Here is a 230,686-nt window from a genome sequence, read left to right as displayed (position 1 = left end):
TGCTTTAGGCTTAGCAGTCATAAAGCTTTCTGATACTTCAGAATCTTGGTAAGCTTCAATATCAGAATTTTCAACTTCACTTAGGATATTTAATACATCTTCTTCACTAGGCATTTCAACACCTTCCTTTTCTGCACCTGTTAATACTACAACAAGATTATCATCTGTTACCCACTCGTCAGCTAACTTATTTAATTCTTCTAAACTGACTGTATTAATTAATTTCTGATAGAAGTCGTATTCATATTCTGCTCCTGGAATAGGAGTATTATTTAAGAAATGTTGAATATAAGTACTAGCAAATCTACTAGATTCTGTTTTATCAATTTCGGCTACTTTTTTCTCAGCTCTGTTTAAAAATGTCTTTTTAAAACGCTCTAATTCAGATGCTGTAAAACCGTGTTCCTTAATTCTTTTGTTTTCTTCAGCAAGCACCTTAATACCTCTCTCAAAACCACCTTCACCTACTATAGCAAAAGATGAATACGCATTCTTATTTCTTACCATTCCAGAATAACTAGTATTTGCAAAAAGGAAAGGAGGATTTGAAGATTGCCTTAACTCATCAAGTCTTTGACCTAACATTCCATTGTAAAGGTCATAAACTAATTCTCTTCTTAAATCTAATAAAGATTTTGTCTCTTCTTTATCGTGCTTATAATATAATTGAATTTGGTTAAAATTCGCTTCTTTATCTGTAACTATGCTCACATAGGTGTCTTCATGAGACGGAACATCATATAACTTTTTCTCTTTAGGCTTTTTAGGATTTTTTAAATCGCTGAATCTGGCTTTAATTTCTTGTTCCATTTCAGCAGGATCAATATCCCCTACTGCTATCACTGCCATTAAGTTTGGTCTGTACCATTCTTCATAAAAAGATCTTAAAGTCTCATATTTAAAATTCTCTAAGATTTCCTTTTTACCAATTGGTAATCTTTCAGCATATCGAGAATCTTTGAATAAGATCGGAAAATATTCATCACGCATTCTTTGGCTTGCACCTTGTCCTAATCTCCATTCTTCAAGAACAACACCTCTTTCTTTGTCTATTTCTTCTTCAGTAAATAATAAACCACCTGCCCAATCTGCGAGTACAGTCAAGCCTTTATCCAATACTTCAGGATCATCTGTTGGAATTGGAAGAATGTAAACGGTTTCATCAAAACTAGTATATGCATTTAAGTCAGCACCAAATTTAACCCCGGCTGATTGTAGATAATCTACTAACTCATTCTTTTTAAAGTTTTCTGTACCATTAAAAGCCATGTGCTCTGTAAAATGGGCCAAACCTAGTTGTTTGTCATTTTCCTGCATTGAACCTGCATTAATTACAAGTCTAAACTCTACTTTATCTTCAGGCTTGCTATTTTGACGAATATAATAAGTCAGGCCATTTTCTAACTGACCTATTTTCACCTTGGAATCTAAGGGAATGTCTTGGCTAAGGGCTTCCTTCGCATTTTGAGCAAAAGATGCACTATAAATAAACATAGATAGCAATACAATTGCTATAGTCTTTAATTTGAGCATAATATTAAGTTTAAATAGTTTATAGGTTCCAAATTATTACAATTTCTTAAACTGACCAACTACTAGGTTAGTTATTTTATTGTGTGGGAACAATGAATAATTTAAAGCGTTCTTAATATATGATTATAAATTTTAGAAATGTTGCTTCAGAAAAAGTACAAGATTGTTTCAAAAGTGCACTTTCAGCTTATCACGAATTGCATGATTATTCTATTACACTAAATCAGAAAAGAATTAAAAGTTCAACCATGCAGGCCCAGCCTGTAATTAATCTGAAAAACATCTTAACTGGTATAAAAAAGTATCAGATTAAATTGGCAGTATTTGTAAGTAGCAGTTCAGAACTTAAAGTGCGGGACATACCAGATAAAGTTTTAGTAGGTTGGTTTGCTCATGAACTAGGACACATTAAAGATTATGTTTCGTATTCAAACATAGGAATGATAAATTATGGACTTAAATATATAGTATCAGATTCATTCAAAATGAAAACTGAACATGAGGCTGATTATAATGCCATTAAAAAAGGATTTAAAAGTGAAATTTTAGCGACTAAAGAATGGGTTTTAAATCATGACTTAGTGGGTCAGGATTATAAAGATAAGCTTAATAAATACTACCTTTCTAGAGAAGAAGTAGAATTATGTAATTTAAATGACTTACCATTCAAACCCATTGTAGAATAAAAAAGCCCTCAGTAGAGGGCTTTTTAAAATTATTAAATTAATCTTTGTAATATGTGCTTGGCCACACATCATTTGATCCATTAATATCTGGCGTAATTTTACTTGGATCAATTTCAATTTTTTCTACTTCTTTACCAGTACTTAAAAGATGATTCCATGAATCTCCTCTTTGCCAAATTTCAACCGGTAGTTCCACCATTTCATCAGTTCCATCAGCATAGGTCACTTTTATTTTAACTGGCATAGGAACCTCTCCTTTATTTGACAACACTAATAGATAGCTACCCTGATACGGATAAACACCATCTAAAGCAATATCTATATTACCATTTCCATAGAACCATGTTCTCCAGAACCATGAAAGGCTTTCGCCTGCCACATTTTCTATTGTATTAAAGAAGTCACCTGGCGTTGGATGCTTGTATGCCCATCTTTCGATGTAAGCTTTAAATGCATTATCGAATCTCTCATGACCTAAAATATATTCTCTAAGCATTAATAACCCCATTGCAGGTTTCATATAAGCTACCATTCCCAAATTTCTAGTATTTGCTACATCTGGGTAAGTAGCAATCTTTTCTCTGGTTTCGCTAGTAAGCCAGCTAACATAAGCACGAGTCTCGTCTAAATCATCGGCAAATTCACCACCATTAAATTCCTCAGAAGAATAAAAATTAATGAATGTATTAAAGCCTTCATCCATCCAGGCATAAAGTCTTTCGTTACTTCCTACAATCATTGGAAACCAGTTATGACCAAATTCGTGATCGGTCACTCCCCATAATGATTTATTTTTCGATTGATACCCGCAGAAGTTTAATCCTGGATATTCCATTCCTCCTATATCCGCAGCAACATTAACTGCATTTGGATATGGGTATTCATACCACATATTTGAATAATGCTCTATAGAAGCTTTTGAATATTCTGTAGATCTACCATATCCGTCTTCACCATCACTTTCTTTAGGATAGGCTGATTGTGCCATAGCCTTCCTTCCACTTGGTAGATCAATTTTAGCAGCATCCCAAATGAATGCAGGAGATGAACCCCATGCTACATCACGAGCATTTTCGATTTTGAATTTCCAAGTTAAGTTTCCTGACTGTTTTGGTCTTGTTTTAGAAGGATCTCCAACTTCATCAGGCGTAATGATGTAAACTCTTTCATCACTTTTCGAAGCCTTATCCATTCTACTTTGCTGCTCAGATGTCAGTACATCTCCGGGATTCAATAACTCACCAGAACCAACTACTATATGATTGTAAGGTACAGTGACATTATACTCAAAGTCACCATATTCTAAATAAAACTCACCAGCACTTAAATATGGTTCAATATTCCAACCTCTGATATCATCAAAAACCACCATTCTAGGATACCATTGAGCCATGGCAAATATAGTTCCATCATCCACTTTTAATTGACCCATTCTATCCATTCCCTTTACTGGAATTTGATATTTGAAATTCATGCTGATTGTAGCAGTACCACCATTAGCTTCAATTGGTTCATTGAAGAAAACCTGCATTCTGGTATCATTTATAATATGTTTTGAAGATGGAGTTCCTCTCCTACCGCTTACAGCTTTCACATTGGAAATATCATAACCGCCATCCATGTCTCCAGTATATCTGTTGCCTTGAATTGGAGTAGTTAATGTACCTCTAGAAGTTTCTGTAAAACGATTCTGTTCTAAATGAAGCCATACAAACTCTAAATCTTCAGGACTATTGTTAGTATAGTCAATAGTGATTTTACCAGAGATCATCTCATTCTCTTCATCTAAGGTTACATCAATTTTATAATCTGCACTATTTTGCCAGTAATTATGTCCAGGTTTTCCAGAAGCAGATCTAAATTCATTCCCTTCTCTATCCCCAAAGAATTTAAATAATTCTTGGTTTGTTTCTTGTGCTTCTTGCGCATACAAAACTGTTGATATGGCAAAAAACAATAAAACCGAAATTTTAATTATTTTCATAAATCTTGTTTAGAGTTTTGATTTTAAAGAACACGAAATTAATAATATTTTATTGTGATGCCAGAATTGAATAATAATTACAACCTACAATTTCAAGAATAATTATGATGAAACTATTAACATCTTTTATGATTGCTGGTTATGGGTAATAAGTAGTTTTTATATCTTTGCCACAGCTAAAAAATTAATCGAAAATATTATGGAAAACATAGCAGTAATTGGATCAGGAACAATGGGAAATGGTATTGCCCATGTTTTCGCTCAAAATGGATTTAAAGTTTCACTAATTGATATAAGCGAAGCAGCTTTAGAAAAAGGACTTGCTACTATCGGTAAAAACCTTGATAGACAAGTGAAAAAGGAAATCATTGATGAGGCTAAAAAAGCTGAAACCTTAAATAACATCACAACTTTCACTTCAGTAGCAGAGGGGGCTAAAGGTGTTGAATTAGTAGTTGAGGCAGCAACAGAAAATACTGATCTTAAACTAAAAATATTTAAAGAATTAGATGAGGTTTGCGATGACAAAACCATATTAGCCTCAAACACTAGTTCTATTTCCATTACCAAAATCGCATCCGTTACTAAAAGACCAGAAAAAGTAATAGGTATGCATTTTATGAACCCTGTTCCCGTAATGAAATTAGTTGAAATCATTAGAGGATATTCAACTTCTGATGAAGTGACTAATCAGATTATGGAAATGTCTAAGAAATTAGGCAAAATTCCTGAAGAGGTAAATGATTACCCTGGTTTCATTGCCAATAGAATTCTTATGCCTATGATTAATGAGGCAATCTTCAGCTTATTTGAAGGGGTTGCAGGAGTAAAAGAAATTGATTCTGTTATGAAGTTAGGAATGGCTCATCCTATGGGGCCATTACAATTAGCTGATTTTATTGGTTTAGATGTATGCTTAAGCATATTAAATGTATTACATGATGGATTAGGCGATCCTAAATACAGACCATGCCCATTGTTAATCAATATGGTTCAGGCTGGCAAATTAGGAGCAAAATCTGGCGAAGGTTTTTATAACTATAGCCATGGCACCAAAGATTTAGTAGTTGCTGATACCTTTAAAAAATAATGGAAGGATTTAATCCTGAGATTTTAAAAGATTTAGTGAGAGTTAAAATGCCCTTTGGAAAATATAAGGGCATTTTACTTTGTAACTTACCTGTCTCCTATCTTGAATGGTTTAAAAGAAAAGACGGGTTCCCATCTGGTAAGTTAGGTATGCAGATGGAAACACTTTGGGTAATAAAAACCAATGGATTAGAAGATCTACTCAAACCTCTAAAATAAAATTAAGCGATTACTCTATTTAGCTCTTTCATCACTTCAGCTAATATTTTATATGACTTTAGGCGATCTTCATGATCATAAATATGTGAGGCTACAATAACTTCATTCACACCTGTTTCATCTAAAAAGTCACTCACCTGACTTGCTATTGTTTCTTTATCGCCAGTAAATGCATAAGTCATCATTTTGGCAAAGGCAGGATGTTGCTTAATCTCTAATAATTCTGAATTCATTTCAGTTGGTGGCTGCATATAATCAATATTGTTAGTCATCACACCAAGCATCATTCTAATTAAAGAAGTAGATAATTTCTCTGCTTGCTCGTTAGTATCCGCTGCAATAACATTTATACCTGCAATGGTATAAGGTTCAGATAAATATTCAGAGGGCTGAAAATTATTATAATAAATACTTAATGCATCATGTAATTGTGTGGGGGCAAAATGGCTTGCAAAAACATAAGGCAGACCTTTTTTAGCTGCAACATGAGCACTATCAGTACTAGAGCCTAAAATATACAGTGGCACTTCGACACCTTCAGCAACTGTAGCTCTTACAGAGGATTTGGCATTATCAATTTTAAAATAACTCTGAATTTCGCTTATTTCCTCTGGAAATCTGAAAACAGATGCATTCCTATCTGATCTTATGGCGTGAGCAGTAGTTTGATCTGTACCTGGCGCCCTTCCCAAACCTAAATCAATTCTATTTGGATAAAGCTGCCCTAAAGTACCAAAATTTTCAGCTACAATAAGTGGAGAATGATTAGGCAACATGATTCCACCAGAACCAACCCTAATTTTTTCAGTAGCTCCTGCTACATTACCTATCAATACCGAAGTTGCAGAACTAGCAATACTTACCATATTATGATGTTCTGCTAACCAAAACCTATTATATCCCCAATCCTCAGCCTTTTGCGCCAAATCCACACTATTCTTAAATGTATCTTGAATGGAAATACCTTGACCTACAGTTGCTAATTCTAATATTGAATATTTATAACTTTTATCACTCATTATTCCTTGTTTGATTCTTAAGTACGCTTATGGTAAGCTAGTGTTTTATAAAAAAAACTTAATTCTCCTTTTTAAATTTTTGCAGATAAATGGCTGGAATAATCAATAGCATTAAAGTAGGGTTAATAATTAAGCGGTGAAGAAAGCTAATGATCATATGGTCGAGATCAGTATAGAAGCGTAAAAGAAAATATGGAATTAGTAAAAAGAAAAAGCCAAACCCTTCTACCAGTAGTCCGAATTTCACATATTTCCTTTCATAAAACAAAGCATAAATTATTAGCAGGACTAAATTATCATTTATCAAAAACCGAAGACTTCGATTGAAAATAAACTCATTTTGATGTGATAATGAAAAACCAAAAAATGAACTATAATTGAATCGCTGGCCAAGAAAGACTATACCTAAGAACATTACGCTTATGATAATTAGCGTAATTCTAAGACGACTATTAGGTTCTAAAATTCCTTTATTTATCATTTATTTTCAAAATCCATAATGCCCACATTCCAAAAACTGCTATATAGATAAATGCAGTAAATAAGTATTTATGACTAAAGTATAAAAAGTCAGGCATTGAAATGGTGACATGAAACAACAGAAGAATTCGAAGTAGATTAAAAAGATGAATTACTATAATTCCAGTCGGAATAAACCATAGCATTTTCTTGCCAATAGTACCAAAAGCAATCAGAAAGGATAAAAATATAATCATTACATTTAACCCATTACAGCCTTCATATACTGACAGAATAGGGTTTTCACCTTGGTAAATAAAAATGCTTTTTAAATCTTCCGTTGGCCCTGTGCTAATTTGATCTTCATATAAATCAATAATCCATGCAGTCTGTTCTGTCACTATTTTGGTTACTACATCGGCATCTCCTTTTGAAGCATCCAAATAAAATCCATAGGCAATATTAAGGATAATGTAAAGCCCAATGAATTTGGCTAAAAAAAGTATGGATGGTTTAAAATCTTGATATAAACTCACTTTCTAATAGTTTTTGCTGGTACTCCCACAGCTTTCTCATTGGCTGCTAAATCATTTATTAGTACTGCCCCTGATCCTAGCACACTATTTTCTTTCATACGAACTCCGTTCAAAATATTTGCACCGCTTCCTACAAAAACACCTTTCTCCAATTCAACATTACCTGCCAAATTTACCCCTGGCATAATTGAACAAAAATCACTTAAGATACAATCATGACCAATTGTAGCATTCAAATTAATTACTGTAAAATTACCAATTGAAATGTTAGTAGTTAAATTCGCTCCAGCGCATACAATACTCCCTTTTCCTACTTCAATGATGTCATTAAAAATAGCATAGGGTGAAATCAAACGAGCATAATCTACTTTTGGGTTGGTAATTTTATTTACTATCTCTTTTCTCACCAAACCGTTCCCCACTGCAACTGCTATTGAAATAGGTTTATTCCAATTATTAAGATCCTCCAAATTACCTAAATATGATTGCCCTAATTCAGCAGATTTATCTTCATCATCGAAATAACCTAAAAAATGAAGGGGATGTCCCTTTTTGATTAACTGTTGAATGATCAGATTAACTTCTCTTCCGAAACCTCCTGCTCCAAATATTGCAATTTCTGTCATCTTAATTTTGCTTTATTATTTTGCCAGGATTACCTACCACTACTGAATGATCTGGAACATCTTCCACTATTACAGCACCTGCACCAATTGTACACCACTTCCCTATTTTCACTAAGGGTATAACAGTTGCTCCTGCTCCAATTAAAGTCCCTTCACCTATATGAACACCCCCACATAAACTTGAATTAGGTGCGATATGGGCATAATCATCCACGATACAGTCATGATCTACACTAGCCGAAGTATTGATGATGACATGTTTTCCTATTTTGGTATCTGCATTAATAACAGTACCTGCCATAACCACTGTACCTTTCTCAATTTTAACATTAGATCCCAGTATAGAAGTTTTATTTATTGCAGTTCCAAAAGGAGCCTCTTTCAATTGCTGCACGACCTTCTTCCGAGTACTATTTTTACCGATTGATACTAGGCACTCTTCAGTTGATTTTTTGTAATCCTTTGTTTTACCAATTACTGGGATTCCCCATAATTCCTTTTTTGATTCATCTTCATCATAAAAGCCATTCACTTTTATACCTTGAGACGATAGATTGTCAACAATTACTTTAGCATGTCCACTTGCTCCAAATAATAACATACTCTTGATTCGAGATTTTAATTGATAATTGTAAAACTAAATAATAATCCTGAAAGGATTACAAATGACCCGTTAATACTCCCTCTTTCACCAATTCAGAAACTATCAGTTCAGTCATATCACTTTTAAAACGAAACTCATCCCGAATATCCATTACATAGGCTTTAACCCTCATTTTATAATAAGAATTCGTATTATTTATCTCATTAAAGAATAATATAGTTATGGGTTTATCTAGATAAATATACTTTGACACAGTAGCTGCTTGCGTAGCTATTTCTCTCGTTCTAATTGTATCAATAGTAAGAGGCAAATAAATCTCCGCAACTACCTGACAATTAGCTTCTCCTGAATTAGCATTTGATAATGAACTGTTCATCATCACCGCATTTGGAACAGAAACCAATGAATCATCTGGGGTAACTATACGTGTTGATCTTAGTCCTATTTCTACAACTTCTCCATAAAACTTATCAATTTCAATTTTATCGCCTGATACAAAAGGTCTGTCTAACAGAATAACAATACCCGCAAAAATATTCTTTAGAATATCTTGTGATGCAAAACCTACTGCCACACCAATGGAAGCTGAAAATGCCAACATAGTGGCCATTGAGGGTTTGAATATTACAACTATAATTAAGGTAACTACTAATATCCATCCTAAAATCTTAACAATTGGGATAAGGCCTTTAAAGGTGATTCTATATTTCGTACTGCGTTCTGCTAAAGCATTTAAAACAAAAGTTATGGCTCTTATAATTAGAAAACCTACCAATAGAAAAATTATAGAATAGAAGATATTATCCCCAGAAAAAAACTTCGATATATCCTCTATTTTATTGTCTTCTTTCTTTGGCTCAGTAGCATTTGCTGTCTGAACAAAAACTGTATCAGTTTCTGATTTTGACTCTGAAACATCCGAATTGGCTGACTGAGCTGCTGAATCCCTTCTTATGGAGTCCTTGACCACATCAACAATAGAATCAATTGTTATTAAGCTACTATCTATTATAGAAGGCTCTAGAGGTTCCTGTGCGTAACTCTCAAAAGATACGGCTAAGACTAATAAAACCGATAATAAACTATTTATAATAACATTTCTCATAGTAAATTTCTAGACTTTAATAGTTGAACCGTATTTCTGTAAATAATTGGATTAACAAAGAATTGGCCTTCCTTCTCTTGTAAAACGCCATCTTCTAAAAGCTCTATTAATAGAAATTTAGTTTTAGTGATATCATATGAAAGCACTTTTGCTAACTGCCCCTGAAATAAGCCATCATGCATGATTAAGGCCTGTAATACAAAAACTCTATCCATCTTTATTGAGGATAAGAAGCTGAAGTCAGGCTTTTTGAAATTTTTAATTATAATGTTTTGATCATCTACTTTTTTGGTAGATAACAACCAAAACATCAAGGCCATACTAATATTGCTTTTCGCGAAGTTATTAAGGTCTTTAAAGAACCTTTCCTTTAAATGATCTTGCTTCTCCTTTTCGTCAAGTTTATTATATTTTTTGTCATTTATATCTTTTTCAGATTTTTCAAATTGAATTTTAAAACCACTTATTCTATTCCTTTTGATAATTAATTTACTGATTTCATCATCACTTAATGGTTCTAGCGGAATATGATAACTAAAGAAAGCACTCATTTTTAAAGACTTCTCTAAATAATTAAATGTATAAATAGAAATGGAACCGATCCAGAATACATTCTTTTGTGTAGCGGTCATAATATCTATAAAATCAATAAGTGACTTCTGTCCGTGCATTTCTCTAAGAAAAAGCTTTTGAAGGTTCTCAATGATTATGATTCTCTTTTTACCTGTATTCAAAAACTCAATTATTGACTCTTTATCTGTTAAATTTTCCTCTAATTTTTCAGCTAATATTTTAAAAAGTGTCTGGGGTTCCGGATCATTGATTTTCAATTCAATCCGTAGAGGAATAATATTGAACTTGATATTTTTAACTGAATAATTAATTAAAGAAGTCATACCACTCCACTTCTCAGCAGTAAGCAAAACAGCTGCAAACTTCCCTTCCTGCCAGGCAGCATATGCAGATGAGATTCTTTTTATTTCTTTTTCTCGCCCCTCAAATAAAACCATATCAGTTAAGGGTTCTATTGCATAAAGTTTCCTGTAAATGAGGGGTAATCCGTTGATTATCTGATTCGATTCATTTAAGAAATCTGACACCGCTCTATTCGGCTCATTTACGATGGTAGCTGATAAAAAGCGTTTAGATAATTCTGTTTTAAGCTCTAAAGCCTTATCGTAGTATTTAAGAAAAAATGATTTTGCTATTGAAAAGTAATTCTTGATGTAATCGAATACTTTCTGAGTTAAAGCTTCAGATTTGTGCAAAGCTTTTGCCTTACTAATCCGAATTCTTAAAGCCGAAACTTTATCATTTTGCTTAAGTTTTTGTAATTCTTCTATTAACTCATCACTCATTTCTCTGAGCTGTTCTCCAGATTTCTCAACTATCTCATTAATCTGGCTTTCTACTTCATTTGTAGTATTTTCAGCTCTTTCAAATCCATCAACTATGATACTTTTTGCTTGCTGTTCATCTTCATCTTGGTCCAGTGAATTTGATGCTGCACTTAATACATAGTCCACTATCTCATCAATATCGCCTACCTTAATCAAGAGTTCATCCATTACCGTGAACACCTCACTTTTCAACTCTTCAAGCTTTGCATTTAAATCTGGAATTAGTTCAAAGGACAATAACTCATAATTTGAAATAGTGGAAAGCTCATTATCTTCCAGTGGAACGTCAAATTGATTTGATTTCGTTACTACATAAGCGGTTGCTAGCTTTTCAACTCTCTCACTCACCATATGCTCAAGTCTATCCATCTGATTCAAAATAGAATTCTTAGATAAGTTTTCTTGCATATTTTGAATCAAACTTTGCCCTAGCTTCTTATTAGTAATATACTTTACCTGAGTAATCTTTTTTGTAATTCCTTCAAGCTCCATTACTTCCTGATCAAACATAGCTTGTGCCTCGGCTAGATAGGATTTTATATCATTTAAAAAATGCTCATAAATTTTCGCCTTCCAAGATTGAATATTCTCATCAAGATCATGAATATTATTAGCGATATAAGCTTGTAATGCAGATAATTCTAATTCTGACCTCCAATCTTCAAATAGAGCATGGATTGTATTCTGCCAATTATGATGATGCTTTGAATAATGCTTTTTTAATTGACGGTAATCTCTTTCTAGCCTCCTTTCAGAGATCAGTTTTTTGTTATATTCTATTGTGCCAACTAATTCAAACTCCTTTTCATACTGCTCACAATTCTTTAGGTAGGCTTCGTTTATCTTAAGCTTAATTGACTTTTTAAAATCTTCATTGAAATAACTAGTTGGATCATTATCGATTTGATCTGGATTTGATTCAAATGATTTTACCTCTAAAAGTGCATCCGAAAATTCCTTTAGAATATCCTGATTAACTTCATCTAAAGTGGAATACATTTTATTGAAAAACCATCTTTCAAATAATGCTTGAGTTTTAACTTCATGCTTCCAGTAATGCAGCTTTTTCTTTTCCTTCCTAAAAAGATTAGCAATATGAAATGGAATTTTTGAAAACTTAAAAGCAAATATTTTATAAGGCTTAAGTAATTTGAGTCTGAAAGCATCTTCCTTTAAAATTTTAAAGCGAGCTTCCCTTTGTTCAATATTGATTTTCTCAGGTATAGAAGAAAGATAATTATGAAACTCAGTGGATAGTGTCTGATGGACGTTAATCTCATCTTCTGCCTCTAAGTTAGGCTTAACATTGTAGGTGTTTTTAATAAACTCAAAAACAGATTGCTTATAATCATCTTCAATTTTAGCATCACTAATTTTTGAATCGGAAGGTTTTTGCTCCTTTATGAATTCAAAATGCTTAAGAATAAATTCCTGCTTTTGTTGAATGCGCTTCTGGAAATATTCTTGTAAAAAAGCATGCCATTGCTGGGCAATCTGTTCTTGGTTCTCTTCCATAAATTACTTTTGAAGGAATTACAAATTTGATACTTTTTAGGGAATAAAAAAGTCTGCCCAAGGTAATTTAAAAAGCAATAAAATTCTGTAAATAGTGGGTTTAAATAAAATATTCCAAATAAGATCAACATAAAACTTATCACTCTCAATGAATATGCGTACCTTTGCGGCTTGATTGACAAAATGATATGATTAATACCAGTAATTTAACTTTACAATTCGGGAAAAGAGTTTTATTTGATGAAGTAAACATCAAATTTACTCAAGGTAATTGCTATGGCGTAATTGGCGCTAATGGAGCAGGAAAATCTACTTTTCTTAAAATTCTTTCTGGAGAGGTAAACCCTACTAAAGGTTCCGTTAGCCTTGATTCAGGAAAAAGAATGGCCGTTTTAAAGCAGAACCATAATGAGTTCAACGAACATTCTGTATTAAATACAGTAATGATGGGGCATGATAAGCTTTGGAACAATATTAAGGCCAAAGAAGAGCTATACAGTAAGCCTGATTTTTCAGAAGAAGATGGTATTAAAGTATCTGAATTAGAAGAAGAATTCGCTGAAATGGATGGCTGGAATGCTGAATCAGATGCAGCTGCCTTATTAAGTGGATTAGGAATAGAAGAAGAGCATCACTATAAGTTATTGAAAGACATTAGTGGTAACTATAAAGTACGTGTTTTATTAGCTCAAGCTTTATTCGGTAATCCTGATGTATTGATTCTCGATGAGCCTACCAACGATTTGGATATTTATACTATCGCTTGGTTAGAGGATTTCCTTTTAGAATTTAAAAATACAGTAATCGTAGTATCTCACGATAGACACTTTTTAGATACTGTATGTACTCACATAGTGGATATTGATTTTAGTCAAATCAATATGTTCTCTGGTAACTATTCTTTCTGGTATGAATCAAGTCAATTAGCACTTCAGCAAAAATCATCTGCAAATAAAAAAGCAGAGGAAAAGAAGAAAGAGTTACAAGAATTCATCGCTCGCTTTAGTGCAAATGCTTCTAAATCTAAGCAAGCAACAAGTAGAAGGAAATTATTAGATAAGATTAATGTAGAAGACATTAAGCCATCTACCAGAAGATATCCTGCTATTATTTTTAATCAAAATAGAGAAGCCGGGGATCAGATTTTACAAATTGAAAAGTTGAATAAATCTGTTGAAGATAAGGTACTCATAAAAGATTTGGATCTATTCGTCAATAAAGGAGATAAAATATCTGTATTGAGTAAGGATAGTTTGGCTACCACTGCCCTATTTGAGATACTGAATGGCAATATGGAAGCAGATTCAGGAAGCTTTAAATTTGGGCAAACTATTACAACTTCTTATTTACCAAACCATAATGATGAGTTTTTCCAGAGTGATGAGAACTTAATCGACTGGTTAAGAAATTATTCTGAAGAAAAGGATGAAGTGTATATCCGTGGATTCTTAGGTAAAATGTTATTTACAGGTGAGGAAACTTTCAAATCAGTGAATGTTTTATCTGGAGGAGAAAAAGTGAGATGTATGGTTTCTAAAATGATGTTAACAGGTGGTAACCTATTAATGTTGGATGAACCTACCAATCACCTTGATTTGGAATCTATTCAGGCATTTAATAATGGATTGAAAGACTTCCCTGGTACAGTGATCTTTACTTCTCATGACCATGAGTTCACCAACACTGTAGCAAATAGAATTTTAGAAATTACTCCTAATGGAAATATTGATAGCTTAAAAACCTATGATCAATATATGGATGATGACAGAATTCAAGCACAGAGAGAAGAGCTTTATGGTAAGGTAACTGCCTAGTTCAATTGAAACTTATGAGTCGTTTTTCAGTTTAAGTACACACAATGAAAAAGATTTTCAATATTTTAAAAGGCTTACTAGCAATAGTGGCCTTTTTCATTTTAGGCTATTATATGGTAAAATACTTTGTTCCCTCCGTAGGTAAGGCTCCTGAGAAAAGCGAGATGCAAAAATCTCCTTACTATAATAAAGGTAAGTTCGTAAATGTAATTCCAACTAAGAGTGCTGAATTCACACAGGTTCCTAGGATTATCAGAAACTACTTTAAAAGAAATGTAGAAACTCAACCTACCCCAGATTACATTTTCAAAGAAACCCACAAAAATGAGAGTGATAGCATCTTACAAGTAAACTGGTTAGGTCATGCAGCCATTCTACTGCATAAAAATGGGAAATATGTATTGCTAGACCCAATGCTCGGAAATAGAGCTTCACCTTTTAGTTTCATGGGGCCTGAACGTTTTAGCGCTCCTCCTATTTTGGCTGATGATTTACCAGAATTGGATGCTGTAGTCTTCTCACATGATCATTATGATCACTTAGATTATGAAACCATAAAAAAGATAGCCGGTAAAACAAAGCTATTTTATGTCCCAACCGGAGTTAGAGCCAGTTTAGAATATTGGGGAGTTAAATCAGAAAAGATCAAAGAATTTAGTTGGTGGGATACTAATAGTGAAAATGGAATTAGTATTACAGCCACTCCTGCACGTCATTTTAGTGGTCGATTATTTAGCCAAAATAATACTTTTTGGGCTTCATGGGTGATTGATATAGACGGTGATAAAATCTACTTTGGGGGAGATACGGGGATATTTAAAGGCTTTGGCGAGATTGATAAGAAATTAGGTCCGTTTAAGCTAGCGCTATTACCGATTGGCGCTTATAATGAAGCCTGGCATGATATCCATATGGATGCCGGTGAAGCGGTGGAAGCCTTTAAGCAAATGCGTGCCGATTATATGTTTCCTATCCATTGGGGTACATTTGATTTAGCCTTACATAGCTGGTATGAACCTATTCACGAGTTGGAAGAAATGGCTCAGAAGAATGACATTCCCTTGATTTCAAAACCGCAGGGAAAATGGTTTCAGCTTTCAGAAGGAAGTGAAAACGGATGGTGGAAGAAATACTCTAAGGAGATATCAGAATAAATATTTTCCTTAAAATTTTAAATTGAAATGTCTGAGAGTCCTTTAGAAATTCTTTATCAAGATGAGCACCTAGTAGCCATTAATAAACCTCATGGGTTATTAGTACATCGATCAAAAATTGCAGCTGAGGAAAATGTGTTTGCATTACAATTGCTTAGAGATCAAATTGGACAAAGAGTATATCCTGTTCACAGATTAGATAGAAAAACATCTGGCGTTTTGTTATTTGCTCTTAATGAAGAGACTAATTCTAAAATGAAATTAATCTTCAGAGAACAGCAAATACAGAAAACATATTGGGCTATAGTGAGAGGATATACGGAATCAAAGGGCACCATTGATTATCCTCTAAGAAAGGAAAATGGGCAATTACAAGAAGCGATATCTCATTACAAAACTTTGATGCATACCGAAATACCCCTTGCATTCGGAAAGTTTAATACATCACGCTATTCCTTGGTTGAAGTGAAACCTGAAACGGGAAGAATGCACCAAATCAGAAAACATTTTGCACATATTAACCATCCAATAATAGCAGATAGACCACATGGCTGCAATAAACAGAATAAACTCTTCAAAGAAAAATGGAGTATGGATAGTATGCTTTTACATGCCAAAACATTAGAATTTATGCACCCTCACTCTCATAAGGAAGTAGCTATTGTAGCTAAAATTTCATCTGAATTTGAAAGAACATTAGGCTTTCTTAAATTCGAAAGTAAGTTTGTAATTTAGCCAAACATTTAAATTCTACAACGTATTAATAAATGAGTAAGAAGAATAAAAAAAATAGAGAAGGTATTGTTTATTCCACTTCTGATGATTTTGAGTATCAGTATGAAGATCAAGAAGAACAAGAAACCCTTCCTCCTGCTCAACAAAATTTAAAGGTGCAGCTGGATAAGAAAGCCAGAGCCGGAAAGAAAGTCAGCTTAGTAAGTGGATTTATTGGAACTGAAGATGACTTAAAAGATTTAGGCAAGAAGTTAAAATCTAAATGTGGGGTTGGCGGAAGTACAAAAGATGGTGAAATATTAATTCAAGGAGATTTTAGAGATAAAATCATTGAAGTATTACAAAAAGATGGCTACAAAGCTAAAAAAGTGGGCGCTTAGGTATTTTAGATACTATAAAGATAAATTTATCTTTAAATTAAAGCGTTATACCATCGCCATTTTGACCTCTAATAAATCTGATTTCTCCATAGCATTTAGCTACGCATTTGGGACACTTATCGCATTATTACCCACTCCAGGTTTTAGTACTGCTATAGGAATTGGTTTTATTGCCGTTTTCAAGCAATTAAATAAAATGGCTGTACTCCTTTCCATGTTAGTTTGGAATGGAATTACCATTATTCCCATATATTGGTTAAGCTTCAAATTAGGCAAGTTCATCTCAAATACTCTTCCTGATGTTAGGGTTGAAAATGAGGTACTTCAACAGATTCTATTATACTTTAAACAGTTTGCTTTAGGTAATCTAGCTCTTACTATTCCCATTTCAATAGCGAGTTATTTTATCGCATTAGTGCTGTTGCAAATTGCCCGAAAACTAAGATTAAGAAAGGTAGAAGGTAGGAGAAAAATCACGGCCTAACACAAGTCTTAAGCATGATTTATATCAGCTTTTTGACTAATCTCTATCAATGTATTTTATAAATAAGGAATCTATATTTATATCAAAGATTAAGGCATAGCGAAGCTATTCCTTTAGCATTTAGAACATATAAATTTAGAAGCCATGTTTAAGCATATTTTAATTCCGACTGATTTTTCAGCTTGTAGCTTAAATGCAATAGACTATGCAACAAAATTTGCAAGACAAATAAACCCTAAAGCTGAACTTACTATTCTTAATGCCTATACGGTTCCTTTAGCATATTCAGACTTTAACATAGCTTATGAAATTGGAGATAGCGAAACTGAAATATTGGATTATATCAACTCAGAATTTGATCAGCTAGAAGACAAAATTCCATATTTAAAAGAGTTTGAATATGAAACTGTAAAAACTGAGAGCTATGTAAAAGATGCTATTGAAGATTATTGTCTCGACAATGAAGTTGATCTGATCATAATGGGTACACAAGGCGCAAGTGGTGTAGATGAAGTAATACTAGGTACTAATGCTCATCGTATTATTAAAGCGGAACTAGGCCCTGTTTTGGTAATACCTGCAGATGCTAAATATGAAGATATTCAAAACATTGCTTTCTCTAATGATTATAAGGGAATTCCTGCTGAATTATTAAATCCTATGAAGGAAATCCGTCAGGCTTTTGGTTCAAAAATTCATTTATTACATATAAGTGATAAACCAATGCTCGATAAAGATAAAGCAGAAGAGGCAAAGAATGTTGAATTACATTTAAGAGAAACTCCCCATCAATATCATTATATAGTAGATAATGATGTTGAATCAGGAATAGATAATTTTGCTAATAATAACAAAATAGATCTTCTTGTGGTAGCGCCAAGAAAGAAAGGATTATTTGAAAGTCTGTTTGGTAAAAGTGAGAGTAAATCACTGATTTTTCATACTAAAATCCCATTACTTGCTCTGTCTACCACAAAGAAAAAGGTTATAGAAGCTCATTGAACATGATAACTTTTTCTTGAAACACCTACTTTTGGAGTTTCTATAACAAAAAAGGCTCATTTTTCAATGAGCCTTTTGCATTTCTAAAATAATATCTACTACAAAAATATATCAGCTAAGCTTATATTAAAGAATTTAGATAATACTGTTGATATAAACATGATAGCCAATACTATTGGACAAAAAACGGTGATGGCAAAGTTTATATATTTTTCAATTATTGACCCTTTATAGCCTTCATATCCACTACTAATTTCTTCACTAAGATTCTCTTTTTTCCAAACGTAAGCAGCAAAAATCACGATTAAACAACCACCTAGTGGTAAGAAAGTATCACTGGCTAAATGACCAATGAAAGTCATGAAATCAGTTGGTTGTTCAGCACCGAAATAGGTGATGAAATTGGTAAAGAATTCAGAATAACCATTACCCACTAATGAAGGTAAACCAATAATAAATATGATAGCTGCAACAATCCAAACTGCTTTAGTTCTTCTCAAATTCAATTCATCCACAGCATAGGCAACTGGAACTTCAAGAAGGGAAACGGTAGAAGTTAAGGCAGCAAATGATAATAACAAAAAGAAAGCAGAACCTATAATCACTCCAAATACTGGACCTAAACTTTCAAAAGCTCCTGGAAGTACAGCGAATATTAAACCAGCGCCCTGACCAGCACCTTCCATGGTTCCTTCAGTTAGATAAGAAACTAATGGAAACATCATTAAACCTGCAATAAAAGCAATCCCCACATCAGTTAGTGTTATAAATGCTGCAGAGGTTACGATATTATCTTTTTTACCTACATAACTACCATAAGTAATTAAAGCGCCCATCCCTAATGAAAGAGAGAAGAAAGCTTGTCCCATTGCACTACCAATCACCTTAGCAGTAAGTTTTGAGAAATCAGGAACTAAATAGAATGAAAGACCATCAATGGCATGAGGTAAGGTTAATGAATAGATTACTATACCAATGATCATGATGATTAAAGTAGGCATTAATATTTTAGAAGCTTTTTCAATTCCTCCTGAAATACCCTTTGAAACAATAAAGGCTGTTGAAATCATAAAAACAACAGCATAGCCACCAACTTTATAAACGTCTTTAGTGTAATCGCCAAACTGATTGCCAATCTCAAAATTTCCAGAAAGCATTTCAATGAAATATCCGAAAGCCCAGCCTGCAACTACATTGTAGAAGGAAAGAATTAAAAATCCAGAAAGAATACCTAATTTACCAATGAAGTTCCATTTTTTGTATCCTAATGCGTTAAAAGCACCAACTGGATTCTTGGAAGTCTTCCGACCCATGGCAATCTCAGTAAGCATAACTGGAAAACATAATATGAAACAAAAGACTAAATAAACAAAAACGAAAGCTGCGCCTCCTCCTTCACCTACTTCGAATGGAAATTTCCAAATATTACCTAAACCTACAGCAGAACCCGCTGCTGCTAAAATGAATCCTATTTTACTAGAAAATCCTCCTCTTGATGCCATGTATAAAAAATTTTAGGTCGTAAATATATAGGATTAATCCAATAGCGCAATATGAAATCTATACGGATGTGAAGAAATTATTATGAATGGAAAAATTTAAACTCTAAATCCCGGAATAATCTTCTTTTGCATTAAAAATGCTATACAAAAAGTACTCACAAATGAAAAACTACTGTATAATATAGCCATAGTACTGATTGCAGTATTTTCAACCACTTGATTAGCAATAAACAATGCTAATACACTATTCTGAAGCCCCATTTCAATTGCTATGGTATAATTTGACTTATGGTCCAATCCCATAAATTTTGATATTCTATACCCCATCATCATGGTAATAATGTTAAACAAGAAGAGAGGAACAAATAAATTCAAATGATCTAAATAATTGACTTTCTTATTTCCTTCATCCAGGAAAACAACTGCTGCCAAAGCTATTAATAGAATAATAGGCAAAACATATTTTAAGGGCCTTTTTAATAGATTTGAAAAATCTCTTTTTGAATATTCATTTACAATTACACCCAATATCACGGGTAATATCACAGTAAAAAAAACCTGTGCTGTAGTTTCCCAAAAGCTTAAATCTATATTCTGCTCTTTTGAAAGAAATATAGTAAAACTTAAATACAAAATAGCAGGGATTGTAAAGAGTATAATGAAACTGTTGAAGGCAGTCATTGAAATGGAGAGCGCTACTCTTCCTCCAAGAATTTTTGTCACTAGATTTGAAGCAGTTCCTCCTGGACAGGAAGCTAAAAGCATTAAGCCAACTTTATAAACGGCTTCAATAGGCCAAAAAAATATTAATACAAATGCGATTATGGGCATTATAAACATTTGGCTTATCACGCCAGTAACGACAGCCTTTGGTTGTAAAAATACTCTATAGAAATCTTTAAATTTTAGCTCCAATCCTATTCCAAACATAATTATGGCTATGGCGAAAGGCATGATAAAATCTACAAAGGATTGTTCCATGAATTATTTATAGTTACAGTAAAACGAATTTCATGATAGTGTACGATAAAAAACATTAAGGTTTATGATTAAGTAAACAAAATATTTTATACCTAATTTTCTTATGCATAAGATAATTTTGTATACTTGCATTATGGCAAATCAACAACTCATAAAAGGAAGTTTATCCACTATCATTTTACACTTGCTTAAAACTTCAGGTGAAATGTATGGGTATGAAATCACTCAAAAAGTAAAGCAACTAACCAGTGATGAAATCAAACTAACGGAAGGTGCTCTCTATCCTACTCTTCATAAATTGGAAGCAGAAGGCACTTTAACAACTGAAAGTAGAAAAGTAGACGGTCGCGTTCGTAAATATTACAAACTTACCGAAAGAGGAAAAAAAGCAACAGCTGAAAGAATGCAAGAACTGGAAGCTTTTTTAATGAACATGCAGCGTGTAATGGGATTTAATTTAAAATTAAGCTAATGAGAAAACTATCAACCAAACAAAAGGAAGAATTGCAAAATCATATAGCTAAAAAACCAATAGAATATATTGAGCTCTACAATGAGCTATATGATCATTATGCCTCAGCATTTGAGAATGGAGAATTGAGTTTTGAAGAAACTTTAAATGAATTAGATAAGCATTTTAATTATCAAAAAGTAAAAAGTATTAACAGTAAACTTCTCAAGAAAACTAAGAAAACCATAAATGATCTTTACTGGAGAGAATTCAAGGGCTTCTGGAGATGGCCCCAGATATTAACTACCATTTGTATATTACTAATTGGTTTCTTTTTATTTCAGAACATCTCAATAATGGGATTTTTCTGGTTCATCATTATGCCCCTTTTAGCATTTAATGTAGGGCTTAATATTTATGGCCCACTTTTAAAAAGCCTTAATAAAGTTGGAGGAAGAAAATTAAATTCTGCGCATTTCAATGTGAGTCAGCAATACATAAAATTACCACTCACTATTTTTAATCTTACTACTTTTTTACCCATTATCGTTTTAAGTTCAGATTATCCAATAATACATTTTTACGAAAGCTATCCTTTTGTTCTATTCGTCCTATTCACATTATTTATTAGTTCTGCAATTATTGGGTTTAAAGTATTTAGAACCAAAATTAAGATTCAATACATATGAAATTATCACCCGAAGAAATTAATCAAATTAAATCATGGATATCAAAAAGAGGCTTTACCCATACTGATGTTCAATTTGAAATCATTGACCATGTTGCTTCTGCCATTGAAGACTTGAAAGAAGAAAAGCCTGAATTGGATTTGGAATCAGCCTATAACAAAGTGCGATCCAAATTCGGACCAACTGGTTTTTTGTCATTTGAAGAATCCATCCAAAAGAGATATCAGAAGGAGCTAAATCATGCATATTTAAATGCAGCTAAATCATTTATCGCTTCTCCTAAAATGATAATTCTTGCCTTGTTTTCAATTGTCCTTTTTCAGCTATCAAAAAGCTTCCCAGATTCTTTTGAAATGATTTTACAATCAATAGTCATATCATTAGTAGTGTTCTCCTTTGGTTACAGTTTAATTTTATATTTATCAAAGAGACATATAAGAAAATACCTTTCCTTTAAAATGTCAGTAGGCGTTATTACGCTATCAGCATGTCTCGTATTTAATTTACGATTCTTTTATATTGATCTGGTAAATCATAATTTATCCATAGTACTATTAGTAGCTTTAACATTACTTATATATTCCGTTGCTAAAGGAAGTTTAGGAATGATTAATAAAACTGAAGAACTCAATAAGATTTATCAGTAATCATATCAGTTAAATAAAGCGGTTCATCTAATGAGCTTTGATTAATACTGTTTAATCCCAATAAATTTTTAAATTGCTCTGGAAACTCATATGATTTTATGGAGCATTATGATTTAGTGATAATCGGGGCTGGTCCTTCTGGCTATGCTGCTGCCATGCGAGCAGTGGATTTAAAAAAGAAAACTTTATTAATAGAGAAAAGCACTTTAGGAGGTGCTGGTGTTAAAAATGGAGCCTTATCCTCCAAAACATTATGGGAGCTTTCTAGAGATATGCTAGCTTTCAGAAAAAACTTAGAGCGCTATCATCTAGAGCCACCAAAGGCAGTGTGGCATGAAATACAAACAGAGGTGCGAAAAGCTGTTCATGAAAGAATATCACTTTATCAGTCTCATTTAAATGAACTTGAAGCTAATCCTAAATACTCTAATTACATCCATTTTGTGGAAGGAGAAGCCTGTATAGAAAGCGATCATATTGTTTCAATTAGTACCTTAACGGAAGATTTACTAGTAGAAACTGATTATATCATAATTGCTACGGGAAGCAGGCCAAGACATTTACCCAACATCCCTATTGATGAAAAATACATTCTAACCAGTGATGGGATTGAAAACATGGATGATTTCCCAGAAAGTATGGTAATTGTGGGGGCTGGAGTGATAGGATGTGAATATGCTACCATCTTTTCTGGTTTTGGCCAAACCAAAGTATTCTTAATTGATAAAGGAGATACAATCCTTCCCTTTGAAGATCCTGATGTAGTAGCTGTTATTGAAAAGAATCTGGAATCTCATGGAGTTCATATTCATAGGAATTCTTCTCTATCGGAAATTGAAACTAAAGATGGTAAAGTCATTTATAAACTTGACTTTGCTGATGGCGAACAAAAAACCTTTACAGTTGACAAGGCTTTGGTTTCAGTGGGTAGAGTGCCGAATTATGAGAATATCTGGAAAGATGCGGTTCCTATAAAGATGGGAAAAAGAGGGGTTGAAGATCATGAAACTCATACTTCTGTGAATAACATCTATGCAGTGGGTGATATTACGGCTGACATTAATTTGGTAAATGTTGGGGAACTTGAAGGTCGATATGCGGTTGAGAAAATATTTGGTGAACCTAAGAAGAAGCTGGTTTATGAAAATATCAGCACCATTATGTTCTTAAATCCTGAAGTGGCGGGAGTCGGATACAATGAGAAATCTGCTCAGGAAAAAGAATTAAATTATAGAGTGGTTACCACTGATTATTCAACTATTGCGAGAGCTACAGCTAAGCGTAATACACAAGGATTTATCAAATTACTGGTGACAGATGATGATGAGATGAAAATATTGGGAATGCGGGTTGTGGGTGAACAAGCTTCTGCAGCCATCCAAGCCGTTGCCTTACTTATCAGCATGAACAAAGGCATTGAAGAATTAGCTGAATGTGTACATCCCCATCCTTCCATTACTGAAGGGATTCAGGAAAGTGTAAGAGCACTTTTAGGCAAGTCCATCTTAAAATCGGGCTTACTGAAAGGAAAAGTAAGTTGTTATTGCTACGATTGCCAAAAAATGGAAAAAGTAAGCATGTACTAATCAATCATCCCTTTCCTTAATCTAGTTTATGAATTAGTAAATCAGAGGGTGGATAAAAAACAGTCTTCTAACAAAAAGGATGGATCAGAGTTTAGACTAAAAAAATTTACACTTATGAAAAATTATATACTAGTACTTTTTACTCTTTTGTCATTCGGCTTACAAGCTCAGGATGTAATCAAAACAAACAAAGGCGAAATTAAAATTCATCCTATAGTACACGGTACTTTAGCTTTGGAATATAATGGCATGACCCTTTATGTCGATCCTTATGGTGGTGCTGAAGGTTTCTCTGGATTAAATGATGCTGATTTAATACTAATAACCGATATCCATGGTGATCATTTAAATCCTAATACCTTAAAAGCACTAAATACTTCAAATTCTCATTTCATTGTTCCTCAGGCGGTGGCCGATCAAATGGAGGCAATTGATAATAAATCAATTGAGATTTTAGATAATGGAAAAGCTACTCAATTTAAGGATATTAACATAAAAGCAATTCCTATGTATAATCTTCCTGAATCTGAAGATTCAAGACATACTAAAGGAAGAGGAAATGGTTACATTCTTAGTATCGCAAATAAGACTATATATATTTCAGGTGACACAGAAGATATAGTAGAAATGCGTTCGCTTAAGAAGATTGATGTGGCATTCGTTTGCATGAATTTACCTTATACAATGGATGTTGAATCCGCAGCAGATGCAGTAAGTGAATTCAAACCAGCTGTTGTTTATCCTTATCATTACAGAGGCCAAGGAGGCTTATCCGATGTAGAAAAATTTAAATCCATTGTGAATAATAACACCAAGAAAGTCGAAGTAAGACTTAGAAATTGGTATCCTTCAAATTAAGAAGTTGAATTCAAAATAATTTTTAATAAATTGAGGGTTCTGAAGAGACCCTCAGTTTATGTTTTCAAGATTTTTATTACTTCTTTTCTACACATTTTTGTTGCCTTTAGCAGCAATAAGCCAAACAGATAGTCTTAAGAATTTATTAAAGCAGGATATACCTGACAATACCCGTATTCATGTATATGATGAATTATTGTATAGCCTGAGTACTTCTGAACCTTCTCAAGCGATTTATTACGGAAATAAAGGGCTTGAACTAGCCAGAAAAAATAAAGATAAAATATCCGAAATTTCATTGTTAAATAATTTAGGTATCTCCTATTATGGTTTAGGTGATTATGAAAAAACACTGGATTATTTTCTGCAAGTCTTAGATATTGAAAAAGATTTGGACAATCCTACTTCCTTATCGAGAGCCATGAATAATGTAGGGATTATTTTTGATGAAATTGGGAGGCTTGACAAATCCACTGAGTATTACGAAAAATCATTAGAAATTAAACGTGAATTAAAGGACACTGCAGGTATTTCCAATACTATGAGTAATCTCGGATTGCTATATCTAAAACGAGAAATTCCTGAAAAAGCGATAGGTTATTTCAGACAGTGCTATAATATAGATAAAAGGCAAAATAATACAGTTGGGATATACAATTCCCTTCATAATATAGGGATTTACCATAAAGATTTTGGTAATGATGATTCAGCCGTTTACTATCTAGAAAAAGCATTGCTAGCAGTTCCTACTGGGGAGCAGAATTATGACAAAGTATATATTATAAAAAGTTTGGCTGAAAGCTATCTAAATATAGATGATTTAAAAAATTCAGAGCGCTACTTTAAAATAGCCATAGAAGCCGCCAAATCAATACAGGCACTTGAGGTATTAAAACAAGCTTATAAAGGATTATCAAATATTTATGAGCAAAAAAATGAATTTGAAAAGTCATTAAAGGCCTACAAAAATTTCAAACTATTAAATGACTCCATCTATAACCAAGATTTCAACAATAAGGTATCCCAATTAGAAAGCAACTTTGAAATTCAATCAAAAGAAAAAGAAATTCAACTTCTAACGAACGAGGCGGAAATAACTAATCTTCAGTTGACAAGAAGAGAGAACAGTAATTATTTCTTAGCTGCTTTAGGAATACTTTTGTCTGTTTTGGCTTTTATAAGTTTCAATCGGTATCAGATTAAAAATAAAGCGCATAAGCAGTTAGAGATAAAAAATGATGAAATCAATCAGCAAAGGTCAGAAATAAAGGAAAATAGAGATGAAATAGCAGCGCAAAGAGACAGCATACTCGAACAAAAACAAGCTCTAGAAGAAGTGAATGCTGAGACTTTAAAAAGTATCTGGTATGCGCAACACATTCAAAAGGCAATTCTTCCTGACATCAATAAAATACGATCTGTTTTTCACGAGTTTTTCATGCTTTATCTCCCTAAATCAATCGTAAGTGGTGACTTCTATTGGTTTACAGAAAGAAATAATAAAATCTACTTTGCCTTAGCGGATTGTACAGGTCATGGAATTCCAGGAGCCTTTATGACGGTAATGGCTAATGATTTATTAACTAGCATTGTAAACCAGCAAGGGGTCGAAGATTGCGCTGAAATACTATATAAATTAGACCAGACTGTTTTGAACAGCTTACAATATAAAGAAAACTCCTCCAATGACGGTTTAGACATTGCCCTTTTATGTTTTGACTTAAAGAATAGAAACTTGAGTTTTTCTGGGGCTAGTATGGATCTCTTAATCTATCAAGATAAAGGTTGGCATACTTTCAAAGGAGAAAGATTTTCAATTGGAGGTTTAAAAGAACCTAATCAAAAACAAGCTGTCAGTTTAAACATTGATTTAAAGGAAGATACTCATATCTATATTTATACCGATGGATTTGTAGATCAATTTGGTGGAGAGTTTGATAAAAAATTCATGCGGATGAGATTGAGGTCTTTATTGGATGAGATTAAATTACTTTCATTTGAAAAACAAAAAGAAAAGTTAGAGCACGCAATATTAGAATGGAAAGGCAATTCAGAACAGACCGATGATATCAGTATTACTGGAATTAGAATATAAAAAAAGCCCATCTAATTAGAGATGAGCTTAAAATGTTAGTAAGGATTATTGGTTAATTAACTAAACTTCCCTTTTAAAGCAGCTAATTTGGCTTGAAGATCACCGTCAGCCGATTGCTCTTCATTTTTGCGTTTAAATTTACCTTTAGGCTTTTCATCTGCTTGTTTCTTAAAAGGGTCTTTTTTCATAGATAATGAAATCCTTTTTCGACTTGCATCTACTTCTAAAACAGTAACTTCTACCTTCTGAGCTACATTCACGATCTCAGCTGGATTGCTCACAAATTTATCAGCCAAATGACTTACATGAACTAATCCATCTTGATGAACTCCTACATCCACAAAAGCACCGAAATTGGTAATATTAGTAACGATTCCTGGAAGCTTCATCCCCACTTGTAAATCACTCATCTCATTTACACCCTCTGTAAAAGAGAAGGCTTCAAATTGCTCTCTAGGGTCACGACCCGGCTTAGCCAACTCCTGCATGATATCCTGTAAGGTTGGCAAACCAACAGATTCCGTAACATATTGCTTCATGTCTAACTTCTCACGCAATTCATTACTGCTCATTAGGTCTGTTATGGATGCATGCACATCCTTAGCCATTTTATTAACTAAATCATAGCGCTCTGGGTGAACTGCACTACTATCTAATGGATTTTCAGCATTACTAATACGTAAGAAACCAGCCGCTTGCTCAAAAGCTTTATCTCCTAAACGAGGCACCTTTTTCAAATCCTCTTTGCTTTTGAAAGCACCATTTTCATTTCTGTACTTCACTATGTTTTCAGCGATTGACGGACCTAAACCTGACACATAAGTCAATAATTGCTTACTAGCCGTATTTAATTCCACTCCTACATTATTCACACAACTCACTACTGTATCATCAAGGCCTGCTTTTAATAAATTTTGATCCACATCATGCTGATACTGCCCTACTCCTATTGATTTCGCATCAATCTTCACTAATTCAGCAAGCGGATCCATTAATCTTCTACCTATAGACACAGCTCCTCTTACCGTAAGATCATACTCTTTAAACTCCTCTCTAGCTACTTCAGATGCAGAATAAACAGAAGCACCACTTTCATTCACCATCACAACCGTTACTGAACTTGGTAAGCCAATCGAATTGATAAACTTCTCTGTTTCTCTTCCAGCAGTACCATTTCCGATAGCTATGGCTTCAATATTATATTTGTCTACTAATTGTAAAATTAAAGCAGCTGCCTTAGCGGTTTGTCTTTGCGGTTCATGCGGGAAAATAGCCTCATTGAATAATAATTGACCCTGCCGATCAAGGCAAACTAATTTACATCCTGTTCTGAAACCAGGATCGACCGCCATTACATTTTTCTGTCCCATAGGAGCAGCTAAAAGCAACTGTCTAAGATTGTCTGAAAATACTTTTATGGCCTCTTCATCTGCTTTCTTTTTAGTATAGATTCGGATTTCAGTTTCCATACTTGGCTTTAGTAATCGCTTATAAGCATCCGCGATAGCCATTCTTACTTGCTCTCCAGCCTCATTATCAGCTTTCACGAAATGCTTTTCCATAATGAATAAAGCATCTGCTTCTTCAGGACTAATATCCAGCATCAGAATCATTTCCTTCTCTCCTCTTCTCATGGCCAGTATTCTATGAGATGGCGCAGTTTTCACATTCTCTTCCCACTCGAAATAATCTTTGTATTTCTGGCCTTCGGTTTCCTTACCACTTAGCACCTTAGAACGGAACATTCCTTTTTCAAGGAATAACTCACGAATATCTTCACGTAATTCGGCATTTTCATTTGCCCATTCTGCAATGATATCTCTTGCTCCATGTAAAGCTGCCTCAGCATTTTCAACCTCTTTTTCCTCATCTATAAATTTCGCGGCTTCTCCTTCCACATCAATATTTCCTTGCTCGAAGATCAACTTTGCTAAAGGCTCAAGCCCTTTCTCTCTTGCAATAGTGGCTTTAGTTCTTCTCTTAGGCTTATAAGGAAGGTAAATATCTTCCAGCTTAGCCATCGTTTCAGCGGCATTAATTTCCTTCTCTAATTCAGGAGTTAATTTCTCTTGTTCCTTAATGGATTTCAAGATAGCTTCTCTTCGCTTATCTAAATCACGTAATTGTTGTACTCTATCACGCACATCGGCAACAGCCACCTCATCTAAACTACCCGTTGCTTCTTTACGATAACGAGAAATGAATGGAACAGTAGCCCCTCCATCTAATAATTCAACTACCGCTTTAACTTGCTGCGGACGAACATTTAATTCTCCCGCTATTTTAATGATATGATCCATATTTTTATTTTAAGACACTAGAAGCTAGATACTAGATTCTAGACTTTATATTAATTAATAGATTATAGATATTAGAAGTATATTCTAGACTTTTAATTATAATTTTATTTGCAGTATAAAGTCTGACCCTTGGTACTGACTTTATCCCTTATATTGGCAGTATAAGGTCTGACCTTTGGTACTGACCTTATCACCTTATTTTGGCAGTATAAAGTCTGACCTTTGGTACTGACTTTATCACCTTATTTTCTTAAATTTTTTTTCTTGTATCTAGACTATAGAATCTAGATTCTTCTTTAAAATCCTAAGACTTTCCTAACTCTAGCTAATGTTTTATCTGCAATTTCTGCTGCTTTGGCTTCTCCTTTTTCAAGCTTTTTGTGCAGCTCATCAAGGTTATCCATATAGTGGTTATAAAGCTCTCTTTCTTTTGAATATTTCTCTACGATCAATTCATATAAGGCTTGCTTGGCATGTCCATAACCATAATTTCCACCTTCATAATTTTGACGCATTTCTGCAGTTTGATCGTCTGAAGCTAATAACCTATAAATGTTAAAAACATTGCATGTATCCGGATTTTTAGGCTCCTCCATTGGCGTAGAGTCTGTAACAATCTTCATTACATTCTTTCTAAGCTTCTTATCAGTCTGGAAAATATCAATCGTATTTCCGTATGATTTACTCATTTTTTGTCCATCCGTTCCTGGAATGGTCATGATTTGCTCATCGATTCTAGCCTCTGGCAATACAAATACATCTCCATATCGGTGATTAAATCCACTGGCAATATCACGGGTCATTTCAAGATGCTGCTTTTGGTCCTTCCCTACCGGAACTATATCCGCATCGTATAAAATGATATCGCATGCCATTAAAACCGGATAGGTGAATAGCCCCGCGTTTACATCCGACAAACGATCGGATTTATCTTTGAAAGAATGGGCATTAGCCAACATTGGAAATGGCGTATAACAGCTCATATACCAATTGAGCTCCGTTACCTGCGGTACCATCGACTGTCTGTAAAATAAATTTTTGTCCGTATCAAAGCCAAAAGCTAACCAAGCAGCGGCAACTGCATTAACATTGTCCTTTCTGACTTCAGCATCTTTTATAGTCGTTAAAGAATGAAGGTCTGCTATGAAAAAGAAACTTTCGTTTTTTGGATCTTGTGATAATTTTATGGCAGGAATGATTGCGCCTAATAAATTACCCAAATGTGGTTTTCCTGAACTCTGAATACCGGTTAATATTCTTGACATTTTATTTATTTTTCTTTCTAATTATTTTATCTAAACTGAAATCGCCCCCACCATTTAAAGCCGTTACTGCAAATATTGAAGCATACATTAAGCCTAATTCTTGCTTGGCAAAGGGATCACCACCATGAACGATTAAAGCGGCCACTAACATGGTGAATAAAACAGGTACACTTGCCAAACGAGTATAAAGTCCCAAAGCTACTAATATTGCACATACAAATTCAGCAAAAACCGTAGCAATTAAGCTAACTTCTTCTCCTAAGCCAATAGGATCAGCAAAGCTAAAATCACCATTTAATAACTTCATGAATTTAGGATAACCGTGGGTCAGCATCATCAATCCTCCTGCTAACCTTAAAATTAATAGACTTATGTTTTTGAAAGGCATTTTAAATAACTTATTAAATTTTAAATTTAATTTTTCTCACTTCATATAAAATCCATAAAAAATGATTCCTCAAATGAAGAAAGAATTATATATCTTGGCTTAACCAAAAAACGAATTTATGAAGAATATCCATTTGTTTAAAAGTACCCTTGCGATAGTTTTTCTATTTTTTATCCACATTGCGGTCTTCGCACAAAATAATAAAGGTAAAATCACATTCGTAGATGAAGCCCACGATTTTGGTACTATTGAAGAAGCGAGTGGAATGGCTAAATACACCTTTAAATTTGTAAATTCTAGTCCGGATTCTATACGTCTTACTTCCGTTAGAGCCTCTTGCGGATGTACAACCCCTTATTGGGAAAAGGATGTTTTGATGCCAGGCGATAGCGGTAAGATTGAAGTTGCCTATAATCCATTAAACAGACCAGGTAAATTTAACAAAACGGTAACCATTAGAACTACAGGTCAGCCTTCTACTAAGATTTTGAGAATATCGGGATATGTAAAGCCTAAGCTAAAGAGCATTGAAGATGAATATGCAACTGAAATAGGTGGAATTCGAATGAAAAGTAAATTCATCAATTTTGGTAATATCACTACTGAGAAACCCATCTCAAAAACAGTCGAATTCTATAATCAATCTGAAGACACCATCAACATATTAGATCGCTTTGTGTCAGCTGACTTTATATCGGTAAGCAAAACTCCTGTTATGATTCCACCAAAGGAAGCCAAGGAAATTGAGGTGACTTATATGCCTAAGATGAGAAATGAATTGGGTTTTGTAAATGATCCGTTAACCATTTTTACTGATGAACTGGAAAATAGCAATAAAGCCCTTAATGTGGTGGCTACGATTAATGAATACTTTCCTCCTATGACTGAGGAACAACTGTCACAAGCCCCGCATATTGCATTTGAAACCATGGAATATGATTTCGGGCATATCGATGAAGGGGATCAAATGACTCATGTGTTTCAATTTACCAATACCGGCAAAGACTCTTTAAATATTCGAAAAACCAAAACGACCTGTGGTTGTACCATATCAGAATTGAGCAAAATGGATTATGCAGCAGGAGAGTTAGGCGAGATAAAAGTATTATTCAATTCTACAGGCAGAAGAGGAACCCAAATCAAAAGGATTACACTATTTACGAACGATCCTACTGCTCCCACTCAGGATTTGATCATTAAAGCCTACGTACGCGACAAATAATTTTCATCACTTCAATTTAAAATGCATCACTTTACTGCCAAAAGTAAAGCTGATGCATACCTATTTATAGGTATTTTTAGTTTTTATTTCACTCTTCCTTTTGAATTCATACCATTTCTTTCAATATTACAATTGTAATTAATCAACAACCAAAACCCCAAAGTCGAATTCCTCATATTCATTTTGGTGGTTTTTGGATGGTAATTTTTAACCAAAATCAAAAGAAATGAAAAAATTTATCTACATAATCTTGTATTATTTCATTATTAATGTCTCATCTAGTTTTGGTCAAGTAACTTGTGAAATAGTTTTAGTAAAACGTGACTTTGTCCTTCAAAAAATTGTATTAAATCAACCTTTAAATAAAGAAGATTCAACATATTTCACTGTTTTACAAAGTGACAAAAATAAACTTGATTTACTATCATTCGAATTTGATCACAGCGCAGTTTCAAGTCATAATTTAATTATTAAATTCTACGATAATAATGAATTAATTAAACTAAATCAAGCTAACATCTCGTCAGTAAAAGTATTTAGTAAAACAATTACTGATATAGATTATAGTCAAAATTATATTAAAATATCATTAAAAGAGTATTTAGGGGATGAACCAAAAAATGGCTCAAAAATTAAGGTTGAGGTAAATACCCATACTGGACTTAGTTTTACTAAATGGTTTAAATATATAAATGGTTGGCAAGGATATAATTTTCTAAATAATAAACTTGGAATTTGGTTTCCAACAAATATGTACTCAACGAGCTTTCAAAGAAGTGATAACGGTGTAATGTTTACTGCTATGCCAATAGGACTAGGATTAGGCGGAAAATATAATATTTCACAAGATTTTTATTTTGGGATATCAGGTATACTAAACTACACCCTAACCTCTGTACAAGAAAATGAAGATCAAGGCAGTACATATCTTTTGCAGGATTTTTCGATAGGGGGCTTAATTGATTTAGGTGGATATGCTTATATAGGTTATACATTTCCTATTAATCTAACAAATCAAGAAACGCAGCTGAAACCTCAATTTGTGGTAGGTGTCGGTATAAAGATAAATCAAATATTAATTGGAGATAAGAATTAGTATTTTAAAAACATATAATCTTATTAGCTAATAACATTTTTATAATTCTTACATTTTGATCAAATTTAAACCTAAAAAATAAATCATTATTCTAAAATCTCCTTCACTCTCCCAACCTCTCCCGTCTCTAGGCGGACTTTAATCCCATGAGGGTGAAAGGAGGATTTAGTAAGGATTTTCTCCACGAAGCCATCAGTTAGATCACCGGTACGCTGATCTTCTTTCATCACTATGGCTACCTCCGCTCCTATTTGAATATCTTTTCTATTTCTACCGTCTGGCATGATTTCTTAATTTTGAAATGAATTGCAATTTAAGGCAAAATAATAGCATAACCGTATTTTATAATATAACATAGCTAACTCCCCCACTTCCGAAGAATTCGGAAAAGCGGGCGGGACGAAAGTTTAGCGGGCCAGCGCTGGATTAGCGGGTAGTAGCTTTAAACTTTCTTGTATTTTTGTTTCTTTTTGTACAAACAAAAAGAAAAGAAAGAGCATTATATATTCTCTTTTTCCTGACAGAAAAGTACGATAAACTTTAAGTATAGCAAGCGCAACCAAAAGATTCCTGATCAAGTCAGGAATGACGCCCTTAACTAAAATTTGCACTAAATAAAACAGATTGCTTCACTTCATTCGCAATGACACTTCGAGTTATCAGTTACAAAAAAAGAAATATCCTAGGTAACTTCACCACTTCCGAAGCATTCGGAAAAGCGGGTGGGAATAGCAAAATGGCGGGCAGACGATGGCATGCGATGTGGGAGCATCATTTTGCTTAGATTTTTTGCATACTTTTTCATCATTGGAAAAGGTATGAAATAGATCATTTTCAATAAGCAAAACTAAGAGATTCCTGATCAAGTCAGGAATGACGCCCTTAACGAACATTTGCACCGAATAAAACAGATTGGCTCACTGCGTCCGCAATGACGCTTTGAGTTATCAGTTACAAAAAAAGAAATATCTTAGCTAAATCCCCCACTTCCGCCTAAGCGGAAAAGCGGGCGAGAATAGCAAAATGGCGGGCAGACGATGACATGCGATGTGGGAGCATCATTTTGCTTAGATTTTTTGCATACTTTTTCATCATTGGAAAAAGTATGAGATAGATCATTTTCAATAAGCAAAACCAAAAGATTCCTAATAAAGTCAGGAATGACACCTTTAACTAAAATTTGTATTAAATAAAACAGATTGCTTCACTTCATTCGCAATGAAGCTTTGAATTATCAGTTACAAAAAAAGAAATATCCTAGCTAACTCCCCCACTTCCGAAGCATTCGGAAAAGCGGGCGGGACGAAAGTTTAGCGGGCCAGCGCTGGCATAGCGGGTAGTAGCTTTAAACTTTCTTGTATTTTTGTTTCTTTTTGTACAAGCAAAAAGAAAATCAGCAACAATTCCCTAATTTTAAACCAATACCTAAAAGCAAAACACTATGGACTATCAATATTTCAAGGTAGAGATTAAAAATAAAGTAGCTACAGTAGCCTTTAACCGAGCAGAAAAATCAAATGCTCTGCATATGCCGGCTTGGACAGAAATGAAGGAGATATTCAATAGCCTATCCGAACAGTCAGAAGTTCGCGCCATAGTATTAGTAGGAGAAGGCAAAAACTTTTGCGCGGGCATCGATTTAGAACTCTTGATGTCAGTGGGTGAATATCAGAAAATAGAGTGTGCAGGAAGAAGAAGCGAAGCAATAAGAAGCTTAGTGTTGACCCTTCAAGAAGCCGTAAATGCCATAGAAAAATGCAAGAAACCCGTACTGGCAGCCGTACATGGCGGTTGCATAGGCGGAGGCGTGGATATTGTAGCCGCATGTGATATGCGCTATTGTACAGAGGATGCCTATTTCACCATTAAAGAAATTGATTTAGGCATGGTAGCCGATTTAGGCACTTTACAGCGATTACCCAAATTAATATCACCAGGAATGGTTTGCGAAATGGCCTATACAGGACGAAAAGTGCATGGCAAAGAAGCCAAAGCAATTGGCTTGGTCAACCAAACCTATTTCTCAAAAGATGAACTTTTAGAAAGCGTAACCAAACTAGCCTGCACTATTGCTTCCAAATCACCCTTATCGATTAGAGGCACCAAAGAAGTATTAAAATACAGCCGAGATCATTCTGTTGAGGATTCTTTGAATTATATGGCCGCCTGGAATGCTGCTATGCTCCTATCGGATGATTTAAGTGAAGCTTTTAAAGCGAGTAGAGAAAAGAGAAGTCCAGAGTTTAAGGATTAGAAATAATTATAATTAGGAGAACGCTAAAAAGACTTAAATAATAATAGAAGAACTAGAACGCTATTTTTCTAGTTAAGAATATTCATTAAATTTATACTTATGGCAAATTTAAAAGAAAAGCTTATTGAGGAAATCAGAAATTCCAAAGACAAGGAATTATTGGAAGAGATATATCAAATTTTAAGTGATAAAGATCGAAATGACATTATTCAATTGAGCGACATGCAAATTGAATCTATCAAGAAAGCACAAAAAGAAGTGGGAGAAGGCAAGTATTTCACACAAGAACAAATTGATGATGAGTTAGATCAATGGCTAGAAGAATAATTTGGGCAAACACTTCCAAAAAACAATTAGAGGACATTATTCAATATTGGAACAAAAGAAATAAATCTAAGACTTACAGCAGAAAAATTCGCAAACATCTCAAAAGCATACTGAAGCTTATAGTCTTCAATCCTAATATTGGTAAAAAAACGAATTACCCTGACAAAAATGTTCACTCGAAAACATTCATGAAAAATTTTCAAATTATTTATGAGATCTGTGCAAAGGAATTAGTGATTTTAAATTTTTGGGACAGTCGTCAGGATTCTGAAAAGAACGAATATCTTTGAGACACAAGTTTTAACTATTGCTAAGCTCCCACCCCTTGCAAAATCAAACAACACCTCCACACCAATTTCCCAATTTTTAATTCCTCATTCTTAATTCATAATTAAATATTTTCGATGAATAGTACTATTATTATGCTGAATTTTAGAACGGTTCTTCTATATTTACATTTCATCAACAACCAAAACCTTCAAAGTACCCACCGTTAGTATTTTGAGGTTTTGATTTATTAACATAATTGAAATGAATTAATCCCAAATCTAAATAAAAGCTAACAAAATGCATGAAGTAAAATTAAATATTAGATATACTGGAGGTGATGCAGATAATCACAAATTAAATTTATACGATGCTGGAGCATCTATTCACGGACTTGCAAAGGCCTTAGCAATTTCAACTAATGCACTATTAAAAAACGGAGAAATAAGAAGTAGAACCAGCTCAATTCCACATACAAAATTTTATCTACATCCTCCAAGAAAAGGTTCTTTTATTGAACTTGTATCAGTCTTTTTTGATGATCCTGCAGTACAGTTAATAGGTTCCAGTGTTATTGGTGCAGCATTCTGGGATATGCTACGATTTAGTTGGTATGGTACCTCAGGAAAGGATCCACAACCAATAGAGAGAATTCCAAAGAAAATCATTAAAGAAAATGAACTTTTCCCATCGGAAATGGCAGATGCATTGGAAAAACCATTAGCACAATTCCAAAGACCAATTCTTAACTCCAGTGAAATGAAAATAGAAGTTAAACGACCTAGAATGGGTACTATTATGACATTTGATAAAGATACACTAGATCACGTATCTACAATTGTTGATTCTGGTGAAAAAGAAAACATAAAAGGAAATGTAACCAAATATAATATTATTACAGGCTATGGGAAATTCTATGATGATGAACTTAAAAAAACTATTCCTTTTAATAATTCAAAAGATTTAAGCTACAAAGAAAGTAACAACCTAACATGGTCAATGCACAATGCAGGTGAGTCATGGACGGGTAAAATATTAATAGATGCAAAGGTAACAAATGATAATACAGGTAATGTTAGAAGATATGAAATAACTGGTGTAAGAAAAGCTAATGAAACAAACTCATGATAAATTTTGACAAAAACACACTAAATAGAATTAGAAAAATTACATTACACCCTATTGCAGTTCTTATTTATGGAGGAATTATTTCATATATCTTTTACTTAAAAAGTATATCATCAAAAGAACCTTATTATTCTATATCTTCTCCAATATTAATTGCTAACTCAACAGATCAGGCAAAAGATTTAGAAATACTATGGAAGGAAAGGAAAATAGATAATGTTAAAGGCATAAAATTAGTTATTTGGAATAACGGTAGAAAGTATATAGACACTCATGACCTGATAGAATCCTCTCCAATCACTCTGAAAAATAAAGGCAAAGTTAAAATACTAAGCATTGAGCAAGAAGATCAAAGTCGAATAGGAATAAAATTTTCTTCAAGAATAAATCTTGAAGATTCATTAAATAGCGCAACATTTAACCTCTTAAATGATGAAGCTTTAGAATATAAAGATGGTGCAGTATTTAATATAATTTATACTGATATAAAACAAGAAAAATGGGAGTTAAAAGGAAGAGTTAAAGGAGTACCAAAAGGATTTGCTTCCAAAAAAATAAGCGAAATAGATACTTCAAGCAATATGAATTCTATATATATATTAGGTATATTATTGGCTTTAATAATTATAGTAAGATTTATAATCTTTAAAATTAAAAATAAAACTGTAGTATTTAGACAGTGGGAACTTGTATTTATCTCTATTATAATATTTCAAGTTTTTTACACTTTCATAAAAAGTACTTATTACAATGTTTCCTTAGAATGGTTATTTAATTAATGATTATACCATTCCAACAACTCCTAAACTCACCCGTTGGCGTGCGAGTGTAGCATGTGTCATTACCACATCCTTAATGCTAATTTTACCTTACCCCGTTTTTCAATCATCATCATCAATCTAACTTCTCATTTTCATCTCTAAATTCCCACTCAAAACCCTTAACTCTCCTACCCTAAATACGTTAAATTTAATAGGTCATTAACCCTATTAAAATGGCATTTATTGATTATTATAAAACCCTAGGGCTTAGCAAATCTGCTACGGAAAAGGAGATTAAAGCTGCCTATCGCAAGCTGGCCCGAAAATACCATCCGGATGTCAATCCTGACAATAAAGAAGCAGAGCAAAAATTCAAAGCCATCAATGAAGCGAATGAAGTATTGAGCGATCCTGAGAAACGTAAAAAGTACGATCAATACGGTGAGAACTGGAAGCATGGTGAGGAATATGAAAAAGCACGTCAGCAACAAAGGCAACAACAGCAGGCTTATAGTACGGGTGGTGCATCTGGTTTTAACGAAGGCGATTTCTCTGACTTCTTTGAATCCATGTTTGGCGGTGGGGCTTCATTCGGTCAAGCTGGGCGTTCTGCAAAATTCAAAGGCCAGGATTATCATGCTGAACTCAATCTTAACTTAACCGATGTTTATAGCACTCAAAAGCAAGTTTTAACAGTTAACGGTCAAAAGATCAGACTCACTATTCCGGCCGGAGTGGAAGACGGACAGAAAATCAAAATTAAGGGCAAAGGAGGCCAGGGCTATAATGGCGGTCCTAATGGTGATTTATACATTCAATTTAATATTGCCCCACATCCGAAATTCAAAAGGGTGGGTGACAATTTATATCAGGATGTGAAGCTAGATTTATACACTGCTATTCTGGGAGGAGAACTTCTGGTAGATACTTTTGATGGACAGGTGAAACTGAAAATCAAAGCCGGCACAGAAAATGGATCCAAGGCAAAACTGAAAGGAAAAGGCTTTCCTGTTTACAAAAAAGAAGGACAATTTGGAGATATGATCATCACTTATCATATCAGCATCCCTACCCAACTGTCTGATAAAGAAAAAGCCTTGTTTAAAGAACTTCAAAACTTAAGAAGCTGATGAAAACGCAAGAATTAATATCCACTTATACGCTATGCTCTCAATACAATATTGAAATTAGTTTTGTAGATGAATTAAATAAAATGGGGCTAATTACTATTGAATTAATAGAAGAGAAACCATTTATACACCATGATCAGCTCAATAAATTCGAAAAAATAATGAGATTATATCATGAGTTAGAGTTAAATCTTGAAGGGATTGATGTGGTTTTTCATTTATTGGAAAAGCAAGAAGCACTTCATCAACAAATAAAAGCACTTCAAAATCGATTAAAGCTTTATGAAGGAGAGTAGAAATTTAAAATCATACTTTTAAACAATAGGAATTTAGTCATGAAATAGTGAATTAAACTCTTTTTCGATTATATGAATCTTTTATACGACAAAGACACCAATTGAACATTTAAACTCTCTTATTTTTGAACTTACTCTATATGTTAATTCAACTTTTTTTAGAATCAAATGTAACATAAGTCATAATAGGCCTTCCCAATAAGCATTTACTTGAGTGTCATAAAAAAACTAAAAATCTAAACTAAAAACTAAAATTTATTTTTATGAACTAATTTTTTAACCACTCAAAATTTAGAAACATGGCACAATTTATCGCATTCAACAAAGATGTTGAAGTAAACAAGCAGACTGTTTTATCCATTGTTAATTCAATGGAAAAAGGCAAAGAAACAAGATTAGGAATTCTAATAAAAAATGGAGTAAATCCTGATCAAAATGAATGGTTCAATCAACAAAACTGGTTAAATGCATTTAAAGATATTGCCGAGAATCTTGGCGATATGAATCTATTTTTAATAGGAAAGGCCATAATTAACAATGCACAATTCCCTCCCATTAAAGATTTAGAAGAAGGTTTAAGATCAATTGATGTTGCTTACCATATGAATCATAGAGTAAATGGTAAAATAATGTTTGATCCTGAAACAGGTAAAATGACTCCTGGAATAGGGTATTACAAGGTTACAAAATTTGATAGCAAAAATAAAGAAGCTGAAATGGTATGTGATAATCCTTACCCTACTAAGTTTGATGAAGGCATAATTACACAGGTAGCTAATAAATTTAAGCCTATGGGTTCAAGAGTTTCAGTAGATTTAGATACCACAAAAGAAATGAGGAAAGAAGGGGCAAATAGTGATACTTTTTTAATTAGGTGGTAGTAGTTGGTTTGAGTTCCTTACTTTAAAAAATGAAAAAGCACAAGCTAGAACTTGTTCTTTCTTATTTAATTATCCTTCCTTTAGTATCCCCACTCCTTCCTAACTGACTTAAGCGCTCATTAAAATGTTCGTCCCGCTTTCATCCCACCAAGCTTTGCCCGTTGTAATAGGGCTTTAATGGTGCTAATTGCTGCAAATTCAATTCTAATTACACTTAATAAAGCGTCTGCTACACTTAATTCTTTAACAACCCAATAAGCAATGAGTAGAAATGTTAAATTTCACAATCCTAAAGCTCTTTCTTTTGCATTGAAGAGAAAGTAATGATTTTAGGAATTAAAAATTTACAGAGAACAAATTATATTTTTAAGGTATTAATTTAAAATATTGCTTTCTACCTTCTTCCGTTAAATATGGGAAAATGACTTCAAATAGTAATTGGTGATAATATGAAACTAATGCATCTTCTGGTATATTAAACAGAAAAGCAGCGTTAATCCAATTATCGCCCAAAATATTCATTCTTTCATACAGCCTTTCATATTCTCCTTCAAAAGCCTTTTCTCTTATCAGTTTATGTTGGATCATCTGATCAAAAAGTGCCAGATATTGCTGTTTTCTTAAATCCTGCAGTTTAACATAATGTCTTTTAAGCTTGTCATTGGTCTCTAGTACTTTGTATAGGTCCTGAAGTATAAACCGGTAATTATATAAGGTTTGCATGGATATAAGCGAGCTTTTATATAGAAAAGGAAGTATGGCCTGATCCTGCACGATTTTTTCCATTTCTGCATTCATTTCATCAACAAGCTGATAATATAATTCCGCAATCAAATCGGCTTTCGTTTTATAATGATAGTTAAGATTCCCTTGACTAATTCCTATTTCTAGCGCAATCTGTCTGAGCGTGACATCCTTTACTCCTCTTTTATTAAATAAAGATAAAGCGGTTAACAAAATTTTATTCTTTGTTTTCATATAATTAGTATACTTGACCTAATCTAGTATATTTGACCTAAAATTAATGAAATAATGGAAATATCTATCATTGGAGGCGGTATAACTGGTTTAACTACAGCCCTTGCTCTAAGTAAGTTAGGAATACCTGCTAAAGTATATGAGCAAGCAGAATCACTAAATGAAATTGGTGCAGGAATATGGCTACAACCCAATGCTATGAAAGTGCTTCAATGGTTAGGTCTTGAAAAGGAAATAAAGCAGGCAGGATGTACATTAAATAAAATGGAAATTACTTATCCTGATTTAACACCTATAAAGAAAATTAATAAGGCTGTAGTATCAGATTCAGACGGAAACCAGACTATTGCTATTCATCGTGCCAAATTACAATCCATATTATTCGATAAATTAAAGGAAACGAGCCATATTGAGTTAGGTAAATCTTATATTAATCATGAGTTAGTAAACAAGAAAATTGAAATACAATTTAAGGATGAATCAATAAGCTCTGATATTGTGTTGGGGGCAGATGGAATTCACTCAAAGGTTCGCGCTACTATGGGCTTGCCTTCCCAATACAGAAATACGAATCAAATATGTTGTAGAGGGATCGCTACTATTGAGCTTCCAGAACATTTACAGGCAGAAGGAAAAGAAGTTTGGGGACATAAAAAACGTTTTGGTTTTTCACAATTATCGGATGAAAAAGTCTATTATTTTACGGTTCTTAATAAAAATAATTGTCCATCAAATTTAGATCAGAATTCACTTATCGATCAATTTAAAGAATTTGACCCTATCGTTTCTCAAATCATTGCCTCCTCTGAAACTTTTCACGAGACAGAATTATATGATTTAAAAAGATTACCCAATTGGTACAATACTCACAGTTGCCTAATCGGAGACGCAGCTCATGCTACAACGCCTAATATGGGACAAGGAGCTTGCCAAGGTATAGAAGATGCCTACTACATCAGTAATCTATTAAAATCTTCTGAAAAGCCTGCAGATGCGTTCAAACAGTTTGAATTAAAAAGAAGAAAGAAAGTTGAATATGTAGTTAATAACTCTTGGAATTTTGGGAAAATGGCTCATAACCCTTTTGGTCAGCTGATCATGAAAACCATGATGAAAATAACTCCAGAAAAGGTAATTAGTAAGCAAATGAATAAGCTTTACGAGGTAGATGGATTATAAAACTTCCAAGTAAATTTCTTTCAATACAAAGCCTAAATTCTTATCAAAATGATAAGTTTGCAGCTTGATGTCTACGAAGAATGTACTCACCATAGGAATTTTAGCGCATGTGGATGCGGGCAAAACATCATTAACCGAATGTTTACTACATGCTGCAGGTGCTACAGCGCAGGCAGGTAGCGTTGATAAAGGCTCAGCAATCACAGATGCCTTAGCATTAGAAAAAAGCAGAGGCATTTCTATTAAAGCCTCCTCTATAAATTTCAATTGGAAAGACACACAATTTCAATTAGTAGACACCCCTGGTCATATTGATTTTGCTGCTGAGGTTGATCGTTCATTATCGGTTTTAGATGCCGTTATTTTAGTAGTTTCAGCCAAAGAAGGCGTTCAAGCCCATACTTTAAATTTGTGGGAAAGTTTAAAGGAGCGAAATCTACCGGTCATTATTTTCTTTAATAAGATTGATAGAGATGGAGTTTACCCTGAACAAGTATTTAGTGATTTCCAAAAGGAACTACAAGCTCCCCTATTTGCTTTAAATTCACCCAACATAACCGAAGGGCAATATAGTTTAACCGCATTTGAAAAATCCGTCAATTTAGCAGAGAAACCCATTTTAAATCAGTCGATAGAAAATTTAGCAGAACATGATGAAGAATTTTTGGAGCAATATTTAGAGGAGAATCTAGATGATCCAAAAGATATTTTAAAGCAAGCGATTCCACATTTGAAGAAGGGAAACCTTTACCCTGCACTCTTTGGAAGTGCGAAATTAGGAATTGGCATTGAAGCATTGCTGAAAAACATGGAGTTGCTAATTCCTTCAGATCAAAAATACTACTCCACGCCATCAGCTAAGGTATTTAAAGTGGAACTCCATGATAAAATGGGAAGGTTGGCCTATATCAAATCCTATGGAAGCACACTTAAAACAAAGGACAGCATCTTATCTCAACAACTGGAGCAGGACATTAAAATAAATCAAATCTATAAAGCTGAAACAACAGGATTCAGCCAGGTAAATGAACTCCATACTGGAGAAATTGGTCTAATCACTACTTCAGAGATTATTCAATCAGGTGACATATTAGGGAATCAAGAACTTGATGATGAATTTACAAAGATCAGTAATGCTGTATTAGCTGTTGAAGTAAAAGCTGTTGAAGACAAAAACTATCAAAAGTTAGGGGAAGCATTAGAAATTCTAAATATGGAAGATCCTATTTTGGATTTTAAATGGTTTAAAGAGGAAAAAGAGTTTCACATCAAAATATTAGGCCCTATTCAAACAGAGGTTTTGAAGGATAGTTTAGAGCAAAGATGGGATATAGAAGCAGAGTTTCTTCCTCCTAAAGTGGTATATAAAGAAACTCCTTCAAAATCTGCAGAAGGTTATGTACGCTATTGGATGCCAAAACCTTGCTGGGCTATTATGACCTTTAAGATAGAACCCGGCCCTTCTGGAAGTGGTACACAGTTCACCAATCATGTACGCACTAGTGATATCAGTCAAAAGTATATCAATGAAGTAAAGCGTGCTATTCCCTGGACTTTGAAACAAGGAATTCATGGATATGAAGTCACGGATATCCAGATCACTTTAATAAAGGGCGAAGAGCATAGCGTTCATTCTAATCCGGGAGACTTTTTATTAGCAACCCCAATGGGCATCATGCGAGGCTTGGAGAATGCAGGGACTGATCTTTTAGAACCCATGTATGCCTTTGAAATTAAAGCTCATCAGGAATTGCTGGGGGCAGTAAGCAGCGATCTCAGTCAGATGCAAGCTCAATTGGAATCTCCGTTTTTTGATGAAGAGTATTTTATCTTAAAAGGCAGAGTTCCTTTAGCTGAAGCCATGAACTACCCCATAAAATTCAATGCTACAACTTCGGGTAAAGGTCGATTAAAATTTAAGCTCGATGGTTACGAGAAAACTGCTTTAACAGAGGATAAAGTGAGGGCTTACAGAGGCGTTTCACCATTAGATGAATCACAGTGGATTTTGCATATGCGTGGCGCATTCAAGGCAGATGAAAGAATGATGACCTAATTTTATATTTATTCTACTCCCACTTCCCCTATAACCTCTAGGCAAGTAATGTAAACGGGTTTACCTATCATACAAATACTGCCAACATCTTCCGCAGCTTCATACCCTAATCGAACGCGCTGCCCTTCAACATAGGTAAAGTCCCATAAAGGATCTTCTTCTGCTCCTTCAGGTAAAGGAGGTGTGCCACAAAAGCCCCATCGCCAAACCGGCTCTAAATAATCACCATTATCGAGTTGAAAAACAAAACCACAACCATCGGTTGAAGACATATCGACCACTGTTGCTGTATAAGTACAATCTTTGGAAATTTTTGAGTCTTCTGGTTCGCAAGCAACGATGCTTAGCGTTAGTAAAAGTATGGGGATAAGTCTTTTCATTCTATTAGTTATGATAATTGAAAGACACCATATGGATTTGATAGGTTGGAATTCTCTTTCACAGCCAAACATTATTGGTGTGTTTATTCAAAAGAAATGTAACAATAAATAATATATCTATTTGTTAGAGTTGGATACATCTTAAACATGATCTATTCTACATTTAAAATAGTAACAAAAAAGCCTCAAACAATTTAATTGCTTAAGGCTTTTTTCTTGCAAATAAATTTAATTTACTAATTATTACTTTCTGGTGATACCGTTAGGAGGCCGTAAATATTGAATACCGCATCAAAGTCAACAGGGCCCTCACTGCTAGCTATAACATGAAATGCAAATGGCTCAAAATTTTCAACGTAACCTTCAATCTCTTCTAAAATGGCGTCAGGAATTTCAATATCGGTTTCTGAAGTATAATCTAATGAATTCTCCACTTCGAAAAATGGAGCGCCAGGATTGGCTCCAAAAAAGGTAAGACTTATCGCTATGCTGGTAGGAGCAGAAGCATCTATCCTATCATTTACTTGCAAAGTAAGTCTTTCTAAAGTAAATTCTTTCACTCGATCCTTATATTCTTGAATCTCCTCAGCAGAGGGATCTATAATAACTAGAACTGTAGTATCTTTTGCTTGGTCAGACAAAACCCTTGCAGTTTTCTCAAAGTTTTGAGGAACATCAATATCTAAAATATCATCAAATTCATCACATGCAAAAATAGAAAGTGTAAATAGCGCTATAAGCGATAATTTGAAAGTAGATTTTAACTTCATATTATTTATAATTTTTATTATTAACATTAAAACTACTTTATTAAGTTGATTCAAAAAACCCTTTTTCGTTCAATCGTACCTTTTGAACTATATAGCTATGAATCTATTAGCCAAAGATTAAACAAGGCTATTCTCATAAGTCAAATACAAATAACTTATCCTTACTTCAGCACCACCCCAACCCCAATTTTCTCCAATAAATAAGGGTTATGATCAATTACTACTATATCGTTTCTTCGGCTTAACTTTTCAAGGATATCAAAAAGCAAATCGATATCTTCAAAATGTAAACCTATACTGGGTTCGTCTAATACATATAAGGTATTTTCAGTTTGATCTTCTAAGCAGTTCAAGAGCAATAATCTTTGCTTTTCACCTGAAGATAAACTCTTAACTGGCTGGTTTAATGTCAAGTGATCTAAACCAATGGATGACATCTTGTCTAAAAAGGAAATCTTTTTGCTACTCACTTTATGTTGACCAAACCAAGAATTTAACTCTGCCAAATTGAAGTCTAATACTTCAGCAATATTGAGTCCATCGACTTCATAATCTAACACATATTGTTGGTATCTGGTCCCCTTACAAACCTCACAAGTTTCTATTGTATTGGCTGCAATATCAAGACTGGTTTCAATTACCCCTCTACCCTTACAATTTGGACATTGCCCTTTCTTATTTTTGTAAGAGAATTCCTGTGTCTTTAAATCAGTATTCTTAGCAAACACCTTGATTACCAAGCTTAACAAATCAAGATAATCTACTACTAAGGTATTATTATATGCTCTCAGTTTTTTAGCTTCAAAATATTGAGCTGCTTTATATTTCCTTGGAAAATCTATTTCTGAACAATGAACTGCTTTTCCTATATTTATACTTGGTATTATAATATCCTTCACTAAAGTCGTTTTCCCAATACCGGATTTACCACTGATGGCTGTGATTCCACCAATTGGTACATTTAGTTTTTCCTTTTTTAAGCTGTATCGATTTATGTTTTTAATTTGAATAGCCTGACCCCCTGTTTTAAGACTTAGCTTCTTCCCGGCTGTTTTTAAATAAGGATGACAATAATCTTGCTTTAAGAAAGATTGAGGCGTCCCCTGAAATATAATTTCACCTCCTAATTTACCTGCTTTAGGTCCTAATTCTACCAATTGATCCGCAGCGAGAATGATTTCCTTATTATGCTCAATAACAATCACTGTATTTCCTTTATCGATCAGTTCTTTCAAAATTTTAATCAAGTCCGGAATATTATCATTTGATAAGCCTGCGGATGGTTCATCTAGTAAATAGGTAATGCCTTTGAGTGGACTATTCAGCTGTTTGATGAGCTCGACCCTTTGGTTTTCCCCACCAGATAAGCTTGGGGATTTTCTACTTAATTGTAAATGGTTTATATGCAGCTGTTTTGCTCTTTCTATCGTCTGCTCTAAATAGGGTTTGAATCGATTAATTAATTTGTAATCAATCGTATTCTTTCCTAAAGATTGAGAAAGCCAGTTATCCAGCTCATTAAAGTTCATCTCTTTAACATCTTGAATAGATTTTCCTTCCAACTTATAGTCAAGGCGTTCTTTTTTCAAACCACTGCCAGAGCATTCACTGCAAGTCGCAGGAGAAAATAATGCCTTTAAGTTATCAATATGCTTATTCTTTCTGGTTTTATAATATTCATCCTTGAGGTAATGAAATAGTCCTTCCCACCTCATGCTAACTTGCTGAGTTCCGCTTCTCGTCTTCGTTTTGAATCTCCATTCCGTTTCCCATACTTTATCACCTGCGCCTTCAAATAATAATCTTCTTTGCTCTTCATTAAACTCTTTAAAAGGGGTTTTAGTGCTAAATCCATTCGCATTGGCAAGCTCCTCAAAAATGGCCATATGCCTACTATCGGGTTCACCGTAATAAGCTAATGCTTTGTTATGAGTAAACAAGCCTTCTGCTATGCTCAAATTTTCATTATGAATAATCTTTTCAAGATCCGGTAGTAACTCCACTCCTACTCCCTCACAAATAGCACATCTTCCTAGTTCATGGTGATTAGAAAAATGACTAGCAGATAATTCATCTCCTTCATATTGTGCCTTTCGGGAAAATGCAAAACGTAATAATTTATCGATTCCAGTTTGCTTGGCTATATCAGAACGTAGATTTTCACTTTTCTCTTTTCGGCTTATGCAAATAGTGGGGCTAAGTCCGGTAATATTCTCTACCTCAAACTGATAATTAACACCTACTCTAAATTGCTGGTATGAGCTAAATTGCTTGGTCATTTCTTGTAAACCGTATCCATGCAATGTGTCTATCAATAATGATGATTTACCAGAGCCAGAAATTCCGCTTAATACCGATAATTTATTTTTAGGGAATACAATATTTAGATCTTTGAGGTGATGGGTATTTGCCCCTTTTACATGGATGCTTTTTGTATCCTCTTGCTTCACTGCAGCTAATTCCCTTTTCTCAAATGGAATTGAATTATCAATCCATTGATCACATTCCTCATGGAATAAAGCATGATATTCAAAACAGATAATACCGGCAGTTTGCTTTTTAAGCTGATGCAGAGCTTCTAATAATTGCCTTACATTTTGCTGATGCAAACCAATACTTGGTTCTTCTAAAAGCAAAAGGCTGTTTTTGGTCGGTTTTGCAAAATGTTTAGTTAGTTTGATTCGCTGAGCTTCACCACCAGAAAGCGTATTCGATGGCTGGCCCAATTTAAGATACCCTAGCCCTAATTGAATCATAAGTTCTAGCACTTTAGCTATCGCTTTTTCTTCAGAAAAAAAGTCTAGTGCTTGTTCAACGCTTAAATTGTAGACATCTGCAATATTTTTATTCTGCCACTCAACTTGTAATACTTCTGGTTTAAATCGCTTGCCATTACAGCTAGGACAAATCTGATTAATATTGCCTATAACACTCATCGATAAACTGATTACTCCTGCTCCCTCACATGTTTCACATCTGCCCATTTTGTTATTAAAAGAAAAAGCACCTTTCTTCAAATTAAGCGTTTTTGCTTTTTCTGTTTTAGCGAATAAATCTCGTAGCTTATCAGCTAAAGCGGTATAAGTAGCAGGATTACTTCTCGGTGTTTTCCCTATCGGCTGATCTGTCACTCTAACCATATTGTAATCTTTACTATGGGCAAAATCTTTCAACTTGCTCGATATATCTGCAGTTTTTCTACTGATAACATTTAAGCTGCCCGGCTGAAAATTTAAGATTTGCTTTGTATTTTGATTAGGCTTTAATGGTTTATTGTTTACTGACTTTTGAATTTCATTTAAAGTCGGGCTATCAATATTTTTTGAATTAAGATACTTATTCAGAGAACCATTAAAAATAACATCTCCACCAAATCGTCCTGCTTTAGGACCTAATTCTAGTATCCAGTCTGCCTGCTCTATAAAGTTTAAGTCATGCTCCACCACCATTACGGTATTTCCTTTCTTAATTAAACGCTTCAGCATGTATAATAAGTACTCTTGATATGGAGCTGCTAAACCTATTGAAGGCTCATCAAATACATATAATATGCCCTGTAAATTGCTATTAACTTGTTTTATTAATTTTATCCGCTGAGCGTCTCCAGAGGAAATTTCAGTACTAGGAGTGCTCATAGAATAATCTTCCATTCCAAGTTGGATCAGATCATTTAATTGGATTAAGATCTTATCAACTAATAGCTTTTCTCCTTCATTAAGTGATTCATCTTTTAACTTCTCAAATAAAGGATTCAAAGGCATTTCCATCCACTGCTGAAAATTGTAGTCTTTCCATTTATATTTAAGATGCTCAGCTTTTATTCTTGCGCCCTTGCAACTTGGGCATAATTTTGAACTGACAAACTTTAAAATATTCGGGTTTCGATCTCGTTTAAGAATATCATTCATGATGGGCAGCATTCCTTTATAATAATGCTCCTCTCTCGGTTTAGCCTTGAATCCCTCCCATCTTAACCTTGATTCTAAACTATGCTTACCATAATACACCTTTATACGCTCACTCCCATTCAATATCACATCCTTTTGTTCCTCGCTAAGCTCTTTCCAAGGGATGTCAACATTAAAGCCATGCGCTTCACATACCTTATTTAGCTCTTCAACTGTAACCTGTGAATAAACAATATAGCCACCAGGTAAAGTGGTAGTTATGGCTCCTTCTCTTAGGGTTTTATTCTCGTCTCCAATGAGTTTGTTTAAATCAATAAACTCTGCTTCTCCAATTCCTCTACAAACTTCACAGGCTCCTTTTGGATGATTAAATGAAAAAAGAGATTTACTCATTATGTCTTCACCAGAATAGCGAGCAAATAAAATTCTGAAAATAGCGGTTAATTCTGAAAGGGTTCCAAAAGTAGTATTAATGGATTGAAATCGTTTTGATTGCTCTACTTTAATGACAGGAAGTAAATCATCAATTTCATCTACCTCAGCTGTTGGAATTGCTAAAGCATTTTGCTGGTTATAGGCTGCTAAGCTTTCTAAAAAATATCGATAGCCTTCATTTGCTATAACCCCCATCGCTAAGGATGATTTTCCTGAACCAGAAAGGCCAGTTACGACTATTAGTTGATTTTCAGGTAACTCAAGATTAATATTTTTAAGGTTATTTTGATGGGCATTTTTAAGCTTCATAAAAGAGATTTTCAAATTTCAGAAAACAAAGATATAAAGATTATAGTCGCTAAATTATTTGAGGAAGCTTACTAAAATCTAATTAAAAAGATAAATGTTGTAACAGATATATAAATTTTTAGTTAATGCTTTATTTATCAAAATATTTCAATTTCTAAAAACATGGTCATAATTATTGGGGCAGGATTATCGGGATTACTTACCGCTTATCGCTTACATCAAGAAAACATTCCCTATACAATCTTAGAAGCAAGAAACAGAATAGGTGGGAGAATAAATACTGTACAAGCTGAGGAAAATACGGCTATTGAAATGGGTGCCACATGGTTTGGAAGTCAACATCAAAACCTTATTAATTTATTAAAAGAATTAGATATAGAATCATTTGAGCAATTTACAAAAGGTAAATCATTATATCAGGCAAATTCAAATTCTCCAGCTCAACCGATTGATATACCACCTCAGGCTCCTTCTTATAGAATATGTGGTGGATCTTCACATCTTATTCATACTTTATTTAATCTCATTAATCACAACAATGTGTTTCTGAATCAGGCAGTAACAGAAATTTCCTATGATAAAAATAGATTCATAATTAAAGCTAATAATGTATTTACAGCAGATCAAGTTGTATTGGCTATACCGCCAAAATTATGGGTAAATAAAATAGAAATAAGTCCAAGCCTTCCGAATGAACTAATTTCAGTTGCTAAAGATACTCATACTTGGATGGAAGAATCTATTAAAGTTGGACTCAGTTATAAGTCACCATTTTGGGTAGAAAATGGACTTTCTGGTACATTGTTTAGCAATAGTGGTCCAATAGTTGAATTTTATGATCATTGTAATCATGAAAGATCAAGATATGCTCTATGTGGTTTTATGAATCCTGCATATTCTCAATTATCCAAATCAGAAAGAGAAAAAGCAGTCCTAAATCAAATCAAAAATGTATTTGGTGAAAAGGCCTCAGAATATTTGGAGTATAAAGAATGCATTTGGAGTGAAGAGTTGTTTACATATGATTCATCTGAAAGCCAATTAATTCCACACCAAAATAACGGTCATCCTATTTTCAGGATTAGTCATTTTGATCATAAACTTTACATCTCAAGCACAGAGGCTGCTCTACAGTTTCCTGGCTATATGGATGGGGCTGTTCAAGTAGCTAATTCAATTGCGAAGAGAATAATACGACAATTAAAGGAAGATATTATCACATAATATGAAGGTTTAGTAAACAATCCATGTTGTTTAATCGAAAAATCATATCTGAAAAGAGACAAACTATAAATTTTAATTTTATAAACGTTATTTTTATATCAAACTATCAAAATTTAATTCTACAAAAACTTTTTATACAAGGTTTCATTAAAATATATTAAGTGAATGTTCTATTAAATATTGCCATAAAGAATCATAAAACTGTTGTGAAAAGACTGACTGTATTAATCAGAATCATTAACATCTTCCTACTCTTAGGAATTATTCATTCCACAGCATGGTCACAGTTTTATCCGGCTAAGGTGTATTCCATACGTGATGGAATGCCTACAAATGCAATTTTTGATATTACACAAGCCAATGATGGAATAATGTGGTTTATGACTTCAAAAGGAGTTGTAAATTATAATTCCTTAAAATGGCATCTTTTCTCTGATAGTCTTCAATTACCAAATTCCCCTTACTCATACATAAGAGCCTTGGAAGATGGCTCAGTCTGGACGGCAGGACAGAATAGCAATGATTTTGTAATTAAATATTATAAAAATGAAAACTGGCAATCAGTGAAGCTAGAGGGTATAGAAAAAATTGAGGGTAAATTCACTTTTGATGTCAGGTTAAATAATTCTGGTTACAGTATTATTATTGGGGGTAGAAACACTATTTATTTACATGAAACTAGCAATTCTACCTTGCAAAAATATCAATTATCCGATAATCCTTATTACAGAATAAACTCGATTAAGTTTCATAATAAAATAGCTTACATTTCCACTTCTGAAGGTCTCTATACACTTAATAATTCTATTTCAAGCCATCCTGTTAATCAACATCTAGAAATTAATGATGAGGTTCTACAAATCCATTGGGACAAAAAAGATTTATACCTATTAGGCATAAACTGGCTTGCTTTATATCAGGATGATGAATTTAAATACCTTAGTAATGATACAGGAGTTAATTCATCCAGTAGATTTAATAAACATAATTTAACAGTGGATCGCTTTGGTAGAATTTTTTATAGTAGCATGAGTTCTGCACAATTTCTAGATAGATCAACTGGTTATGGAAAGATTCTTTACATTAATGGTCGTGTATTCAATGCCCAAAGCAACAGAATTTATGTGGATACTGAGAACAATGTTTGGGTAGGTGATCATAGAGGATTATTTAAATTTAATGTTCTTAGATTTCAGAATTACAATGAAAACATAGGCTTAGCAAATGATGAAGTAACTGCGATAACGTACCATGACCAGCAGCTAATTTTAGCAAACCAAAATCAGCTTAATTTTCTTGAAAATGGAAATATTGTTAAAAAACTAAATATTGGCTTTCAAGCTGGCATAAGAATTCTAGATTTAGCAACTAATGGTTCAAATCAGCTTTTTATTGCAGCTAATTCTGCTGGATTAAAATTGTATGATGGTCAGGAAGTCATAAATCTCGATTGGAAGACTAAAAATGAAGATCATGTTGTAACCTCTGTTGAATTTATCAATGATAAATTATACTATTCAACTAATGTAGCTTTATATAGTTATGAAGAAGGTGTAATAAAAAAAGAAGTAAAAGTACCTTATATTCGAAATATAAGTCAATTAAATAAAGATACAATAGCTGCATTAAGCACTTCTGAAGGTTTATTTTTATATAATCCTTCTACTAAAAATATTCAGCAATTCACATCATCATCTCGCATTTACAGTAATGTTTACAATGTATGTAAATGGAACGATCAATATTTCATAGGAACTAGCGGAGGTTTAGCTGTTATTAAAAATAAGCAAATCGTACCTTTTTTCACATCTGAAAAACTAAATAGAGTTGCCATCTACAGCTTATTTGTGAGCAAGAATAATAATTTATGGTTGGGAACGAATGAAGGTATCTTTATTTGGGATGGTATGGATATCACCAATTACAATAAAGCACATGGCTTAGTGGGTGATGAAATCAATAGAAATGCATTTCTTCAAATTAACAAAGAGGAAGTCTGGATAGGAACTGAAATGGGAGCATCCGTTTATAATTTTGATGAAGATTTAAGTACGGAATTAATTCCAAATCTTCAACTTAAAAAGGCTGAAACTCTTGAAGGAAGTGTTTTAACTGAAAGTCAAAATATTTTAAAACATGATAATAATACTATTGAATTTCAATTTCTAGGGGTATCCTATTTTGATGAGAATCAAATCAATTACCGTTACAAGCTCAATGGTTTTGATGAAGACTGGCTTTATATCGATAATCCAAATTCAAACTCAGTTCGTTATACTAATTTACCTCCAGGTGACTTTGAGTTTTTAGTAGAGTCTAGCCTGGATAATAATAATTGGAGTGTACCTAAAAGCTTGAGCTTTACTATCGAAAAACCCTTTTACTACACTTATTGGTTTGTTGCTATTTCAATAATAGGAGTTCTCATTCTTCTTTACAGTATTTATAGGATAAGATTCTATTTTATACTTAAAAACCAACAAAAACTAAAAAAAGAGGTCAAACTTCGTACTCAAGAAATTCAAAGAATGAATGATGAAATACAGGCCCAAAATGAGGAATTAATAAGTCAGAGTGAAGAAATAGCCACCAACAATGAAAGATTGGAGGAGATTGTTCAAGACAGAACTCGTAAACTTAGGGAACAAAATGATAGACTTTCAAAGTATGCATTCATGAATTCACATGAGCTCAGAGGCCCAATTTGCAGAATGATAGGTTTGTTGAATCTTTTAAAATTATCTCAGCAGACTGAATATGAAAAGATATTAAGCCTTATTCAAGAAACTGGAAAGGAATTGGACATCATCACGAGACATATTAATAAGTTATTAGACAATGTAGATCTAAGTGATTTACAAGAAGCAAATAGTATTGAGGTAATAAATGCCAATAGCAGAGAGCAAGATCAAATAGATGATAATATTAATTAACTTTTGACTTAAAGTATAGATAGTTTTATAGCCAAGCCTTAGTTGAATTATGCTATACTTATTTTAAAGCTTATAATTAATTTCCCACATAAAGAACACTCATATTTTTTTCTAATAAAGTTAAAACCAAAACAATATCATTAAATATATGTATTTACATCAATAAAATTTATGATATGCTACATATTGATAAAAAGGCAATAGATGAAATGGAAAGTCGGTATAGAGGAAATTTCTTCAATACGATATCAGGCTTCAAAAGCGCTAATTTGATCGGTACAATTGATAAAAATAAGCAAACAAACTTAGCTATATTTAATTCAGTAGTTCACATTGGCGCAAATCCACCCTACCTAGGTTTCATACTTAGACCTACTACAGTTGAAAGACATACGTATTCTAACATTAAAGGAACTGGGTTTTACACCATCAATCATGTACAGGAGGACTTTATTGAAAAAGCGCATCAAACGTCTGCGAAATATGAAAAAGCTGAATCGGAATTTCATAGATGCGGATTTCAAGAAGAGTATCTTCATAGTTTTATCCCTCCCTATGTAAAGCAATCTAATATAAAATTGGGATTAAAATTTGAAGAAGAACATCCAATAAAAGTGAATGGAACAATATTAGTTATTGGTAGCATTCAGCATGCCTATTTAGATGAAAAATACATACAGAATGATGGATCAGTAGATATATCTTTGGCACAAACAGTGGCTGTTTCGGGTTTATATCAATATTTAAAAACTGAGAAATTAGATAAGTTTAAATATGCAAAGCCATAATTGGAAAAATACAAAACCAAATCTTTTTATAACAGTATAATAACACATCAGTAATTAATAATTCAAAAAAATGAAACATCTTACGATAAGTCAAATCGGTACAATTATGACCGTAGCCTTCATGTCAATATGTTTTCAAGCCTGTGCACAACACAACAGCAGCTCTGAAACAAAAAAGGAACTGAAAAACCATACATTTGAAGTTCAAAAAACGGAGCAGGAATGGAAAGAAGCCTTAGATCCTATGGCTTACAAAGTACTTAGAGAAGCCGGAACTGAAAGGGCCTTCACTGGAAAATATAATGATTTCAAAAAGGAAGGTGTTTTTGTTTGTAATGGATGTAAAACTAAATTATTCAGTTCTGAAACGAAATATGAAAGTGGTACAGGATGGCCAAGCTTTTTTAAACCTATTAATGATGAAAATGTGCTAGAAGTTGAAGATCGATCTTTAGGCATGGTTCGCACAGAAGTAGTCTGTGCAAAATGCGGAGGACATTTAGGCCACGTATTTGAAGATGGCCCTAAACCTACAGGCTTAAGATATTGTCTGAATTCAGCAGCTTTAGATTTTAAAGAAGAATAAATTTATATAACGCCCTGTTCAGGGTATTTGCCCTGAATAGGTCTATAAAAATCCTTTATCTTTTCAATATTCGCATCCATATCCCCTTTTGCTTCAAAGCTAGGCCCAACGCCTGCAATTTTATTTTTGTAATCTAAATAACCACATAATATAGGAACATTTGCTCCTTCTGCCACCCTATAAAAGCCAGTTTTCCAATTAGGTTGATAGCTTCTAGTACCCTCAGGGGTCACTAAAATCACTAGTTTTTCTCGATCATCGAATAATTTAATCATGGCTTCTGTCATCGATTGCTTTTTACCATTTTTATGAGTTCTATCAATACCAATAGCACCAAAAGCATTCAAGATCCATTTCAATGGACCTTTCAATAATTCTTTTTTAACTGTATAACGGACAGGGATTTTGAGTATGTAAAAAGCCGCTCTTGCCCAAACTAAATCCCAATTAGAGGTATGTGGTGCAGCTATCATAACTGCTTTGTTTGTATTTTCAGGTATTTCAGCGGATACTTTCCAACCTCCCAACCAGAGAATAAACTTTGCTAAGTAATACGCCATATTGTAAGCTTTATTTTGGCGTAAAGATAAGTATAATTATAGGGTATATAATGACTTAGTGAGGCAAACTCACAAATGCAGTGTTTCTTTTAGATTGATAAACATCTGCTTCCGTTAAATCAATTGATTTTTCTATACTCGTATTATTCTTAGCTGAATAAGGAGCATCCTTCTGCTTATAGTAATTATTAGAAATTACAAGACTGGTCGCCACGGCCATCAATAACGAAAATGTTGAAAAAAATCTTTTCATATTTATAGTATTCCTATTGTATTGGTATTAATGACACAGCTTGTATGAAAAAGGTTGGCACACTATTTAATATAATTTACATATTATTTAATTAATACAATTTTTAGTTTCTAAGATAGAATATGAATAAAAGGTCAAAAAACAGTTCTATCGGTGTATAAGTTACTTTTATACATTTGTACGATTAACACAAACTCTTAGATTAACACAATAAAAAAAGCTTATCTTATATCGAATTAGATCGATATAAGATAAGCTTCACTGCTAAATAGTATTCTATTATGATTTTATCTCACCATACTTTTCAGCCCATATATCTTCTAATTCCTCCAGGCTTCTACCTTTGGTTTCAATTATATATTTTTTAGTAAAGATAATTAGTATAATAATACAGATTCCAAATATTACATAGGGTAATGATTTGTTCCACACTACTTCATTGTGTTCACTATCTGCAATTATTGGGAATGATTGAGAAACTAAATAATTACCTGCCCATTGTATAGCTACTGCTATTGACATTGCAATACTTCGAATTTTATTAGGAAACATTTCGGATAATAAAACCCAGGTAACAGGCCCCATACTCATGGCGAATGATGCAATAAATAATAATACTCCTATTAATGAAATTAACCCTACTTGCTCAAAATACAAAGATCCTCCTAATAGGATAAACCCTAGTAACATTCCAAAGGATCCGATCATGATCAATGGTTTTCTTCCCAATTTATCAACTGTAAACATCGCTACAAAAGTGAAGGTGAAATTGACCGCACCTAGTAATATTTGTTGTGCCAAAACATCATCCTGGGTATATCCTAAAGCTTTTTCAAAAATATCTCCACCATAATACAATACAGCGTTGATACCCGTAAATTGTTGGAATAAGGACAATAATGAACCTATGATTATTATTGCAAAAGCCCCCTTCTGGAAAATATTGATGTTGGTTTTTTCTATTTTCCTTTCCTTAGCTAAGGATTGTTTAATCTCAGCTAATTCTCTATCTGCTTCTACACCTTCGTGTAAGGAATCCAAAACTTTTTTAGCCTCTTCATCACGGCCCACCAACAGCAACCATCTTGGGCTCTTAGGTATAAACAATGTCAATACAAGGAATATAATACAAGGAATTAATTCAGACCAAAACATCCATCTCCATCCTTCATCGATTTTACCTTGTTCTGAACTATAGCTTTCACCTATGTAATAGGTTGCTAGGAATACTACAAAGAAACCAGTTACTACTGCCAATTGGTAGAAAGTTACCAATACCCCTCTTTTATCTTTTGGTGAAATTTCGGCTATATAAGTTGGTGCAGCCATTGAGGCTAATCCAATAGCTAAACCGCCTATCACTCTAAAAGTTACTAATAGGCTGATGCTCTCAGGTAAAAAAGATGGTAATCCAGACCCAGCTGCTGAAATTGTAAATAATAATGCTGAAACAATTAATGTCAATTTTCGACCAATTTTTGTGGTCATTGGTCCTGCTATTAGCGCACCAACTAAACATCCTAATAAAGCGCTGCTGACCACCCAGCCTTTCATGGCAGCACTTAACTCGAAATATTTACTGAAATAATACTGAGTACCATTTATAATACCAGTATCATAACCAAATAGCAAACCACCTAAGGCTGCCACTGATGCAATTAATATTAAAAGTCCTTTTTTCGACATTTTCCCATAGTTTTTTAAAGTGAACAGCTATAATACCAAAAAATTTTGGTGTATATACATCAATAGCCAGTAAATTTTATAAATGGATCTTATTTTCAATCGATGGATGCTTGACTGTAATTAGTTTTGGTAGGCTTTTCAGAATAAACTCTAACATAATCAATAACAAACTCCTGAGGAAAACTTTGATCATCCACTCCATATTTCCCTCCCCAATTACCACCAACTGCCAAATTAATTATAAGGTGAAATTTCTTATCAAAAGGCCAAGTTGAATTATCACCACTCTTTTTATAGACCACATGATAGGGATTATCATCTACTAACCATTCGATTTTTTGATCCGTCCAGTGAATAGCATAAGTATGAAAATTTTCATCTGCATCTTCTACTTTTATAGAATCTGATTTTTCAGTTCCTTTTATATGATTATAACTTTCTGTGTGAATAGTTCCATAAACAGTGCCTGGATTGTAACCCACATATTCCATTATGTCTATTTCACCATCTTTTGGCCATTCAATTCGCTTGTCTAAAGTAGGCAACATCCAAATTGCAGGCCATGTACCTCTTGCATCAGGTAGTTTAGCTCTAACTTCTATATATCCATATTGCCATTCCGCCATTTTTTCTGTGGTTAACTTGGCAGAAGTATAAGTTCGATTATGATCTTTTAATGCTTGAATAATTAATTTACCATTCTCAACTTTTAGATTCTCTTCCAAAGCGGTATAATACTGTAATTCATTATTTCCAAATCCACAAAGTTCTGGGCATCCGTTTCCTTCCACAATATTCCATTTTTCACCTAGCTTCTGCACATCATCAAACTCATCTGACCAGACTAAATTGGTTTCCTTTGGACTACATTGGCTGAATACAATAATTAAGGTTAATAGATAAGCAAATTTCATTTTAATACAATTTCTTCATAATTCTGGACTTGTGAGTGAGGCCCAATAAAAACATGAAAAGCTCCTTTTTCCAGTGTCAACTCTCCATTTGATTTATAATAAGAAAGCATATCTTTAGTGATTTTAAATTCCACCTGAACAGTTTCTCCTGCTTTTATATCTACTTTCTTAAATCCTTTTAAGGATTTGACCATCGGAGTTTCCTCCGCTACTAAATCTTGAATGTAGAGTTGAACAATTTCCTTACCATCTACATTAGATATGTTTTTTATATCAATTGATGCTGTAATTTCTTCTGATTCATTCATAGCATTAGCCGATAATTCAATTTCACCATATTCAAATTCAGAATAGCTTAAACCATAACCAAATGGATAAAGAGGTGAATTAACTACATCAGTGTAATGTGAATAAAATACCATTCCAGGAGCCGTAGACGGTCTACCCGTAATTTTATGATTATAATAAATTGGGATTTGACCTACATGGCGAGGAAAACTCATCGTCAACTTAGCAGAAGGATTATTATCCCCTACTAAAGTAGCTGCAATAGCATCTCCGGCTTTTTGACCTAAGTGCCAAGCTTCTACTATTGCGGGTATATTTTCATCTTCCCAGCTTAAAGAAAGAGGTCTTCCATTCATAAGCACCAATACTATATTCGGATTTACAGCATGAATTTCTTTAAGTAATTCTTGTTGAAGACCAGGTAAACCGATATCTGCTCTGCTTCTCGCTTCTCCCGACATGTAAGCAGTTTCGCCTAAAGCTAGAATAACAAGATCTGATTGCTTAGCTAGTTGAATAGCTTCTTTAAAACCGGATCTGTCATCCTGATTTATAAGCTGTTCTTCAAAAAAGTTATTAGGGCCTATTGATAGTTTAACTCCTTCTGCGTATTCTATATTAGAATTAGGTAATGCATTTTTAAGCCCGTCTAATAGTGAGGTAGCTGAATTTGACACCGCTTGTGCTCTCCAGTTACCTAAAGGAGTATCTTGATCGTTTGCCAGTGGTCCTATTACTGCAATATTATTGGTGTTTTTTATCGGTAAAAGCTCATTTTCATTTTTCAATAATACAATTGACTCTTTAGCCATTTCCTCGGCTAATTGATAATGAGACTCATGTCCGACAACTTCTTTTTCTCTTTGAATATTAGAATATTTGTAAGGATCATCAAAAAGACCTAATTCATATTTTAATTGTAATACATGACGAACTGCTTTATCAACAATTGATTCCTTAAGCTCTCCAATATTAACTAAATCCACTAAATTTTGAACATAGGCGGTACCTTCCATATCTATTTCACTACCAGCATTAATTGCCTTTTTTGCAGCGTTCTTCAGGTCAGCACTAACGCCATGATTCACCAACTCCCCTATTGAATTCCAATCTGAAACTACAACTCCATTATAATCCCACTTATTTCTTAATATCTCTTGCAACAAATATTCATTTGCCGTGGCAGGAACTCCATTTATATCATTGAATGAATTCATGAAGCTAGCTGCTTCTGCTTCGACAGCAGCTTTAAAGGGAGGTAAAATATGATTATGAAGGATGTAATTATTTATATTAACTGAATTATAATCTTTACCACTTTCAGCATAACCGTAGCCCGCAAAGTGTTTTGCTGTAGCCGCTATCGTTCTATTTGAGGATAAATCAGATCCTTGAAATCCTTTTATTCTAGCTTTTGCTATTTCAGATTGTAAAAATGGGTCCTCTCCAGCCCCTTCCATAACTCTGCCCCATCTTGCATCAACCGTAACATCAATCATAGGTGCGAAAGTCCAATGCACTCCTGATGCAGCTGTTTCTGCGGCAGCAGCGGCAGCAGTTTTTTGCATTAAATCTAGATTCCAAGAGCTACTTTCGGCCAAAGGAACTGGAAACATCGTTTTATAACCGTGTATTACATCATATGCAAATAAAAGAGGTATTCCGAGTCTGGTCTCTTCTACTACAAGTTTTTGCATCTTTCGGGTATTTTCAGCACCTAAAAGGTTTAATACAGAACCAACTTGACCTGAAATCAGCTGCTGATATCTAATACTATCTTGCCCTTTTTTACTGCTTGGCCCTGTAAATTCACTACCTAAGCTATATTGATTTAACTGCCCAACTTTTTCTTCCAATGTCATTATAGACAGTAATGAGTCTACTTTATAATTATAATCAGAAGATGTGGTCACAGCTGTTTTCTCTGAACTGCATGAGAACAACAATAATACAGACATAGAAAGGCCTGCCAATCTTAAAATGAAGGGTTTCATAGTTTTAGTAATTAAAGTTATTGAATATGTAATTTAAGGTTGAAAGACTCGAATATAGTCAATCCACATTTCTTGTGGAAATTTTGTTTCTTCATTAGGTGAGCCCGGCCAATTACCTCCAACTGCTACATTGAAAATAAAGAAAAACTCTTCTCTAAATTCATCTAAATGAGATGGCGTTATATCAATTGCCCCGTAAGCTTCATTATCAATTAACCATTCTATATGATTTTCATCCCATATAATTGAAAATACATGAAATTGCTCAGATAGTGTTCTGTCAGTTAGTGTTTTTTTATGACCGAAATTTGCGTATCCATCATTATTTTGCCAATGCACAGTTCCGTGAACAGTATTCTCTCTTCCTTGTCCTCCAATCATTTCCATAATATCAATTTCACCGCAAAATGGCCATCCGACTTCTCTAAAATTGCCACCTAACATCCAAAGAGCAGGCCAAATCCCCTGACCATACGGCATTCTAGCCCTTATATCTATTCTTCCATATTTGAATTCTTTTTTACCTTCAGTTATAATTCTTGATGATGTATACTGTCTACCTCCAAAATTTTCTTTTTTAGCTTGAATTACAAGGAACCCATCTTCTAGCCTGGTATTTTCTTTTTTATAATATTGAAGTTCATTATTACCCCAACCATTACTTCCTGTACCAATTTCAAAAGTATAATCATCAGAAAGTTGATCTGAGTCAAATTCATCCTGCCAGACTAAATTAAAACCTTCGTATTCTAAAGGACTTTCATAACCTTCATTTTTCACTCCTTCACCATCAGTTAAAACAATTGATATAGGCTGAGTTTTAGAAGTATAAACATCAACGGTAGCATGGGCTTTAACAGTGATTTCAAATTCTCCTTCTTGGCTATATGAATGAGTGATATCACCATCTTTATTTTCCACTATATCAGTATTATCTCCAAATGAGAATGAAAAATAATTGGTATTTTCAGCTGTTGCGTATACCGTAACTTTACCAGGTGTTTCAGAATCATTTACTACCTCAACATTAAGATTAGAAGGAGGCAGTACTTCAAATTCATCATCGCTTTCAGAGCAAGAAATGAATAAAAAAGAACATAATATGAGTTGCAACCTTATTAGCATCATTATGATTTTAGAATATAAATCAAAATAAGCAGGAGATAATTCACCTCCTGCCATTTTTTTTTAATTGGCCGGTACTAAAACAAAATTCCAAAATGCTGAACCATCACCTGATACATCTATTGTTAAAGATAATTCCTCACCAGAAGCATTTTTAAAGTAATCTAAAACTTCATATTTCACTGTAGCGTCCATATTTGGTGGTGCAGAACCATATTCGCCTCCATTATAGGCTTTAGGTAGTGCGATAAAAGCACCAGTTCCTCTAACTGTTATGTAAGCAGGATCGATGTCAGTTGCCGGAGTAAGAGAAAAAGAATGCTTACCTGGTCCCCACGCAGCTGCATCTGTACCTTCTAAAGCTGTATCATCAGTACAACCTGCATCTAATCCCATGTATGGCTCTGCAAAAATATCACCCTGTGTATCATACTCATACTGCCCGCCAGTTTTAAAAATGAATAAATCATTAAATAAACATGGTCTTTCACCTGATATATCAGCTCCATTAGGGTAGAATTCGTCACTACCTTTCGCTGGACCAACTCCAAATGATCCTGGACCTGGCTTCAACATCCATGCCTTTCCATTTTCGCCAGTTAATAAATCTAATGTAATTGCATCAGCTGATTCAGTTGCAAAAGCTATATCATCTATGTAGAAAGTACCTCCATTGTTATTATCGGTATCAGCAAAAATCACTAGGTTTCTTAAATTATTCTGAGCACCAGTAAAATCGAATGTTAATTCAACCCATTCATTTGCTGCAGGAATGCTAACATTTTGTTCTGTAAATGTATCTGGATCACCTGCAGCTTCTAATTTAAGAATTGCATTTGTTGCAACTGGTGACCATATCTTCATTGATAAGGTAGTGTTTTCACTAAAATCAACAGCTTCATCTAATAATAGCGCTAAACCAGCAAATGAAAACTCGGTTCCTTTAACAAACTCTCCCACTCGTGCTGATGTATTTGCTCCTGACGGATCCGGATTATCTATTACATTAAATACAGTTCCTCCAAATGTTCCAAATTGCGTATCATTTTCCTCAAATGTAAATGGTAAAACTTTAGGTGCTGCGGAAACCGAAACTTCTTGCGTAATTTCAGCTGATTGTCCAGGAGCTGTAACAGTTAATGTTACTTCGTAAGTACCATCTTGTGCATAAGTATGTATTGGACTTTCCTCAACACTGGTTGACCCGTCACCAAAATCCCAAGAATATGACTCAGCATTTAAACTAGTATTAGTAAATGTTGCTGTTAATTCTGAAGTTTCTACAGAGAAGCCTGCTTCTATTGGAGCATAGCCTTTTCTAATTAATCTATGAAACCAGGATAAATCAGGAGTAGCAGCATCATCAAACCTTATAAACATTTCATTCTCTGAAATAGAAAGAATTGTATAGGTATTAACTCCTGTATTATAACCTATAAATCCGTTATTATTAAAACTTATAACAGCTTGTCCTTCAGTATTTTCTGAGATAGAGAAATTAATATTCTCAGGCGCTTCATAGGGTGCTTTTCTATCACCAACTGATGGTTCGAAGGCACCAGGAAAATTACTTTCTTGTGCTGGATTTAAATATATATCTCCATTTGTTTCCTGTACAAATTGGTACTGATTAAGAATGAAGGTGTATTCATCATTATACATTCCACCCCCTTCTTTTTCATTAGCACCAGCAGCATAGAAATCCGGTCCTGCTGCATTTGGAGGACCTACACCAAAATGACCAGATCTTTCTGCATCAATTACCCAGGTTTTACCTTCAGTTTGATCGCATCCACCGGTTAACAATTCTAAGAATTCAACATTACAAATTGTAGGATCTGTAGTAGTTATATCTACAGTTTGTGAAGAACTCACAGAGCCACCTTCTGCGTATACAGTTAGAGTCACTTCATACTGACCTTCAAAAGGGAAATATGCTTCTACTTCACTTCCTTCAGCACTCGCGCCATTTCCAAAATCCCATTTTTTAATAAATCCACCAGAATTATTAGTAAACACCACATAATTCTCGCCTTTTGAAGAAGTAGCAACATCAAAGCTAGCTTCTTCAGCTGTAGGTGCTTCTTCAAGCACAAACTCCTCATCACATGCTGTAAAAGCAAAAAGCAACGAGAGAATGAATAAATTGAAAATATATTTTTTCATAATTTTATGATTTATTTCTTTTTAATAATTAGGGTTTTGAGTCCAATTTCCACCTGCTAGATCGATTTCAATTTGAGGTATCGGGAATAACTCATTCTTACCAGCAGTAAACCCTTCAATTTCTTCAGCAGCCTTACCTGTTCGAACTAAATCCCAGAATCTGAAGCCCTCACCGGCTAATTCAAGCCTTCTTTCAGCCCATATTGCTTCAGTTAATGCGCTACCACTCAAACTTAAGGCTGGCATTCCTACTCTTTCTCTGACAGCATTTAAATATTCTAAGGCTTTTGCATCATTAGCACCACTTCGATTTAATGCTTCTGCAGCCATTAAATAAACATCCGATAATCGAATTAATCTGTAATTAACAGGGCTTGTTAAATCTGTATCTGGCAATCCCAATTCATCTTGTCTTTTTATGTATTTGTTATTGTAAAAGCCAGTATGACCACCGCCACCAATAGCGTAAGAAATGTCAGCCGCATTTGGCTGTGCGTTTATAAACTCATCGAGATTTAACACACTTCCGTCTCTTCTTATATCTGTTAAACTAAATGCATTATATAAATCCTCAGTTGGAAGGTTATAACTATTGCCGTCACCATAAACAGGTCCTTCATATTGTCTGATTCCTTGAAACCCTACTGCGGCAAATCCTTCCAGGCAAACCAAACATCCGTATGATCCACCTTCTTGCCCTGAATATTGAATTTCAAATACTGATTCTGAATTCCCTTCCTCGGATACACTAAATAAACTAGCATATTCCTCGCTAGAAGCCACAGAAATTAAACTGTATGGTCCTTCATCAATGATTTGTTCTAATACTGCAGCTGCTTCAGCAAATTTATCTTGATACAAATAAACTCTACCTAATAAACCTAGGGCAGCACCTTTAGTAACTTTACCTTCTACAGATACTGTCCAATCTAAAACCTCTGATGCTTGAATTAAATCAGATTCGATTTGTGCATATACTTCAGATGCTGGACTGCGTTCTATACTATTTACCTCATCAGCACCTAAAAATTTGTCAATAACCAAAGGTACATCACCAAAGTATTTAACTAATTGAAAGTAATAATATGCTCTTAAAAAGTGTGCTTCACCAAATAAGGCTTCTTTCCCATTAAAATCTATATTATCCTTGTTAATGAATAAATAGTTAGTTCTTGTTATTCCGGCATAATTGAACTGAAAAACACTTCTTAATTCATTATTAATAGCATTGTGGTTCATGGATTCAATCTCATGTAATCCTTGAGTATCATTAACACTTTCACCACCGGCAATAGCATTATCTGATGCAATTTCTCCAATCCAAAGATTTAAATAAGATGTTTGCATTAAATCATAAGCACCTACTAATGCTCTTTCATAATCTGCAGGAGTATTAAAATATGATTCTGCATCTTGTGAATATAATGGATCTAAATCTAGATTCTCATCGCAAGAGTTTAACATTATACTACCAATTAGTAGTATAAATAGACCAGTTATTTTATTATATATTTTCATGGCAATTACTTTTAAAATTTAATATTAAAACCACCCATTAATGATTTAGCCTGCGGATACTGACCGAAATCAACTCCTCTTGCTAATGGATTAGTAGAGCTGATATCTGGATCATATCCCATATATTTAGTAAGTGTAAATGGATTGATTGATCCAATGTAAATTCTAGCACTTGTCATATTAAGACTTTCACAAATACTCTTCGGTAAATTATATCCAATTTGAATGTTTCTAACTCTAGCAAATGAACCATCCTCAACATAGAAATCTGAAAATTCAGTGTTTCTAGTTGATCCTGTTGTTAATCTTGGATACTCATTAGTTGATCCAGCTCCCGTCCATCTGTTGATATTATAGGCTAACTGATTAGCGTAAGGTTGCTGTCTTTCATAATTTCTAATAATTTCATTGCCAATAACAGAGGTGATACTGGCTGTAAGATCAAAGCCTTTATAATTAGCATTAATGTTTAGTCCCATGATGAAATCAGGGTTGGGTGAACCAATCATGGTTCTGTCGGAATCATCTCCAAAGCTGATTACTCCATCACCATTCTGATCAACAAATTTTAAGTCACCAGGCTGTGCGCCAGGTTGTTGAACAGAACTAGAAGCAATTTCTTCAGCAGTCTGCCATACTCCATCAGTTTCAAAACCTATAAAATATCCAATAGGAAATCCTTCTTCAAATCTGGTGGCAGTATTGCCTCCTACACTAAATCCTACACCCGGTATAAAATCTGTTCCGGAAGGCAAATTTGTAACTTCATTTTGAAGATAAGTGATGTTATAGTTTAGTCTTAGGTTAAAATCATCAAATGGCTCTAGTTCGTAATTTAAATCAACTTCTACCCCTTGATTCTGAACGGTGCCTGCATTCACGAATGGTGGTGCACTTCCAGCACCATAAGTACCTAAAATAGCAGACGCTTGAGCTTGAATCAACAGATTTTCTGTGGATTTCAGGAAGTAATTTGCTCCCACATCTAAACTTTGAAATAGTGACAGATCAATTCCAACATTTGTCTGCTGAGTTGATTCCCACTGAAGACTAGGGTTTGGTGCAATTCCAATAGCCACACCATTGACAATAGTATTATCAAATACATATTGCGCTTCGCCACCAAGATTAGCTCTGTAAACGTAAGATGCAATTCTATCATTTCCAGACCACCCGTGACTTACTCTCAATTTGGCGAACTCAATAGCATCTATATTATAAAAACTCTCATCAGATATAACCCAAGCTCCAGATAGTGAACCAAACAGACCAAATCTATTATTAGCACCAAATCTAGTTGAACCATCTCTTCTAACTACACCTGAGAATAAATACCTTTTACTATAATCGTATTCACCTCTAAGAAAAATAGAACTCAACCTATCAACATTTTGGTTTGATGACACTTGATTCAAATAACCACTTACTGCTTGATTAGTTGATATATCAGCAAGATCAATTGAGTTATTAGGAATATTAAATGCAGTTCCAGAAAGTGACTGGAAAGAAGTTTCATTATATGAAACACCCAATGTTGATTTAACATTATGTAAATCAGCTATTTCCTCTTCATAATTTACAAAGCCCTCAAATAAATAATCTAAGTAAGTTGTTCTTGATTCCGTAACATTTGCACCTCTTTCAAGTAACAAACCACCTACTTCATCTCCAATTAGAGTAGTTTGTGGATCTAGGTTTGCATTAATGGCAGTATTTTGATTTTTACCATTCCCATACCATACAAGCGGGTTAAATTGTTTATAATCAACCAATGAGTAGGTGTAAGCAGCTCTTCCATTTACCGATAGGTTATCTAAAATATCATATGATAACTCCTGTTTTCCGACAATTTTATTAACTCTAGATTCATTAAAAGTATTCTCTAATTGTGCTACCGGATTTATAATATCAGCTACGTTAATTAAATAAGAATATCGACCATCTGTGCGTAATGGTTCAGTTGGATATGCATTCGTAGCATTATATAAAACTGATCCTATACCCCCTTGTGGTATACTTCTGCTAAACTCATTGGTGTATAATAATACATTTGTTAATTTTAGTTTGGGAAGAATTTCTGTTGTGAAATTTATTCTTCCATTATATCTTTCAAAAAATGCTTTCTCACCACCAACAATACCTTCCTGACCGAAATATGAACCTCCTATATTATAAGTAGTTTTTTCAGTTCCACCACTTACACTTAAATTGTAATTTTGAATTGGAGCATCCCTAAAAATTAAATCTTGCCAATCAGTCCCTTCACCTAAATTTGTGTTGTTAAAAGGTGGGGCTTGGTTACCTGCCACAAAGGCTTCATTTTTAAGGGTAGCATATTCAGTCGCATTAAGCAAGTCTAATTTCTTTGCAGTACGTTGAACACCATAATATCCACTTAAACTTAAAGTAGGTTTAGAGTTCTTTTTACCTTTTTTAGTTTCAATAATGATAACTCCATTTGCAGCTCTAACTCCATAAATACCAGCGGTACCATCTTTAAGCACGTTAATTGATTCTATATCATTAGGGTTTAAAGCATTTAAGCCATCCGCTTCATATATTATTCCATCTACTACAATTAATGGCGAACTGTTTCCATTAGTTGAAATCCCTCTAATATTTATATTAGATGAACCTCCTGGTGCTCCTGAATTTGTAGAAACATTTACACCTGCTAATTGACCTTGTAATGCCTGGTCAACTCTAGGTACATTTCTTTCTTCAATTGCATCTCCATCAACTTGAGCTGTAGCACCAGTTAATTCCTTTTTGGAAGTACTACCATATCCAACTACGACAACCTCACTTAAGGATTCAAAATTTGGTTTTAACTGTAAATCAATAATCGATCTGCCATTTACAGGAACATCTTCCGCTTTATATCCAATAAAACTAAACCTTAAAACATCATCGGGCTCTACACTAATTTTGAAGTTTCCTTCATAATCTGTTGTAGTACCATTTGAAGTTCCTTTGATCAAAATATTGACTCCAGGCATAGGTGTGCTCGATTCATCTGTTACTGTACCAGTAACTGTTCTATCCTGAGAATAGGAAAAGTAGCTAGTAAATAAGAGCACCAGCATCAGTAGATATTGTTTCATAATAGTATTATTTAGTTTCAATTAGTTTTAATTATGCCTTCACATCAAGACATTACCAAATGACCAAGAAAATGCTAATGAAGGCAATTAAAATAATACATCATAAATACATCAACATACTAATTGTTACTTCTCAAAACCTATACAAATATTTTTATAATGGCCATTCTAATCATTTTAAAGCACATATTATTTTTAATTTTAAGCTGGTTTATTTCTACACTATATTTGCAATAACTACTACAGAATTATCATTTATTGTTAAATTGTAGTCAAATAATTACCATATGATTCACCCCAATAAAAGGTTTTTCTTAACGTCTATTTTCACCTTAATAGGTGTAGTCTCTATCTATGCTCAATCAATTGGCTATCCTTTTTATAAATACTACTCAAGTCAGGACTATCACGGAGGTATACAGAACTGGAAAATCACACAGAGTACGGATGGTTTACTATATGTAGCTAATAATTTTGGGCTATTAGAGTTTGATGGCACCAATTGGAATAAATATGAGTTAGAAAGCGGTACAAAATGTAGAGATGTATATGTCGATACAGACGGTAAAATATATATAGCATCTCAAGGTGATTTTGGATATTACATTCCAAATGGCAAAGGAAAATTAAGGTTTGTAAGTCTTGCAGATAGTATTCCAGGTGAAAAAAGAGACTTCGATGAAACATGGAGAATTTTCAAACAAAATGATCAGCTATTATTCTGCACCTTTGATGATATCTTTATATTTAACCTTAATGGTCAACTCAAGCAGATAATTGATCCTGATTCAGATCCTGATAACTTTTTCTTTGTTAATCATGAACTGTATTTCAATCAAAATGGTAAAGGCTTATCTGTAATGTCAAATGGCAATATTAAATCTACTGCCTATGGTCATTATTTTAAAAATATGACCATAAGTGGAATTATTGCTATCAATAATAATCAATTATTAATCAGTACACTTAAAAATGGCATGTTTTTAAAGAGTGGTAATCAGATTACAGTATGGCAACCTAAAAACCAGGATAAGTTTAAAAATGCCAATATAAATCAAATGAAACGACTTAAATCTGGTAAAATAGCTATCGGTACACAAAACGAAGGACTTTTCATATTAAATAAAAACGGTGAAATAGAATTACAATTAAGTAAAGGGAAGGGAATAGAGAATAGAACCGTTTTATCAATTTATGAAGACATACAAGGAAATTTGTGGTTAGGTCACAATAATGGAATCTCGTCAATAGCATTAAACTCACCATTTAAGCATTTAAACGAACAAACAGGCCTGCCAGGTACAGGATATGATGCCTTATTATTTAATGACACTCTTTATCTAGGAACAAATAATGGCCTATATTATAAAAATATAAAAGCACAAAACACATCTTTCAAAAAGATTGAAAATACAAGCGGTCAAGTTTATAAAGTTCAACAGATCAATAATGAAATTTTGATGGGACACCATGCTGGTACTTTCAGAATAAGAAATGGTAAGGCTAATAAAATAGCAAACATTCAGGGTACCTGGACATTATTAGATTTAGAAAAATACCCTGATTATGTTTTACAGGGTAATTACAAAGGACTATCTCTATTTAAGAAATCGAATGATGGATTAAAATTTATTCGTAAGCTGGATGGATTTGAAGAATCATCTCGAGTTATGGAAGAAGATCAAGATGGAAATATATGGATGACACATGGCTATAAAGGTGTATTTAAAATAAAACTTACGAATGATCTTCAATCAGTAGAAGCAAATTATTATGGAGAAGAAAAGGGGTTACCTGCAAAAATCCTAAATAACGTATGGGATTTAAATGACAATCTAATCTTTTCTACCGTAGCCGGTCTTTATAAATATGATAAAAATAAAGATCGTTTTATAAAGTCTTCGTTCTTATCTAATTATTTTTCTGACGATGTTCAGTTCATAAGTTTTACGGAAGATGCAATAGGAAATATATACTTTGTTAGTACAACTGAAACAGGAGTGTTAGAAAAAACTACGAATGGTAATTACATAAAACACACTGCAGTATTTAATGAGCTCGAAAATTTATTAAATGATGACTTGCAAAATATTATAACTTTAGAGGCTAATAAAGTATTGTATGCAGCAAAAGAAGGTTTTATACAATTTGATAATACTGCTCAAAAAATAAAAGATGTAGATTTCAATACCATATTTACTAAAATTGAAATTTCAAATTCCAATGATTCTATTATATCCTATGGAAGATATATTGAAAATGGTAAAGTATCATTTAACTATCAAAATCAGGATACTGAAATCCCTTTTAAAGATAACTCAATTAGATTAGCTTATAGTGCTCCCTACATGAGTGGTAAATTTAAAAACCAATATCAATATTGGTTAGAAAATAGCGAGGAAGAATATAGTAATTGGACTGAAAGAACGGATAAAGAGTATACAAACCTACCAGAAGGAGATTATATTTTTCACGTAAGAGCTAAAAATATTTATGGTCAAGTCAGCAAGCTTGCTTCTTTTCATTTCACCATTTTACCTCCTTGGTATAGAACAAATATAGCCTATGGATTCTATTTTTTTATAGCTTTAATATTAGCAGTAGTAACCTACTATGTTATTGAATTACGCTATAAAAAGAAAACTGAAATACTAACTGAAGAAAAAGAAAAAGAAATCACCAGAATTGATAGTGAATTAAAAACATCAGAAGAAAAGTTTGAGAAACTTAAAAATGAAAAACTCAAATCCGAGATTAAATTAAAAAATAAAGAATTGGCTACTTCTACTATGCACCTAATAAATAAAAATAGCTTTATTAATAGCGTTAAGGCCAATTTAAATAACATCACAAAAAGAAGTAAGAACCAAGAAGTAAAACACGAAATCAATAAAGTAATACAAAATATAGATAAAAATATTGCTGCAGATCAGGATTGGGAACACTTTTCAATCCACTTTGATCAAGTTCATGGAGATTTTATTAAAAGATGGAAGGAAGATTATCCTGATTTAAGCCCACAAGAAATGAAACTTAGTGCTTACCTAAGGATGAATTTAAGTACTAAGGAAATTGCAAACTTACTGAACATCTCTGTTCGTGGAGTTGAAATAGCTCGCTATAGACTTAGAAAAAAGCTAGAATTGGAAAGATCAGATAATCTCCAAGAATTTATATTGAAGTATTAAAAAAAGCCTGCAAATGCAGGCTTTCTCATTTATTGTCCTAAAACAATTGCAAAAATTAATGGAGCTACAATAGTAGCGTCAGATTCTACGATAAATTTAGGTGTATCAATATCTAATTTACCCCAAGTGATTTTTTCGTTAGGAACAGCACCTGAATAAGATCCATAACTGGTAGTAGAATCAGATATCTGACAGAAATAGCTCCAAAATGGAACATCTTTATACTCCAAATCCTGGTATAGCATTGGCACTACACAAATTGGGAAATCTCCTGCAATTCCCCCTCCTATTTGGAAGAAGCCAACACCTTCTGTACCTGCATTATCCTGATACCATTTTGACAAGAAAGTCATGTATTCGATTCCAGATTTCATGGTAGAAGGCTTTAATTCACCCTTCACACAATAACTAGCAAAAATATTTCCTAAGGTACTGTCTTCCCAGCCCGGAACTATAATTGGTAAGTTCTTTTCAGCTGCTGCGAGCATCCAACTATTTTTAGGATCTATTTCATAATATTGTTCTAATACTCCAGATCTGATAAGCTTATACATAAACTCATGAGGGAAATATCTTTCCCCTTTTTCTTCTGCATCTTTCCAAATATCAAAAATATGTTGTTGTAATCTTCTGAATGCTTCTTCTTCAGGAATGCAGGTATCTGTCACTCTATTAAGACCCTTCTCAAGCAAATCCCACTCTTGTTGTGGAGTTAAGTCTCTATAGTTTGGAACCCTCTCATAATGACTATGAGCTACTAAATTCATTAAGTCTTCCTCTAGATTGGCTCCAGTGCAACTGATGATTTGTACTTTATCTTGTCTGATCATTTCAGCAAAGGAAATACCTAACTCAGCAGTTGACATAGCACCGGCTAAAGTTACCATCATTTTCTTCCCTGAATCAATATGTGTTTTATAAGCCTCGGCTGCATCTATTAGAGCAGCGGCATTAAAATGGCGATAGTTGTGTTTTAAAAATTCTGTAATTTTCATATGAAATTATTTGTTGTAAAAATAATTAAAAATACGGAAGGGCTAAGAAAATTAAAGGAATAATCAGAAGGTTTCAAGAACGGAGTTAATATTCTTTTTAAGCATTCCCTTTACGGGTATTTGTTTCATTTTTGCCACTAAAATAGAACCGTAAGTGGTGGTCAGGAGCATGCTAACCATATCGCTGACGTTTGAGCTCTTGGTAATTTCAGTTTGAAAGATAGCCTCTAAAATATACTTTTCTAATAGCTTATCAAAAGCTAGCACTTCCATATGCTGAACACCCTCATGATTGGGAAAAAGCAAATGTTTTTCAGCCTTTTTGATGCTAATTGGTTTTAAAACTGTAGGAGAAACAGCATGATACTTAATTAAATGTAGAATTACAGAACTATAATTTTCACATAGATCACCGTACCGGTCAAAGATATATTTTACAGCTTTAATCCCTTTCGTTTCATTTGAAAGTAATTCCATACTAATTTCAAAAGACCATACCCTCAAAAAATAAAGTAAAAGATCTTCTTTTTGTGGAAAATATCTAAAAAATGTAACTTTTGATATACCTACCTTTTCACATAGGTTAGTAACGTGTAAATCTTGAAAATTGCTTTTTTGTAGTTCTGTTTTGGCGGTCGATAGTATAAGTAACTTTAATTTTGCTGATTTTCGTTCCCTTAAACTGATCTCACTGTTTGCCATTTCCTTTGCATTAGATTTTGATTATAGTAAACTCAACTCTTCTATTTAATTTTCTTGTTGCTTCAGATTTGTTACTAGCAATTGGTCTAGCACCTCCATATCCTTTGCTTTCTAACCTTTTTGAATCTATGCCTTTATCAACAAGATATTGTTTTATTCTATCAGATCTTTCTTGTGATAATTCAATATTCAATTTTGCACTACCTGTATTATCGGTATGCCCTGATAATTCTATCTCTACATTTGGGTTTTTCTTTAACATGCTATACACCCTATCCAATTCTTCAAAGGAACCATCCATGATAGTAGAAGTTCCTCTCTTAAACAAAACACTCTTAAGTTGAATGGTAGTCCCTTTTGTTAAACTTAATAATTCAAGTTTAACCGTCTGATTATCGGATATTGTATCGGTTTTGATGGTCTGAAAATCATCTAAATAACCTTCTACAGAAATATCTACTGTATAAATTGAATCTTTGTAAAGCTTAGTTTTATAAGTTGAAGTTTTGCTCATTACTATTTCCGAGTAAGAACTCTTGCTCATTTCATTCACCCCTTTAATTAAAAGCTGTGGTTTTAATTCAGCACCCGTGAATCCATCTACCACTTGGAATTTAACTTGAATCTTTTCCCTGGCTGCTTTCTTATTAGACTGGTTTGAATTTGTTGCTATTGCTAAAACAGATTGTGATGAGGCAGTCATGCTCTTTTCAACTTCTGGTTCTACCTCCACTTCAGGAGGAGTATTCATTTGCATAATGTTCCCTAATCCAATACTATTTACTGTATTGACAAGCATTACATCTTGAGAATTATTGAATAATTTAAAATACCAATCCGCCCCTTCCGTATTTACATTTTCAAGATTTTCTGGTTCAGACCAGGTAGTCCAAGTGGCATCCTGCCTTTTACTGTAAAAAACATCTCTACTCCCCTTTCCCCCTTTTCCATTTGAACTAAAGAAAAGTGTTTTATTATCTGGAGCCAAATAAGGTGTTAATTCTTGAGCTTCTGTATTTATATCTACACCTAAATTTCTTAATTCTGTCCATTCATCAATAGACTTTCTAAATGTATAATAAATGTCTTCATTTCCTCTAGTACTAAAACTCTCTAAGCTTAGCACCATAATTTTGCCATCTTTACTTAAGCTCCCTGATAGATGATCTGATTTGTTTTTATAATATGGAATATCAATGGGTTTTGGCTCACTCCAATTATCCCCTATTCGTCTAGAGAAAGATAAACCTCCTTTACGTGGATTGGTATAATTTCCTACTACATACATGATATTATCATCAGGCGTAATTCCGATAACTGCATTATAATTTGAATTATTTACAGGTCCTCGCAAACGCTGAGCCTGAGTCCATTGACCATTAATTTTTCTACTAAACCAAACATCACCTTGATCTCTTTCACCTCCTGCATTTTCAGGATGGTTCTTTTTAGTGAAGTAAATTGTATTTTCATCCGCTGACAGTACTGGTGAAATATCATCATATATACTTTCCAGTGAATCTATAACTTGAGGAGTACTTTGTCCTAAGAGAGAAAAAGTGAGAGAGAAAAGCAATATGGTTAACAGTACTTTAAAGCGCATTTTAGGTGGCATTATCACAATACAATATAGTTCAATTGAATAATTCTTACAATCGTGATTGGATGTAAACCTTACACCTAATCTTAGTATATTATTAAAAATAAAACGATAGTATAGAACTTATTCATCGCTAATCTACTATATTTTTTTCTAAAATCAACTTAAAGCTATAAAATAATTATAGAGGTCTTTTAAATTGTATATCAGTTAGTTATAGAATTATCTAATTAGATTATCAAACTGATATAAATATTATTAGAAATAGTTTGACTTTATTACTTGTATTAAAATAGTAGAATTTCAACGGAATTAATTTTGAGATTTAATTACTCTAATACCTTTTTAATTATTAATCCTGTTCTTGATAAATTAATAATGGATGGGTGCTTAAATATGAAATTTCAGTAGAAACGCTGCTGCTTAGTATTTTCTCAAAAAAGTTTCTTTTCCTTTTCAAAAGAACCAATAATTCACCCTTTTGATCACTTACAAATTCTTCTATGCCACTACTAATATCTTTCTTATATTCCTTTAAATAATAGCTAATTTTTTCATATCCTAGAAAGGTCGAAAGCTCAGATTTAAAATCTTCATAGCTTCTTTCACTAAGGAAGTTTTTAGAATGACTTACATGTACAAAATTAATTCTACTTCGAAATGGGTAAATAAAGCTCACCAGCTTTTGCATGGTTATATTATCCTTATCAGAATAATCTGATGCATAGACTACCGAACTCCAGCCTTTAAAATCTGCATCTAGTGGGATAGTTAAAACTGGAACTGCTGCATGCTTTAGTGTCCTGAGGGTTCTGCTTCCGATAATAGTTTTTCTGTTGTAGCCATGACCTTGTGTACCCATTACAATTAAGTCGTAATCGTGTTTATTGGCATAATTACTTATTGTGTTTTCCATATTCCCAATGGATAAAACAAAATCACATTCGAAACCATATTCATTTTCAATTTCTTCAGAAAGGCTTCTTAATTTTTCTTTTGCATGAGTCTTCAGATCATTAAAATCAGATTCCTCACCTTCTATAGCTTGAGTAAACTCTTTTTCAGTAAAAATATGAATAAGCATCATGCTTCCTTTTCGGATTTGAAGAAGCTTAGCAGCATATTCTAATGCATTTAAAGAATAAGCTGAAAAATCAACTGGGCATAAAAATCTATCCATATTACTTATGTTTAATTTACAATTTAAAAAAAAATAGGTTTTCTAAAACTTACTAACGAATTTATTTCCTGATATATAAAATCGCCATGGCAATAATGCATCCTCCTCAGCATAATCAATTCCTATGCGAGTGCTATGAATTATATTTTGAACTTCTATATTAGAATCATATATATACAATTCATCGCTATAGACCATATCAATACCATTATGACCCTTATTAATACCCAATGATTTGGAAAGTTTACCAGGCCCTGAAAATACGGTAGGTTTAAATTTAGAAGTTTTTCTTCTCGCCAACATATAATCAATACCACTGATTGGCTCCACTCCCCTCACCAATACTGCATCTGCAATTCCTTTTACATTGGTTACAATATTAAATAGATGATGAATGCCATAACATAAATACACATAGGCAGTTCCGCCTGGTTCATACATGGTAGCTGTTCGTTTTGTAAATTTACCCATATGTGCATGGCATGCTTTATCATTTTGACCTGAATAGGCTTCTGTTTCAGTAATAATAGCTTCACTTATAATTCCATTAATATTTGTGCATATCACTTTTCCTAAAAGTCTCTGAGCTGTTTCTACTACATCAGTATTTTCATAAAAAGATCGAGTTAATCTTTTTTTTGTAACTTTCATCTTAAATTTTAGTATCTCTATTTTATCAATTAAAATAACTAAAACATACACATTATGAAAAAATCAATTTTTGTTATGTGTCTATCAGTGCTATTAATTAGTAGCATTGAGTTAAAGGCGCAAATTAACATTCCTCAGCCTTCACCAAAGGCTAAAGTTGAAACTACAGTAGGTTTAACTGATGTTTCAATAAGCTATTTCAGACCAAGCCTTAAAGGTCGAAAAATATTTGGAGAAGGTGATGGTTATTTACAACCCTATGGTGTTTTATGGAGAGCAGGTGCCAATTCTGGTTCTATTTTATCATTATCTTCTGAAGCTGTAATAGCAGGAAAAAAAGTTGCTGCGGGAGAATACCTTATCTTCATGACCCCAGGCGAAAAAGAATGGGAATTTAAATTATATAGTGATTTATCATTAGGAGGTAACGTTGGTCTATATGATGAGGCTAAAGAAGTAATGTCAGTAATTGTAAATGCTGATGTGTTGGATGAAAAAGTTGAGACTTTAACTTATCAAATTTCAGATATTAGTCCTGATAATACTTCAGCAAATATCCATTTTAGATGGGAAAATGTTAGTGTAAAAGTTCCTTTTGAGGTATCCTATGATGCTCAGGTAATGGCTCAAATAGAACAAAACACAAAAGTAAATCCAAGAAATTTAATTACTGCTGCAAATTATTATTACACAACCGACAGAGATTTAAAGCAAGCATTACAATGGATTGATACTTATTTAGCAGAAGGAAATAATAGCCAGCAATTCTGGAATCTTCATTTAAAAGCTCAAATTTTAGCTAAAATGGGCGATAAAAAAGCCGCTAAAGCCGTTGCAGAAAAATCTATAGAAATAGCAAAACAAAATAGTTCGGGTGATTTTGGCTATGTAAAAAGAAATCAGGACTTAATTGATTCATTATAAAACCTGAACCCAACACAATAATTTAAAGGCTTGAATAATCTCAAGCCTTTTTTTATTCATAAAATCGAGATAGATCTAGAATTTTCACTTCTGCTTTTCGAGATTTATCCTCAACCATTCCTGTTAACACCCCAAACCCCCTAGCTGCTAATCTATCTTGTTCGATTCCTTGATCTAAGAAGAATTTCAACACTGATTGAGCTCTTTTATTGGATAGCTCATAGTTATACCTAGGATTACCATCTGATGAAGCAAATGCAGAAATTTGAATTCCTAGGTTTTGATGAACTTTTACAAAATTTGCCATATCCTTCAATCTCTCTTCGTGAGATGGTAAAACATCTATAGAATTAACATCAAAATAAACCTGATAAGCAGATATATTTAATACTGAATCAATCAATTGCTTTATTTTTAATTCTTCATCAGTAACGAAATTATTTTCAGTCTTTTTTAATTCTGCTATTCTTTCTCGAGCAGTGATTCCTAAATCTCCTACATGCTTTACCATATAGATATCTGTAAATCCTAAGCCTTCTTCTCTTACTGAAGCCAAATAACCTCTTTCACCATCTGATGTTGGATGGAAATAAACTTCATCATCTACCGTATTAACTGGATAACCCAAATTTTTTGGGCTAGTCCATTTTTGTGATTTATCATCATATTTAGACGTAAATACATCAAATCCTCCAAAACCTTTATGGCCTCTACTACTGAAATAAATGGTAACACCGTCTTTTGCCATAAAAGGCCCATCTTCGTCTAGCTTCGTATTAATTTCTGGCCCCATATTAAATGGTCGTTTCCATTGTCCATCTTCTTTATAACATCCATATATATCAAATCCTCCATACCCCCCTGGTCTATTTGAAGCAAACATCATGAATTCCCCATCATCAGATACCCAGATGGATTGTTCTGCAAACCCTTGAGAATTGATCCTCCCTTCTAATGGCTTAGGTTTTGACCATTCCTCATTTGCATTTTCAGTAGAATAATAAATATCACCATTGCCTTCATCCGAGTAAATGTATAATGTTTTACCATCGCCACTGAGGAATAAATTAGAATCATGATATAGGGTATTTATATTTTGACCAATATTTTTAGCTTTGCTCCAGGTTACTCCTTTTCTTTTAGAGATGTATATATCTTCAAAATAGAAATTATCTTTATCTACGTTTTCATTCGTATTTTCTTCTTGTCTTCGAGAAGTGAAGATCATGACCGTTTCATCCTTATTTAAAACAGGAGCATAATCAGGCCAAGATGAATTTACATCTTCACCTACATGTTCGATAGTATAAGAAGAAGGCATTCCAATAATCTCCTTTGCATTTTTGCATTCCTCTATTCTATCATTTACATCATAAACAGAAGTTCTATCTCCTCCTCTGTAGCCTCTATTGGCCATTAATCTCTGTTTGTAGGCGTTAAAATATTTCAAAGCTTTCTCAAACTCTAAACCATATTGATACCCCCTTCCTAGAAGGTAGTCAATATTAAATCTATACTTTGGATCAAGTCTTTTTACTCTTTCAAAATATTCCGTTGAATAATCTCTGTTAACAGTTTCCAGATAAAGGATCCCAGCCATATAATTAGCTCTTACATTCATTGTATCAGCCTCTGCTGCTTGAATGTAAATATCTTTTGCAATTTCAATAGCGTCTTTAGCCTCTGCATAAACCTGATCTGCCTGTTCTAAATAGATTTTTGCTAATTCAGGATCCTGTGCCATAGATTTGACAGCGAAGAAACTAAAGAGTGAAAGAAAAAATAATTTAATTTTCAATTCCATAAAGATTAGAAAAATACAACTAGCTAGTTAAACCTCCAAATATAAACTAAAAATAAAATATCTTCTCTCAATTATTATTGAGCAATAAACTGTATTCCCTTACTGCCTATTATTTTTAATATACTGATAGATTAAGCCTACTAAAATTACAATTGCACAGCCTATCACATTAAACCATAGATAGGCCATATCAGTAAAAAAGTAGAAATATAAAACAACAGATTGTGCTACTAATGAGCCTACAAAAACAGCGTTCCCTTTTATATATTTAATAAAGAAGCCTGCTAAGAATATCCCCAAAATTGTTCCATAAAAAATTGACCCTAAGATATTTACAGCTTGAATCAAATTATCTAGTAGTCCAGCAAATGTAGCAAAGAATATAGCCACTAGTCCCCAAAATAGGGTGAACAGCTTAGACGCAATTAAATAATGTTTATCGCTGCCATTCTTATTTATATTTCGCTTATAAATATCAATTATAGTTGTGGATGCCAAAGCATTTAATTCAGATGAAGTGGAGGACATGGCTGCTGAGAAAATCACTGCCAACAATAACCCAATAATTCCTTTGGGTAAATGATCCATTACGAAGGTTATAAAGACATAATCGGTATCAGTAGTTTCTAAATCTTCATTAGTGGCCTTAATAATACCTTTAGCTTCATTTCTTAAAGCTTCCTCCTTTTTATGAATAATACTTAAGTCTGCTTTAATAGGCTCTACTTCATCTCCCTTCGCTTCAGAAAGTAACTCTACCTGTTTTCTTTTCTCCTCAAAGAGCTCTGCATATTTCTGTTCAACTTCTTGATATTTCGCTTTTTGCTCGGGATTTAAATAGACTTCTTCTTTCGCAGCATTATTGAAGAATACAGGTGATTGATTGAACTGATAAAAAACAAATACAAGTGCTCCTATAAACAATATTATGAATTGCATAGGAATCTTTAATAAGCCATTAAACATTAAACCTAGCCTACTTTCAGTCAATGATTTACCTGATAAATACCTGGCTACCTGAGATTGATCTGTCCCAAAGTAAGATAGCGCTACAAATAGTCCTCCTAACAGGCCAGTCCATAGAGTATACCTATTATTAAGATCTAATTCGGTATCAATCAGTTCTAACTTACCCATATGACCTGCAAGGCGCGTAGCTTCTACAATTCCAATGTCATCAGGAAGTAAGTGAATTACAAAAATACCAGCAGTAATCATACCTCCCATCATGATGATCATCTGGTGTTTTTGAGTTTGACTTACAGCTTTGGTTCCACCACTTACTGTATATACAATAACTAAGGAGCCAATAATAACGGTTGTATACACTAATGGCCAACCTAAAATGGTAGATAATATAATAGAAGGAGCATATATGGTAATTCCAGCTGCCAGGCCTCTCTGAACCAAGAATAAGAAAGCTCCTAATATTCTGGTTTTAAGATCAAATCTTGACTCAAGGTACTCATATGCGGTATAAACTTTAAGCTTATAATACATAGGCAAAACCCAGATACTCAAGATGATCATAGCTAAAGGGAGGCCGAAATAGAATTGAATAAAGCCCATTCCACTTTCAAAGGCTTGACCAGGTGTAGATAAAAAGGTAATGGCACTTGCTTGAGTAGCCATAATGGACAAACCTATCGTCCACCATTTCATTGAATTATCCCCTCTGAGATAGGATTCAATATTCTTACTGCCTCTAGTTTTATAAACTCCGTAAGCAACGATTAATAATAGCGTACCAAAAAGGACAATCCAATCAATTAAACTCATTTGAAATATTGGGTTATAGAATAAAACAAAATGATTAGACTAGTCAATACAATGATCAATAGCCAATAGAATCTACTCCACTTTCCTAAAACTGGTGGATGATTGTCCTCAAAGTCTTTTTCGTTTTCCATTGACGGAAATTAGAGCTAATTCATCAAAAACAAAAGATTGGTTTTGTAAACGGTAAAAATATTATACTAAAACTTAATGAAGTTTAATTCACCTTATAGACTTTTGACTCCCAAGGTCTAAGTTCATTATATGCATTTACCTCCTCATAATTATTAATTAATAAGGTCATTTCTTCTGGCAAATTAAAAGAAAGCGTATTATGCTTATCAGATAAATTTAGCAAAACCCAATAATTATGATGTTCATCCCATCTATTGAAAATAAATAACTCAGGATCCTCCACTAAATAACATTTATAATCACCATGAACTAATGTTGGATTTTTCTTTCTAACGGAAATCATATTCCTGTAGAAATTCAATACAGAATGAGGGTCTTCCTCCTGACTCTCAGCATTTATTAATTCAAAGTTATCATTGACTTTCAACCATGGCTTAGCATTACTGAATCCAGCATTCGATTCACTATTCCATTGAAATGGGGTTCTTGCATTATCTCTACTTTGTTGGTGAACCAATTCCATGAATTTTTCAGGATCACTTCCTTTTTCCATTGCATCCTTCCAGCTATTTAAGGTTTCAATATCCTGGTAATCATCAATAGATTCAAAGGCCACATTGGTCATTCCAATTTCATCCCCTTGAAAAATATAAGGAGTTCCTCTCATACTTAATAAAAGCGTTGAAAGAAGTTTAGCTGACTTCTTCCAATACATTCCATCATTGCCAAAGCGAGATACAATTCTAGGAAAGTCGTGATTTCCTAAAAATATACTTCCCCAACCTTTATCTTTAAGTTTTTCATCCCATTGGTTAAAGACTTTTTTCATATCAACTAAATCATATGGGATTGGATCATATTTACCGCCTGGTCCATTATCAATATACATATGACCAAAGTGAAATATCATATTTAGTTCTCCTCTATCTTTCCCAACATAATTAAGCGCATTATCTAATGTGATCCCTGGTCCTTCGCCTACAGTCATGCAATCATAATGTCGCAAAACCTCTTGGTTCATTTCTTTTAAATACTCATGAACTTTAGGACCGTTTGCATAATAATCTGAGATGATTTCTGTAAATACATTCGATTTTGAACTTGGTAAACCAGGCTTTTTGGAAATGAGACTTACTACATCCATTCGGAAGCCATCTATACCTTTCTTAAACCAAAAATGCATAATATCATAAATCTCCTCTCTTACTTTGGGGTTTTCCCAATTCAGATCAGGTTGCTTTTTTGAGAATAAATGAAGGTAATAAGCATCTGTCTCTTTACTATATTCCCAAGCATTTCCAGAAAAAAAAGACGGCCAATTATTGGGTAGATTACCATCTTCTGATTTTCTCCAAATATAATAGTCACGATATGGATTATCTTCACTTTCGGCAGAAGCTTTGAACCATCTATGCTCGTCAGATGTATGATTAGGGACAATATCCATAATCAATTTCATCCCCCTATCATGGATACCGTTAAGGAGTTTGTCAAAGTCTGACATTTCACCAAAATCAGTCATTATTTCTCTATAATCACTTACATCGTAACCATTATCATCATTAGGTGATTGATATATGGGGCACAGCCAAACCACATCAACTCCAATAGATTTTATATAATCTAATTTGCTAATGATGCCAGGTAAATCACCTATACCATCATCATTACTGTCTTTAAAACTTCTCGGATAAATTTGATAAACTATAGCTTCTTTCCACCAAGTCATAAATAATTAATTCTTTTTTTAGTTATTACCAGAACCAAATGACAATTGCAGCTGTCACAATAAGTAAAAGCAATGACAATACTCTGTAGTTTTTATACCAAGGCAAGCCTTCAAGCTCTTTTGTTTCGGCTCTAAATATTTGAATTGACCAAACCATATCATCAGTTTTTTCAGCTGCAGGAGGAGCAGTCATTAAACTCACTATGATTTGTATAAGCATTACTGCTAGCATCAATAAAGGTGCTTTATGAAGATAATGAATATCATTTAGTGCAGGCACTAAATCGAACACACTCGATAAAATAATGAAGACCGAAATCATGAATCCTCCTATTAATCCGGCAATAGCTCCATGACCATTTGCACGCTTCCAAAATAAGCCCATTAGGAATACTGCTACTATTGGGGGTGCAATTAATCCTAAAATGATTTGTAAATAATCGAATAAGGAACCAAACCTATCAATCTGAGGTGCCCAAAGTGCTGCTAATAATACCAAAACCAAAGTGGCAATTTGACCTGTTCTCACTAATTGCTTACTGCTCATATCAGGTTTTATACTTCTTACAAAATCCATTGTGATAAGTGTGGAGGATGAATTAAGTGTAGCACTAATACTAGAGGACATCGCTGCTAATAAACCAGCTATCACTATACCTAATAAGCCAGTAGGTAGTAAGCTGTAGATTAATAATGGATAAGTCATGTTCGGACAATCTGCAAGATTAGTACATAAAACCTCACCAGCATCGGTCTTCATATAGTAATTCAAGGGACTAATATCCATTCCTGAGAAAATAACGATTGCAATAATACCTGGTATTACCATGAAGAATAACACGGGAAGCTTTAATAAACCTGCAAAGATAGCTCCCCACCTACCATGATTAATGTCCTTTGCACTAAGTACACGCTGAACCATAAATTGATTATTCGCCCAAAAGTAAAATCCAAGTAGAGGTACACCAAATAACAATCCTGTCCAAGGCATATATTCGCTCTCAAGTGGACGAACTAAGCTCAAAATTTCATCTGGGTTTTTGCCTTGTGGTTGAATGCTTTCTAAGCCTGCCATCATACCTGACCAACCCCCCACTTCAGAAAAACAGAAATAGGTTAATACCATTGAACTTGCGAACAAAAGTAAGGCTTGAATTACCTCAGTATGAACCACAGAGGATAATCCCCCTGGAATAGTATAAGCAGCTGCCGCAGCCGCCAATATTAAAATAATAATAGTAGAATCTAATTCAGGGAAAATGATTTTCAATATCAAATTACCCGCATATAAACCAGAGGCTGTATCTATAATTACGTTGCCTATAATAGTAATTGAAGAGAAATAATATCGTGATCTACTGTCGTATCTTCTTTCTAAAAATTCAGGCATAGTATATACCTTCGATCTCAAATAAAAAGGCAAGAAGAAAATGGCAAAGAAAACTAGTACTACCGCAGCCATCCATTCATAATTGTAGACAGCCAGATTTGTATTGTAAGCTTCGGATGTTAAACCAATTAATGTATTACTTCCTATATTCGCTGCAAATAATGATATCCCTACTATGGGCCATATCATGTTTCTACCTGCTAAAAAGTAATCTTCTGATGTTTTTTGTTTTCCTTTTTTAATACCATACCAGATGATACCAACTAGATAAACTATTATAATACCACCATCAATAAGGCTTAAACCGATTTCTTTCATCTTTCCATAGATTTAATTAAAATTCATTTCATGCCAATCCCTTCAAATTTTCATCTTTCACTATTTCTTTATTCTACAACTGCTTCCTTTTCTTCCAAAATCTTCTTCATAGCTACAGCCACGCCATTTGTCCATCCAAAACCATCTTGTAAAGGATATTCTCCACCGCCTGCTTGTAAGCTGGTATCAGCTACATTATATTTTTCCATCATCTTTCCAGTCTCTCTATAAACCTTTTCATTTAAGCTTAACCATCTGTTGATTATACCCAAACCTTCTTCATGCTGACCGTAATTGAAGAAAGAATTTACCCCTATCCATTGCAATGGAGCCCAGGCATTAGGATAATCCCATTGCTGACCTGTTTCATTGGTAGTACTTACTAATCCTCCATCTAACAATAAGCTATCTTTAACTTGCTTTAATACCATTCTAGCCTTATCCTTAGGAGCAATTTTAGCGAATAACGGATAGGCTGTAGCCATACTCAAAACATCAGTATGCTCGTTATCCTTATAATTATAATCTGCATACCTTTTATTAGATTCATCCCATAATAAACTATTAATCGCCTGTTTTCTGGAATTAGCTTTCTTGAGGTAATAATCAGCACTATCTAATTGCTCATCCCAGTTATAAGCTTGCGCAATTTTAATTTCAAGGAAATATAATAATACATTTAAGTCAACTGGGATAATATCCGTGGTATGGATAGTACTCATTTGCTGTGGAGAAGCAAACCATCTGCTGCTATAATCCCAACCTGATTCTGCTCCTGCTCTTAAATCACGATAAGCTTTTACCGAATCTAAATTATTATTTTTAACAAGCTCATAATCTTCCTTAAATGATTCGGGTCTAGGCTTTGCATATTCATCGAAATATCTATTTAAAACGATATCATCTTCTAATAAAACAACTCTTTTGGATGCTGGATTTTCAGCCGTTAACTGCCCACTATTTTTCATCCAGAAATTATACTCTTTAGTTAAATAGGGTAAATAAGAAATAAATTGAGAACGATTATCACTTGTAAGCTCATCAACCATTAAAGCAAAAAAAGGTGGTTGACTTCTTCCTGAATAATAAATTCTATTTCCATTTGGAATAAAACCTAAGCTATCAATAAGAAATGCGAAATTATCTAACATATTAATTGCTAGTTCATCCTTCCCAGATGCTTTAAGACCAAGCATAGTAAAATAAGAATCCCAATAATAAATTTCTCTAAACCTTCCTCCTGGTACTATATATGGATTTGGTAATGGTATTAAAGATGATTTATTTACAGAGTCAGCTGGCCTTGTTAAAACTGGCCATAAACTCTCAATATGTTCATACATATCCTTTGAATCATCTGAACTAAAATTTGATTGTGGATTTTCAGGAAGTTCAAAATGCTTCAAAACAAATTTTTCAAGATCAAAATCCTTCCTTTTCTTTTCAGCCATGTAACTGATTCTAATTTTCTTAAAATCAGACTTTGGAGTACAATCAACGAAGGTCTTCGAATCTTCAAATACGCCTTCTAATTGAACTCTTTTAAATAATTCAGAATCATAAAATTCTAGAAAATCTTCTTTTTCATTACTAATCTTAACCTCATTCTCAGGTATTTCATCGCATGAAAAAGTGATTAATAATAGTAAAAATAAAAGACTGAAATAGTTAGGATATTTTTTCATCTTATTTAATTGCTATTGAATTATTTTCTCTAAAAGTTATTTTTTTTCTAATCTCCTGTGCAACTTGCTGACCTTGCCAAATACCTTCTTCAATGGCCTTACGGTAGTGAATTCCTCCATATAATCTACTCATAGCAGCCTCTCTGGAAGCTTCCATAAATGAATCAAATTCTCTAGATGGTAAGCCATATTTTTGTTCAGTACTGTCTACAAAATGAAAATTATCACCATAAACATCAGTCAAAGCATTAGCTGCAGCTGTAGAAATCACACTATGACCACTCGTATATTCAGGAAAAGGGGGAGTTTGTAATGTTGGGGTCCAATCTTCATCAATTCTTCTATTGATGATGGTCTCAGGCCTTATTAAATTAGACCTATATTTCTCATCCCAACAAGCAATAAAAGCATCTGCAAGAGCAATTGTTGTTTTTGCATAAGCATAACTACTTTCCATTAAATCAGAATCATGTGCTTTAGCTGCTATTTTTGTGATTCCCATCCAATGTCCACCAGGAGTTATTTTTTTAGTCGCGAACATAACATGGCCTGTTACATTCATCACATAAGGATTACAATCCCAAAAAGAAGCAATTTCCTTCTCCTCAGAGTTAGCATTTTTAACTACCTCATACACTTCCATCATCTCTTTATAAAATGGACTACCTTTCTCCATGCTGAATTGATATGGAGGTTGAGGAACAAACTGATCTGCACTATCTAGAACGAATGTCCTAATTTTATTCCAATGCGGTTCAATAGCAGCCATATAAGCAGGCGGTGTAGGCTCCCAATGATTTGGCTTATCACTTAAGGGATGTTTAGCCATTGTTCTAGTTTCTTTATAATTATCTTCATTAGCCCAAGCCTTTATGTGCTCGTGAACTAGCTTACCGTAAGCAATTGACGCTTCCCATTCCGCTTCTGTCAATCCCCTTTCTTCAAGTTTCAACTTCCACTCTGCTAACCATTCTTCCAACATATCCTCGGAAAAAATCAGCATTTTTGAGGTTAAATAATTAGCATATATACTGGCTATATCAATATTAACCTCCTCATTGGTATAATTTGGAATAGGAGTTAAACCATTAAGCTGACCCCCTAAAGATTTATAGCTGGAATCATTAGTAGCCAAAACTTCATAGGTAGCTACCGAAGGATAAACATATACTCTACTCGCTACAGGAGGTGAAAAAATATCGTGAACAGTAATATCTGTTACTTTTTGCATCAGGGAATGCAAGTCTGCAGCCTCAACCTTTGTTTTTTGATGAGGCTTTTCAGAGCATGAAAAAATTATTCCTGCCGAAATAAGAAAGATTAAAAATATACGCTTCATCACTATTAATTATCAGTTGTTAATTCTATTAATTTAAATTCACTATTGTTTGATGCCACAAGTAGCAAGGTCTTACCCTTAATTTTTATCGACTTGATGTTTCTCACCTGACTATCAAGTTTCAAATCTCTGACACTTTTAATAGTAAAAGTAGAATCCTGAAATGAAAATACAGTACCATACTGAGCATCATACTTTCCCATTTCAATGTTATTCTCATAAAAATTACCAGCACCTAATAGTTCCGGCTTTGTGGATTTTCCATTACTGACTATCTCTACTGCATTCAAAGTAGAAATCTGAAGTTCCATTGGTAACTTTTTAGCTTCAAAACCTTTATTTCCTTTATTTACATATAAATAACTTGAAAAGTCATTAGCTGAAAGCTTTTTAGCAGATTCTAACTGATCACTTCCAAATATGCCTTCAAGACTGGCCCTTGAAAAATCCTGTGCATATTTCCATTCTTTTTTCAAATAAGGCAATTGTTTCAATAATTCAGCATGATTAGCAAAGGGGATTTCTTTTCCTTTTAAGAAATAAGTCAAAATAGGATCATTTTGTCCATTCCCATCAAAATCTTTTAAATATAAATTAACAGGCTCTTCCTTGCTTGGCTTAAACCTTGAATTTTCACCTACATTTCCTGCTATAATATCTAGAGTACCATCTCTGTTAAAATCTTCAGCCATTACTGTATTCCACCATCCACTTTCTGAACTTATGGATTTCAATTCAAATCCATTCCCTAAATTGAACATCACTTGAATAGGCTCCCATTCTATTGCTAAAACTATATCCAGTCTACCATCACCATTAACATCAGCTGATGTTGCATCTGTTAGCATTCCAAGGCTGTTTAAAAAGGGAGCGGAATCATCATTTACTAAGCTAAATGTTGCATCTTGATTATTAAAATAGAGTTTAGAACCTGGATTCAAGCCATATCCATAAGGAACAGCTCTCCCTCCAAAAAACACATCTTGAAATCCATCATCATTATAATCACCCACAGTAACTGTAGAAGCTGTCATATTACTCTCAGGAAATATAAATTTTGAAGTAAATACTCCTGAACCATCATTTAAATAAAGTCTTTGCGCAGTATATTCTGAATTGGCTTTGTATTCGTTCCCACCCGAGGCTATTAGTAGATCCTGATCTCCATCATTATCAACATCTGCAAAAACTGCATCAACATCTTCAAATACACTATCATTTTGAATGAAATGCTGATCTGATTTAATGAATTGTCCTGATTCTTGTTGAATCCAAATTTGACTCGGCACTCGCTTCGATGATCCAAAGAAAAAATCCTCTAAACCATCACCATTTATATCGGCAACCGCTAAAGCTGGGCCTTCTGTAGAAACCATATGAGGCATTAAGGGTTCTCTGATAAATTCAACTAATTGATTTTCTTCATGAACTATATCAATCCCTAATGAATCCTGTATTTCTACAGCTCTATAATTATAATTTGATTTTCTGAGCGTAGAAAAATCATAGGAACCTAGCTCATCAGAATAGGATATCTGATGTAAGCTGTTCAGTTTTAAGGTACTAATGTCTTGAGATTTACCATTTGGCCAGATCAGTTGAATCTTATTGAGCTGACTACTGTCTCCTATTGCTATATGAAAATCATCCAGTACTGAACTTTGAAAACCTTTTACCGGATAGTACTCATAGCTCAATGTTTTGCCATTTTTTAATCTAACTATAACCCTACTTCCAATTGCATTAATATTACCTTTATAGCCAGTTAATTGCAGCTGCAAATAAGTTCCACTAATCCCTTTTTCAATACTGTTATTCTTATAAATAAAGGGTTTATCTTCTAAATTATTGACAATAATATCTAAATCGCCATCATTATCTAAATCAGCATAAACCGCTCCATTTGAATAAGATGATTTATTATTTGTTACTGATTCACTGATATCATTAAATGTTAAATCAGCATTATTAGAATAAAATCGATTAGGAAGCTTGATTTTAGGCATTTTCTCTACAATCTGAAGATCTTCCTTATCCACCATTCCCATTTGTGTTTTCATCCTTTGATCCTCATTTGAATTCATGAAATTCATATAATCAATATCATTCATTCTTCTAGGAATACCGTTCGAAATGAAAAGATCCTTATCCCCATTATTATCAAAATCCATAAATAAGGGAGCCCAAGACCAATCACTTGCATAAACATCCGCGTATAATGCGATTTCACTGAATGTTCCATTGTGATTATTCAATTGGAGATTATTTCTAGCAAATTGATCATTATAGCCAAAGGTCTTTTTGAATCTATATACATCAAAAGCGTCTTCTCCTAAACTACTTTTCAGGATTTGAGGATCATAAGGAAGCATGTCTAAAGAAATGATGTCATTGTAGGAGTCATTATTAATATCAGCCATGTCTACTCCCATGGAAAACCTACTTGTATGATTTATTTGTTCAGTTAAGCTTTCCTTGAATGTTCCATTTCCTTGGTTAATGTAGAGATAATCATTTTCATGGAAGTCGTTCCCAACATAGATATCAGGATAGCCATCATTATTAACATCTCCCACTACAACCCCTAATCCATAACCAATTACTGAACTATTAATACCACTTTCTCGAGTTGCATTTACAAATTTTCCATTGTCATTTCTAAAATATTTATCTCCTGCTACATCGCTAATTTCACCTTTAAAGTCAGTCCTTTTGCCGAAAGTACCATTTTGATGAATACTGTGATTCAACTGGAAGAGGTCTAAATCACCATCTTTGTCAAAGTCGGCAAATGCTGCTTGGGTACCAAATCCTGCAAAATCTAAATCATAAGCAATAGCCTCATCTTCAAAAACAGGAATACCATTTTCAATTTTCTTACATATAAATAATTGATTGGTTCCTTTTAATACTTCATGATCACCTACTACATTTACATAGATGTCTAACAATCCATCTTGGTTAATATCAACCACAGAAGCTCCTGTCGACCAATATCCCTCTCCTTTAATTCCAGCTCGATCACTGACATCCTTAAATTTAAAATTGCCTTGGTTTAAGAATAACTTATTCTCACCCATATTAGAGGTGAAAAATACATCTACTAAATTATCGTTATTAAAATCAGCTGCTGCAACACCCCCACCATTGTAGAAATACATATAATCAAAAAAAGAAAACTCAGTAGTTTGCTCTAGATTATTTTCAAAGTTTAATCCTGTTTGATTAGAATCCAATAACTCAAAATAGGAATCATCTGAATTGGAACAAGATGATATAAAAACTAAAAAGAGTAGTGATAGTACAGTATGTAATTTTGAACTTTTGATAAATCTAATCATATGTCTATTTAGATTTTTAATCATTATTTAATTCATTTTGAATAAGATCGAAGTATCATTATTTCTGCCAATGAGTAGATGTTCTTGACCTTGAATTGAAATTAAATTCATATCTCTCACATTCCCATCAATCTTTAGGCTCTTAAGCTTAGAATTAAGGGCAAAATTACCTTTACCATCACCGAATAGAATTAACCCATCATTCGCATCTAATTTTCCAAATTGTGGTTTAAAATCACTTTCGTTACCTGCTAATATTAAATCAAGATAACCATCCTTATTAATGTCTAAAAGCTGAATAGAATGTATGGCAGAAAATTGAACTTGAGCTGGGAGCTGAGCTTCACTGAAACTACCACCACCTTTATTGATCAATATTTTAGTTCGGAATGTATTGACTTCTTTATAATCAGCATTTTGAATCACCTCATTACCTAGTAATTCTTGTATAGACTTTTTACTGTAGTCTTCGTATTTCAAATTCTGCTTTTTCAATGCTGGTAATTGACTAATCATTTCACCCTTTTGTTGTATTGGCATATCTCTACCTCCAATAGTCCTTGTCAATATTTTGTCTCGGTCTCCATTTGAGTCAAAATCTTCAAGCCATATTTTTACTGGCAGCTCATTAGTAGCTGAAAAATAGAAATTATCACCTCTGTTCCCCACCACTAGATCCATCAAGCCATCATTATTAAAATCTCCAGTCTTAACTGTATTCCACCAACCTTTAGAATTGGATAGTTCTTTATTTTCAACTTTTTTAATTTGTCTACCTTCAATCTCGAATATTTCAATACCCATCCATTCTCCTACAATTATCAAATTTTGATTTCCATTTTTATTCAAATCAACTAAAACTGCATCTGTAACCATCCCTAAACCATCTAACTCTTTGGCTCTTCTGATGGTCATATCTTTAAAAACTCCATTCCCATCATTTTCGAGTAAATAACTTTTAGGACTTTGTCCATATTCTTGGGGCACAGATCTACTTCCAATAAATATATCCTGGTCTCCATCTTCATCATAATCAAAACTCAATACTACTGATGTATTATTTCCTGTCTCTGGTATGGAATTTTCTTTGATTTTAAATGATCTACTTGATGACTGAACATATAGTTTATCATGATATACTGGGTAATCCTTTGATTGAAAATTCCCACCATATCCAAAGTATAAATCTAATCTTCCATCTTGATTTGCATCAAAAGCATGAATTGCAGTTACTTCAAATTCATTATCTTCTAAATTTTGCTGTTGAAAACTGCCATTATTACGTTGGAAATATAACTGTGTATTTTGACCTTTTGCACCTCCTATCACTACATCTTCTAAGCCATCACTGTCTAAATCAAGCACTTCATGAACTGGTCCTTCCTTAGAAAGCATTCTCATGATTAAACCTTCATAATAATAATCAACATGCTGATCTTCTTCATGACTTATAAAATCATGATCTACTTGAGTGAAGTATTCTTCAGAATTTATTGACATCTTTCCTGGAACTGCCTTCTCTAGTTTATCTAAGGATTCAAATTGAATATTCAATAGAGTATCAATTGGTGCATTATATATTGCGCTAATTAAATTATTAGGCCAAGTAATTTTAATAGAATCAATCGAATTGATTGAACCTAATCCGAAATGTAAATTATAATCTACCGAAGATTGGAAACCTCTGCTTGGCATCATTTGTCTATAAAATTGATTGCCATCAGCATACAGCTGAACCTTTGTTCCTATTCCATCAATATTAGGTTTTTGATAAGCTAGTGCAACTTTCAAAAAATGTGTACTATCAGTTTTGGCATTGCTTTTATAAATACTGGAAAGTTGATTTAAATTATTCACAATAAGGTCAAGGCTGCCATCATTGTTTAAATCTGCATAAGCTGCGCCATTGGAAAATGTTTTTTGGCCAAGGCCCATTTCCTTTTCTCTATCATCAAATTGTAAGTCTCCAGTATTTATGAAAAGTTTATTGATTTGCGCATTACTAGGCATCTTTTTTAGCACATCTTCCATTTTATCCTTTTTGCCTGTAAGGACCATTTTTTGCACTACTTCATTTGCGAAGAAATCCATGAAGTCTGCATCGGTTACATCTTGATATACCCCATTACAAACAAAAATATCATTTAAGCCATCCATGTTTGCGTCAAACATAAGTGCTCCCCAACTCCAATCAGACTGAGCAACATTGGCATACCAAGCAATTTCTTGAAATGATTCACCAGTATTAAGTTGTAGTGCATTATGCATGTACTGGTGATAAAAATCTCTTCTTAATTTAAGTTGGTAAGTATTAAAATCTTCGAATTGTAATTTCTGCTTTATCAACTGGTCTGTTTCAGGAATCATTTCAGTTGTAAATATTTCTGGATAACCATCATTATTAATATCGGCTAAATCAGCTCCCATAGAAGCCAAGCTCATATGCCCCATCCACTTTTTACTATCTTCTGAAAAAGTTCCGTCTCCTTGATTGATGTAGATATAATCTCTTTCAAAAAAGTCATTCGATACATAAATATCCTGCAATTGATCTCCATTAATGTCACCAACCGTTACTCCAAGTCCAAAACCAATTAAAGAACCATAAATTCCCGCCTCTTTACTTACATCAATAAAGTTTCCGTTATCATTTCTTAATAGTTTATCTCCCCCTCCTTTTACAAAGTCTTTTACATTCCAATCTTCAGCATATAGATCTCTTTTATTACTATTATTTAAAGTATTTACTGGAATAAATGAGTTGTTGAGAATATAAACGTCTAAGTCACCATCTCCATCATAATCAAAAAAAGCAGCGTGGGTAGAATACCCATCATCATCTAATCCATATTCTTTGGCCTTTTCTGTGAAGGTATTATCTCCATTATTGATAAATAATTCATTGAAGGGTTTTTGATCTGCCTCATACCCAGCATTACTGATGTATATGTCTTTAAAACCATCTTGATTAATATCAACAATGCTAACACCTGTACTCCAGCCACCGTAGCCTTTGATACCTGCTTTATCAGTAATGTCTTCGAATTGAAAATTTCCTTTATTTAAGTATAATCTATTACTTACCTGATTTCCAGTAAATAAAATATCTTGAAGGCCATCATTGTTGATATCGATGATACCTACTCCGCCTCCATTGTAGAAATTACGATAGGAAAATATATTGAATTTATCTTTGTTTTGAACTTGATTAAGAAAAGTTACTCCCGTTTGAGTAGAATCAAGTAGTTGATATGTAGAATTATTTTTTGATGTGGACTTTTTATCCTCTAGCTCATGATCACAAGCTGAAAGGAGTAAAAAAATAAGACCGAAGAAAGTAAAAATTGAATATCTAAATGACATGTTTATTTAGGCTTTTTATAAGCATAAATGTATAAAAAAAGGATAACAGAATATAATCTGCTATCCTTTTTACACTTTTAACAAAAATATTAATACCCAGGATTCTGCTCTAAGTTAGGATTAGTACTTACAGCTGTAAGTGGGACTGGGAATAGAAGTCTGAATTCTTCTGACTGTGGTTTATATAACCATGGTTCTAAGAATTTACCAAATCTGATTAAATCCTGACGTCTCCAGAATTCAATGTATAATTCTCTACCTCTTTCATCAATAATATCATCATCAGAAAGAGTAGATAAAGGCGTTGCTTCTCTTAATTCTCGTAATTGATTTATCATTACTAAAGCCTCACTATTATTGCCAGATCTATGCAATGCTTCTGCCTTCATTAACCAAGCATCGGCATAACGCATAAAGATTTGGAATGGAGGTCCACCAGGGCCAGGACCTAATTCACCAGTTTCTTCATTTACAGTCGGAATTGGTGGGTATTTGATTAATCTGACTCCAGTTGCTTCACCATGACCTGTAATTTCCTCTGGCATTTCTTTGGTAAAAAACAATGGAGCTCCACCACGAGTCTGTAATGCTTCTCCATCGAAGTTATATTGCTGACCAAATAACATCCCTCTTCCTAAATTATCGTCTGGAACAAATCCTCTTCTTTCTTCTTGTCCACTACCTGGTGCATTAGTATCTTCAGGACCTTCAAATAATGAGTAAAACTCTGCAGTTGTTGCAAAGCCATTCCAGCCTCCTCCATTTAGAATAAAACTATGGTTGTAGTGCAAAGTATTTGCAATTCTGAAAGTTGACCCATTATCTCCAGTTATTAAATAAACTGCTTCTGAATTATCTGCTGGATTTTCGAATATGTCAAAATAGTCATCTTGAATTGAAAATCCTTCTGCAGTAATAGCATCAACATCTGCAATTACTTGTTGCATATCAGCCGATTCGGCAGCTGCACCACTACTTGCGCCATTTAATAAAATATGTTTATTTAAATAAAATTTAGCTCTTAAAAAATAGGCCGATGCTTTTGAGGCAACTCTTAAACCGTCAGGATTAGCTGGACCTGTAGATGGCAAATTACTAATTTGTGCATCAGATAAATCTTCAATGATTCTAGCAACTGCATCTTCTCTTGATAATATAATTGGATCTTCAATTACAGGAGCACTTGGATCTCTATCCGGAACTTTACCCCATAAATCTAAGATCAGAAAAGTAGCTAAAGCCCTCATATATCTTGTCTCTGCCTCTTCTTGTGGATCAGGATTAGACAATAATATTTGATTTGCTACAAAAGTTAATCTGTTGAGGTCATTCCAAGATCTTAATACATCGGGATTACTTGATGTCCATGTATGTTGATGAAATTGTCTCCAGCGTCCACCATCTCCCCAATCTGTTCCTCTTGTTGGAACTAATTGAGCATCTCCAGTAATTTCCATTAATCCATAGGTATTTTCTTGATTAAGTAGGGCAGCGCCAAAAGAATTATATAAATCTGTTAAATTTTCACTTACATTGACAGAACTTAAATCTTCATCAATTACTTCAGAATCGATTTCTTCTACTTCTAAGTCAGTACAGCTAAAGACTGTTACTGCTAAGGTTGCTAATAATATATTTTTAAAACTTCTCATTTTAATATTTTTTTAAAATGTAACATTAAGACCTACCGTTAAAGTTCGCGGTCTAGGGAATGGTGTGTAATCAATCCCGAAAGATGGTATACCATCTCTACTTGCCGTATTAGAAACCTCAGGGTCAATACCACTATAATTTGTCAATACAAATAAATTCTGGGCATTTGCTGAAAGTCTCATAGATTTAATAAAACTACTTTCTCCTAGGTTGAAATTATACCCAACTGAAAGGTTTTGTAATCTTAAAAAGTCTCCTTTCTCTAAGAAGTTAGTAGAAACTATAGGAGTATTTCCTTGAGCCTCACCACTCTCTAAAACTTCCTCAGTTACGTTTCTTCCTGTACCTAAGCTACCAGCAGTAAAGAAGGCATTAGCGGTGTTATTATAGATATGATGACCACCTTGACCATTTAGATATAATGCAAAATCAAAGTTTTTATAAGTAGCTGTAGTATTAAAACCGAAATTCCAAACAGGAATTGGGAATTGTCCAGTAAGTTGACGTTCTCCTTCCTGTATATTATTAAATCCGTCTTCATCAAATCCATCAGATTCGATCATAAAATAAGCAAACAATGGCTGATTATTGGCTATTTGTTGAGCAAAATCTCCTGAAAGTCCTTGACCAAAAACATTTCCTGTATTGAAAAAGAAGGCACCTAGGTTACGAACTTCATTATCATTTCTAGACACATTAAAGCCAATGTTCCAAGTTAAATCTCCATTATCAATCGCCACATAATCCATCATGAGTTCAAACCCTTGATTTATTACGTTTGCATCCAGATTTCTCCAAGTAAAATCTGTTGCCGCTGGCTGTGGAGAGAATATTTGTATTAATAAATCAGTAGTGTTTTTGTAGTAATAATCAATACTACCTGTCAATCTATTATTTATAAACCCAAAATCAAAGCCTCCATTATACATGGCTGTCTGTTCCCATTGTAGGTCAGGGTTTTCATACGCAACATTTGATCTACCTGGTTGTATAATGCTGCCGTCAGCATTTACATCTAAATCCCCAAAAGATTGTCTCCTTTGATGTAGATTATGAGGGATTTCCTGATTACCCGTTACACCATATCCTAATCTTAACTTTAGATTATCAAATGCATCCGATGCCCAAGCTTCGTCAGAAATTCTCCAAGCAAATGCTCCAGATGGAAATATTCCATATTTATTATTTCCTCCAAATCTTGTAGAACCATCAGCTCTTAAAGTAGCAGTAAATAAAAATTTATCGAATAAATTGTAATTTACACGACCAAAAAATGATTGTAATTCATTATAATTTCCAAAAATATTTTCTACTACCGAGGTAATAGGGATATTTCCCGGATTTCCCAAAGTAGGTGCATTACCAAATTGATTGGTAAAGTAATCATCATTGGAAGGACTATATCCAAATTGTTGATAATCGCCATTAATAGCCTCACGTACTATATTTCCAGCTTCAATAGTTTGGTCAATCATAGCATCTAAGTCCGAAGTATTATATCCGAATCCTCCCACAGTAGAACCTGTGAAACGGAAATCTTGATAAGAATACCCACCTAGAATATCCAGATTACCATCCCCAACTTTCTTGTTGTAATTTAAAAGTGCCTCAAAGAGCGTACTTCTATTTATGTTTTCTACACTATATGCTCTACCATTCCCTGTTATTCCTCTTGCATCAATTACTAAATCTCTAGAAATGGCAGTATTTCTAGTGGAAGTAGCATAATCTAACCCACCATTTATTCTGAAATTCAAACTTTCAGTAATATCATAATCAACAGATATATTTACTAACGCTCTGTTTGTTTCAGCCAAATCTTGGTTATATGCTAATAGATTATTTGGATTCAAAAATCCTGGCTCTTGAAAATCAGGACTGTAGGTTGGAGGTGCAATTAAAGCAGCTCCAAGTAAATCTCCTTGGAAACCTGCATTATTGGTAATCGGAGCGAAACTGTCATTCACTCTAGATACATTAGCAGAAGTATTAAATGTTAATTTATCATCTAATAACCTTTGATTCCAATTTACTCGTGCATTAAATCTCTCTAACGAGGCGCTCTCAACTATACCATTTTGGTTTTCATAACCTACCGAAGCCCTGTAATTACCTGTTTCGTAAGAATCAGCATAAGAAATATCATGCTTATTAGAAACTGCTGTTCTAAAAATCTCATCTTGCCAATCAGTATCAGCATCATCAAATCTAACGTCTTCAGGATTTGATCCAAGGTCTTCTACTCCTTGAAGATATTGCTCCTTATTCAAAAGATTGTATCTGTTAGCTGGTGCAGAAATACTTACATTGGCATTGTAAGTAATTTGCTTTCCTAATCCTTTACCGCTTTTGGTAGTGATTAAGATAACACCATTTGCACCTCTTGCTCCATAAATAGCAGTAGCAGACGCATCTTTAAGGATGTCCATACTTTCTATGTCATTGGGATTTAAAAAGTTTAATGGGTTTCTTGGAGCAGAAGTACCTAAACCTCCGTCTGGGCCACCAGCAGTAACATCATTTCCTGACAAAGGAATACCATCTACAACAAATAATGGATTATTACCATTTCTTACGGATGAACTACCTCTGACTCTAATATTCACACCAGCACCTGGTTCACCACTGGCAGATGTAATTTGCACACCAGCTGATTTACCCTGAATCAATTGCTCAGGTGAGGAAATAACCCCTCCATTGAATTCTTTAGAACTAACACGTTCTACCGCTCCAGTAGCATCCCTAGCCTCCACTTGGCCATAACCTACTACCACAACCTCAGAAAGCTGTTCAACATCTTCCTCTAGCTTAACATTTACTACACTTCTACTTCCCACATCAATTGTTTGTGGTTTGTAACCAATGTAAGAGAATTTCAACTTAGCATCTGAGGGTACAGATAGTTTATAATTCCCATCGAAATCAGTAGTAGCACCATTTGTTGTGCCCACCACTAACACGTTAACGCCAGGTAAACCTTCCCCGGTCTTTGAATCTGTTACCGTACCGGTAACTGTCCTATCTTGTGCATAAAGGTTTCCCAGGGAAAACCAGCATACACTTGCGATAATTAGTAAAAAGTGTCTCATGAATTTTTAAATTTAGCCGTTTAATTGTTCAATAAGTGCTAATCAATTATAAAAATCAATTATTACTTATATCATTACACTTTGTATATTTAATGTGTTTAACAATAATTAAACATCAATGTAAAAATTACATCTAATCTCTGCAAGACTTTCAGTGTAAATTGTACACTTAGTCCCTTACGTAATCGTTTACGTAAATATTTTCTACTTTATTTATAATCTTTCTAAATAAAAAAGGGCTTTTTTGTTAAAATAATATAAAAATGAGTAAACATAACATTAGGTTAAAAGACATAGCAAAAGAATTAGGACTGAGTGTCCCCTCAGTTTCTCGCGCTTTAAACAATAAACCTGACATCAGCGAAAGCACTAAAAAAAAGGTATTTGAATTAGCAGAGAAGCTTCATTATCAGCGAAATGAATTTGCAGTTAATTTCAAAAATCAGCAATCCTTCATTATAGGAGTTATCATTCCCCAAATCGTGCATCACTTTTTCTCAAATGTTATTAATGGCATTATTACAGAAGCAGAAAAAGCGGGTTACGGCATTATGCTATATCAAAGTAATGAATCCTATCAATCAGAATTGAGAGGGGTTCAAACCTTTCAGAGAAGTATGATAGATGGACTTATTATTTCATTATCAGACAGCACCACCAATGTAGATCATCTTAGGAGTTTGCAAAATCATAATGTACCCGTAGTAATGATTGATAAAGTAAGCAATGCTCTAGAAACGGCTAAGATTATTTGCGATGATTTTAAAGGGGCTTTTGAAGCAACTGAGCATTTAGTGCAAATTGGCAAAACTAAAATCGCCCATATCACAGGCTCATTAGAGCCTCATACTACAAAAGAAAGGTATAGAGGGTATAAAGCTGCTTTGAAGCAACATAATCTCGAACTCAAAGACCAATTTATTAAAAAATGTAATCTAGTATCACAAGATGATGGTTTTAATGCCACTCTTGAACTTATGAAGCAGCATGATAAACCTAACGCAATTTTTTGCGCTACTGATCCTGCTGCAATTGGAGCCATTAAAGCCTTAAAAAAATTGAATATAAAGATTCCGGAAGATGTGGCCGTGATGGGATTTAGTGATTGGAATATGTCTTCTGTTATTGATCCTCCCCTTTCATCTGTAATTCAACCCGACCAAGAAATGGGCAAAAAAGCTGTACAATTAATTATAAATGAAATTGAATTGAGCAAACAAAATAAACCCGTACAGTATAAGACCCACGTAATGGAAACCTCCTTAATATTACGTGAATCTACATTGGGCAATAAAAATGAATGATTTTTATGCTGGTACTTTAATCATTTTCAAATCAATCAGTTTTGATTCTTCATAACCAATTGATAAATATCCAAAAACTCCACCCGCTGCTTCTGCAACTCTTTTTGCAATATCCTTCATGGATTCAATAAACTGAACTGCCCAATCTTTATCCACTTTAGTTAATATTGAATTTAGTCTTTCTATTTCTTCTATAACCTGCTTACTTCTTACTTCTGCTTCCTGAGGATATGAATTTAATAACTCATTTAAACTCTCTTCAAAATCAGGAGCTACCTCCTTATAATAACTTAATAATTCTTTCCTGGCCTTACTTTGCTTAATCTTCGTAACATTAACCGCCTCCTTTAATTCACTTTTGCTTATTTCCTCATCAGCGCCAGCGATTAATATGGTCACCATAGCCGGTATTTTTTTTAATAGATCTAGTTCAGACTCATTTAAGTTTTGAAGTTCTGGTATCATAGTTTTTTGTTTGATTTATCAGCAATATAAATAATCAGTGAAATAATTGACACGATTTAGGAGAGAAAAAAATTATTTTCGATAAATAAAATCAATACAACTACTAAAAAATCATTTCGGGAAATCCTTATGATGATTAATCGCCTCTATTTGGTGCTGATGATGTTTCATATGAGAAACAAAAAATTGTAGGCATTGAATTACATTTTGTTTACCTACCGCAGGGTGCATAAAGCAGAAGTGATTAATTTTATCTGTTGGGAAATCCTGCAAAAAGCTTAACAAGTCTTGATCTAACTTTTGCCATTGATGACCAAATTCATGAGCATCATCTCTGATGTCAAGATTTGATTTATTATCAGATAATACTTTGGGTGCTTTAAATTTCTTTTTGGAATTCAAGCGATTTACTAACAGCATGGTTTTCAGTTCTGCCTTTAATCCGAGCTTTTCATCCTTACGGTTGAAATCAAAATTCTGAAGAAATTTTAAACTTAGGGATTCTGAAGTGTAAAGATGTTGCATAACTTGTAACATTGACCAAGCATTTTCACTGGGCTGGAAATTCAATTGATCATCATTAAATACTTTTAATAAAGCATCATAATATTGTTTACCATTCTCATAGCGCTCCCAATGTTTTTGAATTTTTGAATGCATAATTATATAGTTTTATACTAAGCCAATTTAAAGGTTTAAAATTTTAAAATGAAGGATTATTTAAGACTAAAAGTCATCCAAACAGGCAGGTGATCTGAGATGTCTCCAGCTACTCTTAATACATCTGAGTCAATTTTAGAAATCTTGTTTTTATTATAAAAGATATAGTCTAATCTTTCGTAAGGTTTATCAGTATTGAAAGTAAAATACTTAGCTTCACTTTCTAAATATCTATCCTTTTCAATAGCCTCTCCAATATTAGGGTCAATTAAAAATAAACCAATCGTTATTTCCTCTTCCACTATATCAGAAGCGAAGGGTGGACGACTATTAAAATCCCCAATTAATAGAGTCGGGTAATCAGAAGAATAAGACTTATAAATATTATATACTTTTTTAGCTTGTAACTCTCTTGTCTCTTTATCGAAAGCCTCTAAATGAACGTTCATAATAATTAAAGTATCAGAACCTACTTGCACTTTAGTAATTTGTAATAATCGATCAAGATAAAAAGCATTATAGTAAAAAGGTGCACTAATTGGTTTTCTTAATGTGATAAATTCATTAGATAATATTTGCATTTTACTTAGAATACCTTGCCCAGATAACATCTTTCCAAAATGATTTCGAACTGGTAAGTATGGGAATGGAACATAGGACTTATCCCAGTTTACCGCATAAGCTCCTTGATAATAATTTAAGTAATTTCCTAGGCTATCAAACTGATTAATATTATAACTCCGAGAGGAAAAAAAATCCACTTCTTGCAAACCGATAAAATCATAATTGGCACTATCTAATATTCTAACAGATCGATCAAAATTATCTGTAAAAAGAGATTGTTTTCTATCTACCGCTAGGTTATTGGTCATACCCGATAAGTAACCAATATTGTAGGTCAATATTGAAAGGGTATCCGATGAAGACTTTAGCTCATTATTATAGTTTACAATTTGATCATATTTATCATCATCAGAAAAATTGGAACTGCCCCAAAAATAAAAAGTCACAATACTCAAAACGAGTAAAGCTAATAGTGTTAATAATATTTTTTTCATAGAACGATATTAATCAAAAAGAAGCACATCTTATAAAAATGAAACAGATGAACATAAAAAAGCAAAATATATTGATTTAATTATTTCAAGAAATAAAAATTAATACATAAAACATATCCCAGCGAAACCATAATAGTTATAGTAATAAATCCATCTATGAAGTTTAATCCCTTGATGTTCACTCATTAGATTAATAATATTATTAGAGTATAAAAATCTATTTGATTAATTGTAAAAACATTACAATAAGGGATGAAAATAGCCAATTACACCACTAAAATGTCTTCCAAATAATATTTTGCACAGGAATCAAAAACTAAAAGATTACTCAAGTTCATATTTAAACTTATTATTTATTAAAACAATATTAATATCTCATTATTAATATTTTATAAGGACTTAACTAATCATTAACTTGAATACTAATAAGCTGACCAAATTTTCTTCTGAGAGCATAATCAAGGGAGGCAATATGAAAATCCTTTACAAAGCGATTTAGTTTTACCGAATTTCTATCCATATCTATAAAATACAATTACTAAATACTTACAACACATATAGGAGTATAATGAAAAATGTATAATTAATTAATATGGGAGATTTTTGAAGTCAGACTCTAGATCATATCCTATATAATTATTTTAAGAGAAGACTTTAAAAATTAATTTTTACAAAACCCTACTCCTATTCAGTAAGTTTGTAGCAACTGAACAGATATTTCCTATCATGAAAAGCTTTAGCAACATCCATAAGTACAGAGAGCATTTCGAACACCTTATCCAGATTGAAAGAAAAGCAGAGATGGATTTTCATCTTAACGAAATCTTAATGCTAAACGGCAGGCAAAGGGAACGAAAAGGAAGAGCAATACTAGGGCTTAATGGTAGAGATGCTGGGACTGGAATTGGAGGTATGTATTTAGTAAAACTGGTTAAGGGTTCCGGGATCTCAGAGAATGAAATATCTAATGGGGATATCGTTATTATTTCAAAGGAGAAACCAACAGGAACAGAAGATCAAGCTACGGTAATTAGTAAGACTAAAAGAAGCATTACGATTGGGTATAATAAGACTCCCCCATATGTAGTTTATGGTAAAAATTTACGACTAGATTTATTCTCGAATGATATTACTTTTCAAAGAATGAGCGAAGCCTTAAGTGTAGCAGAAAAGAACCCCAAAATTCAAGAATTTCTAAAATCAAATATTGACTTTTTCAAAGATCATAATGAATCGGAAATTAGTATAGAATTAGACAAAAAGCTAAATGAAAAACAAGTTAGTATAGTCAAGCAAGCGAATAACTCAAATGATATTTTTCTAATACATGGCCCTCCCGGAACTGGAAAGACTACTACCCTATCCTATCTTATAAAAGCTTTCCATAATCAGAAAAAGAAAATCTTAGTAAGCGCTCCATCGAACACTGCTGTAGATAACATTTTAGATAAATTACACTCCTTAAATATACCTTCTACCAGAATAGGGAATCCTGTAAGGATGGATGAAAATTTACTGAGCTTAAGCTTAGATGTGAAATTACAAGACCACCCAGATTTCCAACAAGCTAACAGTATTTGGAATAAAATCCAGATCTTAAAAAAAGAACAAGAAGACTATATTCCTGCTACTGGGCAAAACAGAAGAGGTCTGAGCGATCATAAAATAATACAATTAGCAAATAGCAAGAAACCGTATAGAGGTATCCATCAATCCAAGCTTAGAAAGATGGCAAAGTGGATACAAATTCAGCAACAGATTAATAAAAGTTTTGATGATGCCAATGCTTTACAAGCCAATGCTATTGAAAGTATTTTAGAGAAAAGTGATGTTATTTGTACTACGAATTCTTCTGCTGGAAGCGAGTTATTGAAGGACATTATTTTTGATATAGTCTGTATAGACGAAGCTACTCAATCCACCGAACCCGAAGTATTAATTCCTTTGGTAAAAGGAAAAAAATGGATCTTAGCAGGTGATCATAAACAACTTCCCCCTACCGTAAAAGCACAAGAAGCTGCTCAACTTAATGTAAGCTTGTTTGAAAGATTTCAATCTGAACTGCCAAAAGATAGAATGGATATTCTAACGATTCAGTACAGGATGAATAAAGAAATAATGAAGTTCTCAAATGAACACTTCTATTCTAATCGCCTTAAAGCTCATCCTTCTGTAGCCCATCATAATTTAAAAGACATGCTGGGTTTCGAACCCTATCCTTACATAGATCCTATTATAGATGATGTTTTAAAAGCATCAAAACCCATAGTATTTATCCCCTGTGAAGAAGGAGTAGAGGAGCAATTAACGGATAGTTTCTCCTATTACAATAAAGAAGAGATTAAGCTAACTAAAAAGATTACGGATGCATTACTTTCCTCTAGGCTTTTTCCTGATGATATAGGAATCATTTGTCCTTATGATCAACAAGTATCTCGCTTAAAATCAGAAATGCGAGATTATCATATTGAAATTAAATCAATAGATGGTTTCCAAGGTCGTGAAAAAGAAGTAATCATAATTAGCCTAGTTCGATCAAACCAAGAAGGAAATATAGGCTTCCTCAGGGATTATAGACGATTAAACGTTGCATTAACCAGAGCTAAAAGAAAATTGATTATAATAGGAAACCCTAACACTATCAAGCAAGATAAAATGTATGAATCCTTATTAAATATGATAGGTCATGCTTAATTTGGTCCCTTATGATTGAAAACATTATCCATTATAGCCTACATTTTATTGCACCATTAGGAATTGCCTACTTGTATAATAAGCAAAATTGGAAGCAAGCCTATATTGTTTTATTAGGCACTATGTTGGTTGATTTAGATCATCTACTTGCTTCTCCTATATTCGACCCTAACAGATGTAGCATTGGTTTTCACCCACTGCATTCCTTTTACGCTATTCTCATATATTTCTTTCTCCTTTTCCCAAAACGTAGCAGATTGGTCGCAATAGGATTGCTTTTTCACATGTTTACTGATGGATTAGATTGCTTTTTGCAGGGCACCATTTAAAGACTCTCAAAAGGAAATAAGAGCGGTAAGAAGATAGTCGCTAAAATCCAGAAAAGAAGATTTAACATCACCCCTACCTTTGTAAAATCAGTAAACTTATAATTGCCAGATGTATAAACCATGGTATTAGTCTGATAACCAATTGGAGTCATAAAACTAGCCGATGCAGCAAAAGTAACTGCCATCAAAAATGGGGTGGGTACTAAACCTAACTGAGTACTGATAGCAATTGCAATGGGTGCCATTAAAGCTGCAGTTGCATTATTAGACATTAATTCGGTTAAAAATGAAGTAGCTAAATATAACCCACTTAAAACAATTACAGGACCAAATCCGCCTAATTGACTAATTAATCCTCCTGCTATTTTCTGATCTAATCCGGTATTACTCAAAGCCACACCAAAGCTTAAAACACCAGCTAGAAGAAAAACTATCTTCCAATTGATGGCTTTATATACCTCTCTCATGCTGAGCACATTTAACAGTACTAAAGCTACTACACCAGCCATAACTGATATCACAATATCTAGTATTCCAAAACTAGCTAAAGCAATCACAATCCCCAATATACTGGTGACTAGCATAAATTGCTTTTTATTGAAATCTACCATATGATCAGAAGATAATAGAGCAAATGGCGCGTTTTGACTCATCTCTTTTTTACGAAGTTCCTTCACATAGTGAGACTTCACCTCTGCTAAAAGTACATCCCCAGCTTTTAGCTTTATATCATATAAATCTTCATGAATTACTTCCTCTCTATGCCGAATCGCTAAAGGAGATGCTCTATACCGTCTTCTAAAGTCCAATTCCGAAAGATTTTTACCATCAAATTCGGAATTAGCACTCACCACCATTTCAACTAATGAGGAACCTGTGCCTTTTAGATTATCACCCGCCATTTTTAGCGATGATCCTTCCAATACTTTTGCTCTACTTTTTAATTCCTTGATGTTTGAGAGATTACATCTCACTTTCAATACATCGCCTGCATTTAATATAAAATCCCCCTGAGGTAAATTGTATCGAGTTCCACTTCTATTGATTTCTAATATATCAATCCGTAAATCCTTCACTAAAGAACTTTCCATAATGGTTTTACCAATAGAATCAGTATTCTCTTGTAATTCTATTTCAGTCAGATATTCACGCATCCCAAATTTTTCTTCTAGGTCTTCACCATTTTTTCTGTTTTTAGGTAAAATTCGTGACCCTATCAGCATCATGTACATCGTACCAACAATGACCAATATAATCCCGAATGGTAATAATTGGAACATTGAGAACCCTTCAAAACCAAAATCTTGAGCAATACCGCTCACTAACACATTGGTTGAAGTACCGATATAAGTACAAGTTCCTCCAAAAATAGAGGCAAATGACAATGGAATTAATAACTGAGAAGGGCTCCTACCTGTGCTTTTAGCGATTTGAATCACTACTGGTATGAATACCGCAACAACGGGAGTATTATTAATAAATGCTGAAATAAGAGCAATTAAAAACATCATAAGAACCAAGCCAAGCCTAAAATTACGCTTAAAAATGTCTGATAATTTATAGGCAACAAATTGAAGCGCTCCTGTTTTTAATAATGCAGCACTCATTACAAACATAAAAGCAACTGTAATGGTAGCGGTATTGCTAAATCCTTTAATCCCTTCTACTGGAGTAATCACTCCCGTTATAACCAAAGCACAAATGATTACGAGTCCGATTAAATCTACCGACAGCTTTTCAGTTACAAAAAGAATGATTGCCAATAAAATAATGGCAAGAGTTGCAATAGTTTGAAAATCCATAGTTTAGGTTTAGCCAGCACAAATATAGAATGAAATTCTATAAATCTACTAAACCTATAGAGAATTAGATTTAAAGGACTTTACTTGGTTTAATTAAGAAGCTAGTTTTGATAAAAATTGAAAAGGTGAACTCTCAGATTTACGCTCACCGAATTGCTTCTTTAAAAGAATAAACTCCTTTTGGTAATTTGCTGGAAACGCATTTCTAATCGCATTAACATTTTTGATATTGCTTATTAAATCAACATCCACTCTATCATAAGGTAATCCTATCATATTGCAGATATCCTCTCCTAATAAATAGCTCATCATAGTGGTAGAAGGAAATGGAAAAGGCAATGGTTGACTTTTAATATAATTTTGGAGATTGACTGCCAGCATCTCCCCTTCTTTAGAGTACTTGAAATTTCTTTGCTTTATTTTTTGCTCTAAAATAAAAGCATCTTGATTAGTATCTGGTAACCAAGCATTCTGAATACCTAGCATTTCACCTATCATATTCCAGTATTGAATATAGGTTTGAGATTCCTCAGAACTTATTGTGTATCCTAATTTTCTAAGTCCGCGAATTGCTATTAATGAAAATGAAAGATTAGTTCCAGCCATATCCTCCTGATTCACTGGATAGCCAAAGTCATCTTTCCACTTTCCACTTTTCAATAAATGGTACCGAATTGCAGCATGCATTAAACGCACTTTAGCAATACTTATAAATCCTTTTCCATTAGGTTGAAATGCTTCAGGACTACACACATCAAAAACAAACTCCGCTGTTTCAGTTAATCTCTTTTCGGGTTGCTCATATATTCTCTTTGAAAAGCTTAGCACTTTGGCGCCCTCAGCAGCTGCATAACAATATGGAAGTGAAAGCATACCTAGGCAAAGCATAACAGGTGCTGCATGCTTTAAGTAAAATGCAGAACCATTATCCGCTAAAATCTCATCTACCTTAGATGATTTAATATCGGAAAAATATTTACTTAAAACATCGGGAAAATCTTTAGGAATAGCCTGATTATTATAGATCAATTGATTATATGAATCAGATTTTAGCGGATTAAATCCGGTTTCGAAAAGAATCTTTACAGTTTTATCTGCTAACTCATCGCCCTGCTTTCGAGCAAGAGCCAATTCGGTATTTGGGTATTTAAGTTTTGTAGTGCTCACAACAAACTAAACAGATAATGAGGCAAATTGATTAAATAAATTTACATAAAATCATTTTTCAATATCTCCCATCTGAATATTCAAGGCCTTAACACTAATTTGTATTTCGATAATAGATAAGAGAAGTGAAATCATCAACAGGACTAATGAAAAGCCAAATATTATACTCCCTGCCATTTGATGCTCTTGATAAATCGTAAACATACTCACCACACAAAAGAATAAGGATGATATACCTAATAACTGCATATTTCTTATTAAAAGAACCCGTTTTTTTAAATTAGAAATTTGAGCTTTAATTTTCACATCATTCTCCTGCATATAGCGGGCATGTAAACTTCTAATTAGATTCGCTATTGCTAAAAAACGATTAGTATAAGCCAACAATAACAAAGAAATCGCTGGGAATAATAAAGCTGGTGTGGTTAAGGAAATCGTCATTCCATTATAAATTCATTTTCTTTAATTCTGAAACTGCATAATCAACGGCTCTAGCGGTTAGCGCCATATAAGTTAAACTTGGATTTTGACATGCTGATGAGGTCATAGCAGAACCATCGGTAACAAATACATTGGGAACTTCGTGAAGTTGATTATGGCTATTTAACATGGATGTTTTAGGATCACGCCCCATTCTGGCGGTACCCATTTCATGAATACCAAAACCAGGCACTGCTTTCATATTGACAGTCTCAATATTTTTCCCGCCAGCTACTTCCAACATCTCAGCGCCTGTTTTCATCATATCTTTTCGCATATTATGTTCGTTTTCTTTAAACTCACAATCAATATGCAAGGTAGGCAAGCCCCATTTGTCTCTTACATTTTCATTTAGGGTTACTTGATTATCTTCATAAGGCAAAGTTTCCCCAAAAGGCATAAAAGACATTTCCCAGGGACCAGGTTTTAATAAAGCATCTTTAAATTCAGCTCCAAAACCTGCTAATCGATTCCCATACCCCCATCCAGCTCGATTTCCACCTCCTTGGAAGCCATAACCTCTAATAAAGTCAGGATGTTTGCTTTTAATATTTTGAAAACGAGGCACATAAATACCATTTGGACGATAACCCGTATGATATTTATCATTAAAGTCATCAAATTGAGCCTTCACATAAACTTCAAAATGATGATCCATTAAGTTCTTTCCTAATGTTCCGCTTGTATTTCCTAAACCTTCTGGGAATCGGTCACTTCTTGAATTCAGCATAATCCAAGTAGAGCCTAATGTAGAAGCACAGAGAAATATTACTTTCGCATAATACTCATGATATTCGTTGGTTTCAGCATCAATTATTCTAACGCCTTTTGCTTTATTGGTACTATCATCCAGAATTACAGATTCTACAATAGAATTGGGCCTTAAAGTCATGTTCCCTGTAGCCGTTGCAGCGGGTAAGGTTGATGAATTACTACTAAAATACCCCCCATATGGACAACCTCTACTACACAGGTTTCTATACTGACATTTGGTTCGATTATGCTTATTTTCTGTAAGGTTTGCAGTTCTACCAATAGTCATGAAACGGTCATCCCAATTCTTTTCGATAGCCTTTTTAACCTTATCCTCCACGCAATACATATCCATAGGAGGTTGGAATTTTCCATCTGGTAGTTGGGCATAACCTTCATTTCTTCCAGAAACTCCAATAAACTCTTCCACTTTATCATACCATGGCGCTAAGTCTTCATAGCGGATAGGCCAATCCACCCCTATACCATCTTTAGCATTGGCTTCAAAATCCATAGGCGACAATCTATAGCTTTGTCGTCCCCAAGTTAAGGATCTACCTCCTACATGATTTCCTCTAATCCATCTGAATTCTTTGTTATCTGGAGTAGTATAAGGATTTTCTTTATCGTTTACCCAGAAATGCTTGGTAGCCTCATCAAAGGCGTAAGTCTTGCTTTGTACGTAATATTCCTCCTGTACTTCCTGAGATTCTTTCCCCCTGTGATCAAATTCCCAAGGGGCTTTATTCATAGTAGGATAATCTTTAATATGCTCAACATTCCTACCGCGCTCTAATACTAAAGTTTTTAATCCTTTCTCGGTCAATTCTTTTGCTGCCCATCCGCCAGAAATACCTGATCCTACCACTATAGCATCAAATTCATTACTTTTTTTACTCATCCCTGAAAATAATTTCCTACCCTTAATTTTTGATTTGATTCCATAGGTTCACATCCAATTAATTGGGATGGAACTGGCATATAGTCCAGATGCTTAGTCATGATTTCTTCTGAAGTGAAATATCCTAATAAAACTAGCTCCTTAAGCATTAAGAAGAAAGGCTTTTCATTAGGATCGTTTTCAAATGACAAATATTTAATTTCGCTTTGCAAGCTAAAAAGAGCATCATATTTCTCTTCATTATTTAGATCAGTGAATATCTTTCCGTTTTTCAATTCACAATTTTTTTCAAAATTATCTAAACCCTCTAAAAACTGTTGCTGCTCTTTTTTATTATATACTTCAGCCACCATCTTATCTACAAAAGAATCGACTCCTACATCTAGTGCACCTGGAGTGTCCGTTTTAGGCAAAATTTGATCCGCTAAAGCCGCTATTAATAAGGCTTGTTTTTCATTAAAGAACTTGGGTTTCCATCCTAGTGGCTTTTTAGATTCGCAGGATTGAACTAAATGCATCAACAAGGGCGAAGTAGCCGCAAATCCCAATGCCAAGCCTGTTTTTTTAATAGCTTCTCTTCTATTCATTCTTCAATTTTTCGATATCAAATTTAATAATAACTAAGTTATTGTTTAGTTTCAAGAAATCAGAAATGATTTCAGTTAAAGATTTTATAAATGGTGGAATTTATCCATCAGCCTAGATAGATAAAAACATCAAAATATTTCAGTATGAGTTCAGAATTAAAAATGGGAATGATTGGCGGTGGCCCGGGGTCTATGATTGGAGATATACATAGAATAACCGCTACTGCCAGTAAAAAAGCTAAACTAGTATGTGGAGCTTTTAGCGCAAAAAAAGAGAAATCATTAGAAAAAGGAAAAGATTTAGGTTTAGATGATTCAAGAATTTACGGCAGTTATGAAGAAATGATTGAAAAGGAATCACTTCTAAGTCCGGAAGACCGAATGGATTTTGTTGCCATTGTAACCCCAAACTTTTTACACGTAAAACAAGCTAAAGCTGCATTAGAAGCTGGTTTTCATGTGATATGTGACAAACCCTTGGCCTTTGATTATTATGAAGCCAAAGAATTTCAGAAAGTAGTTGAAAACACCAAGGCTCAATTTGCTATGACTTATACCTACAGAGGTTATCCTTTATTAGAAAAGGCGGAAGAATTAATTAGTTCTGGTCATTTAGGTGAAATCAGAAAAGTAAAAGTAGACTACTCACAAGGTTGGCTTTCACAATTAATTGAAGCCGAAGGTCACAAACAAGCCAGCTGGCGAACTGATCCAGAAAAATCGGGTGTTGGCGGTACTATTGCAGACATTGGAACTCATGCATTTAACTTATTAGAATCTGTTAGTGGATTAAAAGTGAAAAGTTTAATGGCTGATGTTTCAATCCTAGTAGATGGAAGGAAAATTGATGATGACACCAATGTACTTTTAGAAATGGATAACGGAGCAAAGGGATATCTATCCTGTAGTCAAATATGCACAGGGGAAGACCAAGATTTAAGTCTTCACATTTATGGTAGTAAGGCTGGTTTAATTTGGAATCATAATGAACCAAATGAAATTACAATCAAATACCCTGATTTTAAAGAGGAAAAAATAAAAGGACTTGATCATGAATTAGGTGAATCACATGAAATTCATATCCCAGGACATTCACCATATTTTACAGAAGCATTTCAAAGAATTTACGATGGTTTTTATGACACCATCCAAAATGGAATCGATAATGACAAATTTGTAAAAGCCAATATAAATGATGGCGTAAGAGGCATGCAGTTTATTGAAAAAGCAATTCAATCCTCAAGAGAAAAAAAATGGGTTATTTTTTAAAACAATTCTTATCAATCCAAACATATTCTTAACTATTTATGATGAAAGATCTAATCATAAACAGATCTTACCGTTCAATAATAGATTCTAAAATTAAGGTAAAACCTAATAAGCAATTCACTGTTGTCTTTTGAATTAAAATGGTAATTTCACCTTTTTTAAAAATCAATTTATGAAACCAAGCGTAGACCCTAATAACTTTAAATTCTCAGAATATATTCAGGTAAGATGGACTGATTTGGATCCATTAGCCCATGTAAACAATTCAATATATATACAGTATTTTGAAATAGCTAGAGGTAGATATATGTTGGAAGCAGCTCCTAGCTGGGATTGGCACAAAGACATGTTTTTATTGGCCAATATCAATTGCGATTATTTACAGGAATTAAAAATTGGCATGCCCAAAACCAAATGCTGGGTAAGAACAAAGGAAATGGGAAAGAAAAGTTTTGTAATCGAGTACATGATCACAACTGATGATAAAAATGTTCATACTGTAGGTACATCTATCCAAGTAATGTTTGATACTAAAAGCAAAACCACAATAGAAATTCCTGATTGGCTTAGAAATGAAATAGCTTCCTACGAGAAGGAAAATACAATTAATATAAAATAGCAAGTCCCTGACTATCATCAACTGGCTAAAACTAAAAACTAGTCTAAGTCGTTGATAAACCAAAACTAATAACTATGATGATAAGAAATATAAGCATTGTAATTTTAAGTATGCTATTTTTCGCCTGTGCTGCGGAAAATGAAAAAAAGGAAAAAACTCAGAATACCTCAGAGATCATTCAAAATCCAGCAGCAATAGATACCGCTTATTTTGCTGGTGGTTGTTTTTGGTGTGTAGAAGCCTCTTTCGAACAAATTAAAGGCGTAAAAGAAGCTGTTTCAGGCTATTCTGGTGGAGAAAAGAAAAACCCTACTTATAAAGAGGTGAGTTATGGTAAAACCAATCATGCGGAAAGCGTAATGGTATTATATGATCCGACTGTAATCACATACGAAAAACTACTCGATATTTTCTTTGTTGCTCATGATCCAACGCAGTTAAACCGTCAAGGACCAGATGTGGGGAAGCAATATAGATCCGCTATTTTCTACAGAAATTCTAAAGAAAAAAATATCGCGTTAAAGAAAATGAATGAATTAGCGCCAAAATTTGAAGATAAGATTGTAACTGAACTAACTCCATTTACAAAGTTTTGGAAGGCTGAAGATTATCATCAGGATTTCGAAAAGAAAAACCCTAATAATCGATATATAGTAAACGTATCTAGACCTAAAATTGAAAAGGTAGCTAAGACTTTTAAAGATATTTTGAAATAATTCTTAATTAGAAGAATTATAAAAGAAGAAAGGCATCCGCTGATTAGCGGATGCCTTTTCTATTTATGATATAACAGCTATTATTATTTTAAATCGAATAGATCTAAGTTCATTACTTTATCCCAAGCTTTTATAAAGTCTTTCACAAACTTTTCCTTTGCATCATTCTGAGCATATACTTCAGAAATTGCTCTTAATTGAGAATTAGAACCAAATACTAAATCAACTCTAGTACCTGTCCATTTAGTTTCACCTGAACTTCTATCTTTTCCTTCAAAAATATCATCCTCTTTAGAAGGCTCCCATTTCGTATTGATATCTGTGATATTAACAAAGAAATCATTTGAAAGCTTCCCTGGATTATTCGTTAAAACACCATGCTTAGAGCTATTATAATTAGCATCTAATACTCTTAAACCACCGACTAATACAGTCATCTCTGGAGCGCTTAGAGTTAATAATTGTGCTTTATCAATTAGCATTTCCTCATCAGGAACTGTGAAAGCCGCTCTTCTATAGTTTCTGAAACCATCTGCTTCAGGCTTTAACCAATTGAATGATTCAATATCAGTTAATTCTTGTGAAGCATCGGCTCTTCCTGCTGAGAATGGAACCTCAACCTTATGACCTGCATCTTTAGCAGCTTTTTCAACAGCAGCACATCCACCTAACACAATCATATCAGCTAAAGATATTTGCTTGTTGCCTGATTGAGCATCATTGAACTTCTTTTGAATTCCTGAAAGAGTATCAATTACTTTTGATAATTGAGCAGGTTGATTTACCTCCCAGTCTTTCATTGGAGTTAATGCAATTCTTGCTCCGTTAGCACCACCTCTCATATCTGATCCTCTGAAAGTTGAGGCAGATGACCATGCCGTATAAACTAATTCAGAAACCGATAAACCGGATTCTAAGATTTGAGCCTTTAATTCTTTAACATCAGCATCATTTACCAAGTCATGAGTCACCTCAGGAATTGGATCTTGCCAATCTAAATCCTCCTCCGGTACTTCTGGTCCTAAATACCTTACTTTAGGCCCCATATCTCTATGCGTTAATTTAAACCAAGCTCTAGCAAAAGCATCAGCAAATTCATCAGGGTTTTTATGGAAATGTTCTGAGATTTTTCTGTACTCAGGATCTTCTTTCATGGCCATATCGGCAGTAGACATCATAATCCCTACTTTCATAGATGAATCTTCAGCATCAGGCGCTTTATGTTCATCTTTAAGATTTTTCGGCACCCATTGATGCGCTCCTGCAGGACTTTTTGATAATTCCCAATCATAACCAAATAGAACATCAAAGTAGCTCATATCCCAAGTAGTAGGTGTTGGGGTCCATGCCCCTTCTAAACCACTGGTTATGGTATCTCTTCCTTTTCCACTTTTATGCTTACTGATCCATCCAAAACCCATTTGTTCAATAGGGGCTGCTTCAGGCTCAGGACCAACTAAGGCTGCATCACCAGCACCATGTGTTTTACCAAATGTATGACCACCTGCAGTTAAAGCAACAGTTTCGTAATCATTCATGGCCATACGAGCAAAAGTCTCTCTAATATCCTTAGCCGATGCTAAAGGATCTGGATTACCATCTGGACCTTCAGGATTCACATAAATCAATCCCATTTGTACCGCTGCCAATGGATTTTCTAAATCTCTTTCACCCGTATATCTATTGTTTCCTAGCCAAGTTTCTTCAGCACCCCAATAAATATCTTCTTCTGGTTGAAAAATGTCTTCACGGCCACCGGCAAAACCAAAAGTTTTGAATCCCATTGATTCTAAGGCAACATTACCTGTTAGAATATACAGATCCGCCCAAGATACACTATTACCATATTTTTGTTTGATAGGCCAAAGCAGTCTTCTTGCCTTATCTAAGTTACCATTATCAGGCCAGCTATTGATAGGAGCAAATCTTTGATTGCCTGTTCCAGCACCACCACGGCCATCACCTGTTCTGTAGGTACCAGCACTATGCCACGCCATTCTAATCATAAAAGGACCATAATGACCATAATCGGCAGGCCACCAATTCTGAGAAGTAGTAAGTACCTCTTCAATATCTTTTTTCAGTGCCTTTAAATCAACTTTCTTAAAAGCCTCTGCGTAGTCAAAATCTTCTCCTAGGGGATTTGACTTAGATGAATGTTGATGTAAAATTCCAAGATTGAGCTGGTTAGGCCACCAATCCTTGTTCATAGTACCCTGTCCACCGATAGTAGTATTACCACCATGCATCACTGGGCACTTTCCTACATCTCCAAGATTATTCTTCATGTGTTCCATAATAAAAAAAGTGTTTAGGTTAGATTCTTTTGTAATATAGTAAGTAAAAGAATATAATGAAAATCTATAATTTTTATATAGTCATAATCAAAAGCTATAATAGTGAGTCAAGCCAGTAACCTATATAAATTATAGATAATTAATAAAAATTAAAAATATTTATAGTTTTTAATCATAAATTCACACTGCTATTAGCTGATTGTTATAAATAATACAAAAGTGATATATATATCTGATTTTATAATACAATAAAAAAGGCGATGGAATATAATTCACATCGCCTGTAAAAGTACTTTACATATAACTATTAAATAATTTCTAATACTTTCTCCGGTGGTCTACCCACTACAGCTTTATCACCATTTATAAGAATTGGTCTTTCAATTAATTTAGGTTCTGCAATCATGGCTTCTATCCATTGAGAATCAGAAAGCTTTTTACCCTTATATAACTCTTTAAAAACCTTTTCATTTTTTCTAATTAATTCTTCAGGAGAAATACCAAGCTTCTTTATTACATCTTCTAATTCAGCATGAGTAGGTATTTCCTTTAAATATTGCTTAATATCGGGTTCAATACCTTTTTCGGTCAAAAGCTTCAATGCTTCTCTACTTTTACCGCATCTTGGGTTATGATAGATTTCCATAGTTCAAAAATTTTTTAGTGGTTCATTAAAAAATAATAAAAAGAATGATTTCTTAAAACTATTTAATAGTCTCTACAACTAAATTATGGTTTGTATAGATACAAATATCCGCTGCAATATGCAGACTTTCCTTTACAATATCCTCCGCTGATAATTTATCGCCTGCATGTTTTTTTAAAGCCGTAGCAGCAGATTGAGCATACATACTACCTGAACCAATAGTGGCTATTTGATTATCAGGTTCCAATACATCGCCTGTTCCAGATATAATTAACACTTCATCTTTATCCGCTACGATCATCATAGCTTCTAACTTTCTTAAATAACGATCTGTCCGCCACTCTTTTGCTAACTCAATAGCTGATCTTTTCATGTTACCGCCAAAAGCATTTAGCTTTTCATCAAACTTTTCAAGTAAGTTGAATGCATCTGCTGTTGAACCTGCAAAACCTGTTACTATTTTACCGTCCTGCAATTTTCTTATCTTCTTTACATTACTTTTGGCTACTGTATTTCCCATCGTTGCCTGACCATCTGCTCCAATGGCTACTTCACCCTTATGTACTACTGCACAGACCGTTGTTGATTTTATATTTGACATCTGAATCTTCTAATTTATTTTATGAATAAAAAAGTCTCGCTATAGAACAACGAGACTTTATAAATGAGGTTAAGATATATTTTTAAATTAATATTCTTACTGGATCTTCTAGTAAGCCTTTTAGTGTTTGTAAGAAGGCTGAACCTACAGCTCCATCTACCACTCTGTGGTCACATGATAAGGTAACTTTCATTACATTGCCTGGCACTAATTCACCATCTTTTACTACAGCAGTTTTCTTGATTCCTCCCACTGCTAAAATACAAGCATCTGGCGGATTTATAATGGCTGTAAACTCTTCAATACCAAACATACCCAAGTTTGAAACAGTAAAGGTGTTACCTTCCCAATCTTTAGGTTCTAGTTCTTTATTGTGGGCTTTTTTAGCAAAATCTTTTGCTTCAGCAGCAATGTGTGATAATGATTTATTATCTGCAAACTTGATAACCGGAACTAATAAACCTTCTTCAACTGCTACGGCCATACCAACGTGTACATGGTGATTTCTTCTGATTTTATCACCTAACCATGAACTATTAACTTTAGGATGCTGACGTAATGAAGCAGCCACCGCTTTAATAACCATATCATTAAATGATATTTTCACAGGGCTCATCTCATTCATGCTCTTACGTGCCTCCATAGCCTTATCCATGTTAATTTCCATGGTTAAATAGAAATGAGGTGCAGTGAATTTACTTTCAGAAAGTCTTTTCGCTACTGTTTTTCTCATTTGAGAAACTTTCACCTCTTCGTAGCTTTCTTCACCTACTACTTTAGGTATATTGATAGACTGCTCAGTACTAGTTTGTTTTTGAGATGCCTCGCTGGATTTTGCTTTAGGAGTAAAGTTCTCAACATCAGCTTTTATAATTCTTCCATTATTACCAGAACCCTCTACCTCAGCTAAATCAATACCTTTATCCTGAGCAATCTTTTTAGCTAAAGGACTAGCAAAAATTCTTCCTCCCTTTTTATTTTCTGACTGAGTATTCGCTGAAGCATTTGGACTTGGAGAAGATGATTCTTTTTTAGAAGAAGACTCCTCTTTCTTATCATCTTTTTTACTTTCTTTATTAGATGATGATCCCGATTTCTTCTGCTCATGCGCTTTCAATAATTTCTCATAATCAGCACCTTCTTCACCGATAACAGCAATAACACCATCAATTGGGGCCGCATCACCTTCTTTTATTCCGATGTATAATAAAGTACCATCTTCATAGGCTTCCAGCTCCATAGTAGCTTTATCAGTCTCAACTTCTGCTAATATATCTCCAGCCTCAACCTTATCCCCTTCTTTCTTCAACCATGAAGCGATTACACCTTCCTCCATGGTATCACTCATTTTAGGCATAGTGATCAGGTTAGCATTTACATCCGATGCATCTACTTCTTCCTCATTTGAATCAGAGCTTGAATCGCTAGATTCTTCTTCATCAGAACCGCTATAATCATTACTACCACTATCACCACCACCTTCTTTAATATCTTTTAATAGGCCTTCAATATCTTCTCCTTTTTCTCCAATAATGGCTATTACTCCATTTACGGGCACTGCGTCTCCTTCTTCAATACCAATATGTAAAATTACACCATCTTCATAAGACTCTAATTCCATTGTGGCCTTATCGGTTTCTACCTCAGCCAATATATCTCCAGATGATACCTCATCGCCCTCTTTCACTAACCAAGAGGAAATTACACCCTCCTCCATGGTATCACTCATTTTGGGCATTTTTATTACTTCAGCCATATATGTCTATTTCAAATTAAACTTGTCAAAAATAATGGGATTCGTTCTTAATTCAAATTAAATGAATTAAAGTATTAAGAATACCGTAAATCTTTAGTATTGTTTTAAATTATTTAACATTAAAAAGCCCGCACCATTTAAGGAACGGGCTGATTTATTAAATTTTAATAAAATTATTCTTCTTCAGATGCAGAATCAGCATTATAAGCTTCATTCAAACCTTTGATTACATCATTAGTGATTTCAAGGCCTTCATTAGCATATAAAACATCACTTCCTCTTGAGTAAGTTAATACTAATTGAAGATTATTCTTATCACCATATTCTTTCAAATAATCACTAATTGATTTATATAACTCATTATTTAATTCCATCTCTCTTTGTCTTAACTTTCTAGACAAGTCTTCTTGATAGATTCTTAAATTTTGCTGCTTTTTCATTAGGTTTTCCTCCAATGCTTTCCCTTGAGCAACCGTTAAATTCTGAGCAGTTCTTTGGAAATCACTAATTTCTTTTTGTAAACCTTGGGCTCTGTTTTGGTATTCACCTTCATATTTTTCAGAAAGCTCAGCAAGCTCAGATTCTATTTCTTTCATGTAATCATATTTTGCTAAAAGTGAATCAGAATGCACATAAGCAATGGCTACATTTTCATATATTTTATCATTTGATTGTTCTTCTGTTGCAGTTTCTTCACTTTCCCCTGCCCCACTGAATTTATCAACAAACAAATAACCAACAGCTACAATTAAAATGATATTAAGTACTATAGATAAGTTTTTCACGTGTAATTATATTTTGATTAGATTTTACAAACGCTTGCAAAGTTAATCAAACATCTTAAAGTGCAAAGCCTACAAAAAAGGGATTTTAATCTATTTTATTAGGATCAGGAGTATCATCTATTTCTTTTGTTTTATATTCATAAGAAAACTCCTGTTCTGGATTGGTAAAGTTAAAATTTGTACCATCGTCCTGATATTCATCATCATCGAAGTTTTTCTCAAAATACAATTCTAATTCAGCTTGCCCTGCAAATTCGTCTTTCATCGCAATTGCCACTAATAAGCCACTTAATAAGCCCATTAAATGTGATTCCCATGATATATGGCCATCTTGAGGAAGAACACCATAAAACATACCTCCATAGAGTAATAGTATTACAAATGATAATGCTAATGATGATTGATTCTTTCTTAACAGTCCACTGAATAAAATAAAAGAGGCTATTCCATATATAACTCCACTTGCTCCAATATGATAGGCTTCTCTGGCAATGATCCATACAAAAATACCTGTGCTGATGTATATATATAATAGTGCTTTAAGTGCTATTTTATCATAAAAGAAAAATAGGATGATTATTAACAGCATTAATGAAAAGCTGTTGGATAACAGATGCAAAAAATCACCATGTATAAAAGGTGAAGTAAAAATACCAATGGTACCCAAAAGATGACGAGGCATAATCCCAAAATGAGCAAAATTAGTAGCAAATGCCCATTCCATGGACTTTACAAGCCAAAGTGCTAATATAATATAGCTACCAAACACTACACTTTGCCTAAAAAGGGATTTTTCTTTCGACATAGTTAAATATACGAAAATCCACAGAAATGATTGAAAATTAGAAAAATAAGTCTTGAGCTAAGCGGTAAGTATTGGCATGAGCTTCAATAATATGAGCTATTTTTTCAGAATAACCACCCCCCATACTCGCTACAACAGGAATTTCATTTTTTATGCAATGTTCAAAAACTATCCTATCTCTTTCTTTACATCCCTGAATTGACATTCCTAATCGACCTAATTTATCAGTTGATAGAACATCCACTCCTGACTGAAAAAAAATAAAATCCGGTTCTTGTTCATCAAGTAACATAGGTAATGTTTCTCGAAGAATTTTTAAATATTTTCTATCATCAGTTCCGTCTTCTAGTGGAATATCAAGGTCTGATGTTTCTTTATGCATAGGATAATTACCTTTTCCATGCATACTAAATGTAAAAACAGAAGCATTATTTTGAAATATCTCAGCAGTACCATTTCCTTGGTGTACATCTAAGTCTACCACTAATATTTTTTTTGCTTTACCTTCTCTTAATAAATAATTAGCAGCTAAAGCAATATCATTTAACAAACAAAAACCTTCACCTCTATCAGAAAAGGCATGATGGGTTCCGCCTGCGATATTCATAGCTACACCGTACTGAAGGGCAAAATTCGCAGCATCGATAGTCCCTTGATTAATAATCCGTTCCCTATCTACTAAGGCCTGAGAAAGTGGAAAACCCGTTCTTCTTTCCTCTTTTCTGCTTAGGCTTAAGCTTTTAAGTTTTTGCCAATAATTTGCATCGTGAACTTGTAAAATATCCTGCTCTGAGAGAAAATCAGGTGAGAAAAAATTACTCTCAGAAACTGTGCCTTCATACAGCAATTGTTCTGGTAAGAGATCATATTTCTCCATTGGAAACCTATGATTTTCGGGCAAAGGATGTGTATATTCTTTTCTCCAGGCGATTTTGAGCATAAAAAAAGTGTTATTCGACAAAAATAACACTAATAGCTAGTTGTTGTTATATTTTAAAATCAGATTATTAATCTAAATCAAATTCCTCTTCATTTGAGACAAAAGAATAAAGGGTATCATCCAATTTAAGATTATCTTCATTGAAATCATTAACAAATTTATTCATCACTTTGTCTGTCACTTCATCTACATTCAAACCTATATCCAATCCAATTCCATACTCACCCCCATTATCCATATCAACATGTTCCTGGACTTTTACTAATTCCTCATCTTCTATTTCATCAATCATTTCAGCAATGTAAAGGCCAATTTCCTCTTCAACATCATCTAAGGTTCTCAAATCACCATTTTCATCTTCTTGGAACTTGATAGGTTTAAAATTGGGGAATTTCTGAGCTGCTTTATGTTCTGCTAACTCATACACTTCACTTGCATGGTGTAATCTCAAAGTATAAATAACAGCATCATAAATCACTTCCTTACCTTCATACATTCCCACAAAACGAAAGTGTTTATATTCTTCGTTATTATCTTCTGTATCCACTAAAACGAAGCTATTATTTGATTGAGCTATTTCTTGCTTTAAATTTTCTATTTGTGTGGCATCAAAGCCTTGGTTAAGAGCACCCATAGTTTTGTGGTTAGTTTTGAAAAAATAAATTACAATTTTTTTTAAAAAAATACAATAAATATAAAATTAATCATCTTTTTTACTCACACCCTCAAAAATACTGTTTACAATTGCCAGAATGACACCAAATAAAAGTGCCCACCAGAATCCATCAATATGAAATCCATCCACAATATAATCGGCTAGCATTATCATTAACGCATTGATTACCAGTAAAAAGAATCCTAAGGAGAATACGGTTACAGGAATAGTTAAAATAACTAATAGTGGTTTTAAGGTAGCACTAAAAAGAGCTAAAAATAAAGAGACCACAAGAGCATCAAAAAAGCCATCTACATAAGCTCCTGGGAGTATATATGATGCTACAATTACAGATAATGATGATAATAAAAGTTTGATTAAAAAATTCATCTTGTTAAAAAATTTGATTACAAATATCTTTTATTTAAAATATTTTGATGGTGCTTCCAGTGTCCTGCTATAATATACCATAAACTTAAAACCGAAATTGGTTTACCATCAGCTTCACCTTCAATTGATAAAATCTTATTAGGCATTGTTTGAAATAAGGACAAATTACATTTTCTTAAATGATAATACTCATCTGCCATTTTTAATTGATTCAAGCTAGAATATTCTGAAGCTGCAGCATAATCATTTTCAGCATATCCTGGCAAAATTGCATTTTCATCTCTACTCAAAGATAATGCTCGAAATGCCATAATTCTCTCCGTATCTATACAATGTCGGATTAGCTGAGCTACAGTCCATTTACCAGCTTCATATTTGTAATGCCATTTACTTTCAGGAATATTACTAATCATAAGGGTAAGCTCTTGAATTTGTGCTTCAAGAGCTTTCCCAATCTCACCTTGAATTAAATCGATGTATCCTTGGTAAAAAGGTGCATTTACTAATTTCATTTATTATTTAATCTTTAATAGCATCCATTTTTTTGGCTACTTCTTCAGCTTCAGCCATTTTCATATCTGCCTTTTTCCTATCAATTGTGCTTAATTTATGATATTCTTCAAGCAACTTTTTGTATTGATCGTTAAGCTTTTCTTTCTCAGACTTCTTCTTAAATAATCCAAACATAATTTCTTTTTTAAATTTGTTTGAAAAACCCACTCAACTTCAATTTGTTTTAAATAACTCAAGTCCTTCTAGTAAGAAACTTAAAACATCTTCTTTTCTCTCTGGCATCTCTTCTACAGGAAATTTCTTACTGATTTTAATAAAGCCAGTCTCATCTATATGATCAGATATCTCTGTTAAACTTAAAGTATGGAATTTAACATAATTACTTTTTTCATAATGGTAATCCCACGGCTTCCTATTGATACAAAAGTAAGTAGATTCGTCAGATTTAAAATGATCTATGAATAAATCTCCGAATTTATTCAAATAATCACCTTGCAAGTGAAAGGTAGACGAGAAAAAATTCCCCCAATAAAACATAGTCCGGTATGCAAAAATATCTTCCTTAGAAAAATAAGCTGGATAATCTAAAATGGAATAAGGCAATCGTTTATAATTTTCGCCTTTAGAAATTTTGCCGTGATTTAAATTGATCTCTTTTGGAATATGAGTTGATATTTTTTTCAAATGAGTTCGAAACTCCTTGTGAATTTCTTCAAGGTAATCCCAAACTTTTTCCATCATCCTATATTTGATAAGAAGAATAGTAGGGTCTGATGCTAAGTCGAGTTCTTGCGTTGTAAATAATGACATAATAAAAAAGGTGAATTAAATTAATCCACCTTTGCAATCGATTTATTGCTGATCAGGTTTTTGAATGATTTTCAGAATGACCTCATGAGGATCATTATCATTATCATTAAATTTTATTTTGACCACAGGGTTATCAGCATGAATATTATCATCAACCGATACCACCTTAAATTGGCTTAATTTTGATTCAATTTCTGGGGCTAATTCTTTTATAGCTTTAGCTATTTCCACCTCAAGTTGACTTGGGTTATATTGCTGAGTAATCATATTCTTTCTTGATTTTTCTTAAATCTAATAATTTTACAATAGATTAATAATATTTATTTTAAGAATATTACCATCTTATTAAAGCAGAGCCCCAAGTAAATCCGCTACCAAAAGCTGCTAAACATACAAGATCACCTTCTTTCACTTTGCCTTCATGCCAAGCTTCACTTAGTGCAATGGGAATAGAAGCGGCTGTTGTATTTCCATACTTCTGAATATTGTTAAACACTTTATCATCAGACAACCCCATTTTAGACTGAATAAACTTAGAAATTCTTAAGTTTGCTTGATGAGGCACTAACATATCAATATCTGAAGCACTTAACCCATTTGCTTCTAAAGCTTCATTAATTACTTCTTGAAAACGGACTACAGCATGTTTAAATACCATATTTCCATTCATGTAAACTTTATATCCAGATGTGTCTAATATTTGCTCCGGCTGTCTTTCCTCTCTTGGTCTACTACTTCCCGGATCTTTCACATATAATTCCTCTGCATAAGTGCCTTCAGCATGCAGATGAGTTGAAAGAACTCCTTGTTCCTCAGTGGCACTCATAATGGCAACCCCTACTCCATCTCCAAAAATAACAGCTGTAGACCTTCCTCTATCTGACATATCGATAGCTGTCGATTGAATCTCTCCCCCTACAACCATGATATTTTTATACATTCCCGTTTTAATGAATTGGTCCGCAACGGATAAACTGTATACAAAACCAGAACATGCATTTCTAATATCCAGACAACCTACTGTTCCCATGCCCAGTTCACGCTGCAACAAAACACTTGAGCCTGGAAAAAAGTAATCTGGAGTAATACTGGCAAAAATTATAAAATCAATATCATCTTTATTCATTTTTGCATTTTTAAGCGCCATATCAGCAGCTTTTTTAGCCATTTTCGCTAAAGATTCTTCTATTTCCGGATCAAAAAACCTTCTTTCTTTAATTCCAGTTCTTTCAGTAATCCACTCATCTGTAGTATCAATCCAACTAGCAATATCATCATTAGTCACTACTGTTTGAGGCACAGCATGACCTAAACCTACTATTTTAGAATTTTTCATTTTTATATTTTTTCGTTTCCATACGCACTTCAAAATTCCACAGAAGATCAAAATGCGCTCCAATATAGAGCAATATTGAATTGTTGTCAAAAATAGTAGTCATGCAGAGTATTTACATGTTAACCTCATGTATCTGAGGCTTAATCTTCAAACCATGTTTTATATAAGGTGTAATTTTTGGCTGTTCTGTCAAATATTTGTGACAAGTCCCCTTCGATTTTTTTTACTTTCTTTGCTGGAACACCTGCATATATATAACCTGATTCTACAATTGTATTCTCAAGCACTACAGCACCAGCTGCCACTATAGATCCTGTCTGTACTACTGCATGATCCATAACGATTGCTCCCATTCCCACAAGAGCTGAATCTTCTACAGTACAGCCATGTACAATAGCCTTATGACCAATTGATACCTTATTACCAATCTTTGTTGCGGCTTTTTGATACGTACAATGTATGACTGCCCCATCTTGAATATTACTTTCATCTCCTATTTCTATTGAATTAACATCGCCTCGTATTACAGCACTCCACCATACGGAACAATTTTTACCGATTTTAACATCTCCTACAATTACGGCATTATCCGCTATGTAAGTATTCTCTCCAATTTTAGGAGTTTTGCCTTCACACTCTTTAATTATACCCATTTTTTATTGTTATATTTTGATCTATGTATACACATTTAATGATTATGTATTATTTTTGAAAAAATCATAAACTTTATAAAAGTTAAATCGTTATTCGGTTGAATCAATTAAAAACCACTAATCTATGAAAATTTTAAAAACAACAAGCGCATTAGCATTAGCCATTGTAATGGCAGTAGCATGTACTTCAAATCCAAAAGGAGATGAAGCCAAAGTAAGCGAAGCTGAAGAAGTAAAAGAAGCTCAAGGAATGGATATCAAAGTTTCTGGTGATCAAGCTAAAATGGAATTCGTAGGTACTAAGCCAACAGGCAGACACTATGGAAATATTGCATTAACTGATGGTTCAATTACAGTTAAAGATGGTGAAATAACTGGAGGTAAATTTGTATTTGACTTGAATCAAATTACAGTTGCTGACTTAAAAGATGATGAAGAAAATCATCAAAAATTAGTTGGTCACTTACAATCTGATGACTTTTTTGATGCGGCAAATCATCCTAATGTTACTTTCGAATTAGTATCTGTAAAACCATTAACTACCGAAAAAGCAGCTGCGGGTTATACTTCATATCAAAATGATATGCAACAGCCAGGAGAAGACGAAAGAATTATGGAGCTACCTGATTATGAGTTAGAAGGTGCTACTCATGAGGTAACTGGAAATTTAACAATGAGAGGTAAAACATTAGCTATTACTGTACCTGCTAAAGTTGAAGTTTCTGACAATGGTGTGAAAGCATTTACTAACTTCAGCATTGATAGAACTAAATGGGGTTTAATGTACGGGGATGAATCTCAGGCTGTAGATAAAGCAAAAGATAGATTTATTTATAATACGGTTGGAGTTGGATTTAATGTTGATGCTTCTGCTGAAAGCATGTAATTCAACAATAAATTAATAATAGTTAAGGCTGCTAATATTTTATAGCAGCCTTTTTTTATGCAATTTTGCCAAAAATAGTTTGGTTGAAAGAAGTTAGAATAAAAATAAAGAACGATAAAAGTATTTGGCTGAAGCTACTAGAATGGAGCAAATCCTTTAAATATGTAGCAGCTTTTCTTCCTCAACAGACTGAGCAATATCCTTTTGGGGCATTTCCAAAATGCATCGCAGTTGGAAATCAAAAACTTAATCTATCGGCACCCTATTTCAAATCATTAGAAGAGTATCTGACTGATAATCCTACTCATAAATTGTATGGCTATTTAGGATATGATTTGAAAAATGAATTAGAGAATTTAAAAAGTAAAAATGAATCTTATATTGACTGGCTTCCCATGCAGTTTTTCAAAGCTGAATGTATTATTGAGTTCCATCAAGGCGATATCCTAATTAAATCTGAATTTGCTCAAAGATTTAAAGAGCAAATTGAAAAAAGTATTGAAAAGGATATTGATCCTCAATACCATGGATCTTTAGTTGGGAAATTAAAAAGCTGGACCTCAAGAGATGAGTATATAAACACAGTTAAGAAACTAAAAAACCATATCGAAGAGGGAGATATTTATGAAATTAATTATTGCATTAACTTTTCAGTAGATGTAAAAGATTTAGATCCCTTTCATGTCTTTAATGAATTATGCAATAACTCTCCAGCACCCTTTGGCTCATTTTTAAAACTGGATCATCAATATATAATTTCAGCATCGCCAGAACGATTTATTAAATTAAAGGACTCAAAAATAATTAGCCAACCCATTAAAGGGACTGCAAAAAGAGGGACTAGCAAAAATGAGGATGAATTCCTTAAAAAACAGCTGTTTGAAAGTGAAAAAGAAAGAGCTGAGAACATGATGATAGTTGATTTGGTCAGAAATGATTTGGCTAAATCATCAGAAAGTGGATCAGTAAAAGTAGATGAAATATTTAGTATCTATAGCTTTCAACAGGTTCATCAAATGATCAGTACAATATCCTCCAAAAAGAAAAAAGAAATTCATCCTGTTAAAGTCATTGAAAACGCGTTTCCAATGGGAAGTATGACAGGTGCACCAAAAATTCGAGCCATGCAGCTAATAGAGGATTATGAGAATAGTAAAAGAAATGTTTTTTCTGGAAGCATTGGTTACTTCAATGGTTTGAATGAATTTGATTTCAATGTACTAATAAGAAGTATCTATTATGATGAAAAGCTTAAAAAGCTCAATTATGAAGTTGGAAGTGCCATTACCTATGATGCTGATCCGGAGGCTGAATATGATGAATGCTTATTGAAAGCAAAAGCTATTGAAAGAACCTTAAAACTGTAATGCAGTATTTTTCATAAAAAGAAACCGAAAATCCACTGCCATTATGTCATTTTCCAGAATAATTGGCTACCTTTGCCTTTTATAAAATTTTACAAAAAAAGCCCTTTAGAAATAGTAAATATGAGTGATTTGATTAAAGATTTGGACATCATTTCTGAAGATACAAAAACGGATGAATCTTGTGCAGTACAAGTTTCAAAAGAAGAAGATACTGGCAAAAGCCGTAAATTATATATAGAAAGTTATGGATGTCAAATGAATTTCTCTGATAGTGAGATTGTGACCTCCATTATGAAAGATAATGGTTTTGACACCACCAATGATTTTAACTCAGCAGATGTTGTTTTTCTTAACACCTGTTCAATTCGTGAGAAAGCAGAATTAACCGTTAGGAAAAGACTTACAGAATTCAATAAAATCAAAGCTAAAAAGCCTGAAATGCAGATTGGCGTATTAGGCTGCATGGCTGAAAGATTAAAAACCAAGCTACTTGAGGAAGAAAAGATAGTGGATATCGTAGCAGGGCCTGATTCATATCGAGATCTACCTAACTTAGTTAAGACAGTTGATGAAGGTGAAAAAGCAGTCAATACTTTCTTAAGTAGAGAAGAAACGTATGCAGATATTAGCCCAGTAAGATTAAATTCTAATGGCGTAACAGCTTTCATATCAATCATGAGAGGATGCGACAATATGTGTTCTTTCTGTGTAGTACCTTTCACAAGAGGTAGAGAAAGAAGTAGAGATCCGTACTCAATAGTTCAGGAAGCTCAGGATTTATTTGACAGAGGTTTTAGAGAAGTTACCTTATTAGGTCAGAATGTTGATTCATACAAATGGTCACCAGAACTAAATAATAAGGCTCGATTAGAAAAACTAGAGAAAAAAGAAGAGGTTGAAATCATTAACTTCGCCAATCTAATTGAAATGGTGGCTAAAGTATCACCAGATTTAAGAGTTAGATTCTCAACTTCTCACCCTAAAGATATTACGGATGAAGTCTTACATACTATAAAGAAGTATGAGAATATCTGTAATTATATACACCTACCTGCCCAAAGTGGTAATTCTCGTATTCTTAAAATGATGAACCGTACTTACGATAGAGAATGGTACATCAACAGAGTAGATGCTATTAGAGATATCTTAGGTGAAGAATGTGGTATTTCATCAGATATGATCACGGGTTTCTGTTCAGAAACTGAGGAAGAACATCAAGACACTTTAAGCTTGATGGATTATGTAAAATACGACTTTTCATATATGTTCTTTTATTCTGAAAGACCAGGAACTTTAGCAGAAAAAAGGTATGAGGATGATATTCCATTAGAAACCAAGAAAAGAAGGCTTCAAGAAGTTATTAATAAACAAAGTCAGCATTCTTTAGAGAGAAATAAACTTGATTTAAATAAAGTTCACAAGGTACTAGTTGAAGGAACTTCCAAAAGATCTGAAGAACAATTACAAGGAAGGAATTCAGCCAATAAAGTTGTGGTTTTCCCAAGAGAAAATTACAAAAAAGGGGATTATGTAAATGTATTTGTAGAAGAATGTACTGGAGCCACCTTAATTGGTAAAGCGGTTTAAATATTTAAGCTTTGGATATACAAACTATCAAAAATAGATTCGGTATCATAGGCAACTCTGATCACCTAAATTTTGCCATAAAGGTAGCGATGCAAGTTGCCCCTACGGATATGACTGTATTAATTACAGGTGAAAGTGGTGTAGGTAAAGAATCATTCTCTAAGATTATTCATCAGCTAAGCGCAAGAAAGCACGGACAATTCATCGCAGTAAACTGTGGAGCTATTCCTGAAGGTACTATTGACTCAGAATTATTCGGCCATGAAAAAGGCTCTTTTACAGGAGCTTATGATTCAAGAAAAGGTTATTTTGAGGTTACTGACGGAGGAACTATCTTTTTAGATGAAATTGGAGAAATGCCACTTCCAACTCAGTCAAGATTATTAAGGGTTTTAGAAAATGGTGAATTTATTAGAGTAGGTTCATCTAAAGTAGTTAAGACAGATGTTAGAGTTGTTGCAGCAACCAACGTAAACCTTATTCAGGCGGTGGAAAAAGGTAAGTTTAGAGAAGACCTTTATTATCGATTAAATACAGTCCCTATTTTTGTTCCTCCTTTGAGAGAGAGAGGAAATGATATTGAATTATTATTCAGAAAATTCACCTCTGACTTTGCAGAAAAGCATCACGTAAACCCAATTAAACTGACTGAAGACGCTAAAGAGGCATTATTAGCCTTTAGGTATCCTGGCAATATCAGACAGTTAAAAAATATAGCTGAGCAGATTTCTTTACTCGAAATGGAAAGAGAAGTCAATAAAGAAATATTGCTTAAATATTTGCCTCAAGAAGGGAATATGATGCCTGCTATTTACAAAAGCAATGATAGCTCATCTGGTGGTAAAGATAATTTTTCAGAACGCGACATTTTGTATAAAATACTCTTTGACATGCGGAATGATGTTGAAGAACTGAAAAAACTGGTACATAATGTTTTGAAGAATGAAAATTATGGAGAAGAGATCATAAAAGATCATGAGGGCTTATTTGAAGTGAAACCAAATGAGTTTAAGGAAAATGAAGAAGGCATCAGAACTCCATTTTTGTTAGATAGCAGCAAACATGATGATTCTTCATCCGATAGTTATAATTTAGAAGAATATCAGGATGCAGAGCATGAAATAGAGGAAGAATCGTTGTCCTTAGAAAAGAAGGAAAAAGAAATGATTCAAAGGGCACTATCAAAAAATCAAAATAAAAGAAAATACGCGGCACGAGATTTGGGGATATCTGAACGTACGTTATACAGAAAAATCAAACAATATGACCTTTAGGAGTTTAATAATCTTCATTTTCACAGCAGTATTTACTTCAAGCTGTGGGGTATACAGCTTTACAGGAGCATCTATTTCACCTGACATAAAAACTATGTCTATCCAGTATTTTTATAATGATTCTGGAAATGGACCTCCAAATCTGCAGCAAACTTTTACAGAAGAAATTAGAGATTACTACCAACAGAATACAAGCTTAGAATTAGTTGAAAGTAATGGTGATTTACAATTAGAAGGTTCCATAACAGGTTATAGAGTACAACCAATAGCCGTAACTTCATCAGGCAATCCTAATCTAGCGGATGCAGCTGGAGCGCAAAGGTTGACCATTTCGGTATCCGTTACATATGTAAATACAAAAGATGAAGTGTTTAATTTCAATAATAAGTCTTTCTCCTTCTATGAAGATTTTGATGCTACTTCAACTACTTTAACTGCAGTAGAAGACCAACTAATTGAGACAATCTCAGATCAAATCATTATAGATATATTTAACGCAACTGTAGCAAATTGGTAATTTTTTGTTAATTTAAATTCTTTAAAATAGAACCAAGTGGAAAAACAAAGGCTTACAACCCTTATTAATCAACCAGAAAAATTAGATGAAAATGACTTCAATTCCTTATTGAAATTGAAGCAAGAGTTTCCTTATTTCCAAGCGATATTTCCTCTTATTACATTAGGTTCTAAAAAATTTGCTCCTGCAAAGGAAAAAAAATACACACAATCAGCCGCTATTGGTGTTTTAGACAGAAAGCATCTTAAGGAAATTTTAACAACCGATTTTGAAGAAGTAAATACTGATAAAACTGAAGTTAAAGAAGTAAAATTAAAAACAAAAAGTCCTCAGAGTCATACTGATGAACCAAAAACTAATGCTAATAGTGAAACTAAAAAGGAAGTAATTCCTACTTCTCCTACTGAGGGTAAAAATAAAATAGAAGCGACTGAACCCCTTATAGATTCTCACTTACCTGATTCATTCTTTTCTGAACTGATGAAAGAAATGGAAGAACTGAAAGCCGAGAAGGAAAATTATCTTAAAACCTTAGAAAGAATAGAATCTCTGGAAGAAAAACCAAAAACCAGAGGGACTAAGAAGACGAGTTCGACTAAAAATACTACGAAAAAAGCTTCTAGTCCGAAAAAAACAACTGCTAAGAAACCCTCCACAGCAAAGAAAAGCAATACTGGAAAAACTAAAGCAGCAAGCACATCTGCAAAAAGCAATACTGCTAAAAAAACCTCCTCAACGGTTAAAAAAACTATTGCATCTAAGAAACCTAGCGTTGAAGAAAAAAAAACTAGCTCAGCAAAGGCAAAGTCATCTACTAAAAAGTCTGAAAGCGAAACAACAAAAAAAAACAAAAATGAAGAGGTAGATTTAATTCAAGAAATTAGAGCTAGAAAGGAATTAAAAATTAGTGATTCCCATAAGAAAGAACAATTAGATATCATTAACAATTTTATTGAGAATGAACCTGTTCTAACTAGAAGAATTGATTCTGATAATCAATCAAATAAACAAGAAGCAGAGGACCTTTCAGCCAGCAGTACTAACCTTTCTGATGATGTAGTTTCTGAAACTTTGGCAAAATTGATGATAAAACAAGGCAGAAAGCAGAAGGCCATCGATATTTACAAGAAATTAATTTGGAAATTTCCACAAAAAAAGACGTACTTTGTCGAAATTATTGATGAATTAAAAAAACAATCATAAATACATGTTAACATTATTAATTACTTTAATCATTTTAGTTGCCATTTTATTGGTATTAGTAGTATTAGCTCAGAATTCAAAAGGTGGTGGATTATCTAGCCAATTTGGAGGATCAGGAGCAAGTCAGGTTGTAGGTGTAAAAAGAACAGGAGATATATTAGAAAAAATCACTTGGGTATTAGCTATTAGTTTAGTGGTTTTAAGTTTAGCTTCTTCTTTTGTTATCAAAAGTACTTCTGTCGATACTGGTTTTACTAGTCCTAACATGGAAAAAGTACAAGATGAGACTTTACTACCTGGTATGGAAAGTGGAGGACAAGAAGGTTTACTACCTGCCACAGAAGGTGAACAGAATACTGAAGGTACTACAGAAGAGGCTGGTAATGAGGAATTGATTGAAGGTTTACAAGAAGATACTGAAGAAGGTAATTCTGAAGAATAAGCTTCATCAATTAAGACATTAAAGTAAAGGGAATCCATTGGGTTCCCTTTTTTATTTAATTCAAATTATTGTATATTCATTATATACAATACTATATGAAAACGTATTTCAACCTTATCGTTTTAACTCTTCTGAGTTTTCAATTATTATCTCAAGAATTCCCTTCCTTGAAAAGTCAAAATAGAGCCATTAATAACTATTTTACGATAAAGTACAAAGTGGTTGATTTTAAAAGTAGCCTACATATTAAAGATTATAAAACCTCAGAATTTCAATTAGAGAACGGATTTGATTATCATTTAAATAAACTTATTGATATTTCTTTTGGTATCAATGGAGGCGTTATTTTAGGAATCCCATACGAAAATAGATTGCAAGCATACTTTAATAGTGGTAATGTTTCGGGTTTAGACACTTTTCTTAAATATTACGATGAGATCGATTTCATAGATCAATCTTTGGCTAAAACTAGATATTTCATAGGTGTGCAACCTCAACTAGGTTTTAATATCACAGAGAAATGGAAAATTTTGGCTGGTACAGAATTACGCTACTTCTTTCAACATTTTTTTGAAAGAAGAACTTTCGATGGAGCATATGTCATTGATGAAGGGGTAAATTTCAACCTATTAGGAACCATAGGATTAAACTACCTTTTGAATGAACAACTTTCAATAGGTTTTCATTATGATAGAGGACTGTCTTACTTACGCAGAATATTGATAATAAACTCAGGTGGGAATGGACCCTATACAAGTTCTGTTAGATATCATAGCTTAGGTCTCAATCTGAAATATTGTTTTTAAATTGCTTCTATCCTCTTTTTCCCAGCTCAACAACCTCCAAATTCTCCACTCTTCCATTATTAATTTCAAAGCGCATCATTGTTCTGATTTTATGAAAAACCTTAGTATTATTTCCTTAAGAGAAATCGTTCAAACCTTCTTTCGAAGTTGCTTTCCACACTAACTAATAAAAATCCCGTTTATATTCTTAGGACTTGCATTTGGCAACTTGAAGTCATAAAAGAATAATTTTTTTAACCTTTAAAAGACACTGATCTTAAAGTTGATCAAGAATTGAAACCTATTTTCTAACCGTAAAAATAAGAGCATCAATATATTCCAATCCATATTTTATTATTAATTAATACTTTTTAACTTTTTAGTAAGAAAATCGATTTTTAAAATTAACTTATAGGTAGAATAACTAAAATACCAATTATTTCAACCAGAACCCCCTAAGAAATGACACTAACAGATAAAAAACTATCAATAATTATTGCTGAACATTCACCTCTAATTTCAGAATCCATACATTCTAAATTGACATCTATGAATCAAGTTTCTAAAATCATAGTAGTTAATTGCACTGATTTATTATCCATAGAATTACAGAAAGAGATTCCAGATATAATTGTTATGGGTATTACAAAAGGAACTGAAGATTTAAATTTAGAATGCATCAAATCAATTAAAAAACAGAACCAAAGAATAAAAATTATTATTCATGCAGAAAATTATAATCAAAATTATGTGAAGACTCTATTTTATTCTGGTGTAAACGCAGTTTTAAACAGAAACGAATGCAGTTCATTTGAAATAAAAGAAGTAATTGAATATTTAAGTACAGGAAATCACTATCTATCTGACGGAATAAAAGATCAAATTATTAAAGAGATAATTTATCCTAATAATGATGTTTCATTTTCAAATAAGATTGAAAAAAAAGACTTAGAATTAATAAGATTAATAGCATTAGGAAAAACTAGCCAAGAGATAGCTGATGATTTACAAATTACCCAGCATATAGTTACCGCAAAGAAAAGAAAGCTTTGTAAAAAATTTGAAGCCAAAAACTCACCTCACCTTGTTCATAAAGCAATTTCGAACGGTTTAATAAACACATACAACAATTTTTGACAAGAAACTTGACACATTTTTGTTCGCATTATGACAAAAAGTATATACACATGTTCCTTGTAAGGTTTTTTATTTAAACCTAAATTTATTAATGCATTCTAAAAGCGCTTTTATATTAACAGACTGCAAATAGAAACCTAAAGAGACAATTTATGATCATCCGACTTACGGAAGTAAAATAAAATGATTTGTCTATAATGTAAGATTTCTATATCAAATGGTCCTAAGGCAGAATGTCTGCAAACTGAATAGAAATGACTTTAAACTTATTCTATTTAAAACTTAAACTATTAAATAATTCTAATTATGAAAAACTTAATAATAATCGCAGTTATTGCTGTGACTAGCTTAACATTATTCTCTTTTAGAAATGTAGAAGAAAAAGGAGTTAATGCTCAAATCACAGATGTTAAAGAATTTAGTTTAGCAGCCAAAAATTTCACGGAATCTAGCGAGACTTTTCCTGACAAGTTTACTCGTTGGAGAAAATCTTGGACTGACTATGAAACAATTGAGCAAATGAATGTTTCAATGGAAGACTTAAGTAACACATTGGAGAAATTCTAAATACACTAAAAGAGTTGCTTTATCTATCATAAATAAGGCAACTCTTTTATATATTTTTTGAAAATGAAAATTAAAATATATTATTTCATTCATTTCGGACTTATTTTTATAATATCACTTACTTCTGTTATCAATTCTTTTTTGGATTTCAACAACTTTGATAAAAAAAAGCTGACTGCTATCAACTTAACTATCAAGAGTATAACTAATAATCCTGCCTATCATATTTACACAATATTTACTGGGACCAATACAGGTTATGGTTTTTATGGAATCAATGTTGCTACCCATAAATTTTTTACCGTAGAGCTATACGATGGAGATAAGAATTTGATTAGGAAAACGAAAACCTTTGGATTTAAAAACCAAAACAACTTAGCCAGATTTGAGGTGCTTGCTTCAAAAATGGCGAATTATATAGTTGAAAATAAAAATTTCCCAAACACAGAAGACCCTAAACTCCTAGAAATAAGGCAGTTATATGTAGAGAAAATCTTTAAAAATATAGGATTATCTGAAGCCAGAAAAACAGATGAGTGTAAATTTTACAATGTCATTTTATACTCACTTATGCCATCGGATATATGGGAAGACAATAATTATAATAAAACAAAAAGAATAGGAGTTTATGAAAGCATTGAGTTTGAACTATAAAACTTTTTTATCTGATATAAACCTAGATTACTATAAATCCATTGCATTATTTAGAATTTCAGTAGTGCTTATAGCATTAATTGATTTTAGCTCAGTTTGGATTGATTTAAATATATTTATTTCAGATACTTCACTTATACCATGGGAATTAGGGCTGATTGAAACTGAATACTACAATTTTCTCAAACCCCTATTTGATTTTTTAATTAGCAATAATATCAGAATCAGTACATTTATTTCAATTATTGCTATTCTATACATAACAGCACTTATTTCCAGCGGTTTAGGATTTCATAAGAATAAGTCTATATTTTTTGCAATAATATTTCAAATCATTTTATATCGCTCTATAAGCAATTTCAACTATGGGTATGATAATTTCATTACCATGTCTTTATTCTATTGCTTGATTTTTCCAGTGGCAAGAGAATTTTCATTAGATAAATGGAAAACAAAGCAAAATTCAGCAAATGAATTGCCTTTTTATTTCTCATTAACAAATTTTCTTAGAACCCACCTCAGTATAATATACTTTGTATCAGGATTAGCAAAAGCTGTGGATAAAAATTGGTGGAACGGTAATGCTATTTGGAGATCCATGGCAAATTTAAATGATTTCATATATCTAAGTCCATTTATACTTTTGGTGTTATCGTGCTCAACAGTAATTATGGAAATGTCATATCCATTTATAGCATTTTCAAAATTTAAAAACCTAAAAAGAATTTTGATTATACACATTATCCTTATGCATTTGGGAATCGGAATAGTATTAGGTTTATCATCTTTTGCAAGTATTATGATCGTTTGGAACATAACAGCCTTTTATAAAGATTTTACTGAAGAATGAGAATAGGGAAATATTTTTTTTTACTCATTATATTAACCAGCACAACTTTAATGGCTCAAAAGCCTGTGGTTATAAAAGGTATTGTTTCAAATAGTGAAAATGAATTCCTCATGGGGGCAACTATTATGTTATACTCAGTAAATGATACCATTAAAGTGATAGATTATTCCATTGCTGATGAAAATGGTAAGTTTTCATTTGATCTTAAAGAAAAACCTACAGAAAAGCTTTTAAAAATTTCCTACTTGGGGTACCAAAAGAAAAAGGTGATTATAACTGAAGATCAATTTTTTTACAATATAATTTTACAAAAATCTACTCAAACATTAAGAGAAGTCACGGTAGATGCCTCTGCAATTAGAGATACCGTAAATCTAGTTTACGATACTACAAAATTTTCTAAAAACTCAAAATTAAAAGAGTTACTCAGGGACAATGAAGGAATAGAAGTGACAGATGAAAATGCTCTTAAATATATGGGGGTTCCGATAAATAAAATACTTATTAATAAAAAAGAAGTTTTTGTAAACCAGAATTCAATAGCATTGGACAACATTACAAATGAGATGATAAAAGACATTCAAATCATAAATAATTATAAAGATAAGTTCAATGTTGATTTTGATAACTTTAATGAATTAGTCTTAAATGTTAATGTAAAGAATAAATTTAAAGGTGCTTTAAAAAATATCATTGAACTTGGATTAGGAATTGAAAAGGCCTATTTATTAGAAGGAAATAGCTTTCTATTTTCAGACAAACTTAATGTATTCCTAACTCAAAACATTAATTCAATAATTGAGAAAAATAACAACACAAATGAGATAAAAAACAGGCAAAATAATACCTCAAGTTTTTATTCTGAAAATGTATCATCAATTAGTAAAGGATTAAATGAAGTAAGAAGCGACAAGTATAACAATACGTATTTACTTGTAAAAAAAGAATATGATAATTTAAAAATACAGGCAAACATAGGATTTAATAATTCTAATCAAGACTTACAAAACAGGATATTAATTGATAATAATCAGAATCCAGTATCAGAAGAAATCACAAATAATAATCGAAAAGGAAACCTAGTCTATACAGATATATTTTTAACAACTCTAATATCAAAAGATTTCTCTTTATCTATATACTCTAATATAGATAGAGTGGATAATCAGTTGATTTGGAATAATGAAAAATCCATTTTCCCTTCTTTAAACTTCGAAAGTAATACTCTCTTTAATTCCAATAATTTCATATATACAACAGGCATAAACACAAAAAAAATATTCAATAAGGTTTGGCTTTGGGAAAACACTTTAGAACACACTAAAGAAGATACAGACAATACTTTTACAAATGATTTAGGAGAAGTATCACAGTCTATTGATTTCACAAAGAAAAGTTCAAACTTTTCATCTTCACTTTTTTACCAAAAAAGTAATCTTTTCAATATTGGTTTTAATATAAACTTAAAAAATAATGAAGACAGAATTTTTTCATTTATTAATACTTCATCACAATTATTATACAGAAATTATTATAATGTAAAAGGTGCGCTTATTGTTAAAGGTCAAAATTCAAAATCAAACTACTTCTTAAATATTGGACCAGAATCGATATTTTTTAAAGATTATCAGTACAGCAGGCTAATATATCCTATATCAACATCATTTAATCATAAATTTTCCGGAAGAAAATCAATTTCATTATCATACGAAAACAATTACCTCTTAGAAAACTTACAAAATTCATTAGATAGTCTATATATTAATTTCACTTCACTAGAAACAGCCAATATCAGTGAGCGAAACATTCAGCAAAGTCAAAATTTAACATTGGACTACAATATTGCTAATATTTCAAAATCCTTAAACGTTTCTTTTCTAGCAGGAGGTTCAATTGACAATAATTTTACTCAAGCCAATCTATTTGATTTTAATTCAAATATAAATGTATATAACAGAATGATTTTTGATGAAAGAGAATCATTTATTCTAAAACATAGATATTCTAAAGGTTTTTATTTTACAAGAAAGGATCACAAAATTCAATTTGGATATGAATTATCAAGTACTTTCTCGAATAATCAAATAGCACAAGAAAATATAATCTATCCTTTTAGCACTGAAAAGTATGATGCAAAATTAAACCTTTTCTTTATCCCTCAAGATCTATTTTTTTCTGAAGTAAGTCTACTAACTAATCTTTCAAACAACATCATTAAAATAAATCAGAATAAAGTCAATTCAATAGAATATAATAAAAATACCTTAGCTATTAGTAAAGCTCAAGGAAATCATATATATAGTGCTTTTTTTTACAATGAAGTATTTAAATCAGAAACGGAAACAATTAGGAGGAATGATTTGGATCTAAAATATCAATATACTTTCAATGAAAGTATATCGATTTTCACTAAAGGTATCGCAATTCTAAATTTACTTAATATTAATAATACAGCCGGAAATTTAAGCACTAATTCTATCAGTGGGCTAAATATTACAACCATAAATACAAACACCTTTGGATATATCATAACAGGTGTGCAATTAAAATTCTAAAAATGATGAAAAAATATTCAATTATCTTCTTACTATCCTTTTTAATTATTCATAACATTTTCCCTCAAGCAGGAAATGAAAAAATAGTAATTGCCAAATATATACTATATCCGTATAGTACAGAATATTTCGATCATGATTCAGAAACACCAAGTGATACAAAATCATTTGATATTGCATTAAGAAGAACAAAGAAATTTAAATATACATTGATGTCAGACTTTATGTCTAAGGATGCAACATTTACATTAGACACTTTAATCACGACTCCTATTAAAGGAAAAGAATCATATTGGATAGAGCCTGAAAATGTAATTTACTTTGGGTATAAACATGAAGGGGATTATTATAAGAAAGAAACCATATTTAAAAATGTTTTTTATGTAAATAATACATCAGATTTCTCATTTGAATGGGAAATCACAAATGAACACAAAACTATTGCAGGCCTAAATTGTACTAAGGCTATTTCTACGGTAAAGAATAATAGAATAATAGCCTGGTTTACTAGCGAAATCCCTATTACTTATAGTCCGTTTAATTTGAATGGTTTACCAGGGTTAATATTAGAAGTTGAAACTTTTTTTAATACGATTACAATAGAGAGTATAAGTTATTCAGAAGATATCAGATCACTTGTCCAAAAAAAGGAGGAGCTAATAAAAGAGTTTGAACAAGAAAAGGATGACAATGAAATAAAGGAATCCATTTTAATGCTGAAAAAAGCTCAATTAATAAATCAGTTAAAAATGATGCGCTAAAAAATATCCTATTAATTAAACAAAGGAAACTGGAAAATAAATATAATTCTTATCAAAGAAATGATAAAATTGATGGTTGATAACAGGCTAAAAAGTACCAGGGTTCTATTACGAATAATAATGAATTCATTTACCTCCTCTTTTTCCCAGCTCAACAACCTCCAAATTCTCCACTCTTCCATTATTAATTTCAAAGCGCATCATTGTTCTGATTTTATGAAACCCCTGATTACCTGCAGCTCCAGGATTTAGGTACAGTAAATTATTACGCTTTTTATCAGGCATTGCTCTTAAAATATGGGAATGACCACATATAAAAACATCTGGTTTCTCAGCTTCAATTAATTTCCGAACTCTTGGATTATAGCTTGGAGGCTTCCCTCCTATATGAGTCATAAAAATTTTCACTCCTTCTCGCTCAAAAAATAAATCTTCAGGATATATATTTTGAAATTCAGGGGTATCTATGTTGCCAAATACTGCTAGTGTTGGAGCGACCTGTTCTAGCTTTTCAATTATATCTCCAGTTTCACCTATATCTCCAGCATGCCATATTTCATCACAATCTTTAAAATATTTGGGAATATTATCATCCCAAAAGCTATGGGTATCAGAAATAAGACCTATTTTCATAAATTGGTAGTTATTTTTGTTGCAGATTAAGAAAAACTCAAAGCGAACAGGTTTTTTAACCTTTGGTTAAAACAAACAGATTCCTGTCTTCATAGGAATGACGCACAGATCTTAGATCAAATGATAACAAATATCTAAATCTACTAACTAAATCTCGGGCGTCACTTCTGTGAAGAAAGAGATCTATCCTATTGACTCAAAGTTTCAGTACGCGTTACAAATCCAAATCATCTAAATAGGCTTTAATGATATTCCCCAATTCAGCAAAATCACTTTCGAAGCTATCTTTTGAATTTAAGCTCCCCTTCACACTCACATAGAATTTAATCTTAGGTTCTGTGCCAGAAGGTCTTGCAGAAATTTTACTACCATCCTCTAGGAAGAATTGTAACACATTAGATGCTGGAAAATCTAATCTTGACTTTTTACCAGTCTCTAAATCTAAAATTGTTGACTTCTGATAATCTCTTACCTTTAAAACCTTTGTCCCTGCAAGGCTTTTAGGGGGTTCTTCTCTAAACCTAGTCATCATAGCCTTAATTTCCTCACTACCTGATTTACCTTTCTTAGTAATGGAAACCAAATCCTCCCGATAAAAACCAAATTTCAGATACATCTCAATCAGATAATCATATAAAGTCTTTCCTTTTGACTTAACGTAAGAGGTCATTTCAGCTATCATTGCAACGGAAGCAATAGCATCCTTATCGCGTACATAATCACTAATCATATAGCCATAGCTTTCCTCACCACCGCCTATAAAAGTTTTCTTACCTTCTAATTCTCTAATTACAGCTGCGATATTTTTAAAACCAGTGAGGGTATCATAACAATCTACTTTGTAGGCTTCTGCTATATTTTTAAATAGTTCTGTAGTAACTATGGTTTTAACGATATATTGATTGCCATCCAATTTTCCTAAATCATTCCATCTACTTAACAGATAATAGATTAATAGTGAGCCTGTTTGATTCCCGTTAAGCAATTCAAATTCATTATTCCCATTTTTAATGGCAATCCCTACCCTATCAGAATCCGGATCTGTAGCCATCACAATATCTGCATCAACTTCTTTTCCTTTAGCTAATGCCATAGACATGGCTTCCTTCTCTTCAGGATTAGGATAAACAACAGTAGGAAAATCTCCATTGGGTTCTGACTGTTCTTCTACGATATGTACATTTTTAAAGCCGAAGGATTCTAATGCTTTAGGCACTAGTGTAATTCCTGTACCATGAATGGAAGAAAATACTATATCAATTGATTTATCATTTTCACTGGCGTCAGGAAATAGTCTCAATTTCTTGATTTCTTCTAAATAAGCTTCATCTAAATCTTCTCCTATATATTCAATAAGGGCATCTTTTCTTTCGAAGGAAACATCATCAATGGAGGAGATAGATTGAACTTCATTCATCACATTCATATCGTGAGGCGCAACCATTTGAGCTCCATCTGTCCAATACGCTTTATAACCATTATATTCTTTCGGATTATGCGAAGCCGTTAACACTACACCACTTTTACAGCCTAAATGACGAATAGCAAATGATAATTCTGGCGTTGGTCTTAAAGCTTCAAAAAAGAATACTTTTATATCATTAGCTGTAAAAACATCTGCCACAACATTAGCAAATTCATCTGCATTATTTCTACAATCGTGAGCAATTGCCACAGAAACACCTTGTTCTTTAAATGTTTTGTTCAAGTAATTACTTAAACCTTGAGTAGCCATCCCTAAGGTGTATTTATTCATACGGTTACTCCCAACTCCCATTATGCCACGCAAACCACCAGTTCCAAATTCTAAATCTTTATAAAAAGATTCTTCAAATTCTTCTTTATTATTTTCCTGTAAATCTCTTATCTGTTTTTTAGTAGCCTCATCCACAGCTTTACTGTCTAACCACTGCTGGGCTTTTTCCTGACTTGTCATGATGGTTCTTATTTTTAATTAATAAAATCTGAATAACGACTAATTATGATCTCTTAAGATTAGAATTGATTCTCACTGCAAATCTTTTAGATAATCAAATAATAATGAAAGTTAAATTACTGAATAATGTGCTAGCAAAAAACAAAAATTGTCTTTAAAGCGCTTTAAGCATAAAAAAACCACAGCTAAAAAAGGCTGTGGTTTTTTGGTTCATTTTTTAATTGCTCTTATGAGCAGATTATTATAAGTTCCCTCTCAGCTCTTGTTCTCTTTCAATTGCTTCAAATAAGGCTTTGAAATTACCTTTACCGAAAGACTTGGCTCCTTTTCTTTGTATAATTTCATAGAAGACAGTTGGTCTATCCTGAACTGGTTTTGTAAAGATTTGAAGTAGATATCCTTCATCATCTCTATCTACCAAAATATTATTTTCTCTGATGGGTTCTATATCCTCATCTATTTCTCCTACCCTTTCGAATAAATCGTCATAATAAACATCTGGAACCCTCAAGAATTCAACCCCCCTTCTTCTCATTTCAGATACAGTATCCACGATGTCATCAGTTGCAATGGCAATATGCTGAACGCCTGCTCCTTTATAAAAATCTATATACTCCTCAATTTGAGATTTTTTCTTACCCTCAGCTGGCTCATTAATAGGGAATTTGATAAATCCATTCCCATTAGAAACCACTTTAGACATTAGGGCAGTATAATCAGTAGAAATATCTTTATCATCAAAAGTAATTAATAAGTTGAAGCCCATAACATCTCTGTAAAAATCAACCCATTTGTTCATTTCACCCCATCCTACATTACCTACGCAATGGTCAACATATTTTAAACCTATAGGGCTTGCAGGTAATTCACTTGTTTTTTCAACATAGCCAGGTAAGAATACCCCACTATAATTTTGTCTGTTAACAAATGTGTGAAGCGTATCACCATAAGTATGAATAGAAGCTACTGTTACTTCTCCATGCTCATCTTTAATAGTTTTGGGTTCAGAATGTGCTTTTGCCCCTCTTTTAGTGGTTTCATTAAAAGATAACTCAGCATCATCAACCCAAAGTGCTAATACTTTAACTCCATCTCCGTGTAATCTAACATGTTCTGCAATTTCGGAATCCGGCTCTAAGGAAGAAGTTAATACCAAACGGATCTTGCCTTGTTGCAACATATATGAAGCCCTATCCTTAATGCCTGTTTCCGGACCAGCGTAGGCTTTTAACTCAAAACCAAAAGCCGTTTGATAATACATGGCTGATTGCTTAGCATTTCCAACATAAAATTCAATGTAATCGGTGCCATTTATAGGCAAAAAATCCTGTTCCATAGTCTTTTAAATCAATTTTAAAATTAATTATATTCAAAATTATGCATTTTGACCACTTATAGAAATTAAATCCAAAACTATTACTAAATAGTGCTCGTATTACTTGGAAGTTAATTTCAATCTAAAGAATTTTACATTCAGAAAACAATAGCGCATAGCATGATAGATATTAAAAAGTTAGATGAAGATTTGACAGCATTGGTAAAGGCAAAAATTGCTTTAAGTAAATTGACTTATGCTGATAATGATTATGACAAAATCGAAGAAGAACTTCATGATTTAGAGGATGATTTCCAAGAAAATTATGGTGAATACTTGGAAGAAGCATTAGCAGACGTTCATGATGAATTCTGCCCAGACAATGATGTTTTGCTTCCGATTGCCTATTTAGCTGATGAATATGTTGTTACTGAAGATACAATTGATGTAGCTCCAGGACATGGAGTGTTAGTTGAAGCTGATGATTTCGCCAGCTCTAAAGTTACATTAGCATTAGCTCCAAAACCTACAAGAATAGTTTTACAAGCTGGAAATGACCACAAAGAAGTGGTTTGGAAAGCGAGCTAATTCTTAATTAATAGCATAAACTAAAAAGTTCTTTAGTACTCTAAAGAACTTTTTTTATTTAAGACCACATATTGCTTTATCCGATTGCTTATAAACAATAGTCTTCTCTATTTTTATGAGCTTATAGTTCATTTATACCTCATATCTATTATTTACCAAATGAATTATGGAAATGAAGTAGATTAACAATTCATCATTTTCTTTGAGGAATTTATTTCCATTTACCAATCATCCCTCTATATTTGCAGGGTTTCAAAAAAATAACTAAAACTTATGAGCAATATTATCTGGATTGTCCCGATTCTCGGGATTGTGGGACTGATTGTTATGGCTATCAAATCCGCATGGGTATCGAAGCAAGATGCCGGTGATGAGAGGATGCAAGAATTAGCTGGATACATAGCAAAAGGTGCTATGGCATTTTTAAAAGCCGAATGGAAGGTAATGTTCTACTTTGTGATCATTGCCGGTATATTATTGGCATATTCTGGCACATTAGTGGAAACATCATCTCCTGTAATTGCAATTTCATTTATTATAGGTGCTATTTTTTCAGCATTTGCAGGTTACGTAGGAATGAATATTGCTACTAAAGCGAATGTGAGAACTACTCAATCCGCAAAAACTAGTCTAGCAAAAGCTTTGAAAGTATCATTTTCAGGTGGCACTGTAATGGGGCTTGGTGTTGCAGGCCTTGCAGTTTTTGGAATGGGTACTCTATTTATTTTCTTCTATAACCTTTATGTATTACAAACTGGTGGTGATGTAAACGGTTTGGAAATGGAAAAAGCATTAGAAGTGTTAGCAGGTTTTTCTTTAGGAGCTGAATCAATTGCATTATTCGCCAGAGTTGGTGGTGGTATCTATACGAAAGCTGCCGATGTTGGTGCTGATTTAGTGGGTAAGGTTGAAGCTGGAATTCCAGAGGATGATCCAAGAAACCCTGCAACTATTGCAGATAATGTTGGAGATAATGTTGGAGATGTTGCAGGTATGGGAGCCGATTTATTTGGTTCTTATGTAGCTACTATCTTAGCTTCAATGGTATTAGGTAGAGAAATCATCTCTGAAGATCAGTTTGGTGGTATTGCACCTATCCTTTTACCCATGATAATTGCAGGTTTAGGATTAGTATTCTCTATTGTAGGTACTCTTTTCGTTAGAGTTAAAAATGAAACTGATAGTGTTCAAAAGGCACTGAACTGGGGAAACTGGTCTTCGATCATTCTTACCGTTATAGCTTCCTATTTCTTAGTGGACTACATGTTACCAGAAACACTTGTTATCCGTGGTTTCGAATTTGGTAGTATGGATGTATTCTGGGCTATATTTACAGGTCTTATTGTAGGTGCTCTTATGAGTATCATTACAGAATACTATACCTCTATGGGTAAAAAACCTGTATTATCTATAGTGAAACAATCTAGTACTGGTTCTGCTACTAACATCATTGGTGGTTTAGCAGTAGGAATGCAGTCAACTGTATTGCCAATATTAGTTTTAGCGGTAGGTATAGTAGTTTCTTATTCTTTCGCTGGTTTATACGGAGTAGCAATTGCTGCTGCTGGTATGATGGCAACTACAGCTATGCAATTAGCGATTGATGCTTTCGGTCCTATTGCTGATAATGCAGGTGGTATTGCAGAAATGAGCGGATTACCTGAAGAAGTAAGAGATAGAACTGATAACCTTGATGCGGTTGGTAATACTACTGCTGCAACGGGTAAAGGCTTTGCTATTGCTTCTGCTGCATTAACTGCATTAGCTCTTTTTGCAGCTTTCGTTGGTATTTCCGGCATTGACTCAATTGATATTTACAAAGCTCCTGTATTGGCTGCTTTATTTGTTGGGGGTATGATTCCATTCATCTTCTCTTCATTAGCAATAGCTGCTGTAGGTAGAGCTGCAATGGATATGGTACAAGAAGTAAGAAGACAGTTTAAAGAAATGCCTGGCATTATGGAAGGTACAACTAAACCAGAGTATGAAAAATGTGTAGACATCTCTACTAAAGCCTCTATTCGTGAAATGATTTTGCCAGGTGCTATTGCGTTAATCGTTCCTTTATTAGTTGGATTTGGTTTAAAAGGAGTATTTGAAGATACTTCTTCTGCAGAAATCTTAGGTGGATTATTAGCAGGTGTTACCGTTTCAGGTGTTTTAATGGGAATATTCCAGAATAACGCTGGTGGTGCTTGGGACAATGCTAAAAAATCATTCGAAAAAGGAGTAGAAATTAATGGCAAAATGGAGTATAAAGGATCTGAAGCTCATAAAGCATCAGTGACTGGTGATACCGTTGGTGATCCTTTTAAAGATACTTCTGGCCCATCTATGAACATCTTAATTAAATTAATGTCTATTGTAGCATTAGTTATCGCTCCTCACATTTCTGTTAAGGACCATAGCACTGCAGAAGTGAAGAAAGAGGTTAAAGAAATAGTAGTGGAAAAAAGCGAAGTGATTCAAGCTGAGAAATAAGCTTTTTTAAATGATTTGTGAAAGGTTAGTTGGTCATCCAACTAACCTTTTTTGTTAAAATTGTTTTCTGAATTCTGAAATCAATTCACTTACCTTTTATTGTATTTACAGTAAATCATTTCTATTTTGCTAATTAATTGAAGCATTAGAAAAAGTAATCAAATGGCGGATAAAAATTCTCAAAATCAAGAACAGAACAGAAAGCTTAATATTAAAAATTACGTTCGAATTGATTTTAAAACCCTTCAAGGCAGAATTTCTATAGGTTTTATTATAATTGGTGCATTCGCATTGATTATGTTAGTAAGCAGCAACAGAGCTTGGAAAAACCAAATTGAGGATGGTAAAAATCTAATTGCTTTAAATAAAAACAGTAATACGCTAGTAGCTGAGGTTCAACAATTGGTTGATTTAACCACTATTTTAACCTTTCGTTACGTCAGTACAGAAGATGATTTCTACAAAAATGATCTAGAAAGATGGTGGACTGATGAACTATACCCTAAAGTTGATGAACTCGATAGCTTAGTAAGAGAATATGGAGACAAAAATGTAATCACTTATACGGAAGAGCTGAAAGAACATCTTCCAAAAATAAAGAAAACCCAAAAAGAAGCTATTGATAATCTTAACTATTCAATATTGAATAGTGATTCAACGATAGACGATATCTTACATTTAACTTTTTTAAGAGAAAATATTCAAGATAGATTACAAATGGCTGAGCAAGAAGCTATTCAAGATATTCAAGACGCAGAAAGAAACATTCCTTTAATGCTTATAATTGAATTCATAATAGCCTCTATTATCAGTAGCATTATAGCTGTATTTATTATTCGATCAGTTCTGAAAAGAATAAATTTCCTAAAATCAAATATTAGAGAACTATCTAAAGGTAATCTTCCAGATAATTTAGAAGAATCGGAAGATGAAATGAATTCCATTATTAAAGGTATCAATGAATTAATATTTAATTTAAAGGGAATAACCCGATTTGCTGAAGAAGTTGGTAAAGGTGATTTCAATACGAAAATATCTGTTTTTAATAACGAAGGTCATTTAGGTCAGTCTTTAGCCGACATGCGCAATAAACTGCAAACCGTTGCGGAACAGGATAAAAGAAGAGTTTGGTTTAATGAGGGAGTTGCAAAATTTGGGGATATTCTACGTAAAAATGATAGCAGTATAGAGGATCTCTCAGCCAGCTTAATATCTGAACTAGTAGAATATACGGATTCTATTCAAGGTTCATTATTTATTGTTGATAAAGAAAATGAAAATGATATTAAAATCATTCTTAAGGGAGCTTATGCCTACCATCGACAAAAATTCATTGAAAAAGAATTAGCTCCTGGTCAAGGTTTAGTTGGACAATGTTATTTAGAAAAAGAATACATCTATTTATCTGAAATACCTGAAAATTATGTTAGCATCCGATCTGGTTTAGGTGAAGCATCCCCTACTCACATTTTAATTAGCCCAATGAAATTGAATGAAGAAATATTCGGAATAATTGAATTAGCATCATTCCAACCATATGAAGAATATCATATGAATTTCATTGATAAAGTGGGTGAAAGTATTGCCTCAACTATTCAAGGCCTTCAAGTATCATTAGAAACTAAAAAGCTTCTTGAAGAGTCTCAAATGAAGGCAGAACAATTACAAGCTCAAGAAGAAGAAATGCGACAAAATGCTGAAGAGCTTGAAGCTACTCAAGAGGAAATGGAAAGGCAAAGTAAAGAAATGGGGGCCTTTAATCAAGGAGTTCGAGTTTCAACTATGGTAGCTGAATTTAATAAAGAGGGTGAGATTTTAGATATCAATAATCAATTACAAATTCAAACAGGTTGGAGTAATGACGAAATTATAGGTTTAGATAGAAAGAGGCTAATCATATATGATGAAGATATTGATTGGACACAAACTTGGAATAAAATTACAGACAGCATGTCATTGAGTGCTTCTGGCACTTTAATTGGTAAAAGCGGAAATGAAATTCCTATTATTGCTCATTGTATTCCAGTTTCTGATGAATCGGGTAATACTGCTAAAATTGCTTGTATTTTTATCAAGAAAGAGAATTTTCAATAACATTATAATTTAATGCTGGTTATAATTCTTTAAAGCTATAGCCTTGAAAGAATTTTCGAAACTCATTACGGCATTAGATCAAACCAACAAGACAAACGATAAAGTTGAGGCACTAAAGCATTATTTCAAAAGGGCTGAAGACCATGATAAAATATGGACTTTGGCACTTTTTACTCATCGTAGACCCAAAAGAGCAGTCAAAACATCCTTACTAAAAGCATGGGTAATGGAATGGACCTCCATACCTGAATGGCTTTTTCAGGAATCTTATCATGTAGTGGGTGATTTAGCTGAAACAATCTCACTTCTACTCGCTAATATAGATTGTAAATCTAATGCTGAGGATAAGCCCCTCACCTATTATATCAACACTTTGAACAGAATCAGAAATGAAGATCTGATTGAAAAAAAACAAGTATTATATACTCTTTATCAAGAATTAGATCAACAAGAGAGATTTGTATTCACAAAAATCATGACAGGTGGCTGGCGAGTTGGTGTATCTCAAAACTTAATTACTAAAGCACTTAGTGAAACTTACAATATAGATAAAACTATTATTGCTCATAGATTAATGGGAGATTGGTCACCTGACAAATTAACTTTTCAAGAATTAATACTAGAAGAAAATAACAAAGATTTAGCATCAAGGCCCTACCCTTTTTATTTGGCACACCCAATTGAAACCAATGAAATAAAAGAAAAGCTAAAACCGGAAGAATGGCAAGCAGAATGGAAATGGGACGGTATAAGAGGCCAAATCATTAAACGAAAGGAGGAAGTTTTCATATGGAGCAGAGGGGAAGAGTTAATCACTGATAAATTTCCAGAACTAAAAGAGATGGCCAACCAATTACCAAATGGCACTGTTCTAGACGGAGAAATCACTGCATTTGAAAATGGCGAACCTTTATCTTTTGCAGTTTTACAAACAAGGATTGGACGCAAAAATGTCACTAAGAATCTATTAAAAAAGGCTCCTGTTGTTTTTATCAGTTACGACTTAATTGAGTTTAACGGGCTGGATTATAGAAATCGACCACTTAATACTAGAAAAGCTGAATTAGATAATATCATTCAGCAAACATCAGATAGTCGGCTAATCAGTTCTGAAAGTTTAAGGTTTGATAATTGGAGTGAATTAGAGGAGATTAGAAAAAAATCTCGTTCAGTAAAAACTGAAGGCATTATGCTAAAAAACCTAGATTCCGTTTATGAAGCTGGTAGAAAAAGAGGAAGCTGGTGGAAATGGAAAATTGCTCCATTAACTATAGATGGCGTAATGATTTATGCCCAAAAAGGACATGGCAGAAGAGCAGATTTATATTCAGATTACACATTGGCTGTTTGGCATGAGGATGAATTAATACCTTTCGCTAAAGCCTATTCTGGACTTACAGATGCCGAAATGAAAAAAGTTGATTCTTTTGTCAAAAAAAATACAAAAGAAAAGTTTGGTCCTGTCAGAACTGTGAAACCTGCATTGGTTTTTGAAATAGCATTCGAGGGCATTCAAGAATCAAAGCGACATAAATCAGGTATTGCACTACGCTTTCCAAGAATCAAAAGATGGAGAAAAGACAAATCCATATCTGAAGCTAATAAACTCATTGATTTACAGGAATTATTAGAGAAATATGGATGATCAATTGAAAGCTGGAATTAATTGGTTTAAGAAAAAAGGTTGGGACCCTTTTGCTTTTCAATTGGAAACATGGAAACACTTCATTGATGGTAATTCTGGCCTACTTAATGCGCCAACTGGCAGTGGAAAAACCTATGCAATCTGGATTGGCTATTTACTTTCCAACTTAAATAATAAACCTAAAAAAGGTTTAAAATTTTTATGGGTTTTACCTTTAAGAGCACTTTCAAAGGATATTCAATCTGCCATCCAGGAAGCTGCTTATGATTTTGGTTTTGATTGGAAAATTGAAATACGAACAGGTGATACGTCAACTAAAGATAGAAAACGACAAAAAACAAGCCCTCCTGATTGCCTAATCACTACTCCTGAAAGTTTGCATCTACTTTTGAGTCAAAAAAATTCTACCAACTATTTTAAAAATCTTGAAGCCTTGGTAGTAGATGAATGGCACGAATTATTAGGAAGTAAAAGAGGTGTTCAGGTAGAATTAGCCTTATCTTCATTCAGAGCTATTAGTAAGAATAAATTGAAAATATGGGGGATTTCAGCCACTATAGGTAATCTACCTGAAGCTCAAAAAGTATTGCTGGGACCTAATAATTCAGATGGTATTTTCATCAGTGCAAAACTTGATAAAGAAATAAAAATTAAATCCATACTTCCCGATGAAGTAGAAAAATATCCATGGGCGGGACACTTAGGAATAAAACTCATTGATAAAGTTCTACCCATAATAAATGAGAATAAAACTACTTTAATATTTACAAATACAAGATCCCAAACTGAAATATGGTATCAACAATTACTGAATAAAGATCCTAATCTAGCTGGAGCTATTGCCATGCATCATGGCTCATTAAATAATCAAATCAGAACTTGGGTAGAAGAAGCTTTGCATTCTGGCCAGATAAAAGTTGTGGTTTGTACTTCCAGTTTGGATTTAGGTGTTGATTTCAGACCAGTTGATACCATTATTCAGGTTGGTGGACCAAAAGGAGTAGCAAGATTTGCACAACGAGCTGGGAGAAGTGGGCATAGGCCAGGTGAAATCAGTAAAATATACTTCCTTCCTACTCACTCTTTAGAACTAATTGAAGGTGCGGCTTTAAGATCAGCCATTAAACAAAAGGATTTCGAAGCTAGAATCCCTATTAAAATGGCTTTGGATGTACTGCTTCAATTTATGACCACTTTAGCAGTAAGTGATGGTTTTGATGCAGATAAGTTATTTAAGCAAGTTACAGAAACCTATTGTTATCAAGACTTATCCAAAAAAGAATGGAATTGGTTATTAGACTTTTTAAAAACAGGTGGTAAAAGCTTATCAGCTTATGATGAATATCAAAAAACTACAGAAGAAAATGGCCTTATTAAAGTGACAAACAGAAGAATTGCAATGCGCCATAGGTTATCCATTGGTACCATTGTAGGCGATCAGGTATTAAATGTAAAATATGTAAAAGGAGGTCATTTAGGAACAATAGAAGAGTATTTCATCAGCAAACTTAAAGTTGGTGACACTTTTTGGTTTTCTGGTAAAGCATTGGAATATGTTAGACTAAAAGATATGACAGTTCAAGTAAAGAAAAGTAAAAGGAAAACCGGCTTAATTCCCCAGTGGATGGGTGGTAGAATGCCACTATCTTCACAACTTTCACTACATATAAAGGAAAAACTTGAAAAAATAAAAAACAATCAATTAGATGAAATAGAATTATCTACAATACAACCTCTAATAAATAGACAACTAGAACTATCCGTCATTCCAAACAAAGACGAATTGTTGATAGAATCTGTAAAATCAAAAGAAGGTTTTCACATATTCATATTTCCTTTTGAGGGGCGGTTTATACATGAGGTAATGGCCGGACTTATTGCCTACAGGATAAGTGTTTCTCAACCCATTACATTTTCCATTGCAATGAATGATTATGGCTTTGAATTACTCACGGATGAAGAATTTGATATTGAAGAAATGTTATCACTTGACTTATTTTCATTAGACAATTTAAAAGAAGATATTATGCTGGGAATTAATGAAACAGAGATGGCTAAAAGAAAATTTAGAGATATAGCTTCAATATCGGGCATGATTTTTAAAGGGTTTCCAGGAAAGAATATAAAGGAAAAACACATTCAAGCTTCCTCTTCAATTTTATATGATGTTTTTACTGAATATGAACCTGAAAATCTGTTGTTAAAGCAAGCTCATAAAGAAGTAGTGGAGCAACAATTGGAGGAAGAAAGATTAATTGAATCGTTGCGGAAAATCAATCAACAAAAAATAATTTATAACAAAACTTTAAAACCCTCACCTTTTGCATTCCCTATTATGGTGGATCGATTAAGGGAAAAATTTTCAACAGAAAGTCTGGAAGAAAGAGTGGCGAAAATGCAGATACAATTAGAAAATTAATAATTTTAACTTTAGATTTGAAGGCTGTAATATTTAAAATAAAATGAAGAGATTTACATTACTATTAGTATTTATAGGGATAAGTTTCACTGCAATATCACAATCCGCTGTCACTGGAAAGTGGAAAACAATTGATGATGAGACAGGAAAAGAAAAAAGTATTGTTGAGATATATGAAAAAGATGGAGAGCTTTATGGAAAAATTTTAAAAATATTTACCGAACCCAATGAAGATCAGGACCCTATTTGTGATAATTGTTCTGGTGACAGAAAAAATAAAAAAATCATAGGAATGGAAATCATTCGTGATATGGAATGGGATGCAGATGATGAAGAATGGGAAGACGGTGAAATTCTTGATCCTGAAGATGGAAAAACTTATGATTGTGTAATCTGGAGAGAGGGTGATGATCTTAAAGTAAGAGGATATGTAGCCTTTTTCTATAGAACTCAAACTTGGAAAAAAGCAGACTAATCATTTGATATTAAAAGTAGTAGGCAAAGAATTAGAACTTTCAGAAGACCGAGTTATTTATTGGTCCGATAAAGAAGTATTATTTATTGCGGACTTACATATAGGCAAAACCAGTCATTTTAGAAAATCTGGAATTGCTATTCCCACTGGAATTATTGATGCTGAAATAGCAAGACTTGAAGCTTTAATTAAAAAGTATCACCCTAAAAGAGTTTTCTTTTTGGGTGATTTATTTCATAGCGATTTAAATCATGAATGGACTCTATTTGATCATTTCTTAAATCGTAATTCTACAGTTGAATTTATTCTTATTAAAGGCAATCATGACATTCTTCCAAAAACTATCTATGATCAAAGTATTTTGAAAATAGAAGAAGAGCCATTTCAATTAGATTCATTTATTTTAAGTCATCATCCATTAATAAAATCTCAACTAAAACAGGGTTATATTAATCTTTGCGGACATATACATCCAGGCCTTTCTATAAAAACTAAAGGAAGATCATACCTAAAACTACCTTGTTTTTATCATAAAAAAAATCAATTGATATTACCTGCATTTGGTAAATTAACTGGATTAGCCAAAATCAGTCCTTCAAAAGAAGAGACTGTTTTTGTAACACTTAATAATTCGGTTAAAGAAATAAAATTAAACAAACATTAACTTTCCGTTCATAAATTTCAAATTATCTGAAACTATTGAATTGTAATGTATTCGCTGTTTTTATATTCAATTATTTATAATTTTTTCCGTATAATTATAATTATTTAAAAATCTTGGGGTTACCTAAAAGCCTTAAGAAGTATTAACAAATGAAATTAACTGACGAACAAGTACTAAACCGCATCAAATTAGGCGATGAATCTGCTTTAGATTATCTCTACAAGCAGCATTATAAAATGATGCTTAGGATGGTTCTCAGAAATAATGGTTCAGAGCAAGAGGCTTTGGACATCTTCCAAGATGCCTTAATTGTATTTTGGCAAAAAGCAATGGATGAAAAATTTACGCTAACTTCAAAAATAAGTACTTACTTATTTAGTATATGTAAGAACTTATGGAGAAAAGAATTAGATAGAAAGAAAAAATTTGAAGAAAGCGATAAAGAAGAAAGCGAGCATAACCAATTTGAAAATCAAGAAATGGTTAAAATAATTCATGAATGTATTAATGAATTAGGAGACTCGTGTAAACAAATATTAAACTATCACTATTTTGATGGTCTGTCAATGGATCAAATAGCTAAAAAAATGGGACTGGCTAATAGTGATACAGCTAAAACAAAAAGATATAAATGTAAAAAAAGACTGGATGATCTTATAAGATCAAGATATCAGGCCAGCGACTTTTTAGACTAATAATTATGAGTGAAATCAATTACTTTCGCTTAATCGAAGCATATTTTGAGGGGACTATCTCCCCTAATGAGAAAGCTATGCTTGAAGCAAAAATTGAATCTGACCCGCTAGTAAAGGCTGAATTTGATTTACAAAAAAACATCATTCAAGGAATAGCTAATACACGAAAACTAGAATTGAAATCAAGATTAGCTTCAATTGATTTACCTACAACTGCTGGAGTTTTAGGTGGAAGTGGAGTTAAATGGCTAGCAGGCACTATTACTGGAGTAACTTTATTTGGTAGTGTTCTTTATTGGTCACTTTACAATTTTAATGAAGTGATTAAACCACTTGACATTAAAGTTGCTCAAGCTGTGGAATTTAAAAGTCCAAAATTTGATGAAATTCCAACAGTTCAAAGAGAAATCACAAGTACTCCAAAAGATATAGCTGAAAAACCAAGTTCAATAGAGCTTGTTGAAGAAAAAATTAAAGAAGAAGAGAGAAAAGAAAATACTGCTAAGGTAAAACCACAGTCTTTAATTTCTTATGAAGACGACAAAATATTTTCTGAGCATAATGAAGAGGAAATAGAGAATATCTCTAGTAAGGATATAGCACTTAATAGAGCTGACAAGACTGAAATACAATTATTTGAAGGAATTGATTCTCAAGACAATTTCCATTACAGATATTATAACTCTAAGCTTTATTTATATGGGGACTTCAAAAAGATGCCTTACCAAATCATTGAGTTAAATGATAAAGGAAGGAAACAATTGTTCCTAAGCTATAATCAGGATGTATTTATTATAAAAGATAATACAACGGACATAACACCATTATCAAAACTTGATGATGAATTATTAAAAATGGAAATAGACCTAATTCTAGAAGATTAACTACTAGGTTTAAACAATAATAAATGAGGCTTTTCAATTTTTGGAAAGCCTTTTTTGTTTTTATATCAAATTAATAAGCTAAGCATAAATAAATTCTTATTTTTGGGCTTTGATTTATGAGCAAAGAAAAAAAATATAGAAAGAAGAAAAAGCTTGGGCACTATCCATTTATAAGCGTCATATTAAGTATGACTCTTGCCTTATTTATTCTAGGGTTATTCGCACTTTTAATTACCACCACTTCCTCTCTAACAAAAGTGATTCAGCAAAATGTGGAGATGCAAGTATATTTAAATTCAAATTTATCTGAACCGCAACAGTTAAGGATAAGTAAATCATTAGCTTCAAAAGCTTATATTCTTAAGGGAGAAGATATTGAATCAGTGAGATTTATTTCCAAAAAAGAAGCTGCTGAAAAATTTATTGAAGATACTGGTGAAGACTTCATGGAATTCTTGGGTGATAACCCTCTAAAAGATGCATATATCATTAAAATCTCATCAGATTTCCATTCTTCTGAAAAAATGCTTGAAGTTCAAAAAGACATAGAGAAAATTAACGGTGTTTTTGAGGTTATTTACACCAATAACATGGTACAAAGTATCAATGAAAACATCACAAAAATTAGTATTGTGCTATTAAGTATCTCAATCTTACTATTTATTGTGATTGGTATTTTGATTAACAATACAATAAAATTAGCATTGTTTTCACAAAGATTCTTAATAAGAAGCATGCAACTTGTGGGCGCAACTAAAGGCTTTATCAGAAAACCATTTATTTATCGTTCCATTTTACATGGAATAGTTTCTGCCATAATTGCTGCAGCTTTATTGTATGGATTATTAGCATATGGTAGCGAGCAATTGGAAGGTTTAGCAGAATTACAAAACCAACAAATGCAATTGATAATTTTTGGTGGATTAATTTTAACCGGTATTATCATTGCAACTTTTAGTACTTACAGAGCCATGCAAAAATATATGGCAATGTCTTTAGATGAATTATATTAAATAATATTTATGTCAGAGAAAAAGAAACTAGCATTTGGTAAAAGCAATTATATTTTAATGATTGCTGGAATTTTAACTCTTATCACAGGATTTATCATTATGACATTAGATTCCGAACAATATGGTTTTGGATTTCTTGGTCTTACATTAGGTCCTATAATCGTTTTTATAGGTTTCATAGTAGAAATATTTGCAATTCTTAAGCGACCTAAACACTAAAATGGGAGTATTAGAAGCTATTATCCTTGGTATCATCCAAGGATTATCTGAGTTTTTACCAATTAGCAGTAGCGGTCATTTAGAAATCGGAGCTGTATTATTAAACGCACATACATCTGAAAGCTTATTATTTTCAGTATTAGTACATGCTGCCACTGCATTATCAACTATAATAGTTTTTCGAAAAGACATTGGAAATATCTTTAAAGAGCTTTTTAAATTCAAATGGAACGAATCTTATGATTTCGTATCCAAAATAGTGCTATCTATGATTCCAATTGGGATTATTGGAGTCTTTTTTGAAGATCAAGTTGAAAGCTTCTTTACAGGTAATTTACTTTTGGTTGGCAGTATGCTTTTGGTTACCGCGGTTTTACTTGCATTTACAGAAACTGTAAAATCAAAAGAAGGAGGCAAAGTAAACTATTGGCAGGCACTTGTAATTGGAATAGCTCAATCTATTGCTATTCTTCCAGGAATCTCTAGATCAGGTGCTACTATTGCAACTGCCTTGTTAATAGGAGTTAATAAAGAGAAGGCAGCAAGGTTTTCATTTTTAATGGTGCTTGTTCCAATTTTAGGTGCTTCTTTTTTAAAAGTTTTAGATTATCTAGAACAACCCGCAATAGAAAGCCAAACTTCATCACTTGCTTTACTACTAGGTTTTTTAATGGCTTTTCTTGCTGGTCTGTTTGCTTGCAAAGCCATGATTAAAATTGTTAAAGAAGGAAAATTACTTTATTTCGCTATTTATTGCGCAATCATTGGAAGTATAGCTATAATAAGCCAGTTAATATGAGTGAAGTACAAAATGGCTATAATGAGGGAAAAGTACTCCTTATTGATAAACCATTAAATTGGACATCTTTTGATGTTGTTAAAAAATTAAGATACACCTTAAAGGTTAAAAAAATTGGTCATGCAGGTACATTAGATCCCTTAGCAACGGGATTACTTATCCTATGTACTGGTAAGATGACGAAGTCTATTGAAAAATATCAAGCTCAACAAAAAGAATATACTGGAGAGTTTACTATTGGATATACAACCCCATCCTATGATTTGGAAACTGAACCTGAATTCCAAAAGTCAACTGAAAATATTTCGTTAGAGGATTTAAAAAAGGCCACCGAAAACTTTATTGGTGAAATTGAACAAACCCCTCCTATTTTTTCTGCTGTTAAAAAAGATGGTAAAAGAGCATATGAATTAGCTCGAGAAGGTAAGGATGTGAAATTAAAATCGAGAAAGGTAAATATTGAAGACTTTGAAATTATCGATTTTCAAAATCAAAAAGTAAAGTTTAGAGTTAGTTGCTCAAAAGGCACATACATTAGAAGCCTGGCAAATGATTTTGGTGAAATACTTGGTGTAGGTGCTTACTTATCAGAATTAAGAAGAACAAAAATCGGTAACTTTTCAGTTGATGATGCTGAAAACCTGAGTGAATTTGTAGAAAAACATAAAGCAAGCGTCAATGATCGTCCATGACGGGTATGAAAATTTAGAAGGTATAAAAAATGCTGTGGTCACCATCGGTACATTTGATGGCGTTCATATCGGGCATCAAGAAATAATCAGTCGTATTATTGATTTGGCTAAATCAGTTGATGGGGAAACTGCTTTAGTAACCTTTTGGCCACATCCAAGATATGTATTAGGCAAAAATCCAGATCACCTAAAACTATTAACCACTTTTGATGAAAAAGCTGAGATTTTAGAGCAATTAGGTCTAGATCATTTGGTAAAAGTAAATTTCACTAAAGAATTTTCTCGCTGGACCTCAGAACAATTTATTCAAAGAATTATAATATCAGCATTACATACCAAAAGATTAGTAATTGGATATGATCATCGTTTCGGTAAAGACCGAGAAGGTGGTTTTGAACATTTAAAAAATAATGCTAAGAGATACGGCTTTGATGTTGAGGAAATATCAAAGCAAACTATAGATAATGTAGGTATCAGTTCTACTAAAATACGTGATGCAGTTGAAGAAGGAAATGTACAACATGCTCATGATTTTTTAGGTAGATATTATGAAATAAATGGCGTAGTGGTGAGTGGTGACAAAATCGGTAAAACACTCGGCTTCGCAACTGCGAATATTGATGTTGAAGAGAAATATAAATTAATACCAGCTGATGGGGCTTATGCAGTTTTAGCAACTGTAAAAAACAAAACCTATCATGCAATGCTTAATATTGGGTACAGACCTACTGTAGATGGTAAAACAAAAAGGATTGAAGCTAATCTTTTTGATTTCAATGACAGTATTTATGATGAGAAAATTAAAATTACTTTCATAAAAAAGTTAAGAGATGAAATAAAATTCAACTCCAAAGAGGAACTTAGTGACCAGCTAACGAAAGATAAAGAAAATGCGATACAAATCTTAAATCAGCATATTCAATAACCATTAAATTAATTAACTTAGAGTAAGATTACATTTAATCAGGAGCTTTTAAATAGATAAAAAATGATTAATAAAGTAGTTAAAAATGCTAGTGAAGCAGTAAAAGACATACCTGATAATGCAGTATTGATGTTAGGAGGTTTTGGTTTGTGCGGTATTCCTGAAAACAGTATTTCTGCATTATTAGATAGTAAAGTAAAAGGATTGACCTGCATTTCTAATAATGCGGGTGTAGATGATTTTGGTATCGGACTTTTATTAAAAACTCACCAAGTAAAGAAAATGATCTCTTCATATGTAGGAGAAAATGCAGAGTTTGAGAGGCAACTTCTTTCTGGTGAATTAGAAGTAGAACTTATACCTCAAGGTACTTTAGCTGAAAGAGTTAGAGCTGGAGGTGCTGGTATTCCTGCATTTTTTACGCCAGCTGGCTTTGGAACCGAAGTTGCCGAAGGTAAAGAAACTAGAGAGTTCGATGGTAAAATGTATCTATTAGAATCTGGATTAACAGCTGATTTTTCATTGGTGAAAGCCTGGAAAGGCGATACTGCTGGAAATTTAATATTTAAAGGTACCGCCAGAAACTTCAATCCTATGATGGCAGCAGCTGGTAAAATAACTATTGCTGAAGTTGAAGAATTAGTACCTGCAGGTGAATTAGATCCTAATGAAATTCATACTCCTGGAATATACGTGCAACGTATTTTCGAAGGTAAAAATTATGAAAAAAGAATAGAACAAAGAACTGTAAGATCTTAAGTTATGGCACTAGATAAAATTGGAATAGCAAAAAGAATAGCTCAGGAAGTACAAGATGGAATGTATATTAATCTTGGTATTGGTATACCAACCCTAGTTGCCAATTATATCCCTGATGCTTTAGATGTAGTATTACAATCAGAAAATGGTTTACTAGGCATTGGCCAATTCCCTACTGAAGATGAAGTGGATGCTGATTTAATTAATGCTGGTAAACAAACCATTACCATGCGCGATGGATCAGTATTATTTGATTCTTCTGAAAGCTTTGCCATGATTAGAGGTGGGCATGTAGACCTGACTATTTTAGGGGCCATGGAGGTTTCCGAAAATGGTGACATTGCCAACTGGAAAATTCCAGGAAAGATGGTAAAAGGAATGGGTGGAGCGATGGATTTGGTAGCTTCAGCTAAAAATATAATTGTTGCCATGCAACATACTAGCCGAAGTGGTGATTCTAAACTTTTAAAAGAATGTACACTTCCGATTACGGGCTTGAATTGTGTAAAGAAAATTGTGACCAATTTAGCAGTTCTAGAAGTTCAGGAAGAAGGTGGTTTCAAATTAATCGAAAGAGCTCCAGGTGTTAGCGTTGATGAAATAAAAGAAGCCACAGCTGGTAAGCTAATTGTTGAAGGCGATATACCTGAAATGAAAATTGATTAATATGAGAAAGCTAAATGTAAGCGTATTTTTAATTGCACTACTCAGTACATTCATTTTCAAAGCTTGTAAAGACAAGAATGATGATTTTGTATTCCTTTCAATTGAAGAGGATGTGGAGTTAGGGGCTCAAGTAGCATCCGAAATAGAAAATGATCCTGAACAATTTCCTGTTTTAGATGAGGCAGAATACGCAGATGCTTATACCTATTTAAATGGATTATTAGATGAAATATTAAATTCAGGAGAAGTAGCTTATAAAGAAGAGTTTGCTTGGGATATTCATATTATAGAAGACGACTCCACTTTAAATGCATTTGCAACACCAGGTGGTTATATTTATGTGTATACAGGTTTAATAAAATATCTTGAACAAGAAGATGATTTAATGGGGGTTTTAGGTCACGAAGTTGCACATTCGGACTTAAGGCATACAAGCAAGAACTTACAAGTTCAATATGGTTTAAGTTTTTTAATCAGCTTAATATCAGGTAATAATTCTAGTGATTTAACAAAAATAGCGGGCCAAATAGCAGGTACAGCAACTGGATTAACTTTTTCTCGTGCTTATGAAAAAGAAGCCGATGATAAATCCGTTGAATATTTGGCTAAAACACCTTACGCATGCAATGGGGCTTATTCATTTTTTCAAAAGTTAATTGATGAAGGGAATACAGGTAGACTTCCTGCTTTTTTAAGTACTCATCCAAACCCAGAGGATAGAGTGGAAGATATTAATGTAAAAGCTGATGAATTAGGATGTGATACAAACCCTTTAAATCCTGCAAGTTATCAGGATTTCAAAAATATGTTACCGAATTAGTATAAAGTATAATATAGATAGAAGAGCAATAATGAAGAAATCGAACATTAATTTCGAAATTGAATTAGATAAAGATAACGTACCTGAGAAAATCAATTGGAGCGCCACTGATGCAGGTAATGAATTGACAGAGACAAAGAGCATCAGTATATCGCTTTGGGATCATATTCAGAAAAACTCAATGAGAATCGATTTATGGACTAAAGAAATGCCTGTTGATGAAATGAAAAGGTTTTATATTGATTGCTTGGGTGGAATGGCACAAAGCGTATTAAATTCTACTGGTGATGAATTTATGGCTGAGGAAATGAATATGCTTTGCGAAAAATTAGTGAAGCATCTTGAACGAGAAATGAAAGAACAAAAATAAATGAAAGGTGGCTTCGGTCACCTTTTCAGTTTATCATATAGCTTGATAATATCTTTTGTACTTCATACACATCAACTGAATCATTAAACTCTTTATTTACCTTAGGATATCCATTGCCTACCAAATAAATTTTGAGGCTAGCCTTTGAATCAAACTCCTTTGAAGCCTCAATACTGATACTTTCAATTTTTGAATAAGGTATAAAATAATATTCGATAGTTTTATCTTCCTTTTTTCTATGTTCTTCAATAATGAGCCTTTTATTGGTAAAGATATAGGTATCATGATCTATTTTGAACCCCACATCTACTATCTCATCATTTATAAACAAATTACTATATTCTTCGATAAGCTTAGTAGTTTCAATTACACCAGAATTTGAATGAAAAAATGATAGAATTCCCATAGCAGTAACTATTTAATATATTTAACGAGAATTTGAGAATAAAGTATATTTCAATTGGGACTCAATAATTTCTTATTCAGTTTTTAATGAAAATAACCACAATTGTGTTTCCTGATCTTTATTAAAATTATCATCGGAAATAAATAAAACACTTTTACTTCCATCAGGAAAATTGGGACCAAAAGTTAAGCCTTCAATATTATCAATTCTTAAATTATAATCTGAGAAGTCAAGTACTAACCTTTTTGATACAGAATTAAATTCTGAACCCTCTAAATACTCAATATTTTGTATATCTGATGCTTTTGAGGTATTTACTTGGTAAACTCTAACAAAATTACCCACACCTGTTGTATAAGACCTTTCCATCACCCATAATGTGTTATCATCAATCCATAATATTTCAGGGACAGAGTTGATATAAAAGCCATCCTCTGGAATTGGCTTTTTTTGTAATGGTTCAATTTGATAAGCATATTGAGCTAATACTTTGTTATTCTTAATATCATGCCTTACTAAACGAAGTGGATAACTTCCTTTAGTAAAGCCAGGTGACATTCCATCTTGTATTAAAGGTAATTCGTTTACATACCATATTATAGTATCATTCTCAAAGCTTAAACTTTCAAAAGCACCATTTTTACGTACTCCCTTATCCTCATAAAATCTAAATAATGATGGAGTTTCGATATTTCTTAAAAACTCTCCATTTTTATTAATTTCCCAAATAAACGGATCTATATATCCCCCTATTCTCCCCCCTTCACTAGTTATAAAATATGAGTTAGAATTTTTTCTATAGCGAATAGATTCTGGGTCCAACTCATCTTGGGAAAACCTATTATTTAATTCATTTTTCAAATATATAGTATTTAAAAACTCATAGTTTTCAATACCTTCCTCTGAGAATTGAATTTGTAATTTATATAATCTTGCGTCTGAATATTCAGATCTGTCATCTGAAATAATTATGTACTGATTAGAACCTAAATAATCTATTGATGACAACCCTCCCAAAACACTTTCATCTTTTATTTTATTTGGATCTAGAATTATTTGATCTACTAATTCGAAGGAATAATTTAAACTTTCTTCTGAAGAATTAGAAAGGCTGCAGGCGGATAAAAACAGTAAAATTGAAAATAAACTTACTACTCTAAGATTCATGGAATTCAATAAAATTTTTGTCAAAAATAATCAAATAAATGGGCTTTGGATTCAGAAAAACAGCTTTTATCGAAATTAGATTTTTTCTTAAAAAATATAATTCAAAATTATGCTACTATTGATATTTAAAGGTGTACCTTTGTGTAAATTAAAATTATTATAATGAATAAAGGAACAGTAAAATTCTTTAATGATTCAAAAGGCTTTGGATTTATTATTGACGAAAGCACTCAAAAAGATTATTTCGTACACATTTCAGGTCTTATTGATGATGTTAGAGAAAACGATGAAGTTGTTTATGAGCTTCAAGAAGGTAAAAAAGGTTTAAATGCAGTGAATGTTAAGTTAGCTTAATTGATAAATATACATTTTTAATACATTTGATTATTGAAGGTTTCTCTGTTTAGAGAAACCTTTTTTTATTTCATCAAATTATAATTTCAAAACTTGAAAACAACATGAATCTGATAGTGTTGTCTGTATATAATTTTAGTTATTATGAATTGGAACGAGGTAATTAAATACGCAAATAATGGTAGTCCTGAACCACCTAAAAAAGTGGAGAAAACGGAAACGGAATGGAAAGAAATTCTAACTGCTGAAGAATTCCAGATCACCAGAAAAAAAGGTACTGAAAGAGCATTTACTGGGGAGTATTGTGAAGCTCATGAAGCAGGTAAGTATGCATGCAGATGTTGTGGAACTACCTTATTTGATTCTACCTTGAAATTTGACTCTAGTTCAGGTTGGCCAAGCTTTACTGAACCATTTAAAGATAATGTAATCAAGTACGAAAAGGATGTTAGCTTCGGAATGGTAAGAGTAGAGGTATTATGTAATGTATGCGAGGCTCATTTAGGACATGTATTTCCTGATGGCCCTCCTCCAACAGGCTTGAGGTATTGTATCAATTCCGCTTCCATAAAATTGAAAAATTAATTACCTTATCAAATTTACAAAGGAAGTACCGAGATTATCTGCTAAGATTTTTTTGTACGTAACGCTTTCCTTAAATGCAGGTGTTAAAAATTCACCCCATATTTTCTCCCAATCGCTGCCTTTTGGAAAGATAAATCCTAATTGATCTTCTAATTCACTAAGTGGAATGGGGTGACGCGTAACATCCATTCTGTTCCTAACTGCATCAAAATACTCTGTAAAATCAATTAAAGTAAAATATTTTTCTCCACTTCTAAGTTTTGCATTCACTTCAGACCCTGAGTTCGCATATTCAATATCTAAATCAGGATAGTATTCAGAAGAAATTTCCTTTAAATATTTCTCATGCGTTGAACCCTTTATTATTATTGCCTTATAATCAGAGAAATTACTTGATATTTCAGATAGTTCTTTAATTGCAGGAGCATTTCCATTGGACAATAGTACAGATGGATTATTCATATAAGCTGGTGAAAACGCTAAATATTTTTTCCTTTCGTTTGTAATACTTGTATTACAAACTCCCATTATATTTTTACCATTCTTTACTGTATTTATAAAATCAGTAAATACAGGGACTTTCTTCTTGAAGTCAAACTCTAAATTTACATTATATTTTTCCTTTACAAAGGATTGAAATTCATTCATTATATCAACACAAACACCCTTCATCTGACCTCCTTCCTCAAAAACAAGGCCTGGAGTTTGATAATAAACACAAGTTAATTCTCCTTGACCTTTGCCTTTTATATCTGACCAACTAGAGCCATTTATTTGAGCTTGAGCGCTGATTCCAAGAAATATGAATATTAGATTAAATAATGCAGTAGATAGTTTCATTATATTTAAATTTTGCCATAAATATATTTATTGAAACTATTATTTACAAAAATAATTTAAGCATGTCGTATTCCCATAAGATCTAATTCTGGGATATACTGAAGATTATCTTCCTGTATTGAATCAGGAACGAAAACGAATTTTTTATCAAAGATTTGATTTAAAATGTAATAGCTAACCCAGTACTCATTGTTTAATTGAAATAAATCAGGTTGAATAGGTTCAATTCTAGCGTAACTCTGCTCCTCAACTTTTTCAATCACATGTCTTAAAACTGAAGTTTCTTTCTTATGGCCATCAATTTCACCGTATCCTTTTGAAGTAATCATTACAGTTTCCAGTTCAATCAAGTTTTTATTGACCAAATAAACATCCCATTGAGTTTCACCATTATTTTCTGATTTAGTTAAAACCAATTCTACTCCAGTAACTGGTGAAAAATCTATATCTTTTTTCATGATTTCTCAATCAATTTCATCTCAAACAAATTAGCAATATGCCTTTTTAATTTCTGGCTTACTTCATTAAAATCCTGCTTCTCCCCTAGTTCTGCTTCCATTGAAGTAACGGCTTTATCATCTATACCACATGGAATAATATTGTTAAAATAATCTAGATTTGTATTTACATTAAAAGCAAATCCATGCATCGTTACCCATCTACTGGATTTCACCCCTAGCGCACAAATTTTTCTTGGATTTTTAGCTCCTTCCTTAAAATCAATCCAAACGCCTGTCAGACCTTTAATTCTACCTGATTTTATACCGTATTCTTCTAATGTTAATATTACTGCTTCTTCAAGTAGTCTGAGGTATTTATGGATATCAGTAAAGAAATTATCTAAATCTAAAATTGGATACCCTACAATTTGTCCAGGGCCATGATAAGTTATATCACCTCCCCTATTGATTTTATAATAAGTAGCTTCCTTTTCCTTTAGGCCTTTTTTATCTAATAACAAATGATCTTCAGAACCACTTTTTCCCAACGTATAAACATGAGGATGCTCTAAAAATATTAGGTAATTTGGAGTAATGTCGTGTTCTTCTTCAGTTAGCTTTCGATTAGCTGTTTTTATGTCAATTGTTTTTAAAAACAACTCTTCCTGATAATCCCAAGCCTCTTTATAGTCCATCATTCCTAAGGAAAGGAATTCAGTATTTTTATTTATTTTGTAATTCACTACTTAATGAGCCAGTTTATTTTTCAGATAATTTATTTTCTCAACAGGAAACGGATCAACATGGTTTTCCTCTGCTAAACAAAAACTAATCCAATCTGCAAGGTGAATTAAATAATAAACCTGCTGAGTAAAGGTTTCGCCTAAAGCCATTAATTCTATTACTTCAGTCTTTTCTGCTAAAATAGACTTGCTTATATTCATCCTTAACTTATTTCGTTCATGATCTAAATCTGAACGAAGAATAATTACTTTAGAATTTGAAATATGATGCTTTGGATTTTCCCAACCTACCAATTCATTGTGGTTAAGTTCAGGGAAGACATTTAAATGAGATACTTGTTTACTGTTTTCAGCAAGTTGCTGCTGAAACCTTAATAATGCTGGGTAAAATATTTGATCACCATACAAGAATGTAAAATGATTTGAAATAGCTTTTGAATATTTTTTGGCTAAATCAATAATAGCCTCCTGTTCATTTTGTAAAAATTCAGAAGTCTTTTGAATTTCATCTTTAATATTCAAACCAGGACAAAATCCAAGTTTTGATATCAGACTGAGCATCGCTACTGAAGGGAACGCAAGACCTGCTCGCGGACATTCAGCTTCTCCTGAAAAATTATATTGTGGATAAGCATTCTGATCAGAAATTGCTTTCAACTTACCACCAGTTGTAATCGTGAAAATATTTTTTGTCACCTTTTTTGCAAGTTCCAATAAAGTCAAAGTCTCTTCAGTATTTCCACTATAAGAGCATGCAATAAAAAGTGTGCTATCATTAACCCATTTTGGCAATCTATAACCTTGAATAAGTGTTATGGGTACATGACAATAATCCTCAACTATGCTTTTAACCAAGTGCACACCAATTCCTGATCCTCCCATTCCACTGATCACAATATGATTAACATCTTCAAATGAAGTATTCAAATCATCCAGCTGATGAGTAAGTTCAAGAGCTTCAGAGAGTTGATTAGGAAAAGTTTTTATTAAATTTATCACAGTAAATTTTAATTCAATATTTTAGCTCACAAATATAATACTTGAATTATACCTGAAGCGTGAATAACAAAAAAATAGGCGATTTAGGAGAAGATTTAGCGATAAAAATTCTCCAATCAAAAGATTATGAAATCTTAGAACGTAATTACAGATATAAAAGATCTGAAATTGATATTATTGCTTTACATCATAATTTATTAGTTTTTATTGAAGTAAAATCATTGCATTCCTTTCAACATGGATTTCCAGAAGAACGCGTTAATCAAGCAAAAGTTGATAAAGTAATGGAGGCCGCTGAAGATTATATACATGCAATTAATTGGCAAAAAGACATTAGGTTTGATATTCTAAGTATAAACTTAAAAAAGCCGTCAGAATATCTTCACATCGAAGATGCTTTCTATTAGTATTAAGGTAACCAAAAATCAAAAACTATTTTATTCATACAATTAAAATGTCCTTTAGGGCATTTCTGATATCCAATTTTTGAGCATGGTCTACAATTCACCTTATTATTCTCCAGTATTGTAAATTTCGTTTTGTATGGATACATTCCAAACATTGGAATTGTATTCCCCCAAATGCAAAATATGTTCTTTTTAAAAGCAGCCGCAATATGCATTAGACCTGTATCATGTGTAAAAACATAAGTTGCTCCTTTCACAATGGAAGCTGATTGATTTAAATTGAACTTTCCACAAGCATTAAATACTTTTGCTTTTTTACCCAATTCCGTGAGTTTCTCTTCATAGGGTTCAGATAAATCAGTTTTCTTGAAAAAATCTTCAACTCTTTCACCCATTTTAGCATCATCTGGTCCTCCTACTAATACTATAGGTTTATTTATTTTATCGCATAATTCAACCATTCTCTTAAATGGCAGTTTTTTAGTGTTATGCTGGGCTCCAATAACATAAGCCACATATTCTTTTTGATGAGATTCAGGAAGCCATTCTTTTTCAATCTCATCCTTTTCAGGAATAAAATAGTCTAAACCGAACTGATCTTTTTTAACACCTAGTTCGGATGCGGCCTCCATATAACGGTCAACAATATGCTTATTAGGCAGCTTATCCACCTTCAAATTTACCATCAGCCATTTTTCAAAATTTAACTTTTGAAAGGATTTCGATGGCTTATTCAGCCTAAGTTTGATAATTCTGCTTCTTAAATTATTATGCAAATCCACTATATAGTCATAGTTTTCAGCCTTCAAATCTTGAATTAAATCATCAAGTTTATCTTCTAAAACATGAACTTTATCTACATAGTGGTTATTTTCCAGAATATTAGCATATGCTCTTTTAGTAGCATAATGAACCTCCACATCATCTAATTGGAGTTTGATTGCTCGAATAACAGGCGTAGTCAAAACAATATCACCTATTGAAGAGAATCGAAGTATAAGTACTTTATTAAGCTTTTTCAAGTTTATGATTTTGAGAGTGCAGACTTTTTACGATTTATGAAATACTGAGAAATCTCATCCCTATTCATAGTGTTTAAGGTTTCTTCAGCAGTAAGTCCTGCTTTTCTACCAACACACAGACCATAATACATATCGTGGTATCCTATTGTTTCGTGGGCATCAGGATTTATTGAAATCTTAACTCCTTTATCTAAAGCATATCTAACATGTCTCCAATCTAAATCCAACCTCCATGGATGAGCATTTATTTCAATTACCACATTAAACTCAGCACAAGCATCTATCACTGCCTTATGATTAATGGGATATCCTTTTCTTTGCAATAGTAACCTACCGGTCGGATGACCTAATATAGTGGTGTATGGATTTGAAATAGCAGTAATTAGTCTATTGGTCGCAGTCTTTTCATCCATATTGAGAGGAGAATGAATAGATGAAACTACAAAATCAAAACTATCCAAAACATCATCTGCATAATCTAAGGAACCATCATTGAGTATGTCTGATTCAATTCCTTTAAAAATCTTAAATGGTGCTAATTCTTTATTCAGTTGCTCAATTTCCTCATGCTGCTTCTTAATTCTAAATTCCTGTAGCCCATTCGCATATGCAGCAGTTTTACTATGATCGCTAATTCCTAAATATTCATAGCCTAATTCCTTACAGTATTCTGCCATCTCTCTTAAAGTATTTTTACCATCACTGTATGTGCTGTGATTATGTAATATTCCTTTAAGATCATCCATCTCAATAAGCTTTGGAAGTTTATCATTTTGAGCCCAATTAATTTCCCACAATCCTTCTCTTAACTCTGGTTCAACATAAGGCCAATCAGCGGCCTTATAAATTGCTTCTTCCGAAGAATATTTTTTTTCTTTTAAAAGCTCATTAAACGTACTTTTATTATGAAGCTCTAAGCTTAAATGTTGTGGATTAGCAGTAGTTTTAAATAATTCATTTACAAAATCTTCCTCAGTGGTAAAAATGATTTTATAGGATGCATTAAGTGCTGAATGAATAAATTTCAAACTCATTGGGCCAGAATTCTTTTTATCTAATTCTAAGGAATCAGCCTTCATAATATATTGAATTACCTTAGCTTTATTTTCTGCCGCTACTAGTAATTCAGTGGTATTAATTACTTCTATTTTTCGCCTTAAATCACCCGTAATGGATATCTTTTTGACTCCCTCAATCTCTTTTAGTTCTTTAATTATTTCTGCTGCTAACTTTTCTGCCTCTCTAAAATGAAGATATCCTCTCCAACTTAATTTAAATTCAATTGCTTCTAATAATTTTGTTTGCGTTTTAGCTCCAAAGCCTTTTAAAGCTGCTACTTTATTTTCTTCACAAGCTAATTTTAAATCTTCAAGATTATCTACCCCAAGTTTTTCCCAAATTAATTTAATTTTCTTGGGACCAAATCCGCTGAGTTGCATCATTTCTATAATTCCGGCAGGAGTTTTATCATGCAATACTTCAAACTGATGCAGAGTACCCTTTGCACTTATTTCAAAAATAGATTGTGCTAAACTTTTACCTACACCATCAATTTTTTGCAGCTCATTTTCACTTAAATCAGAGAGCCTATTATCAAACCGTTCTAGGCTATTGATAGCAGACTGATAGCTTTTAATTTTAAAATCATTTTCACCATGCAGCTCCATGAGCTTGGCAGTATTTTTTAAAACTTTTATTATTTGTTTATTTTCCAAAGCTTATTGATTTTTTGTAAAATTAAAGGATATATTGGGTTTGATAATGGATTGTTTCTATAATTTTAATGTCTAACAAATCAAATAATCGAATGTTATCAATGCTGATTTTATAATCTATTATTTATGAAATTATATTTTTCGCTTAGTCTTTTATTAATTCTTAGTAGTTATTTTGCTATTGGACAAGTCTCTCAACCTACTCGTTATGAGATTGAAATAGATGACCTTAATGATGACTATTACATTGTTTCAGCAAAAGAAAAAGGACTATTTCTTTTTAAAGAATTAGAAGAAAATGAAACTAAAAATGAAAATGTATGGGAAATTATAAGGCTTGACACCAATCTTATAGAAATCAACAGACAGGAAGTATTGATTGATAAAAAGTTTTCTTTTAAAGGCTACAGCTACGATAAAGATAGATTTGTAATGCTTTTCCAAGAAGGTCTTGAATATGCTAAAGATCTATTATTTGTCACTTTTTCAGCGAAATATGATAATGAATTTAAATCCTACCTATATAATAATGTTGTTCCGATCAGATTAACCGAATTTGAAATAAAAAATGATGCGGTAATCTTTGGTGGAAATGTTAATATGAGAACCGTGGTGATGTTGTACAATTTTACAGCTGAAAAAGGAATTGTACTTCCAGGCTTTTATAGCGATAGAAGCACTCTTCTTCAATTGGTTACTAGCACCAATGATGATTTCATAAGAGTAATTACATCAGATCGCTTGATGAATAAAAGATATGGTATTACAATAAGAGCATTTAATACATTTGGAGAACCTGAATTTACAAGAACATTAGAAGCAAAAGACAACCTCAGTTTAACCGATGGACGTATTGTGAATAGTAGTGAAGGTGGAAATTTACTTGCTGGAACTTACTCTATTAAAAGAAGAACTGAAACCTCCAGAGGTATATTCATTGCAGATTTAGAGAGAGAACAGGAGAAACAAATCCGATACTATAATTACGGAAATCTTGACAATTTCTTTAACTACATGAAAGAAAAAAGAAAGAATCGCGTATTAAAAAGAATAGCTCGCAAAAAAATTAAAGGTAAAAAACTAAAGTTTAGTTATAGACTATATGTTCAAGACATAGTAAAACAGGAGGATCAGAATATTTTAATTGGTGAGGCATATTTCCCCACCTATTCAAATAGATCCTATGGATATGGATATACAGCCTACAGTTATGACCCTTTTCTCAATAGGGGATCCACTCAGGTTTTTGATGGCTACAAATATACGCATGCAGTTATCATTGCATTTGATGATGATGGTAATTTAATATGGGATAATAGCTTTGAAATTAATGATTTGAAAAGCTTTCAACTTGAAGAACACGTTCATCTTGCATTCTTAGATAATGAAATTGTAATGCTTTATTTATATAACCAGGAATTGAAAATTAAAGTTATCAAAGGCAGCGAAATTGTAGAGGGTAAATTTACAGAAAGCTTGAAATTGATGTATGAGAATGATGAAATGAAAAGTAGTGATGAAGAATTAGAAGGGCTTAAACAGTGGTACGGTAATAACTTTTATGCTTTTGGAGTAAATAAGGTTAAAAACCTTAGAGATCAAAACATCAAGTTGAATAGAAAAGTATTTTTTATCAATAAAATCGTGGTCGAATAAATTACTGTTTTATTATCTTTGCCAGTGCACAATGGAAAAACGCCTAATTTTAGATACCGACCTTCTTCAAATCACCATTAATAGGTTAGTAGAAGAATTAATTGAAAATCACAAAGATTTTGAAAACACAGTTTTAATAGGCCTACAACCAAGAGGAGTTTTTTTAGCTCATAGAATTCAAAAGCGCTTAAAAGAAAGGCTTAATAAAGAATTACCTTTAGGACTTCTAGACACTACTTTCTATCGTGATGATTTCAGGAGAAGAGAAACTCCAATTAAAGCAAATGCGACTAAAATTCCTTTTATAATAGAGGATAAAAAAGTTGTGTTAATTGATGATGTACTGTTCACTGGGAGAACTGTAAGAGCTGCTCTAGATGCTATGATTGCGTTTGGCAGACCTAAATTAGTTGAGCTTCTTACTTTTATTGATAGAAAGTATACTCGAGACTTACCCATACAACCTGATTATGTAGGAAGAGGTGTTAATACTATTAAGACCCAAAAGGTATTGGTTGAATGGACGGATCAAGGTGCAGAAAGTGATAAAATCTGGTTAGTGACAAACGAATAAAAATGACAAATTTAAGTGTTAATCATTTATTGGGTATCAAAGATTTAACTACTGAAGATATTCAATTAATTTTTCAAACTGCCGACCATTTTAAAGATGTTATTAATCGACCAATCAAAAAAGTACCTTCTTTGCGCGACATCACGATTGCCAATATTTTCTTTGAAAACTCAACTCGAACTAAACTATCATTTGAATTAGCAGAAAAAAGACTTTCTGCTGATGTTGTGAATTTTTCTTCCTCTAATAGTTCAGTAAAAAAAGGAGAAACGCTGTTAGATACAGTGAATAATATACTTTCAATGAAAGTTGATATGGTAGTAATGAGACATTCTAGCCCAGGAGCTGCTCATTTTTTATCTAAAAATATTGAAGCAAATATTGTAAATGCTGGAGATGGTACACATGAGCATCCAACTCAAGCTCTTTTAGACACCTATTCAATTCGAGAAAAGATAACTGATTTACAAGGTAAAAAAGTGGCAATTATTGGAGACATATTACACTCAAGAGTAGCATTATCAAACATTTACGCCCTGAAAAAACTAGGTGCAGAAGTAATGGTTTGTGGTCCAGCCACCTTAATCCCAAAATATATTGGTGATTTAGGTGTTAAAATAAGTTGGGATATTAAAGAAGCCTTAGAATGGTGTGATGTTGCCAACATGCTAAGAATACAATTGGAAAGGCAACAACTTAAATACTTCCCATCATTAAGAGAATACTCTCTTTATTATGGACTTAATAAAAAATTATTGGATAGCCTTCAAAAAGAAATTATTGTAATGCACCCTGGCCCCATAAACAGAGGTGTTGAAATTAGTAGTGATGTTGCTGACTCTGATCAATCAATTATTCTAAATCAGGTTGAAAATGGGGTAGCGATAAGAATGGCTGTACTATACCTTTTAGCACAAAAAAGGCAGAATTAAGATTCTGCCCCTAGTATAAATTCTGTAAGTTCTTGGTTTGCACTTGGCCCAAATCCATCAGCTATAGTTCCTTTAACTCCTGATTTAGTTTGTATTTGATACAAGATTGATAAATCATCGGGATTTGACTTTCCTTCGAACCTATATTCTTTGATATCTTGGATTTCATTTTTATCAAATGAATCATTTTCTGTATTCAGCTTACCATTCTCAAAAAAGAAATCTTCAGAAAAACCTTTTCCTTTTAATTCTTCTATTTTTTCTTTTATTGTATTCATTGAATCCATAAAATATTTTTTAGTGTTTATGTATTCAACGAGTAAAAACCATGAATGTTAAACAAATTAGTCTTCTAATGCTTCGAAGTAATTGATTAATGGAAACTCACCAGTAGAATTCATGGTATCAATTGCATAGCCTAGTTCACCGTCATTAGTCATAAAAGTTATAACAGCGGAACCATTATCCTCATATAAATATTCAGCTTCTACCGACACTTGCTCTGCAACATAGTGTTTTTCAATCTTAGAATCATCTTCTTCCTTTCTTAACACTAGTTCACCATTCTCAAATTGAAAATTATTATTGTATCCATAATCAGACAATTCATTTATCTTCATTAGGATTTGTGGATTAAGGTTTTCCATAGCTTTAAATTTTAATTACACTACAAATAACGCCACTATTGTAGTGACTGTTCTTTCTAAAAGATTATGAATATTACATACGTCACATTTCACTGATGATTTTAAATAACTACCTTTGTCAAAAAAAAGAATTTAAAATGTACTACAACTCTATAATAGAGACCATTGGAAACACACCTTTGGTAAAACTAAATAAGGTAAATAAAGGTATTCCTGGAACCATCTTAGTAAAAGTAGAATACTTCAATCCTGGCAATTCAATGAAAGACCGAATGGCTATAAAGATGATTGAAGACGCGGAGAAAGAAGGGAAATTAAAGCCAGGAGGAACCATTATTGAAGGGACTTCAGGCAATACGGGAATGGGATTGGCATTAGCTGCTATTTCAAAAGGTTATAAATGTATCTTCACTTTAGCAGATAAACAATCAAAAGAAAAAATGGATATTTTAAGAGCTGTAGGAGCTGAAGTGATAGTTTGTCCTACTAATGTAAGTCCTGATGACCCTCGTTCTTATTATTCTGTTGCAAAAAAATTACACGAGGAAACTCCAAACTCAATTTATCCTAATCAATACGATAATCCTGCAAATGCAAAAGCTCATTATGAAACTACTGGGCCAGAAATCTGGGACCAGACTGAAGGAAAAATAACGCATTGGGCTGCTGGTGTGGGTACAGGTGGTTCTATGTGTGGAACCTCTCGTTACTTAAAAGAACAAAATCCAAGTATCGTTAGTGTAGGTATTGATTCTTACGGATCTGTTTTTAAGAAATATAAAGAGACAGGGAAATTTGATGAAAAAGAAATCTATCCTTACTTAACAGAAGGCATAGGTGAAGACATTCTACCTAAGAATGTTGACTTTGCAATGATCGACCACTTTGTAAAAGTAACGGATAAAGATAGCGCAATAATGACCAGAAGATTAGCGAGAGAGGAAGGTCTTTTCTGTGGCTGGTCATGTGGTGCTGCTGTTCATGGTGCATTAGAATACGCTGAAGAATTCTTAAAAGAAGATGATGTTATGGTGATCATTTTACCTGATCATGGGACACGTTATCTTGGAAAGATTTATAATGATGACTGGATGAGAGATCATGGGTTCCTAGAAAATAATGATTATGCTACAGCAAAAAATATTATTAAGAAAAGAGGTGATAATTATAATTTAATCAGTATCGAAAGTGACCAAAAAATTGGAGAAGTTGTTAGACTTTTAGATGAGTTATCAATTTCTCAATTACCAATTACTCATAATGGTGAATTTGTTGGTAGTATTTCAGATACGAAATTACTAAACAAACTAGTAGAAAAACCTGAATTACGTAATAATCCAATAAAAGAAATAATGGATGATCCATTTAAATTTATTGCTTTAAACACCACAGTAGATACCATTTCATCCATGATGAATCATGGTGACAAGGCATTAATGGTTTTAGATGATAATAATGCTCCACACATTATCACAAAACAGGATTTATTAATGGCATTTACGGATTAAAAGTAGAGTGGATATCAAAATAGAAAGGCTGTGAACATTCACAGCCTTTTTTTGTGCGCACGAGAAGATTCGAACTTCCACGGGCTTGCGCCCACCACCCCCTCAAGATGGCGTGTCTACCAATTCCACCACGTGCGCTTAATTCTTAAGCAAATATAAAGGCTAAAACTAAAAAACCTATCCATTTTTCAACAGATAGGTTTAGTAGTAAGTGACCCGCTTGGGGTTCGAACCCAAGACCCCATCCTTAAAAGGGATGTGCTCTACCAGCTGAGCTAGCGAGTCATATAATTATCTTAAATTTTCTAGAAGTCTTGGCTACCAAGACCCTCCCGATTCTTTTAATCGGGATACTCTACCAGCTGAGCTAGCGAGTCAAAGTTTTTGAAGACTTTATTTTAATGAATTAAATTAAAGCTGATTCTCTTAATCAGTCACTATTTAATCAATTTTATCGAAAAATGTTTTTATTTTTTTCGATAATTTGTGACCCGCTTGGGGTTCGAACCCAAGACCCCATCCTTAAAAGGGATGTGCTCTACCAGCTGAGCTAGCGAGTCATTTAAATTATTTCCACTTCTTGAGAAGTCTTGGCAGCCAAGACCCTCCCGATTCTTTTAATCGGGATACTCTACCAGCTGAGCTAGCGAGTCATTTTTTTGATTACAAAACTCTTTATAAATAAACTCAACTATTATGAGTTAAGAGCGTTTTTATTGCTTTTAAGGAGTCGTTTTCCTTAATTGCGTTGCAAAGGTAAGTACTAAATAATAAAATGCAAATGCTTAAGTTTAAAATTCTATCCTACTCCCTTTTACTTTTTACATTTATAAGCCAATATGGATTTGCGCAGTCGCCTGAAAAGGAATTAGTTAAGGCTGATTCTTTGTATCAAAAAAAACAATATATAAGTGCGATAAAAATTTATAATAAAATTTATGAAAGTGGAAATGCTAGTCCTTCAATGCTATTAAAGCTCGCTAGAATTGAGGAAGGAATGGGTAATCCTGGTAAATCATTTTATTATTTAGAGAAATATTATCAGCTCACTAAGGATGAAATAGCCCTCGATTATTTAAAAGAAAATACTGAAGAAGAAAATATAGCTGGATTTAATTATGGCTTTGCTTATAAGCTTGACTTATTGTACAAAGAATGGAAGATTTACATTCAACTCTTAGCTTCAATCTTAACATTCCTTTTCATTGGATTGATGATTAAAAACAGAGAAGATTCCAGCAAAAAGAAAAACTATTTTGCAGCATCTATACTCCCTATTATTATTTTAATCTTTCTAACTAATTATGAGGGTAGAAATGAGGCAATCATAACTAATAACCCTAGTTATTTACTTGAAGGCCCTTCATCTGGGGCCAACCTAGTTGAACAGCTTAAATCTCCAGCCAAGGTTAAATTGAAATCAGAAATTGATGTTTGGAGTAAAATCATATATGATGATAAGGTAGCCTACATTAAAAGCTCTCAAATTAAAAAATTGTAAAATTTAAAATCTGTAGATTTATAAATTCTACTTTCGTGCTTTTTGCTTACATAATTATAGCCTAATTTTGCAGGCTATGGGAAGAAAACCGCATCCAATAATAAAGGAATTAAAGATTGAAAAAATAGCTTCAGAGGGTAAGGCCTTAGGTTATTATAATGATAAAGTCGTATTTGTAGGTGGAACTGCTCCAGGAGATGTTGTAGACGTTAGGGTTAATAAGAAAAAGAAAAGTTTTCTGGAAGGACAGGCCATTCATTTTCATAAAAAATCTGAAATGCGAATAGAACCATTTTGTAACCACTATGGTGTATGTGGTGGTTGTAAATGGCAGCATTTGAGCTATGAAGATCAGCTTGAGTTTAAAAGTGAGCAAGTAAAAGATTCGTTAGAAAGAATTGCAAAAGTTGATTTACCTAAGATATCCCCAATACTTGGATCAGAAAATACTACTTTCTATAGAAACAAAATGGAATTTACATTCTCTAATAACCGATGGTTAACTAGAGAGGAAATTGATTCAGGAAAAGAGTTTGAGTCCGATGCATTAGGTTTTCATGTACCTAAGAGATTTGATAAGATAGTTCAAATCGACAAATGCTATCTTCAGGCAGATCCTTCAAATGCAATTAGAAATGCAGTTGACCGCTTTGCTAAGGATAATAAGATCACCTATTTTGATTTAATTAAGCAAGATGGCTTTCTTAGGAACCTGATTATCAGAACTACCTCCACTGGGCAGCTAATGGTAATTTTGCAAGTAGCAGAAGAAAATGAGGAGTGGCTAAATATGATGCTTAATCATATAAAAGAAAGCTTTCCAGAAATTACTTCATTGCTTTATATCCTAAATCAAAAAGGAAATGAAACTTTCCATGATTTAGAGGTAAATGTATTTCATGGGAAAGATCATATTATTGAAGAAATGGAGGGATTGGAATTTAAAATTGGTCCAAAATCTTTCTATCAAACAAATTCCGATCAAGCTTATGAATTATATAAAGTAGCTAGAAATTTTGCGGATTTAAAAGGTAATGAAACTGTTTATGATCTGTACACTGGAACAGGAACAATCGCTAATTTTATAGCTAAAAGTGCAGAAAAGGTAATTGGAGTTGAATATGTACCAGAAGCCATTGAAGATGCAAAAGTAAATTCAGAGTTGAATAACATCAAAAACACTAAGTTTTTTGCTGGTGATATGAAGGATGTTTTCAATAATGAATTTTTGAAAGAACATGGGAAGGCTGATGTAATTATAACCGATCCTCCACGAGCAGGCATGCATCCTGATGTAGTAAAAACAATATTAAATATTGAAGCCGAAAAAATAGTTTATGTAAGCTGTAATCCAGCTACTCAAGCAAGAGACTTGGCACTGCTAGATGAGAAATACAAAGTAACTAAAGTTCAGCCTGTTGACATGTTCCCTCAAACCCATCATGTTGAAAATGTAGTACTTCTGGAAAGAAAATAAATTAATCTGAATCGGGGCGGTAGATTTCAAACTCTACCCTCCTATTCAATCTACGGTCATCATCAGTTTGTTCATCTGAAACTACTGGTTTACTATTTCCAAAACCTTCAGCAACCACTCTACTAGGATCAATTGGGTGTAACAAAATAATATAATCACGAATTGCGTCTGCTCTTTCTTGTGACAAAGACTTATTCCTAATCTCATCACCAGATGAATCGGTATGACCTGAAATTTTCAGTTTAAATTCAGGATAGTCCAGAAGAAAATCTACCACTTTATCCAAATCAAAATACATATCTGGCCTTAGTTTTGCAGAGTTCTCCTCAAATTCAATGGATTTGAATCTGATTTTACTGGACATTGGATCAATGTTTTTATTCATAACCGTATCACCCGAAAGGAAAAACATTTCTTCGATTCTGAATAATTCATCAGATTGCACTACCATCACATAATTAGCATTATTGATTAGATTGAATTCAAAACTCCCATCTTCTCTTGTAAACTTAGGTGCTATCTCAATTCCATTTTCGATATCGACTATTGAAACTATACCTCTGAAGGGTTTTCCTTTTACCGTATCCGTTACAACACCACTAACTTTTGTATTCGCTCCCGGTTGAGCTTCCATTGGTAACGGGAAAGAAAATAAATCTAAATTGTGGCTTCTCATCGAGGAAGAACCAGCATAAAACAAATCTTCAGATTCAGAATCTATTGTGAAATAATATTCATCTCCTTCGGTATTGATTAATGGTCCTATATTTTGGGGTTCATCCCATAAAAACATTTTAGAATTAGATTTATATATGTCAAAACCTCCAAAATTTAACAAATGTCCGTTTGAGCTAAAATATAGTATCTGATGTCTAGGGTGTATAAAAGGACTCACTTCATTCCCTCTGGTATTCACTACTGGACCTAAATTTTTTGCAGCAGACCATTGCCCGTCTTCATTTTTAACTGAAAAATAAATGTCTGACAAGCCAAAGCCACCAATTCTGTCGGATGCGAAAAATAAGGTGTCACCTGTAATAGAAAGTGATGGATGAGAATCCCAGGCTTTAGAATTTAAATTGGCTCCTAGATTCACTGCCTTACTCCAGGTGCTATCTTCTTGCAGATGTGTTTCATATAAATCACAATTACCAAAGCCATCATATGATCCGCAGCGTGCAAATATTATTTCATTTCCTTCAGCATTTAATGCTGCTGAGCCTTCATTATTCCTACTGTTTATACCTCTAATCGGGACTGCATCCTGCCACATGCCATCTATCTGAACAGAAACATATAAATCCTCATTAGAATTATTTGATAGTAAGCTACCGCTAATACTTCTTTTAGATGTGAATATGATGGTTTTATTATCCAGAGTAAGTGCAGGTGCATAATCAGCCATATTGGAATTGATCTGCTTTCCCATACTTAATAAAATTCCTCTTGGCGGTACTAATGTGTCAATAGATTTTCTAAAATCTACCAATTCATAATAATAATCTATCGGCACGTAATCATCAGTTTGCTCAAGCTTAACCGAATCAAGAAATATTTCCATCTGGCGAAGATCAATTTTGCTTTGATGATGCTTCAATGCCAATCGGTATAGACTTTTAGCTTTTTCAAGATCACCATAAAGTTCTTCCATCTTAGCCAATTGCCATATTAAACGAGTATCTTTATAGAAATTTTCAATGGCAAATTGCTGAACATAATCCTCTAACAATTCCTTGAATTTTTCCCAGTTTTTAGATTGCTGGGTCCGGTTTATTTTCTCAAGTTCATTTTCATCTTGATAATAATTGAATTGATTTACATTAGGGAAATAGAAAGGAAATAATTCCTCTGCCTCCTTTTTTGATAATTCAACCTGAGGATTAAATTGAGCCTGAATATCGATAGAAAACAGGATCAGAATAATTAAAAATAATTTATTAAGATATTGATTCAAGACAAATTGATAGTTTTACGGTAAATATGTCAGTTTTTCAAACTTTAATATCCGAAAAATGTCTGAATTACCATTTAATTAAAACCAAAATTAGGTATAATTTTATTGGCATAACAATTGAATTAGTCAAGAACCCCATTTAAAGGGACAAATAAGGGATTTCAAATGCCAAATTGGCTGAAATATTAATGATATATATGGATTCAATATTAAAGCATACACAAGCGCTTTCTGAGATAAATGATGATGAAACTGGTGAATTAATACAACTCATATCTACTGATGAAGAAAATAGTATGAGAGAAGATGATTTACCAGATCAACTTCCAATTTTACCAATAAGAAATACAGTTTTATTTCCTGGTGTAGTTATACCTATTACGGTTGGCCGACAAAAATCAATTAAGTTAGTTAAAAAGGCTTATAAGGGAGATAGAATTATAGGAGTAGTTGCTCAATCAAATAGCAAAGTTGAAGATCCTGGAAAGGATGACATTTACAATATTGGTACAGTAGCTAGAATATTGAAAATGATTGTATTACCAGATGGGAATACAACCATTATCATTCAGGGTAAGCAGAAATTTAAAGTAAAGGATGTGGTACAGGAGGACCCATTCTTAATTGCCACATATGAAGAATTGAATGATGAGGAATTAGATCCTAAATTAAAATCTAATAAGGCAGTTATTCAATCTTTAAAAGATGCTGCCAGCAAAATAATGAAGCTCAATCCGGAAATTCCTCAAGAAGCACAAGTTGCGCTTGATAATATTGAAAATCCGAATTTCCTAACTCACTTTTTATCTTCAAACATAAATTCTGAGGTAGCTGATAAGCAAAAATTGCTAGAGAAAACCAATGCTAAAGAACGAGCTACTTTGTTATTGGAATTCATGCTTAAGGATATCCAGATGCTGGAATTAAAAAATGAAATCCATAAAAAGGTTCATACTGACATTGACCAGCAACAAAGAGATTACTTCTTGAGGCAACAAATCAGAGTGTTACAAGATGAATTAGGTCAAGACAGTCCTGATCAAGAGTTGGACAACTTAAGACAAAAAGCGAAAGATAAAAATTGGCCTTCAGAAGTCCAAAAACACTTTGATAAAGAAATAGATAAGATTTCTAGAATCAACCCACAAGCCGCTGAATATCCAGTAGCTATGAATTATGTTGAGCTTCTTCTAGAATTACCATGGGGAGAAGTTACTAAGGATAATTTTGATTTAAAAAGAGCCAAGAAAATTCTAGACCGCGATCACTACGGACTAGAAAAAGTAAAAGAAAGAATAATAGAATATCTTGCCGTTCTAAAATTAAAGCAAGATATGAAAGCTCCTATCCTATGTCTTTACGGACCTCCAGGTGTTGGTAAAACTTCCTTAGGAAAATCAATTTCTGATGCACTAGGAAGAAAATATGTTCGCATGTCTTTAGGTGGCGTTCATGATGAAGCTGAAATCCGTGGACATAGAAAAACTTACGTAGGTGCAATGCCCGGTAAAATCATCCAAAACATGAAAAAAGCCGGTAAATCAAATCCTGTTTATATTTTAGATGAAATTGATAAGGTTAATTCTGATTTCAGAGGCGATCCATCCTCAGCTTTACTTGAGGTATTAGATCCTGAGCAGAATGAAACTTTCCAAGATAATTATCTTGAAGTAGAATACGATTTATCTAATGTGCTTTTTATAGCTACTGCTAACTCACTAGACACCATTCAGCCAGCTTTAAGAGATAGAATGGAAATCATTGAAGTAACTGGCTATACACTTGAGGAAAAGGTTGAAATTGCTAAAAAGCATTTAATTCCTAAGCAAAAGAAAGAACATGGGCTTAAAGCAAAGGATGTAACTTTTAGTAAAAAAGCAATTGCTAAAATCATAGAAGATTACACTAGAGAATCAGGAGTAAGAGGCTTAGAAAGAACAATTGGAAAGGTGATACGAAATATCGCTAAATCAATTGCTATGGAAGAAGAATACAATAGCAAGATTGAGTCAGAAGATATTGTAAAAATATTAGGTGCTGAAGTATTTGAAAAGGAAACTTATCAGGATAATGAGACCGCTGGATTAGTTACTGGTTTAGCCTGGACTTCAGTAGGTGGTGAAATACTCTTTATTGAATCTAGTCTGAGTAGAGGGAAAGGTAAATTAACCTTATCAGGTCAATTAGGAGATGTGATGAAAGAGTCTGCTATGACTGCCCTATCCTACTTAAGATCACATGCTGATGAATTAGGTATTCATCATAAAATCTTTGATAATTACGATTTACATATTCACGTACCAGCAGGTGCTGTTCCTAAAGATGGGCCTTCAGCTGGTATCGCAATGATTACTTCTTTGGCTTCAATTTATACTCAACGAAAAGTGAAATCGAAGCTGGCTATGACAGGTGAAATTACTTTAAGAGGAAAAGTATTACCGATTGGTGGACTGAAAGAGAAAATATTAGCGGCAAGAAGAGCCGGTATCAAAGATGTAATTCTTTGTAAACGTAACAAAAAGGATATTGAGGAGATCGACTCAAGGTATATCAAAGGCTTAAACATTCACTTTGTAGATCAGGTGAATGAAGTATTAGAGATTGCACTATTGAAAGAGAAAATCAAAAATCCAATCAATTTTGTAATCCCAGATGAGGACGATAAAAAAACTGTGCCTGCTAATTCCATATGAGGTCCCAAAAGGTCATACTGAGCCTTTTGGTTTGCATGCTTGCCTCCCAAACTGCTTTTGCGCAGATTGGGGGCTTACGGACTTTTGAATTTTTAGAGTTACCTAATCACGCACGAGTTGCAGGTTTGGGTACAGTTAATGTTAGTTCTAATGCAGGAGATGTCAATATGGTTTGGCAAAATCCAGCATTATTAAATGCTGATATGGGAGGCCAAGCATCCTTTAACTTCATTCCTTTTTATGCTGATATTTATAACAGTCAGCTTACCTATGCACAAAATTTTGAAAACGCTGGAATTTTCAGTTTAGGAGTAAATTATTTAAGCTATGGTAGTTTTAAAGGTTTTGATAATACAGGAGCTTCAACTAACGATTTTACAGCTTCTAATTATGCCATTCAAATAAGTCATTCGAGAACAGATGGTGCTTTTCAATATGGGGCCAATGTGAAATTTGTTATGAGTCAGATAAGTGGATTTAATCAATCTGCTATACTTACCGACTTTGGTGGTGCCTTTATTCATCCTGAAAAAGACTTATCGATAGGATTGGTTATAAAAAACGTTGGTTTTTATACCAATAAATATGAAAATGAAGACAGAAGTTTACCATTTGATGTACAATTAGGGAGTACATTCAAACCTGAGTTCATGCCTTTCCGTTTCTCTTTAACACTTAATAGACTTTATCAATATGATCTAAGTTATTTTGATAATAGTTTAATTCCTGAAGATGATAGCAATGTATTTACAGATATTAGTAACAATCCACCTAATACATTTGATAAAATTTTTCAGCATGTGACAATTGGAACTGAATTAATCTTAGGTGAAAACATTAATCTTAGAGCTGGCTATAATCATTTAATCAGACAATCATTAAAAGCTGAACAAGTTGGAGGAGCAGGGGGTTTTACATTTGGTTTTTTTGTACATACAAAGAAATTTAATATAGCATATTCTAGTGCGATATATCAAGCGGGTAGTTTTGCTCACTTTATTACTTTGGGAAGTAATTTGAAAAATATAGTAAAGAAAAAATCATGAATAATAAATTATTTTTGACACCAAAAGAGATCGTCTCAGAGCTCGATAAATATATAATCGGACAAAATGATGCAAAGCGAAATGTTGCCATTGCTTTGCGTAATAGATGGAGGCGTATGAATACACCTGAGGATATTCAAGGTGAGATTGTACCGAATAATATCTTAATGATTGGAGCTACTGGTGTTGGTAAAACAGAAATTGCCAGAAGATTGGCTAAGATAGCGGATGCTCCTTTCACTAAAGTGGAAGCTTCTAAATTCACTGAAGTAGGTTACGTTGGACGTGACGTTGAAAGTATGGTTCGTGACTTAGTAGAACAATCGGTAAATCTAGTGAAAGCTTCTAAAAAAGAGGAAGTGAAAAATAAGGCTGCTGATATTGTTGAGGATATCATTCTGGATGCCTTGATCCCACCTATGAAGTCTAACAGTCAGCGTCCGATTAGCACAACTGCTGATAATCAAGTACCGGACAATGATTATGAACTGAATCAAAAAACTAGAGAGAGATTCAGAGAAAAATTGCGTAATGGAGAATTAGAAGATCGTAAAATTGATATCAATGTAAAAACCCCTGCAAATAATGGAATGGGCATGATTGGTGGTGGCATGATGGATGAAGCATCTATGATCAACTTGCAAGACATGCTTAGTAACATGATACCTAAGAAGAATAAAAAACGTAAGGTTACGATTGAGGAGGCTAGAAAGCTATTAATTGAGGAAGAAGTTTCCAAATTGATTGATATGGATGAAGTGAAGGAAGAGGCAATTCAAAAGGCAGAGAATACAGGTATGATCTTCATCGATGAAATTGACAAAATTGCTAAAGGAAGCAGTAATTCGAGCGGTGGTGATGTAAGTAGAGAAGGGGTTCAAAGAGATTTACTTCCAATTGTAGAAGGAAGTGCTGTCAATACTAAGTATGGTATTATCCATACCGATCATATTCTGTTCTTAGCAGCAGGAGCTTTTCATGTAAGCAAACCGTCTGATTTAATTCCAGAATTACAAGGAAGATTCCCAATCAGAGTGGAATTAGATAGCTTAACGAAAGCTGATTTCCTTAGAATATTAAAAGAACCTAAAAACTCATTAACAAAACAATATACTGCTCTGCTTAAAGCAGAAGAAGTTGATTTAACATTCGATGATGATGCCTTAGAGGAATTAGCTGAAATCGCTTTTAGAGTAAATTCAGAAGTTGAAAATATTGGTGCAAGAAGACTTCAAACTGTAATGAGTAAACTTCTTAATGAATTACTTTTTGACATTCCTGACAAAATCGGTGCAAATGCTAAAGTGGTAATCACTAAACAAATGGTGGGTGAAAAATTAGACGGCTTAGTAAAAGACAAAGATTTAAGTCAGTATATTCTTTAGGAGACTATAAATCTTATAATTTAAGCCCGTATTTCTTAGGGAATTCGGGCTTTTTTTTACGTTTTTATTCAAGATTAAAAGAAAGAATTATGAATAAATCACTTTTTATCATAACAGGCGCAAGTAAAGGAATAGGGAAAGGCATTACCAATAAAGCTCTAGAATCAGGAGCTACGGTTTGGGGAATTAGTAGAAGTCATTCAATATCTGATGAAAACTATAAAGCTATTTCCATTGACCTATCCAATTTAGATGAATTGAAAAATGAATTACCCAATCTTTTCAATGATGCGAAGGGATATGACAAGTTAGTTTTAATTAATAACGCAGGAACATTAGGAGATATCAAACATTTGGGAAGTATTGATAACGATAGCATCCCTCAACTTTTCAATTTAAATGTAAGTGCTCCTCTCCTACTTATGAATCAGTTTATGCATGATTTAAAAGATCATGAAGGAGAAAAAATAATCATTAATATAAGCTCAGGAGCTGGTAAAAATGCCGTAGATGGTTGGTCAGGATATTGTGCCTCAAAAGCTGCTTTAGATATGGCTTCAAAAGTAGCGGCTAAAGAAGCTGAATTAGACGGAAATGGATTTATCATTAAAGCTATTGCCCCTGGTGTTGTGGATACAGAAATGCAAACACAGATCCGAAATGCGGATGAAAAGTCCTTCAGCGGAATAGATCGATTTAAAAACCTGAAAGCTGACAATGCTTTAAGTAGCGAGGAAGAAGTAGCTGAAAAATATTTTTATTTTCTAGAAAATTTAGATCAGTATCCAGATGTAATCTTAGATGTCAGAGATGTATAAAATAAAAAAGGTAGAGTTTTACTTCTACCTTAATTGATACCCTAATATCTTTAGAGACATCTATTGTTAACTAAAATTTTAATAATAGTCCTCCAGTTCTGATAATTTCATTCAAATGGATTATATTAAACTTTCAGTTTAATATGAACCCGAAAAGAAAAAAACTATACCGTGCACTTCTAATTATAGCTATTACCATAGCAGTGGGAATTATTGCAAATAATTACCTTAGGAAACAAGGAAATAAAATTTCAGGTGAGTATTTAAAAGAGCTGGTTAAAAAAGAAAGCAAAGGCTTATATCAATTAGAATTTGAGGAAATTGACCTCAATATTTTCCTTAAAACAGTTACGATTAGAAATTTAGAACTCTATGCTACACCAGAGAATAGAGAGGATACAATTAATGCTAAAAATTTATATGAAGCAGTAGTAGATGAAGTCAGTATTTCATTAGAATCTGTTTTTCGGATTTATACGGATAAAGAATTAGTGGTGGATGGCATAGAAGTCATTAATCCATTGGTTTATATGACCAAAATTAATCCTGAAAAACAACCGTTGAAATTTGGACGCGAAACAGGAGAACTATATGATGTAATTTCCCAATACTTGAATCTATTGCAAATCAACTATTTGAAGGTTAAAAGTGGGACGATCGACCACTCTCCTAGCAAATTCAGATTGAAATCAATTGATTTTGCTGTTGAAAACTTTGTAGTAGCGGACAAAAAAAAACAGAAAAGGAAAAAGATATTCTACTCAGAAGCCATCAACTTAGGGGTCAATCAGCAATCGATTCTATTACCGGATAGTATTCATCAATTAAGTTTTGATGGCTTTGAATTATCCACAAGAGATTCAATACTTTATTTCAATAATTTTAGAATTAATGCTCGAGATAAAATAAACCCAAAAGAAGTATTTCAAGACCAAAATCAAAATATTTATGATATCGAAATCCCAACACTTGAATTACGCGGAATTAATTATCTAAAAGCTTATGAAGATAATTTTTTAATCGTTGACCAGGTTAATATTCCTCAACCGAATATCAAAATAAAATCTGTTTTAAAATCAAAAAAAGACAGTACTCCCCAGGCTCAAAATAGTATTGGAGCTTCATTGCTTGCACTTTTCGATTTAATAAAGATTAATGATTTAAGAATTCAAAGAGGAGGTCTAGACTTAACACTTAAAGGAGATAACAAACAAAGCTTTTTATCAAATAATATAAGCATTGAGTTATTTGATATCTCTCTTGATTCTACTCAGCGAGACATTCAAAATATTTTAAATTATTTTAAGGATGCTGAAATTGAAATAAACGATTACGATTATTTATTACCAGATAATCTACATGAAATAAAATTCGAAAAGCTTAAGTTCAGGACCTTGGATTCAACTTTGAATGTCAAAAACCTTCGAATTAAACCCTCTAGAAATTTAGATGACAGCACATTAACTCAATTTAATTTAAATTTACCCTCTTTAGAAATGAAAGGAGTGGCTCAAAACCAGATTTATGAAAATGAAATTATTGATTTAGATTTTCTAAAATTAATTAATGGAACCATCAATATTACCCCTCCATACTTTAGAAATAGTGATGAAAAAAAAGCTGTCATCACAGCAAATGGTTTGTATGGAATATTAGGTCAATACTTTAAGTACATCAATATTGATGATTTTTCTATTGTTAATTCAAACCTAGGAGTCGGCAACTTTTTAACAGGAGAACAAATCAATTTAAATTCTGAATCTTTAAAAATTGATTCTACATTAAACTCTTGGCATCAGATCTCAAATAATACTCGTATTGGTGGTAAGTTGCTTAATTATGATTTCGAAGGCAATTCATTATTAATTAAAAACTTCGCCTCTAGTAAAAATCTGCATAATATTAAACTAGATGAATTAGACCTTATTTATCAAAATGAAGATAATAAAGTCAATTCAGGTTTAATTGAACTTTCAGGCATTCAATTGGATAGCATTATAAATTATGGAATTGTACAAATTGATAGCATTAAACTTGATAAAGTTGATATTAGATTAAATCCTGAAAGTATTCCCAATAAAAAAGACAAATCAGCAACTAACTGGAAATTCTCAGAAAAACCCATTAATGTCTCATTAAGTGACTCAAAGTTAAAATATAGGCAATCTGGTAATGACCTAAGTGTTCAAAATTTCAATTTAGAATTGAATTACCTGAATGATATTGAAATTATTGAGGCTCAATTTTTAAATACAAAATTCAATAACAAACAATTATACCACCAATTAAGTGCTCAAAATATCAGTTTAGCTAAGCATAGTAATAGTCTTGATATAAAGAATGTAGAAATTGAGCCCAATCAATTTTTTAAAAACCTCAAATTCAAATTGGATATTCCTTCAATAAGGTTATCAAATATTAATAAGCAAGGTTTATTTAAAAGCAAATTATTGGAAGCGGATAGTTTAATTGGAGAAATAAGTAATCTAAACCTTCACTATATTAAAGAACTAAATAAGTTAAAGTCTAAAAATCTTGATTCCGCAAATTTTAATGTTGCTTTTAAAAATATCCTTTTTGGTATAGATAAAACTGATATTAATATTCAAAATGATGAGAAAATTCATTTAATTAAAACTCAGAAATCCGTTATTACACTTACGAATTTTACCCTCCTCAAAAAGCAGAATGCAAATCTATTTAATGCTGAGAATTTCACTTTTGATAACGACAAACTCTACTTTTTAAGTCCTAAAAAGGATAGCCTGATCGTAAATAACTTCTATTATGAAAGCTTTAATGAAGAAGGAAATATAGATGGGATCGAATACATAGAAGAAAATAAAAACACTCAACTAACTTTCAATAATATCATTCTAAAAGGAGCTGATTTTTATAATCTTTTGGAAGAAAATCAAATCAAGATTGATGAGATTAGTAGCGGACGAACCGATTTAAAAATTGAAATTGATGGAGAAGCTAAAAACTCTTTACCTACAGAAATAAAACTACCCTTCGAATCTGTAAACATAAAAAAATCGAACACCAGAAATATCAACGTTAAAATTTATGATAAAAAGAAAGAGCGAAATTACTATGTGAGAAAAGCGGACTTATTTATTAATGGTATAAAAACGGATTCTATAATCCATACAAGCCAAATACATAAATATATAAACTCCTTTATATTCATGGGTAAAAATTATAAAGAAAACTTTTCTCATTATACCGTAACCGCTAATGATTATTCTTTTAAATATCCAGAGTCGAATTTTGAAGCAAACAATATAAAACTAAGATCAAAATATTCCAGATTTGATTATAGCCAGCATATTGAATATCAAAACGACTGGTTTAAACTCGATATCGATCAACTAAAACTTAATAAAGTAAAAATTGACAGTATCTTGAAAGATCAAAAATATATGGTCGATAAACTGTCAGTAATAAATGGTGACTTCATTGTTTTTAGAGATCTGAACGTACCTCATAATAGAGATAGAAGAGTTCCTATGCCTCAAAAAATATTATCTGAATTACAATTCGCTTTTAAGGTAGATACCGTTTTTGTTAATTCTGATATTAAAATCCATATAGTACCAAAGGATGCAAGCGGAATAGGAACTATGAGTATTTTCATTGATAGTGGTCATATATATAATATGAGGACTCATCATTTCAATAGTAATGAGGTTATGCATCTTACAGCTAAAGGCAAACTAAATAATAAAGCTAATTTTAATACAAAAGTTGATTTCCCTATACCTTCCACTAAGAGTGATTTCCATTTCATTGGTAATATAGGGAATCTTAATCTAACTGCTTTAAATGATATGTTAATTCCATTAGGGGCAATTGAAGTTAGATCAGGCTACAATGAAGAAGTTAATATAAATTTCAAGGGAAATGATGATTATGCTGAAGGAAAAATGGAATTTAGATATAACAACCTTAAAATTGATATTCTGGATCGACAGACTTATCAATCGAAAGGTTTCGGGAATAACTTAAAGACAATTTTTGCAAATAGCTTTATAGTAAGTACAAGAAATCCAAGATGGTTTAAATTGCAAGAAGGTAATATTTTCTTCGAACGAATAAAAAGTAGATCGATTTTTAACCTTTGGGCAAAAGCTCTTCTAAGTGGTGCAGTTAGTAGTATCGGGATTAAGAAAAGTAAAGAAGAGGCAAAGGCTTATTATAAAGAAAATAAGGAAGAAATTGATGAGTAATCGCACCATGGCTCCTCTGTTTATTATACTGTGAACCTTCGATTTTCATCATATTGAAGTTTTTGGAGATTAGTTTATTTTTGATAATTTTAAGAACAATAACTCATTAGATTATTAATCTAAAGGGTACCTCTGAAAAGTAGCTTCAGCTACAAAACTATCAACCAATGAGATTATCCAAAGAACAATCCTCCATCATCCAATCAAATAGCAATATAAAAATCAATGCGGTGGCCGGTTCAGGAAAAACCACTACCCTAATTGCATATGCTGAAAGCAGACCCAAAAATAGTAGAATCCTTTATTTAGCTTTTAATAAATCAGTGAAGCTTGAAGCAGCTAAAAGATTTAAATCAAAAAAGCTTTATAATGTGGATGTACAAACTGCGCATTCATTGGCCTTTAAGCATGTTGTTATTGGTAAAAATTTTGAGATCAATAGTAATGGATATAAAAATCATGAAATCGCAGATATTCTGAACATTCAAATCAAAAGTGAGCCATTGGCTGAAATGATTATTGCCAATCACATTAGCAAATTCACCGCATACTTTTGCAATAGTAGCGCTTCAAAAGTGGAAGAACTAAATTATGAAGATACAATTTCAGATAAAAAAGCATTAGCTTTTGTGAAAGGAAATTATTCATACATCAAAAAGAAAACTAGAGAGTTCTTAGCTAAAATGAATAAGGGAGAAATACCAATCACCCATGACTTCTACCTTAAGAAATTTCAACTTCAAAACCCTCTGTTGGATTATGATTACATACTCTTTGACGAGGGGCAAGATGCCTCCCCAGCCATGCTTGATGTATTCTTAAAACAAAGGGCAATTAAAGTGATTGTAGGCGACACTCATCAACAAATCTATTCCTGGCGCTATGCTGTTAATTCTTTAGAAATGGTCGATTTTAAGCCTTATGAGCTTTCTATCAGTTTTCGATTTAATGAAAAAATAGCTCATTTGGCACAAGCAATAGTAGAAAGGAAAAAACTCCTGCAAACAACTCTAAAATTTCAAATAAAAGGAAAGGGCAATCCATCACAAGGACAACAAAAAGCAGTTATAGCTCGCACCAACCTAGGACTGTTGACCAAGGCCATCGACTACATATCCGAAAAGGAAAATTTGGCCGACATTTATTTCGAAGGCAATATCAATTCCTACACCTATGCTGATGACGGCACCTCATTATATGATGTATTGAATCTCTATGAGGGTAAAAGGAAATTCATCAGAGATCCTTTAATTAAAAAAATGAAGGGACTAGAGGATTTGGAAGAATATATAGAAAAAACAGAAGATATGCAGTTGGGCATGATGGTGGAATTAGTTAAGGAATATGGAAATGAAATTCCAAAATACATCAAGCAACTGAAGGAAAAACATCTTGAAAATGAAGATCGTGATAAAGCACACATCATTTTCTCCACCGTGCACAGGTGCAAAGGAATGGAATATGACGCTGTTCAGCTAGTCAATGATTTTTTAACGGAAGAGAAATTAAGGAAATTGGTACAACAAAAAGATTTTCCTGAGCTGATCAAACAAAAGCTAAATGAAGAAATCAATTTGCTATATGTTGCGATTACCAGAACCCAAAACAAACTCTATATAGAAGAAGATTTACTCCCTGAAAACTGGACGAAAAATGGCCAAATCATACTACTGAGACGTAAAGATGAAAAAGAAAATACTTCAATTAAAGATTTGAAATTAAATAGTTTTGAAGAAAAGGCTTTTGATATGGTCGAGATTAGAAAAACGCATAAATCTGCCTACACACCTTGGACTGACGAATTGGATCGGGAATTAAAATTTATGTTTGAAGAAGGATTGAGTACTAAAGATTTGGCAAATCATTTTGGCAGAACCAAAGGGGCTATCAGAGCAAGGATCAAGAAATTATACTCCTTTGAGGATTCATGAAGCACAGCTAATTCAAATAATTAATCCTTAATTTCTTTCAAAATATTACAGATGAATACAGTTTAATATTCGATGAATAGCTATTTTTCTTCTTTTTGTCAATCTTTACTTCAAATTAATAAAAATGAAAAAGCTAGTACTACTCTTTTTATCTATACCATTCCTTTCCTTTAGTCAAAATGAGGAGATATTATATCAGTTAGTGGAGCTCAATGATGAGGTAAACTCTCGATATCATGAAAGTGCTCCACTAGTAACACCTGATAATCAGCGTCTATATTTCAGTATATCTAATCATCCTGAGAATAATGGCGGACGAGAAAATTCTCAAGACATATGGTATTCAGATAAGAAACCTGACGGGACTTGGGGAAAGGCAGTTCATATGGATTCCCCTTTTAATAAAAGGCAATTCAATCAGGTTCTTACCATTTTAGATGATGGAAATACTTTATTTATAAGAGGTGGGAATCGAAGAAAGGAAAAAGGTTTTTCAATCGTAACTAGAGATGATAAAGGATGGAATAATCCGGAAGAATTACCAATTGAGGGATATGAGGAAATGAGTAATGGCCGTTTTTCGGGTGCTGTAATTAGCCAAGATAGAAGTGCAATTGTTATTTACATGAATGAACGATCAGGGAAAAATTACAGTGACTTATACATAAGTAAAAGAAAAAGTGACGGGACTTATTCAAGACCTATCATGATAAAATCTCTAAGTACTTATAAAGATGAATTTGGCCCCTATTTAACCGAAGATGATAAGGTTATGTATTATGCCAGTAATAGAGAAGGCTCAATTGGAGATGTAGATGTTTGGAGAGTTCGAAGATTAGATGATAGCTGGTTAAAATGGAGCGAACCTGAAAATATTGGACCTCCAATTAATACAGACGGTTTTGATTCTTACTTTTCAGTGGATGCTACTGGAAATAATGCTTTTACCACAAGAACCTATGTAAGTGCTGATGGTAGTAATATGAATATTTATGGATTAGTACCCAAAGCTAAAATAACGGTTAAAGGGAAAATATTAGATAAAGAAACTCAAAAACCATTGTCACTTTATCTTACAGCACAGGCAGAGGAATCTAAACCCATTAATGTAGAAGTGAAATCAGATGGTAAATATTCCTTTACAACATATAATAATAAGCCATTTTCATTTATTGCCGCTAAAATTGGATATGAGCAATTAGATGAATCTTTAGACTTGTCTGAAATAATGAGCGATACTGTGATTCAAAAAGATTTTCTACTAACTCCAGTAAAAGCCAAAGTCAGATTAAGCGGTTTTATAACAGATTCAAAGACACTTAATCCTGTAAACGCAAGAGTTTACGTCTTAAAAGATAATTTTAAAGATTCTGCCAGAACTGCCTTTAAAAATGGAGGATATGGTATGGAGCTAAATGGAGCTGGGAAATATGAAATCAAAGTGCTTTCAGATGATTATGATAATATAATTGAAAAATTTAGTGTAGAAGTTCCTGAAGGTACTTATGAATTTGAGGTGAGAAAAGATTATGAGATGGTTCGCACTATTAGACCTTATATAGTTTCAGGTGTAGTGTTAGATGAAAAAACAAAAGAACCGCTAATAGCTGAATTAAGTTTTGAAATGGAGGATTCAATAATAAATGAAATTTCCAGCAATGCCGATGGAACCTTTCAAGTCAAAATCCCAAGCGCAGGAGATTTAATTATAAGAGGGAAAAAGGTCAATTATCTAAACCTGGAAAGCGAACTTAATATTAGCGATAATCAAGATTTCTTAGAATACAGCACAACACTTGAGATGGCTCCTATAGAAGTCGGTAAAACTGTAATCATCGATAATATTTACTTCAATTTTGACAAAACTACATTGAAAGAAAGCTCTTTTCCGGAGTTAGATAGATTAACTGATTTAATGAAACAAAACCCTGGAATAAAAATTGAAATTATTGGTCATACTGACAATAAAGGAAGTGATGAATATAATCTTCAATTAAGTGAGGGAAGAGCTCAATCTGTAATGCAATATTTATTGGAGCAAGATATTGCTCAAGATAGAATGACAGCAAAAGGATTGGGAGAAACACAACCCATAAGCTCTAATGATACTGAAACTGGTAGAGCCGAAAACAGAAGAGTCGAATTTACGATTACAGCTAAATAAAAAAAGCCTGATAGGATTACTATCAGGCTTAACATTAAAATTTCTAAATTATTTCAATTCGTATTGCTTAATCATCTCTTTTATCCTATTGGATAGATTATCAGATGCGGGTAATAATGGCATACGCACATAATTGTCACAAACCCCTTGTAATTTTAAAGCCTCTTTCGCTCCTATAGGGTTGCTTTCTTCATACATTAAAGGATTGATTGGCAAAAGCTTAAATAAGTTTTCATTAGATTTAGCAAAATCACCTTTCAATGCATTTTGAATCATTTCAGCAAATACTTCTGGAAAAGGATTGGCTAGTACTGAAATCACACCCACTGCACCTAGAGTAATCATTGCATTGGTTAATAGATCATCTCCTGAAATAAGTAAAAACTCTTCAGGCTTATTAGCCATTATTTTCATGCACTGACCTAAATCACCAGAAGCTTCTTTAATTCCAATAATGTTTTCATGCTGAGCTAATCTTAGAGTAGTTTCAGCAGTCATATTTGATGCCGTTCTTCCAGGTACATTATACAAGATAACTGGAACGGGTGAAGCATCTGCAATCTTTACAAAATGCTGATATATTCCTTCTTGTGAAGGTTTATTATAGTGAGGAGAAGCAGATAGAATTGCATCAACACCTGACAAATCCATTTGACCTATTAGGTCAATAACTGCTTCAGTATTATTACCTCCTGCTCCAAAAACTATTGGTAAATTCTTAGGATTATGCGTTTTTACAAATGCTAAAATTTCTTGCTTTTCTTTTAAGGTAGTAGTTGCTGATTCACCAGTTGTACCCTGAACTACAAAATAATCAGCACCTTTCGCTGTATGAATTAAGAGCTTTTCTAAAGCTTCTCGATCTACCGTTAAATCTTCTTTAAATGGGGTAATTAAGGCTGGCCCCACACCTGTGAATTTTTTAGTTATTTCCTGAAATCTTTCTGACATAATGAATTATTTCTTCTGTTAAAACTTTTGTATCTCCAGTTGATTTTGGCTTAATCATTAATTCAAAAAAAGCGGCTTCATCTTCTGTTGGCTGAAAAGCACCAATTCGGGTATCCGATTTAGTGTGTACTAACAAATACTGCATGAACAAGTTTAAGGAATCATCTAAACAAAACAGATATTCAAGCTTTTGATCTAAGAAACTTTGAAAATAAGGATTTTGAATGCTACCGAAAAAGCCAATGTCTTTATCTTCAAAGAAATCAAAATAAAATTCAAAATTCTGGGTGTCCTTAGGTTTATAAGCTAAAGTTTTGACTTCAATACCATCATTTTCTAATACCTTAATGAATTTTTTAACTGCTTCATGCTTTTTCAAATCATCAAAAGAAAAAATAACACCTACTTTCTTAAGCTTATTATAAGGATAAGCTTGGTGTAAAAATTTACTTTTCTTTTGACCTCTTTTTATCTTGTATGAAAGAATTTTATGTTTAATCACGTTTTTAGTTTTCTTTGATCAGGCTTCGGAATTCTTCTTCCGAAATAATCTGAACGCCTAACTTGTCCGCTTTTTGCTTCTTAGAAGGCCCCATATTTTCTCCAGCCACTAATATATCTACTTTTCCTGAGATAGCCGAAACTACCTTCCCACCATATTGCTTTATGACTTCTTTTATTTCATCTCTTCCGTAATGTTCAAAAACACCCGATACCACTAAAGATTTCCCTTCTAATGCACTACCTTTTTGCTCAACCTCTACTTCCTGAACTTCAAATTGTAAACCTGCATTCTTAAGCCTTTCAATCAATTCAATATTATCTGTATCTTTAAAATATTCCACCACACTTTGAGCAATTCTCTCTCCTATTTCAGGAACTTCAATTAATTCCTCAAAATTAGCTTTAGCTAAATTATTAATATTCTTGAAGTGATAAGCTAATTTTTCGGCAACCGTTTTACCTACAAACCTGATACCTAACCCAAAAAGTATATTTTCGAATGGAATATTTTTAGAAGCTTCAATACCTTTTAAAAGATTTTGAGTGCTTAAATCTTTAAAGCCCTCTAATTCAAAAACTTGATCATAAGTCAAATCATATAAATCCGCAATGTTTCTCACCAATCCCTTTTCATATAATAAATGGATGGTTCGCTCTCCCATTGAATCAATATCAGCAGCTTTTCTTTGAATATAATGCTCAATTGATCCTTTTATTTGAGGAGGACATCCTTTTTTATTAGGACAATAATGTACTGCTTCTCCTTCAGCTCTTACCAATTCAGAACCACACTCAGGGCAAGTTCTGATATAATCTACTTCTTGGCTACCTAAATCTCGCTTGCTAAGGTCAACCCCAGTGATTTTAGGTATAATCTCTCCACCTTTTTCTACATGAACGGTATCCCCAACTCTTAAATCAAGACGAGCAATTTCGTTTGCATTGTGTAAAGAAGCTCTTTTTACTGTGGTACCAGCTAATAAAACTGGCTCTAAGTTAGCCACTGGCGTTACAGCTCCAGTTCTACCTACCTGGTAGCTTATTTCTTTAAGAATTGTTGTAGCACTCTCTGCTTTGTATTTATAAGCAATTGCCCATCTTGGACTTTTTGCAGTAAAGCCCAATTCTTCTTGTTGAGCAATGCTATTTATTTTGATTACAATTCCATCTGTATCAACATTGAGAGTATGTCTTTTTTCTTCCCATTTATTAATGAAATCGAAAACTTCATTAATATTTTTGCACTTTTTATAGGTTTGGGAAACATTAAAGCCAAATTTTTCGAGTTGTTTTATTCCTTCCTCATGTGATTCAATTGGCAAATCTTCACCTGCATAAGAATAGAGATAGCAATCCAGTTTCCTTTTTGCTACAACAGCAGAATCTTGCATTTTAAGAGTGCCTGATGCCGCATTTCGTGGGTTTGCTAATAAGGCTTCCCCATTTTCTTCTCTTTCTTTATTGATCTCATTGAAACTTTCTCTAGGTAGAAAAACCTCTCCTCTAGCTTCAAAATATTCAGGATATTTTTCCCCTCTTACTTTTAGTGGAATAGTTCTAATCGTACGAGCATTATTGGTAATATCATCTCCTTTTGATCCGTCCCCCCGGGTAACTCCACGCACCAACTTGCCATTTTCATAATGAAGACTTATCGCTACTCCATCAAATTTAAGTTCACAGAAATACTCATACTCTTCATGACCTAATCCTTTTTTTACCCTTCCATCAAAATCATCAAGTTCCACCTTAGAATATGTATTTCCTAAAGAAAGCATAGGGATTTTATGTTCTACCGTTTCAAAATTTTTGGTTATATCCCCTCCTACTCTCTGGCTTGGTGAATCATCGGTCTTTAAATCAGGAAATTGTTCTTCAAGCTTTATTAGCTCATTGAGCATCATATCAAATTCATAATCTGATATTTCAGATACACTTTCCTGATAGTATTTATAATTATAATAATGAAGCTTATCGCTTAATTCCTTTATTTTCTCTTCAGCTGATTTTTTATCCATCTTAAATGCAAAAGCTTTAATCACAAATCTAATAATTTGAGAATTGCTTTCTCCATAAAAGATTTAAAAATATGATGATTGGTTTGCTCCTTTTTTATAGGTTTTCATCTCTAATATTTATCTTATAACCACTTAAACTAATCAATTTCCTTTAATGCTATTTCATTCTTCATATTATCAAAATGCTTATTACATTTGAGCTTAAATCAATTCAATGATTATGAAAAAATTATTAGTACTAATATTTGTTTTAAGTTCAGGTTTAGCGCTTGCTCAAAAAAATATCACTGTATCCGACATCTATGAAAAAGGCACTTTCAGACAAGAGTCGGTTTACAATGTTAACTGGATGAACGATGGGAAATATTATTCTGCTTTAGAGGATAATAAAGTTCAAAAAATTGATGTTGAAAATGGTGAAGTGGTAGAAACTTTAGTAGACGGAAATGAGCTAGAGCCTGCATTAAATATTAGAAGTTATACATTTAGTGTGGATGAACAAAAGTTATTATTAGCTACTGAAGTAAATTATATCTACAGAAGATCATTTACTGCTCAATATTATGTGTATAATTTGGAGGATGAGAGCTTAACCCCTCTTTCAGAAAACCCACAGATGTATGCTACCTTTTCGCCTGACGCTTCTAAAGTAGCTTATGTGTTTGAGAACAATATTTACATTTTTGATTTAGAAAGTGAAGAAACCACACAAGTTACATCAGATGGAAAAATCAATGAAATCATAAACGGTGGTTCTGACTGGGTTTATGAAGAGGAATTTTACATTACCAAAACTTTCTATTGGTCACCAGATGGTAAAAAATTAGCTTATTACACTATGGATGAAAGCCATGTTAGAGAATATACGCTTCAAAAATGGAATGATGGTCAATTATATCCTGAAAATTATGTTTATAAATACCCTAAAGCGGGAGAAGATAATTCTTATGTTTGGATTTCAGTTTATGATTTGGCTTCTGAAGAGAGTGTGAAAATGGATATTGGTGAAGAAAAAGATCAATATATACCGCGAGTACAATGGACTAAAAATTCAAATCTCTTAAGCATTATCAGAATGAACAGAAGACAGAACATTCTTGAAATACTTCATGCAAATGCCAGCACAGGAGAAAGTAAAGTTGTTCTTAAAGAGGAATCTGAAACCTATGTAGCCTTAAATTATTGTGATGATTTAACCTATACCAATGATGGGAAATACTTTATTCATTCAAGTGAAATGGATGGTTTTAAGCATCTTTATCTTTATACATTAGATGGTAAATTAGTTAGACAAATTACTGAGGGAGATTGGGAAGTAGTAAGTATAGTCGGTATTGATCAAGGTAATAGCACCATCTATTATATCAGTACGGAAAATTCACCATTAGACAGATCTTTTTATTCTATCAAAATGAATGGAAAGAAAAAGCAATTGTTAGGTGAGAAAATGGGTGTTACTCGTATTAATATGAGTAATGATTTTGAGTATTACTTGAAATACTACAGCAATCCAACTACACCAAATCAAGTAAGCCTACACCAAACGAAAGGCAATAAAAAATTAGTAACCCTAAAAGACAATAAAAACTATAAAGCAATCACTGAAGAGTTTGGCTTTGTTGAGAAAGAATATTTCACTTTCAAAACTTCAGAAGATGTAGAATTAAATGGCTATTTCTTAAAACCAGCTAATTTTGATGCTTCTAAGGAGTATCCTGTCATTGTATACCAATATAGCGGACCTGGTAGTCAGCAAGTTCAAAATGGATGGAGTGGAAGCCATTTCAATTGGCATCAAATGATGACTCAGAAAGGATATGTTATTGCCGTTATCGATCCTAGAGGAACTGGTGGAAGAGGTGAAGCTTTCAAAAAAATTACATACCGCCAATTAGGTAAGTATGAAACGAAAGATATGATTGAAGCTGGAAAATATTTAGCTAGTCTTGATTATATAGATTCTGAAAGAGTTGGAATTTGGGGATGGTCATACGGTGGCTATATGGCTGGAAATGTAATTTTAGACGGGGCTGATATTTATAATGCAGCAGTTTCAGTAGCGATGGTATCTAATTGGAGATATTATGATACTATTTACACTGAAAGATATATGGATACTCCTCAGAATAACCCTAATGGTTATGATGATAATTCACCATTAAGTAAGGTTGAAAAATTAGAAGATCCTTATTTGGTGATTCATGGTACTGGTGATGATAATGTGCATGTTCAGCATACAGTAGTTTATCAAGATGCTTTGTTAGAAGCTGGAAAACAATTTGATCTATTCTATTATCCTGACAGAACACATGGAATAGGTGAAGATGGCGCAAGACCACATCTTTTTAGAATGATGACTGACTGGTGGTTGGAGAACTTATAATCAATAGTAAAATTATAATATGAATTAAAGCTCGGTAGAACCGAGCTTTTTTATTTTCTACATATTAGAGTATCTACGACATATATTTCAACCACAAAAATAATTAAAAGCATAAGTCTGCCTTCCGCCTTTCCCATAATCAACAAAAAAGAGGTTGTCTTAAAATTTTACTTTTTAGACAACCTCTTTTCAATATTAATAAGATTTAAATGTTTTAATTATCTCTTAAGTGTCTTCTGATGATCTTACCCACATTTGATTTAGGTAATTCTGTTTCAAAAGATACTGATTTTGGACACTTATAGGCAGTTAGGTTTTCTTTGCAATACGCAATTACCTCTTCTTCAGTTAAGCTATCATCCTTTTTCACAACGAAGGCTTTTACCACTTCCGTTGATTTTTCATCAGGAATACCAATTACAGCTACTTCAAGAACTTTATCCATTCCTGCAATTACATCTTCAATTTCATTTGGATACACGTTGAAACCAGATACATTAATCATATCTTTCTTTCTATCCACAATTTTGAAGAACCCATCCTCATCCCTTACTCCAACATCACCAGTTCTAAACCAATCACCATTAAAGAAAGTGGTATCATTTAATTCTGGTTTATTCCAATAACCTGACATTACCTGTGGTCCTTTACCACAAATTTCTCCTGGTTCACCAACTGCAACTTCATTGCCTTCATCATCTAATATTTTCATATTAGTACTTGGGGTAGGAATTCCAATCGTACCAATTCTTTCAGTACCATCCAATGGATTAACACTCAATACAGGTGAAGTTTCACTCAATCCGTATCCTTCTACTAAAGGACCACCTGTTAGTTTCTTCCACTTTTCAGCAACAGCTCTTTGAACAGCCATACCGCCTCCAATAGAACCTTTTAGATGAGAAAAATCTACTTCATTAATATTTGGCTGATTTAATAAACCATTAAATAGAGTATTAACACCGGTCATTAAGGTAAATGGATGCTTTTTCAATTCTTTAATGAAAGCAGGCATGTCCCGAGGATTGGTGATTAAAATACTTTTAGCCCCAATACTGAACATTAAAATACCATTTACAGCTAATGCAAATATATGGTATAATGGTAAAGCTGTAATCATTTGTTCTTGCAAACCATCTGTAAATAATGGTTTAAACCATTCTTTAGTCTGCATAGTGTGAGCCACAAGATTTCTATGTGATAATTGAGCACCTTTACTTACTCCTGTGGTACCTCCGGTATATTGCAAAAATGCAAGATCAGAAGAATCAATTTCAGGCTTTTTAAAAGTATAATTTTTACCCTTTTTCAAAACGTCCTTAAATTTTATAGCAGACGGTAAATTGTAGCTAGGAACCATCTTTTTAACATTCTTTACTACAAAATTTACTATACCACCTTTCAGACCACCCAGCATATCCCCTAATTGAGTCACGATTACCGTTTTGATTTCAGTTTCTGCTAAAATCTTTTCAAGATTGCTAGCAAAGTTGGCTACAATAACGATAGCTTTAGCCCCTGAATCCTTAAACTGATGAGCCATTTCTCGGGAGGTATATAATGGATTGGTACCTACTACAATTAATCCAGCTTTTAATGCTCCTATCATGGCAATAGGGTACTGCAAACAGTTAGGCATTTGGATTGCTATTCTATCTCCTTTTTTTAACCCTGCCTCATTTTGTAAATAAGCAGCAAAGTTATTTGAAAGCTCATCTACTTCAGAATATTTTAAAACCTTACCCATATTCTCATAGGCTTCATTATCGCCATGCTTTTGAAAAACTTCTTCAAATAATTCAGGTAGGTTTTTGTATTGATCTGGGTTTATCTCTTTTGGTACTCCTTTTGGATAGTGATTGTACCATGGAAAGTCGCTCATAGTCGTATATTTAATTCAATTTTTAAATTTTCGGATTGGAAATTAATAAAAAATATTCTTCTTCCATAGAGCTATTTTAAACAACATTCATACATATGAATCTAATATTTCAATATTTACTGTAAATCAGACTTTTACAGATAACCGCTTCTTCTGTATTATTACTGGAAAATCTATTGAAAAACATTCTCTAATAACATTTAGTCCAATATTTCGTCAAAATACATGTAGCTGTATGTATTATAAGCTTTACCTATTGCGCAATAGTTTTTATTGATAATTCTGTGTTTAAAAAATATAGGTTTTTGATAACATTAGCACATAAAATATGTTAGCTTTGTACCTAAATTGAAATTAGTCTAAATAATCCATATATGAGTAAGGACGATCAAATACTGGAAGAATTTGCTTCTAAAGAATACGAGCATGGCTGGACAGTTGATATTGAAGCTGACTCGGCACCTCCCGGTTTAAACGAAGATATTGTACGTTTTATATCTGCAAAAAAAGAAGAACCAGAATGGCTTCTTGAATGGAGGTTGAAAGCTTATAGAAATTGGAGAAAAATGACAGAGCCTAGTTGGGCCAACGTTCATTATCCAAAACCAAATTTTGAAGATATTATTTATTATTCTGCTCCTAAGCAGAAAGATAAACCTAAAAGCTTAGATGAAGTGGATCCTGAATTAAGGAAAACTTTTGAGCGTTTAGGAATTTCTTTGACAGAGCAAAAAAGATTAACAGGTGTAGCGGTAGATGCAGTAATGGATTCCGTTTCTGTGGGTACTACCTTTAAAAAGCAACTAGCTGAATTAGGAATTATTTTCTGTTCATTTAGCGAGGCTGTTAAAGAACATCCTGAGTTAGTTAAAAAATATCTTGGTTCTGTTGTACCTTCTAATGATAATTTCTATGCAGCTTTAAATTCTGCTGTATTCTCTGACGGTTCATTCTGTTACATTCCAAAAGGTGTAAGATGTCCAGTAGAGCTTTCAACTTATTTCAGAATCAATGCAGCAAATACAGGACAATTTGAAAGAACTTTAATTGTTGCTGAAGATGATTCATATGTAAGTTATCTGGAAGGATGTACTGCTCCTATGCGTGATGAAAATCAATTACACGCTGCTGTAGTTGAAATATATGCAGCTAAAAATGCAGAAGTAAAGTACTCAACGGTACAAAACTGGTATCCAGGTAATAAAGAAGGTAAAGGCGGTATTTATAATTTTGTTACCAAAAGAGGTATCTGTGCCGGAGATTATGCAAAGATTTCATGGACACAAGTTGAAACTGGTTCTGCTGTAACTTGGAAATACCCTAGTTGTATACTCAAAGGAGATTATTCACAAGGTGAATTCTATTCTGTTGCTGTTACTAATAATATGCAACAAGCAGATACTGGTACTAAAATGATTCACTTAGGTAAAAATACTAAAAGTAGAATTGTTTCTAAAGGTGTTTCTGGAGGTAAAAGCCAAAATTCCTACAGAGGTTTAGTGGAAATTCATAAAAGAGCCGAGAATTCGAGAAACTTTTCTCAATGTGACTCTTTATTAATGGGTGATAGATGTGGAGCACACACTTTCCCTTACATTGAGGTTAAGAATAAATCTTCTCAAATAGAACATGAAGCTACCACTTCTAAAATTGGAGAAGATCAAATTTTCTATTGTCAGCAAAGAGGTATTGACGAAGAAAGTGCAGTTGCCTTAATCGTAAATGGTTATTGTAAAGAGGTTTTAAATAACCTTCCAATGGAATTTGCTGTAGAGGCTCAAAAATTATTAGCCTTAACTTTAGAAGGATCTGTAGGATAATAGACCTTTATTCAAACACTAGAATATTATTATTTTTTGAAATAAGTAGATATGTTATCGATTAAAAATTTACACGCCTCAATAGAAGGTAAAGAAATACTAAAAGGAATTAACTTAGAAGTTAAACCAGGTGAAGTACATGCTATCATGGGACCCAATGGTTCTGGTAAAAGTACTTTAGCTTCTGTTTTAGCTGGCAGAGAGGATTATGAAGTAGACTCAGGTGAAATTTCTTTCAATGGTAAAGATTTGCTTGAATTAGAAGCTGATGAAAGAGCGCAGGAAGGCGTATTTTTAGCATTTCAATATCCAATTGAAATTCCTGGAGTAACCACTACAAACTTCATGAAAACAGCTTTAAACAAGATTCGTGAACATAAAGGATTAGAGCCATTAGATGCTGTATCATTCCTTAGCTTAATGAAAGAAAAAATGAAGTTGGTTGAAATCGACCAATCATTATTAAGCCGTTCACTAAATGAAGGTTTCTCAGGTGGTGAGAAAAAAAGAAATGAAATTTTCCAAATGGCGATGCTTGAGCCTACCCTATCTATTCTAGATGAAACTGATTCTGGTTTAGATATTGATGCGCTAAGAATTGTAGCAAATGGTGTAAATAAGCTTAAAAGTGATGACAACGCTACCATAGTGGTTACTCACTATCAGAGATTATTAGATTATATCGTTCCAGATTTCGTACACGTTCTTTTCAACGGAAAAATTGTTAAAACTGGTGGAAAGGAATTAGCTCTTCAATTAGAAGAAAAAGGATACGATTGGATCAAAGAAGAAGCAGGCGTTGCATAATTTTAATCAGCAATACATATGAGTAAATTGATTAAAGAAGATATAGATAAATTTTTCATCGAGCAATTTCAAGCTTTTGAAAATTCTTTAAACGGAGAAAGTAAAAAGCCTTTACATGCCGAAAGAAAAACTGCCATTGATAAATTCAAAACAGCAGGTTTTCCCCATGCAAAAGATGAAGAATATAAATACAGTAATATAGCTAAGACATTTGGTAGACTTTTTAGTTTAGACAACATGTCAGATGGTGCTTTTTCATTAAGCATCGATGAGGCTTCTAAATATTTTATTCCTGAATTGGATGCTATCCGTTTAGTATTTGTAAACGGTGTTTTAGATGCTAATCTGTCAGATGACTTTAGCTCTCTTCCAAAAGGAGTTCATATTCAGCCAATAAAAATTGCAGCCGATGATTATGCTGAAGATTTTGAAAAACACTTCAACAAGCACGAAATCGAAGGGGCTGATAATTTTACAGATTTAAATACAGCTTTTACAAATGGCGGAGTATTTGTAAAAATTGATAAAAGCGTAGTGGCTGAAAAGTCAATTGCATGTTATTATTTCAACGATGCGAAAAATGCTGATATAGTAAGTCAACCTAGAAATTTAGTTATAGCTGAAAAGAATAGTCAGGCATCTGTTATAGAATCTTACATTACATTAGGTGAGCACGCTAGTTTTACAAATGCAGTAACTGAAATTGTGGTTGAAGATGATGCAATATTTGACTATTACAAATATCAAAACGAATCGGATAAAGCGATTCAAGTTGGTACAACTATGGTACACCAATTAGGCAAATCAGTTTTTAATGGTGTTACTCTAAGTTTGAATGGTGCTATGTTACGTAACAATCTTAACATAGCTGTACATAAAGAGCATTCTGAAACGAATATGTATGGTTTGTATCTACTAGATGGAAACACACATGTAGATAATCACACAGTAGTAGACCATAAAGTACCTAATTGTGAAAGCAATGAGATGTACAAAGGTATCTTAGACGGCAAATCTAGAGGTGTATTTAATGGTAAAATCTTTGTTCGTCAGGATGCACAGAAAACAAATGCTTTTCAATCTAATAGAAATGTAGTTTTATCGGATGATGCTGAGGTTGATACTAAGCCTCAATTAGAAATTTGGGCAGATGATGTTCAATGTTCTCATGGTTGTACAGTTGGCCAGTTAGATGCTGATCAATTATTTTACCTAAGAGCAAGAGGTATTGATAAAAAAACTGCTAAATCCATACTTTTAAATGCTTTTGCATCTGATGTATTAAGCAATATTAAAATAGAAGCATTTAGAACGCTAATGGAGAACAAAATTCATGAAAGGCTGTAATCAATAAATTAAATCATTAAATATATTTTATGAGTGTAGCTTTAGCTTCCAATATTGATATAAATAGTATTAGAAAAGATTTCCCAATCCTTGATCAAAAGGTAAATGGGAAACCTCTTATCTATTTTGACAATGCAGCTACCACACAAAAACCCAAATCGGTTATAGAAGCATTATCTGAATACTATAGTTCATATAATGCTAACATACATAGAGGATTACATACTTTAGCTGAAAAGGCAACTACTGCTTTTGAAGATACTCGAAAAGTATTTCAAAAGTTTATTAATGCAAATGAAGTTGAAGAAGTAATTTTTACAAAAGGAACTACAGATAGCATTAATCTAGTAGCTAACGCCTATGGTAGAAAATTTTTAGAGAAAGGTGATGAAATAGTGATTACGGCTATGGAACACCATTCTAATATTGTTCCATGGCAGATGATAGCTGAAGAAAAAGGAGCTGTATTAAAAATTATACCTGTTAATAAGAAGGGTGAAATATCACTAGATGATGTAAAAGCTACTGTTAATAAGAATACCAAAATTGTATCAGTAGTTTACGCTTCCAATTCATTGGGAACTGTTAATCCTGTTAAAGAGATTGCAAAAATAGCCCATGATCATGATGCAGTAATGCTTGTAGATGGGGCTCAAGCCTCCTCTCATTGTATAGTTGATGTTCAGGATTTGGATTGTGATTTTTATGCTACTTCTGGCCATAAAATGTATGGGCCAACAGGTTGCGGGATTCTATATGGTAAAAGAGCTATTTTAGAAGAAATGAATCCTTATCAAGGTGGTGGTGAAATGATCAATAATGTATCATTTGAAAAAACTACTTATAATGATATTCCATATAAGTTTGAAGCTGGCACACCTAATATTGCAGATGTAGTAGCACTAAAAAAAGCTGCAGAATACATCAATAATATTGGAAAAGATAATATCATGGCACATGAAAAGGCATTAACAGCCCACGCTCATGAAAGATTATCCGAAATACCAGGCATTAACTTTTATGGAACAGCTGATGATAAAGTAAGCGTTGTTTCATTCACTATCGATAATGTACACCCTTATGATGCAGGTCTTATGTTAGATGCTAAGGGGATTGCAGTCAGAACAGGTCATCATTGTACGCAACCCTTAATGGAGCATTTCGGAATTGATGGAACAATTAGAGCTTCCTTTTCTGTTTACAATACGATAGATGAAATAGATTTTTTTGTAGATTCTTTAAAAGATATAGTAGCAAAATTTAGCTAAATTATATTCAATGTCTGATCAATCAATTAATACGAGACAAGACGACATCATTGAAAAATTCTCCATGTTAGATGGAGATATGGAAATGATGATAGGTTATTTAATGGAGCTAGGCGAAAAGCTTCCTGAAATGCCTGAAGAAATAAAAACGGAAGATAATATTGTAAAAGGTTGTCAATCAAAAGTTTGGTTAACCGCTGAAGAAAATGATGGTAATCTTAGCTTTCAAGCCGATAGTAATACAGCGATTACTAAAGGATTGGTAAGTTTATTAGTGTCTATATTAAACAATAGTGCAATAGATGATATTTTAAATGCTGATTTATATTTTGTTAATAAAATTGGTATGAATAGGTTTATTGGTACGCAAAGGTCTAATGGTTTTTTAGCTATGATTAAGCAAATCAAAATGTTTGCACTAGCGTATAAAACCAAATTAGAAAATGAAGCTTAAACAATAGCATTATGGCTGAAGAAACAAAATTCGAAAAGAAATCGGAAATACCTAATTTAAGAGATAAGGTTCTAGAGGCTTTAAAATCAGTTTATGACCCTGAAATTCCAGTGGACATTTACGAATTAGGATTAATATATGAGGTGAATGTATACCCAGTTAATAATGTATACATTTTAATGACTTTAACCTCTCCTTCTTGCCCAGCAGCAGAGGATATCCCTAGCGAAGTCGAAATGAAAGTGAGAGCCATTGAAGGAATCAGTGATGTAAAGGTTGAATTAACTTTCGATCCACCTTATACTCAAGAAATGATGAGTGAAGCTGCAAAGCTTGAATTAGGCTTTATGTAATTAATAAAAAGTAGAATAATCTAATATTTAAAATAATAAATTCATAATATATGTATCCTGAAGAATTAGTAGCACCAATGCGTGCAGATTTAACGGAAGTTGGTTTTGAAGAATTCAAAACAGCTGACCAGGTAGTGGAACACCTTAAAGATCATAAAGGAACTTCTTTAATGGTTATAAACTCAGTATGTGGTTGTGCAGCAGGTGCAGCAAGACCAGGTGTTAAGTGGGCAGTACAACAAAGCCCTAAAAAACCTGATAATTTAACAACTGTATTTGCTGGTGTTGATCAGGAAGCGGTTGCTAAAGCAAGAGAATTAACTGCTCCATACCCACCATCATCTCCATCAATTGCTTTATTTAAAGATGGTGAGTTGGTACACTTTGTGGAGAGACACCACATCGAAGGTAGAACTGCTGAAATGATTGGAAATCATTTGGTTCAAGTATTCGAAGAGTATTGTTAATAATATAATCTAGCATCTAGATTACTAAACAAAAAAGGGGTAATGAATTAAGTTTCATCACCCCTTTTTGTATTAAAGATAATATTGAGATTAATCAGGTTTTACTTATACTCTGTAGGTGTTTTTCTAGCTTGAGTTGCCTTTTCAAATGCATAAGCATATTCTAATAATTTCTGCTCTGAAAATGGTTCTGCTATAAATGTCAATCCTTTAGGTTGCCCATTTTCCTCGTAGCCCATAGGTACTGTTAATGCAGGATAATGTGCTACAGCAGCATAACCTGCTGTCCAATTATTGATGGATAAAATAGCATCAAGATCATTTTCACTCATCATCGTTTCAAAATACCTTCTTCCTTCGCTCATCAATCGAGTTTTTAAGGTATCAAACTCTGAAGCAGTGGTAGAGTCAGTCACTATTCCTTCAAATCTGGCTTGTCCATAAGGAATACGTTTTGCTGAATCTTCCATATTAAAATCCATTACATCCTGTACTGACGTGAAGTTAATAGAAGGACCAGCATAATTTTCAAAATAATGGGGTAAATCAGCCTTCATATCCAAATTCAATAAAGTTAAAAAGCCTGATAAATTTACTTCTGGGGCTTCAACTTCTACAATAATAGCTCCCATATCTTTTAACTTCTCAACTTGAATCTTGTATAATGAATCTTCTAAGAATCCTTTCATAGCAGCTAATCTTTTCCCTTTCAGAGCATCAGCATTTAAGGACTTCCAGTACTCTTTTTGTGGCGAATTACCAACAGTAACTTGATCTTCTGAATCTTCACCAGTTAATGCAGACAGCATAATAGCATTATCCATAACGCTTCTTGTCATAGGACCAGGTGTGTCCAAAGTACTAGAAATAGGAACTATCCCTCCTCTACTTAATAAGCCAACTGTTGGCTTTAAACCTACAATAGAATTTGAACTAGAGGGAGATAAAATTGAACCAGAAGTTTCAGTTCCAATAGCTCCTGCTGCATAATTAGCCGCAATAGATGAACCACTTCCCGAACTTGAACCTCCTGTATCAAATTCTCCTCTTCCATAAGGATTTAGAGTTTGACCTCCAATAGCATTATAGCCATTAGGACATCCATCACATAAAAAGTTAGCCCATTCACTTAAGCTTGATTTACCCAGAATAATAGCTCCAGAGGCTTCTAATCTTTCTACTATAAAAGCATCTTCTGCCATATTATCTTTTAAAGCAGCAGCTCCAGCAGTGGTAGGAATACCTGCAAAATTCACATTATCCTTCAATAATATGGGCATACCATAAATTGGATGATGCTCTTCTGAATTGTTTTCATCTTTTGCTATCGCTTCTTGAACTGCAGTAGGATTAATGGAAATGATATTATTTAATGTGCTTAAACTATCATTTTCAAAAATTACAATTCTATATAGATACCATTGCGTGAGCTGTTTATAGCTTAATTTGCCTTCATCTATAGCATTTTGCAGGCTCATCATATCCTGCTCAAGTATGATGGGTTTTAATTTCTCATAATCTTTGAGAGAAAAATCGCTAATCTGAGGTTCTATTTGTGCCCAAAGGTCATTTCTGTCACTAATTTTTGATTGAATCAATTTATAGCGCATAAAACGTGATTCATGATCAGCATTCTTCTCAATTATGGCTGTTTCATCATAGGGTACCCAAGTATCAATTGTAGTTTTGGGCTTTTCTTCACAAGCCCACAAACCTAAAATCAATAAGTAAAATATCTTTTTCATAAATTATTCTATTTAAGTTTATGCTTATAAAAAACAAGATAAGCAAAATAAGAAGCTTAATTCTGAATCAGAATCTATTTTACAGGACTGGTATGTTTTAACTTTTATTTAGTAGAATTCAGGAGTATTCAATCCAATATTGAAATAAAATTGACCTTCTCTTAACTGCTGACCTTCTTCATAGAGATAGGAATTTCCTTCTTGGTCTACCATTGGAATATGTCTGCTTTTAGCAGTATTCCATTTTTTAGGATAGAATGGTAAATCATGCATAAATTTATTTTGAATTGCATTTCTTATTTTTTCATGATCATAACCTAATGAAAACCTAATTTGATTTGCCAATGGAAGTTGTCGTATATAATCCACGGCAAGAACACCATGAGAATATTTACCAAATGGTGTATCGCTTAAGTCAAAGTAACCATATCTTGAAAATTTCGATTCATTTATTCTTTTGGTCTTAGGATTATCTTTATTACCGGTCCAGAACGTAAAAGATGTTGCGAAACTTTGAATAGAATCCTGATATCCTAAACGCATTGCAGCAGTACGGAATTTATCAACTGATTTAGCTGCTAATAAATCATTTTCATGATAAATGTAAAAATGACCGAAGTTTAAACCAATTTCACCGGTGGGTTGAGCAGTATTCCAATGATTAAAATAATATCTATACTGATAATGAAATTCATAAAAACAATTACTACTAAAAGGAGAATACTGAAATGATCTAAAACTATGATCTCTTCGGTCAATTGCTGTAGTTACTTTAAATCCTAAAATATGTTGAAATGTCTTTTCGTAATAGCCAAAATCAGAAAGTGTATATAAAACATTATACTCAAGTCCCAAATTAGCATAATCTCTTCCTCCTTTTACAGAAACTGATATCCCTACCCTATTTTGATGTGAGCCAAATTGAAATACTACTCCAGCTTGAGCATAATAGTTTAAATTTCCACTTATGTTTAATACTTCTTGACTGTATAAATCTAAATGATTTAATAGATTAAAGATTAATACAACAGAAATCACTTTAAGAAATTTCAATATCTAAATGGTTAAGTAATTATTTAAAAATTCAAAATTAATTAAAAGCATAAAAACTTTAACGCATTTCATAACAACTTTAATCGCAGAATATAATTTGGTTTCTTAATTGTAAATTGCAATAAATCAAAAAACTATTTGTACCTTTGTACCACATTACAATCCTAGGCTACTCGAAAGGTTCGAAATATGGCTTGGGTTAAGCCGGGGAAAATCGAGAGTCGCTTTAATGCAATAGGCTGCTTAGCAGTCATGTCACAACATATCCCTGCTATTGTATTAATTTTTAAACATTAAAATGCTAACATTCGAAGAATTAGGCCTTAAGCCTGAAATTCTCAAAGCTATTTTAGAAATAGGTTTTGAGACACCAACTGCTATTCAGCAAAAAACTATCCCTCATTTATTAAACTCTAAGCAAGATCTAATTGCTTTAGCACAAACAGGGTCTGGTAAAACAGCCGCTTTTGGATTACCTGTAATTAATCAAATCGACAGTAATTCTAAAAAGACTCAATCTTTAGTATTATGTCCTACTAGAGAATTAGCTATTCAAATCGCTAATGATTTTAATGCATATACAAAATTCTCTAATAGATTAGATGTTTTACCAGTTTATGGTGGAGCAAGCATTGAAACTCAAATTAAAGCCTTAAACAGAGGCGCTCAAATAGTTGTCGGAACACCTGGTAGAGTTGTTGATTTAATCAAAAGAAATAAACTAAAGCTAGAAGACATTGAGTGGGTAGTGTTGGATGAAGCTGATGAGATGTTGAACATGGGATTTAAAGATGATCTTGATTTCATTCTTTCTCACACTCCTGAAAGCAGACAAACCTTATTGTTCTCTGCTACAATGTCAAAAGAGGTATTAAGGATTTCAAATAATTATATGTCTAATCCTGAAGAAATATCTTCTGGCAAAAGAAATCAAGGGGCTGATAAAGTTGACCACTTCTATTATATCGTAAAGGCAAAAGATAAATACCTTGCCTTAAAGAGAATTGCTGATATCAACCCAGACATTTATGGTATTATCTTCTGTAGGACCAAAAGAGAAACCCAGGAGATTTCCGATCAATTAGTAGCCGATGGCTATAATGCTGATTGTTTACATGGTGATTTATCTCAAGCCCAGCGTGATGCTGTGATGGGTCGTTATAGAAAAAAACATCTTCAAATGCTTGTTGCTACTGATGTGGCAGCACGTGGATTAGATGTTAATGAAATTACCCATGTTATCAATTATAATATTCCAGATGATTTAGAAACCTATACACATAGAAGTGGAAGAACTGGTAGAGCTGGAAAAGCAGGTATTTCAATGGCTATCATTGGTCCAAGAGATGTCAATAAAATTAAGCAACTTGAAAAAGTATTAGGTAAATCATTTACTAAAGCTGATGTTCCTGCTGCTGAGGCAGTAATTGAAAAGCAATTAATGTCGTTTGTTGATAAAGTGAAGTCAACGGAAGTTGATGAAAAGCAAATGGAGCCATTTATTGAAAATATTGCAGCTCAATTTGAAGATTTAAGCAGAGAAGACTTAATCAAAAAATTTGTTTCTGTTGAATTCAATAAAGTTTTAGAGTATTACAAAAATTCTAATGACTTAAATCAAGCTGCAAAACCAGGTAGAGATAGCGAAAAAGGAGATAGAAGACGTAAAGAAGGCAATTTCAATAAGCTTTTCTTAAATATCGGTCAGAAAGATAATTTAAATGCAGGTACGCTTTTAGGCTGGATAAATGGTTTACAAAGTGTTCCGAATGGAATTGAATTCGGAAAAATAGATGTTCAAAGAAGCTTTACTTTCATGGAAGTAGAAAGTCAGCATGAACAAACTATTTTAGACGCATTAAACGGCAGCGAATTCGATGGAAGAAAAGTGGCGGCTGAGCCTAAAACGGGTGGTGGTCCGAGAAAATCAAACCGACCTGAAGGAAAAAGACACAGTGGCGGTGGAAGTGGATTCAAGAAGAGAGGTGGAGACAGAAAACCTGGTGGCCGTGCTAGAGTTAAAGCTGGATCAGGAGGAAGAAGAAGATAGGAGACGGAAGTTGGAATACTTGAAGTTAGGAAGATTGGAATTTGAAAACTATGACCAATTCATGTCGGTACCGAAGGTCAGACATTGAGATGGAATTAGGAAGATAATCGATCGAAACCTAAAATTTCCCAAATAAATGAAGCCTTTTTGCAGTAATGCAGAAAGGCTTTTTTATTGTGATACCTCTACTCCACTAAAACCACTAAGTGTAAAAAATACACTATCAAGAAAAACAAATTAAATACTGTATATCAATCACTTATCTTCCTTATTACAATACAGCCACGACCTTTTACCAAATTATTTTATGTTTTATTCGAGAGATTTCATAATTTCATTCCAATCAAAAACTCATAAAACTATTTATTATGGACGACTCAAATAAAGATAATCACTTAAATAGACGGAAATTCCTAAGGAATATGGGATTAGCTGCTGCAGGTATAACTATAGTACCAAGCAATGTAATCGCAGGCTTAGGTCATACAGCACCTAGCGATAAACTAAATATTGCAGGAATTGGTGTGGGCGGTATGGGCCGTACCAATTTACGCCACATGAATTCACAAAACATTGTGGCTTTAGCAGATGTGGATTGGAAATATGCTGATAGAACATTTAAAGATTATCCTAAAGCAAAAAAATATAAGGATTATCGAAAAATGTTAGAAGAAATGGACAAGGATATTGATGCTGTAATGATTAGTACTCCTGACCATACACATTATGTTTCAGCTAAAGATTCTATGAATGCTGGAAAACATATTTATCTTCAAAAGCCTTTGACTCATTCCGTTTATGAGTCAAGAAAATTAAGAGAATTAGCGGATGAAACAGGTGTGGCTACCCAAATGGGTAACCAAGGGAATTCTTCTGATGACATGCGTAAAGTGTGCGAATGGATTTGGAATGGAGAAATCGGAGAAGTTACAAAAGTGGATGCTTGGACAGATAGACCTATATGGCCACAAGGCTTAGAAAGACCAGGTGAGAAAATGGACGTTCCTAAAACACTGGATTGGGACTTATTCATAGGACCTGCACAATATAGGCCTTATCACGAAGCTTATACTCCGTGGAACTGGCGAGCATGGTGGGACTTCGGTACTGGTGCATTAGGTGATATGGCTTGTCATATTATGGATCCTGTTTATAAAGCTTTAGAATTAGGTTACCCATATGCCTTTGAAGCAAGTTCATCTCAGGTAAATACTGAAAGTGCTCCAATGGCTGAAAAAGTAACCTATTATTTTGGAGAAAGACCTAAGAAAGGTAAAATCAATATGCCTGGAGTAGAATTCACATGGTATGATGGAGGCCTAAAACCTGACAGACCTGAAGGCTTGAAAGAAGGTATGTACCCTGGTGACCAAAGAGGTTGGGGCGGTGCAATCTTCTACGGTACTAAAGGAACTTTAGTCTGCGGTACTTACGCTATGGATCCATTTATTATTGGTAGAGAGGATAATCCACCACCCGTTACTAATGAATTAAGAAGAATTCCTAAAGCTATGGAAGGCGGTCATGAAATGGACTGGGTAAGAGCAGCAAAAGAAGATAAGAAATCAAGAGTTGAATGTAGCTCTAACTTTGCTTATGCAGGACCATTAAACGAAGTAGTGGTTGCGGGTAATCTTGCTGTTAGACTTCAAGATCTAAGAAGAAAGCTAGATTGGGATGCTGAGAAAATGGAAATCACCAACATTGGCGATGATGAACAAATTAGAGTAGTAACTACAGATAGCTTTACTGTTGTTGATGGTGATCCAAGATTCGATACGAAATATGACACCATGAATGCGAAGCAAGCAGCCAAAGAATATATCAAAAGAACATATAGAGAGGGCTGGAGCTATTGATATAATAAATTATTGTTAGTCATAGCTCATAAATCTCATTTTTATTGATTTAAGTTAATTTGAAATATGAGGTATGACTATAATCTATTAAATAAATACAATCACATATATTTTCTAAATTTTTAAATATAAAAACATGAAAAAATCAATATTTATCGGTTGTGTTGCCATGATGGCAATTTACGCATGCGATAGTAGTAAAAAGGGAAACTCAGAAGAAGCTTCAGATGCAGAAGCTAAAGAAGAGATGGTTGAAGAAGTAGCAGAAGCTCAACCAGCAGAAGAAATGCACAATACTTTAACGGAAGCAGAAAAAGCAGATGGTTGGATGTTATTATTTGACGGTAAATCAACAGAAGGTTGGAGAGGTTACAAAAAAGAAACATTTCCAGTTGCGTGGAATATTGAAAATGAAGCTTTACATATACAAGGATCAGGAAGAGGTGAAGCTGGAGCAAAAGATGGTGGAGATATTGTATATGACAAAGAGTTTGGCGATTTCCATTTAAGTATTGAGTGGATGGTTGATAGTGCTGCCAACTCTGGTATATTATATAGAGGGAAAGAAGAGTTCGATTATATCTGGAAAACAGCTCCAGAAATGCAAGTACTTGATAATGCTCATCACCCTGATGCTAAATTAGGAAAGAATGGAAACAGACAGGCAGGTTCATTATATGACCTAATCCCTGCTGATCCGCAGAACTTCAAAGGACATGGCACATGGAATAAAGCTGAAGTAATTGCTAAAGGTAATGACATTGTGCATATCCAAAATGGCGACACCGTGGTTCAATATACAATCGGTTCTGATAGAATGGCTGATTTAATCGCTAACAGTAAATGGGCTGAGATTAACGAAAACTGGGGTAATATTGCTCCTTCAGGTTTAATTGCTTTACAAGATCATGGAGATAATGTTTGGTATAGAAATATCAAAATCAAAGAATTGAAGTAAGGTAAAAGTCGGAAGTTGGAAGCTCTAAGAACCTCCAACTTCTGACTTCCCACTTCTAACTTCTAACTCTTTTTAATTCCCTTTAAGTATTCGTAACTTTTAGTAATCTCTTCAAAAGGTTTACCACTTTTCGTATCATCTTGTTCAACAAAGAATTGCTTTAATCCAGCTGTAGATGCATGATTAAAGATATTCTTCCAATCAATCACACCTTCTCCAACAGCTGAGAAAAACTGATCTTCTCCAGCTGCCATATCCTTTACATGCCAAAGTGGAAACCTTCCCTCATTATCCTTAAAATATTGAATGGGGTCTACCCCTGCCCTTGCCGTCCAGTATAAGTCTAATTCAAATTTAACTAGATTAAGGTCACATTCAGAAAGTAAAAGGTCGTATGGAATTTCACCGTCTAATTTCATGAATTCAAAATCATGATTATGATACGCCATTTGCAATCCATATTCTTTAGCCGTTTCTCCACAGGAGTTCAGTAAATCGGAAAGATTTTTATAGTCATCAATAGATTTTCGTTCAGAATCAAATAAATACGCGCATACTATGTATGATTGGCCTAGCTCAGCAGCATCTGCTACAGTTCGTTCCCAGTCATTTGTCATTGTCCCAACATTATCTGGCATAGACCAGCCCGTTAATACATGACTACTTTTAGCTTTCACACCTAAATTATTAAATATAGACTTGACTTCCTTTATACTGTTGCCAAAGTACTTCCCATTAGAATAATTAAATAATTCTAGATTTTTATAGCCTATTTTAGCAGCTCGTTCAATAGTCCCTTTGAAATCCTCTTCTAGACTTTTCCTAAGAGTATAGATTTGTAGACCAGCCTCACCCGCTACTCCCTGTACGTTTGAACTACATGAAGCTAAAATAGAGGGAGAAACAAAAGCTAAGGCAGATGCAATACCTGCATTTCTAATAAATTTACGTCTTTCCATAGTTATGATGTTTGATCATTGAATTTAGCAATAATTGTAATGACAAGGAAATGCTTTACCAAAAGGATTATTTTCTATTCTCTTTTAAAAGATCTCTTATTTCAGCTAACAACTCAATATTTTTAGGTGTTGCCACAGTATTGTCTTCCTCATTTTCAGACCTTTTCCTTAATTTATTAAATGTCTTCACTACTAAATAAATGCAAAAGGCAATGATTAGAAAATCGACAGAAGATTGAATTAAATTACCATAATTAATGGAAACAGCTGCATGAAGCAAATTACCTTCCTTATCGTACTCTTCCGCTCTAAATACATACTTAAGATCTTTAAAATTTATTCTCCCAACGAAAATGCTAAGAATAGGCATAATCAAATCTGAAACAATTGAATTGACTACTTTAGTAAAAGCTGAACCAATAATGATCCCAATTGCCATATCAAATACATTTCCTTTAATTGCAAATTCCTTAAATTCTTTTAAAAACTTCATAGCTAAAATGGATATAGTGGAAAAATGAGAACAAAAAAATAGCTGCCATACGAAAGCATGGCAGCTACTATAAAAATAATTAAATACTGATATTAATATTCTTATAGAAATTCAAATGGGATACTTATCATAGTATTCGCCCAAATCATTTGAAGGCTAACATCACCATTTGCTTGATCAAATCTGATTGTAAAGGGTTCATACATCTCATCTGATTTATTAACCGGAACTTCGAATCTCAATAAATCTTGTTCTTCATCATACTTATATGCTCCCCATTGGCCAACATCTTTATTTAAAATTATAGTCCAGCTTTTAGCACCTGGTATAGTAAACATAGAATATGTTCCAGCAGGAACAGTTTCACCGGCCATTTTTACATCAGAAGTTACGGTAATTTCAGTTGCTTCATTAGCTCCCGTTCTCCATATTTTTCCTAAAGGAGCTAATTCTGATGTTTCTGTAAAAGCTTCTCTACCTCTTAAATGAGGTCTTCCGTAAGTCACCTTTACGTAAGTATCTTCGAAAGTATAAGTAACCATTCCTAAAGGACTTGGCTTTTGTTTTAAAGCTTCTTGCGCATGCGCATCAATACTAAAAATAGCAAGCATGATGAAACAAGCTAAAATTGATGTGAATAATTTTTTCATGATTTCCTGTTTTATTTTAAAGCAATTTACAATTTTATTAATCATAGTGCCATTATCCCTTATATTTGTTTTATGGAAAAACCACAATTCGATGATATTTTCATGGAGCTAGCTGTAAACCTAGCAAAACGTTCTCATTGCATAAAAAGGCATGTGGGTGCAGTGTTAACAAAAGAAACAAGAATTATTTCTATCGGCTATAATGGGCCTCCTGCAGGTACTCATAACTGTGATGAGGAGTTCCCTGGTAAAGGCTGTGGACTCGATTCTAAGGGAAGCTGTATGTTAGCAATTCATGCTGAACAGAATGCCATTATGTATGCTGTTAAGAATAATGCTTCCGTAGAGAACTCCACTCTTTATGTTACGCTATCCCCTTGCCTATCATGTGCGAGAATTATTTTTAGCATGGGAATAAAAAAAGTAATTTACCTAAATTCTTACGCTCAATATAAAGGCTTGGAAAGAGATGAAGGTCTAGATTTTCTCCAAAAATTTGGTGTAGAGGTAGAACACTATGAAGGAAACCTTCAAAATGTTACACATATGATTTGATCTACCTAATGGTTTTCTAAAAGTAAAAACTGGAAAAAGGTATATTATCGATAAAACCTTTTACTTTTGAACTTCAACTTAATTAAAAATACATGAAAAATTTAAAATTACTATTCGTTTTAGTAGCAAGCATGTTCTTATTCCAAGCTTGTAATGATGATGAAACTGCAAAAGAAGGTGAAGTAGAAGGTCTATGGAATGTAACTAACTTTACAGTTGACTTTACGATCAATGGTGAAAGTTTTACTGATTTTTTTGCTGATGATCAATCTACTGCTGATTTAGTTGAAGAAATTTTAACGGCTTCTTTTGAAGATAGTTTTGGTGGTACAATCGAATTTAAAAGTGACGGAAGTTATGTAGCTCAAGATGACAATAACACAACGGGTGAGGGAACTTGGTCAATTAATTCTGACGGCACCGTTTTAACGCTTGATGGAGGTACAGCTGAAGAATTTTCTTTTGATGTAATTACTGCAACCAAAAGTTCATTAGTATTAAATTACACTGAATCTCAAAGTCAGGATATTGACTTTGACGGAACAACTGATGAAGTGTCTACTTCTTTAGATTTAACATTATCAAAATAATATTAGCATAATATTAAATAAAATTAACTTCAGGGCTTAATTCAATACCAAACTTAGATTGAATTGAGCTCTGTATTTTTTTAGCCAAATTTAAAATATCTCTCCCTCTACCCTGACCATGATTCACCAACACAAGCGCTTGCTTATGGTGAACTCCTACTCCATTCTCTTCATAGCCCTTCCAACCTGCTTTTTCAATTAACCAACCGGCAGCAAGTTTTATTTGCCCACTTTCTAATTCATAGCTAGGAATAGATGGATATTGTTCCTTTAAAGCCTCAAATTGAAAACTGTCAATAATAGGATTTTTAAAGAAACTTCCAGAATTACCAATTTCTGCAGGATTAGGGAGCTTTGACTCTCTGATTTCAATAACAGCATTGCTTACATCTTTAATAGAGGGTTTATTTATATCCCTTTGTTCCAGCACATCTCTAATGACTCCGTATTCAAGACTTAATTTGTGAAAATTCTTTTTGTGTAATCGGAAACTTACTGACACTATCAAATACTTCCCTTTCAGTTTGTGTTTAAAAACACTTTCACGATAACCAAATTTACATGCATCAGTATTGAAGCTTTCAATTTCTCCACTTTCCAGATTTACAGCTTCTAAATTCTCAAAAGTATCTTTGATCTCTATACCGTAAGCTCCAATATTTTGCATTGGCGCGGCCCCAACCGTTCCTGGGATTAATGATAAATTTTCTAAACCTCCCCAATCATTATTGATAGTAAATAGTACGAATTCATGCCAATTAACCCCTCCACCAACTTTAACAGTCACAGTTTCATCATCTTCTGCAACTTTTTTAATACCGCTAATTTTATTTATTACAACTAAACCATGAAAGTCATCAGTTAATAAAATATTACTCCCGCCTCCCAAAATAAGATGGGAATTTTCCTTCCATTCTTTACTCTCTAATAATAATTGAAATTCTTCTATTGTATTTATCTCAATTAACAAATCAGCAACAGCGCTAAAGCCAAAGGTATTGTAGGAACGGAGAGATTCTGACTTAAGGAAATTTAACATAAGATATTTAATGGTATTAAAAATTGGATTTTAAATTCAAAACTATTTTATTAGTTAAATCTATTATCCCTAAAATTACTATGAAAAACTTATTCCTCACAACTATTACAATTTTCATTTGTACAGCATGCACTAACCATAAAGAAAAAGGGGCAGAACTCTTTGAATCAGGCCAATATGACAAAGCCTTATATCATTTTGAAGAAGTTTTGAGTCTTGATCCACGAAATGAAATGATGCTCTATAATGCTGCTAGATGTTATGAAGAATTAGGAATGTATGATGAAGCAATCCTTGGATATGAAAAGAGCATAAATCAAAAAAAAGATTTAGCAATAGCCTATTTGGGTAGAGGAAGATCATACTTTAAAAATGGTGATTATAAAAGTGCTACGATTGACTTCGGAAATGTACTCTATTATGATAAGAAAAATGAAGATGCTCTTTTTTATGCCGGACTAAGCTTTATGAAAGATTCAGTTTATGAAAAAGCAGGAAAAGCTTTCAGTGCTTTACTTGAGTTAAATCCTGATCATTCTAAAGCAAGGTTTAATAGAGGCGTATTATATGCAATTCAGGCTAATACACTATTTGCTCTTTCAGATTTTAACAATCTCATAAGAAATAAAAAATATCTCTCAAACTCCTATTTTAACAGAGGTATGATCTACCAACACATGGAAAACTATGCAGGAGCAGTACACGATTATAACAAAGCAATTGAATTGGGGCTCAAAAGTGAATCAATATTTATTAAGCGAGCTGAATGTTATATAATTCAAAAAGATATTGTAAAAGCTTGTGAAGACTACCACGAACTTATAAAATATGATGAAATGAAAGCGCAAGAATATATTAGCAAATACTGTGTTGAGCTATAATTTATATAATTATTCTTCTAAATCATTAAATGCACCTTCAACCCTGTTTTCAGCATTCTTCAACATGGCCTTACAATTTTTCAATAACTCCATAGATTCATTAACATAAGCTGTTAATTGATCTATTGGAATATCTTCATTTTCTACTTTATTCAAAATCTCTTCTAGTTTGTGAAGTGATTCTTCATAGCCAAGTTTTTTTTTCTTTGCCATTATTGAAAATTATAAGATTTCAAAAATATAATTTATTCAAATTGTTAATCTATTTTGATATCCCATTCATCATTCAATTGACTAATGGTATGATGAGCAGTTAAATCAAACTGACAAGGGACAACAGACACATAATTATTAGCAATAGCCCACTCATCGTTATCTTCTCCCTTATCAAAATTCACGAAATTTCCCGCCATCCAAAAATATCTTCTTCCATTTGGATCATATCTTTGGTCAAATTCCTCTTCCCATTTAGCTCGTGCTTGTCTACAAACCTTCACTCCCTTTATTTTTTCATTTCGTTTTGGAGGGAAATTCACATTGAGTGTTGTGTATTTAGGAAGACCAGTCTTAAGGACTTGTTTTGCTATAGCTTTTACATAATCTAATGTATGTTCAAAATCTGCATCCTGAGCGTAATCACATAGTGAAAAGCCTATAGAAGGATAACCTTCAATAGCTCCTTCAATAGCTGCCGACATGGTGCCTGAATACAACACACTAATTGAAGTATTGCTTCCATGATTAATACCACTCACTACCAAATCAGGGTTTCGATCTTTCAAAACATGATGCTTAGCTAGTTTAACACAATCTGCTGGAGTACCAGATGATTCATAAGCAGCTATATCATCTCCAAAAATGTCTGTTTTATCTAATCGTAAAGTATTTCCAATCGTAATTGCATGTCCCATTCCGGATTGAGGACTATTGGGCGCCACTACTACTACTTCTCCTAACTCCTTCATGCATTCCACTAAATGACGGATTCCTTTACTAGTTACTCCATCATCATTACTTACTAATATTAAAGGTCTTTCCATAAATCATTTACTTTCGTCCAGATACTAATCCATTATAATATTTCATAATAGTTACTAAATCACCCTGTTTTGTTGTTTTTAACCTTCTGTCTTTTACGAATTCCTCAACCTGTTCTTTATATACGCCAAAAAACGAGTACAAATCTTTCTTTTTCTCACTATATTTATGAATTACGCCATCATTAGTCAGTAAAAAATAGTCATAAGTAAGTATTTCTCTGCCTCCAAAACTTCTAGAAGGCCTGTACATTGGATTTCCAAACCTATTATTATCGATTACAACATACTCTCTAGTCATGAAAGTAATATAGCCCTCCTCTAAGATTTCAAAAAAGACAGGTACCTTCATTCTTCCTTTCAAATCATAAGGAATAGAATATACCGTTCTCGGACGATTAAAATATTGACAATTAAAACGAAAGAAAAGAACATTTTGTGAAGTAAACGTTCTCACCCTATTTTTATCACCAGAAAATTGAACTAGGTTCGATTCAAAATCATACTGAATATTACCCCTTAATGTATCTTGAGAGTCTAAAACAACTATACCTGGATGCCACATTTCTTGCGGCAAATCTTGCCCAGAAGATATAAAGGTTGCTACAAAATAGAATACAATAAAGAGGTTGAAATTTTTCACTTTAATCCTTTTTAAGAATGGTATGCCCCATTTTATCTCTTTTAGTTCGTAGGTAATTTTCATTATGCTTATTAGGTGGAATTTCTAATGCAACATTTTCTACAATTTCCAGGCCATAACCAAGTAATCCAGCTCTTTTTGTTGGATTATTTGAAATCAATCGAATTTTTCTAACTCCTAATTTTCTAAGAATCTGAGCTCCAACACCATAATCTCTCTCATCCATTTTAAAGCCAAGAGCAACATTAGCTTCAACTGTATCCATTCCCTCTTCCTGTAGCTTATATGCCCTCAATTTATTCATTAAACCTATTCCTCTACCCTCTTGGTTCATATAAACAATAACACCTTTGCCTTCTTTCTCTATCATCTCCATGGCCTGATGTAATTGTGGTCCACAATCACATCGGCATGAACCAAATATATCGCCTGTTAAACATGAGGAATGAACTCTTACCATGATAGGTTCATCTTCTTCCCATTCGCCTTTTACTAATGCTAAATGGTTATCTTTCGTATTGGTTTGTTCAAATGCCACTAATTTAAAGTCACCAAAATCAGTTGGCATTTCAACATCAACTTTCTCTTCAACTAATGATTCGTTGTTTAATCGATATTCAATCAAATCCTTAATAGCAACCAGCTTTAAGTTGAAATGATCAGCTACTTTTCTTAAATCGGGAAGACGAGCCATGGTGCCATCTTCATTCATGATTTCAACTAATACACCACCAGGGATTAAGCCAGCTAATCTTGAGAAATCAACGGCAGCTTCAGTATGTCCTGTTCTTCTTAAAACTCCTCCTTTTCTAGCTTTAAGAGGAAATATGTGGCCTGGTTTGCCTAAAACCTCAGGTTTAGTATCAGGATTTACTAAGGCTTGAATAGTTTTTGATCTATCACTAGCAGAAATACCAGTAGTTGTACCTTGCCCTATTAAATCTACAGAAACAGTAAAAGGAGTCTCGAATTGAGCGGTATTTTTACCCACCATTAATTCTAATCCTAATTCATCACATCTGTCTTCAGGCAGAGATGCACAGATTAATCCTCTACCGTGCTTTGACATGAAATTAATTATTTCCGGAGTTACCTTTTCTGCAGCACAAATAAAATCGCCTTCATTTTCTCTATCTTCATCATCTACTACGATGATGATTTCTCCATTTTTAACAGCTTCAATTGCTGATTCTATAGTATCTAATTGGATTCTTTCTGATGACATAAATCTTTGAAAAATAATAAATCACAAAGGTAGCCAATATTTCATGATTACCTGACAAATTTTAAAACGATTACAAATTGATTAGTGTTTTAACAAATTCTATTTTACCACCACCATTCCAAGTAAATTACCTATCTCCAATTTGGCCTGATTAAGCTGCATTAGATATTGTAAGATTACTTCCTCATCAGCCTCACTTTTTACATTTTTCAGTTCCTCTGTATTCTTCTCCATCAAATGTAATATTGATCGGTGCTTTAAACGAAGCACATGTGTATAAATAGAATCATTTAAAATATGACGCTCATGTGGAGTATAGATTTCGAATTTTTTTTCCCAGTTTTCACTTAACTCATAACGATCTGTGTATAGTGAGAAAATAACCTTCCTTACTTCCTCTGAACCATTTTTAATAAAATAAGACTCATTTAAGATTTTACCTTCTTTTAAATGAGCTATAAATTGATTTAAAATTTCACTGTAAACTGGATGGATAAACTCCGTATCATTTAATTCTTGGAGTAAATAATCTATGACTAATTTGTCATCAGCCAACGGTAAATCAGCATAAGTTAAGAGCAGCCGAATACTTTCTTTTTCCTGTAAAGCCGCAACTTCAAAAGGAGTGTATTGCTTTTGAATCTGCTCAGGTGTTTGGCTATAATTTTCACTTAAGTAATTTGCCTGCCTTTTAGTAATATCACCTTTACTTTGCTTATCCCTTAGGACAATCTTATTCTGTTCTGCAACAAGTAAAGCTTCATCTATTTCCAGTATATCGCTACATTCTTTTATATATACTGCACGTTTTACAGGATCAGGAATTTTAGAAATAGACCGAACTATATCTTGAATAGTTTCTGCTTTCCTGATAGGATCTTTTTTGGTTTCCTGAAGTAATAAATCAGATTTGAACCGAATGAAATCTTTAGCATTTTCATTCAAATAATTCTTGAATGCCTCATCTCCCATTTTCTGAGAGTAGCTGTCAGGATCTTCACCATCAGGAAAAATTACAACTTTAACATTAAGCCCTCCTTCTAAAATCAAATCAATACCTCGCATTGCAGCCTTTAAACCTGCAGCATCCCCATCAAAAAGAACGGTAACATTATCTGTATAGCGACCAATCAATTTAATTTGTTGAGTGGTTAATGAAGTTCCTGAAGACGCAACTACATTTTCAACTCCCGATTGATGTAGCGAAATTACATCTGTATATCCTTCAACCAAATAACAATTTTCTTCATTCCTGATACTCTGTTTGGCCTGAGAAATTCCATAAAGCACCTCACTTTTATGATACACCTCTGTTTCAGGCGAATTAATATACTTTGGCTGCTTTTTATCATTCACCAATATTCTAGCCCCAAAAGCAATGGGTTTACCCGAAATGGAATGAATCGGAAAAATTACTCTGTTTCTAAATCTATCGTAAGTCTTATCTTCTTTTTTAATAATAAGACCTGCCTTTTCTAATAACTCTTCAGTATGTCCCGCTTTTTTTGCTGCATTTATTAGCCCATCCCATTGATCTAATGTATATCCTAGATCAAATTTATCAATAGTAGCATTTGAAAATCCTCTTTCTTTAAAATAACTTAAACCAACAGACTTTCCTTGAGGATTATTGTGTAATAAGTCTTTAAAATATTCAGCAGCAAAATTTAAAACAATATAAAGCGATTCCTTTTCATTATATGCTTCTTGTTGTTCGGGAGAGCTTTCAGTTTCTTCAATTTCAATCCCATATTTTTCTGCCAACTGTCGGATTGCTTCAGGGAAATTCAATCCTTCTAAATCCATAATAAATTGAATTGAATCACCGGCTTTACCACATCCGAAGCATTTATAGATACCTTTATTAGGAGCAACTGAAAAAGAAGGCGTTTTTTCGTCATGAAAAGGACAGCAAGCCCAAAGATTTTGCCCCTTCTTTTTTAAAGGTACATAATCCCCCACAACCTCTTCAATCTCTACCCTATCTTGAACATCTTGTATCGTTTTTTGACTTAATCCCACTTATTTAGCGCTATTTTTTGTATTTATTTAAACTAATTCCAACTTATTTAGCTTATCAATTGTTAGCTTATTCTATAAAGTTTAACTTGCAACAATTTTGTAGCAAAACTACGGTTTTTTTTAAATATTAAAGATATATGGCTGTTACTAAAGATAGCATAATTAAAGCATTAAGTACTGTTGAAGATCCAGATTTTAAAAAAGATCTGGTAACGCTAAATATGATAAAGGATGTACGCATTGATGGAAATGCGATACATTTCACTGTAGTACTTACTACTCCAGCATGTCCGTTAAAGGAAATCATAAAAAACGATTGTATTAATGCAATTCACAAACATGTAGATGCAGACTTACAAGTATTTCCTAACATGAGTTCTGATGTTACCTCTACTAGAAATACTGAACCTCTTTTACCAAATGTGAAAAACATTATAGCAATCGGTTCCGGAAAAGGTGGAGTTGGAAAATCTACTGTTACTGCAAACTTAGCTGTTGCATTAGCTCAAGAAGGTGCAAAAGTTGGATTGATTGATGCAGATATTTTTGGCCCCTCAATCCCTACCATGTTTAACTGTGAGGCTGAACAACCAGAGGTTAAGCAAGTAAATGGAAAAAATGTAATTGTTCCTATTGAGCAATATGGAATTAAATTAATATCTATAGGATTCTTAACCCCACCAGATAATGCAGTAGTATGGAGAGGACCTATGGCTAGTTCTGCTTTAAAGCAATTTATTAGTGATACAGACTGGGGTGAATTGGATTATCTACTAATAGATTTACCTCCAGGCACAAGTGATATTCATTTAACATTAGTGCAAACAATTCCTGTAACAGGAGCTGTGGTTGTAACCACTCCGCAAAAAGTAGCTTTAGCAGATGCCAAAAAAGCTATTGGAATGTTTAAACAACCACAAATTAATGTTCCAATCTTGGGGATGGTAGAAAATATGGCGTATTTCACACCTGCTGAGCTACCTGATAATAAATACTTTATTTTTGGTGAAGGTGGTGGCTACAAAATGAGTGAGGAGTATGAAATCCCTTTCTTAGGGCAAATGCCACTGGTTCAGTCTATTCGTGAAAGCGGTGATTCGGGATATCCTACTGCCATGAAAGATGGTCCTTCTGCTGATGCTTTCAGAGAATTAGCTCAAAAACTTGCTAGACAAGTAGCCATTAGAAATGCGAGTATGGCAGGTACCAAAACAGTTGAAATGACTAGTTGAAATTAAAAAATTATGGAAATTTTAGATAGAGTTGAAAAAGCATTAGATTCCATCAGACCTTATTTAGAGGCAGATGGTGGAAATGTAAAGGTT

At 33.2% G+C, this 230,686-nt stretch carries 199 protein-coding genes and 3 tRNA genes (2 of these 202 cut by a window edge); 104 read left to right on the top strand and 98 right to left on the bottom strand.

The window, feature by feature from the left end; genetic code table 11:
* Positions 1 to 1,533: the 5' portion of an insulinase family protein gene (locus QYS48_RS14385; protein ID WP_308356530.1), read on the bottom strand. The gene continues 1,299 nt to the left of window position 1, outside the view; the window shows 1,533 of its 2,832 coding nt (coding positions 1-1,533); the start codon lies at positions 1,531 to 1,533; its stop codon lies beyond the left edge, outside the window.
* Positions 1,534 to 1,652: 119 nt separating this feature from the next.
* On the opposite strand from QYS48_RS14385, the gene QYS48_RS14380 reads away from it, so the two are divergent.
* A complete protein-coding gene (locus tag QYS48_RS14380; RefSeq protein ID WP_308356529.1) occupies positions 1,653 to 2,219 on the top strand; it encodes a hypothetical protein in 567 nt (188 codons plus the stop codon).
* Positions 2,220 to 2,256: 37 nt separating this feature from the next.
* Here QYS48_RS14380 and QYS48_RS14375 read toward each other — a convergent pair whose 3' ends face one another.
* On the bottom strand, positions 2,257 to 4,203 hold the full coding sequence (locus QYS48_RS14375) for a M1 family metallopeptidase (RefSeq protein WP_308356528.1): 1,947 nt from the start codon (positions 4,201 to 4,203) through the stop codon (positions 2,257 to 2,259).
* A 199-nt stretch (positions 4,204 to 4,402) separates the two neighbouring features.
* Here QYS48_RS14375 and QYS48_RS14370 point away from each other — a divergent pair, with 199 nt between their 5' ends.
* Complete coding sequence (locus QYS48_RS14370; RefSeq protein WP_308356526.1) at positions 4,403 to 5,293, top strand: 3-hydroxybutyryl-CoA dehydrogenase; 891 nt, start codon at positions 4,403 to 4,405, stop codon at positions 5,291 to 5,293.
* Positions 5,293 to 5,511 carry a DUF3820 family protein gene (locus tag QYS48_RS14365; protein ID WP_302124715.1) on the top strand — a complete coding sequence of 73 codons (219 nt, stop codon included), beginning with the start codon at positions 5,293 to 5,295 and terminating at the stop codon, positions 5,509 to 5,511. The genes QYS48_RS14370 and QYS48_RS14365 overlap by 1 nt, the downstream gene beginning before the upstream one ends.
* 2 nt (positions 5,512 to 5,513) lie before the next feature.
* Here QYS48_RS14365 and QYS48_RS14360 read toward each other — a convergent pair whose 3' ends face one another.
* Genes QYS48_RS14360 through QYS48_RS14335 form a run of 7 tightly spaced genes read right to left on the bottom strand, consistent with a single transcriptional unit; the run spans position 5,514 to position 12,775 of the window.
* Positions 5,514 to 6,530 carry an LLM class flavin-dependent oxidoreductase gene (locus QYS48_RS14360; protein ID WP_308356525.1) on the bottom strand — a complete coding sequence of 339 codons (1,017 nt, stop codon included), beginning with the start codon at positions 6,528 to 6,530 and terminating at the stop codon, positions 5,514 to 5,516.
* A gap of 58 nt (positions 6,531 to 6,588) precedes the next feature.
* A complete protein-coding gene (locus QYS48_RS17105) occupies positions 6,589 to 6,945 on the bottom strand; it encodes an exosortase F system-associated protein (RefSeq protein ID WP_369592741.1) in 357 nt (118 codons plus the stop codon).
* Positions 6,946 to 7,000: 55 nt separating this feature from the next.
* Positions 7,001 to 7,525, bottom strand: coding sequence for an exosortase family protein XrtF (gene xrtF / locus QYS48_RS14355; protein WP_308356524.1), 525 nt, complete (start codon positions 7,523 to 7,525; stop codon positions 7,001 to 7,003).
* Positions 7,522 to 8,151, bottom strand: a complete 630-nt coding sequence (locus QYS48_RS14350; RefSeq protein WP_308356522.1) for a NeuD/PglB/VioB family sugar acetyltransferase — start codon at positions 8,149 to 8,151, stop codon at positions 7,522 to 7,524. Before QYS48_RS14350 ends, xrtF begins: the two co-directional genes overlap by 4 nt.
* 1 nt (position 8,152) lies before the next feature.
* Positions 8,153 to 8,752 carry an acetyltransferase gene (locus QYS48_RS14345; RefSeq protein WP_308356521.1) on the bottom strand — a complete coding sequence of 200 codons (600 nt, stop codon included), beginning with the start codon at positions 8,750 to 8,752 and terminating at the stop codon, positions 8,153 to 8,155.
* 58 nt (positions 8,753 to 8,810) lie between these two features.
* On the bottom strand, positions 8,811 to 9,860 hold the full coding sequence (locus QYS48_RS14340) for a mechanosensitive ion channel family protein (RefSeq protein ID WP_308356520.1): 1,050 nt from the start codon (positions 9,858 to 9,860) through the stop codon (positions 8,811 to 8,813).
* Positions 9,857 to 12,775, bottom strand: coding sequence for a hypothetical protein (locus QYS48_RS14335; RefSeq protein WP_308356519.1), 2,919 nt, complete (start codon positions 12,773 to 12,775; stop codon positions 9,857 to 9,859). Before QYS48_RS14335 ends, QYS48_RS14340 begins: the two co-directional genes overlap by 4 nt.
* Positions 12,776 to 12,963: 188 nt before the next feature.
* Between QYS48_RS14335 and QYS48_RS14330 the strand changes: the two genes are divergently transcribed.
* The 6 genes from QYS48_RS14330 to QYS48_RS14305 all read left to right on the top strand — a co-directional run bounded on the left by QYS48_RS14330 (position 12,964) and on the right by QYS48_RS14305 (position 18,344).
* Complete coding sequence (locus QYS48_RS14330; RefSeq protein WP_308356518.1) at positions 12,964 to 14,589, top strand: ATP-binding cassette domain-containing protein; 1,626 nt, start codon at positions 12,964 to 12,966, stop codon at positions 14,587 to 14,589.
* Between the two features lie 44 nt (positions 14,590 to 14,633).
* Positions 14,634 to 15,743, top strand: a complete 1,110-nt coding sequence (locus QYS48_RS14325; RefSeq protein ID WP_308356517.1) for an MBL fold metallo-hydrolase — start codon at positions 14,634 to 14,636, stop codon at positions 15,741 to 15,743.
* Between the two features lie 27 nt (positions 15,744 to 15,770).
* Positions 15,771 to 16,478, top strand: coding sequence for a pseudouridine synthase (locus QYS48_RS14320; RefSeq protein WP_308356516.1), 708 nt, complete (start codon positions 15,771 to 15,773; stop codon positions 16,476 to 16,478).
* Positions 16,479 to 16,510: 32 nt separating this feature from the next.
* Entirely contained in the window at positions 16,511 to 16,858 is a 348-nt protein-coding gene (locus QYS48_RS14315) for a translation initiation factor (RefSeq protein WP_308356515.1), read from the top strand.
* A complete protein-coding gene (locus tag QYS48_RS14310; RefSeq protein ID WP_308356514.1) occupies positions 16,827 to 17,342 on the top strand; it encodes a DUF2062 domain-containing protein in 516 nt (171 codons plus the stop codon). Before QYS48_RS14315 ends, QYS48_RS14310 begins: the two co-directional genes overlap by 32 nt.
* Before the next feature lie 144 nt (positions 17,343 to 17,486).
* Positions 17,487 to 18,344 (top strand): universal stress protein, encoded by an 858-nt coding sequence (locus QYS48_RS14305; protein WP_308356513.1) that lies wholly within the window; start codon positions 17,487 to 17,489, stop codon positions 18,342 to 18,344.
* A gap of 98 nt (positions 18,345 to 18,442) precedes the next feature.
* On the opposite strand, the gene QYS48_RS14300 is transcribed toward QYS48_RS14305, so the two are convergent.
* Both QYS48_RS14300 and QYS48_RS14295 read right to left on the bottom strand, forming a co-directional pair.
* Entirely contained in the window at positions 18,443 to 19,846 is a 1,404-nt protein-coding gene (locus tag QYS48_RS14300) for a sodium-dependent transporter (protein WP_302124682.1), read from the bottom strand.
* 96 nt (positions 19,847 to 19,942) lie between these two features.
* On the bottom strand, positions 19,943 to 20,827 hold the full coding sequence (locus QYS48_RS14295) for a hypothetical protein (protein WP_308356512.1): 885 nt from the start codon (positions 20,825 to 20,827) through the stop codon (positions 19,943 to 19,945).
* Positions 20,828 to 20,960: 133 nt separating this feature from the next.
* Between QYS48_RS14295 and QYS48_RS14290 the strand changes: the two genes are divergently transcribed.
* The 6 genes from QYS48_RS14290 (at position 20,961) to QYS48_RS14265 (ending at position 27,153) form a co-directional block, all read left to right on the top strand.
* Complete coding sequence (locus QYS48_RS14290; RefSeq protein WP_308356511.1) at positions 20,961 to 21,299, top strand: PadR family transcriptional regulator; 339 nt, start codon at positions 20,961 to 20,963, stop codon at positions 21,297 to 21,299.
* A complete protein-coding gene (locus tag QYS48_RS14285) occupies positions 21,299 to 21,967 on the top strand; it encodes a hypothetical protein (protein ID WP_308356510.1) in 669 nt (222 codons plus the stop codon). Before QYS48_RS14290 ends, QYS48_RS14285 begins: the two co-directional genes overlap by 1 nt.
* The gene (locus QYS48_RS14280; protein WP_308356509.1) at positions 21,964 to 22,614 is read left to right on the top strand and encodes a hypothetical protein; all 651 of its coding nucleotides are present in this window, start codon (positions 21,964 to 21,966) and stop codon (positions 22,612 to 22,614) included. Before QYS48_RS14285 ends, QYS48_RS14280 begins: the two co-directional genes overlap by 4 nt.
* 98 nt (positions 22,615 to 22,712) lie before the next feature.
* On the top strand, positions 22,713 to 24,200 hold the full coding sequence (locus QYS48_RS14275; protein ID WP_308356508.1) for an NAD(P)/FAD-dependent oxidoreductase: 1,488 nt from the start codon (positions 22,713 to 22,715) through the stop codon (positions 24,198 to 24,200).
* 114 nt (positions 24,201 to 24,314) lie between these two features.
* Positions 24,315 to 25,058, top strand: coding sequence for an MBL fold metallo-hydrolase (locus QYS48_RS14270; protein ID WP_308356507.1), 744 nt, complete (start codon positions 24,315 to 24,317; stop codon positions 25,056 to 25,058).
* 58 nt (positions 25,059 to 25,116) lie between these two features.
* On the top strand, positions 25,117 to 27,153 hold the full coding sequence (locus tag QYS48_RS14265; protein ID WP_308356506.1) for a tetratricopeptide repeat protein: 2,037 nt from the start codon (positions 25,117 to 25,119) through the stop codon (positions 27,151 to 27,153).
* A 56-nt stretch (positions 27,154 to 27,209) separates the two neighbouring features.
* Here QYS48_RS14265 and QYS48_RS14260 read toward each other — a convergent pair whose 3' ends face one another.
* The 3 genes from QYS48_RS14260 to QYS48_RS14250 form a co-directional block, all read right to left on the bottom strand.
* The gene (locus tag QYS48_RS14260; protein WP_308356505.1) at positions 27,210 to 29,453 is read right to left on the bottom strand and encodes a Tex family protein; all 2,244 of its coding nucleotides are present in this window, start codon (positions 29,451 to 29,453) and stop codon (positions 27,210 to 27,212) included.
* A 296-nt stretch (positions 29,454 to 29,749) separates the two neighbouring features.
* Positions 29,750 to 30,718, bottom strand: a complete 969-nt coding sequence (gene trpS, locus QYS48_RS14255) for a tryptophan--tRNA ligase (protein WP_308356504.1) — start codon at positions 30,716 to 30,718, stop codon at positions 29,750 to 29,752.
* Between the two features lies 1 nt (position 30,719).
* Positions 30,720 to 31,106: a DoxX family protein gene (locus tag QYS48_RS14250; RefSeq protein ID WP_308356503.1), complete on the bottom strand. Its 387-nt coding sequence runs from the start codon at positions 31,104 to 31,106 to the stop codon at positions 30,720 to 30,722.
* Between the two features lie 118 nt (positions 31,107 to 31,224).
* Here QYS48_RS14250 and QYS48_RS14245 point away from each other — a divergent pair, with 118 nt between their 5' ends.
* The gene (locus QYS48_RS14245; protein ID WP_308356502.1) at positions 31,225 to 32,328 is read left to right on the top strand and encodes a DUF1573 domain-containing protein; all 1,104 of its coding nucleotides are present in this window, start codon (positions 31,225 to 31,227) and stop codon (positions 32,326 to 32,328) included.
* A gap of 226 nt (positions 32,329 to 32,554) precedes the next feature.
* Positions 32,555 to 33,424 (top strand): hypothetical protein, encoded by an 870-nt coding sequence (locus tag QYS48_RS14240; RefSeq protein ID WP_308356501.1) that lies wholly within the window; start codon positions 32,555 to 32,557, stop codon positions 33,422 to 33,424.
* Positions 33,425 to 33,510: 86 nt separating this feature from the next.
* On the opposite strand, the gene QYS48_RS14235 is transcribed toward QYS48_RS14240, so the two are convergent.
* Complete coding sequence (locus QYS48_RS14235; protein ID WP_308356500.1) at positions 33,511 to 33,708, bottom strand: YwbE family protein; 198 nt, start codon at positions 33,706 to 33,708, stop codon at positions 33,511 to 33,513.
* A 359-nt stretch (positions 33,709 to 34,067) separates the two neighbouring features.
* Here QYS48_RS14235 and QYS48_RS14230 point away from each other — a divergent pair, with 359 nt between their 5' ends.
* The 9 genes from QYS48_RS14230 (at position 34,068) to QYS48_RS14190 (ending at position 40,468) form a co-directional block, all read left to right on the top strand.
* Positions 34,068 to 34,208: a hypothetical protein gene (locus QYS48_RS14230; RefSeq protein ID WP_308356498.1), complete on the top strand. Its 141-nt coding sequence runs from the start codon at positions 34,068 to 34,070 to the stop codon at positions 34,206 to 34,208.
* Between the two features lie 657 nt (positions 34,209 to 34,865).
* Complete coding sequence (locus tag QYS48_RS14225) at positions 34,866 to 35,678, top strand: crotonase/enoyl-CoA hydratase family protein (protein WP_308356497.1); 813 nt, start codon at positions 34,866 to 34,868, stop codon at positions 35,676 to 35,678.
* A 99-nt stretch (positions 35,679 to 35,777) separates the two neighbouring features.
* Complete coding sequence (locus QYS48_RS14220; RefSeq protein WP_308356496.1) at positions 35,778 to 36,005, top strand: hypothetical protein; 228 nt, start codon at positions 35,778 to 35,780, stop codon at positions 36,003 to 36,005.
* Positions 35,990 to 36,295, top strand: coding sequence for a type II toxin-antitoxin system RelE/ParE family toxin (locus QYS48_RS14215; protein WP_308356495.1), 306 nt, complete (start codon positions 35,990 to 35,992; stop codon positions 36,293 to 36,295). Before QYS48_RS14220 ends, QYS48_RS14215 begins: the two co-directional genes overlap by 16 nt.
* Positions 36,296 to 36,572: 277 nt before the next feature.
* On the top strand, positions 36,573 to 37,400 hold the full coding sequence (locus QYS48_RS14210) for a hypothetical protein (protein ID WP_308356494.1): 828 nt from the start codon (positions 36,573 to 36,575) through the stop codon (positions 37,398 to 37,400).
* A complete protein-coding gene (locus tag QYS48_RS14205) occupies positions 37,397 to 38,179 on the top strand; it encodes a hypothetical protein (protein WP_308356493.1) in 783 nt (260 codons plus the stop codon). The genes QYS48_RS14210 and QYS48_RS14205 overlap by 4 nt, the downstream gene beginning before the upstream one ends.
* A 215-nt stretch (positions 38,180 to 38,394) precedes the next feature.
* Entirely contained in the window at positions 38,395 to 39,291 is an 897-nt protein-coding gene (locus QYS48_RS14200; protein WP_308356492.1) for a J domain-containing protein, read from the top strand.
* The gene (locus QYS48_RS14195; protein WP_308356491.1) at positions 39,291 to 39,587 is read left to right on the top strand and encodes a chaperone modulator CbpM; all 297 of its coding nucleotides are present in this window, start codon (positions 39,291 to 39,293) and stop codon (positions 39,585 to 39,587) included. The genes QYS48_RS14200 and QYS48_RS14195 overlap by 1 nt, the downstream gene beginning before the upstream one ends.
* 299 nt (positions 39,588 to 39,886) lie before the next feature.
* A complete protein-coding gene (locus tag QYS48_RS14190) occupies positions 39,887 to 40,468 on the top strand; it encodes a hypothetical protein (protein ID WP_302124632.1) in 582 nt (193 codons plus the stop codon).
* Positions 40,469 to 40,834: 366 nt separating this feature from the next.
* Here QYS48_RS14190 and QYS48_RS14185 read toward each other — a convergent pair whose 3' ends face one another.
* The gene (locus QYS48_RS14185; protein WP_308356490.1) at positions 40,835 to 41,446 is read right to left on the bottom strand and encodes a TetR/AcrR family transcriptional regulator; all 612 of its coding nucleotides are present in this window, start codon (positions 41,444 to 41,446) and stop codon (positions 40,835 to 40,837) included.
* 54 nt (positions 41,447 to 41,500) lie between these two features.
* Between QYS48_RS14185 and QYS48_RS14180 the strand changes: the two genes are divergently transcribed.
* Both QYS48_RS14180 and QYS48_RS14175 read left to right on the top strand, forming a co-directional pair.
* Complete coding sequence (locus QYS48_RS14180; RefSeq protein WP_308356489.1) at positions 41,501 to 42,625, top strand: FAD-dependent monooxygenase; 1,125 nt, start codon at positions 41,501 to 41,503, stop codon at positions 42,623 to 42,625.
* A gap of 67 nt (positions 42,626 to 42,692) precedes the next feature.
* Positions 42,693 to 44,681 carry a TetM/TetW/TetO/TetS family tetracycline resistance ribosomal protection protein gene (locus QYS48_RS14175; RefSeq protein WP_308356488.1) on the top strand — a complete coding sequence of 663 codons (1,989 nt, stop codon included), beginning with the start codon at positions 42,693 to 42,695 and terminating at the stop codon, positions 44,679 to 44,681.
* Between the two features lie 8 nt (positions 44,682 to 44,689).
* On the opposite strand, the gene QYS48_RS14170 is transcribed toward QYS48_RS14175, so the two are convergent.
* The 3 genes from QYS48_RS14170 to QYS48_RS14160 all read right to left on the bottom strand — a co-directional run bounded on the left by QYS48_RS14170 (position 44,690) and on the right by QYS48_RS14160 (position 50,483).
* A complete protein-coding gene (locus QYS48_RS14170) occupies positions 44,690 to 45,061 on the bottom strand; it encodes a hypothetical protein (RefSeq protein WP_302124622.1) in 372 nt (123 codons plus the stop codon).
* Between the two features lie 236 nt (positions 45,062 to 45,297).
* Positions 45,298 to 45,831, bottom strand: coding sequence for a hypothetical protein (locus QYS48_RS14165; protein WP_308356486.1), 534 nt, complete (start codon positions 45,829 to 45,831; stop codon positions 45,298 to 45,300).
* 161 nt (positions 45,832 to 45,992) lie between these two features.
* Positions 45,993 to 50,483: an AAA family ATPase gene (locus QYS48_RS14160; RefSeq protein WP_308356485.1), complete on the bottom strand. Its 4,491-nt coding sequence runs from the start codon at positions 50,481 to 50,483 to the stop codon at positions 45,993 to 45,995.
* A gap of 162 nt (positions 50,484 to 50,645) precedes the next feature.
* Between QYS48_RS14160 and QYS48_RS14155 the strand changes: the two genes are divergently transcribed.
* From QYS48_RS14155 to msrB (QYS48_RS14140), 4 genes are all read left to right on the top strand, one after another.
* Complete coding sequence (locus tag QYS48_RS14155) at positions 50,646 to 51,707, top strand: NAD(P)/FAD-dependent oxidoreductase (protein ID WP_308356484.1); 1,062 nt, start codon at positions 50,646 to 50,648, stop codon at positions 51,705 to 51,707.
* 161 nt (positions 51,708 to 51,868) lie between these two features.
* Complete coding sequence (locus tag QYS48_RS14150) at positions 51,869 to 54,640, top strand: triple tyrosine motif-containing protein (RefSeq protein WP_308356483.1); 2,772 nt, start codon at positions 51,869 to 51,871, stop codon at positions 54,638 to 54,640.
* 176 nt (positions 54,641 to 54,816) lie between these two features.
* Complete coding sequence (locus tag QYS48_RS14145; protein ID WP_308356481.1) at positions 54,817 to 55,428, top strand: flavin reductase; 612 nt, start codon at positions 54,817 to 54,819, stop codon at positions 55,426 to 55,428.
* Positions 55,429 to 55,498: 70 nt separating this feature from the next.
* Positions 55,499 to 56,014 (top strand): peptide-methionine (R)-S-oxide reductase MsrB, encoded by a 516-nt coding sequence (gene msrB / locus QYS48_RS14140; RefSeq protein ID WP_308356479.1) that lies wholly within the window; start codon positions 55,499 to 55,501, stop codon positions 56,012 to 56,014.
* 2 nt (positions 56,015 to 56,016) lie between these two features.
* Here msrB (QYS48_RS14140) and QYS48_RS14135 read toward each other — a convergent pair whose 3' ends face one another.
* From QYS48_RS14135 to QYS48_RS14095, 9 genes are all read right to left on the bottom strand, one after another.
* Positions 56,017 to 56,574: a 1-acyl-sn-glycerol-3-phosphate acyltransferase gene (locus tag QYS48_RS14135; RefSeq protein WP_308356478.1), complete on the bottom strand. Its 558-nt coding sequence runs from the start codon at positions 56,572 to 56,574 to the stop codon at positions 56,017 to 56,019.
* 55 nt (positions 56,575 to 56,629) lie between these two features.
* Positions 56,630 to 56,827, bottom strand: coding sequence for a hypothetical protein (locus QYS48_RS14130; protein ID WP_302101044.1), 198 nt, complete (start codon positions 56,825 to 56,827; stop codon positions 56,630 to 56,632).
* A gap of 279 nt (positions 56,828 to 57,106) precedes the next feature.
* Positions 57,107 to 58,513: a sugar porter family MFS transporter gene (locus tag QYS48_RS14125; RefSeq protein ID WP_308356477.1), complete on the bottom strand. Its 1,407-nt coding sequence runs from the start codon at positions 58,511 to 58,513 to the stop codon at positions 57,107 to 57,109.
* Between the two features lie 95 nt (positions 58,514 to 58,608).
* Positions 58,609 to 59,427, bottom strand: a complete 819-nt coding sequence (locus QYS48_RS14120) for a glycoside hydrolase family 16 protein (RefSeq protein WP_308356476.1) — start codon at positions 59,425 to 59,427, stop codon at positions 58,609 to 58,611.
* Positions 59,424 to 61,709, bottom strand: coding sequence for a beta-glucosidase BglX (gene bglX / locus QYS48_RS14115; RefSeq protein ID WP_308356475.1), 2,286 nt, complete (start codon positions 61,707 to 61,709; stop codon positions 59,424 to 59,426). The genes QYS48_RS14120 and bglX overlap by 4 nt, the downstream gene beginning before the upstream one ends.
* Before the next feature lie 33 nt (positions 61,710 to 61,742).
* Positions 61,743 to 62,891 carry a family 16 glycosylhydrolase gene (locus QYS48_RS14110; protein ID WP_308356474.1) on the bottom strand — a complete coding sequence of 383 codons (1,149 nt, stop codon included), beginning with the start codon at positions 62,889 to 62,891 and terminating at the stop codon, positions 61,743 to 61,745.
* Between the two features lie 6 nt (positions 62,892 to 62,897).
* Positions 62,898 to 65,000: a PKD domain-containing protein gene (locus QYS48_RS14105; RefSeq protein WP_308356473.1), complete on the bottom strand. Its 2,103-nt coding sequence runs from the start codon at positions 64,998 to 65,000 to the stop codon at positions 62,898 to 62,900.
* Between the two features lie 21 nt (positions 65,001 to 65,021).
* Complete coding sequence (locus QYS48_RS14100) at positions 65,022 to 66,518, bottom strand: RagB/SusD family nutrient uptake outer membrane protein (RefSeq protein ID WP_308356472.1); 1,497 nt, start codon at positions 66,516 to 66,518, stop codon at positions 65,022 to 65,024.
* A gap of 11 nt (positions 66,519 to 66,529) precedes the next feature.
* Positions 66,530 to 69,622, bottom strand: coding sequence for a TonB-dependent receptor (locus QYS48_RS14095; RefSeq protein ID WP_308356471.1), 3,093 nt, complete (start codon positions 69,620 to 69,622; stop codon positions 66,530 to 66,532).
* A 287-nt stretch (positions 69,623 to 69,909) separates the two neighbouring features.
* On the opposite strand from QYS48_RS14095, the gene QYS48_RS14090 reads away from it, so the two are divergent.
* Positions 69,910 to 72,810, top strand: coding sequence for a triple tyrosine motif-containing protein (locus tag QYS48_RS14090; RefSeq protein ID WP_308356470.1), 2,901 nt, complete (start codon positions 69,910 to 69,912; stop codon positions 72,808 to 72,810).
* A gap of 29 nt (positions 72,811 to 72,839) precedes the next feature.
* Here the strand turns inward: QYS48_RS14090 and QYS48_RS14085 are convergent, their stop codons facing one another.
* The 5 genes from QYS48_RS14085 to QYS48_RS14065 all read right to left on the bottom strand — a co-directional run bounded on the left by QYS48_RS14085 (position 72,840) and on the right by QYS48_RS14065 (position 77,938).
* The gene (locus QYS48_RS14085) at positions 72,840 to 73,805 is read right to left on the bottom strand and encodes a deoxyhypusine synthase family protein (RefSeq protein ID WP_308356469.1); all 966 of its coding nucleotides are present in this window, start codon (positions 73,803 to 73,805) and stop codon (positions 72,840 to 72,842) included.
* Positions 73,806 to 73,868: 63 nt separating this feature from the next.
* Positions 73,869 to 74,507 (bottom strand): TetR/AcrR family transcriptional regulator, encoded by a 639-nt coding sequence (locus QYS48_RS14080; protein WP_308356468.1) that lies wholly within the window; start codon positions 74,505 to 74,507, stop codon positions 73,869 to 73,871.
* 10 nt (positions 74,508 to 74,517) lie between these two features.
* Positions 74,518 to 76,110 carry an OmpA family protein gene (locus QYS48_RS14075; protein ID WP_308356467.1) on the bottom strand — a complete coding sequence of 531 codons (1,593 nt, stop codon included), beginning with the start codon at positions 76,108 to 76,110 and terminating at the stop codon, positions 74,518 to 74,520.
* Positions 76,111 to 76,459: 349 nt separating this feature from the next.
* A complete protein-coding gene (locus QYS48_RS14070) occupies positions 76,460 to 77,287 on the bottom strand; it encodes a universal stress protein (protein WP_308356466.1) in 828 nt (275 codons plus the stop codon).
* A gap of 42 nt (positions 77,288 to 77,329) precedes the next feature.
* Entirely contained in the window at positions 77,330 to 77,938 is a 609-nt protein-coding gene (locus tag QYS48_RS14065) for a DNA-3-methyladenine glycosylase (RefSeq protein WP_308356465.1), read from the bottom strand.
* A gap of 54 nt (positions 77,939 to 77,992) precedes the next feature.
* On the opposite strand from QYS48_RS14065, the gene QYS48_RS14060 reads away from it, so the two are divergent.
* The gene (locus QYS48_RS14060; protein WP_308356464.1) at positions 77,993 to 78,862 is read left to right on the top strand and encodes a DUF2911 domain-containing protein; all 870 of its coding nucleotides are present in this window, start codon (positions 77,993 to 77,995) and stop codon (positions 78,860 to 78,862) included.
* A 52-nt stretch (positions 78,863 to 78,914) separates the two neighbouring features.
* On the opposite strand, the gene QYS48_RS14055 is transcribed toward QYS48_RS14060, so the two are convergent.
* From QYS48_RS14055 to QYS48_RS14010, 10 genes are all read right to left on the bottom strand, one after another.
* Positions 78,915 to 80,606 carry an OmpA family protein gene (locus tag QYS48_RS14055; RefSeq protein ID WP_308356463.1) on the bottom strand — a complete coding sequence of 564 codons (1,692 nt, stop codon included), beginning with the start codon at positions 80,604 to 80,606 and terminating at the stop codon, positions 78,915 to 78,917.
* Between the two features lie 159 nt (positions 80,607 to 80,765).
* Positions 80,766 to 82,445, bottom strand: coding sequence for a sodium:solute symporter (locus QYS48_RS14050; RefSeq protein ID WP_308356462.1), 1,680 nt, complete (start codon positions 82,443 to 82,445; stop codon positions 80,766 to 80,768).
* Positions 82,446 to 82,659: 214 nt separating this feature from the next.
* The gene (locus QYS48_RS14045; protein WP_308356461.1) at positions 82,660 to 84,306 is read right to left on the bottom strand and encodes an alpha-glucosidase; all 1,647 of its coding nucleotides are present in this window, start codon (positions 84,304 to 84,306) and stop codon (positions 82,660 to 82,662) included.
* Positions 84,307 to 84,331: 25 nt separating this feature from the next.
* Positions 84,332 to 86,014 (bottom strand): sodium:solute symporter, encoded by a 1,683-nt coding sequence (locus QYS48_RS14040; protein WP_308356460.1) that lies wholly within the window; start codon positions 86,012 to 86,014, stop codon positions 84,332 to 84,334.
* 68 nt (positions 86,015 to 86,082) lie between these two features.
* Positions 86,083 to 87,699 (bottom strand): alpha,alpha-trehalase TreF, encoded by a 1,617-nt coding sequence (treF, locus tag QYS48_RS14035; protein WP_308356459.1) that lies wholly within the window; start codon positions 87,697 to 87,699, stop codon positions 86,083 to 86,085.
* Position 87,700: 1 nt separating this feature from the next.
* Positions 87,701 to 89,038, bottom strand: coding sequence for a vanadium-dependent haloperoxidase (locus tag QYS48_RS14030; protein ID WP_308356458.1), 1,338 nt, complete (start codon positions 89,036 to 89,038; stop codon positions 87,701 to 87,703).
* 5 nt (positions 89,039 to 89,043) lie between these two features.
* Complete coding sequence (locus QYS48_RS14025) at positions 89,044 to 92,403, bottom strand: VCBS repeat-containing protein (RefSeq protein ID WP_308356457.1); 3,360 nt, start codon at positions 92,401 to 92,403, stop codon at positions 89,044 to 89,046.
* A gap of 3 nt (positions 92,404 to 92,406) precedes the next feature.
* A complete protein-coding gene (locus QYS48_RS14020) occupies positions 92,407 to 95,742 on the bottom strand; it encodes a VCBS repeat-containing protein (RefSeq protein ID WP_308356456.1) in 3,336 nt (1,111 codons plus the stop codon).
* An 89-nt stretch (positions 95,743 to 95,831) separates the two neighbouring features.
* Complete coding sequence (locus QYS48_RS14015) at positions 95,832 to 97,394, bottom strand: RagB/SusD family nutrient uptake outer membrane protein (protein ID WP_308356455.1); 1,563 nt, start codon at positions 97,392 to 97,394, stop codon at positions 95,832 to 95,834.
* A 12-nt stretch (positions 97,395 to 97,406) separates the two neighbouring features.
* Positions 97,407 to 100,484 carry a SusC/RagA family TonB-linked outer membrane protein gene (locus QYS48_RS14010; protein ID WP_308356454.1) on the bottom strand — a complete coding sequence of 1,026 codons (3,078 nt, stop codon included), beginning with the start codon at positions 100,482 to 100,484 and terminating at the stop codon, positions 97,407 to 97,409.
* A gap of 263 nt (positions 100,485 to 100,747) precedes the next feature.
* On the opposite strand from QYS48_RS14010, the gene QYS48_RS14005 reads away from it, so the two are divergent.
* Positions 100,748 to 101,788: a LacI family DNA-binding transcriptional regulator gene (locus tag QYS48_RS14005; protein ID WP_302101112.1), complete on the top strand. Its 1,041-nt coding sequence runs from the start codon at positions 100,748 to 100,750 to the stop codon at positions 101,786 to 101,788.
* A 3-nt stretch (positions 101,789 to 101,791) separates the two neighbouring features.
* Here the strand turns inward: QYS48_RS14005 and QYS48_RS14000 are convergent, their stop codons facing one another.
* The 3 genes from QYS48_RS14000 to QYS48_RS13990 form a co-directional block, all read right to left on the bottom strand.
* Entirely contained in the window at positions 101,792 to 102,253 is a 462-nt protein-coding gene (locus QYS48_RS14000) for a hypothetical protein (RefSeq protein WP_308356453.1), read from the bottom strand.
* Positions 102,254 to 102,364: 111 nt separating this feature from the next.
* A complete protein-coding gene (locus QYS48_RS13995) occupies positions 102,365 to 102,913 on the bottom strand; it encodes a DinB family protein (protein ID WP_308356451.1) in 549 nt (182 codons plus the stop codon).
* 56 nt (positions 102,914 to 102,969) lie between these two features.
* Positions 102,970 to 103,971, bottom strand: coding sequence for an endonuclease/exonuclease/phosphatase family protein (locus tag QYS48_RS13990; protein ID WP_308356450.1), 1,002 nt, complete (start codon positions 103,969 to 103,971; stop codon positions 102,970 to 102,972).
* Positions 103,972 to 104,697: 726 nt separating this feature from the next.
* Between QYS48_RS13990 and QYS48_RS13985 the strand changes: the two genes are divergently transcribed.
* Positions 104,698 to 106,665: an IGHMBP2 family helicase gene (locus QYS48_RS13985; RefSeq protein ID WP_308356449.1), complete on the top strand. Its 1,968-nt coding sequence runs from the start codon at positions 104,698 to 104,700 to the stop codon at positions 106,663 to 106,665.
* A gap of 11 nt (positions 106,666 to 106,676) precedes the next feature.
* Positions 106,677 to 106,994 (top strand): DUF6122 family protein, encoded by a 318-nt coding sequence (locus tag QYS48_RS13980; protein ID WP_302101119.1) that lies wholly within the window; start codon positions 106,677 to 106,679, stop codon positions 106,992 to 106,994.
* Here the strand turns inward: QYS48_RS13980 and QYS48_RS13975 are convergent.
* The 5 genes from QYS48_RS13975 to QYS48_RS13955 all read right to left on the bottom strand — a co-directional run bounded on the left by QYS48_RS13975 (position 106,991) and on the right by QYS48_RS13955 (position 112,684).
* Positions 106,991 to 108,796, bottom strand: a complete 1,806-nt coding sequence (locus tag QYS48_RS13975) for an SLC13 family permease (RefSeq protein WP_308356448.1) — start codon at positions 108,794 to 108,796, stop codon at positions 106,991 to 106,993. The genes QYS48_RS13980 and QYS48_RS13975 overlap by 4 nt on opposite strands.
* Positions 108,797 to 108,889: 93 nt before the next feature.
* The gene (locus QYS48_RS13970) at positions 108,890 to 109,963 is read right to left on the bottom strand and encodes an oxygenase MpaB family protein (protein WP_308356447.1); all 1,074 of its coding nucleotides are present in this window, start codon (positions 109,961 to 109,963) and stop codon (positions 108,890 to 108,892) included.
* Positions 109,964 to 110,014: 51 nt separating this feature from the next.
* Complete coding sequence (locus QYS48_RS13965) at positions 110,015 to 110,404, bottom strand: DUF2721 domain-containing protein (RefSeq protein WP_308356446.1); 390 nt, start codon at positions 110,402 to 110,404, stop codon at positions 110,015 to 110,017.
* A 4-nt stretch (positions 110,405 to 110,408) separates the two neighbouring features.
* Complete coding sequence (locus QYS48_RS13960) at positions 110,409 to 112,097, bottom strand: GMC family oxidoreductase (protein ID WP_308356444.1); 1,689 nt, start codon at positions 112,095 to 112,097, stop codon at positions 110,409 to 110,411.
* On the bottom strand, positions 112,094 to 112,684 hold the full coding sequence (locus QYS48_RS13955; RefSeq protein ID WP_308356443.1) for a gluconate 2-dehydrogenase subunit 3 family protein: 591 nt from the start codon (positions 112,682 to 112,684) through the stop codon (positions 112,094 to 112,096). The genes QYS48_RS13960 and QYS48_RS13955 overlap by 4 nt, the downstream gene beginning before the upstream one ends.
* Before the next feature lie 144 nt (positions 112,685 to 112,828).
* Here QYS48_RS13955 and QYS48_RS13950 point away from each other — a divergent pair, with 144 nt between their 5' ends.
* From QYS48_RS13950 to msrA, 3 genes are all read left to right on the top strand, one after another.
* The gene (locus QYS48_RS13950) at positions 112,829 to 113,953 is read left to right on the top strand and encodes a Gfo/Idh/MocA family oxidoreductase (RefSeq protein ID WP_308356442.1); all 1,125 of its coding nucleotides are present in this window, start codon (positions 112,829 to 112,831) and stop codon (positions 113,951 to 113,953) included.
* 172 nt (positions 113,954 to 114,125) lie between these two features.
* Entirely contained in the window at positions 114,126 to 114,572 is a 447-nt protein-coding gene (locus QYS48_RS13945; protein WP_308356441.1) for a thioesterase family protein, read from the top strand.
* A 74-nt stretch (positions 114,573 to 114,646) separates the two neighbouring features.
* Complete coding sequence (msrA, locus tag QYS48_RS13940; protein WP_308356440.1) at positions 114,647 to 115,288, top strand: peptide-methionine (S)-S-oxide reductase MsrA; 642 nt, start codon at positions 114,647 to 114,649, stop codon at positions 115,286 to 115,288.
* 83 nt (positions 115,289 to 115,371) lie between these two features.
* On the opposite strand, the gene katG is transcribed toward msrA, so the two are convergent.
* From katG to QYS48_RS13865, 15 genes are all read right to left on the bottom strand, one after another.
* Complete coding sequence (gene katG, locus QYS48_RS13935) at positions 115,372 to 117,585, bottom strand: catalase/peroxidase HPI (protein WP_308356439.1); 2,214 nt, start codon at positions 117,583 to 117,585, stop codon at positions 115,372 to 115,374.
* 307 nt (positions 117,586 to 117,892) lie between these two features.
* Positions 117,893 to 118,231, bottom strand: a complete 339-nt coding sequence (arsC, locus tag QYS48_RS13930) for an arsenate reductase (glutaredoxin) (RefSeq protein ID WP_308356438.1) — start codon at positions 118,229 to 118,231, stop codon at positions 117,893 to 117,895.
* A 58-nt stretch (positions 118,232 to 118,289) separates the two neighbouring features.
* Positions 118,290 to 118,832 carry an ATP-dependent protease subunit HslV gene (gene hslV, locus QYS48_RS13925; RefSeq protein ID WP_302101135.1) on the bottom strand — a complete coding sequence of 181 codons (543 nt, stop codon included), beginning with the start codon at positions 118,830 to 118,832 and terminating at the stop codon, positions 118,290 to 118,292.
* 82 nt (positions 118,833 to 118,914) lie between these two features.
* Positions 118,915 to 120,588 (bottom strand): pyruvate dehydrogenase complex dihydrolipoamide acetyltransferase, encoded by a 1,674-nt coding sequence (locus QYS48_RS13920; RefSeq protein ID WP_308356437.1) that lies wholly within the window; start codon positions 120,586 to 120,588, stop codon positions 118,915 to 118,917.
* 173 nt (positions 120,589 to 120,761) lie between these two features.
* Positions 120,762 to 121,373 carry an OmpH family outer membrane protein gene (locus tag QYS48_RS13915; protein WP_308356436.1) on the bottom strand — a complete coding sequence of 204 codons (612 nt, stop codon included), beginning with the start codon at positions 121,371 to 121,373 and terminating at the stop codon, positions 120,762 to 120,764.
* A gap of 85 nt (positions 121,374 to 121,458) precedes the next feature.
* Positions 121,459 to 122,178 (bottom strand): rhomboid family intramembrane serine protease, encoded by a 720-nt coding sequence (locus QYS48_RS13910; protein ID WP_308356435.1) that lies wholly within the window; start codon positions 122,176 to 122,178, stop codon positions 121,459 to 121,461.
* Positions 122,179 to 122,215: 37 nt separating this feature from the next.
* Positions 122,216 to 123,118, bottom strand: coding sequence for a histone deacetylase (locus QYS48_RS13905; RefSeq protein WP_308356434.1), 903 nt, complete (start codon positions 123,116 to 123,118; stop codon positions 122,216 to 122,218).
* Between the two features lie 67 nt (positions 123,119 to 123,185).
* Positions 123,186 to 123,752 (bottom strand): hypothetical protein, encoded by a 567-nt coding sequence (locus QYS48_RS13900; RefSeq protein ID WP_308356433.1) that lies wholly within the window; start codon positions 123,750 to 123,752, stop codon positions 123,186 to 123,188.
* A 66-nt stretch (positions 123,753 to 123,818) separates the two neighbouring features.
* Complete coding sequence (locus tag QYS48_RS13895; protein ID WP_302101138.1) at positions 123,819 to 124,163, bottom strand: phage holin family protein; 345 nt, start codon at positions 124,161 to 124,163, stop codon at positions 123,819 to 123,821.
* A 17-nt stretch (positions 124,164 to 124,180) separates the two neighbouring features.
* A complete protein-coding gene (locus tag QYS48_RS13890) occupies positions 124,181 to 124,675 on the bottom strand; it encodes a DinB family protein (protein WP_302101139.1) in 495 nt (164 codons plus the stop codon).
* A gap of 7 nt (positions 124,676 to 124,682) precedes the next feature.
* Positions 124,683 to 124,850: a Lacal_2735 family protein gene (locus QYS48_RS13885; RefSeq protein ID WP_302101140.1), complete on the bottom strand. Its 168-nt coding sequence runs from the start codon at positions 124,848 to 124,850 to the stop codon at positions 124,683 to 124,685.
* A gap of 39 nt (positions 124,851 to 124,889) precedes the next feature.
* Complete coding sequence (locus QYS48_RS13880) at positions 124,890 to 125,486, bottom strand: hypothetical protein (RefSeq protein ID WP_302101141.1); 597 nt, start codon at positions 125,484 to 125,486, stop codon at positions 124,890 to 124,892.
* A 42-nt stretch (positions 125,487 to 125,528) separates the two neighbouring features.
* Positions 125,529 to 125,753: a hypothetical protein gene (locus QYS48_RS13875; protein WP_308356432.1), complete on the bottom strand. Its 225-nt coding sequence runs from the start codon at positions 125,751 to 125,753 to the stop codon at positions 125,529 to 125,531.
* A gap of 67 nt (positions 125,754 to 125,820) precedes the next feature.
* Positions 125,821 to 126,822, bottom strand: a complete 1,002-nt coding sequence (locus QYS48_RS13870) for a beta-ketoacyl-ACP synthase III (RefSeq protein WP_308356431.1) — start codon at positions 126,820 to 126,822, stop codon at positions 125,821 to 125,823.
* 140 nt (positions 126,823 to 126,962) lie between these two features.
* Positions 126,963 to 127,475 (bottom strand): gamma carbonic anhydrase family protein, encoded by a 513-nt coding sequence (locus QYS48_RS13865; protein ID WP_302101143.1) that lies wholly within the window; start codon positions 127,473 to 127,475, stop codon positions 126,963 to 126,965.
* 124 nt (positions 127,476 to 127,599) lie between these two features.
* Here QYS48_RS13865 and QYS48_RS13860 point away from each other — a divergent pair, with 124 nt between their 5' ends.
* The 14 genes from QYS48_RS13860 to QYS48_RS13795 all read left to right on the top strand — a co-directional run bounded on the left by QYS48_RS13860 (position 127,600) and on the right by QYS48_RS13795 (position 142,060).
* Positions 127,600 to 128,361 (top strand): YceI family protein, encoded by a 762-nt coding sequence (locus tag QYS48_RS13860; RefSeq protein ID WP_308356430.1) that lies wholly within the window; start codon positions 127,600 to 127,602, stop codon positions 128,359 to 128,361.
* Between the two features lie 83 nt (positions 128,362 to 128,444).
* A complete protein-coding gene (gene pabB / locus QYS48_RS13855; protein ID WP_308356428.1) occupies positions 128,445 to 129,728 on the top strand; it encodes an aminodeoxychorismate synthase component I in 1,284 nt (427 codons plus the stop codon).
* 120 nt (positions 129,729 to 129,848) lie between these two features.
* The gene (miaB, locus tag QYS48_RS13850; RefSeq protein WP_308356427.1) at positions 129,849 to 131,315 is read left to right on the top strand and encodes a tRNA (N6-isopentenyl adenosine(37)-C2)-methylthiotransferase MiaB; all 1,467 of its coding nucleotides are present in this window, start codon (positions 129,849 to 129,851) and stop codon (positions 131,313 to 131,315) included.
* An 11-nt stretch (positions 131,316 to 131,326) separates the two neighbouring features.
* Positions 131,327 to 132,589 carry a sigma-54 dependent transcriptional regulator gene (locus QYS48_RS13845; protein WP_308356426.1) on the top strand — a complete coding sequence of 421 codons (1,263 nt, stop codon included), beginning with the start codon at positions 131,327 to 131,329 and terminating at the stop codon, positions 132,587 to 132,589.
* On the top strand, positions 132,579 to 133,106 hold the full coding sequence (locus QYS48_RS13840; RefSeq protein WP_308356425.1) for an LptE family protein: 528 nt from the start codon (positions 132,579 to 132,581) through the stop codon (positions 133,104 to 133,106). The genes QYS48_RS13845 and QYS48_RS13840 overlap by 11 nt, the downstream gene beginning before the upstream one ends.
* A 36-nt stretch (positions 133,107 to 133,142) precedes the next feature.
* The gene (locus QYS48_RS13835; RefSeq protein ID WP_302101148.1) at positions 133,143 to 134,309 is read left to right on the top strand and encodes a hypothetical protein; all 1,167 of its coding nucleotides are present in this window, start codon (positions 133,143 to 133,145) and stop codon (positions 134,307 to 134,309) included.
* 4 nt (positions 134,310 to 134,313) lie between these two features.
* The gene (gene secG / locus QYS48_RS13830) at positions 134,314 to 134,751 is read left to right on the top strand and encodes a preprotein translocase subunit SecG (RefSeq protein WP_308356424.1); all 438 of its coding nucleotides are present in this window, start codon (positions 134,314 to 134,316) and stop codon (positions 134,749 to 134,751) included.
* 95 nt (positions 134,752 to 134,846) lie between these two features.
* Entirely contained in the window at positions 134,847 to 135,557 is a 711-nt protein-coding gene (locus QYS48_RS13825) for a hypothetical protein (protein ID WP_308356422.1), read from the top strand.
* A gap of 528 nt (positions 135,558 to 136,085) precedes the next feature.
* Positions 136,086 to 136,673, top strand: coding sequence for a LuxR C-terminal-related transcriptional regulator (locus tag QYS48_RS13820; protein ID WP_308356421.1), 588 nt, complete (start codon positions 136,086 to 136,088; stop codon positions 136,671 to 136,673).
* Between the two features lie 306 nt (positions 136,674 to 136,979).
* A complete protein-coding gene (locus tag QYS48_RS13815; RefSeq protein ID WP_302101152.1) occupies positions 136,980 to 137,240 on the top strand; it encodes a hypothetical protein in 261 nt (86 codons plus the stop codon).
* 63 nt (positions 137,241 to 137,303) lie between these two features.
* Positions 137,304 to 137,894 (top strand): hypothetical protein, encoded by a 591-nt coding sequence (locus tag QYS48_RS13810; RefSeq protein WP_308356420.1) that lies wholly within the window; start codon positions 137,304 to 137,306, stop codon positions 137,892 to 137,894.
* Complete coding sequence (locus QYS48_RS13805) at positions 137,869 to 138,744, top strand: hypothetical protein (protein ID WP_308356419.1); 876 nt, start codon at positions 137,869 to 137,871, stop codon at positions 138,742 to 138,744. Before QYS48_RS13810 ends, QYS48_RS13805 begins: the two co-directional genes overlap by 26 nt.
* Before the next feature lie 50 nt (positions 138,745 to 138,794).
* On the top strand, positions 138,795 to 141,299 hold the full coding sequence (locus QYS48_RS13800) for a hypothetical protein (RefSeq protein ID WP_308356418.1): 2,505 nt from the start codon (positions 138,795 to 138,797) through the stop codon (positions 141,297 to 141,299).
* A gap of 2 nt (positions 141,300 to 141,301) precedes the next feature.
* On the top strand, positions 141,302 to 142,060 hold the full coding sequence (locus QYS48_RS13795; protein WP_308356417.1) for a GLPGLI family protein: 759 nt from the start codon (positions 141,302 to 141,304) through the stop codon (positions 142,058 to 142,060).
* Between the two features lie 126 nt (positions 142,061 to 142,186).
* On the opposite strand, the gene QYS48_RS13790 is transcribed toward QYS48_RS13795, so the two are convergent.
* From QYS48_RS13790 to hppD, 3 genes are all read right to left on the bottom strand, one after another.
* Complete coding sequence (locus QYS48_RS13790) at positions 142,187 to 142,693, bottom strand: metallophosphoesterase family protein (protein WP_308356416.1); 507 nt, start codon at positions 142,691 to 142,693, stop codon at positions 142,187 to 142,189.
* Between the two features lie 214 nt (positions 142,694 to 142,907).
* Positions 142,908 to 144,629: a phospho-sugar mutase gene (locus QYS48_RS13785; RefSeq protein WP_308356415.1), complete on the bottom strand. Its 1,722-nt coding sequence runs from the start codon at positions 144,627 to 144,629 to the stop codon at positions 142,908 to 142,910.
* A gap of 241 nt (positions 144,630 to 144,870) precedes the next feature.
* Positions 144,871 to 145,965 carry a 4-hydroxyphenylpyruvate dioxygenase gene (gene hppD / locus QYS48_RS13780; RefSeq protein WP_308356414.1) on the bottom strand — a complete coding sequence of 365 codons (1,095 nt, stop codon included), beginning with the start codon at positions 145,963 to 145,965 and terminating at the stop codon, positions 144,871 to 144,873.
* Positions 145,966 to 146,124: 159 nt separating this feature from the next.
* On the opposite strand from hppD, the gene QYS48_RS13775 reads away from it, so the two are divergent.
* From QYS48_RS13775 to gldC, 18 genes are all read left to right on the top strand, one after another.
* Positions 146,125 to 146,532: a hypothetical protein gene (locus QYS48_RS13775; protein WP_308356413.1), complete on the top strand. Its 408-nt coding sequence runs from the start codon at positions 146,125 to 146,127 to the stop codon at positions 146,530 to 146,532.
* A gap of 273 nt (positions 146,533 to 146,805) precedes the next feature.
* Positions 146,806 to 149,013 (top strand): sodium-translocating pyrophosphatase, encoded by a 2,208-nt coding sequence (locus QYS48_RS13770; protein ID WP_308356412.1) that lies wholly within the window; start codon positions 146,806 to 146,808, stop codon positions 149,011 to 149,013.
* A 162-nt stretch (positions 149,014 to 149,175) separates the two neighbouring features.
* Positions 149,176 to 151,107: a GAF domain-containing protein gene (locus QYS48_RS13765; RefSeq protein WP_308356411.1), complete on the top strand. Its 1,932-nt coding sequence runs from the start codon at positions 149,176 to 149,178 to the stop codon at positions 151,105 to 151,107.
* Between the two features lie 43 nt (positions 151,108 to 151,150).
* A complete protein-coding gene (locus QYS48_RS13760; protein ID WP_308356410.1) occupies positions 151,151 to 152,752 on the top strand; it encodes an ATP-dependent DNA ligase in 1,602 nt (533 codons plus the stop codon).
* A complete protein-coding gene (locus QYS48_RS13755) occupies positions 152,745 to 155,171 on the top strand; it encodes a ligase-associated DNA damage response DEXH box helicase (RefSeq protein ID WP_308356409.1) in 2,427 nt (808 codons plus the stop codon). The genes QYS48_RS13760 and QYS48_RS13755 overlap by 8 nt, the downstream gene beginning before the upstream one ends.
* 43 nt (positions 155,172 to 155,214) lie before the next feature.
* Complete coding sequence (locus QYS48_RS13750) at positions 155,215 to 155,646, top strand: DUF2147 domain-containing protein (protein WP_308356408.1); 432 nt, start codon at positions 155,215 to 155,217, stop codon at positions 155,644 to 155,646.
* A 4-nt stretch (positions 155,647 to 155,650) separates the two neighbouring features.
* Positions 155,651 to 156,310: a ligase-associated DNA damage response endonuclease PdeM gene (pdeM, locus tag QYS48_RS13745; protein WP_308356407.1), complete on the top strand. Its 660-nt coding sequence runs from the start codon at positions 155,651 to 155,653 to the stop codon at positions 156,308 to 156,310.
* Between the two features lie 149 nt (positions 156,311 to 156,459).
* Complete coding sequence (locus QYS48_RS13740) at positions 156,460 to 157,005, top strand: sigma-70 family RNA polymerase sigma factor (protein WP_308356406.1); 546 nt, start codon at positions 156,460 to 156,462, stop codon at positions 157,003 to 157,005.
* A 5-nt stretch (positions 157,006 to 157,010) separates the two neighbouring features.
* Positions 157,011 to 157,889, top strand: coding sequence for a hypothetical protein (locus QYS48_RS13735; RefSeq protein ID WP_308356405.1), 879 nt, complete (start codon positions 157,011 to 157,013; stop codon positions 157,887 to 157,889).
* A 116-nt stretch (positions 157,890 to 158,005) separates the two neighbouring features.
* Positions 158,006 to 158,902 carry an ABC transporter permease gene (locus QYS48_RS13730; RefSeq protein WP_308356404.1) on the top strand — a complete coding sequence of 299 codons (897 nt, stop codon included), beginning with the start codon at positions 158,006 to 158,008 and terminating at the stop codon, positions 158,900 to 158,902.
* A gap of 9 nt (positions 158,903 to 158,911) precedes the next feature.
* Positions 158,912 to 159,121, top strand: coding sequence for a DUF3098 domain-containing protein (locus QYS48_RS13725; protein ID WP_302124443.1), 210 nt, complete (start codon positions 158,912 to 158,914; stop codon positions 159,119 to 159,121).
* A 1-nt stretch (position 159,122) separates the two neighbouring features.
* Positions 159,123 to 159,920, top strand: a complete 798-nt coding sequence (locus tag QYS48_RS13720) for an undecaprenyl-diphosphate phosphatase (RefSeq protein WP_308356403.1) — start codon at positions 159,123 to 159,125, stop codon at positions 159,918 to 159,920.
* Positions 159,917 to 160,612, top strand: coding sequence for a tRNA pseudouridine(55) synthase TruB (gene truB / locus QYS48_RS13715; protein WP_308356402.1), 696 nt, complete (start codon positions 159,917 to 159,919; stop codon positions 160,610 to 160,612). Before QYS48_RS13720 ends, truB begins: the two co-directional genes overlap by 4 nt.
* Positions 160,599 to 161,537, top strand: coding sequence for a bifunctional riboflavin kinase/FAD synthetase (locus QYS48_RS13710; protein ID WP_308356401.1), 939 nt, complete (start codon positions 160,599 to 160,601; stop codon positions 161,535 to 161,537). The genes truB and QYS48_RS13710 overlap by 14 nt, the downstream gene beginning before the upstream one ends.
* Before the next feature lie 63 nt (positions 161,538 to 161,600).
* Positions 161,601 to 162,296 (top strand): CoA transferase subunit A, encoded by a 696-nt coding sequence (locus QYS48_RS13705; RefSeq protein WP_308356400.1) that lies wholly within the window; start codon positions 161,601 to 161,603, stop codon positions 162,294 to 162,296.
* Positions 162,297 to 162,299: 3 nt separating this feature from the next.
* Positions 162,300 to 162,962 (top strand): 3-oxoacid CoA-transferase subunit B, encoded by a 663-nt coding sequence (locus QYS48_RS13700; protein ID WP_302101167.1) that lies wholly within the window; start codon positions 162,300 to 162,302, stop codon positions 162,960 to 162,962.
* 1 nt (position 162,963) lies between these two features.
* Positions 162,964 to 163,782 (top strand): M48 family metalloprotease, encoded by an 819-nt coding sequence (locus QYS48_RS13695; protein WP_302101168.1) that lies wholly within the window; start codon positions 162,964 to 162,966, stop codon positions 163,780 to 163,782.
* Between the two features lie 31 nt (positions 163,783 to 163,813).
* Positions 163,814 to 164,152, top strand: coding sequence for a gliding motility protein GldC (gene gldC, locus QYS48_RS13690; RefSeq protein WP_308356399.1), 339 nt, complete (start codon positions 163,814 to 163,816; stop codon positions 164,150 to 164,152).
* A gap of 25 nt (positions 164,153 to 164,177) precedes the next feature.
* On the opposite strand, the gene QYS48_RS13685 is transcribed toward gldC, so the two are convergent.
* Positions 164,178 to 164,558 (bottom strand): PH domain-containing protein, encoded by a 381-nt coding sequence (locus tag QYS48_RS13685; protein WP_308356398.1) that lies wholly within the window; start codon positions 164,556 to 164,558, stop codon positions 164,178 to 164,180.
* A 72-nt stretch (positions 164,559 to 164,630) separates the two neighbouring features.
* On the bottom strand, positions 164,631 to 165,725 hold the full coding sequence (locus QYS48_RS13680) for an esterase-like activity of phytase family protein (protein ID WP_308356397.1): 1,095 nt from the start codon (positions 165,723 to 165,725) through the stop codon (positions 164,631 to 164,633).
* 162 nt (positions 165,726 to 165,887) lie between these two features.
* On the opposite strand from QYS48_RS13680, the gene QYS48_RS13675 reads away from it, so the two are divergent.
* Positions 165,888 to 166,079 carry a cold-shock protein gene (locus tag QYS48_RS13675; RefSeq protein WP_302101170.1) on the top strand — a complete coding sequence of 64 codons (192 nt, stop codon included), beginning with the start codon at positions 165,888 to 165,890 and terminating at the stop codon, positions 166,077 to 166,079.
* 144 nt (positions 166,080 to 166,223) lie between these two features.
* Complete coding sequence (gene msrB, locus QYS48_RS13670; RefSeq protein ID WP_308356396.1) at positions 166,224 to 166,664, top strand: peptide-methionine (R)-S-oxide reductase MsrB; 441 nt, start codon at positions 166,224 to 166,226, stop codon at positions 166,662 to 166,664.
* Here the strand turns inward: msrB (QYS48_RS13670) and QYS48_RS13665 are convergent, their stop codons facing one another.
* Genes QYS48_RS13665 through QYS48_RS13650 form a run of 4 tightly spaced genes read right to left on the bottom strand, consistent with a single transcriptional unit; the run spans position 166,665 to position 169,686 of the window.
* Positions 166,665 to 167,504 (bottom strand): transporter substrate-binding domain-containing protein, encoded by an 840-nt coding sequence (locus QYS48_RS13665; protein WP_308356395.1) that lies wholly within the window; start codon positions 167,502 to 167,504, stop codon positions 166,665 to 166,667.
* Between the two features lie 56 nt (positions 167,505 to 167,560).
* A complete protein-coding gene (locus QYS48_RS13660) occupies positions 167,561 to 167,962 on the bottom strand; it encodes a hypothetical protein (RefSeq protein WP_308356394.1) in 402 nt (133 codons plus the stop codon).
* Entirely contained in the window at positions 167,959 to 168,687 is a 729-nt protein-coding gene (gene lipB, locus QYS48_RS13655) for a lipoyl(octanoyl) transferase LipB (protein WP_308356393.1), read from the bottom strand. Before lipB ends, QYS48_RS13660 begins: the two co-directional genes overlap by 4 nt.
* Positions 168,688 to 168,690: 3 nt before the next feature.
* The gene (locus tag QYS48_RS13650; RefSeq protein ID WP_308356392.1) at positions 168,691 to 169,686 is read right to left on the bottom strand and encodes a bifunctional phosphoglucose/phosphomannose isomerase; all 996 of its coding nucleotides are present in this window, start codon (positions 169,684 to 169,686) and stop codon (positions 168,691 to 168,693) included.
* A gap of 59 nt (positions 169,687 to 169,745) precedes the next feature.
* Between QYS48_RS13650 and QYS48_RS13645 the strand changes: the two genes are divergently transcribed.
* Positions 169,746 to 170,093, top strand: coding sequence for a YraN family protein (locus QYS48_RS13645; protein ID WP_302124430.1), 348 nt, complete (start codon positions 169,746 to 169,748; stop codon positions 170,091 to 170,093).
* A 2-nt stretch (positions 170,094 to 170,095) separates the two neighbouring features.
* On the opposite strand, the gene QYS48_RS13640 is transcribed toward QYS48_RS13645, so the two are convergent.
* Both QYS48_RS13640 and polX read right to left on the bottom strand, forming a co-directional pair.
* Positions 170,096 to 171,115: a glycosyltransferase family 9 protein gene (locus QYS48_RS13640; RefSeq protein ID WP_308356391.1), complete on the bottom strand. Its 1,020-nt coding sequence runs from the start codon at positions 171,113 to 171,115 to the stop codon at positions 170,096 to 170,098.
* Positions 171,116 to 171,117: 2 nt separating this feature from the next.
* Entirely contained in the window at positions 171,118 to 172,830 is a 1,713-nt protein-coding gene (gene polX, locus QYS48_RS13635; protein WP_308356390.1) for a DNA polymerase/3'-5' exonuclease PolX, read from the bottom strand.
* A 126-nt stretch (positions 172,831 to 172,956) separates the two neighbouring features.
* On the opposite strand from polX, the gene QYS48_RS13630 reads away from it, so the two are divergent.
* The 3 genes from QYS48_RS13630 to QYS48_RS13620 are packed head-to-tail and all read left to right on the top strand — an operon-like array spanning position 172,957 to position 175,992.
* A complete protein-coding gene (locus tag QYS48_RS13630; RefSeq protein WP_308356389.1) occupies positions 172,957 to 174,486 on the top strand; it encodes a hypothetical protein in 1,530 nt (509 codons plus the stop codon).
* A 31-nt stretch (positions 174,487 to 174,517) separates the two neighbouring features.
* Positions 174,518 to 175,060: a bifunctional pyr operon transcriptional regulator/uracil phosphoribosyltransferase PyrR gene (pyrR, locus tag QYS48_RS13625; protein WP_308356388.1), complete on the top strand. Its 543-nt coding sequence runs from the start codon at positions 174,518 to 174,520 to the stop codon at positions 175,058 to 175,060.
* Between the two features lie 2 nt (positions 175,061 to 175,062).
* A complete protein-coding gene (locus tag QYS48_RS13620; protein ID WP_302101181.1) occupies positions 175,063 to 175,992 on the top strand; it encodes an aspartate carbamoyltransferase catalytic subunit in 930 nt (309 codons plus the stop codon).
* Here QYS48_RS13620 and QYS48_RS13615 read toward each other — a convergent pair.
* Together QYS48_RS13615 and QYS48_RS13610 are read right to left on the bottom strand one after the other, a co-directional pair.
* Complete coding sequence (locus tag QYS48_RS13615; protein WP_302101182.1) at positions 175,989 to 176,279, bottom strand: hypothetical protein; 291 nt, start codon at positions 176,277 to 176,279, stop codon at positions 175,989 to 175,991. The genes QYS48_RS13620 and QYS48_RS13615 overlap by 4 nt on opposite strands.
* A gap of 57 nt (positions 176,280 to 176,336) precedes the next feature.
* Positions 176,337 to 176,639 (bottom strand): hypothetical protein, encoded by a 303-nt coding sequence (locus QYS48_RS13610; RefSeq protein ID WP_302101183.1) that lies wholly within the window; start codon positions 176,637 to 176,639, stop codon positions 176,337 to 176,339.
* A 137-nt stretch (positions 176,640 to 176,776) separates the two neighbouring features.
* On the opposite strand from QYS48_RS13610, the gene QYS48_RS13605 reads away from it, so the two are divergent.
* A complete protein-coding gene (locus QYS48_RS13605; RefSeq protein ID WP_308356387.1) occupies positions 176,777 to 178,147 on the top strand; it encodes a cystathionine beta-synthase in 1,371 nt (456 codons plus the stop codon).
* Between the two features lie 54 nt (positions 178,148 to 178,201).
* Here the strand turns inward: QYS48_RS13605 and QYS48_RS13600 are convergent.
* The 3 genes from QYS48_RS13600 to QYS48_RS13590 form a co-directional block, all read right to left on the bottom strand.
* Positions 178,202 to 178,285 (bottom strand) — tRNA-Leu (locus QYS48_RS13600).
* A gap of 74 nt (positions 178,286 to 178,359) precedes the next feature.
* A tRNA-Lys gene (locus tag QYS48_RS13595) sits at positions 178,360 to 178,432 on the bottom strand.
* Positions 178,433 to 178,634: 202 nt separating this feature from the next.
* Positions 178,635 to 178,707, bottom strand: a tRNA-Lys gene (locus QYS48_RS13590).
* Positions 178,708 to 178,928: 221 nt separating this feature from the next.
* Between QYS48_RS13590 and QYS48_RS13585 the strand changes: the two genes are divergently transcribed.
* Both QYS48_RS13585 and rlmD read left to right on the top strand, forming a co-directional pair.
* A complete protein-coding gene (locus tag QYS48_RS13585; protein WP_308356385.1) occupies positions 178,929 to 179,648 on the top strand; it encodes a hypothetical protein in 720 nt (239 codons plus the stop codon).
* Positions 179,649 to 179,724: 76 nt separating this feature from the next.
* The gene (gene rlmD, locus QYS48_RS13580) at positions 179,725 to 181,125 is read left to right on the top strand and encodes a 23S rRNA (uracil(1939)-C(5))-methyltransferase RlmD (RefSeq protein WP_308356384.1); all 1,401 of its coding nucleotides are present in this window, start codon (positions 179,725 to 179,727) and stop codon (positions 181,123 to 181,125) included.
* A gap of 1 nt (position 181,126) precedes the next feature.
* Here the strand turns inward: rlmD and QYS48_RS13575 are convergent, their stop codons facing one another.
* Entirely contained in the window at positions 181,127 to 183,079 is a 1,953-nt protein-coding gene (locus QYS48_RS13575) for an OmpA family protein (RefSeq protein WP_308356383.1), read from the bottom strand.
* Positions 183,080 to 183,276: 197 nt separating this feature from the next.
* Here QYS48_RS13575 and lon point away from each other — a divergent pair, with 197 nt between their 5' ends.
* The 7 genes from lon (at position 183,277) to QYS48_RS13540 (ending at position 197,348) form a co-directional block, all read left to right on the top strand.
* A complete protein-coding gene (gene lon, locus QYS48_RS13570; protein ID WP_308356382.1) occupies positions 183,277 to 185,772 on the top strand; it encodes an endopeptidase La in 2,496 nt (831 codons plus the stop codon).
* Positions 185,769 to 186,818, top strand: coding sequence for a type IX secretion system protein PorQ (gene porQ, locus QYS48_RS13565; RefSeq protein ID WP_308356381.1), 1,050 nt, complete (start codon positions 185,769 to 185,771; stop codon positions 186,816 to 186,818). Before lon ends, porQ begins: the two co-directional genes overlap by 4 nt.
* Positions 186,815 to 188,203, top strand: a complete 1,389-nt coding sequence (hslU, locus tag QYS48_RS13560) for an ATP-dependent protease ATPase subunit HslU (RefSeq protein WP_308356380.1) — start codon at positions 186,815 to 186,817, stop codon at positions 188,201 to 188,203. Before porQ ends, hslU begins: the two co-directional genes overlap by 4 nt.
* Before the next feature lie 89 nt (positions 188,204 to 188,292).
* Positions 188,293 to 189,021, top strand: coding sequence for an SDR family NAD(P)-dependent oxidoreductase (locus QYS48_RS13555; protein WP_308356379.1), 729 nt, complete (start codon positions 188,293 to 188,295; stop codon positions 189,019 to 189,021).
* A 143-nt stretch (positions 189,022 to 189,164) separates the two neighbouring features.
* Positions 189,165 to 193,253, top strand: coding sequence for a hypothetical protein (locus QYS48_RS13550; RefSeq protein ID WP_308356378.1), 4,089 nt, complete (start codon positions 189,165 to 189,167; stop codon positions 193,251 to 193,253).
* Between the two features lie 167 nt (positions 193,254 to 193,420).
* A complete protein-coding gene (locus QYS48_RS13545) occupies positions 193,421 to 195,184 on the top strand; it encodes a UvrD-helicase domain-containing protein (RefSeq protein ID WP_308356377.1) in 1,764 nt (587 codons plus the stop codon).
* Between the two features lie 124 nt (positions 195,185 to 195,308).
* The gene (locus QYS48_RS13540; protein WP_308356376.1) at positions 195,309 to 197,348 is read left to right on the top strand and encodes an OmpA family protein; all 2,040 of its coding nucleotides are present in this window, start codon (positions 195,309 to 195,311) and stop codon (positions 197,346 to 197,348) included.
* Between the two features lie 48 nt (positions 197,349 to 197,396).
* Here the strand turns inward: QYS48_RS13540 and dapA are convergent, their stop codons facing one another.
* The 3 genes from dapA to ligA are packed head-to-tail and all read right to left on the bottom strand — an operon-like array spanning position 197,397 to position 200,821.
* Complete coding sequence (dapA, locus tag QYS48_RS13535; RefSeq protein ID WP_308356375.1) at positions 197,397 to 198,299, bottom strand: 4-hydroxy-tetrahydrodipicolinate synthase; 903 nt, start codon at positions 198,297 to 198,299, stop codon at positions 197,397 to 197,399.
* The gene (locus QYS48_RS13530) at positions 198,271 to 198,801 is read right to left on the bottom strand and encodes a hypothetical protein (protein ID WP_302101202.1); all 531 of its coding nucleotides are present in this window, start codon (positions 198,799 to 198,801) and stop codon (positions 198,271 to 198,273) included. The genes dapA and QYS48_RS13530 overlap by 29 nt, the downstream gene beginning before the upstream one ends.
* A gap of 4 nt (positions 198,802 to 198,805) precedes the next feature.
* A complete protein-coding gene (gene ligA, locus QYS48_RS13525) occupies positions 198,806 to 200,821 on the bottom strand; it encodes an NAD-dependent DNA ligase LigA (protein WP_308358437.1) in 2,016 nt (671 codons plus the stop codon).
* 220 nt (positions 200,822 to 201,041) lie between these two features.
* On the opposite strand from ligA, the gene QYS48_RS13520 reads away from it, so the two are divergent.
* Positions 201,042 to 203,204, top strand: coding sequence for a S9 family peptidase (locus QYS48_RS13520; protein WP_308356374.1), 2,163 nt, complete (start codon positions 201,042 to 201,044; stop codon positions 203,202 to 203,204).
* A gap of 214 nt (positions 203,205 to 203,418) precedes the next feature.
* Here the strand turns inward: QYS48_RS13520 and QYS48_RS13515 are convergent, their stop codons facing one another.
* Positions 203,419 to 205,086 carry an AMP-binding protein gene (locus tag QYS48_RS13515; protein ID WP_308356373.1) on the bottom strand — a complete coding sequence of 556 codons (1,668 nt, stop codon included), beginning with the start codon at positions 205,084 to 205,086 and terminating at the stop codon, positions 203,419 to 203,421.
* Positions 205,087 to 205,460: 374 nt separating this feature from the next.
* On the opposite strand from QYS48_RS13515, the gene sufB reads away from it, so the two are divergent.
* Genes sufB through QYS48_RS13480 form a run of 7 tightly spaced genes read left to right on the top strand, consistent with a single transcriptional unit; the run spans position 205,461 to position 211,602 of the window.
* The gene (gene sufB / locus QYS48_RS13510) at positions 205,461 to 206,906 is read left to right on the top strand and encodes a Fe-S cluster assembly protein SufB (protein ID WP_308356372.1); all 1,446 of its coding nucleotides are present in this window, start codon (positions 205,461 to 205,463) and stop codon (positions 206,904 to 206,906) included.
* Positions 206,907 to 206,957: 51 nt separating this feature from the next.
* On the top strand, positions 206,958 to 207,713 hold the full coding sequence (gene sufC / locus QYS48_RS13505; RefSeq protein ID WP_308356371.1) for a Fe-S cluster assembly ATPase SufC: 756 nt from the start codon (positions 206,958 to 206,960) through the stop codon (positions 207,711 to 207,713).
* 18 nt (positions 207,714 to 207,731) lie between these two features.
* The gene (gene sufD / locus QYS48_RS13500) at positions 207,732 to 209,060 is read left to right on the top strand and encodes a Fe-S cluster assembly protein SufD (RefSeq protein ID WP_308356370.1); all 1,329 of its coding nucleotides are present in this window, start codon (positions 207,732 to 207,734) and stop codon (positions 209,058 to 209,060) included.
* Between the two features lie 29 nt (positions 209,061 to 209,089).
* Positions 209,090 to 210,328, top strand: coding sequence for a cysteine desulfurase (locus QYS48_RS13495; RefSeq protein WP_308356369.1), 1,239 nt, complete (start codon positions 209,090 to 209,092; stop codon positions 210,326 to 210,328).
* 10 nt (positions 210,329 to 210,338) lie between these two features.
* The gene (locus tag QYS48_RS13490; RefSeq protein WP_308356368.1) at positions 210,339 to 210,782 is read left to right on the top strand and encodes a SufE family protein; all 444 of its coding nucleotides are present in this window, start codon (positions 210,339 to 210,341) and stop codon (positions 210,780 to 210,782) included.
* A gap of 11 nt (positions 210,783 to 210,793) precedes the next feature.
* Positions 210,794 to 211,135, top strand: coding sequence for an SUF system Fe-S cluster assembly protein (locus QYS48_RS13485; RefSeq protein WP_308356367.1), 342 nt, complete (start codon positions 210,794 to 210,796; stop codon positions 211,133 to 211,135).
* Positions 211,136 to 211,185: 50 nt separating this feature from the next.
* Positions 211,186 to 211,602, top strand: coding sequence for a BrxA/BrxB family bacilliredoxin (locus QYS48_RS13480; protein ID WP_308356366.1), 417 nt, complete (start codon positions 211,186 to 211,188; stop codon positions 211,600 to 211,602).
* A 101-nt stretch (positions 211,603 to 211,703) separates the two neighbouring features.
* Here the strand turns inward: QYS48_RS13480 and QYS48_RS13475 are convergent, their stop codons facing one another.
* Positions 211,704 to 213,347 (bottom strand): amidase family protein, encoded by a 1,644-nt coding sequence (locus QYS48_RS13475; protein WP_308356365.1) that lies wholly within the window; start codon positions 213,345 to 213,347, stop codon positions 211,704 to 211,706.
* Between the two features lie 108 nt (positions 213,348 to 213,455).
* Positions 213,456 to 214,400 carry a polymorphic toxin type 23 domain-containing protein gene (locus QYS48_RS13470; protein WP_308356364.1) on the bottom strand — a complete coding sequence of 315 codons (945 nt, stop codon included), beginning with the start codon at positions 214,398 to 214,400 and terminating at the stop codon, positions 213,456 to 213,458.
* 298 nt (positions 214,401 to 214,698) lie between these two features.
* Between QYS48_RS13470 and QYS48_RS13465 the strand changes: the two genes are divergently transcribed.
* The 3 genes from QYS48_RS13465 to QYS48_RS13455 all read left to right on the top strand — a co-directional run bounded on the left by QYS48_RS13465 (position 214,699) and on the right by QYS48_RS13455 (position 219,267).
* Complete coding sequence (locus QYS48_RS13465; RefSeq protein ID WP_308356363.1) at positions 214,699 to 216,450, top strand: DEAD/DEAH box helicase; 1,752 nt, start codon at positions 214,699 to 214,701, stop codon at positions 216,448 to 216,450.
* Between the two features lie 368 nt (positions 216,451 to 216,818).
* Complete coding sequence (locus tag QYS48_RS13460; protein ID WP_308356362.1) at positions 216,819 to 218,309, top strand: Gfo/Idh/MocA family oxidoreductase; 1,491 nt, start codon at positions 216,819 to 216,821, stop codon at positions 218,307 to 218,309.
* A 136-nt stretch (positions 218,310 to 218,445) separates the two neighbouring features.
* The gene (locus tag QYS48_RS13455; RefSeq protein ID WP_302124393.1) at positions 218,446 to 219,267 is read left to right on the top strand and encodes a DUF1080 domain-containing protein; all 822 of its coding nucleotides are present in this window, start codon (positions 218,446 to 218,448) and stop codon (positions 219,265 to 219,267) included.
* A gap of 62 nt (positions 219,268 to 219,329) precedes the next feature.
* Here the strand turns inward: QYS48_RS13455 and QYS48_RS13450 are convergent, their stop codons facing one another.
* The 3 genes from QYS48_RS13450 to QYS48_RS13440 all read right to left on the bottom strand — a co-directional run bounded on the left by QYS48_RS13450 (position 219,330) and on the right by QYS48_RS13440 (position 221,369).
* A complete protein-coding gene (locus QYS48_RS13450; protein ID WP_308356361.1) occupies positions 219,330 to 220,226 on the bottom strand; it encodes a sugar phosphate isomerase/epimerase in 897 nt (298 codons plus the stop codon).
* A gap of 67 nt (positions 220,227 to 220,293) precedes the next feature.
* A complete protein-coding gene (gene mscL / locus QYS48_RS13445; protein WP_308356360.1) occupies positions 220,294 to 220,719 on the bottom strand; it encodes a large-conductance mechanosensitive channel protein MscL in 426 nt (141 codons plus the stop codon).
* Between the two features lie 101 nt (positions 220,720 to 220,820).
* A complete protein-coding gene (locus QYS48_RS13440) occupies positions 220,821 to 221,369 on the bottom strand; it encodes a DUF2911 domain-containing protein (protein ID WP_308356359.1) in 549 nt (182 codons plus the stop codon).
* 72 nt (positions 221,370 to 221,441) lie between these two features.
* Between QYS48_RS13440 and QYS48_RS13435 the strand changes: the two genes are divergently transcribed.
* Together QYS48_RS13435 and QYS48_RS13430 are read left to right on the top strand one after the other, a co-directional pair.
* Positions 221,442 to 221,924 (top strand): dCMP deaminase family protein, encoded by a 483-nt coding sequence (locus QYS48_RS13435; RefSeq protein ID WP_302124387.1) that lies wholly within the window; start codon positions 221,442 to 221,444, stop codon positions 221,922 to 221,924.
* A 92-nt stretch (positions 221,925 to 222,016) separates the two neighbouring features.
* Positions 222,017 to 222,514 (top strand): hypothetical protein, encoded by a 498-nt coding sequence (locus tag QYS48_RS13430; RefSeq protein ID WP_308356358.1) that lies wholly within the window; start codon positions 222,017 to 222,019, stop codon positions 222,512 to 222,514.
* 13 nt (positions 222,515 to 222,527) lie between these two features.
* Here QYS48_RS13430 and murB read toward each other — a convergent pair whose 3' ends face one another.
* Positions 222,528 to 223,553, bottom strand: a complete 1,026-nt coding sequence (gene murB, locus QYS48_RS13425; RefSeq protein ID WP_308356356.1) for a UDP-N-acetylmuramate dehydrogenase — start codon at positions 223,551 to 223,553, stop codon at positions 222,528 to 222,530.
* Positions 223,554 to 223,633: 80 nt separating this feature from the next.
* Here murB and QYS48_RS13420 point away from each other — a divergent pair, with 80 nt between their 5' ends.
* Positions 223,634 to 224,434: a lipopolysaccharide assembly protein LapB gene (locus tag QYS48_RS13420; RefSeq protein WP_302101221.1), complete on the top strand. Its 801-nt coding sequence runs from the start codon at positions 223,634 to 223,636 to the stop codon at positions 224,432 to 224,434.
* Between the two features lie 9 nt (positions 224,435 to 224,443).
* Here the strand turns inward: QYS48_RS13420 and xseB are convergent, their stop codons facing one another.
* The 5 genes from xseB to dnaG all read right to left on the bottom strand — a co-directional run bounded on the left by xseB (position 224,444) and on the right by dnaG (position 229,361).
* Positions 224,444 to 224,647 (bottom strand): exodeoxyribonuclease VII small subunit, encoded by a 204-nt coding sequence (xseB, locus tag QYS48_RS13415; RefSeq protein ID WP_302101222.1) that lies wholly within the window; start codon positions 224,645 to 224,647, stop codon positions 224,444 to 224,446.
* 44 nt (positions 224,648 to 224,691) lie between these two features.
* Positions 224,692 to 225,474: a 5'/3'-nucleotidase SurE gene (gene surE, locus QYS48_RS13410; protein ID WP_308356355.1), complete on the bottom strand. Its 783-nt coding sequence runs from the start codon at positions 225,472 to 225,474 to the stop codon at positions 224,692 to 224,694.
* Positions 225,475 to 225,481: 7 nt separating this feature from the next.
* Positions 225,482 to 226,114 (bottom strand): hypothetical protein, encoded by a 633-nt coding sequence (locus QYS48_RS13405; RefSeq protein WP_308356354.1) that lies wholly within the window; start codon positions 226,112 to 226,114, stop codon positions 225,482 to 225,484.
* A gap of 1 nt (position 226,115) precedes the next feature.
* Positions 226,116 to 227,339 (bottom strand): bifunctional 3,4-dihydroxy-2-butanone-4-phosphate synthase/GTP cyclohydrolase II, encoded by a 1,224-nt coding sequence (locus tag QYS48_RS13400; protein WP_308356353.1) that lies wholly within the window; start codon positions 227,337 to 227,339, stop codon positions 226,116 to 226,118.
* A 99-nt stretch (positions 227,340 to 227,438) separates the two neighbouring features.
* The gene (gene dnaG, locus QYS48_RS13395) at positions 227,439 to 229,361 is read right to left on the bottom strand and encodes a DNA primase (RefSeq protein WP_308356352.1); all 1,923 of its coding nucleotides are present in this window, start codon (positions 229,359 to 229,361) and stop codon (positions 227,439 to 227,441) included.
* Positions 229,362 to 229,498: 137 nt separating this feature from the next.
* On the opposite strand from dnaG, the gene QYS48_RS13390 reads away from it, so the two are divergent.
* Complete coding sequence (locus QYS48_RS13390) at positions 229,499 to 230,593, top strand: Mrp/NBP35 family ATP-binding protein (protein WP_308356351.1); 1,095 nt, start codon at positions 229,499 to 229,501, stop codon at positions 230,591 to 230,593.
* A gap of 12 nt (positions 230,594 to 230,605) precedes the next feature.
* Positions 230,606 to 230,686, top strand: partial view of a NifU family protein gene (locus QYS48_RS13385; RefSeq protein WP_302124383.1) — the beginning only. Its footprint extends 195 nt past the window's final position; 81 of the gene's 276 nt are visible here — the first part of the coding sequence; it begins with the start codon at positions 230,606 to 230,608; the stop codon falls past the right edge of the window.

The organism is Marivirga arenosa, assembly GCF_030503895.2.
Taxonomy (GTDB): Bacteria; Bacteroidota; Bacteroidia; order Cytophagales; family Cyclobacteriaceae; genus Marivirga; species Marivirga arenosa.
The sequence above is the reverse complement of the archived record's forward strand: the minus strand, read 5'-3'. Positions and strand labels throughout refer to the sequence as shown.

What these genes read in the sequence shown, in the direction of transcription:
- QYS48_RS14380 (WP_308356529.1), top strand. Translation starts at nt 1,653, where the DNA reads ATGATTATAAATTTTAGAAATGTTGCTTCAGAAAAAGTACAAGATTGT.
- QYS48_RS14375 (WP_308356528.1), bottom strand. Translation starts at nt 4,203, where the DNA reads ATGAAAATAATTAAAATTTCGGTTTTATTGTTTTTTGCCATATCAACA.
- QYS48_RS14370 (WP_308356526.1), top strand. Translation starts at nt 4,403, where the DNA reads ATGGAAAACATAGCAGTAATTGGATCAGGAACAATGGGAAATGGTATT.
- QYS48_RS14365 (WP_302124715.1), top strand. Translation starts at nt 5,293, where the DNA reads ATGGAAGGATTTAATCCTGAGATTTTAAAAGATTTAGTGAGAGTTAAA.
- QYS48_RS14360 (WP_308356525.1), bottom strand. Translation starts at nt 6,530, where the DNA reads ATGAGTGATAAAAGTTATAAATATTCAATATTAGAATTAGCAACTGTA.
- QYS48_RS17105 (WP_369592741.1), bottom strand. Translation starts at nt 6,945, where the DNA reads ATGTTCTTAGGTATAGTCTTTCTTGGCCAGCGATTCAATTATAGTTCA.
- QYS48_RS14350 (WP_308356522.1), bottom strand. Translation starts at nt 8,151, where the DNA reads ATGACAGAAATTGCAATATTTGGAGCAGGAGGTTTCGGAAGAGAAGTT.
- QYS48_RS14345 (WP_308356521.1), bottom strand. Translation starts at nt 8,752, where the DNA reads ATGTTATTATTTGGAGCAAGTGGACATGCTAAAGTAATTGTTGACAAT.
- QYS48_RS14340 (WP_308356520.1), bottom strand. Translation starts at nt 9,860, where the DNA reads ATGAGAAATGTTATTATAAATAGTTTATTATCGGTTTTATTAGTCTTA.
- QYS48_RS14335 (WP_308356519.1), bottom strand. Translation starts at nt 12,775, where the DNA reads ATGGAAGAGAACCAAGAACAGATTGCCCAGCAATGGCATGCTTTTTTA.
- QYS48_RS14330 (WP_308356518.1), top strand. Translation starts at nt 12,964, where the DNA reads ATGATTAATACCAGTAATTTAACTTTACAATTCGGGAAAAGAGTTTTA.
- QYS48_RS14325 (WP_308356517.1), top strand. Translation starts at nt 14,634, where the DNA reads ATGAAAAAGATTTTCAATATTTTAAAAGGCTTACTAGCAATAGTGGCC.
- QYS48_RS14320 (WP_308356516.1), top strand. Translation starts at nt 15,771, where the DNA reads ATGTCTGAGAGTCCTTTAGAAATTCTTTATCAAGATGAGCACCTAGTA.
- QYS48_RS14315 (WP_308356515.1), top strand. Translation starts at nt 16,511, where the DNA reads ATGAGTAAGAAGAATAAAAAAAATAGAGAAGGTATTGTTTATTCCACT.
- QYS48_RS14310 (WP_308356514.1), top strand. Translation starts at nt 16,827, where the DNA reads ATGGCTACAAAGCTAAAAAAGTGGGCGCTTAGGTATTTTAGATACTAT.
- QYS48_RS14305 (WP_308356513.1), top strand. Translation starts at nt 17,487, where the DNA reads ATGTTTAAGCATATTTTAATTCCGACTGATTTTTCAGCTTGTAGCTTA.
- QYS48_RS14300 (WP_302124682.1), bottom strand. Translation starts at nt 19,846, where the DNA reads ATGGCATCAAGAGGAGGATTTTCTAGTAAAATAGGATTCATTTTAGCA.
- QYS48_RS14295 (WP_308356512.1), bottom strand. Translation starts at nt 20,827, where the DNA reads ATGGAACAATCCTTTGTAGATTTTATCATGCCTTTCGCCATAGCCATA.
- QYS48_RS14290 (WP_308356511.1), top strand. Translation starts at nt 20,961, where the DNA reads ATGGCAAATCAACAACTCATAAAAGGAAGTTTATCCACTATCATTTTA.
- QYS48_RS14285 (WP_308356510.1), top strand. Translation starts at nt 21,299, where the DNA reads ATGAGAAAACTATCAACCAAACAAAAGGAAGAATTGCAAAATCATATA.
- QYS48_RS14280 (WP_308356509.1), top strand. Translation starts at nt 21,964, where the DNA reads ATGAAATTATCACCCGAAGAAATTAATCAAATTAAATCATGGATATCA.
- QYS48_RS14275 (WP_308356508.1), top strand. Translation starts at nt 22,713, where the DNA reads ATGGAGCATTATGATTTAGTGATAATCGGGGCTGGTCCTTCTGGCTAT.
- QYS48_RS14270 (WP_308356507.1), top strand. Translation starts at nt 24,315, where the DNA reads ATGAAAAATTATATACTAGTACTTTTTACTCTTTTGTCATTCGGCTTA.
- QYS48_RS14265 (WP_308356506.1), top strand. Translation starts at nt 25,117, where the DNA reads ATGTTTTCAAGATTTTTATTACTTCTTTTCTACACATTTTTGTTGCCT.
- QYS48_RS14260 (WP_308356505.1), bottom strand. Translation starts at nt 29,453, where the DNA reads ATGGATCATATCATTAAAATAGCGGGAGAATTAAATGTTCGTCCGCAG.
- trpS (WP_308356504.1), bottom strand. Translation starts at nt 30,718, where the DNA reads ATGTCAAGAATATTAACCGGTATTCAGAGTTCAGGAAAACCACATTTG.
- QYS48_RS14250 (WP_308356503.1), bottom strand. Translation starts at nt 31,106, where the DNA reads ATGCCTTTCAAAAACATAAGTCTATTAATTTTAAGGTTAGCAGGAGGA.
- QYS48_RS14245 (WP_308356502.1), top strand. Translation starts at nt 31,225, where the DNA reads ATGAAGAATATCCATTTGTTTAAAAGTACCCTTGCGATAGTTTTTCTA.
- QYS48_RS14240 (WP_308356501.1), top strand. Translation starts at nt 32,555, where the DNA reads ATGAAAAAATTTATCTACATAATCTTGTATTATTTCATTATTAATGTC.
- QYS48_RS14235 (WP_308356500.1), bottom strand. Translation starts at nt 33,708, where the DNA reads ATGCCAGACGGTAGAAATAGAAAAGATATTCAAATAGGAGCGGAGGTA.
- QYS48_RS14230 (WP_308356498.1), top strand. Translation starts at nt 34,068, where the DNA reads ATGACACTTCGAGTTATCAGTTACAAAAAAAGAAATATCCTAGGTAAC.
- QYS48_RS14225 (WP_308356497.1), top strand. Translation starts at nt 34,866, where the DNA reads ATGGACTATCAATATTTCAAGGTAGAGATTAAAAATAAAGTAGCTACA.
- QYS48_RS14220 (WP_308356496.1), top strand. Translation starts at nt 35,778, where the DNA reads ATGGCAAATTTAAAAGAAAAGCTTATTGAGGAAATCAGAAATTCCAAA.
- QYS48_RS14215 (WP_308356495.1), top strand. Translation starts at nt 35,990, where the DNA reads ATGGCTAGAAGAATAATTTGGGCAAACACTTCCAAAAAACAATTAGAG.
- QYS48_RS14210 (WP_308356494.1), top strand. Translation starts at nt 36,573, where the DNA reads ATGCATGAAGTAAAATTAAATATTAGATATACTGGAGGTGATGCAGAT.
- QYS48_RS14205 (WP_308356493.1), top strand. Translation starts at nt 37,397, where the DNA reads ATGATAAATTTTGACAAAAACACACTAAATAGAATTAGAAAAATTACA.
- QYS48_RS14200 (WP_308356492.1), top strand. Translation starts at nt 38,395, where the DNA reads ATGGCATTTATTGATTATTATAAAACCCTAGGGCTTAGCAAATCTGCT.
- QYS48_RS14195 (WP_308356491.1), top strand. Translation starts at nt 39,291, where the DNA reads ATGAAAACGCAAGAATTAATATCCACTTATACGCTATGCTCTCAATAC.
- QYS48_RS14190 (WP_302124632.1), top strand. Translation starts at nt 39,887, where the DNA reads ATGGCACAATTTATCGCATTCAACAAAGATGTTGAAGTAAACAAGCAG.
- QYS48_RS14185 (WP_308356490.1), bottom strand. Translation starts at nt 41,446, where the DNA reads ATGAAAACAAAGAATAAAATTTTGTTAACCGCTTTATCTTTATTTAAT.
- QYS48_RS14180 (WP_308356489.1), top strand. Translation starts at nt 41,501, where the DNA reads ATGGAAATATCTATCATTGGAGGCGGTATAACTGGTTTAACTACAGCC.
- QYS48_RS14175 (WP_308356488.1), top strand. Translation starts at nt 42,693, where the DNA reads ATGTCTACGAAGAATGTACTCACCATAGGAATTTTAGCGCATGTGGAT.
- QYS48_RS14170 (WP_302124622.1), bottom strand. Translation starts at nt 45,061, where the DNA reads ATGAAAAGACTTATCCCCATACTTTTACTAACGCTAAGCATCGTTGCT.
- QYS48_RS14165 (WP_308356486.1), bottom strand. Translation starts at nt 45,831, where the DNA reads ATGAAGTTAAAATCTACTTTCAAATTATCGCTTATAGCGCTATTTACA.
- QYS48_RS14160 (WP_308356485.1), bottom strand. Translation starts at nt 50,483, where the DNA reads ATGAAGCTTAAAAATGCCCATCAAAATAACCTTAAAAATATTAATCTT.
- QYS48_RS14155 (WP_308356484.1), top strand. Translation starts at nt 50,646, where the DNA reads ATGGTCATAATTATTGGGGCAGGATTATCGGGATTACTTACCGCTTAT.
- QYS48_RS14145 (WP_308356481.1), top strand. Translation starts at nt 54,817, where the DNA reads ATGCTACATATTGATAAAAAGGCAATAGATGAAATGGAAAGTCGGTAT.
- msrB (WP_308356479.1), top strand. Translation starts at nt 55,499, where the DNA reads ATGAAACATCTTACGATAAGTCAAATCGGTACAATTATGACCGTAGCC.
- QYS48_RS14135 (WP_308356478.1), bottom strand. Translation starts at nt 56,574, where the DNA reads ATGGCGTATTACTTAGCAAAGTTTATTCTCTGGTTGGGAGGTTGGAAA.
- QYS48_RS14130 (WP_302101044.1), bottom strand. Translation starts at nt 56,827, where the DNA reads ATGAAAAGATTTTTTTCAACATTTTCGTTATTGATGGCCGTGGCGACC.
- QYS48_RS14125 (WP_308356477.1), bottom strand. Translation starts at nt 58,513, where the DNA reads ATGTCGAAAAAAGGACTTTTAATATTAATTGCATCAGTGGCAGCCTTA.
- QYS48_RS14120 (WP_308356476.1), bottom strand. Translation starts at nt 59,427, where the DNA reads ATGAAATTTGCTTATCTATTAACCTTAATTATTGTATTCAGCCAATGT.
- bglX (WP_308356475.1), bottom strand. Translation starts at nt 61,709, where the DNA reads ATGAAACCCTTCATTTTAAGATTGGCAGGCCTTTCTATGTCTGTATTA.
- QYS48_RS14110 (WP_308356474.1), bottom strand. Translation starts at nt 62,891, where the DNA reads ATGGCAGGAGGTGAATTATCTCCTGCTTATTTTGATTTATATTCTAAA.
- QYS48_RS14105 (WP_308356473.1), bottom strand. Translation starts at nt 65,000, where the DNA reads ATGAAAAAATATATTTTCAATTTATTCATTCTCTCGTTGCTTTTTGCT.
- QYS48_RS14100 (WP_308356472.1), bottom strand. Translation starts at nt 66,518, where the DNA reads ATGAAAATATATAATAAAATAACTGGTCTATTTATACTACTAATTGGT.
- QYS48_RS14095 (WP_308356471.1), bottom strand. Translation starts at nt 69,622, where the DNA reads ATGAAACAATATCTACTGATGCTGGTGCTCTTATTTACTAGCTACTTT.
- QYS48_RS14090 (WP_308356470.1), top strand. Translation starts at nt 69,910, where the DNA reads ATGATTCACCCCAATAAAAGGTTTTTCTTAACGTCTATTTTCACCTTA.
- QYS48_RS14085 (WP_308356469.1), bottom strand. Translation starts at nt 73,805, where the DNA reads ATGAAAATTACAGAATTTTTAAAACACAACTATCGCCATTTTAATGCC.
- QYS48_RS14080 (WP_308356468.1), bottom strand. Translation starts at nt 74,507, where the DNA reads ATGGCAAACAGTGAGATCAGTTTAAGGGAACGAAAATCAGCAAAATTA.
- QYS48_RS14075 (WP_308356467.1), bottom strand. Translation starts at nt 76,110, where the DNA reads ATGCGCTTTAAAGTACTGTTAACCATATTGCTTTTCTCTCTCACTTTT.
- QYS48_RS14070 (WP_308356466.1), bottom strand. Translation starts at nt 77,287, where the DNA reads ATGGATAGATTTTTATGCCCAGTTGATTTTTCAGCTTATTCTTTAAAT.
- QYS48_RS14065 (WP_308356465.1), bottom strand. Translation starts at nt 77,938, where the DNA reads ATGAAAGTTACAAAAAAAAGATTAACTCGATCTTTTTATGAAAATACT.
- QYS48_RS14060 (WP_308356464.1), top strand. Translation starts at nt 77,993, where the DNA reads ATGAAAAAATCAATTTTTGTTATGTGTCTATCAGTGCTATTAATTAGT.
- QYS48_RS14055 (WP_308356463.1), bottom strand. Translation starts at nt 80,606, where the DNA reads ATGGCACAGGATCCTGAATTAGCAAAAATCTATTTAGAACAGGCAGAT.
- QYS48_RS14050 (WP_308356462.1), bottom strand. Translation starts at nt 82,445, where the DNA reads ATGAGTTTAATTGATTGGATTGTCCTTTTTGGTACGCTATTATTAATC.
- QYS48_RS14045 (WP_308356461.1), bottom strand. Translation starts at nt 84,306, where the DNA reads ATGACTTGGTGGAAAGAAGCTATAGTTTATCAAATTTATCCGAGAAGT.
- QYS48_RS14040 (WP_308356460.1), bottom strand. Translation starts at nt 86,014, where the DNA reads ATGAAAGAAATCGGTTTAAGCCTTATTGATGGTGGTATTATAATAGTT.
- treF (WP_308356459.1), bottom strand. Translation starts at nt 87,699, where the DNA reads ATGAAAAAATATCCTAACTATTTCAGTCTTTTATTTTTACTATTATTA.
- QYS48_RS14030 (WP_308356458.1), bottom strand. Translation starts at nt 89,038, where the DNA reads ATGAAGCGTATATTTTTAATCTTTCTTATTTCGGCAGGAATAATTTTT.
- QYS48_RS14025 (WP_308356457.1), bottom strand. Translation starts at nt 92,403, where the DNA reads ATGATTAAAAATCTAAATAGACATATGATTAGATTTATCAAAAGTTCA.
- QYS48_RS14020 (WP_308356456.1), bottom strand. Translation starts at nt 95,742, where the DNA reads ATGTCATTTAGATATTCAATTTTTACTTTCTTCGGTCTTATTTTTTTA.
- QYS48_RS14015 (WP_308356455.1), bottom strand. Translation starts at nt 97,394, where the DNA reads ATGAGAAGTTTTAAAAATATATTATTAGCAACCTTAGCAGTAACAGTC.
- QYS48_RS14010 (WP_308356454.1), bottom strand. Translation starts at nt 100,484, where the DNA reads ATGAGACACTTTTTACTAATTATCGCAAGTGTATGCTGGTTTTCCCTG.
- QYS48_RS14005 (WP_302101112.1), top strand. Translation starts at nt 100,748, where the DNA reads ATGAGTAAACATAACATTAGGTTAAAAGACATAGCAAAAGAATTAGGA.
- QYS48_RS14000 (WP_308356453.1), bottom strand. Translation starts at nt 102,253, where the DNA reads ATGATACCAGAACTTCAAAACTTAAATGAGTCTGAACTAGATCTATTA.
- QYS48_RS13995 (WP_308356451.1), bottom strand. Translation starts at nt 102,913, where the DNA reads ATGCATTCAAAAATTCAAAAACATTGGGAGCGCTATGAGAATGGTAAA.
- QYS48_RS13990 (WP_308356450.1), bottom strand. Translation starts at nt 103,971, where the DNA reads ATGAAAAAAATATTATTAACACTATTAGCTTTACTCGTTTTGAGTATT.
- QYS48_RS13985 (WP_308356449.1), top strand. Translation starts at nt 104,698, where the DNA reads ATGAAAAGCTTTAGCAACATCCATAAGTACAGAGAGCATTTCGAACAC.
- QYS48_RS13980 (WP_302101119.1), top strand. Translation starts at nt 106,677, where the DNA reads ATGATTGAAAACATTATCCATTATAGCCTACATTTTATTGCACCATTA.
- QYS48_RS13975 (WP_308356448.1), bottom strand. Translation starts at nt 108,796, where the DNA reads ATGGATTTTCAAACTATTGCAACTCTTGCCATTATTTTATTGGCAATC.
- QYS48_RS13965 (WP_308356446.1), bottom strand. Translation starts at nt 110,404, where the DNA reads ATGACGATTTCCTTAACCACACCAGCTTTATTATTCCCAGCGATTTCT.
- QYS48_RS13960 (WP_308356444.1), bottom strand. Translation starts at nt 112,097, where the DNA reads ATGAGTAAAAAAAGTAATGAATTTGATGCTATAGTGGTAGGATCAGGT.
- QYS48_RS13955 (WP_308356443.1), bottom strand. Translation starts at nt 112,684, where the DNA reads ATGAATAGAAGAGAAGCTATTAAAAAAACAGGCTTGGCATTGGGATTT.
- QYS48_RS13950 (WP_308356442.1), top strand. Translation starts at nt 112,829, where the DNA reads ATGAGTTCAGAATTAAAAATGGGAATGATTGGCGGTGGCCCGGGGTCT.
- QYS48_RS13945 (WP_308356441.1), top strand. Translation starts at nt 114,126, where the DNA reads ATGAAACCAAGCGTAGACCCTAATAACTTTAAATTCTCAGAATATATT.
- msrA (WP_308356440.1), top strand. Translation starts at nt 114,647, where the DNA reads ATGATGATAAGAAATATAAGCATTGTAATTTTAAGTATGCTATTTTTC.
- katG (WP_308356439.1), bottom strand. Translation starts at nt 117,585, where the DNA reads ATGGAACACATGAAGAATAATCTTGGAGATGTAGGAAAGTGCCCAGTG.
- arsC (WP_308356438.1), bottom strand. Translation starts at nt 118,231, where the DNA reads ATGGAAATCTATCATAACCCAAGATGCGGTAAAAGTAGAGAAGCATTG.
- hslV (WP_302101135.1), bottom strand. Translation starts at nt 118,832, where the DNA reads ATGTCAAATATAAAATCAACAACGGTCTGTGCAGTAGTACATAAGGGT.
- QYS48_RS13920 (WP_308356437.1), bottom strand. Translation starts at nt 120,588, where the DNA reads ATGGCTGAAGTAATAAAAATGCCCAAAATGAGTGATACCATGGAGGAG.
- QYS48_RS13910 (WP_308356435.1), bottom strand. Translation starts at nt 122,178, where the DNA reads ATGTCGAAAGAAAAATCCCTTTTTAGGCAAAGTGTAGTGTTTGGTAGC.
- QYS48_RS13905 (WP_308356434.1), bottom strand. Translation starts at nt 123,118, where the DNA reads ATGCTCAAAATCGCCTGGAGAAAAGAATATACACATCCTTTGCCCGAA.
- QYS48_RS13900 (WP_308356433.1), bottom strand. Translation starts at nt 123,752, where the DNA reads ATGGGTGCTCTTAACCAAGGCTTTGATGCCACACAAATAGAAAATTTA.
- QYS48_RS13895 (WP_302101138.1), bottom strand. Translation starts at nt 124,163, where the DNA reads ATGAATTTTTTAATCAAACTTTTATTATCATCATTATCTGTAATTGTA.
- QYS48_RS13890 (WP_302101139.1), bottom strand. Translation starts at nt 124,675, where the DNA reads ATGAAATTAGTAAATGCACCTTTTTACCAAGGATACATCGATTTAATT.
- QYS48_RS13885 (WP_302101140.1), bottom strand. Translation starts at nt 124,850, where the DNA reads ATGTTTGGATTATTTAAGAAGAAGTCTGAGAAAGAAAAGCTTAACGAT.
- QYS48_RS13880 (WP_302101141.1), bottom strand. Translation starts at nt 125,486, where the DNA reads ATGTCATTATTTACAACGCAAGAACTCGACTTAGCATCAGACCCTACT.
- QYS48_RS13875 (WP_308356432.1), bottom strand. Translation starts at nt 125,753, where the DNA reads ATGATTACTCAGCAATATAACCCAAGTCAACTTGAGGTGGAAATAGCT.
- QYS48_RS13870 (WP_308356431.1), bottom strand. Translation starts at nt 126,822, where the DNA reads ATGAAAAATTCTAAAATAGTAGGTTTAGGTCATGCTGTGCCTCAAACA.
- QYS48_RS13865 (WP_302101143.1), bottom strand. Translation starts at nt 127,475, where the DNA reads ATGGGTATAATTAAAGAGTGTGAAGGCAAAACTCCTAAAATTGGAGAG.
- QYS48_RS13860 (WP_308356430.1), top strand. Translation starts at nt 127,600, where the DNA reads ATGAAAATTTTAAAAACAACAAGCGCATTAGCATTAGCCATTGTAATG.
- miaB (WP_308356427.1), top strand. Translation starts at nt 129,849, where the DNA reads ATGAGTGATTTGATTAAAGATTTGGACATCATTTCTGAAGATACAAAA.
- QYS48_RS13840 (WP_308356425.1), top strand. Translation starts at nt 132,579, where the DNA reads ATGACCTTTAGGAGTTTAATAATCTTCATTTTCACAGCAGTATTTACT.
- secG (WP_308356424.1), top strand. Translation starts at nt 134,314, where the DNA reads ATGTTAACATTATTAATTACTTTAATCATTTTAGTTGCCATTTTATTG.
- QYS48_RS13825 (WP_308356422.1), top strand. Translation starts at nt 134,847, where the DNA reads ATGAAAACGTATTTCAACCTTATCGTTTTAACTCTTCTGAGTTTTCAA.
- QYS48_RS13820 (WP_308356421.1), top strand. Translation starts at nt 136,086, where the DNA reads ATGAATCAAGTTTCTAAAATCATAGTAGTTAATTGCACTGATTTATTA.
- QYS48_RS13815 (WP_302101152.1), top strand. Translation starts at nt 136,980, where the DNA reads ATGAAAAACTTAATAATAATCGCAGTTATTGCTGTGACTAGCTTAACA.
- QYS48_RS13810 (WP_308356420.1), top strand. Translation starts at nt 137,304, where the DNA reads ATGAAAATTAAAATATATTATTTCATTCATTTCGGACTTATTTTTATA.
- QYS48_RS13805 (WP_308356419.1), top strand. Translation starts at nt 137,869, where the DNA reads ATGAAAGCATTGAGTTTGAACTATAAAACTTTTTTATCTGATATAAAC.
- QYS48_RS13800 (WP_308356418.1), top strand. Translation starts at nt 138,795, where the DNA reads ATGGCTCAAAAGCCTGTGGTTATAAAAGGTATTGTTTCAAATAGTGAA.
- QYS48_RS13795 (WP_308356417.1), top strand. Translation starts at nt 141,302, where the DNA reads ATGATGAAAAAATATTCAATTATCTTCTTACTATCCTTTTTAATTATT.
- QYS48_RS13790 (WP_308356416.1), bottom strand. Translation starts at nt 142,693, where the DNA reads ATGAAAATAGGTCTTATTTCTGATACCCATAGCTTTTGGGATGATAAT.
- QYS48_RS13785 (WP_308356415.1), bottom strand. Translation starts at nt 144,629, where the DNA reads ATGACAAGTCAGGAAAAAGCCCAGCAGTGGTTAGACAGTAAAGCTGTG.
- hppD (WP_308356414.1), bottom strand. Translation starts at nt 145,965, where the DNA reads ATGGAACAGGATTTTTTGCCTATAAATGGCACCGATTACATTGAATTT.
- QYS48_RS13775 (WP_308356413.1), top strand. Translation starts at nt 146,125, where the DNA reads ATGATAGATATTAAAAAGTTAGATGAAGATTTGACAGCATTGGTAAAG.
- QYS48_RS13770 (WP_308356412.1), top strand. Translation starts at nt 146,806, where the DNA reads ATGAGCAATATTATCTGGATTGTCCCGATTCTCGGGATTGTGGGACTG.
- QYS48_RS13765 (WP_308356411.1), top strand. Translation starts at nt 149,176, where the DNA reads ATGGCGGATAAAAATTCTCAAAATCAAGAACAGAACAGAAAGCTTAAT.
- QYS48_RS13755 (WP_308356409.1), top strand. Translation starts at nt 152,745, where the DNA reads ATGGATGATCAATTGAAAGCTGGAATTAATTGGTTTAAGAAAAAAGGT.
- QYS48_RS13750 (WP_308356408.1), top strand. Translation starts at nt 155,215, where the DNA reads ATGAAGAGATTTACATTACTATTAGTATTTATAGGGATAAGTTTCACT.
- QYS48_RS13740 (WP_308356406.1), top strand. Translation starts at nt 156,460, where the DNA reads ATGAAATTAACTGACGAACAAGTACTAAACCGCATCAAATTAGGCGAT.
- QYS48_RS13735 (WP_308356405.1), top strand. Translation starts at nt 157,011, where the DNA reads ATGAGTGAAATCAATTACTTTCGCTTAATCGAAGCATATTTTGAGGGG.
- QYS48_RS13730 (WP_308356404.1), top strand. Translation starts at nt 158,006, where the DNA reads ATGAGCAAAGAAAAAAAATATAGAAAGAAGAAAAAGCTTGGGCACTAT.
- QYS48_RS13725 (WP_302124443.1), top strand. Translation starts at nt 158,912, where the DNA reads ATGTCAGAGAAAAAGAAACTAGCATTTGGTAAAAGCAATTATATTTTA.
- QYS48_RS13720 (WP_308356403.1), top strand. Translation starts at nt 159,123, where the DNA reads ATGGGAGTATTAGAAGCTATTATCCTTGGTATCATCCAAGGATTATCT.
- truB (WP_308356402.1), top strand. Translation starts at nt 159,917, where the DNA reads ATGAGTGAAGTACAAAATGGCTATAATGAGGGAAAAGTACTCCTTATT.
- QYS48_RS13710 (WP_308356401.1), top strand. Translation starts at nt 160,599, where the DNA reads ATGATCGTCCATGACGGGTATGAAAATTTAGAAGGTATAAAAAATGCT.
- QYS48_RS13705 (WP_308356400.1), top strand. Translation starts at nt 161,601, where the DNA reads ATGATTAATAAAGTAGTTAAAAATGCTAGTGAAGCAGTAAAAGACATA.
- QYS48_RS13700 (WP_302101167.1), top strand. Translation starts at nt 162,300, where the DNA reads ATGGCACTAGATAAAATTGGAATAGCAAAAAGAATAGCTCAGGAAGTA.
- QYS48_RS13695 (WP_302101168.1), top strand. Translation starts at nt 162,964, where the DNA reads ATGAGAAAGCTAAATGTAAGCGTATTTTTAATTGCACTACTCAGTACA.
- gldC (WP_308356399.1), top strand. Translation starts at nt 163,814, where the DNA reads ATGAAGAAATCGAACATTAATTTCGAAATTGAATTAGATAAAGATAAC.
- QYS48_RS13685 (WP_308356398.1), bottom strand. Translation starts at nt 164,558, where the DNA reads ATGGGAATTCTATCATTTTTTCATTCAAATTCTGGTGTAATTGAAACT.
- QYS48_RS13680 (WP_308356397.1), bottom strand. Translation starts at nt 165,725, where the DNA reads ATGAATCTTAGAGTAGTAAGTTTATTTTCAATTTTACTGTTTTTATCC.
- QYS48_RS13675 (WP_302101170.1), top strand. Translation starts at nt 165,888, where the DNA reads ATGAATAAAGGAACAGTAAAATTCTTTAATGATTCAAAAGGCTTTGGA.
- msrB (WP_308356396.1), top strand. Translation starts at nt 166,224, where the DNA reads ATGAATTGGAACGAGGTAATTAAATACGCAAATAATGGTAGTCCTGAA.
- QYS48_RS13665 (WP_308356395.1), bottom strand. Translation starts at nt 167,504, where the DNA reads ATGAAACTATCTACTGCATTATTTAATCTAATATTCATATTTCTTGGA.
- QYS48_RS13660 (WP_308356394.1), bottom strand. Translation starts at nt 167,962, where the DNA reads ATGAAAAAAGATATAGATTTTTCACCAGTTACTGGAGTAGAATTGGTT.
- QYS48_RS13630 (WP_308356389.1), top strand. Translation starts at nt 172,957, where the DNA reads ATGAAATTATATTTTTCGCTTAGTCTTTTATTAATTCTTAGTAGTTAT.
- pyrR (WP_308356388.1), top strand. Translation starts at nt 174,518, where the DNA reads ATGGAAAAACGCCTAATTTTAGATACCGACCTTCTTCAAATCACCATT.
- QYS48_RS13620 (WP_302101181.1), top strand. Translation starts at nt 175,063, where the DNA reads ATGACAAATTTAAGTGTTAATCATTTATTGGGTATCAAAGATTTAACT.
- QYS48_RS13615 (WP_302101182.1), bottom strand. Translation starts at nt 176,279, where the DNA reads ATGGATTCAATGAATACAATAAAAGAAAAAATAGAAGAATTAAAAGGA.
- QYS48_RS13610 (WP_302101183.1), bottom strand. Translation starts at nt 176,639, where the DNA reads ATGGAAAACCTTAATCCACAAATCCTAATGAAGATAAATGAATTGTCT.
- QYS48_RS13605 (WP_308356387.1), top strand. Translation starts at nt 176,777, where the DNA reads ATGTACTACAACTCTATAATAGAGACCATTGGAAACACACCTTTGGTA.
- QYS48_RS13585 (WP_308356385.1), top strand. Translation starts at nt 178,929, where the DNA reads ATGCTTAAGTTTAAAATTCTATCCTACTCCCTTTTACTTTTTACATTT.
- rlmD (WP_308356384.1), top strand. Translation starts at nt 179,725, where the DNA reads ATGGGAAGAAAACCGCATCCAATAATAAAGGAATTAAAGATTGAAAAA.
- lon (WP_308356382.1), top strand. Translation starts at nt 183,277, where the DNA reads ATGGATTCAATATTAAAGCATACACAAGCGCTTTCTGAGATAAATGAT.
- porQ (WP_308356381.1), top strand. Translation starts at nt 185,769, where the DNA reads ATGAGGTCCCAAAAGGTCATACTGAGCCTTTTGGTTTGCATGCTTGCC.
- hslU (WP_308356380.1), top strand. Translation starts at nt 186,815, where the DNA reads ATGAATAATAAATTATTTTTGACACCAAAAGAGATCGTCTCAGAGCTC.
- QYS48_RS13555 (WP_308356379.1), top strand. Translation starts at nt 188,293, where the DNA reads ATGAATAAATCACTTTTTATCATAACAGGCGCAAGTAAAGGAATAGGG.
- QYS48_RS13550 (WP_308356378.1), top strand. Translation starts at nt 189,165, where the DNA reads ATGAACCCGAAAAGAAAAAAACTATACCGTGCACTTCTAATTATAGCT.
- QYS48_RS13545 (WP_308356377.1), top strand. Translation starts at nt 193,421, where the DNA reads ATGAGATTATCCAAAGAACAATCCTCCATCATCCAATCAAATAGCAAT.
- QYS48_RS13540 (WP_308356376.1), top strand. Translation starts at nt 195,309, where the DNA reads ATGAAAAAGCTAGTACTACTCTTTTTATCTATACCATTCCTTTCCTTT.
- dapA (WP_308356375.1), bottom strand. Translation starts at nt 198,299, where the DNA reads ATGTCAGAAAGATTTCAGGAAATAACTAAAAAATTCACAGGTGTGGGG.
- ligA (WP_308358437.1), bottom strand. Translation starts at nt 200,821, where the DNA reads ATGGATAAAAAATCAGCTGAAGAGAAAATAAAGGAATTAAGCGATAAG.
- QYS48_RS13520 (WP_308356374.1), top strand. Translation starts at nt 201,042, where the DNA reads ATGAAAAAATTATTAGTACTAATATTTGTTTTAAGTTCAGGTTTAGCG.
- QYS48_RS13515 (WP_308356373.1), bottom strand. Translation starts at nt 205,086, where the DNA reads ATGAGCGACTTTCCATGGTACAATCACTATCCAAAAGGAGTACCAAAA.
- sufB (WP_308356372.1), top strand. Translation starts at nt 205,461, where the DNA reads ATGAGTAAGGACGATCAAATACTGGAAGAATTTGCTTCTAAAGAATAC.
- sufC (WP_308356371.1), top strand. Translation starts at nt 206,958, where the DNA reads ATGTTATCGATTAAAAATTTACACGCCTCAATAGAAGGTAAAGAAATA.
- sufD (WP_308356370.1), top strand. Translation starts at nt 207,732, where the DNA reads ATGAGTAAATTGATTAAAGAAGATATAGATAAATTTTTCATCGAGCAA.
- QYS48_RS13495 (WP_308356369.1), top strand. Translation starts at nt 209,090, where the DNA reads ATGAGTGTAGCTTTAGCTTCCAATATTGATATAAATAGTATTAGAAAA.
- QYS48_RS13490 (WP_308356368.1), top strand. Translation starts at nt 210,339, where the DNA reads ATGTCTGATCAATCAATTAATACGAGACAAGACGACATCATTGAAAAA.
- QYS48_RS13485 (WP_308356367.1), top strand. Translation starts at nt 210,794, where the DNA reads ATGGCTGAAGAAACAAAATTCGAAAAGAAATCGGAAATACCTAATTTA.
- QYS48_RS13480 (WP_308356366.1), top strand. Translation starts at nt 211,186, where the DNA reads ATGTATCCTGAAGAATTAGTAGCACCAATGCGTGCAGATTTAACGGAA.
- QYS48_RS13475 (WP_308356365.1), bottom strand. Translation starts at nt 213,347, where the DNA reads ATGAAAAAGATATTTTACTTATTGATTTTAGGTTTGTGGGCTTGTGAA.
- QYS48_RS13465 (WP_308356363.1), top strand. Translation starts at nt 214,699, where the DNA reads ATGCTAACATTCGAAGAATTAGGCCTTAAGCCTGAAATTCTCAAAGCT.
- QYS48_RS13460 (WP_308356362.1), top strand. Translation starts at nt 216,819, where the DNA reads ATGGACGACTCAAATAAAGATAATCACTTAAATAGACGGAAATTCCTA.
- QYS48_RS13455 (WP_302124393.1), top strand. Translation starts at nt 218,446, where the DNA reads ATGAAAAAATCAATATTTATCGGTTGTGTTGCCATGATGGCAATTTAC.
- QYS48_RS13450 (WP_308356361.1), bottom strand. Translation starts at nt 220,226, where the DNA reads ATGGAAAGACGTAAATTTATTAGAAATGCAGGTATTGCATCTGCCTTA.
- mscL (WP_308356360.1), bottom strand. Translation starts at nt 220,719, where the DNA reads ATGAAGTTTTTAAAAGAATTTAAGGAATTTGCAATTAAAGGAAATGTA.
- QYS48_RS13440 (WP_308356359.1), bottom strand. Translation starts at nt 221,369, where the DNA reads ATGAAAAAATTATTCACATCAATTTTAGCTTGTTTCATCATGCTTGCT.
- QYS48_RS13435 (WP_302124387.1), top strand. Translation starts at nt 221,442, where the DNA reads ATGGAAAAACCACAATTCGATGATATTTTCATGGAGCTAGCTGTAAAC.
- QYS48_RS13430 (WP_308356358.1), top strand. Translation starts at nt 222,017, where the DNA reads ATGAAAAATTTAAAATTACTATTCGTTTTAGTAGCAAGCATGTTCTTA.
- murB (WP_308356356.1), bottom strand. Translation starts at nt 223,553, where the DNA reads ATGTTAAATTTCCTTAAGTCAGAATCTCTCCGTTCCTACAATACCTTT.
- QYS48_RS13420 (WP_302101221.1), top strand. Translation starts at nt 223,634, where the DNA reads ATGAAAAACTTATTCCTCACAACTATTACAATTTTCATTTGTACAGCA.
- xseB (WP_302101222.1), bottom strand. Translation starts at nt 224,647, where the DNA reads ATGGCAAAGAAAAAAAAACTTGGCTATGAAGAATCACTTCACAAACTA.
- surE (WP_308356355.1), bottom strand. Translation starts at nt 225,474, where the DNA reads ATGGAAAGACCTTTAATATTAGTAAGTAATGATGATGGAGTAACTAGT.
- QYS48_RS13400 (WP_308356353.1), bottom strand. Translation starts at nt 227,339, where the DNA reads ATGTCATCAGAAAGAATCCAATTAGATACTATAGAATCAGCAATTGAA.
- QYS48_RS13390 (WP_308356351.1), top strand. Translation starts at nt 229,499, where the DNA reads ATGGCTGTTACTAAAGATAGCATAATTAAAGCATTAAGTACTGTTGAA.